This is a genomic window from Paenibacillus sp. SORGH_AS_0306 (assembly GCF_030819345.1).
Classification (GTDB): Bacteria; Bacillota; Bacilli; order Paenibacillales; family Paenibacillaceae; genus Saccharibacillus; species Saccharibacillus kyungheensis.
The window spans coordinates 288358-519043 of sequence record NZ_JAUTBP010000001.1 but is presented as its reverse complement, the minus strand read 5'-3'; the positions used below and the strand labels follow the sequence as shown (position 1 = coordinate 519043).

At 39.4% G+C, this 230686-nt stretch carries 169 protein-coding genes, 3 pseudogenes and 4 riboswitches (2 of these 176 running past the window's edge); of the genes and pseudogenes, 50 read left to right on the top strand and 122 right to left on the bottom strand.

All coding sequences use genetic code 11. The annotated features are described in order from the left end of the window. The 13 genes and pseudogenes from QE450_RS02095 to QE450_RS02035 form a co-directional block, all read right to left on the bottom strand. Positions 1 to 1186, bottom strand: the 5' portion of a protein-coding gene (locus QE450_RS02095) for an ABC transporter substrate-binding protein (protein WP_307296471.1). The gene continues 389 nt to the left of window position 1, outside the view; 1186 of the gene's 1575 nt are visible here — the first part of the coding sequence; it begins with the start codon at positions 1184 to 1186; its stop codon lies off the left edge, out of view. Positions 1187 to 1206: 20 nt separating this feature from the next. Continuing rightward, on the bottom strand, positions 1207 to 2112 hold the full coding sequence (locus QE450_RS02090; RefSeq protein ID WP_273615211.1) for a carbohydrate ABC transporter permease: 906 nt from the start codon (positions 2110 to 2112) through the stop codon (positions 1207 to 1209). Between the two features lie 16 nt (positions 2113 to 2128). After that, positions 2129 to 3037 carry an ABC transporter permease gene (locus QE450_RS02085; RefSeq protein WP_204825312.1) on the bottom strand — a complete coding sequence of 303 codons (909 nt, stop codon included), beginning with the start codon at positions 3035 to 3037 and terminating at the stop codon, positions 2129 to 2131. A 520-nt stretch (positions 3038 to 3557) separates the two neighbouring features. Continuing rightward, positions 3558 to 3797, bottom strand: coding sequence for a hypothetical protein (locus QE450_RS02080; protein ID WP_273615210.1), 240 nt, complete (start codon positions 3795 to 3797; stop codon positions 3558 to 3560). A 66-nt stretch (positions 3798 to 3863) separates the two neighbouring features. Then, the gene (locus QE450_RS02075) at positions 3864 to 4796 is read right to left on the bottom strand and encodes an alpha/beta hydrolase (RefSeq protein ID WP_307296466.1); all 933 of its coding nucleotides are present in this window, start codon (positions 4794 to 4796) and stop codon (positions 3864 to 3866) included. 191 nt (positions 4797 to 4987) lie between these two features. Beyond that, the gene (locus QE450_RS02070) at positions 4988 to 8116 is read right to left on the bottom strand and encodes a glycoside hydrolase 5 family protein (protein WP_307296464.1); all 3129 of its coding nucleotides are present in this window, start codon (positions 8114 to 8116) and stop codon (positions 4988 to 4990) included. Between the two features lie 455 nt (positions 8117 to 8571). Then, a pseudogene (locus QE450_RS02065) lies at positions 8572 to 9922 on the bottom strand (glycoside hydrolase family 125 protein). Then, the gene (locus tag QE450_RS02060; RefSeq protein WP_307296461.1) at positions 9916 to 13440 is read right to left on the bottom strand and encodes an alpha-mannosidase; all 3525 of its coding nucleotides are present in this window, start codon (positions 13438 to 13440) and stop codon (positions 9916 to 9918) included. The pseudogene QE450_RS02065 and the gene QE450_RS02060 overlap by 7 nt, the downstream one beginning before the upstream one ends. A gap of 79 nt (positions 13441 to 13519) precedes the next feature. Next, entirely contained in the window at positions 13520 to 15820 is a 2301-nt protein-coding gene (locus QE450_RS02055) for a glycoside hydrolase family 3 N-terminal domain-containing protein (protein ID WP_307296459.1), read from the bottom strand. 726 nt (positions 15821 to 16546) lie between these two features. After that, a complete protein-coding gene (locus QE450_RS02050) occupies positions 16547 to 18061 on the bottom strand; it encodes an ABC transporter substrate-binding protein (RefSeq protein WP_274170707.1) in 1515 nt (504 codons plus the stop codon). Positions 18062 to 18274: 213 nt separating this feature from the next. Then, positions 18275 to 20143 carry a cache domain-containing sensor histidine kinase gene (locus tag QE450_RS02045; protein ID WP_307296456.1) on the bottom strand — a complete coding sequence of 623 codons (1869 nt, stop codon included), beginning with the start codon at positions 20141 to 20143 and terminating at the stop codon, positions 18275 to 18277. Positions 20144 to 20145: 2 nt separating this feature from the next. Next, a complete protein-coding gene (locus QE450_RS02040; protein WP_307296454.1) occupies positions 20146 to 21228 on the bottom strand; it encodes a response regulator in 1083 nt (360 codons plus the stop codon). A gap of 192 nt (positions 21229 to 21420) precedes the next feature. Continuing rightward, a complete protein-coding gene (locus tag QE450_RS02035; protein WP_307296452.1) occupies positions 21421 to 22653 on the bottom strand; it encodes an aminopeptidase in 1233 nt (410 codons plus the stop codon). Positions 22654 to 22947: 294 nt separating this feature from the next. On the opposite strand from QE450_RS02035, the gene QE450_RS02030 reads away from it, so the two are divergent. After that, positions 22948 to 24564 (top strand): methyl-accepting chemotaxis protein, encoded by a 1617-nt coding sequence (locus QE450_RS02030; RefSeq protein WP_307296450.1) that lies wholly within the window; start codon positions 22948 to 22950, stop codon positions 24562 to 24564. A 135-nt stretch (positions 24565 to 24699) separates the two neighbouring features. Here the strand turns inward: QE450_RS02030 and QE450_RS02025 are convergent, their stop codons facing one another. Then, on the bottom strand, positions 24700 to 25920 hold the full coding sequence (locus QE450_RS02025) for a nitrate/nitrite transporter (protein WP_307302554.1): 1221 nt from the start codon (positions 25918 to 25920) through the stop codon (positions 24700 to 24702). Positions 25921 to 26357: 437 nt separating this feature from the next. On the opposite strand from QE450_RS02025, the gene QE450_RS02020 reads away from it, so the two are divergent. The 5 genes from QE450_RS02020 (at position 26358) to QE450_RS02000 (ending at position 35675) form a co-directional block, all read left to right on the top strand. Further along, positions 26358 to 28664 carry an FAD-dependent oxidoreductase gene (locus tag QE450_RS02020; RefSeq protein ID WP_307296447.1) on the top strand — a complete coding sequence of 769 codons (2307 nt, stop codon included), beginning with the start codon at positions 26358 to 26360 and terminating at the stop codon, positions 28662 to 28664. Continuing rightward, positions 28624 to 30759, top strand: coding sequence for an assimilatory nitrate reductase catalytic subunit NasC (nasC, locus tag QE450_RS02015; protein ID WP_307296444.1), 2136 nt, complete (start codon positions 28624 to 28626; stop codon positions 30757 to 30759). The genes QE450_RS02020 and nasC overlap by 41 nt, the downstream gene beginning before the upstream one ends. Positions 30760 to 30945: 186 nt before the next feature. Then, on the top strand, positions 30946 to 32064 hold the full coding sequence (locus tag QE450_RS02010) for a GNAT family N-acetyltransferase (protein WP_307296442.1): 1119 nt from the start codon (positions 30946 to 30948) through the stop codon (positions 32062 to 32064). 69 nt (positions 32065 to 32133) lie between these two features. Continuing rightward, complete coding sequence (locus QE450_RS02005) at positions 32134 to 33873, top strand: ABC transporter ATP-binding protein (protein ID WP_307296438.1); 1740 nt, start codon at positions 32134 to 32136, stop codon at positions 33871 to 33873. Then, positions 33870 to 35675: an ABC transporter ATP-binding protein gene (locus tag QE450_RS02000; RefSeq protein ID WP_307296435.1), complete on the top strand. Its 1806-nt coding sequence runs from the start codon at positions 33870 to 33872 to the stop codon at positions 35673 to 35675. Before QE450_RS02005 ends, QE450_RS02000 begins: the two co-directional genes overlap by 4 nt. Positions 35676 to 35781: 106 nt before the next feature. Here QE450_RS02000 and QE450_RS01995 read toward each other — a convergent pair whose 3' ends face one another. The 14 genes from QE450_RS01995 to QE450_RS01930 form a co-directional block, all read right to left on the bottom strand. Then, positions 35782 to 37161: a hypothetical protein gene (locus QE450_RS01995; protein WP_307296432.1), complete on the bottom strand. Its 1380-nt coding sequence runs from the start codon at positions 37159 to 37161 to the stop codon at positions 35782 to 35784. 262 nt (positions 37162 to 37423) lie between these two features. Next, the gene (locus QE450_RS01990; RefSeq protein WP_307296431.1) at positions 37424 to 38428 is read right to left on the bottom strand and encodes a hypothetical protein; all 1005 of its coding nucleotides are present in this window, start codon (positions 38426 to 38428) and stop codon (positions 37424 to 37426) included. Positions 38429 to 38593: 165 nt separating this feature from the next. Then, complete coding sequence (locus QE450_RS01985) at positions 38594 to 41455, bottom strand: CHASE3 domain-containing protein (RefSeq protein WP_307296429.1); 2862 nt, start codon at positions 41453 to 41455, stop codon at positions 38594 to 38596. A gap of 133 nt (positions 41456 to 41588) precedes the next feature. Continuing rightward, positions 41589 to 43157 carry a response regulator gene (locus QE450_RS01980; RefSeq protein WP_307296426.1) on the bottom strand — a complete coding sequence of 523 codons (1569 nt, stop codon included), beginning with the start codon at positions 43155 to 43157 and terminating at the stop codon, positions 41589 to 41591. A 4-nt stretch (positions 43158 to 43161) separates the two neighbouring features. Next, the gene (locus tag QE450_RS01975; RefSeq protein ID WP_307296424.1) at positions 43162 to 45042 is read right to left on the bottom strand and encodes a sensor histidine kinase; all 1881 of its coding nucleotides are present in this window, start codon (positions 45040 to 45042) and stop codon (positions 43162 to 43164) included. Positions 45043 to 45294: 252 nt separating this feature from the next. Next, positions 45295 to 46965: an extracellular solute-binding protein gene (locus QE450_RS01970; RefSeq protein ID WP_274170723.1), complete on the bottom strand. Its 1671-nt coding sequence runs from the start codon at positions 46963 to 46965 to the stop codon at positions 45295 to 45297. 90 nt (positions 46966 to 47055) lie between these two features. Next, complete coding sequence (locus QE450_RS01965; RefSeq protein WP_373462034.1) at positions 47056 to 47940, bottom strand: carbohydrate ABC transporter permease; 885 nt, start codon at positions 47938 to 47940, stop codon at positions 47056 to 47058. Positions 47941 to 48408: 468 nt separating this feature from the next. Beyond that, the gene (locus QE450_RS01960) at positions 48409 to 49386 is read right to left on the bottom strand and encodes an ABC transporter permease (RefSeq protein WP_307296420.1); all 978 of its coding nucleotides are present in this window, start codon (positions 49384 to 49386) and stop codon (positions 48409 to 48411) included. 325 nt (positions 49387 to 49711) lie between these two features. Next, on the bottom strand, positions 49712 to 50914 hold the full coding sequence (gene mmsB / locus QE450_RS01955) for a multiple monosaccharide ABC transporter permease (protein ID WP_273615185.1): 1203 nt from the start codon (positions 50912 to 50914) through the stop codon (positions 49712 to 49714). Positions 50915 to 50981: 67 nt separating this feature from the next. Continuing rightward, on the bottom strand, positions 50982 to 52514 hold the full coding sequence (gene mmsA / locus QE450_RS01950) for a multiple monosaccharide ABC transporter ATP-binding protein (RefSeq protein WP_307296418.1): 1533 nt from the start codon (positions 52512 to 52514) through the stop codon (positions 50982 to 50984). A gap of 436 nt (positions 52515 to 52950) precedes the next feature. Further along, a complete protein-coding gene (gene chvE / locus QE450_RS01945) occupies positions 52951 to 54036 on the bottom strand; it encodes a multiple monosaccharide ABC transporter substrate-binding protein (protein ID WP_273615183.1) in 1086 nt (361 codons plus the stop codon). A gap of 421 nt (positions 54037 to 54457) precedes the next feature. After that, positions 54458 to 55555 carry a helix-turn-helix domain-containing protein gene (locus tag QE450_RS01940; protein ID WP_307296415.1) on the bottom strand — a complete coding sequence of 366 codons (1098 nt, stop codon included), beginning with the start codon at positions 55553 to 55555 and terminating at the stop codon, positions 54458 to 54460. A gap of 186 nt (positions 55556 to 55741) precedes the next feature. After that, positions 55742 to 56662 carry a cysteine synthase A gene (gene cysK, locus QE450_RS01935; RefSeq protein ID WP_307296413.1) on the bottom strand — a complete coding sequence of 307 codons (921 nt, stop codon included), beginning with the start codon at positions 56660 to 56662 and terminating at the stop codon, positions 55742 to 55744. Positions 56663 to 56676: 14 nt separating this feature from the next. Beyond that, positions 56677 to 57075, bottom strand: a complete 399-nt coding sequence (locus QE450_RS01930; RefSeq protein ID WP_307296409.1) for a MerR family transcriptional regulator — start codon at positions 57073 to 57075, stop codon at positions 56677 to 56679. Between the two features lie 107 nt (positions 57076 to 57182). Here QE450_RS01930 and QE450_RS01925 point away from each other — a divergent pair, with 107 nt between their 5' ends. Continuing rightward, entirely contained in the window at positions 57183 to 57569 is a 387-nt protein-coding gene (locus QE450_RS01925) for a carboxymuconolactone decarboxylase family protein (protein ID WP_273615177.1), read from the top strand. Positions 57570 to 57732: 163 nt separating this feature from the next. On the opposite strand, the gene mnhG is transcribed toward QE450_RS01925, so the two are convergent. From mnhG to QE450_RS01885, 8 genes and pseudogenes are all read right to left on the bottom strand, one after another. Beyond that, positions 57733 to 58146 (bottom strand): monovalent cation/H(+) antiporter subunit G, encoded by a 414-nt coding sequence (gene mnhG / locus QE450_RS01920; protein ID WP_373461903.1) that lies wholly within the window; start codon positions 58144 to 58146, stop codon positions 57733 to 57735. Next, a complete protein-coding gene (locus tag QE450_RS01915; protein WP_273615176.1) occupies positions 58100 to 58414 on the bottom strand; it encodes a Na(+)/H(+) antiporter subunit F1 in 315 nt (104 codons plus the stop codon). Before QE450_RS01915 ends, mnhG begins: the two co-directional genes overlap by 47 nt. Next, entirely contained in the window at positions 58414 to 58890 is a 477-nt protein-coding gene (locus QE450_RS01910; protein ID WP_273615175.1) for a Na+/H+ antiporter subunit E, read from the bottom strand. Before QE450_RS01910 ends, QE450_RS01915 begins: the two co-directional genes overlap by 1 nt. A gap of 8 nt (positions 58891 to 58898) precedes the next feature. Continuing rightward, positions 58899 to 60418 (bottom strand): annotated as a pseudogene (locus QE450_RS01905) (Na+/H+ antiporter subunit D). Between the two features lie 10 nt (positions 60419 to 60428). Then, positions 60429 to 60767, bottom strand: a complete 339-nt coding sequence (locus QE450_RS01900) for a Na(+)/H(+) antiporter subunit C (protein WP_069326639.1) — start codon at positions 60765 to 60767, stop codon at positions 60429 to 60431. Position 60768: 1 nt separating this feature from the next. Next, positions 60769 to 63699 carry a Na+/H+ antiporter subunit A gene (locus QE450_RS01895; protein ID WP_307296395.1) on the bottom strand — a complete coding sequence of 977 codons (2931 nt, stop codon included), beginning with the start codon at positions 63697 to 63699 and terminating at the stop codon, positions 60769 to 60771. A gap of 238 nt (positions 63700 to 63937) precedes the next feature. Continuing rightward, on the bottom strand, positions 63938 to 64105 hold the full coding sequence (locus QE450_RS01890) for a hypothetical protein (RefSeq protein WP_175425127.1): 168 nt from the start codon (positions 64103 to 64105) through the stop codon (positions 63938 to 63940). Positions 64106 to 64249: 144 nt separating this feature from the next. Next, positions 64250 to 65206: a helix-turn-helix transcriptional regulator gene (locus tag QE450_RS01885; protein ID WP_307296386.1), complete on the bottom strand. Its 957-nt coding sequence runs from the start codon at positions 65204 to 65206 to the stop codon at positions 64250 to 64252. 92 nt (positions 65207 to 65298) lie between these two features. Between QE450_RS01885 and QE450_RS01880 the strand changes: the two genes are divergently transcribed. Continuing rightward, the gene (locus tag QE450_RS01880) at positions 65299 to 65736 is read left to right on the top strand and encodes a VOC family protein (RefSeq protein ID WP_307296382.1); all 438 of its coding nucleotides are present in this window, start codon (positions 65299 to 65301) and stop codon (positions 65734 to 65736) included. A 157-nt stretch (positions 65737 to 65893) separates the two neighbouring features. Here QE450_RS01880 and QE450_RS01875 read toward each other — a convergent pair whose 3' ends face one another. From QE450_RS01875 to QE450_RS01785, 19 genes are all read right to left on the bottom strand, one after another. After that, positions 65894 to 67204 (bottom strand): response regulator transcription factor, encoded by a 1311-nt coding sequence (locus QE450_RS01875; RefSeq protein WP_307296378.1) that lies wholly within the window; start codon positions 67202 to 67204, stop codon positions 65894 to 65896. A gap of 189 nt (positions 67205 to 67393) precedes the next feature. Beyond that, positions 67394 to 69268, bottom strand: coding sequence for a cache domain-containing sensor histidine kinase (locus QE450_RS01870; protein WP_307296373.1), 1875 nt, complete (start codon positions 69266 to 69268; stop codon positions 67394 to 67396). Further along, positions 69258 to 70268, bottom strand: a complete 1011-nt coding sequence (locus QE450_RS01865) for a substrate-binding domain-containing protein (protein WP_273615169.1) — start codon at positions 70266 to 70268, stop codon at positions 69258 to 69260. Before QE450_RS01865 ends, QE450_RS01870 begins: the two co-directional genes overlap by 11 nt. Before the next feature lie 691 nt (positions 70269 to 70959). Beyond that, positions 70960 to 71688, bottom strand: coding sequence for a nucleoside phosphorylase (locus QE450_RS01860; RefSeq protein ID WP_273615166.1), 729 nt, complete (start codon positions 71686 to 71688; stop codon positions 70960 to 70962). Positions 71689 to 71692: 4 nt separating this feature from the next. Further along, complete coding sequence (locus QE450_RS01855; protein WP_274170739.1) at positions 71693 to 72367, bottom strand: sulfite oxidase-like oxidoreductase; 675 nt, start codon at positions 72365 to 72367, stop codon at positions 71693 to 71695. 78 nt (positions 72368 to 72445) lie between these two features. Next, entirely contained in the window at positions 72446 to 73369 is a 924-nt protein-coding gene (locus tag QE450_RS01850; protein WP_204825357.1) for an ABC transporter permease, read from the bottom strand. Beyond that, on the bottom strand, positions 73369 to 74418 hold the full coding sequence (locus tag QE450_RS01845; protein ID WP_273615163.1) for an ABC transporter permease: 1050 nt from the start codon (positions 74416 to 74418) through the stop codon (positions 73369 to 73371). The genes QE450_RS01850 and QE450_RS01845 overlap by 1 nt, the downstream gene beginning before the upstream one ends. Further along, a complete protein-coding gene (locus tag QE450_RS01840) occupies positions 74415 to 75923 on the bottom strand; it encodes an ABC transporter ATP-binding protein (RefSeq protein WP_273615162.1) in 1509 nt (502 codons plus the stop codon). Before QE450_RS01840 ends, QE450_RS01845 begins: the two co-directional genes overlap by 4 nt. A gap of 108 nt (positions 75924 to 76031) precedes the next feature. Further along, positions 76032 to 77078 (bottom strand): BMP family lipoprotein, encoded by a 1047-nt coding sequence (locus QE450_RS01835; protein ID WP_274170740.1) that lies wholly within the window; start codon positions 77076 to 77078, stop codon positions 76032 to 76034. A gap of 361 nt (positions 77079 to 77439) precedes the next feature. After that, on the bottom strand, positions 77440 to 78477 hold the full coding sequence (locus QE450_RS01830) for a pectinesterase family protein (RefSeq protein WP_307296364.1): 1038 nt from the start codon (positions 78475 to 78477) through the stop codon (positions 77440 to 77442). Positions 78478 to 78493: 16 nt separating this feature from the next. After that, complete coding sequence (locus tag QE450_RS01825; protein ID WP_301261720.1) at positions 78494 to 79465, bottom strand: LacI family DNA-binding transcriptional regulator; 972 nt, start codon at positions 79463 to 79465, stop codon at positions 78494 to 78496. A 116-nt stretch (positions 79466 to 79581) separates the two neighbouring features. Further along, positions 79582 to 81171, bottom strand: a complete 1590-nt coding sequence (locus tag QE450_RS01820) for an extracellular solute-binding protein (RefSeq protein ID WP_307296356.1) — start codon at positions 81169 to 81171, stop codon at positions 79582 to 79584. Positions 81172 to 81238: 67 nt separating this feature from the next. After that, positions 81239 to 82186, bottom strand: coding sequence for a carbohydrate ABC transporter permease (locus QE450_RS01815; RefSeq protein ID WP_301261722.1), 948 nt, complete (start codon positions 82184 to 82186; stop codon positions 81239 to 81241). A 39-nt stretch (positions 82187 to 82225) separates the two neighbouring features. Continuing rightward, positions 82226 to 83143, bottom strand: a complete 918-nt coding sequence (locus tag QE450_RS01810) for an ABC transporter permease (RefSeq protein WP_307296354.1) — start codon at positions 83141 to 83143, stop codon at positions 82226 to 82228. Between the two features lie 302 nt (positions 83144 to 83445). Continuing rightward, positions 83446 to 84612, bottom strand: coding sequence for a pectate lyase family protein (locus QE450_RS01805; protein WP_307296350.1), 1167 nt, complete (start codon positions 84610 to 84612; stop codon positions 83446 to 83448). 391 nt (positions 84613 to 85003) lie between these two features. After that, a complete protein-coding gene (locus QE450_RS01800; RefSeq protein WP_273615154.1) occupies positions 85004 to 86332 on the bottom strand; it encodes an AAA family ATPase in 1329 nt (442 codons plus the stop codon). After that, positions 86333 to 87766, bottom strand: a complete 1434-nt coding sequence (locus QE450_RS01795; RefSeq protein ID WP_204825365.1) for an RtcB family protein — start codon at positions 87764 to 87766, stop codon at positions 86333 to 86335. Positions 87767 to 87839: 73 nt separating this feature from the next. Beyond that, positions 87840 to 88646, bottom strand: coding sequence for a nucleotidyltransferase domain-containing protein (locus QE450_RS01790; protein WP_307296347.1), 807 nt, complete (start codon positions 88644 to 88646; stop codon positions 87840 to 87842). 989 nt (positions 88647 to 89635) lie between these two features. Further along, positions 89636 to 89785: a hypothetical protein gene (locus tag QE450_RS01785; RefSeq protein WP_273615151.1), complete on the bottom strand. Its 150-nt coding sequence runs from the start codon at positions 89783 to 89785 to the stop codon at positions 89636 to 89638. Between the two features lie 335 nt (positions 89786 to 90120). Between QE450_RS01785 and QE450_RS01780 the strand changes: the two genes are divergently transcribed. Both QE450_RS01780 and QE450_RS01775 read left to right on the top strand, forming a co-directional pair. After that, entirely contained in the window at positions 90121 to 90846 is a 726-nt protein-coding gene (locus tag QE450_RS01780; RefSeq protein WP_420540660.1) for a GH12 family glycosyl hydrolase domain-containing protein, read from the top strand. A gap of 168 nt (positions 90847 to 91014) precedes the next feature. Continuing rightward, on the top strand, positions 91015 to 92217 hold the full coding sequence (locus tag QE450_RS01775) for an acyltransferase (RefSeq protein ID WP_307296342.1): 1203 nt from the start codon (positions 91015 to 91017) through the stop codon (positions 92215 to 92217). Between the two features lie 147 nt (positions 92218 to 92364). Here the strand turns inward: QE450_RS01775 and QE450_RS01770 are convergent, their stop codons facing one another. From QE450_RS01770 to QE450_RS01735, 8 genes are all read right to left on the bottom strand, one after another. Then, the gene (locus tag QE450_RS01770) at positions 92365 to 94101 is read right to left on the bottom strand and encodes a sensor histidine kinase (protein ID WP_273615148.1); all 1737 of its coding nucleotides are present in this window, start codon (positions 94099 to 94101) and stop codon (positions 92365 to 92367) included. A gap of 299 nt (positions 94102 to 94400) precedes the next feature. Next, positions 94401 to 94703, bottom strand: a complete 303-nt coding sequence (locus tag QE450_RS01765; protein WP_307296339.1) for a hypothetical protein — start codon at positions 94701 to 94703, stop codon at positions 94401 to 94403. An 11-nt stretch (positions 94704 to 94714) separates the two neighbouring features. Beyond that, the gene (locus QE450_RS01760) at positions 94715 to 95173 is read right to left on the bottom strand and encodes a cupin domain-containing protein (RefSeq protein ID WP_204825371.1); all 459 of its coding nucleotides are present in this window, start codon (positions 95171 to 95173) and stop codon (positions 94715 to 94717) included. 39 nt (positions 95174 to 95212) lie between these two features. Beyond that, positions 95213 to 95656, bottom strand: a complete 444-nt coding sequence (locus tag QE450_RS01755; protein ID WP_273615146.1) for an OsmC family protein — start codon at positions 95654 to 95656, stop codon at positions 95213 to 95215. Between the two features lie 157 nt (positions 95657 to 95813). Then, positions 95814 to 96683, bottom strand: a complete 870-nt coding sequence (locus QE450_RS01750; RefSeq protein ID WP_273615145.1) for an ABC transporter permease subunit — start codon at positions 96681 to 96683, stop codon at positions 95814 to 95816. Then, positions 96683 to 97663, bottom strand: coding sequence for an ABC transporter ATP-binding protein (locus QE450_RS01745; protein ID WP_307296333.1), 981 nt, complete (start codon positions 97661 to 97663; stop codon positions 96683 to 96685). The genes QE450_RS01750 and QE450_RS01745 overlap by 1 nt, the downstream gene beginning before the upstream one ends. Further along, positions 97660 to 98808: a hypothetical protein gene (locus tag QE450_RS01740; RefSeq protein ID WP_307296330.1), complete on the bottom strand. Its 1149-nt coding sequence runs from the start codon at positions 98806 to 98808 to the stop codon at positions 97660 to 97662. The genes QE450_RS01745 and QE450_RS01740 overlap by 4 nt, the downstream gene beginning before the upstream one ends. A 25-nt stretch (positions 98809 to 98833) precedes the next feature. After that, on the bottom strand, positions 98834 to 99340 hold the full coding sequence (locus tag QE450_RS01735; RefSeq protein ID WP_307296326.1) for a sigma-70 family RNA polymerase sigma factor: 507 nt from the start codon (positions 99338 to 99340) through the stop codon (positions 98834 to 98836). A 283-nt stretch (positions 99341 to 99623) separates the two neighbouring features. On the opposite strand from QE450_RS01735, the gene QE450_RS01730 reads away from it, so the two are divergent. Beyond that, positions 99624 to 100646, top strand: coding sequence for a hypothetical protein (locus QE450_RS01730; RefSeq protein ID WP_307296324.1), 1023 nt, complete (start codon positions 99624 to 99626; stop codon positions 100644 to 100646). 65 nt (positions 100647 to 100711) lie between these two features. Further along, a complete protein-coding gene (locus QE450_RS01725; protein ID WP_204825378.1) occupies positions 100712 to 100954 on the top strand; it encodes an NHLP leader peptide family RiPP precursor in 243 nt (80 codons plus the stop codon). 95 nt (positions 100955 to 101049) lie between these two features. On the opposite strand, the gene QE450_RS01720 is transcribed toward QE450_RS01725, so the two are convergent. Further along, the gene (locus QE450_RS01720; protein ID WP_273615140.1) at positions 101050 to 102945 is read right to left on the bottom strand and encodes a sensor histidine kinase; all 1896 of its coding nucleotides are present in this window, start codon (positions 102943 to 102945) and stop codon (positions 101050 to 101052) included. A gap of 339 nt (positions 102946 to 103284) precedes the next feature. Here QE450_RS01720 and QE450_RS01715 point away from each other — a divergent pair, with 339 nt between their 5' ends. Next, entirely contained in the window at positions 103285 to 103542 is a 258-nt protein-coding gene (locus tag QE450_RS01715; protein ID WP_307296318.1) for a hypothetical protein, read from the top strand. 95 nt (positions 103543 to 103637) lie between these two features. Here the strand turns inward: QE450_RS01715 and rnhA are convergent, their stop codons facing one another. Together rnhA and QE450_RS01705 are read right to left on the bottom strand one after the other, a co-directional pair. Then, positions 103638 to 104306: a ribonuclease H gene (gene rnhA, locus QE450_RS01710; protein ID WP_307296316.1), complete on the bottom strand. Its 669-nt coding sequence runs from the start codon at positions 104304 to 104306 to the stop codon at positions 103638 to 103640. 80 nt (positions 104307 to 104386) lie between these two features. Beyond that, entirely contained in the window at positions 104387 to 105625 is a 1239-nt protein-coding gene (locus tag QE450_RS01705; protein ID WP_373461900.1) for an MFS transporter, read from the bottom strand. 216 nt (positions 105626 to 105841) lie between these two features. On the opposite strand from QE450_RS01705, the gene QE450_RS01700 reads away from it, so the two are divergent. Beyond that, a complete protein-coding gene (locus QE450_RS01700) occupies positions 105842 to 106327 on the top strand; it encodes a hypothetical protein (protein ID WP_307296314.1) in 486 nt (161 codons plus the stop codon). A gap of 24 nt (positions 106328 to 106351) precedes the next feature. Beyond that, positions 106352 to 106561, top strand: coding sequence for a hypothetical protein (locus QE450_RS01695; protein WP_307296312.1), 210 nt, complete (start codon positions 106352 to 106354; stop codon positions 106559 to 106561). A gap of 64 nt (positions 106562 to 106625) precedes the next feature. Here the strand turns inward: QE450_RS01695 and QE450_RS01690 are convergent, their stop codons facing one another. From QE450_RS01690 to QE450_RS01675, 4 genes are all read right to left on the bottom strand, one after another. Beyond that, on the bottom strand, positions 106626 to 108695 hold the full coding sequence (locus tag QE450_RS01690) for a class I SAM-dependent methyltransferase (protein WP_307296309.1): 2070 nt from the start codon (positions 108693 to 108695) through the stop codon (positions 106626 to 106628). 109 nt (positions 108696 to 108804) lie between these two features. Then, complete coding sequence (locus tag QE450_RS01685; protein WP_307296306.1) at positions 108805 to 109971, bottom strand: pectin acetylesterase-family hydrolase; 1167 nt, start codon at positions 109969 to 109971, stop codon at positions 108805 to 108807. Between the two features lie 20 nt (positions 109972 to 109991). Further along, on the bottom strand, positions 109992 to 111356 hold the full coding sequence (locus tag QE450_RS01680; protein ID WP_273615133.1) for an N-acyl-D-glucosamine 2-epimerase: 1365 nt from the start codon (positions 111354 to 111356) through the stop codon (positions 109992 to 109994). Next, the gene (locus QE450_RS01675) at positions 111353 to 112048 is read right to left on the bottom strand and encodes a M50 family metallopeptidase (protein WP_307296303.1); all 696 of its coding nucleotides are present in this window, start codon (positions 112046 to 112048) and stop codon (positions 111353 to 111355) included. Before QE450_RS01675 ends, QE450_RS01680 begins: the two co-directional genes overlap by 4 nt. Positions 112049 to 112180: 132 nt before the next feature. Between QE450_RS01675 and QE450_RS01670 the strand changes: the two genes are divergently transcribed. The 5 genes from QE450_RS01670 (at position 112181) to cysC (ending at position 118032) form a co-directional block, all read left to right on the top strand. Further along, a complete protein-coding gene (locus QE450_RS01670; RefSeq protein WP_307296301.1) occupies positions 112181 to 114154 on the top strand; it encodes a DUF2339 domain-containing protein in 1974 nt (657 codons plus the stop codon). 43 nt (positions 114155 to 114197) lie between these two features. Continuing rightward, positions 114198 to 115118, top strand: a complete 921-nt coding sequence (locus QE450_RS01665; protein WP_273615130.1) for an AEC family transporter — start codon at positions 114198 to 114200, stop codon at positions 115116 to 115118. Positions 115119 to 115265: 147 nt separating this feature from the next. Further along, positions 115266 to 116054 carry a peptidylprolyl isomerase gene (locus QE450_RS01660; RefSeq protein WP_273615129.1) on the top strand — a complete coding sequence of 263 codons (789 nt, stop codon included), beginning with the start codon at positions 115266 to 115268 and terminating at the stop codon, positions 116052 to 116054. A 145-nt stretch (positions 116055 to 116199) separates the two neighbouring features. Beyond that, positions 116200 to 116294, top strand: a riboswitch (cyclic di-GMP riboswitch). Between the two features lie 119 nt (positions 116295 to 116413). Further along, positions 116414 to 117223: a hypothetical protein gene (locus QE450_RS01655; RefSeq protein WP_307296298.1), complete on the top strand. Its 810-nt coding sequence runs from the start codon at positions 116414 to 116416 to the stop codon at positions 117221 to 117223. 212 nt (positions 117224 to 117435) lie between these two features. Beyond that, positions 117436 to 118032, top strand: a complete 597-nt coding sequence (gene cysC / locus QE450_RS01650) for an adenylyl-sulfate kinase (protein WP_307296295.1) — start codon at positions 117436 to 117438, stop codon at positions 118030 to 118032. 68 nt (positions 118033 to 118100) lie between these two features. On the opposite strand, the gene QE450_RS01645 is transcribed toward cysC, so the two are convergent. The 11 genes from QE450_RS01645 to QE450_RS01595 form a co-directional block, all read right to left on the bottom strand. Continuing rightward, positions 118101 to 119897, bottom strand: coding sequence for an ABC transporter ATP-binding protein (locus QE450_RS01645; RefSeq protein WP_307296292.1), 1797 nt, complete (start codon positions 119895 to 119897; stop codon positions 118101 to 118103). Continuing rightward, positions 119894 to 121093 (bottom strand): nucleotidyltransferase domain-containing protein, encoded by a 1200-nt coding sequence (locus QE450_RS01640; protein WP_273615125.1) that lies wholly within the window; start codon positions 121091 to 121093, stop codon positions 119894 to 119896. The genes QE450_RS01645 and QE450_RS01640 overlap by 4 nt, the downstream gene beginning before the upstream one ends. Before the next feature lie 138 nt (positions 121094 to 121231). Continuing rightward, on the bottom strand, positions 121232 to 121672 hold the full coding sequence (locus QE450_RS01635; RefSeq protein ID WP_307296289.1) for a lasso peptide biosynthesis B2 protein: 441 nt from the start codon (positions 121670 to 121672) through the stop codon (positions 121232 to 121234). Beyond that, positions 121662 to 121976, bottom strand: a complete 315-nt coding sequence (locus tag QE450_RS01630) for a lasso peptide biosynthesis PqqD family chaperone (RefSeq protein WP_274170771.1) — start codon at positions 121974 to 121976, stop codon at positions 121662 to 121664. Before QE450_RS01630 ends, QE450_RS01635 begins: the two co-directional genes overlap by 11 nt. A gap of 26 nt (positions 121977 to 122002) precedes the next feature. Then, positions 122003 to 122977, bottom strand: coding sequence for a phosphoenolpyruvate carboxykinase (ATP) (locus QE450_RS01625; protein WP_307296286.1), 975 nt, complete (start codon positions 122975 to 122977; stop codon positions 122003 to 122005). Positions 122978 to 123121: 144 nt separating this feature from the next. Next, positions 123122 to 123256, bottom strand: a complete 135-nt coding sequence (locus QE450_RS01620) for a paeninodin family lasso peptide (protein WP_204825395.1) — start codon at positions 123254 to 123256, stop codon at positions 123122 to 123124. A gap of 47 nt (positions 123257 to 123303) precedes the next feature. Then, positions 123304 to 123438: a paeninodin family lasso peptide gene (locus tag QE450_RS01615; protein WP_274170773.1), complete on the bottom strand. Its 135-nt coding sequence runs from the start codon at positions 123436 to 123438 to the stop codon at positions 123304 to 123306. Between the two features lie 44 nt (positions 123439 to 123482). Beyond that, positions 123483 to 123617 (bottom strand): paeninodin family lasso peptide, encoded by a 135-nt coding sequence (locus QE450_RS01610; RefSeq protein WP_307296281.1) that lies wholly within the window; start codon positions 123615 to 123617, stop codon positions 123483 to 123485. Positions 123618 to 123650: 33 nt separating this feature from the next. Further along, positions 123651 to 125594, bottom strand: a complete 1944-nt coding sequence (locus QE450_RS01605) for an asparagine synthase-related protein (protein WP_307296279.1) — start codon at positions 125592 to 125594, stop codon at positions 123651 to 123653. Beyond that, entirely contained in the window at positions 125591 to 126862 is a 1272-nt protein-coding gene (locus QE450_RS01600) for a sulfotransferase family protein (RefSeq protein WP_307296276.1), read from the bottom strand. Before QE450_RS01600 ends, QE450_RS01605 begins: the two co-directional genes overlap by 4 nt. A gap of 439 nt (positions 126863 to 127301) precedes the next feature. Further along, positions 127302 to 131132, bottom strand: coding sequence for an S-layer homology domain-containing protein (locus tag QE450_RS01595; protein WP_307296273.1), 3831 nt, complete (start codon positions 131130 to 131132; stop codon positions 127302 to 127304). Between the two features lie 257 nt (positions 131133 to 131389). On the opposite strand from QE450_RS01595, the gene exlX reads away from it, so the two are divergent. Further along, complete coding sequence (exlX, locus tag QE450_RS01590; RefSeq protein WP_373461899.1) at positions 131390 to 132103, top strand: expansin ExlX; 714 nt, start codon at positions 131390 to 131392, stop codon at positions 132101 to 132103. Between the two features lie 84 nt (positions 132104 to 132187). Here exlX and QE450_RS01585 read toward each other — a convergent pair whose 3' ends face one another. The 3 genes from QE450_RS01585 to QE450_RS01575 form a co-directional block, all read right to left on the bottom strand. Then, the gene (locus QE450_RS01585) at positions 132188 to 133168 is read right to left on the bottom strand and encodes an aldo/keto reductase (protein ID WP_274170778.1); all 981 of its coding nucleotides are present in this window, start codon (positions 133166 to 133168) and stop codon (positions 132188 to 132190) included. Between the two features lie 181 nt (positions 133169 to 133349). Then, positions 133350 to 134327: a hypothetical protein gene (locus QE450_RS01580; protein ID WP_307296269.1), complete on the bottom strand. Its 978-nt coding sequence runs from the start codon at positions 134325 to 134327 to the stop codon at positions 133350 to 133352. A gap of 602 nt (positions 134328 to 134929) precedes the next feature. Beyond that, the gene (locus QE450_RS01575; RefSeq protein ID WP_307296266.1) at positions 134930 to 136444 is read right to left on the bottom strand and encodes a copper amine oxidase N-terminal domain-containing protein; all 1515 of its coding nucleotides are present in this window, start codon (positions 136442 to 136444) and stop codon (positions 134930 to 134932) included. Positions 136445 to 136580: 136 nt separating this feature from the next. Here QE450_RS01575 and infC point away from each other — a divergent pair, with 136 nt between their 5' ends. Next, a complete protein-coding gene (gene infC / locus QE450_RS01570; protein ID WP_301261745.1) occupies positions 136581 to 137060 on the top strand; it encodes a translation initiation factor IF-3 in 480 nt (159 codons plus the stop codon). A gap of 71 nt (positions 137061 to 137131) precedes the next feature. Here infC and QE450_RS01565 read toward each other — a convergent pair whose 3' ends face one another. The 5 genes and pseudogenes from QE450_RS01565 to QE450_RS01545 all read right to left on the bottom strand — a co-directional run bounded on the left by QE450_RS01565 (position 137132) and on the right by QE450_RS01545 (position 150371). Next, positions 137132 to 140644 (bottom strand): PAS domain S-box protein, encoded by a 3513-nt coding sequence (locus QE450_RS01565; RefSeq protein WP_307296262.1) that lies wholly within the window; start codon positions 140642 to 140644, stop codon positions 137132 to 137134. Positions 140645 to 140674: 30 nt separating this feature from the next. Further along, positions 140675 to 141592, bottom strand: a complete 918-nt coding sequence (locus QE450_RS01560; RefSeq protein ID WP_301261747.1) for a PD-(D/E)XK nuclease family protein — start codon at positions 141590 to 141592, stop codon at positions 140675 to 140677. Between the two features lie 186 nt (positions 141593 to 141778). Next, on the bottom strand, positions 141779 to 147196 hold the full coding sequence (locus QE450_RS01555; protein ID WP_307296258.1) for an Ig-like domain-containing protein: 5418 nt from the start codon (positions 147194 to 147196) through the stop codon (positions 141779 to 141781). Between the two features lie 39 nt (positions 147197 to 147235). Continuing rightward, the gene (locus tag QE450_RS01550; protein ID WP_307296255.1) at positions 147236 to 149140 is read right to left on the bottom strand and encodes a motility associated factor glycosyltransferase family protein; all 1905 of its coding nucleotides are present in this window, start codon (positions 149138 to 149140) and stop codon (positions 147236 to 147238) included. Positions 149141 to 149302: 162 nt separating this feature from the next. Beyond that, a pseudogene (locus QE450_RS01545) lies at positions 149303 to 150371 on the bottom strand (NAD(P)-dependent alcohol dehydrogenase). 234 nt (positions 150372 to 150605) lie between these two features. Between QE450_RS01545 and QE450_RS01540 the strand changes: the two are divergent. The 10 genes from QE450_RS01540 (at position 150606) to QE450_RS01495 (ending at position 166149) form a co-directional block, all read left to right on the top strand. Continuing rightward, the gene (locus QE450_RS01540; RefSeq protein WP_307296253.1) at positions 150606 to 151616 is read left to right on the top strand and encodes a LacI family DNA-binding transcriptional regulator; all 1011 of its coding nucleotides are present in this window, start codon (positions 150606 to 150608) and stop codon (positions 151614 to 151616) included. Between the two features lie 401 nt (positions 151617 to 152017). Beyond that, a complete protein-coding gene (locus tag QE450_RS01535) occupies positions 152018 to 152941 on the top strand; it encodes an aldo/keto reductase (protein WP_274170785.1) in 924 nt (307 codons plus the stop codon). After that, positions 152938 to 153702 (top strand): sugar phosphate isomerase/epimerase family protein, encoded by a 765-nt coding sequence (locus tag QE450_RS01530; RefSeq protein ID WP_307296248.1) that lies wholly within the window; start codon positions 152938 to 152940, stop codon positions 153700 to 153702. The genes QE450_RS01535 and QE450_RS01530 overlap by 4 nt, the downstream gene beginning before the upstream one ends. Before the next feature lie 57 nt (positions 153703 to 153759). Continuing rightward, positions 153760 to 154731 (top strand): ABC transporter permease, encoded by a 972-nt coding sequence (locus QE450_RS01525; protein WP_274170787.1) that lies wholly within the window; start codon positions 153760 to 153762, stop codon positions 154729 to 154731. Positions 154732 to 154758: 27 nt separating this feature from the next. Next, complete coding sequence (locus QE450_RS01520) at positions 154759 to 156489, top strand: extracellular solute-binding protein (protein ID WP_273615104.1); 1731 nt, start codon at positions 154759 to 154761, stop codon at positions 156487 to 156489. A gap of 95 nt (positions 156490 to 156584) precedes the next feature. Beyond that, complete coding sequence (locus QE450_RS01515; protein ID WP_273615103.1) at positions 156585 to 157481, top strand: carbohydrate ABC transporter permease; 897 nt, start codon at positions 156585 to 156587, stop codon at positions 157479 to 157481. 92 nt (positions 157482 to 157573) lie between these two features. Beyond that, complete coding sequence (locus QE450_RS01510) at positions 157574 to 158539, top strand: carbohydrate kinase family protein (RefSeq protein WP_307296242.1); 966 nt, start codon at positions 157574 to 157576, stop codon at positions 158537 to 158539. Positions 158540 to 158555: 16 nt separating this feature from the next. After that, positions 158556 to 161726, top strand: a complete 3171-nt coding sequence (locus tag QE450_RS01505; RefSeq protein WP_307296239.1) for an alpha-mannosidase — start codon at positions 158556 to 158558, stop codon at positions 161724 to 161726. 3 nt (positions 161727 to 161729) lie between these two features. Continuing rightward, complete coding sequence (locus QE450_RS01500) at positions 161730 to 163058, top strand: glycoside hydrolase family 125 protein (protein ID WP_373461898.1); 1329 nt, start codon at positions 161730 to 161732, stop codon at positions 163056 to 163058. After that, positions 163039 to 166149: a glycoside hydrolase family 2 TIM barrel-domain containing protein gene (locus QE450_RS01495; RefSeq protein ID WP_307296237.1), complete on the top strand. Its 3111-nt coding sequence runs from the start codon at positions 163039 to 163041 to the stop codon at positions 166147 to 166149. Before QE450_RS01500 ends, QE450_RS01495 begins: the two co-directional genes overlap by 20 nt. A gap of 97 nt (positions 166150 to 166246) precedes the next feature. Here QE450_RS01495 and QE450_RS01490 read toward each other — a convergent pair whose 3' ends face one another. Then, on the bottom strand, positions 166247 to 168436 hold the full coding sequence (locus tag QE450_RS01490; protein ID WP_307296236.1) for a glycoside hydrolase family 52 protein: 2190 nt from the start codon (positions 168434 to 168436) through the stop codon (positions 166247 to 166249). Positions 168437 to 168596: 160 nt separating this feature from the next. Here QE450_RS01490 and QE450_RS01485 point away from each other — a divergent pair, with 160 nt between their 5' ends. From QE450_RS01485 to QE450_RS01475, 3 genes are all read left to right on the top strand, one after another. Beyond that, positions 168597 to 169526 carry an AraC family transcriptional regulator gene (locus tag QE450_RS01485; RefSeq protein ID WP_274170793.1) on the top strand — a complete coding sequence of 310 codons (930 nt, stop codon included), beginning with the start codon at positions 168597 to 168599 and terminating at the stop codon, positions 169524 to 169526. 130 nt (positions 169527 to 169656) lie between these two features. After that, on the top strand, positions 169657 to 170721 hold the full coding sequence (uxuA, locus tag QE450_RS01480; protein WP_307296228.1) for a mannonate dehydratase: 1065 nt from the start codon (positions 169657 to 169659) through the stop codon (positions 170719 to 170721). Between the two features lie 196 nt (positions 170722 to 170917). Further along, positions 170918 to 171820, top strand: coding sequence for an SDR family oxidoreductase (locus QE450_RS01475; protein WP_301261966.1), 903 nt, complete (start codon positions 170918 to 170920; stop codon positions 171818 to 171820). 202 nt (positions 171821 to 172022) lie between these two features. Here the strand turns inward: QE450_RS01475 and QE450_RS01470 are convergent, their stop codons facing one another. The 7 genes from QE450_RS01470 to QE450_RS01440 all read right to left on the bottom strand — a co-directional run bounded on the left by QE450_RS01470 (position 172023) and on the right by QE450_RS01440 (position 182010). Beyond that, entirely contained in the window at positions 172023 to 173333 is a 1311-nt protein-coding gene (locus QE450_RS01470; protein ID WP_307296226.1) for an MFS transporter, read from the bottom strand. Positions 173334 to 173701: 368 nt separating this feature from the next. Then, positions 173702 to 174931, bottom strand: a complete 1230-nt coding sequence (locus tag QE450_RS01465) for an RtcB family protein (RefSeq protein ID WP_307296223.1) — start codon at positions 174929 to 174931, stop codon at positions 173702 to 173704. Positions 174932 to 174997: 66 nt separating this feature from the next. After that, positions 174998 to 177637 carry a polynucleotide kinase-phosphatase gene (locus QE450_RS01460; protein ID WP_307296221.1) on the bottom strand — a complete coding sequence of 880 codons (2640 nt, stop codon included), beginning with the start codon at positions 177635 to 177637 and terminating at the stop codon, positions 174998 to 175000. After that, on the bottom strand, positions 177634 to 179097 hold the full coding sequence (locus QE450_RS01455; RefSeq protein ID WP_307296218.1) for a 3' terminal RNA ribose 2'-O-methyltransferase Hen1: 1464 nt from the start codon (positions 179095 to 179097) through the stop codon (positions 177634 to 177636). The genes QE450_RS01460 and QE450_RS01455 overlap by 4 nt, the downstream gene beginning before the upstream one ends. Positions 179098 to 179557: 460 nt before the next feature. After that, entirely contained in the window at positions 179558 to 179782 is a 225-nt protein-coding gene (locus QE450_RS01450) for a hypothetical protein (RefSeq protein ID WP_307296216.1), read from the bottom strand. Between the two features lie 78 nt (positions 179783 to 179860). Further along, positions 179861 to 181048 carry an acyl-CoA dehydrogenase family protein gene (locus QE450_RS01445; protein ID WP_307296214.1) on the bottom strand — a complete coding sequence of 396 codons (1188 nt, stop codon included), beginning with the start codon at positions 181046 to 181048 and terminating at the stop codon, positions 179861 to 179863. A gap of 80 nt (positions 181049 to 181128) precedes the next feature. Further along, the gene (locus QE450_RS01440; RefSeq protein WP_307296211.1) at positions 181129 to 182010 is read right to left on the bottom strand and encodes an AraC family transcriptional regulator; all 882 of its coding nucleotides are present in this window, start codon (positions 182008 to 182010) and stop codon (positions 181129 to 181131) included. Positions 182011 to 182259: 249 nt separating this feature from the next. On the opposite strand from QE450_RS01440, the gene QE450_RS01435 reads away from it, so the two are divergent. The 3 genes from QE450_RS01435 to QE450_RS01425 are packed head-to-tail and all read left to right on the top strand — an operon-like array spanning position 182260 to position 185052. Then, entirely contained in the window at positions 182260 to 183321 is a 1062-nt protein-coding gene (locus QE450_RS01435) for a Gfo/Idh/MocA family protein (protein WP_307296208.1), read from the top strand. After that, positions 183318 to 184175: a sugar phosphate isomerase/epimerase family protein gene (locus QE450_RS01430; RefSeq protein WP_273615085.1), complete on the top strand. Its 858-nt coding sequence runs from the start codon at positions 183318 to 183320 to the stop codon at positions 184173 to 184175. Before QE450_RS01435 ends, QE450_RS01430 begins: the two co-directional genes overlap by 4 nt. Positions 184176 to 184179: 4 nt before the next feature. After that, positions 184180 to 185052: a sugar phosphate isomerase/epimerase family protein gene (locus QE450_RS01425; protein WP_307296200.1), complete on the top strand. Its 873-nt coding sequence runs from the start codon at positions 184180 to 184182 to the stop codon at positions 185050 to 185052. Positions 185053 to 185226: 174 nt separating this feature from the next. Here the strand turns inward: QE450_RS01425 and QE450_RS01420 are convergent, their stop codons facing one another. Next, positions 185227 to 186333, bottom strand: a complete 1107-nt coding sequence (locus tag QE450_RS01420) for a GntR family transcriptional regulator (RefSeq protein ID WP_301261762.1) — start codon at positions 186331 to 186333, stop codon at positions 185227 to 185229. Between the two features lie 223 nt (positions 186334 to 186556). On the opposite strand from QE450_RS01420, the gene QE450_RS01415 reads away from it, so the two are divergent. Genes QE450_RS01415 through QE450_RS01400 form a run of 4 tightly spaced genes read left to right on the top strand, consistent with a single transcriptional unit; the run spans position 186557 to position 190648 of the window. After that, positions 186557 to 187855, top strand: a complete 1299-nt coding sequence (locus QE450_RS01415) for an ABC transporter substrate-binding protein (RefSeq protein WP_307296196.1) — start codon at positions 186557 to 186559, stop codon at positions 187853 to 187855. Between the two features lie 39 nt (positions 187856 to 187894). Next, a complete protein-coding gene (locus tag QE450_RS01410) occupies positions 187895 to 188752 on the top strand; it encodes a carbohydrate ABC transporter permease (protein ID WP_301261764.1) in 858 nt (285 codons plus the stop codon). After that, complete coding sequence (locus QE450_RS01405) at positions 188749 to 189612, top strand: carbohydrate ABC transporter permease (protein ID WP_273615080.1); 864 nt, start codon at positions 188749 to 188751, stop codon at positions 189610 to 189612. Before QE450_RS01410 ends, QE450_RS01405 begins: the two co-directional genes overlap by 4 nt. 52 nt (positions 189613 to 189664) lie before the next feature. Next, on the top strand, positions 189665 to 190648 hold the full coding sequence (locus QE450_RS01400; RefSeq protein WP_307296189.1) for a glycoside hydrolase family 43 protein: 984 nt from the start codon (positions 189665 to 189667) through the stop codon (positions 190646 to 190648). A 177-nt stretch (positions 190649 to 190825) separates the two neighbouring features. Here QE450_RS01400 and QE450_RS01395 read toward each other — a convergent pair whose 3' ends face one another. Further along, positions 190826 to 191446 (bottom strand): LysE/ArgO family amino acid transporter, encoded by a 621-nt coding sequence (locus tag QE450_RS01395; protein WP_307296185.1) that lies wholly within the window; start codon positions 191444 to 191446, stop codon positions 190826 to 190828. Between the two features lie 128 nt (positions 191447 to 191574). Between QE450_RS01395 and QE450_RS01390 the strand changes: the two genes are divergently transcribed. The 3 genes from QE450_RS01390 (at position 191575) to QE450_RS01380 (ending at position 195100) form a co-directional block, all read left to right on the top strand. Continuing rightward, complete coding sequence (locus tag QE450_RS01390) at positions 191575 to 193023, top strand: aminotransferase-like domain-containing protein (RefSeq protein WP_307296183.1); 1449 nt, start codon at positions 191575 to 191577, stop codon at positions 193021 to 193023. A gap of 127 nt (positions 193024 to 193150) precedes the next feature. Continuing rightward, a riboswitch (cyclic di-GMP riboswitch) is annotated at positions 193151 to 193247 on the top strand. A gap of 62 nt (positions 193248 to 193309) precedes the next feature. After that, entirely contained in the window at positions 193310 to 193954 is a 645-nt protein-coding gene (locus QE450_RS01385; RefSeq protein WP_307296182.1) for a class D sortase, read from the top strand. Between the two features lie 90 nt (positions 193955 to 194044). Then, positions 194045 to 194128: riboswitch (cyclic di-GMP riboswitch) on the top strand. Between the two features lie 68 nt (positions 194129 to 194196). Further along, positions 194197 to 194274: riboswitch (cyclic di-GMP riboswitch) on the top strand. Between the two features lie 13 nt (positions 194275 to 194287). Continuing rightward, on the top strand, positions 194288 to 195100 hold the full coding sequence (locus tag QE450_RS01380; RefSeq protein WP_274170811.1) for a transglutaminase-like domain-containing protein: 813 nt from the start codon (positions 194288 to 194290) through the stop codon (positions 195098 to 195100). Positions 195101 to 195251: 151 nt separating this feature from the next. On the opposite strand, the gene QE450_RS01375 is transcribed toward QE450_RS01380, so the two are convergent. Beyond that, a complete protein-coding gene (locus QE450_RS01375; protein WP_273615074.1) occupies positions 195252 to 195821 on the bottom strand; it encodes a helical membrane plugin domain-containing protein in 570 nt (189 codons plus the stop codon). Next, a complete protein-coding gene (fdhF, locus tag QE450_RS01370; RefSeq protein WP_307296174.1) occupies positions 195805 to 198798 on the bottom strand; it encodes a formate dehydrogenase subunit alpha in 2994 nt (997 codons plus the stop codon). Before fdhF ends, QE450_RS01375 begins: the two co-directional genes overlap by 17 nt. A 469-nt stretch (positions 198799 to 199267) precedes the next feature. Here fdhF and QE450_RS01365 point away from each other — a divergent pair, with 469 nt between their 5' ends. The 3 genes from QE450_RS01365 (at position 199268) to QE450_RS01355 (ending at position 201242) form a co-directional block, all read left to right on the top strand. After that, positions 199268 to 199948: a futalosine hydrolase gene (locus tag QE450_RS01365; protein ID WP_307296171.1), complete on the top strand. Its 681-nt coding sequence runs from the start codon at positions 199268 to 199270 to the stop codon at positions 199946 to 199948. A gap of 1 nt (position 199949) precedes the next feature. Beyond that, positions 199950 to 200786, top strand: a complete 837-nt coding sequence (locus QE450_RS01360) for a 1,4-dihydroxy-6-naphtoate synthase (protein WP_307296169.1) — start codon at positions 199950 to 199952, stop codon at positions 200784 to 200786. Between the two features lie 291 nt (positions 200787 to 201077). Beyond that, entirely contained in the window at positions 201078 to 201242 is a 165-nt protein-coding gene (locus QE450_RS01355) for a DUF1540 domain-containing protein (protein WP_204825444.1), read from the top strand. A 246-nt stretch (positions 201243 to 201488) separates the two neighbouring features. Here QE450_RS01355 and QE450_RS01350 read toward each other — a convergent pair whose 3' ends face one another. The 18 genes from QE450_RS01350 to nrdI form a co-directional block, all read right to left on the bottom strand. Further along, on the bottom strand, positions 201489 to 203207 hold the full coding sequence (locus tag QE450_RS01350; RefSeq protein ID WP_307296164.1) for a methyl-accepting chemotaxis protein: 1719 nt from the start codon (positions 203205 to 203207) through the stop codon (positions 201489 to 201491). Between the two features lie 262 nt (positions 203208 to 203469). Then, the gene (locus QE450_RS01345; RefSeq protein WP_307296162.1) at positions 203470 to 206169 is read right to left on the bottom strand and encodes a rhamnogalacturonan lyase family protein; all 2700 of its coding nucleotides are present in this window, start codon (positions 206167 to 206169) and stop codon (positions 203470 to 203472) included. Positions 206170 to 206392: 223 nt separating this feature from the next. Then, positions 206393 to 208138, bottom strand: coding sequence for a CotH kinase family protein (locus tag QE450_RS01340; RefSeq protein ID WP_307296160.1), 1746 nt, complete (start codon positions 208136 to 208138; stop codon positions 206393 to 206395). Positions 208139 to 208255: 117 nt separating this feature from the next. Continuing rightward, the gene (locus tag QE450_RS01335; protein WP_307296157.1) at positions 208256 to 208987 is read right to left on the bottom strand and encodes a DUF4956 domain-containing protein; all 732 of its coding nucleotides are present in this window, start codon (positions 208985 to 208987) and stop codon (positions 208256 to 208258) included. A 3-nt stretch (positions 208988 to 208990) separates the two neighbouring features. Beyond that, positions 208991 to 209713, bottom strand: coding sequence for a polyphosphate polymerase domain-containing protein (locus tag QE450_RS01330; RefSeq protein ID WP_273615066.1), 723 nt, complete (start codon positions 209711 to 209713; stop codon positions 208991 to 208993). A gap of 267 nt (positions 209714 to 209980) precedes the next feature. Then, positions 209981 to 210259, bottom strand: coding sequence for a hypothetical protein (locus QE450_RS01325; protein ID WP_307296152.1), 279 nt, complete (start codon positions 210257 to 210259; stop codon positions 209981 to 209983). A 271-nt stretch (positions 210260 to 210530) separates the two neighbouring features. After that, complete coding sequence (locus tag QE450_RS01320) at positions 210531 to 211523, bottom strand: hypothetical protein (protein WP_307296150.1); 993 nt, start codon at positions 211521 to 211523, stop codon at positions 210531 to 210533. Between the two features lie 4 nt (positions 211524 to 211527). Continuing rightward, positions 211528 to 211992, bottom strand: coding sequence for a hypothetical protein (locus QE450_RS01315; protein ID WP_307296148.1), 465 nt, complete (start codon positions 211990 to 211992; stop codon positions 211528 to 211530). Continuing rightward, positions 211967 to 212872: an ABC transporter ATP-binding protein gene (locus QE450_RS01310; protein ID WP_307296143.1), complete on the bottom strand. Its 906-nt coding sequence runs from the start codon at positions 212870 to 212872 to the stop codon at positions 211967 to 211969. The genes QE450_RS01315 and QE450_RS01310 overlap by 26 nt, the downstream gene beginning before the upstream one ends. Next, complete coding sequence (locus QE450_RS01305; protein WP_301261778.1) at positions 212865 to 213254, bottom strand: GntR family transcriptional regulator; 390 nt, start codon at positions 213252 to 213254, stop codon at positions 212865 to 212867. Before QE450_RS01305 ends, QE450_RS01310 begins: the two co-directional genes overlap by 8 nt. A 202-nt stretch (positions 213255 to 213456) precedes the next feature. Then, positions 213457 to 214569 (bottom strand): sensor histidine kinase, encoded by a 1113-nt coding sequence (locus QE450_RS01300; protein ID WP_307296138.1) that lies wholly within the window; start codon positions 214567 to 214569, stop codon positions 213457 to 213459. Further along, positions 214562 to 215260: a response regulator transcription factor gene (locus tag QE450_RS01295; RefSeq protein WP_274172974.1), complete on the bottom strand. Its 699-nt coding sequence runs from the start codon at positions 215258 to 215260 to the stop codon at positions 214562 to 214564. Before QE450_RS01295 ends, QE450_RS01300 begins: the two co-directional genes overlap by 8 nt. A gap of 129 nt (positions 215261 to 215389) precedes the next feature. Then, positions 215390 to 216268 carry a M15 family metallopeptidase gene (locus tag QE450_RS01290; protein WP_307296135.1) on the bottom strand — a complete coding sequence of 293 codons (879 nt, stop codon included), beginning with the start codon at positions 216266 to 216268 and terminating at the stop codon, positions 215390 to 215392. 163 nt (positions 216269 to 216431) lie between these two features. Further along, complete coding sequence (locus tag QE450_RS01285) at positions 216432 to 216911, bottom strand: hypothetical protein (RefSeq protein ID WP_307296133.1); 480 nt, start codon at positions 216909 to 216911, stop codon at positions 216432 to 216434. A gap of 41 nt (positions 216912 to 216952) precedes the next feature. Then, positions 216953 to 217279: a thioredoxin family protein gene (locus QE450_RS01280; RefSeq protein WP_307296131.1), complete on the bottom strand. Its 327-nt coding sequence runs from the start codon at positions 217277 to 217279 to the stop codon at positions 216953 to 216955. Between the two features lie 418 nt (positions 217280 to 217697). After that, on the bottom strand, positions 217698 to 218666 hold the full coding sequence (gene nrdF / locus QE450_RS01275; protein WP_273615058.1) for a class 1b ribonucleoside-diphosphate reductase subunit beta: 969 nt from the start codon (positions 218664 to 218666) through the stop codon (positions 217698 to 217700). Between the two features lie 260 nt (positions 218667 to 218926). Beyond that, the gene (nrdE, locus tag QE450_RS01270) at positions 218927 to 221011 is read right to left on the bottom strand and encodes a class 1b ribonucleoside-diphosphate reductase subunit alpha (protein WP_307296127.1); all 2085 of its coding nucleotides are present in this window, start codon (positions 221009 to 221011) and stop codon (positions 218927 to 218929) included. Then, positions 220998 to 221366, bottom strand: a complete 369-nt coding sequence (gene nrdI / locus QE450_RS01265; protein WP_273615056.1) for a class Ib ribonucleoside-diphosphate reductase assembly flavoprotein NrdI — start codon at positions 221364 to 221366, stop codon at positions 220998 to 221000. Before nrdI ends, nrdE begins: the two co-directional genes overlap by 14 nt. Positions 221367 to 222015: 649 nt before the next feature. Here nrdI and QE450_RS01260 point away from each other — a divergent pair. After that, the gene (locus QE450_RS01260; protein ID WP_307296124.1) at positions 222016 to 223392 is read left to right on the top strand and encodes a glycoside hydrolase family 64 protein; all 1377 of its coding nucleotides are present in this window, start codon (positions 222016 to 222018) and stop codon (positions 223390 to 223392) included. Between the two features lie 144 nt (positions 223393 to 223536). Here the strand turns inward: QE450_RS01260 and QE450_RS01255 are convergent, their stop codons facing one another. The 3 genes from QE450_RS01255 to QE450_RS01245 form a co-directional block, all read right to left on the bottom strand. After that, the gene (locus QE450_RS01255) at positions 223537 to 224835 is read right to left on the bottom strand and encodes a galactokinase (protein WP_307296122.1); all 1299 of its coding nucleotides are present in this window, start codon (positions 224833 to 224835) and stop codon (positions 223537 to 223539) included. Positions 224836 to 225057: 222 nt separating this feature from the next. Further along, the gene (locus QE450_RS01250; RefSeq protein ID WP_307296119.1) at positions 225058 to 226779 is read right to left on the bottom strand and encodes a helix-turn-helix domain-containing protein; all 1722 of its coding nucleotides are present in this window, start codon (positions 226777 to 226779) and stop codon (positions 225058 to 225060) included. A gap of 188 nt (positions 226780 to 226967) precedes the next feature. Then, complete coding sequence (locus QE450_RS01245) at positions 226968 to 229319, bottom strand: rhamnogalacturonan lyase (RefSeq protein WP_373462033.1); 2352 nt, start codon at positions 229317 to 229319, stop codon at positions 226968 to 226970. Between the two features lie 589 nt (positions 229320 to 229908). On the opposite strand from QE450_RS01245, the gene QE450_RS01240 reads away from it, so the two are divergent. Continuing rightward, on the top strand, positions 229909 to 230686 hold the 5' portion of the coding sequence (locus tag QE450_RS01240; protein ID WP_273615051.1) for a nucleobase:cation symporter-2 family protein. It continues 548 nt past the right edge of the window; only the first 778 of its 1326 coding nucleotides appear in the window; its start codon is at positions 229909 to 229911; the stop codon falls past the right edge of the window.

Genomic DNA, 230686 nt, shown 5'->3' with positions numbered 1-230686 from the left:
CAATATGCTTATCGTCTACTTTGACATAATGAACTCCTTCAATACCATGCTTTAATAGATTAGCAAGATAAGGATCAGTGTATAACAATTCCAAAAACATCATCGCACGTTCAGGCTGCTCAGAAGATCGAGGAATGGCAAAAGCACCACTTTGTACATCGCCTGTCTCAATCACACCCTGCCCGATATTAACATAATCGAGATCATAACCCAATTGACTGCTACGCTCATATACATAGTTAGGCGCATAAGATAACGCTCCTGCGAATATTTGACCTGTTTTCCAATCATTTTCCGCATCATACATCGGATCTTTTGGTAAATAGCCTGCTTGATTCCAGCGATACATCGTTTCTACAAAATGCTTAAATTCAGGGGTAGCGTACTGATTGAATACGTTCGTATCATCACGCTTAAAAGCAGGCGATTCTCCGATATTGATCGCACCTGGCAAATACCAATCTCCTGCAATATGATTCATTGGAACAGAGCGGTACAACATTTCCGGTGTATCGAGTGGTCGTAATTGAGGTTCATGTTGATGAACGATCTGCAAGAATGGCTCTATATCTTGCCATGTTCGAATATGATTGATCTTCAAATGGTATTTATCTACAATGTCTTTGCGCATCAGTATACCGTATTGATGTCCGATTTCTTTGTTAAGAGGTACAGCATACGTCTGATTATCAACCAGCATCCCTTTCCACAAAATAGACGGAATCGATTTTTGCATACCTACACCATATTCCTTTAACAAATGATCCAGCGGCAAAAAAGCTCCTTTAGACACATTCGCTAAATAATTATTTGTCCAAGAGCTGGTGAATACTAGATCGGCTGGCTGGCCGGAAGCTAGAATAGCCGGTATTTTCGCTTCAAATTCGGTTGGATTCAACGTAATAATCCGAATGGTGGCATTGATTTTGCGCTTTAGATATTTGTTCACTTCGTCCATCACTTTAGCTTGATCTGGCATTGGATTCGCATAATTGTAAAATACCAGTTCTGTAGGTGGAAGATTGCTTTGCGTGACCTCTTGCCCTGTCTGTGATGATTGTGAAGTCGCTGAATATAAAGTGATATCTGGCTTACCCTGCTTCTGACAACCTGCTCCAATAAACAACAATACAGATACCACCAGAATCAAAACAATTCGGTGATATCTGTATCTGGAATGATTCATAAAATCCTCCTTACTTTGTGTTAGCCTTTGATACCACCAATCGTTAATCCTTTAACAAAGTACTTCTGGAAAAACGGGTATGCACAAAGAATCGGTGTTAGCACAATGACCAGAATAGCCATTCGTGCGCCTTCTGCTGGAATCTGTGCCATCAGCATATTGTTGGTGGCTGAAGTCGCGTTACTGGTCACAAAATCAATATTAGACTGCAATTTCATTAACATGTATTGTAGGCTGACTAATTTGGGATTGGTGATATACAGTTGTCCAAGAAACCAATCGTTCCAATACGTCACTAAAGTGAACAAACCAACTGTAGCCAGACCTGGCTTGGACAATGGTAGCACGATACGGGCAAAAATATACCACTCTCCTGCTCCATCTATTCTTGCTGCTTCTAAAATTGCTGTTTCGATAGACTGCTGCATAAACGTTCTCAAAATAATAACATTAAAAGCACTCAGTGAATACGGTAAAATCAAAATCCAAAACGTATCTGCTAGATGCAGTACATTTGTATTTACAATATAGGATGGAACCAATCCACCGTTAAATAACATTGTGAAAAATAAGAAAAATGCCATCACATTACGATAACGAAAATCACGTCGTGACAATACATACGAGAATAACGCAGTGACCAGTAAGCTGAATAATGTTCCAATAGCGGTAACTCCGATCGTAACATATGCTGATTGTAGAATCTGATCTCCGTTGCGGAACACATAACGGTATGCATCCAGACTCCATTCTGATGGTAAAAACTGATAACCTTTTGCAGATAAGCTAGCTTCACTGGTGAATGAGATCGCATAAACCAGAATAATTGGAATAATACAGACTACACACAGCACAATCAAAATCAGGTTAAATACAAGATTCCAACTTTTTGGAAGCTGATTGAATTTACTAGATGTTTGCTCCATCGAAATTCCCCCTTTTCTAGAACAGCGCGCTGTCTTTGTCCATTTTTTTGACGATCCAGTTGGTAATAATCACAAGTACGAATCCGACAAACGATTGATATAAGCCTGCTGCTGCCGTCATACCGTAGTTCCCCATCGAAGTTAGACCGTTGTAGACATACGTATCAATAACCTGTGTAACGGGGTACAGAGCGCCCGAATTGTATGTCACCTGATAGAATAGTCCAAAGTCAGCATAGAAAATTTTACCGATACTTAGAATGGTCATAATAATAATGATCGGCTTCAGACAAGGAATCGTAATAAAGCGAATTTGTTGCCATTTACTAGCGCCATCAATCGTAGCGGCTTCATAATACTCCGGTGAAATACCTGTGATCGAAGCAAGGTAGATAATACTGCTGTACCCGACACTTTTCCAGAAAAAAACGAAGATCAAAATGTACGGCCAGTATGTCGTCTCGGAATAGAAATTAATCGGATGCATTCCCATATAAGTAAGAGCTTGATTGATAATACCTTTGTCTGCACTAAGAAAAGCGTAAAAGATCAAGGCTACAATCGTCCATGATAAAAAGTAAGGCATAATGAGGATCGTCTGATAGGTTTTGGAAAGGAATCGGTTACGAATCTCATCGAGTACAATCGCTAGGGCGACTGCGAGAATCAGTCCGAAAATAATAAAAACGAAGTTATATAACAAAGTATTACGGGTAATCAGCCAGGCATCGCCTTTGAACAAATATTCAAAGTTTTTGAATCCAATCCATGGACTGCCTAGAATCCCATCGTAGAAATTATAATTTTTGAAAGCAAGGATGACTCCGAACATCGGCAAGTAGTTAAACAAAACCAGCAAAATTAATGCAGGTAATGCCATCAAAAAAAGAACTTTGTTTTTACGCAATTCATACAAAAAGGTCATGATTGAAGTCCCCTTTCTCTCCGGTATCTCTCTTATGTGCTTATACTTTTATTATGAGCAAGAGACGGTAAGGAAACTACGCTAAGTTCTTTAGGTTATGTGTACTTTTTTTAGGTAAGCGTTATCAAATTAGAATTGTGGGATTGAAGGCGACTTCATTGTGTTAGTTTTATTTACATTTTTACTGATAGATAATTTAAGTTGATATATTTGTAGACCGCTCCGATAAAGGATTACCCTGTCAATCGCTGGTAAGACTTGGATATCTTGATTTGACCGCTTAACGGTCGATATCCAAATCTTAAAGGCGAACGCTTCGCTTCTATCGGGTAATTCCTTTATCTCCGCTCTGTGCTAGGATCATATTTGGGAGACGATTAATTTAAAAACTTTTGAATAAAGTTAAGCATAATAATGATATGAAAGTAAATGTAGTATGTTGGAAATGGACACAGCATGGGGTTGAAAGTTTGAGGTAAAGAAAAAGGATACTATTTGTAGTAAATAGCATCCTTTTTCTTTATTCTTTATTTAATTCTGACCAGAGTAGATAACCTATACCTATGATCACAAAAATGATAGGTATAGCTAAGTTGTATGGTGTAAGCGTCCAAGTTAGCATCTCTTGTATAGCTGTATTAGACATGCCATTACTATGAAAAGTCATTGCGGTTACTACTATAAAACGTAAACTTTGTTGCTCGATGATAATGATTAATCCTAATGATAAAAATATAGTTCCTGTAGCTCTTTTATTCAAAATAATTCATCATGTCTTATAATCTACTTCCTTAGCAGATTATAATTTAGAACCACTTTCAAATTGTTACTTTATGCTGTTCATAAAACTTCGCAAATCATCTGCGATAGCTTTGGATTGAGTGTAATGCAGATAATGAGTACCGTCTAATAGAACCACTTTGCCATGTACTGAATTTTTGATCTGTTCTTCATGTTGAGTTGTCCAGTTTTTAATATCAGGATCATTTTGGACTAGAAAGAAAATAACAGGCAAGTTTTTAGGGAATTGTAAGCCTTGTACCGCTTTGAAATTTGTAGGTAATAACTGTGCTTCGCTGACAATATCAGGATTCATCAAGTTTTTGAGCGTGATCATTTTAATTTGTTGTTTGGTATTGTCATCGACATCCGGTGTCATGATCTGAGATGGATTCAATTTGACTAATAAACGGTAAAATCCTGATTTTTGCAATATGCTAACCGATTCGGTATCCATCACTTCTGTCGGCTGTGTAGGGAAACTAGAATCAATTCCCGCAAAAGCAGTCACTTCATTAGGATATTTATTGACATAATCTAATCCATAGATGCCTGAAATCGAGTGACCCATCAGAATGTATTTATTGATTTTCAATTGTTGCAATGCTTCATGAATCTCGTTCGTAATGTTGTCTACTGTCCGCGGTTTGTCGGTGACATCACTTAATCCATAACCGAATGGTTCCACAACGACCACTTTGTAATGTGGAGATAGTTGTTCGATTAATGGTTTGAAATCAAGTGCTGGCGATGCTGTACCGAAGCCTGGCAATAACACAATCGTTTGCTTGCCTTCTCCTTGAATCATAACATTCATGTTTTTCCCATCGACCACAACAGATTGTCCGTATGGTTGAATTTTGCTTTGTTCTGACTTGCTAGCTACTACGTTAACAACATAGACTGTCGCTAGAAAAATAACAATTAACAATACAATCACTGCGACAGTTTTGAGCATAAACTTAAATACCTTTTTCATAAATTCATTCCTTTAATTCTAATTTGATACATATGTATATCATTATTTAATTATAAAGCATTGTATAACGTTTATCCAACTTCGTGTTATACGAAGCTATTGACATATACTATATACAAAAAGAGATTACCTTTACAGGTAACCTCTTTGCAATCGATATCATCATTACGCTTTTTGATAATTTCTGTAGCTTATTTCGTCACATCAATATTAACTTCTTCCGGGCGATAGATCGTAGTAATCGATCCTTCAGTATCAGTGGCAAACATCACCGTACGTTCTGCATCCAATAGGAAACTATAAATTTTGGCGCTAATCGGATCTTTCACTTGAATCTGAGCATTAGCTCCGTATTCAGATACAAAGATATACAGATTGCCTTTTTCGAAAGATAATTTGCGTCCATACACTCCAGATAATTCATCACCTTGTATCCATTCCAATTCAGACGATACGTCTGCTTCAGCTAATGCATACTCGTAGAGAGCAATCTGTGTTTCTGTACGATCGCTTAATTCTACCGGCAATGGACTCCAAATGATTTTACCTTTACCGATATTAACATTTTTCACTTGAGAAATACCTGTTAACGGTGCTTGTTTGACCAATTCAGCAATACGCTTACGACTGAACGATACAGGTAAAATCTCTTCACCTAACTGCAACGCTTCTTCGCGGCGTACATTAGATAAAGGAGCGCTCTCAGTCACTTCACTAAGGCGATCGGTATGTTGCCAGTATTCATCTAATGCTAGTGGACCTGTAAATAATAAAGTACTGCCATACTCTTCTACATAATCTAACAATTGCTTGAGCGCTGCGCTCTGGAAGTTATGAGGACTGGATACGATAATTAATTTGGGTACATCACCTGTCGTTAATTCGTGTAAATGATATTCACCAAAAGCACGCGCATGTACATTTAATTCATACGATAAAGTACGAATCAATTTGGTAGTCGCATCATGAGCGAATTTACGATTAGACAGATCATTAGAATACGGGAAAACAACAGCCACTTCTTCCAATTGACGATTTTCAAATAGATCACGAGTCGCCGCCATAAAGCGTCCGAAATCATAAGATACATCGGCTTCTGGCTTTTCTGTACCATCGGCTCGCACTGCTCCGATATGAGATTCATTGACATTGTGCATATAAAAATTAATATTCCAGATCCACTGTACAACCCCTGCTCCGCCTGTTGAAAAAGCATACGCATATTTGCGTTCTAAAATATATTTCAATTCATTTTCGCTACGTTTGGCTTTGCCTTCCGGTGTCTCAATATACATAATGCCTGTTTCTTGAATCAAATTCGGCTTTTGCGGTGTCTTGGTGAAAATGCCGTCCCATACCAGATCGTCCATTTCCCACCATGAATGTACCGTTGTATAATCGACAGTCTCTGCATACAGCAATGGCGATGGTCGTTGTCCGGCTAGACCTTCATCTTGTCCAACAGTAACTAATTGCTTGGGCTGAATACTTTGGATCATACGGGTAAGATCCGTCGCCCAGCGGTTATGCATATCCATCGTAAACAGATTATAATCCAGCCAACGAGTACCTTTTTTCGGATGAATCGATGTAGGATTGTAGCTAATATCATTCACATGAACTGGATATACTGCATCAAAGTTTGGTAATTCTTCCGGTGTCATATTCCAGCGCTCTTGCACTCTGGTAATATCGCTATCATAACGCTTTTCGACCCATTCTTTGTAAGCGGCAATCTCAAATTCATCGTATACCGGTTGTGGGCCTGAAAATGGAATATCTGGATTGAACATCGATGGTTCATTGATCAGATCCCAATGGATATTAGATGTGTGACGATGACGGGTCACAATTGCTGAAATAAAACGCTTCTGCGCTTCTACACTACGTGGATCAAGATACGGGTTAACCCCTTCCCAGGCTTCCGGTGTAAATGCAAAAAAGTTAAATGTCAGTTCATGACCATGCTTTTTACTTGTCAAAATAAACGCATCGATCGCACGCATCACTTCTTCATACGGATGACCATCGACAAACATTACATGACGCCAAGCGCTCCATACGCCTGTGCGCAGATAGTTAATTCCTGCATGCTTCATCTGTGCCATATCTTTATCCCAGACCGCCGCATTCGGTAAAAATAAAAATTTACGCGCTACATCTGAAGTCATATATGTCATACCCACAATTGGTAATGGACGACCTTCTTTGCGGAAATAATCGCGATCGGCTGTTAACATTTCCCCTGTTGCCAAAAAGTCTGCATCAAATCCCCAGAATCCTTGATGAATATTACGAATCTCACCAGACGGAGACGTGATCGTTCCTTCCAGACGGTAATATCCAGCTTCAATTGTGATCTCAACAGGCAAGCGTACAATATCCAGTTCACGCGAAGATGAGATCTTTAATTCTTTTGTCCAGACGTCTGTAAATTGACCGGATAAATCCTGATCTTCTTTAGCCACTTGTAGCTTAAATGTCCATTCTCCGCTAATATCTGCACTTGTAGAATGACGTTGTAAAGATTGTAATTGAATCGTTAGTGTTGGACGTTCTCCTGGTTCATAGCTGGCATAGTTAGGCTTTACCCAGATTTCTGTCACGCCTTTAGCAGCGAATTCGCCCCACCTAGAAATAGCTTCTACTCCTTTTTCCCAGAACGATGCTCCTGCTAGTTGATTGACAAATACCCAGCGTCCACCTGCATAAGCGCCTTTTGTATTTTCGAGCAAAATAGCAGGCGCAGCTACTTCACGTCCGTCCTTGGAAATTCCTTTGAGCAGTGGATAAATATGAGCATCCATCGGTCCACTAGAGCCACCCTGTGCAGGATGATCGTTGGCTTTGGTTACATGAAGTGCGAATCCCCATGTGCTCTGACGCTCAAATAAAGATTCTTGTCCTGCAAATAACGGAAAATCTGTACTTGCTTTATAATGATCAATCGGTGTTACTTCTACAGGCAACACTTCATTTATATTCAAAATTTGATGATATGCTGTTTGTTCATGTTCAGCTTGCCATCCATCTGCTGTTTCATTTACAGGATTGCGGAAAGGAATACCGCCTATATGTACAAACCCTTTACTGTCATTCAAATGATTATGAATAGCTGTCCATGCTTGTTTGGGAAAGTAACTGCCATGCAGATGAATAAACAAATCTGCTTGCGTAAGCGCTTTAGCAAGTTCGTTCGCATTAACAACCGTACCTTGTTTTTGTAAATGAGTCAGTTGTTGCTCGTTCGGACGTTGCCCATCAAATGGAAAAGCAGGATCATAAAAAATAACAGTATGGAGCTTAGAAATTAGAGTCATAACAATCTCCTTCATATACATTGGATTGGAATACAACTGGATTGGAAAGTTTCGGACACTTGGAGTTAGACCGCTATGAGAAGATGAATGTTCTTGTCGCCGCTGTTGGACATGAATCCTATGTATAACTGCTTTGCAGTAAAGATTCATGTCCAAAGGCGATCATAGTCTATGCTTCCGAAGTACCTTGCGAAAGCTTGTAACTCTTTCAGAACAATCATATTCCCTTCGCTCTATGCTCTTGCATCCTCATTTCTAAATCATTTTGTTCGTAATGAGGGTGAGTAAAGGGAAGCCTTTTACAGATAACTTTAGTTGAACATGCATACATGATAAAGATTGGTTAGTTATAGCTCAGTGTTGTTATATTCTTTTACTATAACTTTCTTTTACTATAACTGATTTTATTAAGTTACGCATTAAGTAATTTTTGAAATAATTAATTTCAACTTTATTCAACTTTTCAATGTGTTTGAATATGATGAATGGGTAAGTAAACCTTTTTGCATCGCTTTATAGATCAATTGTGAAAATAAGCTATTCGACCATGCAAACCATGGACGGGTAAAAACAGTCGGATCGTCTGAATGGAATCCTTCGTGCATATAACCTGTATTGGCATCCGTACTTTCTAATAGATGGATCATTTCTAACATTTCAGCATCATTGTTAGCAGTTAACCCTTGCATCGACAATCCCATATGCCAGATGTACCCTGCTGGTGTATGAGGACTACCCATTCCTTTAGCCGCTTTCCCTTCAAAATAATACGGATTTTCATTACTTAAAATAAATTTGCGTGTATTCAGATACATCGGATCGTTCACATCACAATATCCTAGATAAGGCATTGATAATAAGCTCGGTGTACCCGCATCATCAACCAGACAGTAATTGCCAAACCCATCGGTTTCATACGCATAGATATTCCCATGTACCGGATGTCGATAAATGCCATACAATTCGATTCCATGCTGAATTTCTTCTTCCATTTCGGCTAATTCTGCGCAAAAAGCTTCATCCCGATAAACAGCTCGTACCATTTCTTGCATTTGGCGTAACGACACGACCGCAAACATATTGGAAGGAATACTATAATGAAATTCGCACGCATCATCACTTGGACGGAATGCTGACCAGATCATCCCTGTATAGTTCACCGGCATCCCTAACCCTTTGTTCCGAATCGTATCAATAGCCGGACAATTGCGTCTGGTAAAACGGTACGGTGATTCTTCCATATGACGTTGTTCTGTTCGCCATAACTGGAAAATTGTACGCAACCCCTGCTTAAATCCTGCATCAAAAATATCGGTATTCCCGCTTGTTTTCCAATAGTGATACGCTAACCGAATCGTAAAACAAAGTGAATCTAACTCGAACTTGCGCTCCCATACCCACGGACTCATCTCTCGTTTCATCTGCAGGGTCCCAGTGCCAATCATTCGCTGTTTCGTTAAAAGAATTCGCATATGGATCAATCTCCAGATAGAACATATGTCGCTTTATCAATCCGCTAATCATACGTTGCAAATCTTTATCTTCTTTACAAAGTGGAACATAGTGTATCAACTGTTCTACTGAATCCCGCAACCACATCGCTGGAATATCTCCTGTAATCACAAAAGTAGTGCCATCATCCATCAATTTGGTAGTCGTCTCTAACGTATTGGGAAAACAATTGCGGAACAGTTCAGCTAACTTGGGACGGTGAGCTAATGTTTGCTCTGCTTCTGCTAGCACATCCTGAACTGCCTGTGGCAGCTCGAATGTGGACATTTGAACATGTTCTAACTTTTCTAGCATGATGATTCCCCCTTATTCCATTTCAACGTTTTGATCTCATACGGTTTGAATGATAGTTCTAGTTGATTATCTATCACAGGTAATGTTCCAACATGATCTTCCAGTATATTGACCAGTGTGATCGCATGATCGTCTGTTATATCAGTCTGTACAGGCCATTGAATACGAGCGGTGCCACGACTACCTGAAGATTCATACAGACGGATAATCGTGCCTTGTCCATCTTCTGCTGGCTTGATCGTATCGAGAATAATATGCTCACTATGATAGGAAAATAGCGATGTAGATAGCTGATGATCTACAACTGTCGATATTTTTTTATCTATAGTCGTTGTAGTTTCAATAATTCTATAAGATGCAGGTTGATTGAGTTCTGCTGCTGCACGTACAATGTGCGCTTCACGCCAATCTCCACCATGTGGTAATAGTGAATAGGTGAACTCATGATGACCTAGATCGGCGCCTTTATCAGGCCATTTAGGTGCCCGTAGTAACGAAAGGCGCATATTGCAATCTTTGATATCATAGCCATATTTACAATCATTAAGCAGACTTACTCCATAATTACCTTCTGAAATATCTGCCCAGCGATGTCCACAGACTTCATATTGAGCTTTGTCCCAACTCGTATTAGTATTCATGGTGCGTTGCAAAGCACCAAATGGAATCTCATATGTCGCTTGCTCTGCTATCAGATCTACAGGGAACGATACTTTTAGCAACTTATGACTTTCATTCCACTCTACTTCTGTTTTAAAATCGATTCGGCGATTGTCATTATACAAATATATATGTTGGGCAATGATCGACTGTCCGATCTGCCAGCGGAATTGTAATATATCTCCTGTCTGTCCACTCATAATTACCTGAGAAGAAATACACACAGCAGTATCGGCTATCTGATCGGCAAAATGAGGATCAATATCCCATGCATCCCATAGCAACGGACGATCATGATAAAAGCCGAACACATTACCATGCTGATTTTCTTTTAATACGTTGCGTTCATACTGCTTATCATACAAAGCAGTAATCTCGCCTTGCTCGCTAAACTGAATACGATAAAAAGGAGTTTCCCAAACTGAAGGCACTGCTTTTCCAATTTTTACTTGAGATTGGAATCGTTTATCGGTATCTATACTACTAGCAGATGAAACACTGTGATCACTTTCTGAACGTAGCCAGATCACGGTATAACCGAATGCAGGAATCGATGGTATATAGACTCTTAAAGTGTATTTATTTTCCAATTGAGACTCATTTTTTGTGGATAACTTTGTTGCATTTTGCGCTGTAGATAGATCGGTATTGGTTGTATGTCCTGGTAAAACAGGCTTGGCTGATGTAAATAATAACTGTGGCACTTGAGTTGTTGTAGACGGAATCGATGTGGGTACAGTCTGCTCAATAGTAGCTTGTGAGACTACATCACTGCGCAACACTGTTCCTGATTGATCATATACATGAACATCAGCTAGCTCGGCGCCACCTTCAATCTCGATCCATTCTCCACGTTCCCAACTTAGACTATTGAACACAGCATACGCTGTACCTTGTTGATCCGACTGTGCTAACTGCTGTCCAATCCATGCTGTCCACGGAGTGAGCGCTTGATCCAGAGCACTTGCCCCAATCTGTAAAATCTGAGCATATTCGACTTCAGACGTATCGTACACTTCTGGAATCGCCGAACCCGGGACAATATCATGAAACTGATTAAGCATAATACCAAGCCATCCATTTTTGAATTGTTGTCTGGTAATTGCTCCATCTTGTTGTTGTTCAAAAAGAGCAGGATGTACTGATAAACCCTTATCCGCAGATTGCTTCGCTAGTACTTTTATACTTTCAGATATGGATGTATCTTCTTGTCCTATAGATAATTCAGCAGGTACACTATTCGATAAACTGCTTTGATTGAAATAGATCGTGGTGAGTCGTTCCCATACTTCAGCTTCACGATACAGTAATTCTGCTTTGCGGTTATGACGCTTATTCCATGCTTGTGTCGTATACGTTCCGCGATGTAATTCTAAATACAGATCACCACGCCATACAGGTAGCTCGTCTGCTGATTCCAAAGTCTGTTCAAAAAACTGCTTGGCTGTTCCAAATTCTGCTTGGGGTAATCCCACCATCAACTCGGCATGTTCTACATATTCAATCATTTCATGGGTGACTCCGCCGCCGCCATCTCCATGTCCGTAGAGTAGCATCTGCTGAGGATGGATATCTTTTTGACGGAAATATTCCCAGTGTTCTGCGATGTCTTTAGGTGTAGTCGATTCGTTCACACCATGATTCAGATAAGAAAGGATCGGCGTACCATCAATGCCTACCCAGTGGAACAGATCATACGGGAAAATATTCGTGTCATTCCAATTCAGCTTGGTCGTCATAAAATAATCGATTCCGGCTTGACGCAATAATTGTGGCAATGAAGCACAATAGCCAAATGTATCAGGTAACCATTCGATCGTAGAAGTGATACCAAATTCTTCACGATAAAAGTGCTGTCCATACAATAGCTGACGAGCTAATGACTCCCCACTTGGAATATTCAGATCAGGCTCGACCCACATTCCTCCAACCAATTCCCAGCGACCTTCCGCGATTCGTTCTTTCACTTTGGCATATAGCTCTGGATAATGATCTTTCACATAAGCAAACAATTGCGGTTGACTCTGTGAGTAAATAAAGTCAGGATATTGCTCCATTAACGTACACATGGTTGAAAATGTACGACTGGACTTACGAACAGTCTCCCGTACCGGCCATAGCCATGCGATATCAATATGCGATTGTCCGATCATGTACATATATCCACTTTCGGATGCATTGGGAGCAAATACGACTACCTGTTCTCGTAGTATTTCTTCCAGTTGTTGCCACGGTTCTTCCAGTTGCCATGATTCTTCCGGAAGTGCATATGCAGCATGCATCGTTTGTTCTAACGCTTTTTGGATTTCGATTCGGCGCAATTCATTTTCAGGCAAACGGCGCATACTATGTAGCAATATCTGTACACTATACATCAGACTACGCAGTCCACTGTTGATACTGACCAGACTAGCCTGATACCCTCTCAATGGAGCTACGTATTCGGGTTGTCCATTTAACGGATCATGAGGTTCAGGAATCGGATCGTATAATTCAATATCAAGCGTTATGTCTGTACCGGTATATGACTCTCGCAAAGGAATAAATGTATGATTTTTATCCAGCCCATGATAGAACTCGCCATTGATTTTCAGTAATCCTTCTCCACCGCCTGCGTTAAAAACCAAGCCGACAGGATGGGCTGACCATGAAGCTGGAATCTGGATATTGGTTTGTAAAAAGTAGGTGATGCCATACTCTTCTTTCAATCTCATATCACTGTTCTGGCGTGGTACTAAAATCTCATAATGATCAGGTGTAATATAACGAGCTTCTTCTACTGTCCATTGATTCAGTTCTTGCGTATCCAACCATTGTTTTGTAGATAAAAGTTTAATAAATCGTTCGATCCGGTACATATACAGCCTCCTCGAATAATCATTGTTTTGAGATACAATCATACATGTTGATATTAATACTCAGATAACCTATTCCAGACTAGCGTACAGTCAACGTTACAACCTGACCTTCTACTGAATTACTGCCTACTTGTATATGGAAATCACCAGGCTCTACAATACGGTCTAATTGAGAAGTGACTAATTCTAAATGTTCTGGTGTCAAAGTGAATGTAACAGTTGTAGTCTCTCCCGGTTGTAAAAAGACTTTTTGAAATCCTTTGAGTTCTTTTTCCGGACGAGTGACAGAAGCGAACAGATCGGTCAAATACAATTGAGCGACTTCCCATCCAGCTACTTCTCCTGTATTGGTAATCTGTACACTGACTTGAGCATGTTCATCTGGTGCAATAACCGCAGGAGTAACAACAGGTGCATCATAAGCAAATGTGGTATAACTTAGCCCATGTCCAAAAGCATAAGCAGGTTGCAAATCCATTTCAAGATAACGCTTACCACGTGTACGCTTGCTATTGTAATACACAGGCAATTGTCCCACATGTCTAGGCACAGAGATTGTCAGACGACCGGATGGATTCACATCTCCATACAAAATTTCTGCCAGTGCATGACCACCTTCTTGCCCCGGATACCATGCTTCTATAATCGCATCCGCATGTTCATCAATCCACGGTTCTGCTACAGGTCGTCCATTGATATAGATAACAATCAGCTTTTTGCCAAGCTCATAAATCTGCTGACACAATTCGAGTTGTACCCCTGTCAGATTCAGATTGGAGCGGTCAATCCCTTCTCCACATTCCATATCACTTTCCTCTGAATCATGCACTAATGATTGACCTGTGCGCAAATCAATCGTTCCTTCGCCAAAATCACGAGCACTTGATCCACCGAGTACTAGAATAACTGTATCTGCTTGCTTGGCGGTATCTAAAGCAAGATCAAATCCTTCGCGGGAGTCGTCTTTGATCCGGCAACCCGGTGCATATAGCAGTTGATCACTGTCTGCTCCTAACTTTTGACGTAATCCTTCTAACAAGGTTATCACTTTGCCTGCTGGTTGTGGAGAAGTATAATCGCCTAACTGGTTATATGGTTTATTCGCATTTGGGCCAATAACTGCTATTTTTCCAGTAGATGATGGTTGTAATGGTAATGCGGATGCTTCGTTTTTGAGCAAAATAATTCCTTGTCTAGCGACTTCACGAGCCAATTCAATATGTTCTGGACTATGGATCACACGTGCGGCACGTTCTGGATCGACATAAGGTTGATCAAATAATCCTAACTGAAATTTTACTTTTAGCAGACGACTGACGGCTTGATCCAAATGAGCCTCTTGAGCGATTCCTTGCTCCAAAGCAGATTTGAGGTATTTGCCAAACATATACCCTGACATTTCCAGATCGATTCCTGCTTGGAGCGACAGTGCTGTCGCTTTTTCTCCTGTCTCTGCCACATTGTAACCATGCACCAGCATATTCATAGCGCTTGCATCGGTGATAATAAAGCCATCAAATCCCCACTGTTGGCGAAGCACATCATCCAATAAATATTCACTGGATGTACAAGGTACTCCATCAATTTCGTTATATGCAGTCATGACCGAGATGGCTCCTGCTTCAATTGCTTTGCGAAACGGAACCAGATCGATCTCATGCAATTCTTTCATTCCCATATGTACAGGTGCAGCATTGCGTCCACCTTCTGAAGCTCCATAACCGACAAAGTGTTTTAAGGTGGCAATCACTGTATCCGGTGAATCTAATCCTTTGCCTTGTAGACCGATCACAGCAGCAGCGGCAAGTTCTCCTGCGAGGTATGGATCTTCTCCATATGTTTCTTCTGTTCTTCCCCAGCGTGGATCACGCACAATATCGAGTACCGGTGAATAGGTAGCCACGCCCCCTTGACTGCGCGTTTCTATCGCTACCGCTTCACACATTTGTTGATACAAAGCTGGATTCCATGTGCTTGCTGCAAGTAGTGGAACAGGATAGACTGTTGCACCGATGGCCATATGTCCATGTGAACATTCTTCGCCAAACATCAGCGGAATCCCTAATCTGGAATGTTCGATCACAAATCGCTGAATATCATTGAGTGCAGCAGCGCCTTCGGCTGGGGATAAGCCCGTTTCCAATGTGACTTCTGTCCATGGATCAGCACGTAAAGTGGCATATAAGGAACCGATTTTCCCTTGACGAATGTCTTCTTTAAATTCTTCAGTCAGGGTAACTGTTCCATCTTCATTCTTAGTAAAAGTGCGCCAGCCAAACAATTGAATCAGTTGCCCTACTTTTTCATCCAGTGTCATTTGAGCAAGCAGGTCTTGCACGCGTTCTTCGGTAGAAAGTGCTGGATTTTTATAACTAGTCATAGTGATCATCCTTTCGATTGGAGTTGCAGGGTAGGAATAAAGTGGAAAGTTTCTGCACGTCTAGGGACACCGCTGCGGGGAAGAGTGGCTATTATCGTCGCTGTTGTAAAGGAATCCCTGAATAAACCGCTTAGCGGTAGGGATTTCTTTACAAAGGCGAGCGCTTCGCTCTTTCATAGCCTCTCTTCCCCCTCCGCTCTGTGCTAGGTGCGAATTTCTCACGTTTATTTCTAGCAACTTGGGTGGGCAGTGTAGGGACATGGTAAAGATAGAATAGTAGTGATGATAGGGAAATATGAGTTTTGGTTTGATGTTTTGGTTTGATGTTTTGATTTAGAGTTCATTTTAGGTTTGTTTTATTTTTTTAATTGTTTTGGTTTGGGTGAACGTTTTTATTTTTATTGGTTAGTGTATTGGTAGTTTGATTTTTTATTTTTTTACTTTTAGTTATTTATTAGTATTTGGATATGGATGGTTTGATTAGTTTTAGAATGGTTCTTTTGGAATGATGATAGGGTTTTAATTTTTTAAAATAGGAATGATTATTTTTTGATATTTTAGGTTTTAGTTTTTTGAAAAAAAATGGGCTATAGTAATTACTTCTGTTCTTGAGGTGGGATACCTGTATGAATTTGTTTATTATTTGATTTGTTTAAAAAGAAAAGGACGGAATTGGGGTTCCGTCCTTTGGTGTTGATATGGAATTGCTGATGGTGCTTTTGGAAATTAGGAACCGGTTTGTTGGGATTTCCATGTGTCGTATTGAGTTTGCATTTCAGCGAGCATGTTGTCTACACCAGCGTCTTTTAATTTCTGAATAAATTTAGGTAAATATTCATCTGGATTGACGGTTCCGGTGACAAGTGGTTTGTAGTATTCGCTAATCACATTATTGATTGCAGCAATCTCGGTCTGTACCGGTGTAGTATCAAAGTTAAATCCTAGTGCCGGAGCAGGGGTATTGTTGTCTTCGAATTTTTTGAATTGTTCTAATGTATCTTTAGGATACGATTGATCATAATAGAATATATTCACATTTCCCCACATCCAACCATAACCGTAGTCATAATCAGGATTTGCAGCGTCTACACCTTCAGCAGGTTTGATAAATTGATCATCTACTTTGGTGTAATCTTGTCCTTCGATTCCATGTACAAATAAGTTAGCTAAAGTTGGGTCAGTGTATAACAAGTTCAAGAACATCATCGCACGTTCTGGATTTTTGGATGAACGTGGGATTGCATAAGCTCCACCTTGTACATCACTTGTTTCTACTACACCTTTGCCAAGATTTTGATAATCCAGTTCATAGCCTAATTGAGCGCTACGTTTGTATACATAGTTCGGTGCGTATAGTAAGGAACCGGCAAATACTTTACCTGCTTTCCAATCATTTTCACTTTGATAATCGACATCTTTAGGCGTATAGCCTGCTTGGTTCCATTTGTATGCTGTTTCTACGAACTCTTTAAATTCAGGTGTATCGTATTGGTTGAAAATTTTATCGTCAGAACGTGCATAATAAGGTTTGTCGCCTACATTGATAATTCCCGGCAAATTCCAGTCACCTGACATATGTTGTACAGGGAATGAGCGATACATTCCTTCGGTTCCATCTAATGCTAGAATACTTGGATCTTTTTCATGCAACGTTTTTAAAATAGGCTCCATATCTTTCCATGATTGAATGCCTGCTACATTTAATTTGTATTTATCCACCAAGTCTTTACGGAACAACACGCCTACCTGATGACCAATTTCTTTGTAGATCGGTACAGCGTACAACTCTTTGTTGACTGTCATCCCTTTCCAAAGCGTATCAGGCACTGTCTTTTTCAAATCTTGTCCGTATTGATCAAGTAATGAAGTTAATGGTGTAAAAGCTTGCTTGGAGACATTGGATAAGTAGTTATTTGTCCATGAACTGGTAAACACGATATCCATCGGCTGACCTGAAGCCAACATCACAGGAACTTTGGTTTCAAAGTCACTGCCTTCCATCGTAACTACTTTGATCGTAGCATTGATTTTTTTCTTCAAGTATTCGTTTACTTTCTCCATCACTCGATCTTGACCTTTCATCGGTGTTGCATAGTTATAAAAGACCAATTCGACTGGAGCGAGCTGACCATCGGCTGTGGTTCCGTTACTTTCTTTGGAACCGCCACATGCAGACAAGACGATAGACAACATCATAATAACAGCTAGACTTAAAGACCATGCTTTTGGTTTACGTAACATAGACCCATCCCCTTTTTCGTTCATGATTCATATTTACCGACAAAATAGTATTGTCTACACGTTGTTTAAAGAATAATATGTACTATTTTCTAATGATATTGTACAGAGATTATTCTTTAGCCACTCCGTAGATTGTATCTTTTGGAATGGCTTAGACTTTGTATCCTTATTATCCGTCAGGCTGTCAGAAAGGTGTACCGTATTTTCTTTAGATTAGGTGGATATTTTTTGGGTAAGCGTTTTCTTACTCACTTTATACGGAATAGTGATGACAGATTTCATTACATTATCTGTATAATAAAACCGTAAACCAAAAATCTCATCTGCATAATGTAACTTAATTCGTTGATGAATATTACTAATTCCGATTCCATCTGAACTGTGTAATACTTCTTGCTCTCGATCCAAATAATCATTTAATAACTCGGTATCTGCTCCTGGCCCGTTATCTTCTACAATAATTCGTACTACAATTCCATCGGTATATGCACGCAATACAATGTTCCCATGATCAGTAATCTGTTCAGTTCCATGCAAAATCGCATTTTCAATCAACGGCTGAATAATAAATTTAGGCAACAGATAATCGTATAATTCAGGTTCGATATCATAGCTAATGTCAAAGTTATCTCCATAACGAAGCGATTGAATATTAACGTAATTCTGTACATGTTCAATCTCTTGTCGTAACGGCACTTGTTCATTGGGTTGCTTGATACTGTATCTCAAAATATGAGCGAGTGACGATACCATAGTGACAATATCTTCTTCATTTTTACTAAGTGCCATCCAATTGATCGAATCCAGTGTATTGTAGATAAAATGAGGATTAATCTGCGCTTGCAAAGCTTTCATTTCTGCTTGTCGTTCTCGTTCACCGCTTTCGATCACATCGTCTACCAATCCGTTGATACGTTTCATTAGATTGTTGAACTGACGATACAATACTCCGACTTCATCTTGCTCTGGTGGTTCGATAAATACATCCATCGTCGAACCGTCTTTTATATTTCTCATCACATTGGCTAATGTAATCACCGGCTTGGCTATACTGTTGGACAATAATAACGTAAAGCTGATTCCTGCTACAATCACTGCGACGGTAATTCCAACGATAATATCGAAAATAATCGACAAGCGATCTGTAATATCACTGTATGGAATAAGAGCAATCAGATTCCATCCCCATTTTAAAGGATACGTATCAGCAATATACTGTGTCTGGTTGTACTTCAGATCACTGGTTCCACCAATATCGGTATATTGTAATACAGGAGCTAAGTCGGGTGTATGACTGATATCTACCCCTTTGAGCGCAGGATTGTTACTATATAACACTTGATTATTCTGATCCGCTAACAATAATTGAGTTCCCTGCGTCAGCCTTGAGGCTTCGATCTGCTTTCCAAATTCAGCCGTATCAATCGCAATGACTATAACGCCCATTTCATTCGTCGTATTCAGAATTAAAGGATTGCGAACTTGCTTGGCAAAATAGACGCGATCACGATCTTGATCCGCATAAAAGATATTCAGTGTTCCACTTAATTCGACTGTTCGCTTGAACCATTCTTCATTTTCCGCTTCATTGGAATTGAAAAAGCGATTTGATCCTGTACCACCGGGCAATTTATTTAATTGCTCCAATTGAATAGTAGGCAATTCAGCAGCAACTGGAAATGTATTTTTGACAAAAAAGGTAGCCGAATACGTGCTGACTACATTGCTTAGTGGTACATCCAGATATTTAATAAACTGCTGATTGATCGTATTGAGATCCCGATAACTTTCAATATCGTCAAATGTAGTTTTGTTCAGAATATCGGCTATCGTTTTGTCTGTCGAAAAATAATAAGTCGCCTGATCGATGCTATTCTCTACATTTTGCACATTACTACGACTTTGAAGCATAATATTCTGCTGATCTTCCAGCAATTGCTCTCGCATAATGTTCATAAATACAAAGTACAGTATTCCATTAGACAACAGCGCCGATAAAGTAATCAGCACAATAAAAAGAACAGCAATTTTCACTTTTATACTCGCTTTGGGAATCAAAGAAATCGATTTGTTGTTGAACAATATTATTTCACCTCAGCATCCGCGCGTACACTATGGTTCAGATACAAGTTACGGTATTCTGAAGGTGTAATACTTTCGACTTTTTTGAATACACGGGCAAAGTAATGCGGATCTTGAAACCCTAATTTTTCTGAAATGCTATAGATCGGCAGTGACGGATCAAGTAACAATTGTCTGGCTTGATCAATACGCTTCTGCGTGATATATACATTTAATTTCACCCCGGTATTCTGGCTAAATACAGCGCTTAGATACGCAGGCGAACGCTCCATATGATAAGCAATATCAGCGAGGGATAGATTCACATTGTAAATATTATCATTCACATATTGCTTCACATACTGTACTAACGAATGTTGGCGATCTTCCTTTTTCTCTGTTGCCAGTTCATTCACCTGACGGAACAGATCATACGTAAAAGCAATCGCTTCATGACGGGTCTTGAGACTGAATAGATCATCCAGACGAGCAGATTTGGATTGCAACAATGTAGAAGCTCGATCCCCACCTACACCTTGATAAAAATCAAACAAAATAGTAAGTAGACGCATACATAATTCTTTGATCTCATTAGGATTGGCTGTCGATAAAGCTAACTCGTGTTCAAATAGCTCTTCGAAAAAAAGCCTATTGCCTGTTTTGAGTGCTTCATAACAATTGATTTCAAGCTGACGGTTAAAAAGCGAAGAATAATGATGAAGCTTTTCATTTTTACGACGAGAGACTTCTTGAATATACGTGGTTAATTGACTGATTTCTTTACGTGCCATCGGCTTGACGATATACGTATCTACACCGTATTGCATCGCTTGACGAGCATAATCGAATTCTTCATGAGCACTAAGTAATACGATCGCTGTATCTGTCATCAATTCACGAATACGACAACATAATTCAAGACCATCCATAATAGGCATTTTGATATCGGTAATGATTAGATCAGGATGTAGACGCAGTGCAATCTCCAACGCATCTTTGCCATTACGTGCTTCTCCAATCACTTCGGCTCCTAATTCCTGCCATGGAATAATATTGCGAAGTCCGCGGGATACTATGACATCATCATCAACAAGTAATACTTTCATGATCCAGCCACCCTCTGTCGAAAATTGTGAAATTGTGTCGTGAGTTATTATGCTTATCTTACCGTTATTCTTTACTTCATGACAAGTCTTCTTACATGTTATTCTCATTTATTTATTTTCATATTTTACCTTTTCAAAATGATAGCGTTACCAAAATTAGGTATTCTAAAAAAATGAAAAAGAAAAAAGGGCTTAAAAAGCCCAATTTCCTTGACGGAATACAGGTTCTATCGTTCCATCTTCCAATTCTCCATCAATATCCAGTTGATCTGAACCAACCATAAAATCTACGTGAGTTAAGCTTACATTTGCACCTTTAGCTTTCAATTCTTCTTTGGTCATTTGTGTACCGCCTTCAAGATTGGTCGGATACGCACTACCAAGAGCGAAATGACAAGAAGCATTTTCATCTATGCCTGTATTGTAAAAAACACGTTTTAAATGCGAAATAGGTGAATCATATGGCACGAGGGCAATTTCTCCTAAATAAGAAGCCCCTTCATCTGTTTCTAACAATGACGTTAAATGTTCACGTCCAGATGTTGCTTGATAATCTACAACTTTGCCATCTTTAAATGTAAGTTCGATTCCTTCCACCAGACGACCGTTCAAGTTCAGCGGTAATGTACTTCTCACTGTTCCATTTACGCCTGTACGGTGAGGCATGCTATATACTTCTTCGGTCGGCATATTCGCTACAAAGTACACCCCTTTTTCATTTTCTCCACCGCCCCCACGCCATAGATGACCTTCTGGTAATTGGACGTGTAGATCAGTTCCCGGGGCGCGATAATGAAAACTTTTGTATCGTTTGTTATTCAGAAGATCCTGTCTTTTTTTCAAATGATCGATATGTTCTCTCCAAGCAGCTACCGGATTATCTGAACCTACACGATTCATCTGGAATACCGCTTCCCACATCGCAGGTACACGTTCTTCTTCTGGCAGATCAGCAAATACTTTATTTGCCCATGCTTGCGTTGGTGCTTTGACTAATGACCAGCTAATCCGGCTATTGCGGGTATACCCTTGATAATTTTCGCGAGCTATAGCTGCGGCTTTGACAGCTGTAGACACTTTCCACGAGTCAATGCCTTTAAATAATTCAGGATCAGGCACTTTGATATGTAAAATCGCTCCGCCTTCTTCAGCGAATTTTTCTAACATATCAGCATGCCATTGTGGATAATAGCCAAACGAATCATCGGTCGCTTTTTCATAACGAATACGAGTTATCTGTTCATCATCCCAATCGACCTGTACATATTTAGCTCCTGCTTCATAAGCTTTGCCTACGATAAGACGAGTCAAATCTACTGTTTCTAGTGGTGCTTGTACAATCAGTACTTGACCAGGTTGAATATTTACACCGACTTTGACTACAAGTTCTGCATATTTTTCTAACATCAAATTGAATTCACTCATTTTCTTCGCCCCTTATGTGATCTATTTTGAATAAAGTTACGAACAAGTAATGCCAGAATCAATTAAAACAATTATTTTGTGCTCAATATAATTAAATCTTAATTAATTCTTCATGTTTAAATGTTACAAAATGTGTTGAAATAGACGATATATTACTTAGCTACTTAGCAAGCATGATCCTTTCATCTTGAATCAACGCTATCTATTATACTCTTTATCATTACAAACCACACTATTTTCACCTAATTGATCTTTCGATTACCCATCTTATCTGAATTTAGAGGAGCCCCACACATGTACGCGAAAAATAAAGTTATGAATATGTTATGTTTGATCACTGTTCTTTTATCTTTTATTGTATTTGCTCTACATCAATACACTCATCTTATCCCTGTAGACCGTATGGCAGGTATGGATCACTCTGCAATGAGTCATTCTTCGATGGAACATATCACTATTTTTCGCTATATTTTGTTAGCGGTTCCACTTATCCTTTTAATATGGTCAGCTTCGCTATTTCGTAGTCGGTCAGATCATTCTTATCTTCCTGTCATCAATACGTTGGTACTTACTTTAGGCAGTATTGGCTTAATCGCAGCAGGTAATGGATTGGTTGAATATCACTTTTCTGTTTTTATGGTAGTTGCTTTTGTGGCTTTTTATGATTCAATCGCTTTGGTTTTACTCAGTACTGCTATTTTTGCTTTTCATCATTTAGCTGGCTTTTTCTTATTCCCTGAACTGCTGTGTGGTGAACATGCTTATTCTTTTTCGTTACTTCTGATCCATGCTATCTTTTTGTTATTAACAAGTGGAGCAGCTATCCTGATTATTGTTGCCAAAAAGAATACCACTCAAGCGTTACAATCCCAAAATGACGAAGCTTCTGAACGTAACCAGCAATCATTAATTAATTTACAGCATACTGAACAATATATGGAACAATCTGCTGGGTCGTTACGACTTCATTCACAATCGTTGGTCTCATTATCTGAACATATTGCTGATGCTGTTCAAGTATTACGTACACAAGCAAGCGATGAATTGTTACCTTCGCAACAGGTGAGTGAACAACAGCTCACACAAGTCGCCGATGCTATCTATCAAATAGCCGCTTCTCTGGAACAATTACATCAATCTTCTACGATTACACTTGAACGTGCGCAATTAGGGCAACAATCTCTAACTCAAATTACCGATCAAGTGTCTTCATTACAAGTCGATGTAGACGATATGGCTTCAGGTATTCATGCAATGTCTGATCAATCTTACGAAATCGCTCGCTTTGTCGATATTATTGCTAATTTGGCTGAACAGACCAATTTGCTCGCATTAAATGCTTCTATTGAAGCGGCTCGTGCCGGACAACATGGACAAAGCTTCGCTGTTGTTGCTCAAGAAGTCAAAAAGTTATCCCTGGAGACCAGCTCTGCTCTTAAAATGATCTCAGGTATTATTGCACAATTTAGCTTGTCGACTGCTTCTGCTATTGAATCATCTGAACGTGGAGCCGCTAAAATGCAAGATACTTTACGAACAGCTACACAGACACATTCAACATTCGGAGTTATTTTGACAGCCACAGAAGAAACCAGTCTTCAGATCGCACATATGTCCAGTCAGGCACAATCTCTTAATGGTTCTGCTGAGAAAATCAGTCAATCTATGAGCTATGTCACCCATATTATTCAAGATTCGATGAAAAGTCATGAAACGGTAAATCATACTGTTCAACAGCAATTAGAAAAAACACGTTTGGTTAATGAAGAAGCTGATCTTCTCAATCAAATGAGCGATAAATTGGGTCAACTGGTTCACGATCTTGAGCCTGTGACTGCTAATTTATCTGCTGATTATACACAAGATTCATTCTCTTCTTCTTCAAACCGTACTGTACCTACTATAAGTTAATATAACTGTACACAACAAAAAGCACGATCTGCGACTCTTTTATCAAGTCATATGATCGTGCTTTTTGAATATTTGAGAACCGCTGAGAAGATAGTATAGATTATTGCTTAACCTGTATCAAGAATATCATTATCGTTAGCTGGCTTGACGTGCTGTTTTGGTCACACCATGACTTAACCAGCTTGTCCGCCATTTCATTTGCATCACAATAAGCAAGCTCAAGCAACATAATACGATAATACTTAACATAATAAATCCAATCGTATAAGAACCTGTAGCTTTGTACAGATTGCCTAGAATAAGCGGTAATGCGTATCCGCCCAATCCACCGGCTGCACCTACAATTCCTGTCATTAATCCTATTTCATTCCCAAATCGTTGCGGTACTAATTGGAATACCGATCCGTTCCCTGCTCCCAGACACATCATTCCGACAAACAGCAAGCTTACAACAACCGGAAGTGGTGGTAAAAAGGAAACACATGCCAACATAATCCCTGCCCCCGAGTATAGATACATTAACATTTTAGTTCCCCCAATACGGTCTGCCAGAAATCCACCGACCGGACGGAAAAAGCTTCCTGCGATAACACAGATGGTAGCAATATCAGCCGCTTGTACTGCTGTTAATCCATATTGAGTATTAAAGAAAATCGTTAAGTAATTGGCAAGCCCTACAAACCCACCAAATGTCACACAATAAAATGCACAGAATACCCACGCATCTCTTTGTTTAAGTACGGTAGCATATTGCGATAATTTTTTAGGTTCAGGACGATTAGGGCTATTTTTGGCAAAGATCGTAAAGAAAATAAATACCAGAATAATCGGAATCATCGCTATTCCAAATACAATTTCCCAGCTACCAAAATGTTGAGCTAACCGATTCGCAAATAAAGTCGCTATTACAGTTCCGCTATTGCCTGCTCCTGCAATCCCCATCGCTAGACCTTGATGTTCTTTGGGATACCATTGTCCTGCAAGTGGCAAAGCCGCCGCAAAAGATGCTCCTGCAATACCTAGCAAGATGGCTACCACATATAACTGCTCTAACGATTGTACCCATTGCCAGCCCAGCAGTAGAGGAATTAGAGTAAGAATCATGCCAATCTGCGCGGTTAACTTGGGCCCTATATAATCAGATAAGAACCCTAACACCAATCGCAAAATTGAACCGCCCAATACAGGTAAAGCAACCAGTTGTGCTTTTTGTACAGGGTCCATAGGATAATCCAGTGCAATAATGACACTAAGTGGTCCAATCATTCCCCAGATCATAAAGCTGATATCAAAGTATAAAAAAGAACCGAGTAATGTAGGCTTATGCCCGCTTTGCCAAAAACTTTTTTTGTCCATCATTGTGTATCATCCTCTCCACAGTTGGTTTATTTTTGTCTATAGTTATAATAAAAAGCCGCAATTTGCCCGTATATTACATTCGGGACAAGTTGCGGCTTCATTGCCGTTAGGAAATGGTACACGTCATTGTGTGCCATCTTATAAATGTATGATATTGTTGTGCAGTTGGTTGCCATCACAAATATGAATTTGATTCAAATTATATGAACGACAGACTCATATGTCAATATAATTAACTCAAATTCTAAATATTTTTATTTTATGTTAATTATATTGACATTAAAAGCATCATCTATTAATGTTATTGATAAGATTTCACACAATGGAGTGTGATTACGTAACGGCAATGATGCCCTTTTCCTGAATATGGAGAAGGGCTTTTTCTGTGTAAATGACGATGCACCTTTGAAATAACACCAAAGGAGGAACTTGTTATGCGACAACAATTAGTCGTTATCGGTAACGGCATGGCAGGTGTACGCTGTGTCGAAGAGATCCTAAAGTTAGCACCCGATACATTTGAGATTACGATTTTTGGTACAGAAAAGCATCCAAATTATAACCGCATTTTGCTATCTAAAATGCTACAAGGTGAACATACATTTGAACATATTATTCTGCATGATTGGTCATGGTATGAACAGCAACAGATCCAATTATATACGACAGAAACAGTGACTCATGTTGATCCAGATACTCGAATATTAACTACTGCTTCAGGTCTACAACATACCTATGATATCCTGATTTTTGCTACCGGTTCGGTTCCTTTTATTCCTCCTATTCAAGGTGCGGATAAAAAAGGAGTAATTTCTTTTCGTACTGTAGAAGATTGCGAACAGATGAAAAGATATGCTCAGCATTATCAACAGGCGGCTGTTATCGGCGGAGGATTGCTCGGACTGGAAGCGGCTCGTGGTCTGCTTCATTTAGGAATGGACACTCATGTGATTCATAATGCACCTTACTTAATGAATCGTCAGTTAGATCTACTATCTGCGCAATTGTTACAACAAGAACTGGAGCAACAAGGAATGACCTTTCATCTCAATGAGAATACGACTCGCATTACAGGCGCTACTCGTGCTCAAGGGTTACGTTTTGCAAGTGGAGCCAAATTAGCAGTCGATCTTGTAGTATTCGCTGTGGGGATACGACCTCATATTCGTCTAGCAGAGTATGCAGGATTGCATGTTCAGCGCGGAATTGTTGTGAATGATTATATGCAGACCAGTATAGAGGGCATCTATGCGGTGGGAGAATGTGCAGAACATCAAGGTATTACATACGGTCTGGTGGCTCCACTTTACGAACAAGGCAAAGTGCTTGCACAGCATCTTTGTCAGCAAAATCCTTTACCTTATCAAGGCTCGATCCCTTATTCACAGTTAAAAATATCCGGTGTATCGGTATTTTCAGTAGGCGATACAAATGCTCCTGATTGTCAGCAAATCGTACAGCAATACGATGGTGTGCGCAAAACGTACAAAAAAGTTAGTGCTGTTGGAGATAGAATTACAGGTGCTATTTTATACGGGGATACCGCCGAAGGCATTTCATTATTAGAAATGATCAAGCAAGGCACTTCTGCCCATTCTTATCTTCAACAGTTACAATCAGTAGATACATCAAGCGCTACACCGACAAACAATCCTACAGATATCGCCGCCGCCAAATTAGAACATACTTCCACCGTTTGCGCTTGTAATGCAGTTACCAAAGCGACCATTTTGCAATCTATACAGACATATGGATTACAGACCGCAGACGAAGTTCAGCAACATACCCAAGCATCCGGCTCATGTGGAGGTTGTCGCCCGATCGTTGAAGCGCTTGTTCGTTATAGCTTATCCGGCACCATCGAGGAAGATCAAGATCATACTCTCGATACTCCTCTCCATGCTTCGCTTGTTACACATCCTGATCATATCCCTGTCTGTTCATCAATATCTTTAACACATACGGCTCTAAAGCAACAAATTCAACAACATTCATGGAGAACAGTTACAGAAGTGCTAACTCAATTGTCATCTACTGATACACCTATTGCATACAGTCCTCTCGATATCAAAGATGCAGATAGCTTTCATGTAGACGATTTGTCTATCTCCGATCAATCAGAGCATGATGGTTGTGACACCTGTATCACAGCAATTCGTTATTATCTACAATTGTATTTAGACAGTTCTTTAGCAATAGATCATGCAAATCTGTTACCTCATCTACAGATATTGTTAGATCGTGAATGGCTAGCAGGGTATCCTGACCATCTTCATACTGTAGATGGGTCAAATGTGATCGAGCAGATACAGCAATGGCAATCTACAGTACAACATCTGATATTACCTTATCCTACACGTATAGCTGTAGCTCAGAATATCTATTCTCCTATTAGTGTTCGTGTGCAAGATATCGGCATATTATATTCACCGGCTGGTTGGGAAATTTATATTGGAGGATGTGCTACAGATCGTATTCAAGAAGCGCATTTATTAACTACAGTAGATCATTTACCAGACGCGCTATATCTAATCTATCTGTGCCTGGAATTGTATCGTTATCAAGCGTATTACAGTGAACCGGTATGGAAGTGGGTACAACGGACAGAAGTATTGCCTTTGCGGGAACAGGTATTATCTTTATTTTACAACGATGCGATAGTAGATGCTTATGATCGAGATCGTAAAGGAGGCGAAACTTATGATGCAGACGCAATGTCCTTTTTGCAGCGTACAATGTAAAATCACTCTTCATTCTTCTGAATCTTCAACGTTGCACCCTACTCTACCTCTCGTGACTTATCAGGCAGAAGGTACACCAAATGCGGCTTCACAAGGTCGTCTATGTATCAAAGGTATGAACGCTCATCAACATGTATTTAACCGGGAACGCTTAAAATATCCTTTACTTCGTCGTCAGGGAAAGCTTGTACGTGCTTCTTGGCAAGAAGTTACCGATTATATCGCAGAACATCTACAACAATCTATTGATCAATCAGGGCGTGACTCTATTGGCATCTATGGCGGCGGTTCGCTTACAAATGAGACCGCTTATCTATTGGGCAAGTTTGCACGAGTCGCTATCGGTACCAAGTATATTGATTATAATGGACGCTTTTGTATGTCAGCCGCGGCGTCTGCTGGAAGCAAAACATTCGGAATTGATCGCGGACTCACCTGTCAGTTATCCGATATTCCATTAGCCAAATGTATTATTCTGGCTGGCACTAATATTGCAGAATGTCAGCCTACATTGATGCCTTATTTGAATCAAGCCAAACAAAATGGCGCTCAGATTATAGTCATTGATCCTAGAGTTACCGCTACTGCGGCAATCGCAGATATTCATTTACAGATTCGTCCAGGTACCGATGCTTTGTTAGCCAATACGATGCTCAAGATTATGTTAGATCAAGATTGGATCGATCACGACTTTATTGAGCAACGAACCAATGGATACGAGCAATTAGGTGAGCTGGTGCAGGATATCGATATCGAACAATCAGCAGTTATCTGTGGTATTCCTGTTGAATTGATCTATCAAGCCGCTCAGGTGTACAGTCAGGCAAGTACTGGTATTATTTTTACTGCTCGTGGCGTTGAACAGCAGACCGATGGACATTTGGCTGTACGCTATTTTCTTAATCTGGTATTAGCGACTGGTAAAATTGGCAGAACCGGTTGTGGATATGGAGCAGTAACCGGACAGGGCAACGGACAAGGCGGACGCGAACACGGGCAAAAAGCAGATCAATTACCCGGCTATCGCTCAATCGAAAATCCAGCAGATCGGGCGTATATCTCTTCGATCTGGAATATCGATCCTGAAAATTTACCAGATAAAGGCGTGTCTGCTTATGAAATGATGGAACTGATTGATCAACAACAAATCTCCACGTTATTCGTTATGGGTTCTAATCCTGTCGTATCCAATCCAAATATCCCTCTAGTGCGTGCCGGATTAGAAAAGTTAGACATGCTTATTGTTGCAGATCTATTTTTGTCCGAGACCGCGCAATTAGCTGATGTTGTTCTGCCAGTCACAGCTTATTTAGAAAATACAGGCACATTGACCAATCTGGAAGGCCGAGTATTATTGCGAGAAGCAGCCCGTCCGATTCCATATGAAAGTAAACACGATTGGCAGATTCTATGTGAATTAGCACAAGCTCTTGGCAAAAAAACTGGATTTGATTTTGCACAGGCAGAAGATATTTTCAACGAACTGCGGATCGCTAGTCGCGGCGGATTAGCTGATTATTATGGGATTACGTATGATCGTCTACGCAACGAAGAAGGCATCTACTGGCCTTGTCCATCTATCGATCATACGGGTGTGCCGACGATGTTTGAACAATCTTTCGCCCATCCTGATGGTCGTGCGGTATTTACTTCCATTACAAATGTAGCGATCAAAGATACCACTTCTTCTGCTTATCCACTGATTATGACCAATGGGCGTGTGCTTGCTCATTATCTAACAGGTGTACAGACTCGTCGCAGTGCTACACTTACCGCACGTGAACCAGAGAACTTTATGGAAATTCATTCTCAGACTGCTAAGCAGTATCATATTGAAGATAACGATTGGGTCGAAGTCGCTTCTGCTCGCGGTTCATTTACGATTCGTTGTAGGATCAAAGATCATATTCGTACCGATACGATATTTGTCCCGATGCATTGGGGCGGTGAGCAAAATGTAAATCAAGCTACTGATCCTACACTGGATGCTTATTGTAAAATGCCCGGCTTCAAAGTATCTGCTGTACGTATTCAACCTGCGACGATGCACTCGTCATTAGCAACAACTTCTTCTGCTTCACTACATTATCTATAAATGCTAACCTTCTCTAAATCTGATACATTCAGGTTTAGAGATTTTTGCATATGTACATCTAATCTTGCCCTTATGAACCATCGTATTTGCTCTATAACTAATGTATGCTAGAACTATTCAACGATACTTGATAGGTTGCAGATGATTTTACATTTGACTTTATTATTCTCAATAGGAGGACTACATATGCAAATTAGACGTGTGCTTACCGATGAATTGAAACAAGCTGCTTTATTAGCAGAAGATGTATTTTGCGCAGATGGAGATCGATATATGGAATCTTCTTTTCCTGCTCTTTTTCAAGCAGGTATTAGTCATTCGTACGGTGCTTTTACACCGGAAGGTACACTCGTTTCTTTTATGGGAATGGTTCCGGTACAAGTTCAATCAGGCACATTTACTATATCAGCGTATTCGATCGGCGCAGTATGTACACATCCTGATTATCGGGGACAAGGATTGGCAGGACAGCTATTAGAATTATGTAGACAACATGCACGTTCAGCAGGAGCTTCTGTGTTATTTATTTCAGGAGATCGTTCATTATATACACGTGCAGGCAGTGTACCCTTTGGACAAGTCAGTACGTTTAAATTATCTTCAGATATCGCCAAAACATTGCATGATGACAATACGCATCTCACATATCGGGATCTATTACCACAGGATATTTTTGCTATAGCTCATCATATCCAAAAGCAATATGCTCATATTCAGTGGGGACTTGGAGATCTTCAACAATTTATCGCTTCTCAACCCATCGCTAATATCAACAAACAGCAACAACAGATTATAGTAGCCGAAAATGCCGATCATCAAGTGGTCGGATTTGTAGCCCTTTCTATACCATACGCTGAAGATTCGACTGCTGAGCCAATCGGTAGTGTTATTGAGTATGGCGGCGATCCTGAAGTTATTCAGCATTTATGTGTAGAGGCTATGACTCATTATGCGCTATCTTCACTTACTATACGTATTCCATGGCAAGATAAAGCGTTGAGCGATTTACTACTTGAAGAAGACGTTCCTGTAACGATCGAACCAAATAGCGGTACTTTACTGGTATTGGACGATCAGCTTTTATTAGAGCAAACAGGTGTAAAGGCGTTTCTAGCTTCTTATGATATAAAGTTCCAATTAGAAGAGGATTACGTGCTACATACACCATCTGGTTCGTATCCACTGAAAGATGCTTCGGAATTGTATACGCTATTATTCGATCCTGATGCTAAGCTTGCAGACCGTCTAGATTTTTCATTCCCGACTGTTCCTTTACCTTATATGTATGGATTATATTTTATCTGAACTGTTTAACAATCGGAATTCAAGGGTTGTAAAAAGATATACCGCTTAAGAAAGAAGGAACATATAAATATGAAAGATCGGAGTATTCTAACTGATTATGTCCAAAAGCATTGGCGATATTATTTACTCGCTGTCAGTTTGATCATTCTGTCTAATATCGGGCAAGCTGCTATCCCCCGTGTACTGGGACAATTTACAGATGCTCTGCTGAATGGTGGAATACAATATCAAATGATTATTGAATATAGCGTAATTCTGGCTGTGATCGGGATTATGTATAATCTCTTTTTCGGTGCAGGGCAATTCACAGTCATGCGATTAGGACGCAAATTCGAATTTGAAATGCGTCAAAGTCTTTTTAGCAAGTTCTCCACACTCAGTGAATATTACTTCTCCAAGCAAGGAACAGGTAAATTACTAAGTTCGATGACCAATGATGTCAATTCTGTCCGTGAGTCGATTTCAAATGGAGTCACAATGACTACCAATGCTATTTTTTTGTTTTTATCGTGTATTGTAATGATGTTACTCAGTCATATTCCATTGTATTTGATACTGGTAAGTGTTATTCCAATGGTAGGGATTCCTTTTCTAGTTATTTACTTTGGGCCACGAATCCGCAAACGTTCGCAAAATGTACAGGAATCGTTAGCCGTTATGACTGAATCGGCAGAAGAACAATTGAGTGGTATTCGAGTGACCAAGACATTTGCGATTGAACCTACAGCACGTCAGCGTTTTGGCACAACAGTCAATCATATTCGTGATAACCAGTTACACCTTGTTCGCATGTCTTCTTTATTTCAAGCGGCTGTTCCATTTCTAGGCGCATTATCGCTTGTGATTTCGCTATTATATGGAGGATACTTAACGATTCAAGGTACGATTACGATCGGTAATTTTATCGCATTAACGTTGTACTTGCGAATTATGTCAGGCCCTCTACAGCAAATTGGTAACGTGATCAATATGATGCAACGTTCAGGGGCTTCGCTGGATCGCGTGAATCGTTTACTTGCCGAAAAGCCAGATATCGAAGATCATCCTAATGCACAACCGTTAGCTTCAACACCTGATCTCAAAATTAAACATTTATCATTTGCTTATCCTGGCAGTGAACGTTACGCGCTGTCTGATATTAATCTGCATATTGAAGCCGGACAAACTGTTGGCATCGTTGGCAAAACAGGTTCTGGCAAAAGCACGTTGGTGAAGCTGTTACTTCGTCTATATGACCCACCTGAAAATACAGTCTGGTTAGGCGGTACAGATATTCGTCAAATCTCACTGCAAAGTCTACGCTCACGTATCGCTTATGTGCCTCAAGATGGATTTTTATTTAGCACGACGATTCGTGACAATATTGCTTTTAGTGATCGAGATACACCGCTTGAAAAAGTAGAAGATCATGCGCGTCAGGCGATGATCTATGATCCTATTTCTAATTTTCCAGAAGGATTCGATACGAAATTAGGTGAGCGTGGTATCACTCTATCCGGTGGTCAACGTCAGCGTACCAGTCTTGCACGTGGATTGGTGAAAAAAGGGCCAATCTTGATTCTGGACGATAGTATGAGCGCTGTCGATGCAGTCACCGAGACAGGAATACTAAATAACCTAATTCGTGAACGGAATAATTATACGAACTTGATTATTTCGCATAGGATCAGTGCAGTAAAACATGCTGATCTTATTATTGTGCTGGACGAAGGTATGATCGTACAACAAGGAACCCATCAACAATTGTTGCAACAACAAGGCATCTATTCATCCTTGTATCAATTACAGGAAGAAGGGTTGCGCGCATGAGCAAACTATCATCGACTACCAAATCCAGTACGCCTATCCGCTACGAAGCATTGCGTGCAATCTTAGCCTATGCTCGTCCTCATCGTTGGACATTTGTCGGTATTTTCTTTGCAACGATGCTTGCTATCGCTGCGGATCTATTACAGCCATATCTGGTCAAAATTGTGATTGATGATCATATCGCTGCCGGACAAAATGGATTGCCTTTTTTAACAGGAATGGCGGCTATTTATCTAGGGTTAGCCGTAGTCAGCTTTCTGTTCTCTTATTTACAAAGCAATCTGTTGCAATATGTCGGTCAACATATTGTCGCCAGTATTCGTAATGATCTATTCGCTCATATTACCAAGCTACCGATGAGCTTTTTTGATCGCTCTAGCAGTGGCGGATTGGTAACAAATGTATCCAGTGATACTGAAACGATCAGCCAATTTTTTACACAGGTATTATTAAGTCTGATTCGTGATGGTATGATGCTTGTGTTTATTATTTACTTCATGTTCCGTCTGGATACTACATTAGCGTGGTATTCGATGATCACTTTACCTGTTATTGCTACACTAGCCATTTTATTTCGTGGTAAATTGCGACAGGTCTATCAGTATACACGCAGTCGCTTATCCAAATTAGTTGGATTTACAGCAGAGAACTTATCCGGTATGGGCTTAATACAGATTTTCCATCAGGAACAAGAACAGAAAAAACGATTCAATGAATACAATGCGGATTACTGGCAAGCCAATGTCGAGCAATTAAAATCGAATGTATTTTTCAATCGTACTTTTGATATTTTAGGCAATATTGCTCTGGTCTTGATGGTCTGGCTTGGAGGCGTAGCTGTATTTAACAAACAGATTGAAGTTGGTGTATTGTATGCTTTTATCAGTTATATCCGTCAATTTTTTCAACCGATTAATCAAATTACGATGCAGTGGAATACATTTCAATCTACTACCGTATCTATGGATCGAATCTGGCGTATTCTCAAACTTCAACCAGAGATTCAAGATCCAACACCCGAACAAGTGGTAAAAGTGGATCTAGACAAAGTAAAAGGAAAAGTAGACTTTAACCATATTTCATTCGGATATAATCCAGATCAGACAGTGATTCCGCATCTGGATCTGCATATTGAACCCGGTGAAATGATCGGTGTAGTAGGTACAACCGGAGCAGGCAAAAGTACATTGATTGCTCTACTCAATCGTTTCTATGATGTCGGTCAAGGTTCTGTCGCTATTGATGATATTGATCTGCGACAGATGCCCCAAGAAACACTTCATCGTATTGTAGGACTGATTCAGCAAGAACCTTTTTTATTTTCTGGTTCGATTATCGACAATGTACGAATGTTCCAGCCCCATATCACTGATGAGCAAGTCATTGAAGCTTGCCGATTTGTAGGTGCCCATGAGATGATTACACGCTTACCGCAAAAATACGATACTCGTCTATCAGAGCGAGGAAGTGGATTGTCTGCGGGTGAACGTCAATTGATTTCATTTGCCCGTATCGTTGTCTTCCGCCCTAAAGTATTAATACTTGATGAAGCTACCGCTAATCTGGATTCGCATACCGAACAACTGGTGCAACAAGCTCTTGATACGGTATCCGAAGGACGTACAACGATTGTGATCGCTCATCGTCTCTCGACCATTATGCATGCAGATCGTATTCTGGTTATGGAACATGGTGAGATTATAGAACAAGGTACTCATGCTCAGTTAATTGCTCATCATGGTACGTATGCCAAGTTATATCTTCATGCTAGGCAATCCAATCAACACGTTATTCAAGCATAGAACAAAAAATCCCTTTGGTGCATACTCCTACAGGATGATGGTCGATATTGACCTAATCCAGTATGCATCAAAGGGATTTTTACATCGTTCTATCATATAATACCTATTACTTCAAAAGTCCAAGTACATTTTTGGTAGATGTACTTGTTGTAGAAGTTGTAGTCGGAGCGGTAGTCGTTGTTGGCGCTGTTGCTGTTGTAGTTGTTGGAACAACAGTAGATGTAGATTTCGGCGTTAACAACGGACTTGTCACTGATACTAAAGGTGCTGACGTTGTTGATGTTGGTGTAGAAGTGGATGATACCGGAATAGATGTGCTTACGGTAATAACGTTAGGAACAGTGACCGGAATATTAACTGAAGTAGAACTGGTTGTTGTATTGTTACTAGTCGAATTTGTTGTAGTGCTCACTGGTGTACTAATCGTGTTTGTTGTGGATGGTGCTGGTGTAGTTGTACTTGTTGGCACTGGTGTTGGAGTCGGCGTTGTTGCTACCGGTTCTGGTGCTGGCGTACTTGTCGGCACTGGTGTTGGTGTCGGTGTTGTCGCTACCGGCTCTGGTGCTGGCGTACTTGTCGGCACTGGTGTTGGTGTCGGCGTTGTCGCTACTGGCTCTGGTGCTGGCGTACTTGTTGGTGCTGGTGTTGGTGTCGGCGTTGTCGCTACTGGCTCTGGTGCTGGTGTACTTGTTGGTGCTGGTGTCGGTGTCGGCGTTGTCGCTACTGGCTCTGGTGCTGGCGTACTTGTTGGTGCTGGTGTTGGTGTCGGCGTTGTCGCTACTGGCTCTGGCTTAGTTACTTCAGCTCCTGGTACAGATGGATTGACTGTTGAAGGGATCGAACCGGTAGCTGTACCTACTGTAGTCAATATCGGCTTCACCATAGAAGCTGGCGGTGAATATACACCTGTTTTGATCATAGATGGATCAGTTTTTGGTTTGGAAATCTGATCTGATACAGGATTCAATTGTCCATAGACAGCTTCTACATATTTATCATATGCATTTTTGCTAATTTCCATTTTCATCTGATGTACTTTGGAAGTCAGCGTCATTTTTTCCTCATTGGAATCCACTTGAAATCCTTTGTTAAACAAACTCTTCATCGTTTCATCCATATTTTCTTTCGTAAGCGCTATCCCATTTTGTGCACCAAGTTGATAAAATCCATTGTTTGTTAATGTCTCATGTACTTGCTTATTTATTTCTTCTTTACGTTGCTGTTGATTATCAAAAAGTTCATCTAATTCTTTATCTCTTGTTTCCTTTTTTTGCAGTTCTTTTTTGTATTCTTTATTGCTTTCTATTTTTTGTTCGGCTGGTGTTTTGTCGGTTCGATTGTTATCAGTAGGTGAAGCAGGATTAGTAGATACTGCATTTTTTCCATTAGTTGTTGTCGATTTATTAGAATCACCAGAGAGTGAGGAGTAGTAGTATGAATTCTGGCTAGCCGTCGAAGAGTAACTCGCATTAGGTGTAATATTCATAGGGCAGTCTCCTTCATAATATTGATATTTAATATCGATCGAATAGTAAATATTCTCTTTCCATCAAAGAAACATAATAGTAATATTTATCCAAATTAGTATAGTAATAATTTACTGTTTAACAACTTAGTTAGCAAGGGTAATTTGAACTATAATTTTTAAAAAATACCATAAAATGTAATCACATTTTGTCGAATATATGTACTTCTACAAAAAAAACTCTTATTCGACATTTCTATCGCATAAGAGTAAATAAAGATATTTATTTCACTAAGCCGCCAGTCAAAATAGAACCGATACCATTTCCATTATTTGATGAGGTATTGCCAGAAGATGAGGTGTTACTTCCAGATGATCCACTTGTAGAAGTTGTAGAACCGCTGGATTGGTTAGTATTGGATTGATTAGCTGTGCCTGTAGTCGAGCTGTTATTATTGCTACTGGTTGTTGGTGTTGTCTGCGTTGGTGTAGCTGCTGGAGAAGGCTGTGAGGTTGATGTGCTATTGTTGGTTGTTGTGGCTGAAGTCGGCTCATTAGCCGATGATTCTGTTTGTGTTGTCTGTGTTGAAGGTGTAGTCGCTGGAGATGAATGAGTTGCACTTACTGGTTCGGATTGTGGCGTAGCTGATGGTGCAGATTGATGTGTTGTCGAGGATGGTGATGTTGTTGTAGCACTTCCTGTTATCGTATTGCCGGAATGGGCTGGAGCAGGAAGTGATGACTGATCTGTATCTGTATACTCATCCGCAATTTCTTTACCATATACTGTTTTAACATATTGATCGTATGATTCTTTGCTAATTTCTAATTTCAGTTGATGTAGTTTAGAACTAATCGTTAATTTCTGCTCATCTGTATCAATTTGAAATCCTTTGGCAACCAGACTTTTAACAGTATCTCCGTAATTGTCTTTGTTCAATGCTAGCTGGTTGTCTATCCCAATCTGAGCAATTCCTTGATTGGCTAACATCTCATAAGCGATTTTGTCGATCTCTTCTTTATGCTTTTGTTGTTCTTCAAAAAATTGATCAGCTTCTTTCTTTTTTAATTCTTTTTGCTGATCTTCTTTTTTGTATTGCTTGGCTTCTTCCAATTGCTGTTCCTGTGGACTTTTTTCGTTAGGCGATATTGTTGCTGGTCTAGCGTCACGATCTTGAGAAGATAATGAATCGGTTGATGCGCTTTTGGCGATTGGATCATTGCTAGCTGATGAATGATATCCCAGATTACTTGTTCCGGCATAGCTTGCAGATGAAGAAATGTTCATACACTGTACTCCTTTTTTGAAATAAATACCCATTTTTTAGTAAGTTAGTTAGCTTTAATAATAGTTCAAATTTACTATTAAATTAAATATTACTCAAGGGTATTAAGACCTAAACGACAAAAAAAGATACTTCCACTAAGGAAAGTATCTTTTTAGGATTTTCATTTATGTTGTAAAATAATCGATCTGCGTTTTGCCTAGCCAGTGTTCGATACGAAGCAATACTTGCTGCATTTCTAGTGGCTTGCTCATATAGTCAGAAGCTCCCGCTTGAATAGCTTTCTCGCGGTCTTCTTTCATCGCTTTGGCAGTTAAGACGATAATCGGAACTTGAGCATATCCATACAGATTACGAATTGTACGCATCGTCTCATATCCGTCTAATTGGGGCATCATAATATCCATAAGAATTAGATCAATATCCTGTGTCATATGCAAAATTTCTAAAGCATCCCGTCCATTTTGTGAAATTAGAATATTCACACTATGACGCTCCAACAGACTGGTCAATGCATATACATTTCGAATATCGTCATCTACGATTAGAATTTTTTTGCCGTCCAGACCTTCGTACTGCTCTTCTGTCATCACCTGCTTTACCACATCGGCTACTTGTTCATTGCTAGCTGTTGTCATACGATCCATCTCTGAATACGATGTAGCTAGACGTGAAGATTGAATCGATGTGTTGGTATGAAGTTCCGACTCGGTATTTGTTGATGTGAGTTGATCTTTTTCAAAAAAGACAGTATGACTGATCGGTTGCTGAACAGTAAATAGTTCACTTTCATCATTCGGATCTGATTCCAGACAAGGAATATAGAATGTAAATGTACTACCTTCGCCTACTGTACTTTCTAGCGTAATTTCTCCACCTAACAAATGAGCCAATTGGGAGGAGATCGATAAGCCTAATCCTGTACCGCCGTATTTGCGAGCTGTTGCTCCATCTGCTTGTCGGAACGCTTCAAAGATCAAGCGGCTATTTTCAGGTGAGATTCCTATACCTGTATCACGAACAGTAAAAGCAATCATCGGTTGATCGGATTGATACTCTTGTGTCTGTACCTGATCTAACTTCTCGATCGTTAACGTGACACCACCGACTTCAGTAAATTTGAACGCATTCGATAATAAGTTACGCAAGACTTGCTGTAGACGCATATCATCGGAATAAATCATATCCGGCACATTATCATTGACCTCAATATTGAAATAAAGATCACGTAATGCTGCACCTTCTTTGAAGTAACGTTCCATTTGTTCAGGAATCGCTTGTGTACTAACCGGATCAATCTCGATATGCATTTTGCCTGCTTCTACTTTGGATAGATCTAGAATATCGTTGATTAGATTGAGTAAGTCTTTACCGGAATGATGAATAATAGAAGCATATTCTTGCTCTTTTTCTGTCAACGTATTGGCACTATTTTCAGATAGAATTTGTGAAAGAATCAACATACTATTGAGCGGTGTACGTAATTCATGAGACATATTTGCCAAAAATTCTGATTTGTAACGTGAACTGACTTGTAGCTGTTGAGCATATTTATCAAGTTCAATCGCTGTACTTTCAGCCGCCATCTTGCCTTGTTCCAGACGTTCGTTCAGCATTTGCAATTCTTCTGTCTGCATATGCAGTTCATCAGCTTGTGTCTGAAGTTCTTCCGATTGAACTTGTAATTCCTCGGATTGAACTTGCAACTCATAATTCATATTTTGAGAATCATGATACATTTGCTCAATCTTTTTACGAATCAATAACGAGTTCATCGTAACCGCAAAAATATTTAATAAATGCTCAAACAAATCCGATTGTTCTATTGTCATCGGTTCGATAAAAGCAATTTCAACAACAGCTAATACTTTACCTTCAAACATAATCGGAGCCGCTACTAATGCTTTGGCTTCTGCACTACCTAATCCTGAAGTGATCTGCACATAACCTTTAGGAAGCGGGCTGTACGTTAACATTCTTTTTTCTACAATACATTGTCCAGCTAATCCTTCGCCTTCAGTAATATAAGCTGCCCCTAATTCAATATCTTTGGTATGAGCGGCAAAAGAAGCCGATTTGAGCCAGCCGTCTTCTTCATTTTCGCTATCATAATAGACAACACCATATGAAGCGTCGAACCATTTATTCATTTTAGTTAATAAGGCAGAAGATAGCGATTCAATACGATCCGCTTCTTGAAAACGAGTCGAGGCAATCGCGATCTGGTCTTTGATCCAATTCTCATGCTGTACATGATCTAACAATTGGTTAGTTGCTGTACCTAACTCTGCAATCTCATCGCGCGTACGAATAACGATCCGTTTGTTCAGATCGCCACCTTCTCCAATATCATGAATCGTATCGGTTACATCACGCAATGTTCTTACAATTTGACGCGCAATCACCCATGCTGTAATCAAAGAGACAATCGCTACTACAATCCATAATGCAACCATAGCTATAAATAGACGCTCATTACTAGCGGCAATACTTTCAATACGTGCATCAGTTAATGCTTTTTCAGTCACACGAAAAGCTTCAAGTTCACTACGCAAACGATCAATCTGTTCTTTACCAGGATCGACTTTGAAAAATTGTGTAATCCCTGCTTCATTGTTATTACGTCGCATAGAGATAACCGGATCGCCTGCATCTTGAATCCATTTGTCTATGCCTGTCTTGATCGTACCCAAATTGCTACGTTGCAATTCGTTATCTTCAACCAGAGTTACTAATTTGTTATAATCCGCTTCCCATTGCAGAACTCCGTTGTTATAAGGAACCAGATAACTATCATCGCCAGTCAAAGCAAACCCGCGCTGCCCTGTTTCCATATCAAGCACATGCTTTTCGATCAGATTGGTTAGATTATGAACTTCCAGATCATGATCGTTAATATATCTATTTTCTTGTTCTAATTGATTCACACGTCCAGACATCATCAGTAACACAACGCCTACGCATAAAATAATGACCACATACCCAGAAATAATTTTGGTGCGAATACTCCAATTTGCACGCTTGGGCAATCATAAAACCTCCAATACCTACTCCATATTCCGTAATTTCATCGGTACTTGCTTCATTATTTTACTGCAAACTTTAATGAAAAGGAATCTATTTCTTGCATATGCAATTATTTTTTATTATTTGCTTTCATAATTAGATCAAAGAGCGCACATTCATTTTGGAACGATACTCCTGCGGGGTAATTCCTTCTAGTTCTCGGAACACTTTTGAAAAGTGACGACTGCTCTCAAATCCTACCTGTTGACTGATTTCGTTTAATCGGTAAGAGCTTTCGGTTAGCAATAATTTAGCTTTGGCAATACGTACTTTTTTGAGATAGATAACAAAGCTCTCACCTGTATATGCTTTGAAAGCTTCACTAAAATAAGAGTAATTGAGTGAGACATGATTGCTTACGATTGCCATATTTAACGGACGATCATAATGAGCATGAATAAATTGCACCGCTTCTTTGAGATGTTGAGGCTCAGTATGAATAATGCGCAATTGCCGGATATAATCATCAAGACAGATCAGTACATTTTCTAGATCACGGAAATAGTCTTGAAAATAACGGTAATGATTCAGATTGCCTACACGCCGATACAGACGTAATACTTCTACCGAAGCTTCGCCATAATGTCTAAAAATCTCATCCAACACCTGTTCATTGATACACTGAGCCACTTGCTCAATATAAGCGATTGGCAGATAGATCAATTCATGAATTCTAAAAATCTGATACAATCGCTGCTCAATCTCTGGATCACGATCACTTCCGAGTGTATTGCCTAGCAAGCGAATCTCTTCTTCTGGAATACTCCATGTTGTATAGATCTGCTCTACAACACGATAATGGATAAGATGAATACCAGGATGAAGAAATCCATAATGAAGTGCCTGACAAGCTTCTTGATAATGCTCAGCAATACTTTGCAACTGACTGCCTTGTTCGCTAACCCCGATAAGAAGTCCTTCTACTTCTCGCTGTGCTGCTATCTCTGCTAGTTGTTCTAAATGATGTAATTCAGTCGCAGGTATAATCCAGACCAGCCGATCTTCTTTGTCATACAATTGTGCAGTACACTGAATATTCATCCCTGCACATAATCGCTTCATTAAGACGGTAAGCTCCTGCTGATCGATCAAGATGCCTTCTTTATTTTTGTACTGAAATACACCGATCACATAATGTTCTGGCAACTGTAGACCGTCTATTTGTTCCGATAATGCAGTGAGTTCTAATGGATCTGCATACAATAGACTTTGTAATTGTTCTTGATCTTTTTGCAACCGATATTGTTCGACTTCAGCAAGACTACGAGAAACATGATCACGCTTTTGCAATTCTTCTTCTAACCGACGCAAAGCATCAAATAAATCTTCACGTCGAATCGGCTTGAGCAAGTATTCGCTCACCTGATAACGAATAGCTGCTTTGGCATATTCAAAATCATCATATCCACTTAATACGATGACATAGGGTTGGACAGCTAACGTCTTGAGACCACGCATCTGTTCTAAAAACTGCACACCATCCATTACAGGCATCCGTATATCAGTAATCACAATATCAATAGCAGTATTTATCATCTGATCTAAAGCTTCTTGTCCATGACGTGCATGTATATATTGATAATGCGCAGGAAACTCCCGCTCGATCATCACTTGTAATCCTTGTCTGATATTACGTTCATCATCTACGATCATTATTTGAGTCATCTGATCATTCTCCTCCTGTGAGCAGTACTTTCGGAAAGCGTAAAGTTACAATCGTTCCTTCTCCCAAAGCACTGGTAATATGTAGCCCGTAATCTTCTCCATAAAATAAAGCAAGTCGTCTCTGTACATTGCGCATACCTATTCCACCTTTACGTGACTGCTGTTCTTCAGACGCATGTGCAGGATAGCTATTGTTTATATGAGAATGATGAGGTTCGTCTGGCATATGAATCCATTGTTGTAACGCTTCTAATTGCGCCTGACTCATTCCACTACCGTTGTCTTGAACCGTTACAGTAATCACTCGATCCGGTTCGGCAACAACCTGAATCATTAAGCATCGTTCTATATATTCATCTTCATTCCAAGCGTGTTTAAATGCATTTTCAACTAATGGTTGTAAAGACATTTTTAGGATTTCTAGCTCTAGCAATAACGCTGGAATATCAATATGAAGTTGAACCGGCTCTTCAAAACGGATATTCATAACATCGATATAATTATGAATATGACGTATTTCTTCGCTCAATTTCACATATTCACCCGACCATTTGAAGTTATAACGCATCATTCCACCAAGTGAAGTTAACGCATCCGAGATGTGGCGCTGATCTTCGATCTCGGCTAACATTTTGATATTTTCAAGCGTATTATAGAGAAAATGAGCATCAATCTGGCTATATAACGTACGCAGTTCAGCTTCTTTCATCAAAGCTTGCTTGCTGACAGCTTGGGCTATTAATTCATTAATCGTGAGTGTCATCCGATTAAAATGATATGCCAGTTCTCCAATCTCTCCTCCTCCATCCACTTTGACCCCATGATGAAGTTCACCACGACGTACTTTTTTCATAGCGGCTGTTAATCGGCGTAGATTTTTAAGAATAATCGTATTTGCGAGATACGTAATAAGAGATACCAACAAAATAAATCCGATATTCAACAGCACAATACCATTACGAGCACGCTTCGTATCTTGTAGTACTTTTTCTAATGAAACGATATGAACCAACTGCGCCCCTAATCGATCGATCCGGGTAGATGTCGCTAAATAAGCATTGCCTTGATCGGTATACCGAATTGAAGACATGTTTTCGTCTGTTGTGTAGTTGTCTACCGACTGGTGTTCTACTTGATATGATGGGTTCTTGGCTTGTACTTGATTCTCTTTCAACCATTGTTGTAAAGGAGCGGTATACTTCTTATCCTGAGGAGAAGAAGGGATATATCCACCGCCTGCATCTAACAGCAACATTTGCGATTCATCTTCCTGTAAAGTTCCATACGTACGTGGAGCAAAATTGGATAACAACATATCGACCTGTACAATACCGGCATGATGTCCTTTAGGTAACTGAATTTCGCGTAACAATGATATTTTCGGTGGATCAAGTTCAGGCACTCTGGTACGGTCAGAAGGTCGTGATAAATCTTGCTGTTGCACATACCATCCTTCAAGATCACCTAACATACGCGCAAGCTTGTACCATGGCTGATCCTGTACTCGCTTTTCCTGAAAAAAAATCGGCCAAATCTCATAAGTGTATTCACTAGCACTATATAAACGAAGATGTAAAATAGTCGGGTTATTAATCTCAATTTGTGCCAGATTGGTATAAAAACTGTTGTTAAACTCTATTAAATCTGACGTAGGTGCACTTTCATTGCCAGCAAGATATTGAATCACTTCTTTGTCTGATAAAGCTAGCTGGGCTGCACGTTCCATCGTTTCAATCTGTGTTAACAAAACCTGTTTCTCATTTTGCAACGCATCTATACTTTTAAGCCGTGTATCTTCAATATACGTTTCATTGACCTGATTATAAAAATATAATGATACTGCTGTAGTCGGTAACAAAATCACAATAATATAGGTGCCGATCAATCGACTTTGTAAAGAAAGAGTGTTCAGCCAATGCAGAAAAGGCTGTATAATTTGACGAAACGTAATCTATTCCTCCCTATCCAACAACTACAATGATGATCACAACTTATAAATGTAAGCGGTTAAACTATGTATTCTATTGTAACTCAATTAACTGGAAAATTGTGTACAAAAAGGGACTTTTACAGAATAGGCTTCTGCTCAAGTCCCTTTTTATACTATTGTATGCAATTTGGATCGCTATCTGCTCTTTTATTGTGCTTCTAGTTTGGCTTTATTTTTCTCATATTCTGTTTGTTGATAAGCTTGTACTTTGGCTAATCCATCTGCTTCACGTTTACTCAAGTATTCGTTAAAGATCTGATCAAACTCACTATCAGAAGAAGCTAACAACAATTTAGGTAATGTCTTACCCCATAGTTGTGAGATTTTGGTATTGATAATTCCTTCTGGTGAATTGCCTGTTGGATTCAATTGATCAAATTCAGACGCACTAACTGTTTTGCCTTTCGTCCATTCTTCCATTTGTTTGAATGGTTCTACACTCTCTGGTTTCCATTGATCGGTGATATTCGTGTTCATTTGCATCCAGTATTTATGAGAAGCACCATACTTGGTATCAAATTCTGAACGATCACTGTTCAGTGATTTCAATACTTCAGGTTTAAATTGATCTTTGCCATCTACAGTATCATATGTGACTCCTTTTTCACCTAAATAGAAGTCTTTTTGTCCTTCTTCACTAATCATATATTCAAGGAAACGGATCGCACGTGCTTTGTCTTTGACATTTTTAGAAATTAAGGTTACTGTCCATCCTGAGATGACCGGCCCTGATAAGATAGGTTGATCTAATTTGGAATCAGACGGGCCATCAACTGCGATATAGACTGAATTAGGATCTTTAGCATAAAGTGCATTTTGTTGTGTATTAAAGTCACTACGTTGATACAACATTGCAAAGTAACGTCCTTGTGCTATTTTTTCTTCCATTTGCGAGCGTTTGTCGATAAAGATATCTTTGGATAATAATCCATTTTGATTTGCTTGACGGAACGTTTTGAGCCAGCGCAGGTATTCTGGATCGGTTGTACGATCATACAGCTTGCCGTCTTTTTCCATCGGGATTGCTAAGAAATTCTGCAAATATCCTTCTAATGAATAGTTCCCGTTTTCCGTAAATTCGTGTAATCCTAGTGGAATTAGTGGCTGTCCATTCACTTCAGGGAATTTCTCTTTTGCCATATTGAGCGCTTTCAAAAATCCTTCCGGTGTACGCATATCTGGTTTACCTAGTGCTTCATACATATCTTTGCGTACAACAAACACCTGATTGGACAAATAATTTTTGCCGTATTTTGCAAAATCCGCAGGAGAAGAAGACGCATTCGGATATCCATATACATTACCATCTGGCTGAGTGTACCATGCTAATTTGGCTGGATCGGTTACTTTGTAGAAATAAGGATCATACTGGTCTGCTAATTCATTCAGTGGCAAAACCAACTTACCTTCGATCATTTTTTTGACTGCATCTTCACCCCATGCGAGTGTGATAAAGTCAGGCAATTTACCAGAAGCAATCATTGTATTTAGTTTTTCATTTTCATTACCAGCAGGCACAATAAAGTTTAAGCTAACCCCTGTTTTCTTTGTTACATATTGGCTTGTTGGATCAGTGCCCCAATCACTTCCAGTGTACCAGGAGAAGTTCATATACCAGTCAAATGTAATCGGTGATGTATCTACTTTCCAACCCGGTTCATTGGCTGAAGCCGCTTTGACCGGTGTATTATTTTGTTCAGATGCACTTTTACTTCCTCCACCAAAGTAAGAACAAGCTGTAGTGAACATCATCAAGCTAGCTAGCGTTAGCATCAATGCAGGTTTGTGCCATTTGCGATGATTTATATTTCGTTTCATCAGATCAATACCCCTTTTCTATTTGTAATCATTGGTTATTCATATCAGGTGAACAAGCTGTTACCGCTTTGACTAGCAAACGAATCAGACTTAGCCTTTAATCGAACCAATCATCATGCCTTTCACAAAGTATTTTTGTAAAAATGGATAAACGAATACGATTGGCATCGTTGTAACGACCATTGTAGCCAATTTGATCGACTGCGATGTCACTGAACGTGTAATTCCTCCCGGTACCGCAGAAAGCATCTGGTTAGAGCTAGATTCAGCAACAACACGGTAAAGGTACGTCTGGATCGGTTGTAGACTGGTATCATTCATATAGATCATACCTGTAAAATAATCATTCCACTGGAACACTCCATGAAAGAGAGCAATCGTGGCGATAACAGGCATAGACACTGGCAATACAACCCGTAGGAAAATCGACCAATCATTCGCACCATCAATCCGCGCGGCTTCTTCTAGTCCTTCCGGTATTTCACGGAAAAAGGTCATAAAGATAATAAGATCGAAAAAGCTAAACATCGCTGGAATAATATATACCAAAAAGTTATCTAACAACTGTAAATCCTTCATCAACAAAAAGGTAGGAATCAATCCGCCACTGAAAAATAAAGTGATCGTTCCGATCCAGATATAGACTTTGCCTCCGATCAACCCTTTTCGAGACAAGGCGTAAGCTACCATTGCTGTAAAAAATACATGTATGACTGTACCAATCAACGTCTTAGCTACAGTAATCCACATCGCTTGCATAATACCCGGGCTCTGGAATACCGCTTTGAAGCTTTCCAGACTAAATATTCGTGGCCACCAATAAATCCCACCACGCATCGCATCGGTTCCTTCATTCAGTGCATTCACAAGCACATACCAGATCGGATACAGCGTAATAAAACAAATCAAGATCATCAATACTGTATTCAATGTATCAAAAATCGCTTCACCACGCGTCTTACGATCTGCCTTCATACTAATCATCGTCATTCTCCTTTACCATTAGAGTGAGGGGTCTTTCAGGCGCACTTTCTTTTAAAGCATTTTCAGATTAAAGATTAAGAGATTTAAAGATGAATTGCTTTATTTAAGTACAGTGATCTAAGTACAGAGAATTAAACGCAAAAATTTAAAAGCAATAGATCAAATTCGGTAAGTCAAGAGATTATGCTTCGTGCAAGAGCTTGGTTGGGGAGTTAGCAGCTTAAAAACTCATAGCTAAATCATTGAAGCAGTAAAGTCTTTCAACTAACTAATCTTTCCTGCCCCTCCCCCACCCAGGGTAGCTTTAGCGGCGAGAATAGAGTGTTCTGAAAGAGCGAAGCGCTCGCCTTTAAGGATTAATATTTACTGCTAAAAGCAGTGATCAAAATATTCATCCTTAACAGCGACGACAAGAACATTCTATTCTCAAAGCGGCTAACGCTCACCCCCCACCCCCTTTTAAAAGAGTGAAGTGTTGTTTAGCTTCTTCGTCACCTGATTAGCAATGACCAGTAAAATCAAAGCGATAATCGATTTGATAAGACCGATAGCTGTTGAGTACGAGAAGCGTCCGGATAATAGACCCGTTTGATAAACATAGATATCGATAACGTTACTAGCACTCTCGTTGAGCGAGTTCCGTAAAACGAGAATTTGGTCAAAGTTAGAGTTCAGTACACCGCTGACTGCTAGAATAAATAGAATCGCAATCGTGGCTTGGATACCGGGCAACGTAATGTACCACATTTTTTGAAAACGTCCTGCGCCATCGATCGTAGCCGCTTCATACATTTCTGGAGATACACCTGCCATCGCAGCCAGATAGATAATCGCTGACCACCCGAGTTCTTTCCAAATATCAGATGTGATCACAATCGTCCAGAAGTATTGCGGTTCCGCTAAGTAAGAGATGGGTTCTTTGATCAAATGCAGTGCCATTAAGACATTGTTGATAATCCCGACATCGGCTAACCATGTCGTCAAAATACCACCAAGAATAACCCATGATAGAAAATGCGGTAAGTAAGAGATCGTTTGAACTGCTTTTTTGAAACGTACTGACCGTAATTCATTTAGAAAAAGAGCGAAAATAATCGGTAGTGGAAATCCGATAAATAGCTTGATTAAGCTGATTCCTAGCGTATTACGGATCACATCAGGTAGATTTTCATCATCCATAAATGCTTTAAAGTGCTCCCATCCGACCCACGGTGCCTCGGCAATACTTTCAACAATATTAAATTCTTTGAACGCAATAATAATGCCGTACATAGGAATATAGTTAAAAATCAACATCCAGACGACACCAAGCAATGCCATCACCTGCAAATGTCGCTGAGTATACAGTCGGCGGAACCAGCGTTTGGTAGGTGAAGTGGTAACTTTATCTTTTGTTTTTCTTGTGGTTTTGGATTCTCTTTTGATATCTGTATCCATAAATAAATCCTCCTTTACGTTCTCTATCGATGTCTGTGTCGCTGTAGTCTCCTATCCTCCGTTTATGGAATCAATGTTATCCATCTTCTTTCTTTTTATGTAAGCGATTACATTTAATGAATTAATTATAGCGTGCTGATGTTAGATCGGTAATGCTTCATATTTCGTATCATGTGTACCATTTTTCGGGTGAACACAACTAAAAACCGCCAGAACGTATTGTCCTGACGGTTTGGGATAATTATTTTGTTAGAATGAATGATTTTAATTCGGTATCGTAACCATCTGATTTACATGCTACGTTTACGTTATCGCAGAACTTTTTTTATACAGATGATGTACCTTTGTTTTTGTTATAAATATCAAATGCTACCGCAAGTAGTAATACCAGACCTTTGATGCCTTGTTGCCAGTCGATACCTAGTCCTACAAGAGACATACCGTTATTCAGTACACCCATAACCAGACCACCGATAATCGCTCCGAATACTGTTCCGATACCACCTGAAGCGGAAGCACCACCGATAAAACAAGCTGCAATCGCATCTAGCTCAAAGTTGGTTCCTGCTCTTGGTGTAGCTGCATTTAGACGAGCTGCGAAGATCAACCCTGATACAGCAGCCAATACGCCCATATTCACAAATACCCAGAATGTTACTTTTTTCGTTTTAACACCGGATAATCCCGCTGCTTTTTCATTACCACCGATCGCATATACATGACGACCCATCACTGTTTTGTTCATCACAAAAGAGTAGATAATAATAAGCAAGAATAACAGTACTAGAATAGTTGGAATCCCTGCATAACTAGCCAGTACAATAGTGAAAGCATTGATAACAGCAACTACCAGAATCATTTTCACAAGGAAGATCGCTTGTGATCCCGTATCAAAGTTATATTTGCGTTGTGCTGAACGATTACGCAGTTCAGTTACAATGTAAAGAATCGATAAGGCAATTCCGGCAAGCACAGCTACAATATTCGTAGCCATATTCGAAAAGTCAGGGATAAAGCCTGAACTGATCTTCTGGAAACCATTCGGGAATGGCGAAATGGACTGCCCTTCCAACACGATCATCGTTAATCCACGGAATAATAACATCCCGGCAAGGGTTACGATAAAGGCGGGTATTCGTACATAAGCAACCCAGAATCCTTGCCATGCACCGATCAATCCACCGATTACAATCGATAACACAACCGCTAAGATTGGGTTCATTTGCCATTGCACCATAAAGATTGCCGATACCGCACCAACAAACGCTGCGATAGAACCAACCGACAGATCAATATGCCCGGTGATAATAACAAGTACCATTCCGATCGCAAGTACCAGTATGTAACTATTTTGCAAAATCAGGTTGGTAATATTGATCGGTTTGAGTAGCAAACCTCCTGTTAAAACTTCAAATAGTAACATAATAAATAGTAATGCGATAATCATGCCGTACTGACGAATATTTCCTTTAAACATTTTGCCAAGTGTCGATTCTTTTTTTGCCTCTGGCTTGGTTAATGTAGACATACGTTATGCTAACCCCTTTCGTTTTTTAAATAGATTGAATGTAACGTTTTCGTGCAGAACAATTGCATTAAGAAGAACTGCGTGTCATATAGGTCATTAGTTTTTCCTGAGTCGCTTCTTCACGGCTCACTTCACCGGTAATCCGCCCTGCATTCATCACATAAATACGATCACAGATCCCTAGAATTTCTGGTAATTCTGATGAAATGACAAGAACCGTTTTGCCTTCGTCTGCAAGGCGATTAATAATCGTATAAATTTCGTATTTGGCGCCTACATCAATACCGCGTGTAGGTTCATCCAGAATTAGAATATCTGGACCGGAAAAGATCCATTTTCCCAGTACGACTTTCTGCTGATTCCCACCGCTAAGATTGCCTGTTTTCTGCAAAATATTTGGTGTTTTGATTTTCATTTGTTTACGCATATCTTCAGCAACCATCACTTCTTCTTGCTCATTGACGACGGTATTTTTGGTGATTTTGCCAAGTCCGGTTAATGAAATATTGCGCTTAATATCATCCATTAGAATCAGACCGTAGTTTTTGCGATCTTCAGTCACATAAGCAAATCCATTATCGATAGCCTGGGTAACGGTATTATTGGTGATCGGCTTACCGTTTTTGATCAATGTACCATTTATTTTTTTGCCATACGATTTGCCGAAAATACTCATGACCAGCTCGGTACGACCGGAGCCCATCAATCCAGCAATTCCTACAATCTCACCACGACGTAGATTCAAGTTAGCATTGTGAATCATCTGGCGGTCTGCATGTTGCTCATGGAATACATTCCAATCTTTGACCTCAAGTACCACTTCGCCGATCTTCGGTTCACGCTGTGGATAACGATGAGTCAGATCACGTCCTACCATTCCGCTAATGATCCGGTCTTCGGTAATCTCGTCTTTGTGCATATCCAGCGTCTCAATCGTTTGGCCATCTCGCAAAATAGTTACTGAATCCGCGACTTTGGAGATTTCATTTAACTTGTGAGAGATTAGAATACAGGAGATACCTTGACGTTTAAATTCAAGCATCAGTTGGAGCAAATTCTCGCTATCATTTTCATTCAAAGCTGCTGTCGGTTCATCCAAAATCAGCAATTTTACTTCTTTGGATAGTGCTTTGGCGATCTCTACCAATTGCTGTTTACCGACTCCGATATTGGTAATTAGCGTATTCGGTGATTCGTTCAAACCTACTTTGGTCAGCAATTCTTGCGTCCGTTGAAGCGTCTCATTCCAATCGATAATGCCACCTTTTTTACGTTCATTACCGAGAAAAATATTTTCAGCAATCGATAGGTAAGGAATCAAAGCTAGTTCTTGATGGATAATAACGATGCCTAGTTCTTCACTTTGCTTAATATCGCGAAATTCACAGGTTTTACCTTGAAAAATAATATCGCCTTCGTAGGTTCCATATCCGTAGACACCACTGAGTACTTTCATGAGCGTGGATTTGCCAGCGCCATTTTCGCCACACAGTGCATGGATTTCACCTTGTTTGACTTGCAAGTTTACATTTTCCAATGCTTTCACACCGGGGAATGTTTTGGTGATATTTTTCATTTCTAAAATGATGTTGTTGGACATGGTGGTGCTCCTTTCATAGTGGTGGGAGTGAAAAAAACACTCTTGAGTTGGTGGTGATGGCGTACGGTGATGGGAGACGCTACGGGAGGGGAATCTTCTTGCAGTCGCGGTAAGGATGGGATCCTTACAAGGCGACTTTCAGAATGATTCCTCTCCCTTCGCTCCGTTGGCACGTACGCTTTCCTTTTAAAAGATGGGAAAGATTTAGGGATTAGAGATTAATAATTAAAGATTTAGAGATTAAGGGCATGTTTTGTCCACTTGTTGGGTGAGGTTGGCAGTTTTTTTAAGGGTAGAGCATTAGTTTGTTTTGAGATTAGAGACTGATGAATTGGATTAAAGCATGTACTTGGTATACAAGTTTCGCTCCGGCATGTTTGTTATTTAAAAAACGTAATTTGTTTAAGGACTAGAATTCTGCGAAGTGAGATATGAATTAGTTCCCTTTCACTTCTGCTTCGGTATAGTATCCGCTGTCGATAATGATTTTTTGGACGTTGGATTTGTCTACTGAGATTGGGTCTAGCAGGTATGCTGGCACGACCATAATATTATTGTTGTATGATTTGGTATCGTTGACTTCGGCTTTTTTGCCTTGCAAGATGCTGTCTACCATATCTGCTGTTTTTTCAGCAAGTTGGCGTGTATCTTTGAAAATCGTTTGTGTTTGTTCGCCAGCAACGATCGATTTGATCGATGCTAATTCACCATCTTGTCCGGTGATTACAGGTAACGGTTTCTCTGCTGATCCGTAACCTACACCTTTTAGTGATGAAATAATACCGATACTGATACCATCATAAGGCGAAAGAACAGCATCCAGATTGGCATCGGCGTAATAAGCGCTGACTAGATTATCCATACGAGATTGGGCTAAAGCGCCATCCCAGCGTAGGGTTGAAATCTGTGCCATCGTTTTCTGATTACTACGAACGACTAACTTGCCTGAATCGATGTACGGTTGCAGGATAGACATAGCTCCATTGAAAAAGAAGTACGCATTATTATCATCCGGTGAACCGCCAAAAAGCTCGATATTGAAAGGGCCTTTGCCTTTTTTCAGTCCTAACTTATCTTCAATGTACGATGCTTGTAGCACCCCGACTTTGAAATTATCAAAAGTCGCGTAGTAACTTAAGTATCCTGTATTCATAATCAGGCGATCATACGCGATAACTTGAATACCCTGTGCATGTGCTTTGCTAATGACATCGGTTAACGTATTACCATCTACCGAAGCGATAACGATCACATCGACTTGCTTGGTGATCATATTTTCAATCTGAGAAATCTGATTCTCGACTACATCTTCTGCATATTGCAGATCGGTTTTGTATCCTTTAGATTGGAAAAGCTTCACCATGTTGCTACCATCTGCCACCCAGCGTGCCGATGACTTGGTCGGCATCGAGATGCCGATATATCCCTTTTCCTTACTTCCTGCACTGCTCTCCGCAAGATTACAGGCAGATAAGGTAAACATCATGAGGATGATCAAGGTTAATAACGATCCTCTTTTCATCAGTTATTCTCCTTTCGAGTAGGTGTTCAGTGAACGTCTTTTATTTTGGTAACGCTTTCTTTTATGTATAATAACATGGTAAAGATTGGGAGTCTTTTTGATAAACCGACCTTTTTTATAAAAATCGGACATAATTATTAGTTGGGGGGAAATGAGGTAGTTTGCTACGGGGAGCGAATCTTCTTGCAGTCGCAGTAAGGATGGGATCCTTACAAGGCGACTTTCAGAATGATTCTCTCCCCTTCGCTTGATGCACCTGCATTTCATGGGGTGGGGTGAGCAGGGAAAGATTTATGATTTTAAAAGCTTTTGTAGTTTGATTGATCAATGGGTATTCAACAAGAAGAGCAACTCTGATTTTATTTATCAGGGTTGCTCTTTTGAAAGCTTTATAGGTTGTGATTGGGGGGGCTTTAGATAGTTATTGTGGTTGCTTCTCTCCTCTTACCTTCTCAATCAACTCCAAATACTGCCGATCGCCAAGTCCGTAGCGTTGGAATAATTTCAGCATATTGTGCATGATCTCTTCTTTGCTTTCTTTGGGATGACTCAAAATGTAGCGGGTTAGTTCATTATCGTCTTGGTGCAGGTCTAGGTACAATGAAATGCCTTGGTACATCACAGGCATCAACTGAACGTCTGGCATTTTCTTGTCTAACAATACTTCACGATACACTGACGTATATCCGCCTAATGGTATCTCCGTTTGTTGTACATCGTAAGTCTGCTCCTGTACGGCATTGAAATAGACAATGCCAGCGTAACCGGATTGCTCCAGATAAGCGAGTATGGTCAACAGATTGATCTGGCAGAACATATCTTCTCCGAACCAGAGAACGATACAGCGATAGTCTTTGGTTAATAATGGAGTCAATGGTTCAACTACAATCTGCTCATATCCTGCTAATGAGCTATGGTGTCCGTCTGCACGAATTTGGTTGAAGGCGTGGCTGAAAATATCGGCGGTTGACTCATGTACACACATTGCTTCGTTAAAAGGTACATATTCACTTTTGCCCATTAATTCTTGTGTACGAAATTGTTCAAACATCACTTGCCCGTTCAATACATTAAGAATATCTTGATCGGTAAAAGCGGTTAATTGATTTTGTAATTCGGTAATGACTAATTTTTGAGAAATGTCTATCATCGTGATATCCTCTCCTTGTTCGATATTGAGTTTGAAATACGATTGCCACGGCTTCTGTTGCTTGCGAAAGGTCATGGGGGTTACACCAAATACATCTTTGAACGCTCTAGCAAATGCTTCTTGAGAAGAATAACCATGTTCGATCGCGATATCGAGTATGCGCTCTTGGCTGTTTATCAGAGAAATCGATGCTACGTATAATCTCCGAAGGGTACGATAACTTTTAATACTCACTCCTGTGTGATGGCGGAATTTGAATGAACAATAATACGGGGAATAGCCCATTTTCTCGCTCAACCGAAGCAATGAAAAATCTTCAAATAGATGGGCTTCAATCCAATCGATCATCTCTTGAATCCAATCGTTCATGATCACTTCTCCTTTCTGATCTTATTATGTAAGAAGATAAAGATTATTTTTTGATACTGGTTGTGTTCTATGTTTTTGCTTAATGGTGGGATATACTACTTTTTTTCTGCACTTTTGTATCTATCCAGTCAAAGTAAAACCTACAGCATCCTTATACTGTAGGCTAAATGATTCTATAAATTAACGTTAAAATAAATTCATACTCAAATACCGCTCTCCATTATCCGGAGCAATACATAATACTTTATGACCTGCACCGAGACGCTTCGCTTCTTGTAGTGCTGTCCATACCGTTGCTGCTGAAGAAGGACCGACCAGAATTCCTTCATATCTCGCCAGATCACGCATCGTCTGAATCGCATCTTCGTCAGACACCTGTACAATTTGATCATAAATAGACGTATTCAAAATCGCCGGTACAAATCCCGGACTGGTGCCGACAAGCTTATGCGGCCCTGGCTGTCCACCAGACAATACAGGCGATCCTTGCGGTTCGACAACCAGAATACGGACATCCGGCAAATGCTGTCTTAATGTCTCGCCTGTGCCTGTGATCGTACCTCCTGTTCCTGCGGAAGCTACAAATGTATCTAATTGATATTCCATCTGCTCCAAAATTTCAATAGCTGTTGTATTACGGTGAGCATCTGCATTAGCTGGATTATCAAATTGTCTTGGCATATAACTGTTTGGAATTTCAGTCAGCAATTGTTCTGCTTTGCGAATTGCGCCTGGCATTTTCTCGGAAGCAGGTGTTAATACTACTTTGGCTCCATATGCTTGCAATATCTGGATGCGCTCGCGTGACATATTGTCCGGCATAATCATAATCGCTTTGTATCCTTTTGCCGCTGCGTTCATCGCTAGCCCTATTCCTGTGTTGCCACTGGTAGGTTCGATAATGGTACTACCTGCTTGCAGTAGCCCCTCTTGCTCTGCACGTACAATCAGGTTTAGTGCCGCTCGATCTTTGACACTACCACTCGGGTTAAAATATTCTAACTTCACATAGACAGCCGCATCTTCTGTATCAGGTAAATGATGCAAACGTACAACAGGTGTATCTCCGACTAATTCGGATATATTTTGAACAACTTTTAAATTCATAGGGGTGCCTCTCCTTATTCAGAATCTTTGCCAATTGTTGATAGATCTACTTGTTCTTCTAATTGAGTGTAATGGTTTACTTTGTCAGCAATTTTGTTCAAATGCTGTTGTTGATCAATCTTTGACTGCATCAATTGATAATGACTTTGCAATAATTGTTTTCGTAATGCAACGGTATGATCTCCTTGACTGCGCAGATCAGCAAATGCCTTCATGTCTTGTATCGACATTCCTGTTTCTCTCAAACGCATTAAGAAATCTAACCATAATATATCTGTGTCTGTATATTGTCGATAACCTTTAGAATCTCTTTGAATATCGTGTATCAGATGAATCTTTTCATAATAGCGTAGTGTATGTGCAGATAATCCTGTAATTTCGGTAATTTGTTGAATCGAATATAATTTGTCCATATCTCTATTATACTACGATCTCCAAAAAAAGATTTGCATTAGAGCGCGCTCTAACGTTTACGATTGCTCTTGTACTTCATAATCATGAATATAAAGGAGCTGTCTATATGTCTAATGATCGTTATACTCAAGGTTGGAACAAGCTGGTGGAAGTGGATGGCGAAGCAGGGCAACGGGTGATCGATTCTTTGGCTTCGATCGCACCTGATCTTGGAAAATACATTATTGAATTTGCTTTTGGTGATATTTATTCTCGGGATACTCTTACATTGCAACAACGCGAACTGATCACTATTTCTTCACTGATTACTCAAGGTGATTGTGCTGCGCAGTTAACTGTTCATCTGAACGCTAGTCTAAATGTAGGGATTACACCTACCGAAATTGTAGAAACGATTATTCATTGCTCCCCTTATATTGGATTTCCACGGGTATTAAATGCAATGAATATAGCTAAAGACGTATTTGCACAACGAGGTATTGAACAGCTATAACTGTTTTGCTTGTTATCTATACCACTATTAGCAATAATCGCAAAAGCCCACACCTCTACAATAGTATAGAAGGTGTGGGCTTTTGCGATTGAGATATTATCTTGAGCTGTGTTGTCTGGTTATTTGAAGTATAGTGCGATCATCTTAATGACCTATTCTATACTTAATTTAGCGGTTCTTTTTTCGCTTTTTCGCGGTCTATTCCTTTTTCTTTTAGCGCTGGTTTTAATTCATCTTTTTCCAGCTTCCATAAAGGGACACCTGTCCGATACGCTGCTCTTGCATTCAAATGTCCGGCTACCGGAGCAGTAATAAATACAAATAAGATTCCCAGTAAAATACGTGCACTTGGATAATGATCATATACCCAGAAAAATAAAAAAGCACTGGATAATACACATAACACACCTAACGTTGCACTTTTGGTAGCGGCATGAGAGCGCAAGTACACATCAGGGAAGCGAATAATACCGAATGCACTCAGTACGCTCAATAGTGCTCCAAGCAACACTAGAATCGATATTACGGGTTCACCGATCCACTGGATCATCTCGATCATCTCTGTCTTCGTCTTCATGTTCGATGACCACCCCTCTTTCGATATACTTGGCAAAAGCAACCGTTCCTAGAAATGCTAAAATCCCTACTAACAGCATAACTTCTAAATACGCTTGTGTATCTAACATCATCGATAATACAGCAATAATCGCAATCAGATTGACACCGATCGTATCCAATGCTGTAATTCGATCTGCCATAGAAGGGCCTTTTAATACCCTGAACATACAACCCATCACAGCAAGCGATAACAAAATCAAAGCAATCAATAAAGAGACTTGTAACATTATCGGGTCACCTCCTTGATTGCTTGTTCAAAGGTTCCACGAATATGCGCAGACAACTCTTCAGCATCTTGAATATCCATAGCATGAATATATACCAGATGCTGATCACGCGAAATCTCAATCAGAATCGTACCCGGCGTTAAAGTAACCAATGTAGATAATAATGTCAGTTCCCAATCTGAAGTGAGTTCAGTCTGATACGTCAGAATCCCTGGTTTGAACTTAAGGCGTGGGCTGATAATATGTTTGAGCACAACAGCACTCGATACAATCAATTCTTTGATAAACAATACCAATAACTTAATAACCGCCCATATTTTGATCCCATAAAATTCTCTTGGGAAAAAGCGACGCATAATATAAATTAGCAATAACCCGATCAGATAACCAATCACAAAGTTGAGTGTATCCCAAGTCGTATGCAAGGACATCCAGATCAAAGCTATCAACAGATTAAGAATAATTTGAAAAGCCATAGCTTCACCTACTCCTTCAATACGGCTTGGATATACAATGTCGGATCAATCAGTACATCTGTCGCTTGTGCAACAAATGTCTCGATCCAACCTGCACCCAGTCCGATCAGAATCACAAACGCAAATAATACAGAAGATGCTCCAATCAATCGGCGAGGACGGAAAGGCGACCATTCATGATACACTTCTCGCTTCACTTCAGGGCTATCTTGAAATGCTGCTCGATCATCAATAAGCGGGCGATCTTTGCCCCAGAAGGCTAACATAAAGATACGCATCACTGAATATAACATCAATAGACTGGCTAGCAGACTAATAATCGTCATCGTATACCAGCCGCGCTCCATACCGCCTTGTACAATCAATAATTTTCCGACAAATCCGCTCAGCGGTGGTACTCCTGCCAGTGCAAGCCCTGTAATAAAGAACATCCACCCTGTAAACGGATAACGCTTAATCAGTCCACTCATATGTTTTAACTCTGTCGTTCCTAATGCGGCTATCATAATACCTGCTAATAAGAACAATAGTGCTTTGACAATCATATCGTGAAGCATATAAAAGATAGCGCCTTCGATACCTGCACTATTTGCAGTAGCCAATCCAAAAGCGATCAATCCTACACCTGCAACAACATTGTAGACCAGAATTTTATTCACATCTCGATATGCAACCGCTCCAATCACACCTAGCACCATCGAAGCAATTCCCATCCAACCGATTAATGTATATAAAAATCCGGTATCATGATAAAAAATCAATGTAAATGTGCGGATAATAGCGTACAGCCCTACTTTGGTAAGCAGACCTGCAAAAATCGCTGTAATCACAGAAGGTGGAGCAGCATACGAACCCGGTAACCAGAAAAATAAGAATAATCCTGCTTTTAACCCGAATACGATTAAAAATAAAAATGCAATTACACCTAGAATTCCATCTTGTCCGGCTTCAGATACACGCTGTGATAAATGAGCCATATTTAGCGTACCCACAGCCGCATACAAATAAGCCATCGATGCTACAAACAGAGAAGAAGATACAATATTGATCAAAATGTATTTTAACGTCACTTGCAATTGACGCTTCGTTCCACCCAATACAATCAACGCATACGAAGATACCAACATCACTTCAAAACAAAAAAAACAAATAAGTTAAATAAATCACCTGTTAGAAATGAACCGTATACCCCCACTAGCAAAAATTGAAAAAATGGATAAAAGTGATGCTTTTCACGTTCTTCTCCGATACTGGCGAAGGCGTAAAATAAACATACAGCACCCAGTATCGATGTAGTTAATACTAGTAAAGCGGCAAACATATCTGCTACAAATACAATCCCGTAAGGAGCCGCCCAGCCACCCATCGCAAGCGTCTGAATACCTTCCATTCGTACACTGATCACAATCCATACCGCTACACCCACATTAGCAATAACAGCAACCCCACCTAGCCAGCGCTGGATCGGCACATGACGCATCCCGAATATTTGAAGGACTGCGGCTATCAAAGGAATCAATAGTGGCATAATTAATAAATTATTCGTCACTTTCCATCTTCACCTCCTCCATATCATCGGTCTTCAGCTTAAGATACGAACGATAAGCGAGGACAAAGAAAAATGCAGTTACACCAAAATTAATAACGATCGATGTCAAAATCAAAGCTTGTGGTAAAGGATCTACATAAGATCCTGATTCTTCCCCTAATAATGGTGGTGCGCCTGACTTGAGTCTCGACATCGTAAGTAATAATAAATGCACACCATGTGTCAAAATCGAAGTTCCTAAAATAATGCGTAGCAGACTGCGCGACAAGATCAGGTATACCGCGACTGCAAATAATATCCCAACAGCAATGGACATCCATACTTCCATATCAGCGATCCTCCCCAATCTGTAAAATAATTGTCATCGTCACACCAAGCACTGTCAGAAACACACCTAGATCAAATAGCGTTGCTGTAGCGAGTTCCGTTTTACCCAATAAAGGCAATTCAAAATAACCAAAAGACTGACTTAAAAATGGAGCATCAAAGAAAAATGAACCGATACCTGTCGCATAAGCAATACTTAATCCGACTGCGGTCACTGTGCGATAATCGATAGGCAATATCCGTCTTACCGTTTCTGCATTAAAAGCTAAAGCCAGTAAAATCAATGCTGAAGCTGTCATCAATCCACCGACAAATCCGCCACCTGGATTGTTATGACCGGCAAAGAATAAATACAACGCAAATGTTAAAATAATAAATACAATCACTTTCGTGCTCGTTTCCAAAATTACATCATTACTTTTGAACTGGGTCATATTGCGTTGCACAGTTACCGTTTCGCGACGAGTACGACCGACATCAACACGATGCGTCTGTACATCTTTATTGCGCAAATAATGAATACGAGCGCCAGTATCATTTCCTTTGACCTGAAGCTGAATCAAAGAATAGATACCTAACGAAGCAATAGCCAGTACTGTAATTTCAAGCATCGTATCAAATCCACGGAAATCTACTAGAATAACATTGACGATATTATCGCCACCACCCAGATCATGACTACCTTCTACAAAAAAGGTAGCAATCGAATCGAATGTGCCACTACCGCTGGCCGCTAACGCGATGAAGGTCATCACTATACCGACCCCTACAGACACAATAATATTGATAATACGATACCGTTTCGATACAATTTCACGCCGTAATTCAGGCATATGATAAAAGCAAAGTAAAAATAAAGATACAGACACAGTCTCCACAATCATCTGAGTCAAAGCCAAATCGGGTGCGCGAAATAGAACAAAAAACAAAGTTACCAGATAACCAACAGCTCCGGTCATAATAATCGCTGTTAGACGTTTACCTGCAAATGGAACAGCGATAGCAGTGACCACCAGACCAATTAACAACACAATTTCATAGATGCTAATCGGTGCCGCTCCTGCTGTAAGTAACGACATTCCGTTTGCTCGCCAGAATACAGTGACCATCAAAACAATCATAAATACAAAAATATAAATTAAATAGTTATGCACAGAACCGCTCATATATTGATTGGTTAGTGCTTTAGATCCTTTTTCGCCCCATTTCAGGGTACTGTCATACAGATGATTCCATGTTAACGTTTGAGGATATTTGCTATAAATCCCTTTCCAGCGTGCTAATAACAGATACATCAATGTTCCCAACACAATAATGCCTATTGTCATTAACAAAGCAGGTGTAATACCATGCCAGAATGAAATATGCACTTCAAAATGTTCGCCCGGTGCTACCAGACTGGGTAATACTGCTCTCATAGTAGGTTCGATTATGCTATAAGATAACAGATTCGGGAAAAATCCTAACCCTACCACACATAATCCCAAAATAACGGGTGAGATCAACATGCCAATCGGCGCTTCATGCGGAGTACCGCCTAATTTGTCCGGTTGAAGTGGTCCTCTGAATGTTTTGAACACCAGAATCATACTGTAGACAAATGTAAATACACTGCCCACAAAAGCAAGAATAGGGAATAAGATGCCCCATGTCTCTAAGTGATATATGTCCATATGGCTTAGTTCTACCATTGCTTCTAGAAATAACTCTTTACTCAAAAAGCCGTTAAACGGCGGAATACCCGCCATTGCAAATGCACTTACACCAGCTACCGTAAATGTAATCGGCATCACATTCATCAATCCACCCAGACGACGCAGATCACGTGTGCCTGTTTCATGATCGACAATGCCAGCTACCATAAATAAAGCACCTTTGAATGTCGCATGATTAATCAGATGGAAAATAGCAGCCATCGTCGCTGTCGTATATAGAAGTGACTCATTGCCATATCCATAATACACAGCAGCAGATCCTGCACCGAACAAAGACATAATAAGCCCCAATTGCGAGATTGTTGAATAGGCTAGTAATGCTTTGAGATCCGTTTGTTTGACAGCTAATATCGATCCATAACACATCGTGATAATACCTACTGTCGATACGATCCAGAACCATTCTGCTTGAACAGCGAAAATTGGACTAAAGCGTGCTACTAGATAGATTCCTGCTTTGACCATCGTAGCTGAATGTAGATACGCACTGACTGGAGTCGGTGCTTCCATCGCATCAGGCAACCAGATATGGAAAGGAAATTGAGCAGATTTGGTAAAAGCGCCCAATAAAATCAGTATCATTGCTGGTAAGAATAAAGATTGTCCTTGAATCTCCGTTAATACAGCGATCGTCTCACGAATACTAAAAGTGCCGGTCATATTATGTAGTAATATAAAACCAGCTAACATCGCAAAGCCACCAAGTACAGTAATTAGCATCGACTTGAGTGCTCCATAACGCGAACGATCACGTTCATACCAAAAAGCAATCAGTAAGAACGAAGAAATACTGGTCAATTCCCAGAATGTATACAACACGATCATATTATCTGAAAGCACAATCCCGAGCATAGCGCCCATAAAGATCATTAGATATAAATAAAATCGATGAATCGCTTCTTTGGCAGGATCAAGATAAAAAATAGAATATAAAACGACTAATGCGCCTATCCCTGTAATCAACAGAGCAAATAATAGACTTAACCCGTCTAAATATACGGTAAAGTTAATCCCTAACGAAGGAACCCAGGGTACACTAATCGTTTCACTAGTATCTGACTGAATCGCAGGTAAATAACGTAGAAAATTTGCAAATAATAAGGTCGGAATAGCTAAAACGATCCAACCTGTATGTACACGCGGCAATCCTTTACGGATCAGAGGCACGAAGATTGCAAATAAAAATGGAATAATAATAGCAGCATGCAATACATACACTCTTGTTGACACCCCCAATTTCTTTATCTATTACTTCCTGTATTCTTCTTCTAATGAATGTATACAAAAAGCCCTTTACCTTTATAGTACCCAAAAACAGTACCTTCTGCCCGTAATTTCATCATTTCAGGTCAAATTAGCTCAAAATAACCCAAAAAACAGCAAAAAGGAGCCTTGGTGACAGGCTCCTCCGTTTTATATACCGTATAATGTTAATTACGAATCCGATCGCATATGTTTATGAGAACATAGGGAAAATATACTTCACTAAGAACCATAACACAATTGCCAAAATAATAATATAAGCAGCATATTTAATAAAAGTAGAAGCGACCATACTTGAATCTGATTTACGTTCTACACGTACCTCTTTTTTGTCCACATCTACGTTACGATTTTCGTCCATTGTCCGTAATCTCCTTTGAGCGCCCTTTGCGGTACGCATTATCATCTTGTGAGCATTATTACACGGAAATGTGATCAGTGAATCGCTATTGATTTGTACTCTTTAAAATTTTAGGCAACTGAATAGACGACCTCTAATAAAGGATTACTCATACTGAGCTAATATCTTTTTGACATATTGCTGATATTCGGTACGCAAAAGTGGTGGCGATACAATTTCAATATGCTGACCAAATCCCAAAAAGTACTCTACTAGAAAAGAAATTTCATGCTCGCCAAAGGTTCCTACAATACAATGCTCTTTATTTTCGCTATCATTTCCTGTGTCCACCTGTTGCAAAGACATATTGGAATATCTTTTTTTATAAAAGTGGTCGATACCTTTTAGATCTACTTTAACTTGGAAAGATAGTGGACGTTGTATATCAAATTGTTGGTTGGCTAACGTATGAATCTGCTCTGCTGTCCACTCGGTGCCTTGCTGATCCGTGATATGTAACTCCTCTATATAATCGCAACGAAAATTCCGAAATTCATTTTTGTTGCGATCCCAGCTCAAACAATACCAGTATCCATCCCATATCGATAAGCGTAGCGGTTGAATAATCCGTTTATCTTGCTGATACCGATTGTATTGAATTTCGATGACCTGTCTGCCAACAATTGCAGCAAATAGTTCTACAATCCATGGCACTTCTTGTTGCTGTTCTACACCAATCCACTGAATCCATTGTTCCGCTTGCGCCATTTGTTGTTTGTACTTATCCGGTAATGTAGCTAATAATTTAGTTTTGATCTCTTGATAGTTCTGTTGAAAAGGAGTTTTTACTAATCCTTTTAACAATTGTAGCGAAAAGAAAATGGAGTGTAATTCATTGGTATTAAAATAAATCGGTGGTAATAAGGAGTTCGTTAGTACACGATAACCGCCATGACTTCCTTTTTCTGAATACAACGGAACCCCTAATTGCTCTAACGAAGCGATATCCCGTAAAGCCGTACTTCTAGAAATATCAAATGTTTCGATCAGATCGCTAAGATTAAAATGCTTTTTGGTATTGATATAGATCATCTGCTGAATCAGACGTTCATTTTTGTTCATAGGATGCTCCTTTATTTTGATTTTTTAATAGTGTCATGATTTGGCACTATTCTACCATACAATAAAAGTATTCAATCAAAGGAGTGATTACTATGTCTAATTTAACCGTCAGTACTTTTTTATCTCTACATGGTCAAGCCAAAGAAGCGATCTCTTTTTACCAGACTCATCTTCAAGCTCAACTTGTGTTCTGTATTACTAATCAAGAGATTACAGAGAAATTAGATCCCACCTATACGTATCCAGCAAGTGAAAAGGATTGGATCGCTCATTCTGTGTTAACTATTGGCAATAGTGAATTAATGATCGCTGATGAATTGATGAGTGATGCTCCCAATTTGGTCAAAGGGACTAATTTCTCGTTGTGTATCACATCATCGCAAGCAGAGATTACTACATTGTATAATCTGCTTTTGGGACATACTCAGACACGTATCATCGTTCCACTTGCACCTAATTTATTTTCCAAAGCATATGCGATTGTAGAAGATCCTTATGGAGTTGTTATCCAGTTAGTAACCGAAAAATAAGCATCTGTGGACGATGATTAATCAATAATAATACTCAAAAAATAAGCAAAAAGACCTTATCGCTGTCGTTAAGGTCTTTTTGCTTATGAAATTGTATTTGTTGTCTAAAAAGTACATCTATTGTTACTAGTGGTGAACATTGTTTTTAGCATATTGCTTACGATTGCTCTACCGTATCCCGACGATATTGATTGGGTGATACACCGATCATTTTTTTAAAAGCTGTACTAAAATAATGCTGTGAATCATAGCCCACTTGTAGCGCAATCTCAAGAATCGATAGCTCGGTTTCTTTCAGTAGATGCACTGCTTTTTGAATCCGAATCTGTACTAATACATGGATAAAAGAATGCCCTAGCTCTCGTTTCATTAAGCGGCTCAGATAGGTTGGAGAGACTTGTAACACATCTGCCAGCTTTTCCAATGTTAATTCTGGATTATGGTAATGGTTCTGAATATAATCACGCGCCCGTCTTACCAGTGGAGATAGTCGGGATTGCCCGTCTAATTGTAATTTGGCATGTCGATAAGCAGTAGTCATGACTTGGCTGTAATCTACGTCTTGTTCTAAAGATAGCAAAGGGTCATTAGGCATATCTGTATTGTTGATCTCTTCATCTATACTATTCACCGATTGCAAATGCACTTGCACATGTAGACCTATACAGTCTTTGACCGCACTCATCATTTTATCTGCTTGTTGCTCATTATCATACATAGCAGACGCAGTAGAATGATCGGGCGGACACCATGTACAAATGACTAACAACCCTGATGATTCTCTACAAATCACAAGTGGTGCTGGCTGTAAAAGCTCGGCGGCAATATTACCTATAGCGAACAACATTAATTGCTTATCTTGTTCTTTGAGCATCGGTCGTCCTTCCGCATGACCCGACCAGCGGATTAATGCTAATGTAGATGGCAAGCACACAGGTAAGTGCAAAAACTCTAATTGTTGCTTGATCTCCTCATGATGGAGTCTACCGCTTAACCAATCTAGACAAAATTGTTCTTGTAGTAAAGATGTATTTTTCTGAATCTGATCAGTCGCTAACTTTAAATACTGTTCTTGATGTAGTGTTCCATTCATTTCGGTGCGAATATGGTGCAGTACATCATACAGATGGAGCGGATCAACAGGCTTGAGAATATAATCTTTGACCCCTAATCGAATAGCTTCTTGAGCATATTTGAATTCATCATGTCCGGTAATAATTACAAATCGACAATGCGGTCGCTCAGTACGTAATCGTTTCATTAAAGAAATACCGTCCAAAAAAGGCATATTCATATCGACCAACAAAATATCGATCTGTTGTTTCAGTGCAATCTCTAAAGCTTCTTCTCCATCTTCTGCTTCTGCGGTAACGATCATCCCCAGACTATCCCAGTCGACGCAATCTCGAATTCCTTCGCGAATAATCGGCTCATCATCAGCGATTAATACGTTATATACCGCACTCATTGATATTCGTCTCCTTTACGATCTGGTTTTGCAAAAATCACTTTTTTACTACACTGAGTCGCGCTTGTGATGCCAAGCGCTTAATGTAAGATATTTTGCTTTGCAAAAATCATGGTTTTATTGAACTTGATCGCGCTTGTGGTGCCAAGCGCTTAATGTAAGATATTTTGCTTTGCAAAAATCATTGTTTTATTGAACCTTGTCGCGCTTATGGTGCCAAGCGCTAGGCATATTCCATAACAATGGTTGGGTGACCTGAATGGTTGTTCCGCCTTCTGGGCGTGGGTGAATACTTACACCGTAGCTTGTGCCGTAGGCTAGGTGGATACGGGCTTGAATATTTAGCAGACCATAGCTTCCTGTTGGTTCAGGACCTTGTTGTCCGATCCAATCGAGCGGTTCGGCGAGTTGGTGTTGGATTTGAATCAATCGTTCTTCACTAAATCCTGCACCATCATCGCTAATGGTATACACTAATTTGTCGTCTTGTTGTTGTGCTGCAATATAGATATTGCCGGGGCCTCGTCTTGCTTTGATTCCATGATAGATGGCATTTTCTACAATCGGTTGTAGTAGTAATTTCATCACATATACATTGCGGATCGCCTCATCGATCTGAATATCGTATTGTAGCCGATCGCGATAACGTGTTTTCTGAATTTGCAAATAACTGACGATATGCTGTTCTTCTTCAGCCAGTGTGATCATATCACTGCCACGGCTTAGCCCAATACGGAACAGTTTGGATAATGCATCCACCATACTGGACACATCGTCTGCACCTTTTTTCTGCGCCATCCAATGAATTGTATCCAGCGTATTGTATAGAAAATGGGGACGAATATGGGCTTGTAGACTGCGTAATTCAGCTTCTCGCTTTTGCTGTTCTTTTTGCTGATTTAGTGAGATTAGATTGCGAATCTCATTCATCATTCGATTAAAGCTACGTCCCAACATCCCTACTTCATCCCGTCTATTGCTAATATAACGAGAAGTCATATCGCCTGATTCTGCTTTTTGCATCAATGAAGATAGTCGATAGATCGGTCTAGAGATCGAATTGGCTAATCCATATGAAGCGGTAAGCCCTGTAAAACAGACACAGAATAGAAAAATAACGATATAAAAGCGAATCGTACGCGCTTCAGCTACTGATTCACTAAATTGGAAAACGCCGACTGTTTTCCAGCCTGTATATGACGATGTCCGATAAATAAATTGTAATTGTTGCCCTTGAATCTCTTCGGTAAATACATTCTCTGATTGCCGAAGCGAAGCGGTTAATTTGGCAGGAATACTTTGCATAAAGGTATCGGACGGTGCGTAAATAACATGTCCCGTAGGATCTGTTACCATGAGATATCCTGTTTTACCGAGTGTCACATCTTTGGCTGCTTGAGCAATCACCCGTAACTTGAGATCGATCAAAATCACACCTTTGACTTCACCTGTGGTCGGATCATTGATCGAACGCACGACCGTTACAACTTCATCTTCTCCATAATTCGCATGACTTGTAATATTGCGACCGGATGGATGACCAATAATCGTAAAGATTCCTTTTTGCTTGATCGCCTGTTGATACCAATCTTCTTTGGTCAGACTTTGATTGTACCTTGCATACAATTCATTACTGATATAATCGCCTTTGGTATTAACAATTAGGATTCCGGCAATCTCAGAATAAACGGTTGTAAATCCTTGCAAAAATTGCCGAATCTGATACGTCGATGTATCGGAAGCATCATTTTTGTTTAACGATTGACCGGCTAGAAATTGGTCAACATTCCGGTCAAAACTGATTAAATACGTGATGCTTTGCATATTTTCCATATACGTATCTAGCGTTTGATTGACCTTGCTAATTAATTGCATCGTATTCGCTGTCACCTGACGCTCAATAATCTGATTGGATGTCCAATTCACCATAATTCCCAGTAAAATTGCAGGCAAAATACCTACCATCAAAAACAACACAATCAATTGATGGCGCAAAGGTAAATTTTCAGGGTGCCAGTAACGCCAATCTTTTTGCAAAGAACGACGTATCCATTTATTTTGCATAATAATCAGCCACATTTTCTTGAGTTACCACAGAGATTCCTGTATCTACACGAACAGGTACAGGCGATACAATGCCACTAAGCGAACGGGCAGGAACTGTTAATCCATGATGCAAATGAAACAGATATTGTAGCGACCAATAACCCATATTCCATGTTCCTTGCGCAATCGTTGCGTTGATCGTACCGGACTTGATCATATCCAGTGTTTCTTTATTAGTATCAAAGCTAATAATGACAGGCTTACTTGCTCCTGTACGTCCGGATTGTTCTACTGCTCGCCCTACTCCATAACTTCCTGTAGCTTCGGTAATAAAAATACCTTTAAGATCAGGATATTGACGCAATAATCGAGTAGTAATTTGCTCGGCTTTGACCGCATCGCCTTCATGATTTTCGACTGCTACAATATTCATCTGTGGATAACGATTTTTGATTTCTTGTTCAAATCCTTGAGTGCGTTCTTTATGATTTTGCTGATTGGTTAACGTAATAATCGCTATCTTTCCCTGATGCTTGGTTAATGTAGCCATCTGGTCTGCAGCGGTCGTACCTGCATTGGTATTATCTGTTGCTAAAAAAGAATACGCTTTGCTACCAGATGCTTCGGCATCGAACATTACGACAGGAATCCCTGCATCTACTGCTTTATTAACCGATTTGACCAATGCTGGTGAATCAATCGCAGATATCGCAATACCGGCTGGCTTTTTAGCAATAATCTGATCTAGCACAAGCGCTTGCTCACGCGCATCATATTGCGTTGCCCCGCGATATTCCACCGATACATTGAGCGCTTCAGCAGCATCTTCGAATCCTTTCAGCCCGCTTTTCCAATATTCCATTCCAGACTGAAAAGTAACCATTACATAATTCTCGTCAATATTCCCCTTTAACCCCTGCTCTGTCCAAGCCGCAGATTTCTCATCTAATCGATATTGCATAATATAAATAATCAAAGCGCCGATCAAAATCATATAGATCAACAACATTTTACGCATACTTCTATATTCCCTCCAGATCATGTCACTGACCACTCTTGATATGATCTAATATAACTCAAATCAAGAGTTAAGAAAACGCTTTAATTGTAAAAGGTGGACGATGGTTGTATGCTTGAAAGCTATTCAGAAGTCGAGTATAATAATAGATATAAAGAACTTTGCATTGGGCAAAGAGCAGCCCACCTTAAAAAATAATAGCCCATGAATTTAATTTTAAAAAGGAGACATTGCTCTCCTTTTTTTTATATTCAACATATTTTAAAGGATGATATCATTGACCAAACACTCCCCTCGATCCGATCTACAATATTTTAAACTACAACAATTGTCTTCAGCATTTACTCAAGATCATCCTGTCCCTAATATGATGGATACACATCAATATAAAGGTCGGGGATATGCTATCGCATTATTCCAATATAAAAGTAGAACACGAAAATTTCATTAAAAAGAACTTTATAAAATTTATTGAAAATGATATACGTGCTGTACATAACAAAGATCAAAACGTATTAAAACGTGCTCTATATTCAAAATCCACTTTACCGTATTACCATCATCAACTAGGAATTCACTTGGATATAGAAAATGATTAAACAAAAAACCTGCACTCACAATGATTATGAGTACAGGTTTTTTTCTTATCTGATTTTGCATTTATCATGGTTTATCTATTTTTTGCACTTATTTATCCACGTTTTGCAAGTTGTACTGTTGCTTGAATTGCCGCTTCGATCTCACGTTTGACTGCGTTTGCTACAGTATCTGTATTAGGATCGTATTCTTCTGCTAGATCAGCATCAGCATAACCATCCAAAGCTACAATTGCTCCTGCACGAATACCGCGAAGCGAAGCGATAATATACAATGCGGAGATTTCCATTTCTACAGCTAAAGCACCGGCTTGTTTATACTTTTTGTGCGGGAATTCTTCTACCCCGTTGAAAAAGACATCCAATGTAACAGTGATTCCTTTTTGCACAATGCCTTCACTTTGACGTGCTGCTTGATATAATGCTTCGGTTACTTCACTATCGGCAACCGCAGGGAATGCTTCTGGAACCAGTTGGCGAGTTAATCCATCGGTACGTACGGCTGCGGTACTGACGATTAAGCTACCTGCTGGATGATCGGCAGAATACGAACCTGCTGTCCCAACACGAATAATTGTTTTGACCCCTGCACGAATCAATTCCTCAAAACAAACGGCTGCTCCAGGAGAACCTACGCCATGACTAACAACCGCAAGTTCAATGCCATCTCGTGTACCGACAAAACTACGATATTCCCGACTAAATGCTAATTCCCTTGTATTGTCTAACAATGAAGCGATATGAGCAGCACGCTTAGGATCACCGCAGACAATCGCGTATTCAGGTACATCTTCACTATTGATTTGCAAAATAGGCATTAACATTGAATTAATCAAACTCCTTTTTTGTCCATTCATCTTCCGGTATCGGCAAAGCTTCACCAGAGAAACGTTGTTCTGCAAAGGGATCGGCTTCATTATGAAAACCATTTTGTTCCCAGAATCCGGGGCGGTCTTCTTTCATAAATTCAAGCCCTGTAATCCACTTCGCACTTTTCCAAAAGTACAGATGTGGTACCACCAGACGCACAGGATATCCATGCTTGGGTGTCAGTGGCTTATGATCATAATGATACGCTAGCAATACATTGTCAGACAATAGGTCCGCCAGTGGAACATTGGTCTCGTAATCATTACCACCATGTACCATCACATATTGTGCTTCTGGCTTCACCTGCAATACGTCTAGCAGATCACGAAAGCGTACACCTTCCCACAGCGTATCAAATTTTGACCAGCGCGTCACACAATGGATATCGCTAGTCATCTGTACTTTAGGCAAATTCAGCAAATCTGCATATGAAAATGTCTGCTCTTGCTCAACCTCACCGAAAATCTTCAACTGCCATGTATCTGTATCTACATCAGGTACATCGCCTTCATGCAATATCGGAAACGTTTCGGTTAAAAATTGACCCGGTGGTAAACGATCTGCCTGATCGACTCCTAGATTTTTAGATAATGGTACTTTGGCATTTTTGATGCGTTCTGCTTTATTCTTCACTGGATACCCTCCTTTTGATCAGATTACGTTCTCTATAATAGTTCTATGCTTACACTCATACATACTTCATGCTTACTATTAACGCGAGCTTCCGTTAGCACGTTGAGCATCTTTAAGATAACTGCGATCTTTGAAAAAGAACATCGCCACCAGTGTCACAATATACGGTAACATCTGTGTAAATTGAGCAGGTAAAGCAAAGCCTTGTAGACGAATACTAAAGGCATCCATAAAGCCAAACAGCAAGCTAGAAGCAACCACACCGATCGGATTGGATTGCCCTAACATCGTAGCAACTAGAGCGATAAATCCACGCCCTGCGGTCATTCCTTCGGTGAACATCGTGACCTGTCCTAACGATAATTGTGCTCCTGCCAGACCACATAATACTCCTGACATCAATACTGCTCCATATTGAATACGACGCACAGGAATACCCAGACTTTGAGCAGCTACAGGATTTTCACCTGCGGCACGCAAGCGGAATCCACTGACTGTTTTGAATAGATAGATTTGCATCAGAATCGCTGCAAAAAAAGCTAAATAGACAAGCGGTGAATGACCTGATACGATTCCGCCTAATACCGGAATATCTTTGATAACAGGAATATCCCATTTGGGTAAACCCATCATATTTTTATCATAATAAGCGCCTTTTACATCGAAGATCGCTCGAAGACAAAAGGTCGTTAATCCTGCCGCTAGAAAGTTCATCGAGATCCCGACAACAATTACATTTGCCCTCAAATTAATACTAATATATGCAAAGATCAGCGAGAATAACATCACACATAAAATAGCAAAAATGATCGCCAACCATACATTGCCAAGCAAGTGATTTCCTAAAATAGCAGAAAAGGCGCCAATCAATACCAGACCTTCTAATCCTACATTAAACAGTCCAACCCGGGCACAGATCGCTCCACCTAGAGCGGCGAGAAGAATAGGCGTCACAATACGCAACATGGAATTAAATAAAGACACATCGAATAACTGATCCATTATTTCTTCTCCTTTCTGCGTTTGAGGAACGCATAGCCAAATCGTGCCGATACAAATAGCGTCAACACCGCTTGAATCACACTAGCCACCTCTAGCGGTACGTTCGTATTACGTTCTACACCCATCGCACCTGTTTGTAAGGCTGCTAGAAGTATTCCTGCTACAGCTGTTCCTAACGGATTAGACGAGGCTAGCAATGTCGCCATAATACCGCTCCATCCATAATCTGCGGAAGCAAGTGCACCATCTAAATAACGATGCTGTGTACCCAATACCTCACCAGCACCTGCAAGCCCGGCGAGTGCACCGCTTGTTAACATCGCTACCACCATCATCCGACCTCTTTTCACACCACCATAAGCCGCGAAAAAAGGATTGTTCCCCAGCATCCGAATCTCATAACCGGATACACTTTTTTGAATAAAAATGTACAAAGCAATTGCCGCAACAATCGCTAAAATAAAACCAGCATGTAGACTCATACCGGAAAATAATTTGGGTAACCAGATACTTTTATCAATCATAGGTGTCTGTGCCATAGCGGCTGAACCACTTTGATCTTTTAACGGAAAAGCAACCATATAGCCTGCAAATAGCGAAGCGATATAGTTCAGTAATAATGTCGATATCAAAAGATTAATACCGAACTTGGCATCCATATACCCTGCAAATAACGACCATAGACCACCAATCGCCATTCCTACGACTAGAGACACGATCAATACCATCCAACCCGGTCCCGGTAAATATAGAGCGGTAATTGCTGCCGCAAGTCCTCCCAATACCATCTGTCCGGTTGAACCCATATTAAAGAATCCCGCGCGGAAAGCCAGAGCAACACCCAGTCCTGTCAAAATAATCGGCGTAGCCCGTGTTAATGTATTGGTTAAAAAGTAAAAGCTTCCGAAAGCGCCATTCCACATTTCGCGATACGTATCAATAACAGAATCGCCTAACAATATAATTGCAATTGCGCCTGCTAGCAATCCAATAATTACCGCTATAATCGGTTGTAGAAGCGCCAAAAGATTTCGTTTCAGTCTGGTCATAGTTTGCGCTTCCCTCCTGCCATCAATAGACTAATCTGTTCTTCGGTCGCTTCTGCCGCAGATAATTCTCCTGCAATGGCACCTTCATACATGACCAGAATCCGATCGGATAATGTAAGAATTTCTGTTAACTCGGAAGAGACTAGCAAAATGCCATCTCCTGCTTTACATTTAGCAAGCAGTTCACCATGAATCGTCTCCATAGCCCCTACATCGACACCGCGTGTAGGCTCAGCTGCAATCAGAAATGGTTTATTTTGAGCAAATTCACGAGCTGCAATTAATTTCTGTAAATTACCACCGGATAGGAATTGTGCTTGCGTATCCAGTGATCCTGTTTTGATTGAAAAGCGCTGTACCCATCCATCTACAACTTTGCGAAGTTTGTGACGCTGAATCAGACCGCCTTTTTTGTATTGGTGTTGATGCCCCATCAGTCCATTATCCAGCACAGTGGCTTCACGCGAAGCTCCCCACATATAGCGATCTTCTGGAATATGTGCCATTCCTTGTTCACGAATTGCACGTACAGACTCTCCAGTTACATCTTTGCCGTTCAGTTCGACAATGCCACTGTCTGGTTGTACAAGCCCTGATATCACCTGTAGTAATTCAGATTGTCCATTGCCTGAAATGCCAGCAATCCCGACAATCTCACCCTGACGTACCGTTAATGTAATATTGTCCAATAACGGCTTGGCGCCTTTAGCTCCTGCAAGTGTTACATTTTGCACATGCATAACAGAGGCTCCCGGTTCATTAGCAACACGACTCATCGGAATCAGATCACGTCCTACCATCAGACGAGAAATTTGCTCTTCATCAGTTGTATTGGATTCCATATGTCCAGTGACTACACCATCTCGCAATACGGTAATTCGATCTGCCGCTTCCATCACTTCATGGAGCTTATGTGTAATTAAAATAAAGCTTTTGCCCTGCGCCGCTAGGCGTTTGATCGACTGTAACAATTCTTTGACTTCACTAGGCGTCAGCACACCTGTAGGCTCATCCAGAATAATCACATCTGCTCCTTGATACAACACTTTCAAAATCTCAGTTCGCTGCTGAATACCTAGCGGACAATCGCCTGCTTTGCGCCACGGATCGACAGGCATTCCATACATTTGCCCCAGTTCGTTTACTTTATCTGCCGCCGCTTTGCGATCAAATAATCCACTGCGCTTTGGCTCTCCACCGATTACGATATTTTCAGCCAGTGTAAAGCTTGGAAATAACATAAAATGTTGATGCACCATGCCAATGCCTTGACGAATCGCTTCGGATGGATCGTGAAAATGAACTTCTTTTCCATTGATCGTAATGCTACCGGAAGTCGGTTCTTCCATGCCATATAACATGCGCATTAAGGTCGTTTTACCTGCACCATTTTCACCGACTAAAGCATGAATTTCACCTTTACGTACATCAAAATTGATATTATGATTCGCCGTAAAATCTCCATACTTTTTGGTTATATTTTTCATTTCTAATAACAACGTCATCGGTATAAACCTCCATTCCAGATTACAATGTACATCAGATAACAACAAAACCGGCTGCTCGGTATAGCAGCCGGTTGATCAACTTGCCGTGCTTATCAATTGTATGTCTTATTTTTGTTCTAACGGATTTTTGACAACGATTTTGCCAGCGATAATATCGTCGCTGATTTTTTTCACTTTATTCACAACTTCTTCTCCGATAAATGGACTAAGCTTCGATGTGCTGTCTGTGGTTACAAAAGTAAGACCTACACCTTTTTCTTTCAATCCATATGCTGTGGTACCGAATTTGAAGTTACCATCTACAAAGTCTTTTACAGTCTCATAAGCAACTGCATCTGTACCTTTTAATTGAGACAATACAACATGATCTGGATCTTCTACAGTGCGATCTGTATCTTGACCGGATGTGTACAAGTTTTTCTCTTTTGCTGCTTCAAATACACCTAGATCACTTGTTGCTGATGCTCCTGCGACAAAGTCAGCACCTTGACCGTATTGTACCAATGCTAATTCTTTCGCTTTAGCTGGATCGTTAAAGCTACCTACATAACCAATTAAAAATTTCGCTTTAGGATTCACAGATGCTAATCCTTCTTTAAAGCCTTCACTGTATTTTTTAAGCAAAGGTACATCTTGTGCCGCTACCATACCAACAACATTGGTTTTGGTCGCTAGTCCTGCTGCTGCTCCTAATAAATAAGAAGCTTCATATTCACGGAATCCTACGCTACGTACGTTAGGAAGATCAACCGTTGTATCAATAATGGCAAATGATTTGTCTGGATTTTCTTCTGCAACTTGCTTCAACACATCTTCAGCTTGGAACGTTGCAGTAATAATCAGATCATAATCTTCGGCTACTGTTGCACGCATATTTTGTTCAAATGCTGTCGGGTCAGAAGATTGGATTGTTTTTGTCTCTACACCAAACTCTTTACCTGCTTTTTGGAAACCTTCGTCCATTTGTACGAAGAACTGATTAACCCCTATTTCTTCTGGAAGAACAAGAGCCATTTTTAACTTTTTACCTGTGCCTTCAGCACTGCTACCATTGGATGCTGATTGTTCGGAATTAGACCCACCAGAACTACATGCTGCTAATAATGCGAACACCATAACCATAGTAATTACGAACATTAAACGCTTCTTCATTCTTTTTTATTCCCCATTCCATCCAAATTTAACGTATGTTTTCACTAATCCTAAGAAATTTGTCGCCTTTTGTCAAACCTTTTTTAGGTAATATGACGAATAAACGATCATTTTATAACAAATTGCTCTTTTATTGCGTCAAATGCGTGCTCAAACTTTTATATTACTTTAATATGGTTAACACCTTTATACAAGGCTTTTTGCTTGTTATTCACTTAAAATCCAATCGAAAAAAAGTCCTGAATATTATCATTCAGGACTTTACGTTATACATTGTAAGCGATTAGACTTGGCAAAAATTATAGTTTTATTAAATGAAGTCGTGCTTTTCCTGCCAAGTATACATAATATAAATTGCTAATTATTTGGGTACCCAACCATCGTCTCCTGCCAAAATATGTTCGACAGTATAATCTTCTGCTTCTGTACTATCTAATAAGTAACTCCACGATACTCGATCTTTAATAGAAGCACCTGCACCCTCATTATTATACTCTTGATATACAACCGTCGATTGTGCTTCAGGCTTATTCCAGTTATCCCAACCTGTAGGATGAATATGTGCTCCCATATGACATCTGATCCATGTCACTTTAGCATAATTACGCCACGGTCTACCTAAATAAAAGCTATGTGGTGGTGCATCACCGGTTAACTGGCAATCCAAAAATACATATCCGTATTGCACCTCTTCTGGTGTCGAAGCCGCTGTTAACCAGCCATGTATCACTGGCTCATGACTACCCTCCGCATCCTGAGATAAGGTAGACAGACTTTCACGCTTTCTAGCAAAAATCTCGCACTCATCAAATACAGCAGTCGCTGAGCCGAAAATAAAATCAATATTTCCTTCTATATAACAGTGCTTATAATATTGCCGTTGATAATGGCGAGGTACACCTTCACGCGGGCCACCAAATGTACTACGATCGATTGGCTGAGGTGGTAATGGACCTGTGAATAATGTATCTTGCTGTCCAATAAACCGACAGTTATAAAAACTAGCTCGATCACTATCCACATACATCGCCAAAGCTTGCCCTACTTGCTCGCCTGCACCTGCGCTGTTGATAAAAGATAGATGTTCTGCTCTAAAATCATCACTACCTACAAATACAGTATAGGAATAAAAAGTATGATAGAGCGATCCGTCAGGAAATGTTTTGCGTGCATAATCATCATACACAATAACAGTAGGTTGATCAGGATCACCGATCAAATGAACAAACGGCTTTTCAATATGAAGTTTTTCGTAATACGTTCCAGCCTGGATATATATAACAGTAGGATATTCACGATGATGTGGTATCTCATCAATAGCACGCTGGATGCTAGTGTAGTCACCGCTCCCATCCAAAGCAACGGTTACTTCCAATAATGAAGCTGGAATATCCCGCACAGTTCACCCTCCTCACTTATGTAGCTTTGTATGAAGCAACTGATTGACGATGATATAACTGTGGCTGAATAATTACAGGATATTGAACCTCTTCTCCTCGAATTAAAGCCACAATCAATTCAGCCGCTTGAATAGCTAGCTCATCTAATGGTGGTCCAATCGTAGTCAACGCTACTTCTGCATATTGCATATCAGGAAGATCATCATAACCAATTAACGAAATATCTGACGGTACTTTATAGCCCGCCTCCAGCAAAGCACGCAGAGCACCACGTGTGACCATATTGTTCAATCCGATAAAAGCTGTCGGCGATGTGGAAGTCCACTCATAATTCCGAATCGCAAAATACCCATCTTCCCATGAAGAGTATGCTGGTAATATATAATCTTCATTCCATTTCAATCCTGTACGTTGTAATGCTTCACGATAACCTTCTAGCTTGATCGGTTGAGAATTACCGATAAATCCAATCTCTGTATGTCCATTGTTTTTAAGATGTTCTACCGCTTTGTAAATACCTTCTTTACGATCAATTTTGATATACGGAGAATTAGGTGAATCATCGGTTCCTAGTACAAAACAAGGAATTTGAATATTGGCAAATCGTTGCCAGAATGCTGCTCGATCGGTCATTTCATAATCCCAAAAAATACATCCATCTACTCGTAAATGATCTAATACATCCATACCTTCATCAGCCACTACCAAAATCATTTGATACCCTAATTTTTTTAATTCTGCATGAAGATTACCGGATATGTTAGCAAATAACGGATTATTCAGTTCATCCAGTACAAATCCGATAATATTACTTCTACCTGAAGATAACTGTTGTGCCATAATATTTTTGCGATAATGATGCTTTTCCGCTACAGCCAGTACTTTCTCACGTGTCGTGTGTTTGATACGTGGATCATGATTTAATGCTTTGGACACAGTGCTATAGCTAACTCCTGCTAGCTTAGCGATGTCTTTAATAGTAATCATATAACACCTTCTTTTTCGTAAACGATCAGGAGCAGATGGGCAATACTTTGTTCTTCTTCTATTATATAGGTTGAATGAAATATTTCCCAAATCTCTACCCTATAAATAAGATTACATTATTTTTTCTGAGCTGCTAGATAGCGATCGTACTGAGCTTGTTTGTTAGCAATAACTTGATCAATATTCATACTTTTAAGAGTACTAAGATAATTATCGAATTGATCTAATCCCAGACTACCACTGACAAATTTGAAATTCATTTCTTCTACATACGTAGTAATATCAGGCATCGCCATACTATCTGTACTCGCTTCTTCTGGAAGAGCATATACAAACGGAAAAGGAGCATGGATATACGCTTCTAATTTTTTATCTAATTGCGAATGCCATGCGGGAACTAATGCATCAGCAGATTCGGCTGATTGAATATTAGGTAGATTCACAGGTCCAATCCCTAGCTTTTGGATATAATCGTTATCTCGACCTTTAGCTGTAAACTGTTTTTTGCCATCTTTGTCGGTATACGTATCATCTTTGATACCCCAGGTGTAATACGTCTGTGCTTCTTCGCTAACAGCATAGTCTAGAAATTTAAAAGCTAATGCAGGATTTTTACTATCTCTTGAAATTCCAAAAATTCCACTGACAGGCGTACGCCCAATATAAAATTGATCTCCATTCGGCCCTTTAAGTGGTAAAATTCCTTTGAATATAGGTTCTTTTGGATTGTAATCTTTAAATAATGGACTATAGACCATCGACATATACCAGCTAAAATTAAACGTAGCACCGGTTACATTTTGTGAAATTCTTGAAGTCACCTGATCGCTGGTCGTACTTGCATAATCGACACCTAGTAATCCTTCTTTGTATAGACTGTTCAGATAGGTTAAGTATTGCTTGTAAGCAGGTTCATTATAACTAAAATGCACTTTTCCTTGATCATCTGCATAAAATTGATTCGACAAATCTAATCCAAATACAGGGCCAAATGCCATTTCTAAAAACTTAGGTTCCATCGACATTGGAATCTCATCTGCTTTGCCATTTTGATTCGGATCTTTTGTTTTGAATTGACGTAACATCTCTGTAAATTCATCCAGAGTTGTCGGTTCTTGCAGACCTAGAGTTTTTAGCCAGCGTTCATTAACCATAAATACAGGCATATAATTTTTGGTAAGTGTCTGCTGAGGTACATAATACATTTTACCATTAGGCGTAGTTAGACTGGCTTTGACATCAGGAGATTGCTCATAGATTGTTTTCAAATTCACTCCGTATTTTTCGTACAGTTCATCGATCGGAATCACAATACCACTATTGATATATTTCATTAATTGATCTTGATCAGGCATATAAATAATATCTGGTAAGTCTACTCCTGCGGCAAGTCTTGGGTTGACAGCATCAGCATAGTTTTGAGGCGGAATCAGATCCCAATTCACTTTAATACCGGCATTATCTGTAATTTGCTGTACGATCTTAGCATGAGCCAAATCCACATTGGTTGTCCAGGCATTAGTCGCAAGTACAGACAATTCGGCATCTTTGATCGCTGTCACAGGTCCTTTCCCTGTATATGTAAAGTTCGGCTCCGCTTCGACCGCTGCACTTGTCTGTGGTCCATTGCTTCCACTGTTACAACCTGCCAGACTTGCTGCTAACATTGTGACCAATACCAGTTTGCTTACTTTTTTGGCTTTCATCCTGCTGCCCCCTTTATGATCATACCCAAATCACATATTCCATCGAATCTCGCATATCACTAGCCACTTATCCTTTTACCGCACCTAATGTAATCCCTTTAACAAAATAACGTTGAATAAAAGGATAGATTGTTACAATTGGCAAAATGCTCACTACAATAGAAACATAACGTACCTGCAATGTAGATACCGCTAATGCACTGGTAGACATTGATCCGCCCATTTTCTGCATCACTTCAGGCGAAGCCATAATTAACACTCTGCGTAAAAACATCTGTAGCGGTTGCAAATCCTGTTGCCCCAGATATAGGAGAGCCGAGAAAAAGTTATTCCAGTGATAGACTGCATAATATAGTGTCAATACAGCCAGTGTAGGCTTAATGATCGGAATCGCTAATTTAAATAACATCGTAATATCGTTTGCTCCATCAATGTTAGCGCTCTCAAATATTTCATTCGGTATGCCTTCAAAAGCAGATCGACAGATCATCACATTAAATGTAATCACCAGTACAGGTAACACCATAGCCCAGCGTGTATTGTATAACCCTAACGAAGTAATTAACATATACACAGGGATCAATCCACCGGAAAAGTACATTGTAAACGCGATAAAAAAATTCAATTTGCGACGTAAAAAAAATCGAGGTCTGGATAAAGGAAATGCCGCCAAACAGGTAAATAAAATATTGAGTACAGTCCCTACAACCGTATACCAGAGTGTATTGTAAAAGGAGACCCACAGCTCTTGATACTGCAACACCATTTTGTAACCAGACAATGTAAAGCCTACCGGAAATAAAATGACTTTCTGCTGATCAATCGCTTCTACAGAACTAAATGAAATACTCAGTACATACAAGAATGGATACAAAGTCACTATAATCGCCACAATCGTCATAACATAAATCAATCCATAAAATGTACGATCGCTTAATGATTTTTTAGGTGTAAATGTATCGCTGTTGATCTTCACATACGACCGATGCGGACTTTCGAGCATAGATTTTTTCATGGGCGTCTCCTTTAGGTACTCTGGCTACCATGTACAAAACTACCAGAGAGACATATTAGTCATACGTCTTGTTATCCGGTTCACTGTGAACACAAGCACAAATGTAATGATAGAATTAAACAAACCGACCGCTGTCGCAAATCCATAATTTTGTCCTTCTATACCCATACGATACACATAGGTGGATAATACGTCTGCTGTCTCATAGGTTGCACCATTGTAGAGTAGATATACTTTTTCAAACCCAACACTCATAATCCCACCTAGAGATAACAGCAACAAAATAACAATCGTAGGCTTGATACTTGGTAATGTCAGATGCCATAATTCTTGAAATTTGCTAACACCATCAATTTTGCCAGAATCATACATTTCAGGATCGATGCTCATAATAGCAGCGATATAGATAATAGAGCTAAACCCAAAACTTTGCCAGATTTCAGAACTGGTAAAAATCGTTCGAAACCAACCTGCTTCCATCATAAAATTCACTTTTTCAAAACCGAATCTTGCTAACAATGTATTCACAATTCCATCAGCTGGGGATAAAAAATTGATTAACATACCGGCAACGACGACTGTAGATATAAAATGAGGTAAATACGTAATCGTTTGAGCAAATCGTTTAAACACTTGATTTTTGATCTCAACAATACATACCGCGAATAAAATAGGAATACCGAATCCAAAAAGTAGAGGTAAAAAAGCGAGTAAAAACGTATTGCGTAACAACCGCCAGAAGTAAATAGAGTGAACAAATTGAGCAAACCATTGTAACCCTACCCAGTCTCCACCGAAAATGCCCTGTCCTGGCGTAAAATTTTTGAAAGCAATCAGTACACCGGGCATAGGAATATACATAAAAATCACATAATACACAAAAACAGGTGCAAACATAATCAACAAGTACTTATCCCGCTTGACCAATTTCATAAATGAGATTGCTTTTTGACCCACTATAGAGCACTTCCTTTCACTACTTTCATTGGTATATCTTTGAATAGTTTACTTAATTACAACGTTGTAATTTTGACATAAAAATAAAAGGATAAGCAAAATATAAAGTGATTGTGTTCTATATTCTCATTTTAAAAGCAATAGATTCAGTACAATTATTCTTTTTATTTTACATTATCCTTTTTTCTTTTAAAATTACAACGTTGTAAATTTAGTATTTATGAATACGCTTACATTCATTTTTGTTTATTCTAGCAGACTCTTCTGTTTTTGACAATCATTCTCTTATCATTACCTGCTTGTTATTTAGGACCTGCATTAGCTTGGACCAGATTTGGTACATTGGCTGCCGGGTCTAACGAATAACTATACGGGAATGATGTTCCACCTGGAAATGCTGCTCCTGTAGCCGATGTTCCTGTAACTGCATTATACACATTGTTGCGTTCATAAAATTTATAAGCATCTCCATTACTGTCTAGACCAATTTGATGGCTGTTATTGGTTTTGTAAAAATAGTTATTTTCCGAAAAAATATTACCTCCACTACCGATCTGTGCTGCATTATATTGTTGTTGTGAATAACCTTGTGCATTATTGCCTGATGGTGTTGTACTGTTATCAAAGTAGTTATCATACATATGCACATATCCACGTAACAATGGACGTCCTTTTAGATTAGGCCCGAACCAGTTGTGATGCATAGTCACATGTAATTTGCCACCACCATAAGTATACGAATCATTTTTGTTAGAGCCGATAATCAATGCCAACCGTTCAGAAGCCAAATCTTGATTGCTTCCTACCCAGTTCCAGATTGGATTAGGATTCATTTTTAACCAGCTATCTGTAAAATAAAAGTGACTGTTTGACAAAGTCGCATAATCAGAACCTTGCGAGATCACAAATAGATCATCGCTGATATTATACATAGTGACATGATCTACCAAAATATTGCTTGTACGGCGGAAAGAGACTCCCAAATAGTTGGTACCTATCCCACCAGGCTGTGTATCTGCTCCACTTAGGTTTTGCAAATCTTTGATATTTCCGTAGAACGTAATATTTTTGATCACTACATTTTCGATATTTGTTCCTGCTGGAAGATTTTCGCCACTAAATTTTAACTGAATATTTTGTAATACTGCTCCTCCACCGCTTGCCCCTTCGATCGTTGTATTATTCCAATTGGTTGTAGCAAACGTAAGTGTTAATGGTTTGGCTCCACCATAAATATTGCCTTTGATCACAATATGATGTTTGCCTGCATTAAAGGCATTTTTCAATTCAGCAAGTGTCGTTACTGTTACAGCAGCTTCATTTGAACCAGTTGTAGTAGCATATCCACCTGTTGATGCTGCATGTGTATAACTCATTGTGAGTCCTGGAAACAACAATGTGGATAACATGATTACACTAAGGAAAGACATCGTCATCCCTGCGAAAGATGCTTTACTTCTTTTGGTCATTGTATACCCTCCTGAATGATTATATTGTGATCGCTATACCCTCTAGATTCCCAAGCCTTTTACTGAACGATACTCCTTTCTATCGCAATCTTTTGTTACTGTTTTGCGATGTATCCAATTATATATTTCTATGTATTTTTATTCCATATACGATTAACGATGTATTTTATGATTCTATTTTCATATTGCATCTAATAAGAAATAGATTATTTAATCCAATAATTACATATAAGAATACCGAAAATTTCATATTTTTCTATTTAGTAGTAAATCATATATATTACTTTTGCTAAGCACACAAAAAAAGGACTAGAAAAGTAAAAAACTCTACTTTTCCAATCCTTTTATAAAACGATCATTAGAGAACGTTATTACGATTATCATAGGCTACTTAGAAATGAAAACCGACGCGACCTTCACCATTATGAAGCCATACGCCTTTGCGACTTTTATCCAATTCACCGCGAAGTCCTTGAATCAATTCTTTCATATCCAATTGACCATCTTCATGCCAATGCAATGCTGCCGAGATATACAATTCGCCCAGTTGAGCAAAAGTAAATCCTTCTGTTAACTTGGCTGTTTCCTGCACTATATCGTCTCCTGCAAATTCATGCAGACGTTTGCGATAAAAGAATTCTGCTCTTAATTTCTCATCAGGCAAAATAATCTCATAAGCGCGATCAAAACGTCCGGCACGATTCATCAAACCGGGATCGATTTTTTCAGGATAGTTAGTCGTTCCGATCAAAAATACACCTTCTTTAGAAGTCGCTCCATCCAATGTATTCAAAAAGAACGAACGTGCATCTTTGGGCATCGAATCGATATCTTCGATCACAAGCACCATCGGGGTCATACGCACAGCCGCATCGAACACTTCTTCGATCGATTCACTGCTTGTATACTCTGTAATCTGCCAGTACGCGACAGGTCCCGGTACACTACCAGCAATCGATTTTACCAGTGTTGTTTTACCATTACCGGGATGCCCGTATAGTAAAATACCACGTTTATACGGAATATCATACGTTTTGTAAAAAGAACGATCTTCTGCAAAAAAGCGATCTAACGAACGATAAATATCTTGTTTGATCTCTGGAGCCATAATCACATCATCGCGTGAAACCGCGCGACTCACCGGTTCCATTTGGCGATTGATGCCATGACGTGTATCTGTAAACACCGTCACACGACGCAAACTTTGCTCCCGCTGACGAACACGCACATCCCCTAGAAATTTCAATAGCGATTCATCACTTGTTGCAAAAACAAGATCTTCACTGCTGACTCCATGCGGACGGAATACCGGCATACGTGCTAATGCTACACCTGCTTGCGCATACGCAAATACATTATTCATCACTGAAGGATGTACACAATAATCAGGTTCTGTACGATCTCCATCATAGACAAAAGTACGTTCTTCCAAGCGATCATAGATACGAATAACATGCTCTACATCGGTGCTACTATGACGCAAATCTTCGTCAAGTAATTCCCAATATTCGGTATTCGGATCACTGCTTGAATATAATTTATAAGTCACTCCATAACGCGCTGTTAACGATTCTTCAATTCCTTTAATCACCCGAGCATAATCTGCATATTCGGTAGGTAATTTCTGTTCATCTTTTGTATAAATCACAATCGCTTCAGGAGTGTTTTCACTATCGATCGGTTCCACGTTAGTATGACTTGTCTGAAAAAGTGAATCCATTCATTTAGCCCCCTTGATTGCCGCAAGCGGCTTACATTTAGCGACTACAGAAGCAAGTCCTGCTCCTGTAACACTTTCAATAATCTGATCTACATCTTTATATGCTTGTGGTGACTCATCTAATATCGATTCCAGTGAACGCTGATTAACGACGATCTCATCGGCTGTACCGACTTGAAGTGAACTGGCAAATTGATCGACAGTCACTAATTTTTTGGTCGCTGAACGAGAACGTGCACGTCCTGCACCATGACAGATCGAATAATAATTATCATATCCACCGGGCTGACCTACCATAATATACGATGAAGTGCCCATCGAACCTGGGATCAATGCGGGATGACCTGTAGCGAGATAAGGCTTCGGATTACCTGCATGACCGGCTGGAAGAGCGCGAGTAGCTCCTTTACGATGAATAAATACAGCTCCTTCATCACGCTCTTCTGCCCACGCATAATTGTGCATTAGATCATACAATGTACGCATTTCACAGGAACGACCGAATACATCACGGAACGCTTCACGAATACTATAAGCGATCAGATGACGATTCACTGTAGCATAGTTCAGCGCCGAATACATCATATTCACATAATACTGACCTTCAGGATGAGATAAAGGTAGAAAAGCCAGTCTAGGATCAGCTGTTCCTAATCCCAATCGTTGCATCTGAGAAAGCATCACACGATTGCTTTCCTGACTAACACTTCCGCCCCATGAACGTGAGCCAGAATGAATCATCACAACAATTTGTCCGTCACTCATGCCCCATGCTTCAGCGATATGACGGTTTTCTTCATCAATTTCAAGCGCCTGAATCTCCGCAAAGTGATTGCCACCACCAAGTGTGCCTAGTTGACGATGTGCTCTACCCCATGTCTGATCTCGAACACCATTTAAAACTTCTTCATCAAAAGAAAAACGGCTTTCTTCTACATGAGTCAGCGATGTCGATTTTTTGGGTGTATAGCTATCCGGTACATATTTTCCCGGCAGACCATGTAATCCTTTGCGTACGACATGTTCTAATCGTAAATCTGCAAAATGTCCTCGTTGCTGGGATTCCATCGGTAAATATTTTTCGATAGCTTTGACTAATTTACGACGTAATTTTACATCTTGTAGATCATCCCGATGCAAATTCGTTAGATGAACACGCATACCACAGCCGATATCGCTACCTACAATCGAAGGCGATACATAACCAGCACTTGCATCCCAGACTGCAGTTGTGCCAATACATGTACCGATGCCCACATGCACATCAGGTGTATATCCCATATACTGAATACCCGGGATTTGTAAATTATTATTAGCCATATTAAATACTTTATAATCCAATCCTGCAAATAATTCTGGATTGGCATAGACATGTACACTTCCCGCAGGAAGTTTTACTTCATGAATATAAGAAGATGATATTGGAGTACTCATAATCGGTAAAACCTCTTTCAATTCAGCCCCTCTATGTTTAGAGAGGCTTCTTTATTATTGTAAACGAGTCTGCTTACAAAAGCGAAACTTCGTTTGGATACGCATATTGCAGTGTTTCCCGAAACAACTGATCTAATAGCTCATCTTGCAGTTGTTCAGAAGTAGGCATATGCACGACTTGTTGTTCTAAAATATCGATCATATCCGTTAAAAAGTTCTGGATCGATGGAATCTGTTGTTCTAAATGTAATTCTTCGCCTGCTTTTTTACGAGCTAATAATTGATCGATATCACTACGAAGTTGCCCCGGTGGCAACATTTCATCAATCAACTCATCAAAGCTTACCGGTGGCATCGTTCCTTTTTCATCGATCCACAGACAAGCCAGTATCGGACGCAAAACGTAAAAATACTTTTTGATTTTGACGGTATCGCCTTGCAAGTAACCACGGAAGTTCCCTTTCGCCATATGCAGGTAATGATACATGCACGAACGAGGAGAAAAATGGTTTGGTGATACGTTTCGAATTCGCTCAGCAAGTGAACCATTTTCAGCATATAGAATAGGGGAATGCAACCATTCCAACAATGGTGGATTGGATTTGCGGAACAAATTCAATGCTTTACGCAAGTCCCAACCGTTAATATCTAACTGCTCATTAATTGGGTATTCGATAACGTCGCGCCTGTTGAAAATCGACAAATACCATTCTGGAGGATGAACATAAATAAAGCGCACATCATAGTCGCTATCTTGAGAAGGAAATCCCCATGCGCGACTACCGGATTCGCAAGCATATAAAATACGAACTTGTTGTTCTTGTTCAATACGTTTTAATTCAGTCTGAATGATAGAAGTCATGGCTTGAGTAACGGGCATGATCGATCACTCCTTTCATATGAAGGGGATGGGTGAAAATTCACTTTACGTTTTTTTGGATTAGAGACCGCTACAGAAATAAAATGGTTCTTGTCGTCGCTGTTGAAACGGAATCCCTTGATAAGACTGCAAGCAGTCGGGATTCCATTTCAAATGCGAGCGCTGCGCTCTTTCAGAATCCATTTTATTTCTTTCGCTCTGTGCTGGGTGGTACTTTTCCTTTTCGATAAAAACGATGAGTTAGAGCGTTATTTATTTTCTCCTTTTGGAGGAGATGCAGCAATTAGATTACTGCTTTGATGGTTGGTTATTTTGATTTTGTGATTTGTATTTGTGTTTTATCTTTTCACTTTTATTGATGCTTGGTGTTTGGATATTAGTGTTGTGTTTGATGAATATCAGTGAGCTACAGATATCCTTTTTTTATAATTGCTTGTTCTATAATTTCTTGCTTATGATATTTTTTGACGATCTTATTTTTAATTTATTTGCTGATATGGAATAGTACATTTTAAGCTTGTTATTCGATTTATAGTTATCGTCTATAGCTATTAGTTCTATATGTTGAAAAGGTTCATTTGAATTGAATATGTCTGTTAAAGATATATTTCATTAGTAAGACGTATTCAATATTGAAATGGTTTTATTTTATGATTTTGATTTATTTGGGTTACATTAATATGTTGTACTTAGTGATTTACACTGATTAGAAAAAGGTATTAAAATCCTTTTTATAAACTTTATGGATGTTAAAGACATAAAAAAGCCGCGGACCCCTGTATACGGTCTGCGGCTGGTGGTTTATGAGGCAAATAGGTGTAACGGCACTATTTGCTATCCAATAAACCCTGCATATTTAATTCGGTGCCTAATTTGATCATGGCACAGATTGAACTGGAAATTATTTAGCTAGTTAGCATTGAATATACACAATTATGTATAAAGTAACTGTTCCAATATAAACTAAGCTTTTATTTCCGTATTGCAGTTTATGTCGTCCGTAAGAGATTGAAGAACATGAAGCAAGTGTATGAAGTTTTCAAGCAGCAGTTGATATTACGTTCATCTTGTAATCCTAGATCAATATGCTGATCCGGCTGATACGGGTTCTGAATATTCATATCGTTGCGTAAAATCATGTCCTTCAACCTCCTTCCTTGTTTATAATATAGCCATCATACTCGGTATATTTTGACATTGTCAATTCCATATTTGGAAAATAGGTCTATAGACACAAGCTTTTCAGGGTTATATAAAGACCTATTTTGGTGCAAAAATAACGCATTTCAACATATTTATATGACATATCATTATAGTCAGAAATGGTTATAATTCCATAAAATGACTGGTATAATCGGGTCAGTGTACAGCACACTAATCCCATTATTCAAGGAGGACATTTATGGTTACTCAATGGATTCGTCATCGTCTAAGGTCTCGTTTTTTGGTATTCACGGTTGTATTGTCGTTGGTTATGGTTTTACCGCTTCAGGCTTCAGCCGCTTCCTCATCTACAGCCTATGATAAGCTCAATTTTGCTAACAATAAGTACTATGTATTTAACAATGTGTGGGGTCAGGATACAGTTCAAGGATGGTGGCAAACAGTCTATCATAACAGTGATACCGATCTAGGCTGGGTATGGCACTGGCCAAGCACTACATCTTCTGTCAAAGCGTATCCATCGCTTGTTAGCGGATGGCATTGGACAGAAGGATATACACCGGGTAGTGGTTTTCCTACTCGACTTTCCGACAATAAAAATATCAATACCAATGTAGCGTATTCTATCAAAGCAGACGGAACGTACAACGCGGCTTATGATATCTGGTTCCACAATACGAACAAAGCTAGTTGGGATTCTACCCCTACCGATGAAGTAATGATCTGGTTGAATAATACGAATGCAGGGCCACTTGGTTCTTATGTTGAGACGGTCACGATCGGCGGCAGTAGCTGGAAAGTACACAAAGGTTGGCTTGATGCTGGTAATGGTAAAGGATGGAATGTATTCTCTTTTGTACGTACTTCTAATGTCTCTAGTGCTTCATTGAATGTGAAAAACTTTACCGATTATCTAGTGAACAGCAAAAAATGGATGGCAAATACGAAATATGTAAGTAGTGTTGAATTTGGTACAGAAATATTCGGTGGTGATGGTCAAATTAATTTTTCGAAATGGAATGTAGCGGTACAATAACATTCTTTTACCATATACTTCAAAGACCTTCCTTTTCTTTCAAGGAAGGTCTTTTTTTAGTCGACATCTGTTGATAATAAAACAAATATAATTCATCTTCTATTAACAATTGTCTGATATACTGCTTTACTAGTGTAAAGAATGGTTATGGATGATTGAGGTGAATATATGTCTAGAGAACGGATCAATGAATGGGCATTGCTACGTGGGTTTGCCTTTTTGGCGGTCGTGATGCAACATTCGATTGGTGAATATATTTATCGAAGTGGCAGTATACAAGCTGATTCGATAATGTTAGGTATGCTTTATCATTTTACACGATTTGGTACGTTAACGTTTGTCTTTTTAGCCGGAGCTATTTTATTTTATCAATATGGAGATGGACGCAAATACCGTTCGGTTATCTTTAGACGGATTGGCGATATCTATATTCCTTTTGTTGTATGGACAATCATTTATTGGATCGTCATGCAGTGGATATTTAACGCCCCATTGCTTCGAGCAGATAGTTTGCAAGATATTGTACAGCAATTATTCGCACCTACCAATGGATATCATCTTTGGTTTGTGATTATGATTTTTCAATTTTATCTGTTATTTCCGCTTTTCCGCTGGCTTGGTAAGCAATTTCAAACACGATTATTGGAAAATCGCTCACCACACGAGCAAAGGCGACATATCGTTATTATGTTAATCGTCATCGGAATCATCTATGGATGGTTAATGTGGTTATGTTATTATGCTATGCCTACGTGGAATGTACAGGGGATCTGGAAAATTATTTTAGATCATCGTACTAGCGAATTTATCTTTTACTTTTTTTATTTTGTACTGGGTGGAATCTGTGGTTCTGCAATTCAGCGTTGGAGAGCGATGATCATCAAAATACTGCCCTGGACGGCTATATCGTTTTTGATTATGTATATCTGGTTAGGTTATGATCTGTTACGCTTTGATCCTGTAGCTATTAATCTAAATGTATCGACATATCTCAAGCCGACTACCTTTTTGGCAGTCGTGAGTCATATGCTGTTGATGTACGGATTAGCTTTGTACCTTGTAGAACGAAAAGGTGTAATGGTTCGCTTTCTTCAGTGGTGTGGACGTTACTCCTTTGGTGGTTATCTGTCTCATGCCCTAATATTGATGGGCGTGTCTTACTTTACCCGCCAGATCACAGCGCCTGGACTGAATCTTGTGCTCACAATCCTTACCTTTATGATTGTAGCTCCTACAGCTATCGCACTAACCAGCGGACTCTCTCGCTTACCGGGAGGACAATGGTTAACCGGATCAGCAGGCAAAAAAGGGAAACATTCGATACGCACTCATGCTTCCAGACCGCAATCCACACTGCCTCAAGATTCTTAAAAATAAATAAAACCGCTATGTTCTCTTGTGACAGAGAATGTAGCGGTTTTATTTGTACTGTTATCAGCTTATCCCATATGTTACGAACATATAAAGCATGATTATAAATATTCACTTGATCCATGTCTTGCATGGCATACTTTAGAATTAAAGTGGTAAACGAACAGAGAACTCTGTCCATTCTTCATCACTTTCAACCCGAATAATACCCCGATGTTTGGACAAAATTTTCTGTACTATCGCCAGACCTAACCCTGAATTTTTGCGGTTAAGTGGCTTGGTACTGAATCCTGCTTCGAAAATTTGTTGTTTTAATTTTTCGGGAATCGGATTGCCATTATTTCCAACTGTGAAGGTTAACTGTTCTCCGCGAACACGTCCGGTCACTTTGACCATTTTATCCGGTTTGTCGGTTTCGCTCACAGCATCAAAAGCATTATCAATTAGATTACTAACAATCTTAACCAGTTCTGTCGATTTCACTGTCCCAAATTGAACCGATTTGAGATTACTGATATCATATTCGAACTTGATTCGACGGTCATACGCTTGTGTGGTTTTGGCTTGAATCAATGCAGACAATGCAGGCAGATTGATATTGATAATCTGATTCATTGCAATCGATTCGCCTACCAGTTCAGCGGTATACGTCGATAAGTCGTCATATTTTTTCATTTTCACCAATAATTGAATCGTATTCACATGGTTGTTGAAATCATGACGTTGTTCTTTGATCGAGTTAAAGAGTGCGTCTATATTTTCCAAATAGACATTTTGCACACTTTGCGCTGCAGCTTCGGTGCGACGATTCAGAATAGTGATCAATCCCAATACCAACGCAATAATAGCGATTGAACAAGCAGAAATCGTCAGTGTTAATCGGATCAATTGTTCATTAAGTGTCTGCTGAACTTCTGTCAAATCCGATACGACCGTTATAATAGCAGGATACGTTAACTCTACCGGTATAAATGTTTTGAGCACAGGGACATTATCAAATTCATCTGTAATAGATATGGTATTCCCTGATTTATTAACTTGCTTAATATTTGTTTTGTCAGTAGCACTCTTATAAGAGTAATCGTTATACAATGTCTCATTATCAGAGTACCAGATCACACCATGCGAATTGAATTGATTCGCTTGATCGAGAAAGATAGGCGGATTAAAAATAGCAATCCCTAATGTCTGACGACTACGCTCACCATTCAGAATTTCACGAATAATCGCTTCTACGCCTGTTTTTTCTTGAAATTCTCGCACAGACTTATCATTCGTATAGACATTTATCACATAATTCGTTTTGCCATCGTAGTAATAACCCCACTTTTCACCAGCAGAGTTAGCATTATCTACTTTGGAGATCATAGGCGCTCCCCAATAATCAGGTAGCTTCTGTCCAATATCAACAGTAGGCGTTTTGCGAGCAAGCAATTCTTGAACCGCTTTAAGCCAATCTGCTCGCCATTCTTCTTTCACCGATAATTCATTAGGGTCTGAAGAACGTATAGGAACAATATTATTACCTGAAGGAGCTAACAGTGTAATCCGATCTACACCTACTTCTTTGCTCACTTCAGCAAGTTGTTGATTGGTAACTTCATTCATGTCTGACCCAATCTTAGACTGTGCAGCTTGAGCTGCCATTCTCAGGTTCTCGCCTATCAAGTCCTCTACAAAAGCTTCTCCACTTTGAGATAATTTGATAGATGATCTAATCTGATCAGTGATTGCACGCATATTTTGTTCTTGGACCGAAATCAATGCTTTTCGTGTTGTTACATAATAGGTAGTATTCACAATAATCAACACAACTGTCATAACAGCCAAAATATATACAGTCACCGGAAAAGGTTTGGGTACCAGGCTCTTACGTTGTTTCATTTTAGGAAATTAACCCCCATCTATATCAGCCGCACTTGCTCCATGCCTTTTAGCCGTATTAAAAATCTAAATGCCCGAATATCGACAAAATTCGATTCTTTTTTTAGTATCATACCATGAACCGCATAGGACTACACCTTATTTCCACAAAACCGGACTATTAATTTATGGAAAAGATACCTTTATTTATTGTAACGTAGCGGACTGAATAAATCTATAAATAAAGGTCCTGTCAGCACTGTAAATGCTATTCAGGACCTTTTTTGGGATAACTAGACTATACAATTTATAGAAATAGCTTACTTTAAGGACTGTTTACGTTCAGTCCACCATTCCATGTATTGATTTTCGATCATTTCATATTCATGCTGTTCATACTGCTCACGCTCGGAAGAAGAAATCAATCCTTCTTCATTTTCGTATATATGCCATAAGTCGGAAAATAAATAATCTTTGATTTGGACATATTGTCCTTGCTCTCTACCATTGAACCAAATGATGCCTTTGGTTGTACGCATGATAATACGTGCTTCATCCATAGTACTGGCTTTTTGACCCACACGAATACTAGCGATCATTTGTCCAAACGTATACCATTTCATCTCATTTGGTCCTAGCGTTCAATCAATTTGAAATCATCGTAATGGAATCCCGGTGCAACCACACATGATACAAATACAGGATCATTACCAAGTGGTCTAGCCATTTGCCATTCTCCTGCTGGAATCAATACTTGTGGTGTCTGTCCAGCTTCGATATCCATACCCAAAATCATTTTTTTGCCTTCTACCGGTTGATCGCCTTTACCACCTAGCGTTAATTCTAGCGGGCTACCGGAATGAATCAACCACAACTCATCAGAGTGAACAACATGCCAATCGGAGATTTCATCACCATGCAGTATAAAATAGATCGATGTTGCTGAGAAACGCGGTCCTGAATATTGTTCTGGTAAAATATCTTTTGGAATTTCAAAAGAAGCTTTCCACATTTCTTTATACCAACCGCCTTCGCGGTGTTCATTCATATCTAGCAATTTAACTAACGGTGATAAAGGTAATTTGGTTCCCATGTATCATGACCTTCTTTCCTCAGAGTTTGGAGTGTTTACTTAGTCAGCAATACTAATTAACGGTTGAGTCGTGATCGTCACATTACCAGCAATCGCACGTGAGATCATACAAGACTGCTCTGCTTTGTGTGCAAGTACAGTGGCTTTTTCAACTTGATCGGCCGATTCGGCGCTTAGTACAATTTCAGGTCGATGAATCAATTGTTCGTACGTAAAAATATTATTGGTCACATCTACAATACCTTCAGACTTCATCGTCAGACGTGCAACAGTAATATTGGAACGTTCAAGCATCGCTGCAAGTGTAATAATATAACAAGTTGCGGCTGCTCCTAACAACATCTCATCAGGATTAGTACCTATACCTGGTCCGCCCATAGGTTGCGGAATGGAGATCGCTGTTTTGAGATTGCCTGACTCGATCGTTCCTTCGCTATTACGTCCACCCTGCCAATTAGCATCCAATACAAATTGGTGTTTCATAATACATTCATCTCCTTGCTCTACTTACACATTTCATCTTGAACATTTTACCATATTCTATGGTTAGTATCATTTCCAAAATAAAAACGTTCTTGCTAAACGCGTAATTGCGTATAGAAGAACGCTCTGTAAGCAATAGAATCGTCTGTCATATCGTTTAAAAATCTTTTTTATAAAAGCGACGCATTCCCCAGAAAAATAAAATAATCGTGTAGATTAAAGTATAGATAATAAAAGCTGTTGAAGGAACTTGCCCTACCCCCATACGACCTCTCATTTGCTCATCAATATTAAACATACCTGTCAACTGTTCTACATTTAACAAAACAGCTAACATTTTACGTTGAATAGCATCTGCAGGCATCGCTAATGAAATCATGCCTGTAATATTGTAGAGAGAACGTGCCACTTCTGGCTTCATGTCAAGGCTACTAGATAATTTCTCTACCATACCGCCTAACCAACCTGCTCCATATAACATGGTCATAAATACACCATTTCCCAATGCCGAAAAAAAGGTGGCTCCCAAAAAAGTAACGGTGACTAGAACAGGTACAGTCAGTGCAAATAATAAAAACGATTGTATATGTACAATCAAAGTCTGCGGTACAGTCGCAAAGATATTTGCAATAATAACAATTGAAATATACAAAAATAAAGCATAGATGATACCAAATAACGTATACCCTAACCAGCGCCCTACATACCATTTCCAACGCAAAATGGGGCGAGTTAACATCGCTTGCATCATACTCACTTCGGCTTCTCCAGAGATCGAAGAAAACGAACTAAAAATAATTAAAAAAGCTAAAATAAAACTTCCGAAAAAGAAACCTAATGTCAAAATAGAAGCTCCATTCATAAATTGAGCAATTAAATCATGGTTGGGAATGCCATCTGATGATTTACCTAAGATTTGAGCGATAAATGAGAAAACAACAATAAATAACACTGTCATAATCAGCGTCATCATTAGCACTTTTTTACGTAATAATTCTTTCCAGGTCATACCAATCACTGTTGTCATTATTGCTCCCCCCTGTGACTTAGCCCGGATACGGCATCCATAAACCATTCTTCTAATTTTTCTTTGACCGGTTCTACATTGTATAAGGTCATTCCTTGATTCACGATTAATGTATTCAACCAACCAATCTGCTCTTCATTATCTATCGTTGCTTCTAACCAGACGGTCTCTTGTCCTACAGGCAATATAGAGGTAGCAGATGATATCGTTGGTGTAGCATATCGCTCTATCGAAATACCGCTAGTCTCGCTTAACCACGGTAGAATCTCCGGTGTGAATCCACCCACTTTGAATCTCCATTTGGTCTGAGTATACAAGACCTGACTGACTTGTCCATGACGCAAAATCTGTCCATTATTCAGTAGCGCTATGCGTTCACATAGACTTTCTACTTCTTCTAACAAATGAGAATTTAAAAAGATCGTTTTACCTTCATTTTTTAAATTTTTAAGCAGTTCACGTACTTCTAAGCGTCCAATCGGATCTAAAGCTGAAGATGGTTCATCGAGAAATAAAATAGGTGGATCATTGACTAATGCGCAAGCCATCCCTAGACGTTGTTGCATTCCTTTAGAATAATGTTTGACTCTGTCTGTTCCACGCTTACCAATACCTACTTGATCTAACAATTGCTTGATTCGCGGCTTAATTGTACTCTGATCCATTCCACACAGACGACTATGCAACCGAACAACTTCTTCACCGGTTAACCATTCTTGATAACGATACAGCTCAGGTAGATAACCGATATGTCGCTTGGCTTCTAAAGAACCAATAGGATCACCAAATAATGTAGCACTTCCCGAAGTGGGTGCTGTTAATCCAACTAACATTTTGACCAGTGTACTTTTCCCTGCGCCATTGGGACCGAGGAAGCCAAAGGCTTCCCCTTCTCCCACACTAATCGTTACATTGCGACAACCACGACCATTATCATATTCTTTTGTTAACTGCTGAATATCGATCGCCACTGTACTCATGATTGAATCAACTTCTCGATTTCTTTTGTAAATGATTCGTATGTGGTATAGGCACTCCCACCATCAAATGTAAACAATTCTCCATTGTGAAGCCATGTTGCACTATAAGTTATTCCATCATCATTAACTTTATAGAATGAGATCAAAACAGGTTCTCCTGCGATAGTCAGACGTTCCGTTTTACCTCCTGATTCAACAGGTAATGGCAGTGAACCGTTAATAACTTTATCACTTTGCAATTCGTCTTTAAGCGATTGTGGCAAGAATGGCAGATCAGCAATCGCTTTAAATACTTCATCTGTCGAAACAGAAGCATCAAATTGGACTGTTGGAACTTTAGTTTGAGTCAAAGATGCTACATTTTCACCTTTAAACATCGTGTAATAAATGCTTTCCGGGAAATGTATACTTATCGGAGTATTGTTAAGGGATTGAGGTAACAATTCTTTTCCGCCTAGACTTTGGATCGCTTTGTTAACCTCATCTATATTCATAATTAATGTCCTTGTTCTTGAACTTTGTACATTTACCGTTTCTTTATTATCTTGGGCAGCTTCTTTAACTAATGTGTAATTTAATAACTCTGCTGCTTTGGAAGGACTAAAGTCTCCTTCTATATTGCCATACGTCGAACTAAATATTCCAAATCGATTTTCTTGTTCATCAAATTCAGCGTCACCTCTGTATTGATCGAACATGTCAGACAATTGCTGACTATCTACAGCTGTTAAGTTCTGTACACGAAATTGATCCAATAAGGCAGCCATCGCATTGTTGCCAAATGGAGTAGCGATTACTGCTCCAGCAACTACACAAGCAGCAATACCTGTTGTCCATCTTTTGCGAGCGGAACTCATTTTACGACGACGCTTAACGGTTGGTTCTGTTTCTGTTGATGAAGTATGCGATTGTTCTTCATTAGATTTTTTCATAGCAATTACACTCCTTTGAGATTGTTGTGGTTGTGATGATGGATCATTGATTTGAAATAAATGCGGTTCATTAGCCCATTTTTCCCAGTTAGAATGTGGCGTTTCATTAACAAGCTGACTTTTTAATTTTGCCCATGCTTCATCTGTGGCATTGGATGAATCTGCTGGCTCTGTAGGCTGAATGTTATTAGGATCTTGTGGAAACTTGCTCACGTCTATTCCTCCTTTTGCTCTTTATTTACGTAGAATGTAGCATTTTTTTACGTAATTTATTGGTTGCCCGATGTAATAATGTACCGACAAGTGATTGCTTTAATTGAAGTTCTTTAGCAATCTCTGCATAACTGTAACCCGAATATTTCATGAGTAAAGCTTGCCTATCCCGTTGAGGTAATTGCTCTAACCATTCTTGTACCTCTTCTTGTTCCATCTGCTGTATCACGATATCCTCACCCGAAGGTGGTGAATGTTGAAGATCATAGTATTGTTCTTGTTTATTTTGCAGTCGGCGTTCTCTTGCCTTTTTATCCATATAATCATAAGCAATCCGGGTCAGAACTCTGTGTAGCCAGGCTCCAATGGCTTGCGGATCATCGGGTGGATTGCGATATAGACGGAGAAAGACTTCCTGTGCCAGATCATCGGCTATAGCTTCGTCACGTAACAATGCATGAAGTTTACGTTTGACGATTGGATAATGTTCATAAAATATCTGTTGAAATTGTTCCGGTTCCGGAATGTCCATGTTGTCATGCTCCTTTCCGCTGCAGCTATAAGAAAGACGAGCGGTATTCACTTTTTGTATCTATTCCCTAGCAATTTATTTTTTACCATTATGAATATGTCTATCTACTCAGGCTATATGTATGATTTTCGACAATATCATACATGTATTATTGATAATTTTGTTAGTCAACGTGTATAAAGTTCGATATAATAGCACATGAACATCCAATATATTCAAATGATGTCGTATACTACCTGTAAAAAGTTCTTTGATTATATAAGAATTTGAGGAGTGGAAGCTAATGCTTTGGTTAAAACCATTTGAACTTCAATTAGATGCTGTCTTTGAGGAAGCGAAGCAAAAAGTAGCCCATTTTCCAAAGCCACTACACGAATTAGGATTAGCCTATCTAGCCAAATTTGATATCCGGCAAAAACATAGCACCAAAAATTATGTCTGTTATTTGTTACCTTTTTGGATAGCTGAAACGATTCAAGTTCATACGGCTAAAGCAGTGAGTCATCCCTCTTCAGCTACTGTTTCTTCCCTTCATCTGCAATCGTTGCCTGAATTATCGCATCGTATGGGTGTTGCTAATATTTTTTGTATGCTTCATTTTTTTATTCAAGATGATCTTATGGATACACCTAATTTATCAACAGATCAATTACATGATCTGATCCCGCTTAGTCAGTTATTCTGGAATGAATTTGTAAGTATCTGTGGAGAAAATCTAGGTAACAACTCTTCGTTCTGGCAATACTATAAGCAGTTTTTAGCCGAGTGGGCAAGCGCTGTATACAATGAAGCCGATGCCGATTATTTGTTTGAACAACCACAACAGATTGCAAGTAAAGTGAGTCCATTGAAGATTTCTTTAATTGCGATGTTGCTTCAATTGGACTGTATGTATATGTTACCTGATCTATTACAACAATTGGATCAAGCTTTGATTGTATTACAAATGAATGATGATCTTAGCGATTGGCAAGAAGATATGATCGAACGCAATTACAATTGCTTGCTCGCTTTTATTCGCTATGAGGCAGTCGAGCATCATCAAGCTTTATTTTCAGATAAAGTTACTGCGGTACAAGTGCAGCAAGCGATCTATGATCAAGAAGTTATTCGTCGGTATGCTCAGTATGCACAATCTTCTTTTACCAGTGATCCTTCATTATTTGTATCCGACTCTTTAATTGCATTTCGGAATTATTTAATTGAGCAATTGCATGAAGCAGCCAACTCTATTCATGAAGCTCGAAATACCCTTTTACAGGGAAGCTTACTATACTTTATTCAAAAAGACCTTACATCTTCATAGATTTTTAGAATTAGACATGATACACTGAATAGGTAATTATAACCATTTAAGGGAGGAAGATTAATATGTCCAGCCAAGCTATTTTTCAAGCACAAGTTATTCAAAAGGCGTGGGAAGACCCTAGTTTTATGGAGATGTTAAAAACCGATCCAAAATCAGCATTGAAAGATGTCTTGGGTATTTCTTTTCCAGAACATGTGCAACTCAAAACAGTTGAAGAAAAAAGCGATGAATTCTATCTGGTAATTCCTCCAAAGCCTTCATCTATGATGGCTGACGCTAAAGTGAAAGTTGACGCTGGTTGGTAATATTCCCCTTGTATTGTTAATATGGTTTTCTATACTTATACATGTCATACAATCGTACACAAAAAAACTGTTACAACCTTCTGGCAGCGAACCCCTTAGACTTGCGGGTCCGCTGCTGGAAGATGAATAACAGCTTCTGTGCCTACATTCTTTTTACTTTTAAATTCTAATACTCCCCCGAGTGCTTCTATAATGCGAAAAGTCACCATCAGCCCCAAGCCGGTTCCTTTGGTTTTATTCGAAAAGTATGGTTCTCCTAATCGTTTTAACTCTTCTTCTGTCATACCACTTCCATTATCCTGAATATGAATTTCAATTTCTTTGTCATTTTGTTCTGCCCAGATATGAATCTTACCTTCTTCAGGTAAAGCTTCTATACTATTTTTCACAATATTAATTAAAGCTTGCTTGAACTTGGAAGAATTGCCCCGGATATCAATATTTTCAGGGATATTCATAGTGATTGTTCCTCCTGCTAATGTAGCAAGTGGTCGCATAATCCCTTCGATATGTTGGAATTCTTGTGCCAAATTAAGTGTATTAACTTTATCAAATTCAGGTTTGGCAAATGTTAAAAAGTCTGTAATAATCGCTGATGCGCGGTCGAGTTCTTCTAAGGCAATCTTGAGATGCTCTCGTCCTTTATCATCTGTATTCATTTGTAACAATTGCAAAAATCCACGTGTCACTTGTAACGGATTGCGTACTTCATGAGCTACAGAAGCGGCAAGTTCGCTGATAATGTCCATTTTTTCTGAGCGCTGAAGTTCATTGTTAAATAATTCTAAGCGACTGGAGTAGAGCACCATCTGTTGATGATTTTGAGCAAATCGTCTTGCCATCACAGATATTAGTGAAATCACAAAAATCATTACGCCCCATTTCCAGAGGGTTACACTATAACTTCCAGCTTGGATATAAAACCATGTTAATTCTCCCCCGCTGATCAAAGCGAAAATAGAAAAGCCGGAAGCGAATAAGATTGCATCTTTGTTTTTGCGAAAAGCATACGTTACTGCTACGACCATCAAAATCAATAATTGAAGAATTAACAGAATACCTAATGTTTTGACAGAAATAAAGTAGTAGACTGCAAAGTATCGTTCATTTGTTAAAATGTTAAAAATCATTGCCATTACACAGATAAACGAATAGGCGTACTGGATTTTTTTCATTTTAGTAATGATGCCTTTGTAACCACTACCAAACACACATTCAAAAAAGTAAAGCAACGCAGGCAATAAGATAAATAAACTCAAATCGAGTAAAACCGAATACAATTTGTAATAAGTCGGGTAAAAAGTAAACAAAAATGGCGAGTAAGTTACCACTAATATGCCAAGAGAAAGAATAATGGCTGCTAGACTAAGCCACATTCTTAATTGATCTCGTCGTAAAAATACAGAACAGATCACCATGACCAAAGAGATAAAAATACAAGCACTACCCAGTACCACATCAATCAGATCCGAGCTAACATAAGAAATCAACATATCTTGATAATCGCCAACCATAATGCCTTGCTTCAGACTAATCTGTTCGCGCGCCGATTCTACCCAGATATACAGCAACTTGTAAGAATCTTGTTTGGTTAGTGGTAATAACAATTGATTTTGTTCATATGCATAACTACGTTTCGATTCAAAAATCTTATCTTGATCCAAATACACAATAATATGCTTACCATTCAGTTCCGGAATCAGTACACCGGCTGTATTCCACGATAATTCAGGCAAAGGGATACGAATCCATGCTGATGAACTATTCACCGGTTTGCCATCTTTCATAATTTCAGATGAAATCCAGGGGCTATCTTGATCACTATCCCATGGTTTGGATGTTAACGTATTTTGCGATTGCCATTTAATTTGCCAGTAATTAATAGAATGACCCGTTCGTTTTTCACTTTGAGTTGAAAATAAAGATAACGCCAAGACGACCACTATAACTGCGATTAAAACCCCGATTAAGGCTTTGGACAGAATCTTCATTTCAGCACCTCATTATAAATAAACTATGTAATACATATTCGTTTGGAAAATATACCCACCTTTATCTATTATACTTGCTCTCTTACTTCAGAGATACTATTAATTTTACAATGATACACCATCTACAAAACATTTCAAAATGCTTGCTCTATCGACTGATTTTGCATATTATTCTATATTACTTCACGTATATTTACATCATGCTTCAGTTGTTGATATAGGATACAAATGACTGATAAATAATGAACTTTTATTTATAAAATAATACCGATACCGTTTGGTCAGCGACAGACTAGGGTAAGCACTATTGATATACGGACGTATTGGAGGGATTTACTAATGACAGACGACAAACATTACGATGACGTATTTTGGAAGACACGCAACACGATTTTAAATGATGAAGATTCCCAAACAAATACCGAAGAAGAACTGCCTGAAGACGCTAAAAAGGCTGTAATCTTACCGGAAAAGATGGATAATCCTTTGTTTGGACAGCTTCCTGATGAAGAAGATGCAGGTCCACATCCAAGTGCTGATCCAGAAGATCCTGAATCAGATGCAGCTCATATCAGCAATGATAAGCAAGAAGAATAATATAGGTTAACTCCTATCATTCATACAAAAAGATACCTGTTTTCGCACATATTGTGAAAACAGGTATCTTTTTGATGTTTTTTATTATTCTGATTCTATTTGCGTCCATAATCGGCTTTGATCTCGCCCCAGCTTTTTGTTTCCCATTTTAAAATCTTATTATCATACTTATGTGTACGTAGCCATTGTTCTGCACGATCCACCAAATTCCAAATCTCAGCGGTAGATTCATCACGAACCAGTGTAGAGACTGCCTTTTTTTGTTTTACCCATTTCAGCGCATTAGCAGAATCACTATAGATCGTTTTGCTACTACCTTGACGATACAGATAAGCAAGCGCGTGAACAATCGCTAGAAATTCCCCTAGATTATTTGTTCCTTTGGCAATCGGGCCACAAGTGAAGATGACTTTACCTGTCTGTGTATCCACTCCCTGATATTCTACAGGCCCCGGATTACCACGTGTGCCTACATCTACTGATATACTATCGTAGTCTATTAGATCTTTAGAAATGGTGGCTGAAGACGAAGTACGCTTACTATAGCTATTACCGCTAGTTGAACTGCTAGAAGAACTACTTTTGCCTTGTCCCCAGTGCTTTTTCCAGCCTTCTGCATATACTTTTTCAGCTTCAGCAAGCGTTTCATATGATTTATATTTAGCATCTTTGTATCCATTGGTATGTTGCTGACAATCTGCCCAAGAGGTATAGATTCCTGGACGATGTCCTTCCCATACTACATAATATTTTGACTTTGCCATACAGACCTCCATAGTGTATTCCATCATTACTATTGATTTAGATTGTAGTGTTCTGTTGCTCTGTGTGAGCTTAATTGTATTTATGAATGAGGTACTTTACCAATCGATTCAGAGGAATTCTCCAGTACAGGAATTTCCCAACTACGTCGCTTCACAAAAAGCGCGCAGATCAATAACATAATCCCATTGATCACAAACACCCAGCGAATATCAATCCAGTGTCCGAGCAGACCACCGATAATCGGCCCTGCCATCGTAGCGATCTGGGAAGCAGATTGATTCAATCCAAAAGCTCTACCGCGAAAATCAGACGGTGTGACTTTGACAATTAAAGCATTGATCGATGGCAATACTGCCGCATAAAATAATCCATACGAAAATCGCAATATACCAAATCCCCAGATATTCGTAAAGAAAAATTGTAACAGATTTCCGATACCGCTTCCTAATAAGCCGATAAATAAGATTTTACCGTATCCTATTTTACCACCTACTTTGCCCCAGCGTGGAGCCATAATTAATGTAGCTACACCGACAGCGGAGAACACAATTCCTGAACTTAATGAAGCATTATTGTTCGATACTCCCAAACTTTGTACATAGATCGTAATCAGCGGTTCCAAAATCATAATTGAAAAGGTGCTGATGCCCGCCAGTATCAATAGCGCTACAAATATAGGATTCCCTGCGGCTTGCTTGAGATCATCACGAACATGAGAACGCTTAGCTGAACGATTAAAATTATGTTCTTTTGCCCAGAAGGTAGCGATAAGAGCTGCGATCAATACAATTGCTGCTGAAAATAAAAACGTATTGCGATTACCAAAATAATAACTCACGACTCCGCCAATCAGCGGGCCTATAATCGTACCTGTTGCGCCTGAGGTTGCCATGACTCCCAGTGCATAACCGGTTTTATTTTCCGGTGTGTTGGTGCCGACAAGTGCAATCGATGCTGGTACAAACCCTGCAAGCAATCCTTGAAAAATACGCACTACCAAAAATAAATAAGGATCTGTCACAAAATAATTAATCAAGTATAAAGCCGCCAGACTAAAGCCTGAACGAATCAGCATCGGTTTCCGTCCGTATTTATCCGATAATGATCCCCAGAATGGTGAAATTAACGCACTCGCCAAAAAAGTAATCCCAAACGCAATCCCAGACCATATCTCTAAATTGCTTGTTACGCCCAGATCGGCTTTTAGAAAAATAGGTAGAAATGGGATAGAGATAGAGTACGCTGTACTACAAAAAAAGACTCCTAACCACAGTACAACTAAATTCCGTTTCCATGAAAAGTTCTCGATAGCTACCACTTATGCCTGCACGTCCTTTCCATCACACCGCTTAAATATCTTACATTCTACTCTTGTTTAACCCATTCTCCAAATTCATTATCTTTTATAAGGAATGAATAACAATTTATAAGAGAGCGATTGCAATATTATAAATTCGGGTAAAGTACATGTAAGCCAAATCAATACGTAAATTCAAAATAGATATATTTATAACGTTAAGGGAGATGAATGATAATGAACAAACCATTTGATGATAATAGAGATGCTGCGGCGCAGGAATACAATAGATACCGGACGACTGAACCTGTCACTTCGGATGTAGAAGATGAATTGCGTACGATTCCTGAAAACGATCTAGATATTATTAATCCTACGATGCGTGATGAAGAAGGTATTCAACCGATTACAAGTGAAGATGTGGCTGTACGTGAAGCTAATGCAGAACTTGAAGATGAGCATGACGTGTCTCCATATAGTATTGATCTAGATGTAGCTGAGACACCGATTGATACAGGAAACGACTTGAATAGCGATCCACTTACAGATTTGGAAGATGTTACGATGGATGATGAGTTCCCAGACATCCCAGATGCTGATCTGTTAGATGGAGAGACTCCTGTCGATCCAGCGGCTGTCCCTTTAGAAGATCAAGATGCACATGGAACGGATATCTTAAACGGATCAACAGGCGAAGACGAACCAGACCGTTACGGACATTAAGATAGTAACAAGGAGGAATCTACGATGAGTACTCATGATAAAGATCAGGATAAAGAAAAGAAAAACTTGGTGACTGAACGCGATAATGATGATGAATTTGGATTGTTCAAAGAAGATTCTTTTCCCGATTCAGCACCGGATGAAATTCAAAAAAGAGTGATCGATAACGAGCTTCCGCATGATAACGAATTACCACGTCATAAAGAAGACAAAGATAAACCTGAAATAGAATAGAGTCTATACACCAAAAAGAACCTTTTCCTTATTGATTATAGGAAAGGTTCTTTTTGATTGTATATTAAGTCTTTTCAATCACGATAATACAGGTGCTATCTGGCAAAGGAACAGATTCGCCCCACTCATCTGTTATGTTTACTTTTTGTTGTAATGCTTCGGTATAACCGGCTTGTAAAAAAGATTCCAAATGAACAATATGCGCTTGTGCTCCTAAAGTCTGCTCGATAAAGATACGATATTGAGAAGGTGTCATATACCCGAACTGCTCCTGTACTTCATGCACATAAGCTTCTTCTCCCCATGTGTACGTATACAGAAATTCCATCGCATCATTTACAGGCATTATCACTTCTTGCTCTCCTGTCACTTCATACTCAATCGAACGACCGACAAAATCTTGAGCATATCGCTCTAATGCTGATAGACCATCATCTTGCAAAAACTGAATCCGGCGCTTCTGCCCTGTCGGTTCGGTCATAATGCCATCCCGAATAATAATCCGTCCACCTGTAGAAAGAACATCATATGCACTGGATAAAGCCGCAGCGACCGTTTCCAGATTGAACTTATGCCCGTTAAATGGAACGTATGAATATAACTCATGTAAAATCGACGAAAATAACACACTATCCACACTGCCAGGTTCAACAATTTCTCGTAATGCTAGCGCATCGCCTTTCATTACTTCCCACGAGCGACCTTCTAATTGCTTTTTACGTTGTAAAGCTTCGATCACATTTTCCGAAATATCGATACCGATCGCACGTTTATCCGACCATTCTTCTTCGATCAAGTCTAGCATCACACCGCCACCTGGTCCGATATCTATAATCGTCTCGCCGACTATATAACGGAGCAATATACGCTTATAATCGACCGTCTGATTCATCATTTCAAGATAACTTTCTTCATTATGAAAACGATCGTAAGCATCACGCCGTAATCCGAATAGATCGAATAATAACAAGACAGCTTTCTCATATAGCGGTGACTTTTCTGCTTCGATACAGAATTCAATTAATTTCTCTGCCGCTGGTGAAAAAACAAAGTTAAAAAAGACTGTATCCGCAATATGAGGCTCTTGCACACATTCATAACTCAAATGCGGACTATCTTGTCCCCATGTGCCTGTAGACAATTGATCCCAAGAGCACTCTGCCAACACTTTCTCAATCATTCTTTTTTTGTAGACATTTACTTTTTTGATGCCTTTGTAATCGTAATACATCGTATTCATTAATCGTTCAAAGCTGATATGGCGTACATCTTTAGGAACGATATGACTGATCAATGTGAATATTTTGGCAAACTCTTCAAAAGAGAAATCTTGTAATGCCGCTTCTACATACCAGAACGTCTGATGGTCAAGCAAAGCAAAAGATTGCTCTACATTAATCTGTGCATTCAGTTGGTGTAGGCTCTCAACTGTATTTTCTCCTTTATGAATACTGGCAGCCCGTAAGCGAAGTATCCGATCTTCCGTTGTCCAATCTAAAGGTTGCTCTTGGTAGACAATCGGTTGGATCAACGCAAGCACATCATCTTGTACTTGTTGCCATAATTCTGACGAAACGGCTTCTATAATACAGCGGTTCAGTATCAGTAAAGTTGTTTTCATTTCTTCTGGTGATAAAATGCCATGACTGACTTGATCAGTTAACGGGACATTTTCAGCAAAAGGCACTTCTCCACGCAGACATTGACCGATTAGTCCATGTGTCCGAATCAACGTAGTCACTAATTGAGTACGTTCTTGCTGTGGATCAGCAGAAGCATGCATATACAGTTCTGCCGAGCCTTCATTATGTACAAATAAATTAATCCCTTGTTCTTGCCAGCGTATCCGTTCACGCATCGTTCCGCCTTTGGCTGTTTCAGACCATATCAGCACTTCTTCGATCAGCTCTTTTTGCCAGTACGATACTCGCAATTGATCCAGAATACGTAATGTACGTTCTACATAATCCAGTACAGGATTAGCATTGCTTAATTCTTGCAAAGTCGTTACACGTTCTAGATTGACAATCCGTTCTTCAGCGGATACCAAATAATGTAACCAAAGATACGGATTATCGGCAGATAAATAACCAAGATTACGATAATTGTCTATAGCAGTTAATGAATGTAGCATACGGTCACATCCTTATTTTCTCCAGAGTATAGGGTTATTGTTAGTTTACCCGTTTTGATGTGGATTGATAATAAAAAAGCGTTGAACCTGATGTTCAGCGCTTTTGAGTTTATTTGCCCATAGGAGATTCTACAAATTCTTTTCCTACAGAATACAGTTTATCTCTGTTAATAATATCTCCCAACCAACGGCTTAATTTCACACCACTTTCTTCAGCAGTGTAAAAAACGCGTGATGGTGATAACGTGTGCGGTGTACTTCGTTTCTTCGTACCGACCCCATAATCGGTCACAAAGTAATAATAATTGTCTAACTCTTGATCCAATTGTCCGGCAGAATCAAGCATACCTTGAGACCAGCTCTGCGTCATAACATCGTCTCCACTCACTAATCCAATCGTCTGCTGATTCAGTACAGCTTCATAGGAAGGTAAGACTTTATCATATAACGTATTGGATTGTAGCAAGATCGTATTCGCTGGAAGCTTCTGCGCATTGTAACGAAATGCCGCCGCAATAATATCTTCTTCAATCGGATAGCCGAAATGCTGCTCAAATTTGGATTGCCACACTTCATCAATAATATGATGCCACTGATGAGACGATAAATAGGAACCATCTGCATAATGATAAATTTGGGCATTCGGATAATGTTCTGCAATATGAGGAGCCCAGAATGCTGATCCAAATCCGCCTGCACTAGCTCCTGCGATAAATAATTTATCCGGTTCAGTAATATGATCGAATAACCAATCTAATCCTTTTAGCGTATTCGGTCTACCACTATAATGAGCTGTAAAATGAATTTTGCCTTTTCCTTTATACTTCACTTTATTGTTGCCAATATGGAAATCTCCTGTTGCATAAGGGATATAGACAATCGTCCAATCGTAAAAAGGATTATCTTCACGATGATTATCTAGCATACCGCCTAACAGATCGGTTTTGTAAAAAGGAATATTGGCAAAATAATAACCTAACTCCCGATTATGCAATAAGGTACGCAATCCGAATGGCTTGGAAGCGGTATTGCGATCCCAGCTAATCCCTCCACCGGAAAAATAAACGACTACATTTTTACTTTTGCCACGCTTGGTTAGCAAGTAATAAGGTGATCCGTCTCCCGCTACTACAATACCGCTTAGATCTACCCGATTCCATTTATACAATGGCGATTCAGCAAAGCTGACTACACGAGTAGGACGCTTAATAACAAATAGAATAACAACGACAACAACCGCTACAATAATCAACCATTCAATGGTAGTCAACACCATTTCGATTCCTCTTTTCCCGCTTACTCTTCCTGTACGATGAATACTTTTGTTTTGCGCGGTGTACGATTCGCCTTTTTGCCTTTCAGTAACCATAGATCAGGGGTATCACTCACATCTTTGATCTCTAATTGAAAAGAGGTATTCGGTAACGATCTCGTGAATCGCAAAAATAACCGATTGCCATCTACAGCCGATTGACTGACTTTCAACTCATATGATTTACCCAATCCGATCGCTGGATATAACGTAACCGTACCAATAGATTGTGGATCAATACGCTTATTATAAATAATCATCACTTCATCAGGTGCTATACGAAGACCCGATGAAGGTAAAGGAGGCTCTGCATACATATACCCACCAATATGGTATTCATAAGCGGTCCAGCTCTGATATCCAAGCGCATAGGCATGATGTTCCAGTTCATCTATCCAACGTCTTCCTTTGATCATACTGGATTTGGAGCCGATATCTGCTTGAATACCAAGAGGTAATTTGGGATGTAATGCTCGGATAGGTGCAGCTATACTTTCATAATCGCGTATATAGTTAGAGGGTAGACCACGCTTCATCCAATCCGGCCAATGCGTCTGCAAAATATGCATATCAGGCTTGACCAGATCGATCATTGCCAGCGCATCCAGCCCTTGCCATTCACGTAGCTTTTGGGTGGCTTCAGGATCGCGTACAGCTAATGACCATGTAGCTACTTTAATATCCGGGCGCACATCTCTGGCTCCATGCTCGCCATTAATAATTTCATGGATTAATCCATTGACTGCTTCTACACGCATATCAACCCAGCGCTCATAAATATAAGGAATTTTTGTATAATAATTAGCTGCGGAAGAACGGGTAAAGTTGGGCATATCCATTCCGTATTTGTCGAGAAAAGCTTGCTGTGCAAGCGGTCCAATATCTCCATATACTCCACGTTCGATTCCGTTCCATTCTGGAAAATAAGGTTCTGCAATCTCAATTCCATCGAAAGGAACATTTGCTACTAGATAAGCGATCACTTCTTTTTTCCATTGAATATATTCGGTTGAAAAGTGAGAAAAGCGCTCAAATCCATCATTGATCGGCTTGAGCAATTCCATCCGCCAGGACGACCATTCTTTAGGCGCAAGTTCTACACTGAATGTGCCATTTCCTAGTACAAGCGCCCATACCGCTATTTCTCGCTGTTGCAATGCTTCTACCAGTGCGATATCGACCTGTTGCTCATTCACAACAAAATAATGAACTGTTCGGTATCCAGCAAGCGCTAATTCATCAGCAATACTTTGCGGGGATCGATTAGCGTAATACGGAAATAATGGATCGATCTGTATACTTGCGCCATGCATCGCCCACGGACGATTACGCTGTAGCGGTGTACTCATCTGCGCGCTCCTCCTGCTCGGTATACCGGTGGTTTTCGTTTACGCCAAAATAACTGAAGAGAGCGGTGTGCACACCACAATGAAAAGCCTGCAAAAAGCATACCCCATAATACAGCAGGAATCCCGAATTGTTGCGCTAGTCCTGCGGCATCTCCAGCTCCAGCAGGGCTAGTAATACTAAGCCACAGAATCGTAATCGAGGATAGTACGGATTCTTCTAGTGTCAAAAACAGAATCAACAAATAATAACCATTACGTAACCATTCGGGCGCAATCACCATGACACCACTAACAATTACAAATCCGATTAACCAGTACAGACCGAATCCATGATGCACATATAATATCAACATAATCAGCGCAATAATGCCTGTTAACACAATGCCTTCTTTTTGCTTGCGTTTGTGATACAGATAAAATAAAACAATCACAAATATCGAAGAACCCATATATCCTGCTAATCCGATCGGAAGTCCGCTCCACATAGAACTTATCGTTGTATATGTCACTCCACTATGGTCTGCATTCAACTCTATACTACTGACCTGACCGGATGTAATTAACGTAATCATAGCATGTCCAAATTCATGAATCATCGTATTCAAATTACGAAATAACGATGAAAAAGGGATCAATCGCGTCAATACCGCTGAGGCGATCAATAACAAAATCGTATTTAACCATTTATTCAAAAGGTCACACCCTTACTATTTTAAGTTGCTATCTTAAATATATCGCTTTATAGCCTGTAAATCCATCTTCTACCTTTACAGCTTATGGTATAATTTGTGAATCAAATCATTTGTAAAGGAGTGTCTATTGCTGTGGATCATAACGATAAAGTAGAACAACTGGAACAGCGTATTCTCAGGCTTGAACGCGAAGTCGCTGAATTGAAGCAATTAGAAATGCAACGAAGACAGGCTTCGCCTCCACCCGTATCTCCTAATCGAACAGCTCCGCCCCCACCATCTGGCTCACCTTTCACTCCGCCTCCGCCAACATCGAACTGGCAAGATGCTTATGTGAATGCACCGCCACCGAAAGGAAATTACAACGCTAGACCACAAGCGCAACCACAGTCAGGTCCATTTGCTGGTGCACAGCGCCCGCCTGTACAAGCGCCTTATACACCGCCTGTTCCCAAGCCACCCAAAGACTGGGAACATCTGATTGCGCGTGTATGGTTGCCGCGTGTTTTTATCGTTGTATTGATTCTCGGGATTGTGTGGGGATTTATAGCTGTGGTCAAAGCAGGCTATTTGTCTGAACCGATTCGTTGCATTCTCGGTGTACTGGTAGCAGCTGTATTGTACTGGCTCGGGGAACGTGAGGTCAGTAAAGAACGACCCGCACTGGGCAAAGTGTTATTAGGCGGATCGATTGCGATTTTAATTTTGTCGATTGTTGCATCGTATCTGTTGTATGACTTGCTTCCGTTTATCTTTGCATTTTTACTGTATATCGGTGCACTTGTATTTGGAGTGTATATAGCATTAAGTCAGCGTTCTCAATCGATTGTTGGGATCACGTTGATCGCAGGTTATCTTGCGCCTGTATTGATTGCTCCTGATGATCCGAATCTATGGATATTTGCTGGATTTGAAACGATTTTCTCAGCAGTCATGTTAGTGGTAGCGATGAAATATTCATTCCGGGTCAGTTATATCCTGGCATTTGCTTTACTACATATTACGCTTGGACTAAGTATGATCTGGTATGGTTTCTCTGTACAAAATGTAGTAGCTGTTTTGATTCAACATGCTGTGATTTTAGCGATTTCTGTATTATGGAAAAAGCGCAGTACCAGTATGCAACTAGGTGTTCTTTTTACCAGCTTCGCCTTTGTCGGCGGATGGCTTACCATTTACTATCTCGATGGTAGTGAGACAGGCGCACGTTGGATGATTGCTATTTTGTCACTGATGTACAGCATCTTGTATGCTTCCGGTATTCAAAAGCGTACTCCTGTCGGCATTGCTTATCCTGCTATGGCGATCTTTGGCTGGTTTTTGTTGTTAAATATGATTCCGAATTTCCCTGCTCGTATGGCTGTTATTTTGGTCGAAGGTACACTAGCGTTCTTATTGGCTCTTCGATTCCGTAACAAATTACAATTGGTTCTCGCTTGTATTGTATATGCGTATGCACTGTTAGCGACATTGTTTGTTCCGATTGAACGTTTCTGGTCTGCATCTGCTTTTAACTGGTTAATCTTACTCATTACAATTCCAGCAATCTATCAGATTATTGGAAAATGGGTACATTCAGAAGATAAAGTCTATAGCTCACTGTATCGCAAACGTTATATTTTGATGTGGGCAGAAGCGATTCTGGGATTGATCTACCTTAGTCAATTGGTACACGTTGCTTCCCGATTCAAAAATGCTGATGTACGCCATCTGAGTCTTTCCAGTGCATGGATTATCTATGCGATTCTCATTATTGTGATCGGTATGGTTGTTCAGAAATCCAAATTGCGGATTATCGGAATATTGTTTATCTTTTTCACCTTACTCAAAATTATTTTTATCGATCTTCCAGATATTTCGATTGGCGTACGGGCGATCTTGTTTATTATATTAGGTGTGGTTGGACTGGGATTATCGCGTTTATTTTACAAACGTCGGGATAACAATGGACAACCTCCATCACAAGAGCCACCACTAGAAGCTAATATGCCAACGAACAATCCTGAACGTTCTTATGAATCTTCAACTGCACCATTAGACAACCGTTCTGCTGATGTACCACCTGCTTCACCCGATAAACCTAAACATAATGATGATCTTTCATAAATGAAAAGATCCAAATGAATGATTAAAGAAAGAAGTGGAGAGATTGATTTTTACGATTTTGTACAGTGTGGTTCTACCGATTTTTGTTTTGATTGCGGTCGGGTCCATATTACAGCGTGTTTTCCAGTTGGATCTGTATACACTCGCCAAAATCAACTTTTACTGTATTACACCTGCGGCTGTTTTTATGAGTCTCTATCATTCCGATATGTCTGCTCAATTACTTGGAAGTGTTATCTTTTTCTATGCTTTGTATGTATTGATCTTGTATATTTTAGGATCAGCCACTTCCAAAGTGATGGGATATACCAAAGGGAAAAAAGCCGCTTTTAACAACAGTATTATGCTCGATAACTCGGGTAACTATGGTTTACCTATTAACGATCTAGTCTTTAAAGGCGATCCACTGGCTGCTTCTATGCAAGCATTGATTATGTCGCTTCAAAGTCTACTGACTTTTACGTATGGAGTCATTTCGATTCAAGGATCACGACTAAATGGTAATTATCGAAGCGTGATTGTTGGATTTCTGAAAATGCCTGTACCGTATGCGCTGTTACTGGGTCTGGTTATGCATGCGTTTGCGATTCCTTTACCAGTGATTCTGGCTCAACCGTTAACGTATGCTCAACAATCGATGGTGGCAATTGCGCTAATCACGCTTGGTGCACAGATTGTAAAGTATCCGCTACGCTTATATCGGAAAGACATTTATCTAAGTATGGCGTTACGCTTATTCGCAGGGCCTGCTATCGGGCTTCTGCTGATCTATGTATTAGGTATTCATGGCATTCCTGCTCAAGCACTGCTGATCGCTTCTGCGATGCCTACAGGTGTGAATACATCGATTCTGGCAGAAGAGTACCGGAATGAACCTGACTTTGCGGCTCAAACGGTATTAGTGTCTACATTAGTGAATGTATTTACGATTACTGCTGTTATCGCTTTGTCTCATCATTTATAAAATAAGGATAGAACTGGACGTTAAAGGGAATAGAAATCGTCTTATCCAAACTTGTATCTTGTTCTGTAGACGTTTTATACTAAGAATTGCTGATTCACAAGCGATCATTGATCACTATAAACGACCTCAAAGGAGATGGATATTCAGATGTTGCGTCAATCACGTAAAAATGTAGCCTTTTTGCTTATCTTCACAGCGCTATTTTTGATTATTGCAGGCTGTGGTAACAATGGAACAAGCAGTTCCAGCACCGGACAAACAGGCACTTCAGGTACAACGACTGAAAGCACCTCAACAAGTACCTCAACTGACCAATCTGGTTCTACAACCGAATCAACAGGTACCGACAGCTCAGCAACAACAGGCACAACCGAAGAAGCTTCAGCGACAGACAATTCTGCTGATTTCAAACAAGCCAATGACCCTATCGTCACGATAGAAATGGAAAATGGTAAAAAGATTGAAATTGAATTGTTCCCTAAAGCTGCTCCAAATACAGTGAATAACTTTATTGCTTTGGTGAAATCAGGATTCTATGACGGTTTAACTTTCCACCGCGTCATTCCTGAATTTATGATTCAAGGTGGCGATCCTGATGGTGCAGGTACAGGTGGACCTGGCTACAGCATTGCAGGTGAATTCAAGTCCAACAATGTGCAAAATGATCTAAAACATACACGTGGTGTACTTTCAATGGCACGCGCTGCTGATCCTAATTCCGGCGGTTCCCAATTCTTTATTATGGTAGCTGACTCTCCTCAATTGGATGGAGAATATGCGGCATTTGGTAAAGTGACTAGCGGTATGGATGCTGTCGATGAGATTGTTAATCTTCCAAGAGATGGACAAGACAAGCCTAATACTCCTGCTGTTATGAAAAAGGTAACTGTAGATACTAAAGGGGTTACTTACCCTGAGCCTGAGAAAGTAAAATAAGATGTATTCCAAGCCATTATCTCTGATGTAGATAATGGCTTTTTTGTTGTGAAGTTAGTTACCTATTCACAAGTAACTTTAAGCAACCGATAAACATTGTGTACAATCTTTTTATACAGTACATGTGTAAGTCTATCTACTCTCATATTTAATCAGGCAAATTTACTGAAAAGTAAAGACGCAAAGCCAAAGGGTCTAACACATGAATTGTAGGGCATGTCATGACAGCCGGTTACCGAGGAATACCTGATGCGGTATGAATCGAAGGAGTCCGATTCATCATGAATACGATGATGTCTTTTTGTTATAAAATAGGTCTATTGAGTGTAATGATTTGTCTTTTGCTAGGAGTTAGCAATATGAAATCGATTCATGCGCAATCAATTCAAAAAGCAACATGGTTGTGGAATACAACGCTTATCGTAGATTCTACAGCAGATATTTTACAGTTTGCCGCTTCACAACAGATTAATATGATCTACCTGCAAATCAATAGAGATCTGGATATTTCGCAGTATCAACGTTTTATCACAGCCGCTTCTGCACAGCATATTACCGTTGAAGCTTTGGATGGTGCGCCTTCCTGGGCATTGGATCAGGATCGCCACAAGTTGCAAGATACGTTGCAATGGATTACTTCGTATCAACAAGCCTCTTCGGCTACAGAGCAATTTAATGGGATTCATATCGATATCGAGCCTTATTTGCTTCCAAATTGGACAACAGAACAATCGACTATCATTGCACAATGGCAATGTAGTGTACAGATGATTACAACCACTGCTCAAGCGCTTCATCTATCCGCTAGTGCAGATATTCCTTTCTGGTTGTACACATTAAATACGCCTGATGATCATTCTACACTCAGTCAATGGATGATCGATCAATATGATTCATTAACAGTAATGGCATATCGAGATTCAGGAGCAGCTATCTATGATGTAGCTCAAGCCCAATTAAGTGAAGCCGATCATGCAGGTAAAGATATGTATATCGGTGTGGAAACAAATCCATCTGCTGAAGGCGATCATATTAGCTTTTATGGCAAAGGAGCAGATGCACTGACTACAGCGTTGAGTCAGGTGACTACACAAGCATCTACTCATTCTTCTTTTGCTGGAATCGCTGTGCATGATTATGTAGGCTGGGGCAAAATACTACAGCATTAATATCGCGAGTAAGAAAGTGATCTCAAATGACTTTCTTACTTAGCGGTATACATACAAAAAATCACTCAACGATCATCTCTCTTCTCCCATAATAAAACTTCCTTATTCAAGTTCCTGTATCTTATAACTATTGATAAAGTCTCTTAGAGATTTAACCTAATTGCTGATATAATTGAATGAATACATATTTTCAGCAAAGGGGCTCAATTCAAATGGAATCTTCACGAAATATCACCTGGCAGTCTTCCAATATCACACGCAAAGAGCGTGAGCAACGATACGGACAACGCAGTGTAGTTATCTGGTTAACAGGGCTTTCCGGTTCAGGGAAATCTACACTCGCATTTGCGCTGGAAAAAGAATTATTTGCACGTGAACGTGCTTGTTATGTACTTGATGGAGATAATATTCGTCATGGACTCAATCGTGATCTCGGATTTTCAGAGGAAGATCGCAAAGAAAATCTGCGTCGTATCGGAGAAGTTGCCAAATTATTTATCGATGCAGGCACGATAGTGATTGCTGCTTTTATTTCTCCTCATGCTCAAGATCGGCAAATGGTGCGTGACTTATTTGATGAAGGCGATTTTATTGAAGTGTATATTGATTGTTCCCTTTCTGCTTGTGAAGAGCGTGATCCTAAAGGATTATACAAAAAAGCTCGTGCAGGTCAGATTCCGAACTTCACAGGGGTTAGTGCTCCTTATGAAGCTCCTCAACAACCTGAATTAACGCTAGATACGGAACACCAGTCTGTAGAACAATGTGTTGCTAAAGTAATGACTAAATTAGATCAACGGACACTTTAAATAGTTCAAAAGAAAAACGGCTGTACAGTGACTTAGCCTCTACTTTTCCAGTGTTGGAATAGTGAGTATTAAGCGTTCTGTAGAGCCGTTTGTTTGGTTAATAATTGATGGAATGTGCCTTTGGTTTCGCGAGATAGCGCTCCAAATTCACCTTGTTGCACGATCTGTCCTTGATCCAATACGACTACTTGATCAGCATCACGAATCGTAGATAAACGGTGAGCAATCACGATCAAAGTCATTTTACCTTTGAGCTTCTCGATCGCTGCTTGAATCTTCGCTTCATTCTCACTATCCAGTGAACTGGTTGCTTCATCCAGTATCAGTACTTCCGGTTGACGCAGAATTGCTCGTGCCAATACAATCCGTTGACGTTCTCCGCCAGATAGACGCACACCACGATCACCGATTACAGTATCTAATCCTTCAGGCAATTTGCGGACAAAATCTTCACATGCTGCAAAAGATAAGGCTTCCCATAACTGCTCTTCTTTCGCACGTGGATCAACCAATAACAGATTTTCACGAATACTGCTATGGAATAAGAAAGGCTCTTGCGAAACATACCCGATCGAATTACGCCATGTCTGCAAACGTTCACCGGTTAATGTCTCTCCATCTACAGTGACTTTACCTTCTTGCGGTTCCATCAGTCCCATTAATAGATCAATCAGCGTACTTTTGCCTGCTCCTGAACGTCCTACAATCGCTGTCATTTTACCGATAGGAATAAATAGATTGATATTGTTCAGCGCATTACCTTGATCTTCCAGATAGCGGAAAGATACATTTTCACAGCTAAGTCCCATGGTCATATGAACTGTTTTTACTTGACCGGGTGCTACTGCTTTGTAAGATTCTTCTGCTTGATCGCATTCTTCTTGTAGTGCTGTTACCGCATGAAAAGCAGGAACAAGCGCACCAATATACTCTAGTGAAGATTGAATACCGCCAAATCTAGGCCATAAGCGAGCAAAAATCAAAATAATCAATATAGAACGCTCTGGTTGTAATTTGAACACTTGAGCTGACAAGACGACAAACATAATAATAAATACAACCGAAATAATTTTATAAATAAATTGAGTTCCCGAATTCAAACGAACCAATTGAATCGCATTTTTTTCTAACTTGCCACACATACTTCTAAACCATTCAAAATGTGAAGCTTCTAACATATTGCTTTTGATATCTTTGATTCCACTTAAATGTTCTTGCATCCCCGAAAAATACTCTTGTGATAAAAAGGTAGTTCGATCCCCCATCTGTTTGGCACGTCGTACAAATTTACGTGAGTACAGCGTTAACAACACCCCACCGACAATCACTAATAAAGTCATTTGCACCGATAATACCATCGCAAATGCGATTTGGATCACCATAAAAATAAAGGATGTAGATAATTGCATCACTAGATTGGTTCCTTGACTCACACGCGCTAATTCTGAAGTAAGTACATGACTCAAATCCGATTTGCGTTTACGTAAAAAGAAGGTCCAATTCGCACGCAAAATCGAACGATACGTACGAATTCTCAAATTATTAACAAATCCTTGCTGAATCTCTGTTCCCATTACAGCCTGTTTTCGCTGGATCAATCCCTGTACAATCATTAATACACTGTACATGCCAAGTACGACAAATAATGTCATACTCGCTGGAATACGCTGCAACGGCTCAAATAACCAAGCCATAGGCATTGAACCCTGTGTTCCAAATAACCCAACTAGACTAAGCAACGGAACAAGTAAATAAATACTTAATCCATCCAGACAGCTAATCATCAACATCAGGAATACGTAGATATAAAGGCGCTTGCCCGCGAAGTCATGCAGTTGTCGCATATAAGCGCTGATAGCATTCACTGACCCACCTCCCGTTCTAAAGCAGCCCGCCTTTGAATACGACGATGTAATAATAAAAATGGATGTAAAGGATAATAGAGAAAGCGTAGCGATTTAGGTAACGGAAGCGTCTGTGTATCCCATGTATCCGGCACCATTTTCCGAGCTAAAAAAATCGCCTTCTGTCCAGGTGTTCGTAAAGAAAAAAGATAATTACGATAAATCTGAGCCAGTATTTCACTTTCCGGTTCAGGGCATAAGCTAACTTGTTCACGAATAAAAATCAGGACACGACGCGCCAGATCCTGTGGACGATCTGTACTCATCAACAAAGCCATTTCCCGAGAAATCGGTGTATTAAGCATAGCAGCAGACAAAATTAATGCCTGACCGACTAAATGTGTGCATTTGTAACGACGTAGTAAAGCGGTTAACTTGTCCCAGTCGAGCTCCATACGTGCAAGGCGATCAATATCCGCTAACCAGCGCAAACGAAACCATGCATGCCGAGCTCCATGTGCTGTAAGATAAAACATCAAATCTTCTTTGCCCAACATATACACATTGGTTCCTGCAAATTCTAATGTCTGACGACGACTCCATAATTCATAAAAACTAGGTTCCGCGCCTGCATCTCCATTCAAACGCCAGTGTAATTCAATTTCTATTCCTGTAGTCGCATGAGTAAATGATTCATGATTTTGACGCCATTTCCAATCGCTTACGATTCGAGAGACTTCTTGTGTTTTGATATATCCTAACTGCTCTAATACTTGTTCTGCTTGTTCAATCTGATCGGGATGAACCAAAATATCCAAATCTTTAGAAGTACGGCGTGACAGACTTCCATAAAGAAATTCTGCTAATGCCGGGCCTTTTAATTGCAAAGCATAGATGCCTTGTTGATCCAAAGCTTCACTAACCTGCGCCATTTTACCGCTTAATTGCAGCATAATCAGTGCATTGCGACTATAATCAACACTAAGCTGTTGTACCATCCCTTTTGGTGCTTGAGACAAAGGCTCTGCGCTAAATTGTTCATGAATAGTAGGATACACCCGATGATGCCTAGTTAGTGAATAAAATTGTTGCCAGTTAATTCGATGATTCGACCAATCGATCGCAGATGGAGTATCTGTATCTACTGCCATCAGTTCAAGTAAACATTTTAATTCCACAGGAAAATCCTGCACGTCTAAATCCCAATCTATATTCATACCGAACTCCTTTGGATATAAACTGATGTTGATCATGTGTTCAGTTTATAGCGTTCATTCAGTGATTTTCAGATCCATTAAAGTATATACATGTTACTCTAGTATTAACCGAGTGGAATAGTATACTTTGTATTCATGCTAGTTTTTAGCAAATTTCCCCACTACCGTATACTGTTCAATTTCTTCTGCTCCTGTAACATAAAAAGCACCACTTCTAACCCACGCATGTGCAGCTACTTTACCCGCCCGATTGCGACGCATCCCCAGATATAAAGTGCTTGGCACTTTACGCCTTGCTAACATTTTCATGGCTGCCATTCCCATCACCATACATTCCGTTTCCCAGAAGACATGCCCGCTTACACGATGCAATGCTCTTGAGACCTGTACCCCTTGCCATTTCTGATCTCTGTTTAGATCATATGAAGTCTCTTCCATATAAGAACCTAGCGTCGGAGATACTTTGGCAAAAGGTAACATTTTCAAAAAGCGAGCCCACGCTAAATATACTAACGCTTCTAGCATTAATTTACGCATAGGCATCGGGGTACTACGGAATTTGGCGATCTTAGTCCACACGAAGCCCATCCTGTTCAGGAGCCACTTCAATTAGACCTTCTTTAAACATTTGTCCGGCAAATTCACTAACTTGCTCCAGACACATTTCATACGATACATCGTATTCAGCTACTAACGTATTGACAATATTTTGCACAGATACAGGAGAAGAACTAAGCTCCCAGATTCGTCCACCGACCATACCCAAATTATAGTATTTGCCAGATTCTACGTTCATCATTACCGTTTCGCCATTCATATCACTAGCAATATATTGTTTATTTTGTTCAATGACCTGATCGGGTCCGATTAAGCTTGTATTCATTCACATTCTCTCCTTTGATCTGATTTTCAGTTGAAATGTTTTGTGGAATAGATCGTATCCTCTTGCATTTCTTCTTGTTGTACTTTTCTCATAATCTGATTCATTAATTCTGGCGCTGTAAACCCAGAAGTCGGACGTAAAATTTGTAAAGCAAATAACTCTCCTGCTAAAGCGGCTGCACTTGAGAAATGCCATTGTTTGAGCCCTAATCTTGGAATCAAAGCACCACGATACGTGTGTAGCATCATCGCATGTAATCTTTCCAAACGATTCATTGCACGCATAACTACATATTCGCTATCCATTTTGACCAGTTCAAATACGCCTGCTAAAGGAACCGTCTGATTGCGAAATTGCTTGGTAACAGGAATAGCAAATTTGCTGACTTCATCATGAAGAGGTTTGAACTGCTCTTCTGACATTCCAAACAGGTCTAAACTTTCTTTCCATAACTTTTGCTGTGGATAAGCAGGATGGACAACAGGCTCCCCATTTTCATAGCTTACAGCGATAACATCATCACTTAGTAATTCAAATCCAGATTGTACAAAAGTAGAGGCAAGTGTAGATTTACCTGCACCTGATTCTCCGACAAACGCATATGCTTTATTATTAATTACGACTGCACTTCCATGTAAAGGCAAAATTCCACGTTGTAACAACAATACGCCCATGCAAGTTCCCAACACATATAGACGAATTTTGTCTATATTCGCATCGTGCAACGGATGGATCATAATCCGTTTGCCTTCTTGAATACAAAACAAAGCGGTATCTGGAATTTCAAACACAAATCCAATAGATTGCATCGTAAAATTATTTTCGCGTGTATTAACAACAGATCTCCATTCAGATAAATCCTGAAATTCGATTTTCACATCAGCTTCTTCAATATCTTGGCGTTGCAACAATTCCGACAACAATATCTCACTTTCAAAACGTAACCCAAATGCTTGATAAATCGTCTTATGCATAGTTTTATTTACGGTAAAAATGGTCATTACCTCCCATAGAGCCTATGACTCTGCTTTCTCCGAATATTATTCAAAGGATTGCTTTATTAAAACAGAAAGTCCCTATACTAACTCGTATAAGGACTTTCTGAACAACTGCGTGCTTTTCTATCCCAGTGCTGCTTACAATATTCAGCTAGGGTTATATAGATCAGCGTCTTGCTCAGATACCCAGTCAATTTGCTTGTAACCAATACCTGCCATTGTTTCGTTGACATCCAAAACTTCTAGTGTTGGAGCTTGCCATTGCAATTTTTGTTCTTTCATTATAGTAACCTCCTTATAGTAGAATAGTGGATCGTTATGTTAAATGCTCAGCTAGGATTGAACAAATCAGCATCATGTTCAGACACCCAGTCAATTTGTCTCCAGCCAATACCTGACATTGTTTCATTCACGTCTAGAACTTCCAATACCGGAGCTTGCCATTGCATTTTCTCTTGATTCATTAATATAACCTCCTTTGAATGTTAAAATCTTTTTAAAAAATGCCTCAGCTAGGATTGTACAAATCAGCATCCTGTTCAGATACCCAGTCAATTTGTTTCCAACCAATACCTGCCATTGTTTCATTGACATCTAAAACTTCCAATGTTGGAGCCTGCCATTGCATTTTTTCTTGGTTCATGTTTTCACCTCCTCATTAAAGTAGTATTCGTTGCTATGCTAAGTTGCGGATGAAGCGCCCTACAATCAAGCTTCTCATCAACAAACGTGTAGCCGGATGGGCTGCTGCGTCGGCGTGAGGATGTTCGCCTACTTTTTCTAAAGCTTTCATAATCGTAGTCGTATTCATCCAATGTGCTACTGCTGGATCTTTGCACAAATCTCGAAGTTCATCTGTAAATGAAGACCATTTCGGTTGCATCCGTTGTACCCAATCTGCTGGTTGCATCCCTCTAACTTTTTGATTCAATCTCACCTGATCTGGTAAATCACCTGCGGTAGCACGTCTAATCAAAGCACGATCCATTCCGTCTTGTACATATTGTCCTACCGGAATCGAAAGGCAGAATCGCACTACACGTGCATCACTTGTTGGATCACGTTCCCAGACACCGTAATGCTCCGAGATTTTGGAGGTCATCGCTCCGTTTTTATTCGCAATCGCTAAATTTTTAAACTTTTCCAGACGAATATCAAATGCATTCTGAACTTCGCGACCTACTAACCATTCTTCTTGCTGTTGTACACGTTCCGTCATCCCTGTCTGACGTGCCATATCGGCATTGATCCAGACTAATGGATTTGGACGATCTTTCGATGCAGCAGCCTGATTCCATTTCGGGAAAGCTTTGCTATGAATAATCAGTAATAACCGAGAACGCCCTACACCTGTTTTGTGACCATACAATTTTAGTTCACGATATAATTTAGTCCATTGGAACTTTTTGAGAAGCACTGCATAATAATCTAATGCAGGTCCCCATGAGATGGTAAAATTACCTCTAGCTCCTGTTAGCAAAACACCTGCACCTTGTTGTTGAGCTTGTTCAAATATCCCTCTAATCCAAAATGAATTTTCAAAATATTTGTATGGCATTTCCAAAAAGTCTAACCATGAATCTACTTCTGTCAAAGGATTACGATCGGCAAAATCAAGATAATTCCCTTGAACATTACCAATATACTTTAACGTTTCCTCGATATATGGACGCTCATCAGGCACTAAGGTTGCGGATGTCCAATCATCAAAGCCGGCAATCGGTACATAACTATAGGTCTGTAAAGACTTGCCCTGCTCTGCCAAAATTTTGGATGCGTAACTAACAACAGCGCCGGAATCCAGTCCACCACTTAACGTTGATGCTACTCCTAGCCGGGTTCGCACTTTAGATTTTACGGCTTGAGTAAAAACATCACGAAAAGCTTCTTCATATTCTCCGTTCGAACGAAGTCGAAGCGGTTCTTCTGGCAATAACGTACCATACTGGAATATATGACTATGCTGCTCTGTGAGGATAATAGCGTGTGCAGGAGGCAACTGTAGAATATCTTCATATACGGTACCTTTAATATCCAAAGATTCTGTCATACCAGCCATAGTCAGAAATTCGGCCATCCAGGGAGTACTCATTTTTTTCTGAATATCACCTGTCTGAAATAAAGGCTCCATCAATGTCGAAAATGCAAATTGAGAAGAGGTGTGATAATAGTAAAGGGTTCGATTGCCTGACCAGTCTCGTGCACCATAAAGCTGATGCTTTTTCGTATCCCAGATCATAAAAGCAAAATCACCAATTAAATATTTGGGAGTATATTCTCCCCACTTTTGATACGCTTTTAAAATCAGTAAGACATCTGACAGTTGACTACCTTCAGCGCGGTTAATCCCGAGCGCTTCAAATAGTTCTTCTCGATTATCGATAATCGCATCTGCTGTAATCACAAGACCACTGATCGAATCGTGATAAGGAACGACTTGATTGACTGATTCCTCGGTAATCCAACGATCATGACAGCCTACAAACATATCTTCATCTTGCCATACAGCAGAAGCATCCGAAGGATAATGTCGCATCTTTTTCATTAATCGTTGACCTTGAAGTGCGAGTGTTTCCGAGCTTTGACGTTGAAAATTCCAAATCCCTACAATCGTACTCATTTTTCGACGCCTTTACGAACAAGATAAGCATTAAATACGCGCCCGAGTGAACGGTTAAACGGAATCAATGATTTAATTTTGTTCATTTTTTGCTTCATATCTTTTACTTCTTTACGTAGACGTTCACTTTCTTGATGGAGACGATCACGTTCAATATAATGTTGCTCCATTCGTTTTTCCAAAGAACGTAATGTCATTCGCATACGTAGCAATTCATCTGCTTCGGCTTTTTCTTTTGATTCTTGAGACAGCGCACTTGCAACTTCTGGTGAAGTTTCAGGTAGAACAGCCGATTGCATCTTATACTCCGGTTCCCAGCGACAGCCGGTAGCCTCGGCGAACTGCTTCGTTTTGGCTTCAATCCACTTCATGTCTGGCTCCTCCTCAAACACAACGCCTGTTAGACGCTGTGCCTCTTCAAGCTCTGCTCCATATCCTAGCTCGCGGAATAGTCTCGCACCTAGTATACGGCAGTAAGCTTCGATTTCCCGATGGTCTAGCATGGTACGCCAGTTACCGATAGACTTCATATGTGGTGTACGGTGTTCACTGAGATATGGATCACCTACACCCATGCTATAGAACAGTTCCGACTTGGCAGAATCCATATAATCTCCATACTTTTCGATTCCTTCTTCGTACGAAATATCTAGAAATTCACATACCTTCTGCATCTGTTCTTCTGGATGTGCAGCCATTTGTTCATACTTCAACCAGAAAGCATTGTTGTTGCTTTGTGAAAAATATTGATGATAACGGAATAATCCGACAGTGATATCGACCATCTTCATATTCAACGACGGGTCATTTAGCTGATCTGCCAAATTAAAATTCGGTGCAGATCGCTGATTTACTTTTTTATAAGAAGCCGCTACATCCAGTGGATTACGAAATAATCCGATCCGCTTGGATTGCGGGAATACACGATCCAAAAATTCAAGAAGATAATAGTAGCGTGGTGATTTGTCTACAACCATATCTGCTTCACTTGTAGATAATAATCCATTATAGACATTCATTCCAAAGCTACGACATGCCTCATCATATACACTTTCAGGCAGAACACCATCAAAGAATTGATTTAGAATAGCTGTTCCACCGTATGCACGCTTCTCTGGCTTCTTCAAATCATATAGACTCATAAGAAACCACATTTCTTGTGCCGCATAAATGCGTGTGTGATTTTGTAGCATCACGGTTGCGAGCGAGCTACCACTACGTGGCACACAGAGAAGAAAGATGAGTTTGTTACCATTTCTTTCAATCATCCGGTTTCCCCTGCCTTCCAAACCTCTTTCATAACATGTACCCAAAAGTTATTCGTTTTGAATAACATTAATCAGCTAAGTACATTATATATTTAAAAAGCAGAATTTACATGATAAATTTTCCAATTATGAAAAAAAGTTTAGATAATTAGCTAATATCAAATAGTGTTGGTACGATCATGTTTTGACTGATTCTCAATTTATATTTTTTTAATTATAACTATAATTTATTCCCAAAACCTTATAACCACGCGAAAAAATCTGCATTCTCACTTTTAGCGTGAATGCAGATTTTTTCTTTTTTTTCTAAAATTAAATTGGTAAAAAAATTCAAAAATAATATATTACATTTTGGTTACAAAACCTATTTTTCTGTTACCATTTAGTATATTTATACCATTAAAAGAACATATATTCCCATTTTATAGCATTTTTAATTTTAATTAGTATCATTTATTTTCTGCAATATGCGACTTAATGCGACAATACTCTCAACTCGTGTAAGCTTTTCCTTTGGTTGGAATTGTTTTAAAGCATTTCCTTCTAATATTCCGGTAGCACTCACATATTGAATCGCAGAACGCGACCATGAAGAAGCTTGCTTCGCATCGCTAAACAAAATCGTAGGTTCAGAAGTCGCTGTAGCCTGATTCTGATCAATTAATGATAACGTCCGCTGCAAAATCACTGCTAACTCTTCACGTGTAACTGCCGCTTGCGGACGGAACGTACCATTAACATCTCCCACCATCAATCCTGCTTCGACAGCGGTACGTACTGAATTGTTATACCATGCTGTAGCTTTCACATCAGCAAATGAAAAAGCTAAGTCTGATGGTGAACGTTCTGCCAAACCTAATGTTCTGGTTAATAAAGTAGCCAGTTCTGCACGGGTAATCGTACGAGCAGGTTCAAATCGATTTTGACCTGTACCTGTGACAATCATCCGATCAGCAAACTGTTGAATATCTGCTTGTCCCCAGTGACCCAATATATCGGTTAATAACGGCTCATTGCGATCCAATACCAGATACGTACTATTGCTACGACTATAGATCATAACCGCTCCGTTAGAAATAGTAAAAGGAACAGGGGTATACGAAATATTGCCATTACTGTCTGGCTCGGCACGAACTACTGCTAGACGATCTGTTGGATTTGTATTTGGACTGATCACCGAACGTTTAACATATTGATCAAAATACGGAATAGAACGCTTCTGATTCTGATCATCTAACATGTACCAGTCAAAATCGACAGCTGTACGTACATCATAACCTGCTTGCTTGGCTTGAGTGATCGCCGCTGGAGCACTGGCTAGATCAAGAACGAGCTTTTGATTAGAAGATAAGGTCTCTTTTTGGATTGTAGAGACAGGCAGTTCATAAGTGCCTATAGGCGTAGATACGATCAGACGATCTATCGCTGTTTGTCCGGTGAACGATTGTTGTACCGAAGCATCCCATTGCAGTTGATATAGAGTAGCATCTGGAACTTCAGGTAAAGAAAGACGTAAAGTGTGTGCTCCTTCAGCACGAGCTATTATTTCTTGCAATATAGCTGGGGTTACTGTGCTAGACGCAATCACTGCATGATCAGAGTTACTATTGGATACAACAGGTAGTGTCCAGCTAGCTACTGTACCATTGCTAGATACTCCTTCATATACAGGTGCTGTCGGAAGTGCAGGCACAGATGAAGGATCTGTAGAAAGATTGGTTGTCGGGCTTGATCCACCGCCACCATTATTTCCGTTACCATTTTGTGAACCCGGTCTTGTTCCAGAATCATCGTCTGAATCTTTTTTGGCAAAATCAATTCTAGCTAACAATGGATCATGATCGCTCACTCGTCCATCTGCTTCCATAAAATCAGAATTGATATGCACAATATCCAATTGAGCCCGATTAGCGATATTGGCTGTCATCAGAATATGATCCAATGTCTGCGAATTTCCTTCATATACATAAGAGTAACGTTCATTAGCAGGCAATGTATCGACCAGATTGGTTAATTCTTGCCCTTTCAGAACATTGATCGTATTGGAAAATTGAAAATCGTTAAAATCTCCTAACAATACAACATTAGCCTGACTATTTTGAGATAATGTCTGTTTGACAAATTGATTCAACAATGTCGCTTGCTTCGCACGTTGAATTTCACTACTACGTACAGGTGGTTGAATACTACCATATAACGCCTGATCTCCACCTTTAGAGTTGAAATGATTGGCAATAACGATAACAGATTCTCCGTTAAATACAAATTGTGCCGCCAACGATTTGCGCGAATTTGCAAAAGCTTCTTCTGTCGGTGCGATTCGCCCCGGGTTGTAGGTCAGTCCATTCGCACCATACGTTGTTGCTGTTACTGAATCACCTGCGCCGTTGGTAGCTACAGGCAGACTCACACGTGCTGGATTATACAAAAATCCTACACGAATATTACCACCTGGTGCGCCTCCATCTTGCTGATCTTGTGGAGCGATACTGGCATATTGGTATGTCGGGCCACCTGCAAGCTGAATATCTTTAATTAATGCTGCAAAACTCTGACTTGCATCTGTTGTTCCATCGTTAGTCTCACCATTGTTATCCTGTACTTCCATCAATCCCAAAATATCAGGATTGCGAAGATGGTTCACTACATCGTCTGCAATGCGTGTTGTTTTTTCTTTATCTTTAGGATTATCCCAGAAGTTCTCTACATTAAAGGAAGCAATCGTTAATTGTTTACTTCCATTTTGCAGAGTGGATACTTCACGTTGTAACCCATGATCGATAATAGGTGGCAATGTTCCTTCAGGTAATATTTTAAAATTACTATAGCTGTAACTCATGATGCCATGTAGTGCTCCTGCAAATTGATCACCCGTACTTACAGTTTGGGTAGGCTTAGCACTAATTAATAACCTTTTAGCATTCCATTGATTATGATCGATAACAAGCCCTCCTGCCGGAGTGACCAGTGGAGAAGATTTCAGATCGACAGTGACCGGAATCTCATACGTGTATGGCCCGATAATAGAAGCATCATTTAACTGTATACGCATACCTTCCAGACTTTCATAAAAGTCGATACTATAACGATTCGCATCATATCCAGCTAATCCATCACTACTAGCAATCTGATCAGGAATAGCACGACCTTGTTCACCAATGATTGTTGGAGCCGGTAGTGGTTGATTCGATGCTTGTAGACGAATTGCTGAAGCGACAATTTCAGTCGTCGTCAGATCAGCCGCATCGGCATATCCTAATTCTTGATATTCTTTAATACTGCCATCGACACTTACTTTATCGCCTACTTTTAGACCATGCGCAGAACGATAGACTAATATACCTTCAGATGTGCCTTCATCACTATCGACTTGATCATCGGCTTCTTGCAGATAAAAACTTGTTTTGCCTTTGACCATGGTCACGATTCCTTCAACTTGTGCTACTTCTTTCCCTTCATAAGGAGAACGTTGAGCCGCGCCTTGAATATCATGAATACGTAACTGTAATGGAGGCTCGATAACAGGAGGTGTACCTCCTTCTATATCTTTGAGAGTACGTGGAATCAATTCAAACGTATTGTTATAACGAGACATAACTCCTGTGATATGAGTATACGTCTGACCTACTTCTAACCATGGATTAGAGGTATAAATAATAAACGTCCCTTTTGCATCTTTGACAGTGTAATTACTCCCGCTTTTGCTAACAACGGTCACGTTAGGTACACTGATCAATTGAGCTTCATATGTATTACCTGTTACAAAATCCGTACCATTTACTATCCGGGCAACCGGTAGCTGGATCGTAGAATTAGTAATATGGACTGCGCTTGCAGATGCTTCGATTTGTAAAAGCGCTTTGTACGCTGTTAATGTACCCTGAACTTCGACTTCTTGCCCTTCAATGCCCGATACATTTTGCCCGCGTATAACAATGCCTGCGCTTCCATCTTGAATATACAAATTGCTATATCCATTACCTGTATCTTCCCGATACGTAATCACTCCACGTGTAGAGACTGTACTGCTCAAAGACTGACTGCGTACATCGGTGATCGGCATCGTTGTATACACATCTTGACTGACATTCTGAACTATAGAACGGCTGGCTAGCGGAGAAGAGGTTACGTTGACGATGGAGTTGGATAAATGTTCACTAGTTTCGGCGGCTGAAGCAATCTGCTCATTAACCGGAAGTCCTGACCAGAGTGAAGTAACTAATACACTTGCAGAGATACCTATACTTATTTTCTTTTTCCAATAAGCCATACATTATATTCCCCATTTCATCAATAAAAGTCTATTCTTCATTTAAAGTATCATAAAATGGTAAAAATAAATCCATTTAAATGTAAAATAATCATATTTGTAATAATGATGTTCCCATTTGTATTGTGTTCGTTATTTTTATCTCTCTTTTTATTTGTAACCTTATGGAATATATAGTATATTTATCAAGAACATAACGATATCTATAGTTAAAATTAATATTTATAGGTATCAAAACTCTTTAAGGAGGAATACATGTGAAATCAAAACACAGTACACGTAAATGGAGTACAGCAAGTATGTTTATACTACTCGGTCTATTGGTGTTTGCTTTGCCTGCTTCAGCAGCATGGAACGATACATATAAAGGGTATGCCACTTACACAGGATCAGGATACTCGGGTGGAGCTGTTTTACTTGATCCTATTCCTGCTAATGCCAAAATTACAGCACTTAATCCGACACAGATGAATTACGGCGGTGTCAAAGCAGCACTTGCTGGCGCTTATCTGGAAGTGCAAGGCCCACTCGGCAAAACCACTGTCTATGTCACCGATCTTTATCCTGAAGGAGCTAACGGAGCATTGGATTTATCTCCAAATGCATTTGCAGCAATCGGAGATATGTCTAAAGGAAAAATTGATATTCAGTGGAAAGTAGTTAAAACGCCGATTACAGGTAACTTTAGCTACCGGATCAAAGAAGGAAGCAGTCAATGGTGGGCAGCTATTCAAGTTCGTAATCACAAATACCCTGTGATGAAATTTGAATATGAAAAAGCAGGTCAATGGATCAGCTTGCCCAAAACAGATTATAACCATTTTGTTGGTGAAAAAATGGGCAATCAACCTTTAAAAGTACGTATCACCGATATTCGCGGCAAAGTCGTAACCGATATCTTACAACCATTGCCTAGCGAAGCTACATCTAGCCCTTACATTGTAGCCGGCAACGTTCAATTCCCTGATTGATCATCTACAGCAAATAAGCGCTGTAGTGATATCCGGATATGGACATCATTACAGCGCTTATATTTATACACACTTCTGCTACATTTAAGGCAACAATGTTCCTCGTGCACTTACATATAACGTATACCATTCATCCCGCGTCATTAGACTGGCTTGACGCTCTGCATCTGCACAAGCTTTGATTCGCTCTGGATTGGATGTACCGATAATCGGTTGAATCATCGCCGGGTGATACATTAACCATCCCAGTACAATCGCTTCTGCTGTTGTTTCTTTATCAGCCGCCATTTGTTGTACCAGTTGAGCTGTTTTTTGAATATGTTCAGGTTCATCTTTGATATCTCGTCCAGAGAATTTACCTTGTGCCAGTGGACTCCATGCTTGCAGTTGAATATCTTCTGTACGACAATATTCCATCAACCCTTCAGCAAAATTCACTGCTGTGCCTGCTTGTTGGTTCACATGAACGACATGATCTACAAAATGCAGATGATTTAGACTCATTTCTAATTGATTGACCGCAAACGAATCTGGAATCGCTTGTTGTAAAAATTTGATCTGAGACGCGCTCATATTAGATACACCGAAATAACGTACTTTGCCTGACGATTTTAATCGGGCAAAAGCTTCTGCTACTTCTTCTGGTTCTACTAAAGGATCAGGACGATGCAACAACAAAACATCCAAATAATCGATTCCTAATCGCTCTAAATTACCATCTACAGAATCTAGAATATGTTCTTTTGAAAAGTTAAAGCGACCTGGTAGATCACCTTCACCTAATTGAATACCACATTTGGACTGAATCACAATCTGTTCCCGTAGATCCGGTCTAGCTTGCAATACACGTCCAAAAACCTGTTCTGCTTTTCCCCGGGTATAAATATCTGCATGATCAAACATCGTTATTCCGATCGACAATGCAGCTTCAACAGCAGCTTCTGCTTCTTTGACATGTTGCTCGGTAAAAGGTTCTGTATCCCAACCTCCACCAAACGGCATACATCCTAGTGCGAGTCGGCTATTTGAAATTCCGCGTTTAGCCAGTGGCATTACTTTAGTCATTGAATTACCCTCCTGTCGATGATAGCGCTTTTACCACATCTATACTCTCATACTTGTTAGGCTAAATACAATAGTGAACTCTTAGCATTCACAAGCTTTGGAACAAAAAAAGAAATGATTCTAAAAGCGAATCACTTCTTTTTATTTCAATCTATTTGATTTTGATCAATCACTTATTCTTTTAAAATAATTCAAATTCACTTACAGCCACTGTAGATGGGCCTGAATTACGATCAAAAATCAGTTTGTATGTTTTGTAAGCTTTAGTATTGTCGATTTCATAGACTTTTTTCTGACCAACTTCCCAACGATAAGAAGATTTCACATCATGCAATACTTCTTCCCACTGTTCACCATCGTTACTACCTACAAGTGTCCAGAACGCAGGAGCTGTTGCTTTGTTAGCCAATGTAATCGAATAACCTTTCACTACCTGTGGACTTTCAAAACGATATTGAAGCGAAGCATCCATAAAATTATCATCATCTGATTGCCAGTAGCTATCTGATGCTGTATTGTGATCAAATGCTTTCCATGCTGTATCTTCATTTGCAGAAGCAGATGCTCCACCAGACGAAGATGTCATTGCATTGGATAATGGAACAAGATTGGTATTATCTCCAAATTCATATAATTCCAATTCGCTAACGGCTACATGACCGCCGCCGTTATTCGAAGAAATAAACAAAGCATACGCTGTGTAAGCAGTATCATTTGCAATCGTATATGTTCTTTGCTCGCCTGACTTCCAATGAGTCTGATTGATCTGCTCATCGACTACCAACCAGTTTTTGCCGATCTTCCCTGCCAACTGCCATTTTTTTGGTGCTTCAGATGTATCATACGTATCTGCTTGCACTGTATATTGAGTAATTACTTTTTTCGTATTAAATTGATAAATCAGTTGATTAGAAGAACTTGCTGGAGCTTTCCATGAACTTTCTGGAGAGGAATTGTCGTCAAATGCTTTCCATGCTTCATGACCTGCTTCTTCCGCACTTGCACTTGCTGTTCCATTTGTTCCTGCATTTGAACTCAATACAGGTACTACATCATTGCTGTAATTCAAAGCATGTGCTGTTCCACCTTGATATACAGTCCCCATCAATAATGCACCAAGTAATACTGCACCCGTTTTTTTCAATGTAAGCAATCCCATTTGTCAATCTCCCCTTTAAAAATATTAGTCTTGCGTTGGGATGGCTAGATGTAGAAATAATCTATTTCGGAATACTGGTAGTACACAGAAGATAATCTGCGCCACTATAGAGTACAGTCGTTGTTTAGAATCTACTTCTTTGTTCCCCCAAAAATCATCAATGGACATCTAATTAAGTTACATATTCATAGATCGTTAATAACCGTTTTTCCAAACTTTGACACATTTATCATAAAAAAAGTTTTTATAGTAAAATTTTACTAGGTATAATTCATTAATATTGTGTATGTTTTAGACTTAAATTATAATTAACCCCCCTTTCGTACCTACAAAAATAAAGGCGTTACTAAATAGGACGTAGTACTTACGACGTCTAATAAAGGTAATATGTAGTTTGTATATTACTGCTAAATAAGAATAATTTTTACTAATTAACTTATTAAGATGTTGACGCTTTATTCTATAATCAGTTGATCTTCTTTAGCAATACTTTTTTTGGAAAAAATAGGTATTTGATTCTTTAGACTCATATGGAGGTATGCAAAAAGGGTATTCTACGTGTTGTAGAATACCCTTTTTCTTGTAACAATGTATTAATTACCTTATTTGCGTTCTACGACAATATAAGCAGATTCAGATTTTACTGTTGCTCCCAAAATCTCTGCTACCGAACGTACAGGTACATAAGTTACGCCTTTAATTTTAACTACTTTATGAGTCATTGTTTTGGTTTTGCCATCGGTTACTGCTTTGTTAGAATTCAAAGATAATGTTGTCACAGCGCCAGTAATATCATCTGTTAATGTGATTTTTTTAGTCGCTGGGTCCCAAGTGAATTTGGCATCTAACTCTTCAGCAAGTTCTTTGACAGACATTAATAGTACACGATCTTTGGTGATCACATTGTAAGAAGCATACGATGGATCTTTATCAATATAGATCGATTTTTCGGTAATGTGTGCTACATCATGTAACAACAAATACACAGGTGAAGTTTTATCAAAGCTACGCAAGAATGCACCTGGTGTCAAATCTTTTGAAGTGATATCAAGCACACCATTTGGTGTTGCAATTGGATCTGCTACAATATTACCGTCCACATTCCAATTTTCATTTTCTGTGTGTACATTGAACATACTGTAAGGCATATATTCTGAACTAGGCAAAGCCACTGTTAAGTCTACAATTTGCTTACGAGTATGCATATCTTTATCAAAATAAAGATCTAGGGATAGACGGGTATTTGTACCAAAAACTGTTTTGAACTCAGGCTCTGCTGATACTTCTTTTAGATATTTATCATATTCAGCTAATACATCTTTCAAAAAGGATTGAACCTCTGTATACGATTCATCAACAAATTCTTCTTTAGTCTGATCTAACGTTAAATAAGCCATAGCTTGTTTCTCATCAGCATTCATTTGTGATTCAGCATAAGTGATAAAGTCATATAACGTAGCTAACAGATCACGCCAGCCTGCTTCATCTGTAGAAATACTTGTTAAAAACGGTTTGACCAAAGTGATAAATTCTTCACCCGTTAGCTCAATGTGTAAATGAGTCAGATCCACTGATTCGCCATATACTTCTTGAGTCACCGAATCTACGGTTACATTAGATGGATTAGGCGCATGCTTGAAAAATAAGCTAGCTGATTTGGTAATCAACTCTTTTGCTTGATCTTCAATTTGATTCATAGTTAGATTGCCAGGTAAAAAAGCCATTTGTTCTTCTGTAGTGAGTGGTATGTATAATGGCTTTTGCGCACCAGATAGAGCAATCGTAACTCCTTTCGTATCCATAAACATTTGGAATGGTAACGTCATTCCACTGTAAGCGATACCACCTTCAATCGAAACGTTGCCATTATCTTGAAGTTTGGCATGATCAATATTCAATTGCATGCCGTTTAACACTGTTGCTAGTTGGCGTTCTTGTGCCGAAGCTGTTGAAGTAGGTGTTAATTGAACTGCAAGGGATTGCTTGGATTCAATCGATTTGACTTTGAGATCACCAACCATTGCGCTGTTAATGTCTAAATTACCTACAGCCTGACAACCTGACAATAGAACAAGAAGCAGAACTAGTGGTAAAATAACCCATTTTCTATTTTTCATAATGTTCCCCTTTCGATATTAGATTCTTTTTTATTATCCCAGTTAAAGCGATATTTGTAAAACCTCAATATCGTCATCAACTCATGATATTGTATACTAAGTATAAACAATAAATAGGGTGCTGGAGGATAACACAGTGATCAAAAATGAGAAAATCAAAGCGATAGAAGTACATTTAACTGGAATTGATGGAGAAGACCTAGGGATTGTACCTACTGCCGAAGCTTTGCAAATGGCAAAAAAATTAAAAGTTGATCTTGTATGCACTTCTTTATATAGTAGCCCGCCTCCTTGCCAGCTAATCTCAGCAGGAGCTGCCAAGCAAAACAAACAACAATCTAAAAAAAGTGATAAACCTATCAAAATCAAAGAAATTCGCTTAACTGCTAATATTGAAGATCATGATTATGAAACGAAAAAAAATCAGGCTGAACGTATTCTACAATCGCATAATGCTGTATTACTTGTAGTCAAAACACAAGGTAGCAAAGAATCAGCTAAAGCTAAAACGATTATTGAAGAATTGTTGCGTGATCTTCAAGCATCTGGAAAAGCCAAAACAGGTATTCAAGTGAGTGGCAAACAATCTATGGTTCAAGTCGATCCTTTATCTTAATATAGACTGCATTACAAAAAAGCGTATTTCTTCTTCTTCAGAGGAAATACGCTTTTTTTATTAACTGTTACTTACTCGTAGTGATCTTTCTCTAACAGATGATTCGATTCAGCCAGCGACGAAGAATGATGAGAACGATGATGAATATGATTACTCCAATAAGCGAGCACTCGTTGTAGATCGGTATTGATCACAGGCTTACTAATAAAATCGTGCATACCTGCTGTCAAACAACGTTCCCGATCTTCTTTTCTAGCAAAAGCAGTGACCCCCACAATAATTGGCATCTCTTCATGAGCATAATGTTGATGAATCTGTTGAGTAGCTTCGATTCCATTGATCACCGGCATCTGTACATCCATAAAGATAAGATCGTATCGATGTTCGATAGCTTGTTGGACTGCCTGTTGCCCATCGGTAACCAGATCAGGATCATAGCCGTATTTGTGTAACATTGCCAGCAGTACTTTTTGATTAGCAACATAATCTTCTGCTACCAGAACACGCATAGGATAATAATCTTGAACTACCACTACAGGTTCTATTCTCTGTATAGGATGTGAGATATCTTCTTTTGCCGAAGACATACCGGGCAGATCATTCAGTTCCGAAGAAACTTCCAATTTCAACACAAAATAAAATTCAGCCCCGCTATTCTCATCGCTGGTTACATCAATACTTCCACCCATTAATTCGACTAGCTTTTTACAAATAGATAATCCCAGTCCTGTCCCGCCATATTTACGGTTTAACACAGGATGCAATTGGGAAAAAGGTTGAAATAACTGGGATTGTTGATGAACTGGAATACCAATCCCTGTGTCTTTGACTGAAAATTCAAGCCATGTATCTTCACAAGTGGCGGATTGTCCTTCTTCCCGTTCTAACGGACGAACCTGTACTGTAATTGAACCTGTATCTGTAAATTTAATCGCATTTCCCACCAGATTGACAAGCACTTGACGAATACGTCCTGCATCTCCTACAAACCACTGCGGTATCGATTCATCTATTTTGAAGATGAAGTCTAACTGTTTGTCTTGGGCTTTAAAAGCAAATAGTTCTTTGACATTATCCAAAATCGCTCGTAAGTTAAATGGCTCTGTATTCAGCGTCATTTTGCCTGCTTCGACTTTACTAAAATCAAGAATTTCATTTAGTAAATGCAGTAGCGTTTCACTACTATTACATACGATATCCAGATACCCTTGCTGTTGTTCATCCAATTCTGTATCAGCCAGTAATCCACTCATCCCAATAATCCCGTTCATTGGTGTACGTAACTCATGACTCATGACAGACAAAAATTCAGATTTGGCGCGGTCTGCACGTTCTGCTGATTCTTTTGCTCGAATAATCTCTTTTTCTCCAGTGATATCGCGAAATACAATCACTGCACCACGTTGTTCTCCATGATCGATAACAGGCGTTACCTGATAAGCCGCTATAAAGCTAGAACCATCTTTTTTCCAAAATACAGTTTCTTCTTCTTGATTGGGCTTACCTTGACGAATCGCTTGAATAATCGAAGAATTTTCACCAAGCACATCATCATCATGAATGCCCCAATTACGTATTTGATTGGAACGAACAGACTCAAATATATCTTCCTCTTCAATATCCAGACCTAACATCATCGCACCGGCATGGTTAATAAACATCCCTTTGCCTTCACTATTAATACTAAAAATGCCTTCAGAAACCGCATTTAAAATCAATGAATGTTCATTGCTAAGGCGCTCAATCTGATGAATGTATTGTTTTAATTCTGTGATTTCTGTGACTATGCCATATAATCCAATCACTTCACCATTGGCTACTATAGGTACATTAGTAATATTCGCAGGAAACAGTGAACCGTCTTGACGATATACATTTAGCTCATACGTCTGCGGGATTCCTTTTTTGGCTAGTCTAGCATGATGAATAATCCGATCCGTCTGATTTTCTTCAAATAGAGGCAGTATTGATTGACCGATCAAATCATAACGTGAATATCCTGTAATCTCTTCGAGGCTACTATTCACAGAAATAAAATAACCTTTCAAATCGACAGCACATACTCCAGAAGGATTATTTTCAAATAAAGAACGATAACGATGTTCATTATCTTGCAGTACCATTTCTAAATGCTTACGTTCGGTAATATCTCTTGATACTGCTGTATAACTATACGAATCGGTGTCCTGATTATGCATATACCGACTTGTTGTTTCTAACCAGACATAATGCCCTTTCTGATGACGACAACGAAATACAACAGTTTCTTTCTCATTTTTACGTTCACGTACACCTTGTAGAAAATGAATAAATAAAGGTAAATCTTCTTTATGAATATGGCTATATCCCGGGCTTCCTATCAGTTGTTCTGCTTCATACCCCAGAATAAGCTGACAGGCAGGAGATACATACAAAAACGTAGAATACTCATCATCCGCGTGACGGGAGATCATATCTAGTGAATGTTCGGTAATCATGCGATACTTCTGTTCACTTTCCCGTAATTGTTCACTGATCATATAATGTTCTGTAATATCTTGAGCAAGACCGATTAATTGCAAAGGTTTTTTCGTTTCTTTATCGACAATAGCTTCCCAGTATCCATGAATAACTTTCTGTATATTGCCCGGTAATAGAATACGATACCTTGCTTCTTCACTCGTTTCCTGATGGATCGCTTTTTCGATACATTGTTTAACCTGCTCTACATCATCGGGATGAATCACAGCCAAATACGAATCTAGATTCTGCTCGACCAATAGTACATTTTTTTCATAAATACGCCGAATATCTTTGGAAAAGTAAATTATATTTTCTTGCAAATCCCAATTCCATGCGCCTAATAAAGCCATACGGTGAGCATGAGCAATAATATCTTCTTCTGATTTTTGCTTGGTTACATCCTGAGCAATAGCTAATACTTTTTCAACATTGCCAAGGTCATCTCGCATTAACTGTGTGAAAATTTCTAACCATATATAATGACCGTCTTTATGTTTGACACGTCGAATAAATGTTTTATCGTCGGCATACATACTGCCCGGTTGATGCATCTCTTGAGCGTCTTCTTCGTGGTAATATTCCATTCGCATTTTAGATACCATTTCAGAAGGTTCATATCCCAGAATCTTTTTGACCGATGGAGATACATATTGGATATTACCATCAGGTTCACTAACAGAAATAATATTGGAAGAATTCCGTACAATCATCGAATGCAAATCTTCTACTTCTCGATCTTTAACCACATTGATATACATCATCACATATTGCAATGTAGATGTATTATCAGCAAAAATATAAGAAACTTGTAACGACAACCAAACAGGTACATGATCTGCATTCATCCAGCGTCTTTCTGCTTTTTCTAATGTGCTGTTTGTGGTATGGTCTAGCCACTCTTCTGCTACTTTCCATGTAGTTAGTACATCTCGTAGTTCAGATTCTTCATACTTTAATATTCGGCACAACGCAGGATTGGCTTGTATGCATATCCCTTGAGCAGAAAATATAGCAATACCCTCGGGAATATTTGCATACATATGTGCCAGTACAGATTCTTCTGGGAAAGAAGCATTAACCACAAACCCATCCTCCTTTAATCATTTATCAATTCATACTGCTCTAAATTCGCAAATCTCGCGAAAATTGCAGTCTTTGCATTTACGTTGTGAAGGCATCGGAGTAAAAAAGGATTCCGGTTTGGGGCGATTGTAGTAATCATCATCTAAACAAGACTTCATTTCTTCAATATATCGACCGATACTTTGTTCCACTTTACCGATATCTTCTGTCGTGATGCGGTACTCCTTATGTTCGCCTGTTACCAGATATTCAACACGAATCTGGATTTTATCAAGCGGCATATTATATTTTTCTTGTACATAGGAGGCATATAAGTATAACTGATCCGAGAAGTCATCTTCTCGTCCTGTTTTCCAATCTACAATCACCACTGTACCATCTGGTTTGCGGTACAATAAATCCATTTTTACATAGACTTTTGTATCAAACAATATCATCGTATCCCATTTTTCGATTTCCAAAATCTTCATATCACGCCGGGTCACTTCTTTCCATGTGAGCGTGTCATATAAATGCCGTATACACTCTTCTTGCCGTTGCTTAATCGTAGCAATTCGGCTGTTTAGCGTATCGTCACCATAATATATTTCAGAAAGCATCGTATGGTATTTGGGACTGTTGATCCAGGCTTCTACATCTTGAGATTGAATATACGCTTCATTGAGTAATTTGCGCATTTGTTCTAACAAAAATGCTTGTCTTGGAGCTGTTTGAGATTCTTCCCATTGCCGAAGCGCAGATTCACACATCCGGTGAGCCAGATCACCAAACAATAAATAAAAATTACGTAACTGCTTTAAACGGTAAGCGTGTATTTGCTCGTCTGAGCCTAACTTTTCACTCCACCCATTATGTGCAGCATAGTAATGAAAATAATATTTGCGTAAACATTCATCGAACATATTTGCTCTAGATTGAGAATAAGACCATTGCGGGTATTTTGCCATGCTAAACAGCCTTTCTATGACTTTAAACTATAGATTGTCATTATAGTTTAAATTATAACAAATATACGCCCATAACGATGCAATTCTATCTATTTTATTCATAACGATAAGAAAGTATTTCTGTACATAAAAAAATCTGTAGCACCTATAGGCACTACAGATTTTTGTTACGTGTAAAAGAGCGGTCTATTTTAAAATATCGACCAATTTGGATAATACAGCAGCCATTTCTTCACGAGTGACTTCCTGATTAGGACGGAATGTCTGATCTGGATAACCACTCATCAATCCCAGTTCATTTACTTTCTCGATACCTTGTGTTGCCCAAGAAGATACTTTTTTAGCATCTTTATATGTTACAGATGTTGTAGAAGATGTTGTAGATTCTGGTAACATTCTACCGATCATTGTTGCTAATTGTTCACGGGTAATCGAACGTGTTCCGTTAAATCCATTATTGTCCCCTACCATAATCCCTTGTGTAGACACTGCTTTGACATATGGCTCTGCCCATGCTGGTATTGCATTATTGTCCGTAGTGACAGAAGCCGTAGACACTGTCGGAATATCCAGACGTAGCACTTTAGCAAGCATGACTGCCATTTCATAGCGATTTACTGCTTGTTGTGGATTGTAGCTACCTGTTGCATCACCTTGTACAATATCAAGACTCATTAACTTCAAGATATCTTTATTCGCCCAGCTATTTATCGTATCTTGAGGTTGAGCGATATTGGAATTAGCTATGACTGAAGTCCAAGCTCCCTGTGGTACAGTTGCTTTCAAATCTGTATTATCACGTGTTGTCGGTACTGCAATCCATTTATCCCAGTTGTTATCGTAGTAATAGACAAGCGCATTCGTAGATGGATTGTTTGCTGGTAAGCTCACGGTATCTGCTGTTGCTTGAACAGGTGCTACGATGACAAGTACATTCGGACTCGATGTCAGTACAGGCACTGTATTTCCAGCCGACGGATTAGTCTTAGTTGGCACAGATGGTGTACCGTTAGTAGACGAATTATTTGGTGTAGCTTGCGGTTGCGCTCCTCCATTACCACCTGTAGCTGTCGGTGCAGACGTAGGTGACGATTCTGGATTCACAGGTGCAAAGCTAATCGGTGTACTTGGCTGATTGTTCCCTGTTTTTTTGTCTGAGTCGGATTTGCTGGATGTTGGTTTGCCTACTTCTAGTGAATATATTTTTTTTGTTTCAGAAGAATGTGACCAAATAATTAATTTCATCCCCGATGTGATGATTCTCTCCTCATTTGAAAAGGTTCCTGAAGTTGTTAGTACCTCACCCTCTGCATTGAAGGTATACCTCAGATTAGCTAAGAACTTACCTACTGTCAGGTTATTTGGTAAATTACGAATTGTTGATCCTGCGATCGACCCGTATCCACTAGAAATTAAGTCTGGCGATATCGGAGAATGAACCATAAAGTTCCAACTATTTTTATCATCTAGACCTTCAAATGGATTACCAGCTACATCGACAAAAGTACCTTTATTGATTTGTACATAATATTTTGTATATTCATTCAATGGATTAGCTAATGCAAAGCTAACTACACTACCACTGTGGAAAAAAGAGTCGCTAGACGTTGATCCAGAAAGAACAGGTATCTTTTCGATTAATTGATCGTCATTGCTTCGATATATCGAGATACTTCCATTTCCGTACTTGATAAATTCATTAAATTCTATATTTAATTTAGGATCCAATTGATCAACTTCAATTCTAGGATCTATTCGTATCATATAAGGGGCTTCATAATCTGCAATACTGAAATTCCAATGTGAATCTCCATAAATGCCTGCATATGGATGCCCTACTTCATCTACAAATAGACCCGAATCAATATTAATGTAATAAAGTTCGCCGCTCTCTGCATCTTGGAACTTAAATTCAAAACCTGCGCCACTATAGATCGAGTATCCTGAAATATTAAAGCCAGATAAGACTCCATCGACTGAAGAGAGTCGACCGACTTCCACATTATCGGAAGCTCTGTAAATATGAATTTGTCCATAGTTCATGTGTACACGCTCGCTAAATTCCAAACGAAGAGATGGATTAATTAGCTCATTGTTTCCATCGTGATAATCTGTAATCGTTTTAGCTGTCGGTGCTGTTAAATCTGGTGTTTTAAATGTCCACCCATTGTCACTTACCAACCCTGAAAATCTATTTCCGGAACGATCGACTACGGTTCCCTCTTCAATGTTTACATAGTACTCGGTATTTTCTTCTAATGCTTCTGGGATTTCAAAACTCATTACTATGCCACTCCAAAAATGTTCCTCGGTTGAAGTGAATCCAGATAAAACTTGAATTTTTTCGACAAGTTGATGGTCATCACTACGGTAGATAGAGAGGCTTCCATTCCCAAATTGCACACGCTCATTAAAATCAAGATGTAATCTAGGCTTTAATGTCTCCATCATTTGACCAGTACGAGGTTCTACTCGTGTCAAATAAGGAGCTCTTTGATCTTCTCCTGCAATCGTGAAATTCCAATCCGTATCGTTATGAATTCCACTATACGGTTGACCAATCATATCGACAAATACACCCGAGTCGATCAGCACGAAATACGATTCACTTTCTTCACCATCTACAAATGCAATATCGATCGAACCACCACTCATGCTAGCTGTCGCTCCATACCCAGACAGTATATATCCACTTGATTGAGATAAAGAGGCGATTTGCATCCCATCCCATTGTCTATGAATAGTGATATGACCCTTTTTTAACTGCACAGGTTCACTAAACTGCATCACGATATGTGTTGTTGGACCATCTTGATATTCATAATGATTTGCTTCTAAGGGATGGATATCCGGCGTTGTAAAGGTCCATGCTTCTTTGGGATGAAATATAGCATAACCGGACGAACGATTATCCGCCAAATCATAAATAGCATAGGGATCCACTTTCACATAATAGTGGGTATTTCCTTCTAAATTCGAAGGTACAGGCAATTGAACAAGAGCTCCACTAATCATAAGTTGTCCATTATGAGTCGTACCTGAATTTACTTGAAATTCTTCTACTAGAGAATCATTAATACTCCGATAAATGCCAATCGTGCCGTGACCAAATTTTACATTTTCATTAAATTGCATACTCATGTATGGCTTTAATGTATCAATCTGTTTCTGTGGGGAATAGTTGACCAGATAAGGCGATTCCCAGTCCTGTTCTGCAATACTGAAGTTCCATTGTGATGTACCATGAATCCCTGCATATGGATGTCCTACTTCATCAACAAACATACCTGAATCGACATTGATATAATAGGAGTCGCTAGTGTATGGACCCATCATCATAAATTCAAATCCTGTTCCGCTATGAATAAAGTATCCTGAAATATTGAAACCGGACAATAATCCATCAATTGAAGAGAGTCTAAAAACTTCCAGATTATCGGAAGCCCGATAAACATGAATGTATCCATCTTTTAATCGAACACGTTCACTAAATTGTAAACTTAAACGCAAATTGGATAAGACGGTATTATCATCTCGATAATCTGTGATTGTTTTAGCTGTAGGTGCTGTTACATCTGGCGTTTTGAATGTCCACCAATTGTCACTGGTTAACCCTGAAAAATCATTCCCTGAACGGTCGACCACTGTTCCTTTTTCAATATTGACATAGTACTCTGTATTTTCTTCCAATGCTTCTGGGATTTCAAAACTCATTACTATGCCACTCCAAAAATGTTCCTCGGTTGAAGTGAATCCAGATAAAACTTGAATTTTTTCGACAAGTTGATGGTCATCACTACGGTAGATAGAGAGGCTTCCATTCCCAAATTGCACACGCTCATTAAAATCAAGATGTAATCTAGGCTTTAATGTCTCCATCATTTGACCGGTACTAGGTTCTACTCGTGTCAAATAAGGAGCTCTTTGATCTTCTCCTGCAATCGTGAAATTCCAATCCGTATCGTTATGAATTCCACTATACGGTTGACCAATCATATCGACAAAAACGCCAGAGTCGATCAGCACGAAATACGATTCGCTTTCTTCTCCATCTACAAATGCAATATTGATAGAACCACCACTCATGCTAGCTGTCGCTCCATACCCAGACAGTATATATCCACTTGATTGAGATAAAGAAGCGATTTGCATCCCATCCCATTGTCTATGAATAGTGATATGACCCTTTTTTAACTGCACAGGTTCACTAAACTGCATCACGATATGTGTTGTTGGACCATCTTGATATTCATAATGATTCGCTTCTAAGGGATGGATATCCGGCGTTGTAAAGGTCCATGCTTCTTTGGGATGAAATATAGCATAACCGGACGAACGATTATCCGCCAAATCATAAATAGCATAGGGATCCACTTTCACATAATAGTGGGTATTTTCTTCTAAATTCGAAGGTACAGGCAATTGAACAAGAGCTCCACTAATCATGAGTTGTCCATTATGAGTCGTACCTGAATTTACTTGAAATTCTTCTACTAGAGAATCATTAATACTCCGATAAATGCCAATCGTGCCGTGACCAAATTTTACATTTTCATTAAATTGCATACTCATGTATGGCTTTAATGTATCAATCTGTTTCTGTGGGGAATAGTTGACCAGATAAGGCGATTCCCAGTCCTGTTCTGCAATACTGAAGTTCCATTGTGATGTACCATGAATCCCTACATAAGGATTGCCCACTCCATCTGAAAATAGACCCGAATCCACATTGATATAATAAGCCTCACTACTCAATCCACTTGACAACTTAAATTCAAATCCTGTTCCGCTATGAACCGAGTATCCTGAAATATTAAAACCGGATAATGATCCATTAATGGAAGACAATCTGCCCACTTCCATATCATCCGAAGATCGATAAATATGAATTTGTCCATAGTTTAAGCGCACGCGTTCACTGAATTGTAATCCTAGACGCAACTTGGATACATCTGTATGATCGTTTCCGTAATCTGTGATCGTTTTAGCTGTTGGCGCTGTAAAGTCTGGCGTACGCATAACCCAGGCGTACGGACTACTGATTCCTGAAAAATCATTCCCATCTGTATCTTCAAAAGTACCTGGGGCTACTTTTATATAATATTCTAAGCTATCTGCCAATTCTTGCTTGGTTGTCACACGAATAGTGTGTTCATCTATAAAAGAATATGTAGCACCTTCCATGTAACTTCCGGAAATCGAAATATTTTCAACTAATTGATCATTATCTGTACGATAAATTTGAATAGAACCTTGGCCTAATTTGATATTTTTTGAAAATTCCATTTGAAGCACTGGCTCAAGTGTCATTAATCCTGAATAGCGAGGAGCATAATTCACCATATACATATCAGAATAACTATTAGCTTGCATCGTTTGAATAGCAAGTTTCGAAGTATCCGATTCTCCATATACATCATTATTAACAGAGGTATTCTGATCGGACTCTGCGTTAGATTCAGTTGTTGATTCTATTGCTGCACTCGCTTGAGAAATCATAGGTGTATACATATTTGTCATCTGAATAAGTGTAAGACTGATACCTATTGCTTTTGTTGATTTCTCCCATTTTGTTTTCTGAACTTTTCTTTTTAATCTTCCCATGTTCTTGCTCCCCTTTTGTACGCTAAGTAAAAAGCTTTTCTATATATTTAATGATCTATGTGGATATATGTTGGATATTGTTTCATTCTCTATTTTTTTGTTTGGTTGAGTTTGATATTTTTGTAACAATTCTTGATATTGAGGCATTAGTTGAGTATATTTCTGCTTTACTTGTTCAAAAAATGCTCCATAATGATTCAAAATTGCTTCTGCTTTAAGAATGAGTTGTTGTTCTTTGCGCATATTCTCTACATGCTGATACAAGCGTTCATAAAACACACGACACATTGGAATCAAAAATATTTTGGAAAATTGATTGTTATGCCATTGATTAAAAGCACTATCAAATGTGGAGAAACTTTCTATTAGCAATTGATGTTGGTTGGAACGAATATATTGATTCATTGCTAGAAAAATACGCTGAATATCAAATAAAGCTTGACTCATATTTTGATGTTCTTTTTCCAATTGTTGAATAGCTGCTGGAATATGATCTTGATTGTATACAGGTTCCGGTGTTTTAAGTGCATTTACATCAATCGTATAAGGTACTAATTGGTGTTTAATAACTTCTTTTAATTCTATAAAAGGAGCACCTGCAATTGCTGCCCCTCCTTTAGTAGTGTTAATTACATTTTGTTTTTTGAACATACGAATATAGATAGACATTTCGTCTCTCATCGACTTAAATGAAGGATTGGTGGCTACTGTTCCTCCATAGACATCTGTAATATATTCAGACTGGTTAGGATCTATTTTTTTTCGAGGATTGATATAATCAATTCCTCCTGCATACTGATAACCATCACGATAAGCGAAGTTTTGTCCAACCAAAATAATAGGTCCACATTGCAGCAAACAAAGTAATTGTAATGTAACGACTGCTATAGAAGATGCATCTCGAATAACAGGATAACCTGTTCGTTGAAACGGAAATAGATAAGAGCCTACAGTATCTTGAGTCGTAATCATGTGTAACTTGGCACCTGGATAATCTGCTAAAATATCTCCACCAATACATGATCCAAAAATGATAGGGATATCCGCAATTTGTTGTTCCATGACTTTAGAAAAGACCTTACCATTCTCAGGATGAGGATCATAACTACAAGCCGCATCTGGATATAGACCGTGGCTGATTAGAGTCGATAGTGCAGACCCTGCTGTAAAGATATACGCAGATTGATCTTTCTTAATTTGTTTGAGATACGGAATCTCTTCCTCTAATGAAGGACCAGCAGATACAAGAACAACAGGTTTATTCTCAAAACTTTTTTTCTTTTGAAAAATATTAGGAGTCTGACATACTTCTTTGAAATTGTTCAAACTATTTTGCATCCAGAACTGACTAAATTTATGACTGACAATTCGATTACCTTTTTTGTGCTTAAGGACATGTTCGAATTCTTGCTTAAATCGCGAAATCTCTTGCTGAAATAAGTATTCATAACTAGGTAATATACATAAAGAAATAGTTCCAGGTGTTTTATCAATAAATTGACGCAAAAATTGGATGGAACTGTTCGGTGAAGTTTCTATCGCCAAGTCTCGCCATTTGGGTGTATCTAATGCTGCAATATTTCCCTGTTTACTAAAGTAATGCACCATTTCAAGTTTTGGTTCATAGACTGAATAAGGTACATCAGGAAACTGTTGTTGAAAATAATTAATATGATGTCCTAAACCAATACCATAAAAAAGCATATGATCTATTTTTTCATTTTTTAATGAATCTAATAAGATTTTAATTTCATTAAATGGATGTTGTTCATGTAGATAGCTCTGTTTGGCTCCATAAGTAATATGTACATTCGATAAATCATCTTGTTCTTGAGCAACTGAAGTAAGTGTTACCGCAGAATTTTCTTGTGGAGCCATACTGATTACTTTCTCAGTATGAGGGAACTTAGCTTTCAAAAATGCCAAACCGGATAAAGAAGTCATTGTATCCTCTTTTCTAATCATAATGTGCATATATCAAAGAGTATGCGCTGTTCTATAAATATCAGCTAAAGCTATCCTTATTTCTCTGAAAAATAGAAAAAGTCGCCAATATTAGAGTTCTTCCCCTAATATCGGCAACTTACGACATTTTTTGAATATTATTCACTCATTTGGATAAACAATAATTTTAAGACTTTCATTTTTGTGATGAATGGCTCGTTCCATCGCTTCTTGTGTGCGAGATAATGGATATTTATCTGTAATAATCAGGTTCGCATCTACTTTACCAGACGAGAGAAATTCGATTCCCATCGGGTATGTATTGGCATAGCGAAATACGCCATAAATATCGATCTCATTATCTGCAATTGCAGGTACATTAACAGGAATTTGATCTTGAGGAGGCAACCCGACGATTACTAATTTACCGCCACGTCTAATAGAAGATAATGCACTTTGCAAAGCTTTGGGATTGCCAGCTGTTTCCCATGCAACGTCTACACCTCTACCATGAGTTAACTCTTTTATTTTCGCTACAGGATCTTCTTCTTTAACATTTATGACTTCAGTTGCACCCATTTTGCGAGCGGCTTCTAAACGGATAGGTTCTAGATCAGTGACGATAATACGTGTAGCCCCAAAACATTTGGCAGCAGCGACAGCCATCAATCCAACCGGCCCCATTCCCATAATCGCTATCGTTGAACCAGGTTGTAGATGACATCTTCTAGCTGCATGAATCCCTACCGAAAATGGTTCATTCATAGCGGCTTCTTCAAAAGAAAGGTGATCTGGAATAGGAAAAACAAAGTCCTGACGCATAACGATATATTGTACAAATGCTCCATCTACAGGAGGTGTCGCCAGAAATTGCACGTCCGGGCATAAATTATAGTCGTCCCTCTTTGCAATATTCGCAATGTCCACAAGTGACTCCCGGTTCAATTGCTACCCGATCTCCGACGTTAAAACGTGATACTTGTTCACCTACACTGACTACAATTCCAGCACATTCATGTCCCAAAATAATTGGCTTTTCTACTACGTATGGACCTATACGTCCATGCTCATAATAATGTACATCTGATCCGCATACTCCTACAGCAATCACTTGAATTAATACCTCATTAGCCTGTGGTGTAGGAACAGGAATATCTTCGATAATGATCTGACCGGGCTCTGTCATTACTGCTGCTTTCATCGTTGCTGGGATTTCAACATGATTCGACATAAAATTTTTTCCTCCCTCTAGCAATCTGCAAAATTCCATGATATGATAGCGCTTACTTACAGATATAGTTTACCATTTAACGACTGTAAGTTGAAATAATCGGTCGTACTTTAGCTAACGAATGTCATGGAATGATTGACGAATATGAAGTGATTCGTCAATATATGGTAAAGAGCGATTGTAATTTTTGATACAAACACTCTTACTTTTTTTCCAGTTGAGGGAGTTGGCTATATGACTGTCAAAATTAAAGATGTTGCAAAAAGAGCCGGCGTATCCGTCACCAGTGTATCCAGAGTGTTGAACGGTGAGAAATATGTTAGCGAAGATATACTAGCACGAGTGAATGAAGCAATTGAAGAACTCAAATACTCTCCTAGTCATATTGCTCGTAGTCTCAAAAAACAGAAAACCAATACGATAGGCGTGATTGTGCCTGATTTAACGTCTAACTTCTACTCTACGATTCTAAGTAGTATTGAAGAAAATGCAAGTAAATACGGCTATAACCTGATCGTCTGCAATATTGCTGAGAACTTGAGTAAAGAACTCAAATACCTGTATATTTTTCAGGAAATGAGAGTCGAAGGCATTATTATTATGCATGAAAAAACAAATGATGATATTGTATCGTTTATCCAAAATGCAACGATGCCGATTTTGTTTTCCAGTGTAAAATCGCCTGACCCTACGTTTATGTCAGTATTGATAGATGATTATCAGGCGGCTTTTGATGCTACTGAATATTTGATCGATGCAGGTCATACTGCTATTTCTTATCTGGGTGGCGATCTACAAGATATTACTTCTGGCCAAAGTCGATATAACGGATTTCGTGATGCGTTAATTAAGCATAAAATAGCGATTAATCCTGATTATATTAAATTTGGTGATTATAAGCTTCCTAGTGGACAAGCGTTGATGAAAGAATTGCTTCAGCTTTCTAATCGTCCAACCGTTGTATTTGCAGCTAGTGATGATATGGCAGTTGGTGCTTTGAATTGTGCACTAGATCAAGGTCTTAAAGTTCCTGATGATATTTCGATTATCGGCTTTGATGGTAGTACAATTACTAATATTGTTCGCCCGGCTATCACCTCTATGCAGCAACCGATCTATGAAATGGGTCAAATTTCTTTAGAAAGTCTACACAAGTTAATTACTCGTCCCAAAACACAACAAAAAACAGATATCGTTTTGCAACATCAACTGGTAATCAGAGATAGTTGTAAAAAAATAAATTAAACTTATTTCAAATTTATACTTGTTATTTATAAAAGTTACGTAATATAATGTCTCATATAAAAACATTTTCTTTAAAAAAACGCTCCTAAGAATACTTCATAAGTTACTTTACCTCACACATCCGTTTATCCTTATCTTATTTATAACTCACAACGTCATCTTATTACTTTCACTTATCGTTTGTTGTACATGGTATCTTACACTCTATCTACATCAGATGGAGTAACAAGCTCATAATGTGGTATCGATTCCAGATAACAGATATCACATTTTTTGATCTTTATGGAATCGATACCATATTATAGAAATTGATGTTACTTTACTTATTTTTTCACCTGCTTAATCTTATAACATAGCTTATACATCTGTATGGTATCGATTCCATAAAAGGGGGAATACAGTTGAAAAAGATAATTGTTGATAACATCTCCGTCTCACCGCTCATTATAGGCACAGGGGATTTATCCAAAATGAATGGTACATGGATATTGGATGAATTTGTAGCTGCTGGTGGAACAACTATCGATATGGCTTATCAATACACCAATAGTGAGGTCATTATTGGGCAATGGATGAAAGAACAACACAATCGTGAGCAACTTGTATTACTTAGTAAATGTGCTCATCCTCTCAAAGGCGAAACCGCACCACGAGTACATCCCGAAGCGATTACTCATGATCTACTTATCAGTCTGGAACGATTAGGAACAGATTATATCGACCTTTATGCTCTACATCGAGATGATGAGTCTGTTGCTGTTGAACCGATTATCGATACACTCAATGAACATGTCTCGAATGGTCTTATTCGTACATTTGGTGCTTCTAACTGGAGTTATCAACGGATACAACAAGCTAATGATTATGCAGAGCAACACGGATTAAAAGGATTTACTTTTAATAGCCCTAATCTTTCTCTTGCTGTCGCTTTGGAAGCGCGCTGGCCTGGTTGTGTATCCGCAGATGAACACACTGTTCAATGGCATCATAACAACCAGCTTCCGCTACTTTCTTGGTCAGCACAAGCCGGTGGATTTTTCTCCGGTGCTTTTGCCCCTGAAGATCGTTCGAATGAAGAAATGGTGCGTGTGTATTATAGCGAACCGAACTGGGAACGTTATCGCCGTGCTGTCATACTAGCAGATGAGAAAAAAGTAACCCCTACACAGATCGCTCTTTATTTTGTACTTCATCGTCCATTCCCTACAGCAGCTATTATTGGCCCTCGCTCTTCCGAAGAATTGGCTCAATCGTTTGCGGTATTGTCGCTCGATATTCATGAATCTGATCTACAATGGCTCAATTTGGAAAGGGATGAACGATGATGATTCAAGATAAATTAGCAGCTCAATTGTTTACGGTACGCAACGAACTCAAACAAGACTTTATATATACGCTAAAAGAACTTCGCAAAATGGGCTGGACAGCGGTACAGATTGATGGATTGCATGGTAATGATCCTGCTGAAATCGCAGCAGTGATGAAAGAAATTGGACTTCGTACTGCTGGAATGCATGTAGGTTTAGAACGAATGAAACACGATCTCGATCAAGTCATTATCGAAGCTGATCTTTTTGAGACACCAGATATGATCTGTCACTCTTTACCGGATGAACACAAAAATGAACAAGGTTATCTGTATGTACGACAGGAGCTACGCAAAGTATCTGCTATCGTTTCCCCTCAAGGTTATCGTGTTGGATTTCATAATCATGATTGGGAATTTCATACGATGATGGAAGGCAAATACGCACTTCAATATTTGCTTGAATACGATGAAGCAACACCTGTATATGCTGAGATCGATACGTATTGGGTCAAAAAAGCGAATCTTGATCCGCTACGTATTATTGAATCGTATGCTCACCGAATGCCTATTTTACACTTTAAAGATATGACAGATGATGATCGTCACTATTTTGCAGAAGTGGGTAGTGGTGTTATCGACTTTGCCCCTATCTTACGCTGGGGCGAACAACATGGTGTAGAATGGTACGCTGTTGAACAAGATTATTGTCCGGGATCACCAATGGATAGCCTAGAATCCAGTCTACATTACTTACGTCAGTTAATCACCACTCTATAAGCTACCCGCATCATTTCGCTATTTATATGTATTCGCCAGTATGAAAGGAGTAGTGCTATGCAAGCCGAACTTGATTCTGTTCCCAAAAAATCAACGAAAAGCAAAAAAGCATCTTCATCAGGATTATGGAAAACGATTGTTGTGAACCGTTATCTGTACCTGATGTTGCTACCATGTCTTATCTTTTTCGTCATCTTCTCCTACCTTCCTATGGCAGGGCTGGTCATGGCATTTAAAGAGTTCCGATTCAATGCCGGGATGTTCGGAGGTCCTTGGGTGGGACTTCGCTACTTCAAATTATTTTTCTCTTATCCTGATGCTACTCAATTGATTTTGAATACATTTATTGTAGGTTTTCTCAAAATTATTGTGTACTTCCCTTTCCCTATCTTACTAGCATTAATGTTAAATGAAGTTCGATCCAAACGATTTAAATCGATAACCCAAACGATCTCCTATCTCCCTTACTTCCTCTCATGGGTTGTTGTTGCCGCTTTTACCAATAAAATCCTTGCTCCTGATGATGGTATTTTCAATCAATTTATGGCTGCTCTCGGTGGCGACGGTAGTATTTTTTACATGATGGATGGCAAGTACTTCTATCTGATTATGTTCCTCACCTATCTCTGGAAAAATATCGGTTGGGGTTCGATCATTTATCTGGCTTCGATGGCAGGAATAGATCCTACTTTATACGAAGCCGCTGAAATGGATGGCGCAAGTAAGTGGCGCAAAATCTGGCATATTACATTGCCTTCGATCCGTCCTACTATCGCGATTTTGTTTATTTTGGATATTGGTAGTCTGTTAACTACAGGGTATGAACAGAACTATTTACTTCGTACTGCAGGTAACTCTGATTACTCCGATATTCTGGATACGTATGTATTGCGAGTAGGTATGATGCAAGGACAATATGGATATGGTGCAGCTGTCGGTTTGTTACAAGGTCTGGTGGGCTTAATTCTCGTTATTGTAACCAATTATCTGGTCAAACGCTTTAGCAAAAATGAAGCAAGTCTCTGGTAGTCCAATAAACCATTTGGAGTGATTTTTGTGAAAACTATTAAACGCCACACTTCACTTACGCTTTGCCTTTTATTGTTTATGGTTGTATTGTTATCTGCTTGTTCTTCAGACAGCAGTGGTAGTGAAGCAACAAGTGACGTTGCCGCTGACGGTCGCAAAAGCGGTGAAGATGGATTTATCGCTAATCGTGATTTAACAGGACGTATTTTTCTTGAAGGCGATGGTGCACAGTTACCCGATGATCAAGTCGGAAATCCGATTGCACTCAAAATCAAAGAAAAAACAGGCATGACAATCAACTGGCAATCTAGCGGTGCGGCTGATGGACTACAAGAGTTAACAGTAGCTCTAGCAACAGGAGATTTGCCCGATGTGATCGAAGCGTATCTCGATCATGGGGGTCGCCCGGAAATGAATGTACTTCTCAAAGGTGCTCGTGAAGGTCTATTCACTGATTTGAGCCCTTACCTCAAAAATACCAAAGTACTCAAAAACTATCTTGATCCTGAATTCTTACCTCGTGATACCAAAGAAAATGTTATGTTCCGTCCTGAATTTGGCGGCAAAGTGTACTTTATTCATATGAATATTCCTGCCAAAAATACAACCGATGAAGATCGTCTTCACTATCGTGCAGGACTATGGATTCGTGCAGATATCGCCAAGGCATTAAATGTCGATCCTTCCAAAATCAAAACACAAGATGATCTATACAATCTAGCACTCAAAATCAAAGCTGGAAATTTCAAAGATAACAATGGTAAACCAATCACTGTTATTGGCCCACGTAAATGGGGCGGTCAGGTGACCAGTACATTATTCAAAAACTTCGACTTCGGTAATGGTACACAATTTGATGTCGAAAATGGACAAGTCAAACATGTAGCTGAAACTGATTATGCTCTCAAAAGTATCGAATTTGTACAAAAACTGTTGAAAGACGGTCTACTGGATAAAGAAGCTTTTAATATGGATGGTGTACGTGCTGAAGAAGCATACAATAACGGCTCTTATGCTATTTCTTCCTATATGAATATCGCTCCAGATTCATTGACAATGTTTGAGAAAACCAAATATTTGCCGATGGATCAGATGGAAAATTACAAAGGCGAAACAGACATTTATGAAAAAGAAAAATCCGGTAGTCAAGTGGTAGCCATTCCTTCTACTACCAAAAATCCAGAGCAAATTATTCAATATATGGATTACCTTGCAAGTAAAGAAGGAAAAGCGCTTTGGAACTATGGGATCGAAGGCGAAGATTACAAAATCAATGATAAAGGACAATATATCTACACTGATAAAGTACTCGATGTAATGAAAAATAATCCAGGCGAAGAACGCAATACCATTCCTTACTTCTGGGGTAGCTTACTTGGCAAAACTGATGTCAATAACAACAAAGACTTTGGTGAATTGATTCGTAGTGCGAATTCCCAGCCAGAACGGTACAAACTGTATTTTGAATTGATGAATTATGGTAATCCAAAATATAAATACTGGGATGGTTACACAGCCGCTTCTTATTTAGCCGAAGTTCCTGATATTGAAGCATCGCTCAAACCTGTACTCGATTCCTATAAAGATGTGTTAGTCCAAGCATTTTTTGCTAAAGATATGACAGAAGCTACGCAAATGTTAAACGATTATCGTCAACAGTTGAAAGATGCAGGTGTCGAGCAATACGAGAAATATTTACAAGATAAATACAATGCCGATCCTTCTTCAGTTGTATTCTATATTGATGCATTTTTCTAAAAATATATGCTGTGATCTAATCGTGATCTACCACTGAACTGCTTAGGGGATGTGTAACCATCCTCTATCAAATTAAAACTGCGGAGGTTATGCAGATGGATAAAGCAGTAGGCAAAGCACCGCTCAATGAGCGCATAGCTATTGCAATCAACTATATGTTACTGGTGGTTTTGTGTCTGGTCATTCTTATGCCACTGGTCAATATTCTGGCGCTTTCTTTGAATGATGGTAAAGATGCTTCACTCGGTGGGATTGCTTTTTGGCCTCGTGTTTTCTCGGTATCTAACTATGTAGAAGTGTTCAAAAATCCAGCGGTACTACAAGGTATGGAAGTGACTTTATTTCGTACGATTTTAGGAACATTTCTAAGTGTATTGCTTACTTCTATGGCAGCCTTTGCACTCAAAAATAAAAATTTACCCGGTGTAGGCATTGCCAGTATATTTATCGTGTTCACGATGTTGTTCAATGGTGGAATTATTCCTTACTTTATGGTTTTGAAAATGTTCCACTTGAACAATACGATCTGGGTATACATTATCCCTACCTTGTATAGCGCATGGAATCTGATTCTAGTTCGTACTTTTTTCCAATCGATAGATCAAAGTATGGAAGAATCGGCTAAGATCGATGGTGCTCATGATTTTCAGGTGTTATTCCGCATTTATATTCCGCTCAGTATGCCGGTATTATCCGTTATCTGTTTGTTTAATGGCGTTATGCACTGGAATGACTGGTTCTCAGGTGCCTTTTATGTTACTGATGAGAAATTAAGACCTTTACAGACTATATTGCAACAGATGTTAACAGCAGCCGAAGCGATGCGCAAAAACTTATCGATGAATGCGATGATGAGCGCAGGCAACTCGGTAACGACCGAATCGATGAAAATGGCGATGGTTATTATTTCAGTCGTGCCGATTGCTACAGTTTATCCGTTTATTCAGAAGTATTTTGTACAGGGTATTATGGTCGGATCGGTCAAAGGATAATTCCACGATCTCTACTGCTGGACGATCACCCTACAGAAATAAAGTACAAAAATCGGGATGCGCTACGTCCTTAAATAAATGAGGGATTATCATTGAACGAAAAACAATACGATGTTGTCTCTATCGGTGATGCTAATATCGATCTGATCGTCGCAGGAAGTGATCAGCTACCTCTTCCAGGGCAAGAAGTGTTTGTGAAAAATATGCTTATTCATATTGGTGGAGGTGCTGCTCTATTCTCGATGGCACTTGCCAAAATGGGGCTTAAAGTTGCTTTTAACGGGGTTCTGGGCAGTGATTACTACGGTCGTTTTATTTTGGATGAATTCAGTGAATTGAATATTGATACTTCTTATATTCGTCAGAGTGAAGAAAATAATACAGGCATTTCGATTGCGATCAATCCTGAACATGATCGTTCATTTATCACTTATATGGGCTCTAATGCTGAAGTGCGTATGGAAGACTTGAACGAAAACAGTATGCGATACGGTCGCCATGTTCATTTAACCGGCTATCAAGGTAGTCGTAATCATGATGCTTATCTACAAATGATCAAAAAAATCAAATCGTTTGGTGCTACGATTTCGTTCGATGTCGGTTGGGATGATAGTGGTGAATGGTATAGCGGTATTTTTGAAATTATGAAAGAAGTCGATATTTTCTTTCTCAATGAACTTGAAGCATTACATTACACAGGCTGTACCGAGATTCGTGAATCGATTAACCAAATGTCGCAACATGCGAAACATTTGGTTGTTAAAATGGGCTCACGCGGAGCAGTTTCTGTTCAACAGCATCATATGGTCTACCGCTCTGCGTATACGATTACAGCTGTAGATACGACAGGTGCTGGCGATAGTTTTAATGCAGGGTATATGTATGGCGTATTGACAGGGCATGATAGAGGAGAATGTCTACAATATGGCAACGCTTGTGGAGCACTTTCTGTATCGGCTTATGGTGGCAATACTGGTATACCTGATCAAGCAGGCGTAGAAGATTTTATTGCCAGACAAGCTGGACATATTGCAGATGATTGGGAAGTTATTGTCTGATCAAAGGAGGCACACTATGTTTTTCACAGAAGATAAATTAAAAAAACGTCTACAGCAACTAGAACCGCTCCGTTATCGGGATGCTTTTGAAGTGCCCGAGTATATCGCCATCGAAGATATTATAGGTGAAAATGGTATGCGTCCTCCAACAGCAACGTTAAACCATCAAAATACAAGTATAAGAACAGGTGATTTTTGGAAAGGCAGAGACCGTTATCTATGGCTCTCTGCCTCTGTTAACGTTCCTGTAGAATGGTGTCATCGAACAGTGGTCGGTTTATTTGACTTCGGTATTACAGAAGGCGGTAACAATGGTGGATTTGAATCGTTAGCTTATTGGAATCATCAACCTTATCAAGGTGTAGATAGTAATCATATCGAGATGATTCTACCGGTAGGTTACTCTGGTGAAGCACGACTGGATTTTCGTTTATGGTCAGGGCTTGAAGGTGGTGGCCCTCCGCGCGAAATGAATCATCAGATAAAGCAATCACAGATCGCATGGTTAGATCGCCAAGTCGATACCTTTTTTTATACAGCCAAAGCGATATTACAGACGATTACGATCTTATCAGCCACAGTATATGAGCGTTCCGCATTGCTTCAATGTCTGGATAAAGCTTTTCACCATATCAACTGGTCGAAGCCCGGCTCAGATTCTTTCTATGAATCGGTTTATATCGCTGCCGATCAATTAGATCAACAATTGACCACGATGAAGCAAAATCATCCGGTGACTGTTACAGCTCTTGGACATACCCATATTGATGTAGCATGGTTATGGCGCTTAAAGCATACCCGCGAAAAAGCAGCTCGTTCCTTTTCGACCGTACTTCGTTTAATGGAACATGATCCTGATTATATTTTTCTTCAGACTCAACCACAACTGTATGAGTATATTAAGCAAGATTATCCAGATATTTATGAGAAAATCAAAGAAAGAATTAGTGAAGGTCGCTGGGAAGCTGGCGGTGGTATGTGGGTAGAAGCGGATTGTAATCTAACCTCTGGCGAATCGCTAGTACGGCAATTTTTATTTGGGACTCGCTTTTTTGAACAAGAATTTGGCGTATCCAGCAGTTATCTATGGTTACCCGATGTATTTGGTTATAGCTGGGCGTTACCGCAGATTTTGAAAAAATCAGGTTTTGATACATTTATGACGACCAAAATCAGTTGGAATCAAGTCAATCGGATGCCTCATGATACTTTTCAATGGCGTGGGATTGATGGGTCAGAAGTGTTAACTCACTTTATAACCACACCGGATGATTGGGAAGATGGCAATTCTTTCTTTTACACCTATAACGGATTGATCGAAGCTCAGACTGTTCAAGGCATCTGGAATAGTTATCAGGATAAAGAAGTGAATCAGAACCTTCTATTATCGTATGGCTATGGTGATGGCGGCGGTGGGGTTACACGTGAAATGTTAGAACTTCGTCGTCAGTTGGATCGTATACCGGGTGTTCCTCAAGTCACTACCGGGCGTGCTGATGAATATTTTGAACAGTTAAATTCAACCTTTGATCATACCGATCGTTATGTGCATACATGGGATGGTGAACTATATCTTGAATATCACCGGGGAACCTATACCAGTCAAGCCTATAACAAAAAAATGAATCGCAAATTAGAGTTATTATATCGGGAAACAGAATGGCTACAAACATTCAGTAGTGTACTTGCTACAGACTGGTCAACCTACGCTCAACAGTCAATCAATGAAGGTTGGAAAATTATTTTACGCAATCAATTCCATGATATTATTCCTGGATCTTCGATTGCAGAAGTGTATGAAGATAGTACCAAAGAATATGCCGAAGCGTTACAGATCGGTCAACAAGCTTGGTCAGCTGCTTCCACCACATTAACAACAACCGACGATCATAGTATCACTGTATTTAACAGTTCTTCTTGGGCAGTTTCCCCTACTGTTCATATTCCATTTGCTTTATGTGGAATAGAAGATTATATCTGGACAGACGATCAACAACATCTACTGCAAGCACAACGTACCGATGATTACTGGATTGTACAGACATCGACTATTCCTGCACTTGGTGTAAGTACAATTCATTACAAGACTATAGATAGTTCCGACGATAACGGTATGGTAGATTCTATTCCTTTCTTATATGAAGAAGGTACATTGGTCACTCCTTATTATGAATTAAAGTGGAATGCACAAGGACAACTAATAAGTATTATGGACTTGGAAAATGTACGTCAGGTGCTTGCTCCTGATGCTCGTGGTAATGTGTTTCAATTATTTGAAGATAAGCCTATGAACTTTGACTCCTGGGATATCGATATCTTTTATCAAGAAAAAATGGAAGAAATCAATCATCTCATCTCGGTACGTCTGTTAAGCACAGGTCTATTACAGACCACTGTTGAATTTGTCTGGCAGTATGATGAGACAGTGATTACGCAGCGATTAACCGTATATGCTCGCAGTCGCCGGATCGATTTCCAGACACATGTCGATTGGAAAGAACGTCAAAAATTACTCAAAGTTGCATTTCCTGTACAGATTCGATCTACAGAAGCAACTTATGATATCCAATTCGGTAATGTAAAACGTCCGACACACTGGAATACTAGCTGGGATTGGGCACGATTCGAAAGTGTAGGTCATCAATGGGCAGACTTATCAGAGCGCAATTATGGAGTCAGTCTGCTGAATGATTGTAAGTATGGTTATGATATTAAAGACAATGTGATGCGTCTATCATTACTAAAATCAGCCATCTATCCTGATCCTCATGCAGATTATGGACAACATGAATTTACGTATTCACTGTATCCTCATGCTGGAGATTGGTTAACCGGTCATACTGTTCAAGAAGCTTGGGCGTTAAATCAACCTTGCCAGATCGCTTTAGGCAAAGCTCAAGTATTCAATACAGATCGTTCATCGTTCTCGATGTTCACTTTATCCGCTTCCCACGTTATGGTCGATGCAGTCAAAAAAGCAGAAGATCACAATCTAATTGTGCTTCGTATTCATGAATACGGTGGTATTCGTTCCCCTCTTCATATTACGAGTGATCTTCTTATCGATAGCTGGCAAGAATGTAATCTGATGGAACAACCGATTGGAGAAATTCATCATACTCCATTATCGCTAGAAATCTCACCTTATGAGATTCGTACTTTTCTTATATCAATTCAAGGGGGATAACCTATGAATACTCAGCCCCCTTTGCCACTGACAACAGCAATGAATACGTATATTCAACACATTGAACAACAATTGGAACATCTGCCTGTATTACAGGGGATGTTCCGTCAGTGTTATGCCAATACGTATGAGACGACCTTACAACGATTAGCCGATGGCAGTACATTTGTGATTACAGGCGATATTCCAGCGATGTGGTTACGAGATTCCACAGCTCAAGTACGGCATTATTTGCCTGTAGCTGTGCATGATACTGAAGTGGCTGATATGATCGCAGGTGTAATTCGTCGCCAGATCTTTTATATCGGGATTGATCCTTATGGAAATGCTTTTAATATCGAAGATAATGATCATCGGTATGATATCGATCTGACAGAACTAAATGGCTGGGTATGGGAACGTAAATATGAGATTGATTCCCTTTGTTACCCGATTCAACTTAGCTATTTGTTCTGGAAAGCTACAGGACGTACAGATCTATTTGATGAATCTTTTCGCACCGTGCTCCACCGGATTATCGATCTCTGGCGTTGTGAACAACATCATGATGATCATTCTCCTTATGTATTTATGCGTGAAGATTGCCCTCCTTCGGATACACTTCGTAATCAGGGTAAAGGTATGCCTACTTCATATACAGGTATGACGTGGTCAGGATTTCGCCCTAGTGATGATGCATGTACATTTGGATATCTGATTCCATCTAATATGTTCGCATCGGTTGTGCTTGGTTATATAGCAGAAATCGCAATCGACATGTATCATGATGAGCGCCTGGCAACTAAAGCTTTGCGTTTACAAGAAGAAATCGATTTTGGAATCGAAAATTACGGTACTGTAATTCATCCGCAATATGGCAAAATCTATGCCTATGAAACAGATGGACAAGGCAATCATAATCTAATGGATGATGCCAATGTCCCTAGCTTATTATCTATTCCTTATTTGGGTTATCGTGCTGTCGAGGATAAGGTATATCAGAACACACGTGCATTTGTATTGAGTGAACACAACCCTTATTATTTTACAGGTATAGCCGCAAGTGGCATTGGTAGCCCGCATACACCGACTGATTATATTTGGCATATTGCGTTGTCGATGCAAGGACTCACTTCGACCGATCCGTTAGAAATAAAATCAATTCTCGATACTCTCGCTAGCACTCATGCCGATACAGGCTTTATGCATGAAGGATTTCACAAAGACGATCCTACAAAGTTTACCCGCCCGTGGTTTGCATGGGCAAACAGTTTATTTGCTGAATTGGTTAGCCAGTACGCACTTCAATCCAGTAAGGAGCCCTCTTCCCCCTATGAATACGACCATTCCTAGCTATTGGAAAGACCTGAATGTATTGCAAGTGAATCGTGAACCTGCTCGATCTTATTATATTCCGTATGCGGATATACCAAGCGCACATACTCGTCAACGCGGAAAATCTCCTTTTTACAAGTCTTTAAATGGAGGTTGGCAATTCCGTTATTATGGTACAGTGCGAGATGTAGAACCTGCTTTTTTTATGCCAGAATATGATGTACACGCATGGGATTCTTTGCTTGTTCCTTCTTGCTGGCAGACCAATGGATATGATCAACAACATTATACGAATCTTAGTTACCCGTTTCCTTGTGATCCTCCTTTTATCCCAGATCAGAATCCAGCTGGTGCTTATGTAAAAGAAATCCGCTTGCAACAAGGCTGGCAAGAACGAGAATCGTATATTGTATTTGAAGGTGTTCAATCTTGTATGTACTTGTGGATCAATGGACAGTTTGTCGGATACAGTCAGGGTAGCCGTATGCCTGCTGAATTTCGTGTTACTCCTTATTTACAAGAAGGAGTGAACCGTATCGCTGTACTGGTACTAAAATGGTGTGATGGTTCTTATCTGGAAGATCAAGATATGTGGCGTTATAACGGGATTTTTCGCGATGTTTACCTGCTGACACGCGACTCTCAACATATACGTGATGTATTTGTACAACAGTCATTGGATTATGACTATGATCATTACCATCAAGCCCGACTCGATATCCAATTGGAATGTTCTACACTGGTAACAGCGAACGAACATCTGGAAGTGCAAGCGATTCTGCTGGCACCGGATGGCTCCGAATTGTTAACGACAACTGCTTTAGTAGATCAGACTGCAACGGTCACTATGGAGATCACTCATCCGATTCTTTGGAATGCAGAATCTCCTGCACTGTATACTTTGTATATCAAATCCGGTCAAGAAGTTCTGCGATTTGCAGTAGGTTTACGTCAGATTGAGATTACAGAAGATGGCGTATTTCAGATAAATAAACAACCACTTAAATTAAAAGGGGTAAATCGTCATGATTCTCACCCTGAGCTTGGACAGACGATTCCTCTTCAACATATGCTGACTGACCTACAGTTAATGAAACAACATAATATTAATACAATTCGTACTTCTCATTACCCTAATGATCCTAAATTTATGGAGTATTGTGATGAATATGGCTTCTATGTTATCGATGAAGTCGATCTAGAATGTCATGGTATCGGTATTCCTGAAGATTTTGCTGATGGGGCTTTTCATCAATTATCGGTCAATCCTGACTGGAAAGAATCCTTTGTTGAACGTGCAGTACGCTTAATCGAACGCGATAAAAATTTCTCTTCTGTAATCATGTGGTCGATGGGCAATGAATCAGGTTACGATATCAATCATATTGCGATGGCTAGATGGACACGTGAACGCGATCCTTCTCGTCCAGTCCATTATGAAGGTGCGGCGCCTATATACAAAGGGCATGAAGATGTAAGCGTTCTGGATGTAGAGAGTCGTATGTATACTTCGCCTGCTGAGATTATTGCGTATGCTAGTGATAACAACAATACCAAGCCTTTATTTCTTTGTGAATACAGTCATGCTATGGGAAATGGACCCGGTGATCTGAAGCAATACTGGGATGCTATTTATGCTTATCCCAAATTGATGGGTGGCTGTGTCTGGGAATGGGTCGATCATGGTATTGCTCAAGTAAGTGCAAACGGGCAATCGTATTATGCGTACGGAGGAGATTTTGGAGATAAGCCTAACGATGGTCATTTCTGTATCGATGGTCTGGTGTCGCCTGATCGTAAGCCACATGCAGGATTATTAGAACTCAAACAAATTATGGCTCCTGTGCGTATTGAATCATTAATTACAGTAGAAGGAAATACACGCTCTGCTATCGGGAATCAATTTAGCATTACCAATCTATACGATTTCACCGATGTATCTCACTTGGTACTACACTGGAAAATCGAAGATGAAGGTCTGCTTATCGAGCAAGGAACTATACTTATGCCTGCTATCGCTCCACAGCATTCGGCTACGATCACTGTTCCTACTTCTGCTCTGCAATACAATACTCATCCTCTGCGTTATCTTACATTCTCTGTGCTGACAAATACAGAACAGGTCTGGGCGCCGATCGGTTATGAGATTGCATTTGCTCAATTCCATATTCCTGTTGATCCTGTAGCGATAACAGAGTTTTCTACCAAGAACGATTCTGAATATCATCTATTGGTAGATCATCCATTACAGACTAACGAATCTTATGGACGCTTAGTTATTGAAGGTATAGATTTCCGTTACGTCTATGATCTGGAACGTGGACAATTTACAGAATGGAGCAAATCGGGAGTTCCATTACTGCAACAGCCGACAGCATTTACTATCTGGAGAGCACCGATTGATAACGATATGCATATCAAAGAAAAATGGTTAGATAACGGGTACGATCATCTCGCAACCAAAGTGTATAATAGCCATTGGTCATGTGTAGCAGAGCAATCAGTGATCATTACTACTTCTTTTTCACTGTCTTCTTATAGTCAATATCCTGTGTTGCGTGGTGAAGCATGGTGGACGATTCAAAGTGATGGCAGACTAGAGTTCAAAGTCAAAGTCAGTGTACTGGATACCGCTCCATTTCTACCCCGATTTGGCTTATTGCTTGCTATGCCCGCAGGAACAGAATATATAGATTATTTTGGACGTGGCCCGCATGAAAGTTATATAGATAAGCATCACAGTACACGTTTTGGAAAATATGAAAAAACAGTCGATGATCTCTTTTACCATTATATTATGCCTCAGGAAAATGGATCACGCTTTGAAACGCAATGGATGAGTGCTACGCAAGCGATGGGTGCCGGGCTTTATTTTACAGGTTCTCAACCTTTTTCTTTCAATGCTTCTCATTACACGACAACAGACATCATGCAGGCAAAACATACTTATGAACTGATTCGCCGACCAGAAACGTTTATCCATCTGGATTATAAAATGAGTGGCGTTGGCTCAAATTCTTGTGGACCTCAACTGGCTGAAAAGTATCAATTACAGGAAAAAGAGTTTGTTTTTGATATGCAGATTATGCCTTTTTTTAAAGAAGTATAGTGAAAAGGATTAAATCTTAATCCTCTGTGTAGTCTTAACAGAGAAATAGATTTAATCCTTTTTTGTATAGACACTATTATTTGAAAGACTTTAATTTCTATATCTGAGCTGATGTTATCGGGTGAGATAAGGCTTCAGGTGTACGCAGTTTACCGTCCCCTTTTTCCCATAACCAGAGGATTGAAGTCACTCCGCGTGGATAGTATTTGCTACCGCTAATAATGCCGGATATAATCTGGTCACTCCAACACCAGTAAGAATACTCTGGATGGGTCAGCCATTCTACATGAGCAGCATCTGCTGTAAGCCCCTGTTCATCCCATGTTAATCCCATAATCTCACGTGCTATAAATTGTGACAGATAGATTTTACTAAGCCATGAATTGTTACTTGTCGATGATAATTTCCAAGCGCCATTATCAAACAAACATGTTCCTTTGACCAGTACAGTATTCAAATGAGTATGCAGTGCTTGAAGATAATCTGCAAATCGTCCATCACGTTCAAGCGCTTTGGCACAGCCTGTAAAATAAGGAAATACCAATCCTTCGATCGCTGGAATAATCTGCGAATCATTGCCTTCACCTATAACTGCTGGAATATACCCTTGCTCATTCAACTGAGCCGTTACTGTTGCAGCGCAGCGATCTGCTTGTGCTCCTGCTTGCTCTGCATATTCCGTCTGCCCTTCCTCAACAAATAATTTTTCTAATGCCAAGTAGACTGCCCAGCATTTACCTGCCAGATAAATATTGTTACGAGATTGACCGAGCGATACATCTAGACTGTCATACGTTGTAATCTCAGCTCCGCCTTGTGTACGATTGCTATCTAATCCCATCAGACCGTTACGTTGCTCTGGATCTGGATGATCCCGGTGAAGCATACTTTGCAATCCATCTTGCAGTATATTCATATATTTTTGCTTAAAATCATGGTCTTTGGTCTGCTCGATATACGTTAATGCACAGCAAAGCCAGTTGATCAATTCTTCATGACTCATATAAGAGAAACAATCATCAATTCCTGCTAACTCATAAGCTGAATACTGTGGACGAGAAAAATGATTGGCTATGCCAACATCATGTGTAAATGATAACCCACCCGGATAGGCTGTCCGATCTTGTGGAAAGCACACTTGATCATAATAACTATATTGCTCCACAAAAAGTTCTAATTCATTACGTACAGTCCATGGATTCATGATCAGCTCGTAATACAATTGATCAGCAGTAAGATCGAGTGTATTCATCATCCGGTATTCACCTTCATTGACGATCCAGAGCGGTTGGTGATCGACTGTCTGTAACAATTGAGTACTACCATAATAACTATGAATCGATTGTGCCACCATAAAATGCTGATCTGGATTAAGCTTATTACTTTCACCAATCCACTTATTCGCTTGTTCACAAGCATCAATCAACGATTCCCAGTTGTGTAGCGCATATGTACCTACCTCTTCTATACGCTTAAAATAACGGGTGTAATAATAAGAAGTATCTATTCCTGTAGTCACTATGCCATCTCTATAAAAGCAGATCGCTAACCGGAAAGTACGCTTTTGCCCTGCGGGTACATCCATCAGTAGCGCGCCTACAATCCCTAGACCAAAATATAAATTATTAGCAAATGTTTCTTGCAATACTTTTTCAATACCAAATCCAAGTGCTGGTGTTACCTCTGGATCATCGCATAGAATGGCTGTCTGTCTTCCTTGTCCTACTCCTACATAGGAGTCATTTGCTTGATCATCTGCTCCGCTAATGACACGCATTGAGCGATAAGGATCACTTCCTTCATATCCAAAAAAAGCTCGTCTGCTTGTTTTACCTTCTGTATTATCAATCGTCATTTCGGCAAATACAGCAGGAACGATAGCTGATTGGAGTTCTTCGTCACTTGCATGTGCAGGATCAGGAACAGGGCGCACAGAAGAATAAATTTTAAAAGTAAGATCGCCAGCTGTCCATGTATCTGTAGCTATATCTAAGGTACGCTCGATTTGTTCGTCTTGATAATGAACTAACGATATTGCTGACGAATCATTTGTCTGTTTTTCCTTTTCTACATCATAACGAGAACTTTCATCTTCCACTTGAGTAAAAAAAGGTAGTGCTTCATACGTAGATCCATCTCTTGATTGTAATCCGATATAGATATTCTCATCCGCCGGTTTGCCAAGTTCTAGACCCAGTCCTCCTTTGGCTCCTTTGAATCCTAATGTAAAGCTAGCAAATGCACCGATTGGAGAATGTTGTACATTATAAAATGAATTTTTTATCATTTCATGTAACCCCTTTCATTTTGATAAGTATCCGTGTATGCTATCAGTAATTACCTTAATAGTTCAGATTTATCCTAACAAACTACATTCTGTAATACCATTTCCAAATCGCTCCACTATTTACCCAAATCAAGCATTATAGTGAGATTGGAGGTTGTCCATGTCTACTTCCTTTATTCCACCCGAATGGGGACAAAGTCTAGCTGAGACCATTTTTCCCGATGTGCAGACAACAATGAATTTGTTCGGTATTCACTTGCGTACTGTCAGTACAGATTGGCAATATCCTATTCACGATCATCCACAATATGAGATTAATTATGTGTTAGAAGGTCAACAATTAATGACTGTTGGCTCTCAAAGCTATGTTCAGCAAAAGGGCGATCTGATGATTCTTCCACCCGGTACTTCTCATTCCAGTCGCACGATCGAAGGACAGTCTTTTACGTATTTTTGTATTCATTTCGATATTGATGATCGTTTATTTCTATCTTTGTTAGAGCGATTGAATCAAGTCATGTTCAAACAATCCAGTGCAGTAGCTCAAGCGATGCAACCATACTTACTCAAAATTGCCAATCCTATCGAACATACAGATGAACATATCATTACGCGTCGAATGCATCTGCAAGCTGCGGTATTTGAATTGTTTGGTGTCCTTTGGGAAGCGATATCTAATGAAGCGGCTGGTCTTGCTCCTGCTAGTTATGCTCATGTCGAGATGGCACATCAGATTGCTGCTCGATTACAAGGGATAGCTAATCGAAATATTGCTCAACTGGAAGCGACTTCTGATTCTCATTATGGGATTGATGATATTGCAGCAGAACTAGGTATCAGCCCTTCTCATTGCAATCGAATTTTTCATCAGGTATTTGCGATTTCTCCACGTAGCTACTTATCTAATCTTGTGCTTCACAAATCCAAATTATTATTGTCCGATCAACGAATGTCGATACAAGATATCGCTTCGATTTTGGGGTATCGCGATATTGCTCATTTTAGCAGGCAATTCAAGCGCTGGTCGGGTATATCGCCCAGTCATTATCGCAAAAATCAAATGATGATGCCTTCCGAATGGAAAGCCTAACTATGAACTTGCTCTCCTACTGGCGGGCAAGTTCGTTGTTGTGTAATGAATATTCTTACTTTATTGTTATAGTTATACTTATTTTATACAATTCAGGATATGCACTATAAACGTTGGAGGTGTTATCGTAATGAAAATGGTATTCAGATGGTTCGGCGAGCATAACGATACCGTCACATTAGAACAGATTCGGCAGATTCCCGGAGTCGAAGGCATTGTCTGGGCACTGCATGATGTGCCTGTTGGTGAAGTATGGTCGCAAGAACGGATTCATGAGATTCAGGCGACTGCCAATCGTTATGGTCTACATACGCATGTTGTTGAGAGCGTTAACATTCATGAAGATATCAAGCTTGGATTACCTTCACGCGATCAGTATATTGCCAATTACAAACAAACCATTATCCATTTGGCTGAAATTGGAGTACAAGTCATTTGTTATAATTTTATGCCTATTTTCGATTGGTTACGTACCGATCTACATCGTCCTGCGGCAGATGGCTCTACTTCTCTTTTTTATGAGAAAAGTAAAATCGAAAATATCGATCCACTGGAATTAGTAGCCCAGATCAATGCCAATTCTGCATTAACGATGCCCGGCTGGGAACCTGAACGGTTAACCCATTTAACCGAATTGTTCAAAGCTTATGAAGGATTTACCGAAGAGGATTTGTGGAATAATTTACAGTACTTTTTGGATGAGATTATTCCTGTCGCTGAAGCAAATGGTATCCAAATGGCCATTCATCCTGATGATCCACCGTGGTCGATTTTTGGTCTGCCTCGTATTATTCGCAGTCAGGATAATATTCGGCGCTTTTTGCACATGTATAATAGTCCGTCACATGGCATCACATTATGCAGTGGTTCACTTGGAGCTAATCCAGAAAATGATATTGTATCGATGGTACATGAATTTGCAGATCGAATTCCATTTACCCATTTGCGTAATGTCAAAGTGGAAGAGAACGGCGATTTTGCAGAAACGTCTCATCGTACACAAGATGGCACAGTGAATCTAACAGGGATTGTACAGGCATATCAAGAAGAAGGATTTACAGGATATTGCCGACCGGATCATGGCAGACATATCTGGAATGAAGAATGTCGACCGGGTTACGGGTTGTATGACCGTGCTTTGGGTATTATGTATCTATGGGGATTGTGGGATTCATTTCAATATAAGCATTCTTGAACGTTGTAACACCCAAAGAAGCATTATGTGAAAGGAAGGGATACCTTTGAGCCAATCTTTTACAGGAAAAGACGATTATCATAAACCTACTTCAGATGTAGAAACAGATACATTATTCGCTGCCGATGTCCCTCCAACTGCGCCTACCAAACCTTCAACAGGAAATGCGCTTGTAGACAAAACGTTACGTGAAGTGATCCGTTCTGCTGAAAAAACAGCCGGCGAACCACCTACCGAGACAGAAGCAAGTGAACTTCCACTACACTCTCATCTTAAAGGCAAGGTGGTCGTAATTACAGGCGGAGCAGGTGTATTATGTCGCACCATGGCTTACGAATTGGGACGACAAGGATGCAAAATTGCTATCTTAAATCGTACATTAGCCAAAGGTGAAATGGTAGCAGCTGAGATTCGTGATGCTGGCGGAGAAGCGATAGCGGTAGCCTGTGATGTAACCAAAGAGGACAATGTGATTCTAGCAGAAGCTACAGTGATGGCTGAATTTGGAGCTTGCGATATTCTTATTAATGGTGCAGGCGGGAATCATCCTGATGCGAATACGACAGAAGAATCTTTTCGAGAAGAGCATCTGAATGATGTCTCCAAGCAGACTTTTTACGATATTGGACTCAATGGATTCCGCGATGTACTTGATCTGAATATGATCGGCACATTGATTCCTACCCAGATTTTCTCACGTAATATGATCCACCGCGAAGGGGCAACAGTGATCAATATTTCGTCCATGAGTGCATACTCGCCAATGACCAAAGTACCGGCGTATAGTGCTGCCAAAGCCGCAATCAATAACTTTACCCAGTGGTTAGCTGTACATTTTGCCGATGCAGGGATTCGGGTAAATGCGATTGCACCTGGATTTTTCTTAACCGATCAAAATGCGAAAATGCTTAAACACGAAGATGGTTCTTATACTGAACGTGCTGATAAAATTATTAATCATACCCCGATGCGTAGATTCGGTGAACCGTCTGATCTACTGGGTACACTACTCTGGCTTGCCGATTCGCAGGCTTCAGGTTTTGTAACTGGTATTACCGTTCCTGTTGATGGTGGATTTATGGCGTACTCAGGCGTATAACGTTGTAACGATTCTTATAAAGACTTGAATAAATTCTATTCATTTCATCATTATACAAAAAAGCCTGTTCATTATTCCCACATGATGCGGAGTAAGAACAGGCTTTTACTTTGTTTGCTAGAGATCATGGTCAATAAACCTTGATAATAGATTATTAGCTTTTCGAACAAAATTAGATCGTTACGATGATGCTACAAATGAATCAATACTTGGAAGTCGCCAATTTTTTGTCCTGTAGATAACCTTCATAATCTTCGCGGAAAATAGCACGGCTGACAAAGCCCATAATAATAGCGGCGAGTGTTAAAAGACCTGCGAGTAAATACATATTACTCATACCAAATGTATCGGCAAACCAGCTTAACAATAACATCGCTATCGCAAATGTAAGATTACTCAATACACTCCAAGCGGACATCACATTAGGCGTTTCAGCAGGTGTTAAATTTTGCTGAATCAATGTCCGACGAATCACTCCTGCAATCTGTACAGGTAAGCCGGACAAGCCGATCAATATCAATGCAATCAATGGTACCGTATTATAAGCAAAGAAGATCGTAATAATCACATAAGCCAGTAGGCTGATTAACATCACTGGAAACGCATTTTTTTGTAGCTTTTTCACTCTGGCTACAACAAATATTCCACCTGCAATCGAACCTACAAAAAAGGAAGCATTCATAAATCCCCACCAGCGTGCATCTTGATGTAACACCTGTACAACAAAAGCAAGCACAAAAGCACCGATCCAAGCAGCTCCGCCCAGTGTATCTATATTATCAATAATTGCTAGCATCCGAATACGCCGATTGCGCCCCAGTACTTTCCAACCTTCTGATAATTGCTCCCAACGTGATGCTTTATCTACCGGTGATTCAGATACCGTTTCTGTAGCCAATGTTCCATCTACAGTTACGGGAATCATCTCAGGTTCTACACGTGGAGAAGCATACGGATCTCGGATAAAAGCAGTAAAGATCATCGCTAACAAATAACAAATTGCTGCTATCCACATCGTTGGAATTGCGCCAATAATCGCTACAATCAGACCACTCAATGCCCAACCAGCACATTTGATAATCTGATCACTAATCGACATAAATCCATTTGCTCTCATAAGTCCTTCATCATACGCTAACCGCGGAATCAAAGCATTGCGCGCTGGGTCTGTCCATCCATCTAGAAAAGACATCCCGAATACGATCAAAAAGATAATCAAATACGCAGGTGTCGTTGTACTATTTAAATAAAAGATCAAACCTGAAAATAATACAAATTGCCCGAATTGCGATACCATTAATATAGAAGTCAGACGGTATTTGGCTAATACCAATGGAGCAATAAGTCCGCTCACGATTTTAGATAACATTCGAAATAATGGAATAAGAATCGTGGTCACAAGCGAACCGGTAGCTGTAAATACGAGCGTAATCAGACTCAGTAAATATACAATATCGGCAATATTCGAAACTGTCTGTGTCCCCCACAACATATAAAATGATTTTCGAATCAATAGCTTCGCTTCCTTTCTTATAATGGAATAATCAATGACAGGCACTTCAACATCATGTACAGGTATAATGTATGTATATTCATTTTTCAGGATAAATTATGTATAAAATAAGTTTTAATTTTTGTGAAAATGCCCATTATTTAGTATATGATTTTCTTTTTCGATTTGTCAATTTTAAGTATCATAATCATATGTTATATTATGCTACATTCGTGAATGAGTTACAAGAACATATTAGACTATTTTGCACTTATTTTCTATATAAAAATAACGTAATTAAGTAATTAAAAATCAATAAAAAAGACTTTCACTGCTGTGATGGCAGTAAAAGTCTCTTAGGAAAGTGCATCTATATTCTAAATACGATATTAATCTTTATACGGATCAAATTCATTTGCGCCTGCCATACATACACCGATTGGTCGAAGTACATGCAGAATATCTAGTGTTTCTTGATGAGCATCCAATACAGTCTGTAGCTTACGATATGCAAATGGACTTTCATCGGTATCGGCTCCACGTAATTCTACGCCAAAATCAGCGACTGCTGCTTTCATCTGTTCCGGACTAATCTGTCCACCGGAACGAGTGCGTGTTTTCCAATTCATTTTCCCTGCCGCCTGTGTACGACTCATTACTCGTCCTGCACCATGAACCGTACTATAGAAGGAATCTTTATTTTCAAGACTGTCTTTACCACGTACAATTACTGAGATATCTGCCATACTTCCACCGATAAATCCCAACTGACCAGGTGCAGAAGGCGTAGCGCCTTTACGAATAACGATCGTTTCTTGATCATTATGCATTTCTTTCCATGCAAAATTATGATGGTTATGCACTTCAAAATCTGCTTCTGCTCCTAACACTTTCAGCACTTCTTGAATGACATAATCACGACCTGCATAAGCATAACGTCCAGCAAGCTTCATCGCGCGGTAATACATATCTCCTAATTCATCATTCATATTTAGCAGTACAGGCGGTTGATCCATATGTTCACCGGGTGCTTTGGCAAGAAATTCTCGTCCTGCGGCTAAATTAAGAAATCCACTGGCTGTTTTGTGTCCGAATCCACGACTTCCAAAGTGATTCCCGATCCACAGCTTGCCACTAACAGGCTCGACAAATAAATCGACATAATGATTACCACTACCCACTGTTCCTAATTGATTACGAGCTAATTCTTTTAATAGATTATGCGTTTTGAGATCACCTGCTGTTTTGTATATATCCCAATTAGGATCATCGAACAGTTCATGATCGACTTTATGTTTGTTATTACGTCCTACTCCAAACGAAATCGTATTTGCAATCCCATCCATAATTTTGCTGATATTCGGCAATACATCTGCCGCCATCAGATTTGTGCGAACAGCTTTATTTCCGCAAGCGATATCATAACCTACACCTGACGGAGAGATTTGCCCATCATAAGCTACCACTCCACCGATCGGTTGACTATATCCTTTATGATGATCTGCCATTAATAAAGCTTGGACGACATTGCCGGTTTGCGCGCAAGTTACCGCCTGACTTAGTGCGCCTGCATCTGGTTCACCCCAGACACGTACACCATCTATGACTTGAAAAGCCACTGTATTCACGCTCCTTCAGTGATTTTGAGATTATTTTAATCGTTAGTTTGGTTCTACAAATGCAATCTATAATCGTGGATCAACAGCATCTGATTCTAACGATAATGCTGCTAATACACATTCATGAATCTGTTCCAGACGATCACGTCTTACAAATCGTTCTACCGATTCTACACTTAATGCAAATTCCATTAGCGCATGGCGTTCTTTTTTACGCGTTTTACGTTGTTTGAGACGACTCAAATTATTCGGATGCAAATAATCGATACCATAGATCATATGCAGATATTTGCGTCCTCGCACTTTGATCGCAGGTTGTATTAACTGTTCACGATGATGCATAATCATCTGCTCGGGCTTAATGACTATACCTTCATGTCCATCTTCTGTTAACTGTTGCCACCATGTTATCACTTCTTGTTCACTGGCAGTATCTGTGATCACTTTATACTCTGTCGCCATAAACCAATCACTGTATTGTGCTAATTCTTCTGCATGCTCCATATGCCACTGATGAGTCTGATCCATATGAGATCTCGTACTATGTGCCAAAATATGAAAAGGAGCAATTCGAATCCCATCCATACCATCAGTATCCCAACAATATTGCTGGAACGTTTCGCGGAAAATGGCTGCATTTTGCTGTTTGATTGTCCATTCCTGAATCCATTCATTTACGTCTATACCAGCGCCTTGAGCTTTGCGTAATTGATTCACAATATAATCTCGATCCATCGTAGCCGCTTCAGAGACATGCCCGTATTGAGAAGCGATCAGTTCACGGGCTTTAAGATTCCACGGTACAATTTCAGCATCCATCAATATAAATTCAGTCTCATACTTTGCAAAATAACCGGCTTCTTCTAATTGTTGTTGTAAAGTAATCAAGACTTCACGCTCTAGCTCGGTCTGGAAAAAAGCTCTACCTGTACGTGTATAAATTGTTCCATGAAGCGGCCTACCGATATAAGGTATAGCTGCTTGTTCATTACGGAATAATAACAAAATAGCACGACTACCCATATGCTTTTTCTCGGCAATCATCGTGTCTACTTCATGGGTACGATAATAGTGTATAGCTTCTGCTGGATGTTCTAGATAATTCTCAGCAACTGCCGCTTGTGGCGGTGGTGTCATCGTTGGTGGAATATAGATCAATTCTTCTAAAGGAATTGTATAATGTGAAATTGTATCTAATGCTGTTTTGACAAACTCACTTCGTACTTTCACTTCTCCATAGACCTTTGTCTGCACCGTATACCCATCAATCAAGCGTGATAAAGAAGGCGGAGCGAATCGTCCTTCTTCCCAGCGAACAAGTGGGCTATTGGGATCTTGTGCATAATCGGCATACGCTTTGACACTGATAAATGTCTGTTCTGGATAACGATAAGCGGTTAACATCCCACCGAATACAGCACCTTGATCGATATTAATCGTCTGATGGACTGTCGTAGGTTGTGGACGAGGATCATGTCCCCATATAATCCATTCCCCTGAAGTATGATCTACAAACCAGTCTTTACGAATCGGCTTGCCTGCTTCATCGATTCCTTCAATATCTCCATAACGGCAATAATCATCAATTCGTTTGGAGTTTTTACCGATAAAATCATCTCGAATCCCGGCATGAGTTACAACGACACGCTGAACACCTTGCTGGGTAAATACAAGATGCGAAGGTGTAGATAACAACATCTGTTTTAGCTTTTCTTTTAACCATAACGTCGCTTCTTCTCCATGTTCCGCTTCGTATTGCTGGAACGCTTCGATAATCTGTTCATCGCCATGATTCATTGTGACCTGTCTGCCTTCTAAATAACGAGCGATCTTCCAGCCATGATTACTATCGACCATCCATGCCAGATCTGCATCTAAATGCTTTTGCCAGAAAATCATCGTTTCAAGTGATTTCGGTCCACGACTCATAATATCGCCAACGGATACTAATTTGCGCCCTTCAGCATGACGATATAATCCTTCCTTATCTACTGTGTAACCCAGACGCTGAATCAATTCGATCATCTCGTCATAACAACCATGAATATCACCAATAACATCAATACCGGTCGTGAGTTCGATCAACATCGGATTGGTAGATCGTTGCCATTGTATATCAGCATATTTGTGTTCTTTGATCACATGCACTGCGCCAAATCCTTCGCTTCGCAACCCTTTTATTGTTCTTTTAAATTGATGTGCTTGTTGCTTCACACGTTGTCGCCCTCGTGGATGTTCACGATTACGATCACGTTCTATTAAAGTCTGATCGGATATATCAAGTGCAATTAATATTACAGGTACATGATATCGTTTCCCCAATGTGATATAGAGAGCTCGATCTTCCGGTTGTAAATGAGTGGCATCCACCACTGTTAATTTATTTAAGCGACAGCGTGCGATCAATACATCTTGCATCACTTTGAATGCCTGATCCGAAATACGTTTGTACTGTTGATACATCACTTCGCCTTCTTCACGAGACGGTCGTCGCCAATCAATATAATCGATATCACCAACTATTTTCCTAAATTGATCAGAGGACAGACTTTCATGTTCTGCAATCACTTGTTGTTGTTTGAGTTGCTCGATCAACGTACTTTTTCCACTGTTGGATGCCCCCATTAACAGGACGATGCCTGCATAAGGAATGTGTATAGGAGAAGTAGCTGAATCATTGCGTTGCTCTGTTATTTGCCCGGTCATATCTGCTGTCCTCCTGTTCTGTGAAATACAACCATCTGTGTTGGTTGTCCATACTGTTCATGCTTTTCACCGATGCCTGAGATCGTAAAGGTGTACGGTCTGTTTTGTATCCACTGTGTACAATATTGTTCAAATTCTGCACGCGTCCACTCAAAACGGTGATCAGCATGACGAATCTCTTCTGTATCCATATCATAGACTTCGTTATATTCTCGATTCGGTGTTGTAATAATTAAAGTCTGTGGACGGTAATCTGTGAACAACGTGTGGATGACTTGTGGCAATCGCACTTCGTTAATATGCTCGATCACTTCGCATAAAATAATGACGTCTTGATCGATCCAGCGTTCATCTCGATAAAATAATGAACCGGTAGTAATCACAGGAATCACATCATCGGTGCGTCCTTCTAACTTGGCAAAGCGATCAATCGCTCGTAATTGAGATTGCATCGAAGGTTCAACTGCCCAGACCTGTTCCACTCCTTCAATCTGCCCAAGACGAACAGATAACTTACCTTCTCCTGCTCCAAAATCTATCACTTGCTTACGCTGTGGCAATAGACTGACTTGCTCGACGATCGCACGATAACGCAATTCGTTTAATCGCACTACAGGCGGTTCAGTGACAGTCTCTAAACCATCGATTATTTCGAGCGGTTCGGCAGATTCTGCTTGTACTGTGGCATCTTCTACTGAATGTGTTGATATCTCTGTTGATAAAGTATCCATAGATGCATCATTGGCTACTTGTTGTTCATATTCTTTAATTAACGGTGCAAATCGTAGACTGCGCTTAATCATCAAATCATGCTGTAGATGTGTGGATAACCAGCCTTCTCCATAACGCCGTAAGCGCTCAATCTCATCTTCATTAATATAATAATGTTTATAATTATCCAGAACTGGTATCAAAATATATACTTGCCGTAGCATCTGTTGTAATGTTTGTTGCCCGCTAATCTGAATATGACGGACTGTACTGCGATTTTTGAGATCAAATGAATAATCAATCTCCCCGCGCTCCATCTGCACTTCATAACCAAGCGGTTGGAACAACGACTCTACAATATGATCTGGCAAATCAGAAGCCACCGGCCCAAATGTCATTTGTAAATCAAATTGATAATCTACCCAATTCATATAATCTGCTTTGGGCTTACCATTGAGTGCTGTTCCTAATGCCGGACGAATATAACTGCAAAATAAGCTACTAACAGCTAATTCACGATCGTTGATATATTGTGTAATATCATAATGATCTGGAGTGCCTTTGACCAACTCAATAGGATCAGGAGTAACAAATAACATAGCTTCTGTATCGTGTGGCTCAAAAGACGTATACACCAACCGCACTCTAGCGCCTTTTTCGGTACGGTCGTACAGGTTATGTGGATTTTTAGCTAATAAATGCGAGATCATGTTCGCATGTTCTCCGGTTGCTTTGATTGTTAAATACATTCGTATTCCCTCCTTCAAATTCAGCATGATCTGTTTATATCTGCCATTTGTACATAAAAAAAGACCACAGACTTAGTCGTCTGCGGTCTCTACAGTGCTATACACACTGGAATCATTATACGGTAAGACACAACTGTATCATTCTACGTTCCTAACATAGAAGATAAGCGGTAATCTATAAGCATATGTATTCTGCAAGCATAAAATCTTGCGAGGTCCGATCAGAATGATAAGTCGTTATAATACGTATCGAATTGCGCTGATGATAATAAGATTGTTCATCTTTCTTTAGATCAAATAGTTGCAAATCGGGATTATAACTCATCTTCTCGTGACCTCCTTTTTTTAGTATATGTGTATTTCTAATGGGTTGATGTATCTAATCATGTTAACTGTCCTGCCTGAATTGTGATCATCATATAACGTTTTTCCAGACACTGTCAACACTATCTTGAATACGTCATCCTATAGCATAAACAACAAAAACCACAATATAAATTATAACCGCTACTCCAAAACTTCGAATCGCCCAATGTATTCTTTTCTTTTTGCGTGCCATATAAGCTTCAATTTCAGCATCATCATTGCGCCTTCTAACACCGATTTCTCCAAATCCGCGACTGCTCAAAATAACTGCTAATACCATAAACAATGTTCCAATCCATGCCAGTGTATTAATCAACAAAATATCTCGTCCTTTACGCAATTACGCTTTATTTTTAGATACATCAATCTACTACTTTTTATATTACGTATACAGTATTCAATTGGTAGCTATTTCTTTTGTTGTTTGTGAACGAATAGCACGTTGTGCCAGTTGAGTAATCGTGACATCATCCATTGGCGGGTTGTGCAGACCGAAGCGTACATCACGATAGAGTCGTTGTAATGGATGGCTCATTGCCAGACTATGAGCGCCAACGATACGCATCGCTTGATCGGTCACCGATATTGCCGCTTGAATAGCTACAGTTTTGACAGCTGCGATATCAGGACTATTCCAGTTCTGGTAATCGGAAGATGATCCTTTTCCAGCAGACAGTCTATTCTGTTGCTCCATATCCCAACGGTTCGCTACCGCATACATAAAATGACGTGCTGTGGTCAGTTCTAGCTCCAGTTGCCCTAATTTCTGCTGAATATGAGGCAAATGAATAATCGGTTCATTCACACTATTCGGTTGATAGGTTGATGCAAAATCAATCGCATGTTGTCTGGCGGCTATCGCTATTCCCAAATAACTAGCAGGAATATTCATCATATATGCACTTAATTCCCATTTACGCGGTTGATCTGGATTAACATTTGGACGTATACCGACACAAGCTTTTGATGGTAAAGTTACATTTTCCAAGACTAGATTATGACTAGCGGTTCCGCGCATCCCTACCATATCCCATACAGGATCGATCGACACCCCTTCTACGTGACGTGGAATTAAGAAATCAGCCACTTTGTTATCCGGCTCGATTGTTGCAGAGATCAGAAAATAATCTAACATCGGTGACATCGTTGTAAATGATTTTCTACCGTTCAGTACATATTGATCTCCTGATAATGTCGCTTTGGTCTGTGGTCTACCTCCACGTGAAGGACTGCCTGTTGCCGCTTCAGAATCCGCACGATTGATCAATGCTCCATGTTCAACCACATCACGACAAAGATCAGCAAAAACATCTTCATCCCAGGCACGACTTTGCGCTAGATTAAACATCGAAATATGATGCCAGCCTATCGCTATCGCTGTCGGTGCATCGACTTGAGCTATCCGTTCCTGACAAAGTAGAAAGTCGGTTAGCGAGGTACCTTTCCCACCATATTCTTGAGGAACTGAAAAGGTGTGATACTCAGCGTTTTTGAGCGCCTGAATAAGTTCTGCATTTAAATGATTCTGTTCATCTGCTTCTACTGCTCCATCTGCATAATGATCTGCTATCTCTCTCCGATCCATTGCACCAATTCCTGTTGCTCCGCAGTCACTGCAAAATAATTCTGTATATTCATTGATAAGCACCTCGTGTTCAGATTGTATTATTCCACATTTGCAAATGATGCCCGTATTTCAGTAGGCGAACCGTTACGGTATTTTTTGAAAGTTCGACTGAAGTACGAAATATCGTTATATCCTGAAGCCATCGCAATCTCGGCTACGGTCATACTACTATTCAGCAATAAATATTCGGCTCGATTGATACGCACACGATTGATATATTCGGTCACTGTGCGATTGGTCAATTCGTGAAAAAGACGACTAAAATGAAAACGGCTTAATCCTGCCATTCGGGCAAGCGTTTCTACAGGAATCTCATCCCCATAATGCTGTTCGATATATTGCAAAATAGGAGTAAATCGTTCCAAATTTTTGATTCGACTGTGATGATTTTGCCAGTTGGAATCATCGATTACATAATGACGTACAAGCATAGTAAGCAAGCGATACATATTGGATTTGATCGATAATTCATACCCCAAATGACGTGTTTTGAATTCATGTACAATATCGTTCATACAGCGTTCAAGCGCATCATCTGCTGTAATATAACTTTGAAAAAGCAGCCGATTCTGTGTCATCGGCGTAATAAATTTGGTCTCTACCGCATCTTGAGAAAGACTTTGCAACGAAGAAAGATCAGCAATAAGCGCATAATAGACCAGATGATTACATAGACTGATACCATGATGAAGATCATTACTATTTAACACAATAATATCTCCTGCATGTACATGAATCGGTACTGAATTGCATTCTATAATTGCTTCGCCTTCTTCAAAATACAAAAATTCCATATGAGGATGCCAGTGGTGCGGGAACAAAATCTGTCCATACTCTGAAGAATGGCAAAAATTCATTTTGATAGGAAAATAAGGATCAGGCATATTCATCGGTTCTTGCAAATCTACAGGCCAGTTCATAGAGAGACTCCTTTGCCAGCAAAATGCACTTTTTTATTCTATTTCTTTCTCTATTGTATCATTTCAAATCGCACAATAGTACAAACAAACCGCACACCGCTTCATGACCGTTCTAGCGATACATTATATAATTTCAACAGAACGATATCTTTCCCAAAGAAATACATATAGGTATATGATTGTATTCCCATTGTTTACCCCAATTCATGTGTACTTTACTTGAAGTAAAGACGCTAAAGGAGACTACGTATGACAGCCAAAATTGGTATAGGTGTGATCGGTGTCGGCAGTATTTCAGAATTTCATTTAAAACCTTATAACAATCATCCAGATGTACAGATTATCGGTGTCTGTGATCTTAATGCAGAACGTGCACAGACAGTAGCGAAGCAGTATGAAGGCGCAATTCCTTATACTGATTATCAAGAACTTCTGAACAATCCAGATATTGATGCTGTCAGTATCTGTACATGGAACAACAGTCATGCTGAAATTAGTATTGCGGCGCTTCAAGCAGGCAAACATGTACTGGTAGAGAAACCTCTTTGCCGTACAGTAGAAGAAGCACAACAAGTCCAAGCTGCTGTACAAGCTACAGGCAAATTATTGCAAGTCGGCTTTGTACGTCGCTATGATTCCAATGCACAGATGCTTCACCAATTTAGTCAACAAGGCGATTTTGGTAATATCTATTATGCCAAAGCTTCGTATATTCGTCGTCTCGGCAATCCGGGCGGTTGGTTTAGCGATAGCAATCGTTCTGGCGGTGGGCCATTGATTGATATTGGTGTTCATGCTATTGATCTATGCTGGTATCTGATGGGTAGACCTGAACCGTTATCGGTTAGTGGTAATACGTATTATGAGTTAGGAAATCGAGCCAATGTCGAACATTTATCCCGTTATCAAGCCGCTGATTATGATGCCACTCAAAATGATGTAGAAGATATGGCAAATGCTATGATCCGTTTCAAAAATGGAGCTTCCCTGATCGTAGATGTAAGCTTTAGTCTGCATGCCAAGCAAAATGAAGGCATGATCAAATTGTATGGAACAAAAGGTGGATTTGAAGTGGACCCAGCTGTTCATATCACTACCGAAAAGTACAATACTGTACTGAATATCGAACCTCAAACGGATCATAAAGATTTTCAATTTGAGCAAGCATTTGATAATGAAATTAAACACTTTATCGATTGTATTCAGACAGGTAAGCAACCGTTAAGTCCGGTGGAAGATGGCGTGCAGATGATGCGTATGCTCACAGCTATCTACGAATCCGCTAAGCTTGGCAAGGAGGTACTATTATGAAGCTCGGACTGAGCACGTATAGTCTACATGGACAATTGAGTTCTGGTGCTATGAGTGTACCGGATGTGATCGACTTTGCAGCAGATCATGGGGCTGTTCATGTAGAGATTGTCCCTCTTAGTTATAATTTGACAGAACAGCCTGAATTGATCGAACAGATTGTTACCCGCGCTCGTGAACGTGGGATTGAACTTTCTAACTATGCGATTGGTGCTAATTTTTTGACCGACAGTGATGAAGAATACGAGCGAGAAATTCAGCGTGTGATGGATGAAGTCAATATCGCTCAGCAATTAGGGGTTACGTTAATGCGTCATGATGTCGCTTCTTCACCAGACGTATCGATTCAACATTTTCATCAACAATTAAATCGTCTCGCTTCAGCTTGTCGTCGTATCGCTGATCATGCACAACAATATGGAATAACGACCAGTGTGGAAAATCATGGTTTTTTTATTCAACAAGCAGATCGCGTACAGACACTTATCCAGACTGTAGATCGTCCGAATTACAAAACAACACTCGATATCGGTAACTTTCTATGTGCTGATGAAAATCCGGTAGCTGCTGTTGCTCAGAACTTGCCTTATGCCTCAATGGTACATGTCAAAGACTTCTATATTCGCCCTGGTTATCGTGCTCCTGGTGAAGGATGGTTTACCAGTACAGCAGGACAATATCTACGTGGAGCGATTATCGGTCAAGGCGATATTGATATGTGGGAAGTACTGCGTATAGTGAAGCATTCTGGATATGATGGATATATTTCTGTCGAATTTGAAGGTATGGAAAATGACTTGCTTGGTGCACGGATTGGACTTGCGAATGTACAAAGAATATGGGACGAGGTGTAATCACATGGTCACAACGTTAGGCAAAATCGGTGTTATTTCAGATAGCTTCGGTCTGGGTGTGAGAGCAGATTTGCAAAAAGCAAAAGAAGTTGGTGCAGACGGTGTACAGATTTGGGCAACACAAGGCGAAATGGAACCCGATCAACTTGATGCTAGAGCGCGCGCTGAACTCAAACAATATCTAGCTGAACTTGGACTGGAAGTATCTGCTCTCTGTGCAGATTATGGTGGAGAAGGATTCCGCAATGAAGCAGATAATGTCTGGAAAATCGAAAAGTCCAAAAAAGTGATGGCATTAGCGCTTGAATTAGGCAGTCCGATTGTAACGACTCATATCGGTATTGTGCCTGAAGACGAGAGCGATCCGATCTATAAAGTGATGCAATCTGCTTGTAATGAACTAGCTGCGTTCGCTTCTTCACTTGGAGGATACTTTGCGATAGAGACCGGCCCTGAACCGGCATCACGCCTCAAATCTTTTCTAGATTCGTTAGAAAGTAAAGGCGTTGCTGTCAATTACGATCCTGCTAATATGGTGATGGTTACAGGCGACGATCCTGTACAAGGTGTCTATACGTTACGTGATTATATCGTGCATACTCATGTCAAAGACGGTATTCGCACGCGTGAAGTGAATCCTCATGATGTATATGGTGATCTAAGCCACGAACAGATTGCGGCGATGAATGATGGAAGTATAGGATTTAGCGAAGTACCACTTGGTGAAGGAACCGTTGATTTCCCAGCTTATTTTGCTGCTCTCCAAGATATAGGATATACCGGTTATCTAACGATCGAACGTGAAGTGGGCGACCAACCAGAGCAAGATATTCGCCAAGCTGTTTCGTTTATCCAACAATATAAGTCCACTCTTTAATCATGCTTGATTAGGGTAAATAATAAGCCTTTAAATGATCATGTTCACCTTCATATATAGACGAATATACGATGTCTATATAGAGCTAGGAATGATCTTTTGAAGGCTTTTTTCACCTTATTTGGCTTTTGTTGTACGTCTACTCACTCTTTTACCCTGAGATTGGATACTATATTAGATCGACTGTTGTACATTCAGACTGACTTCCACTACTTTATGTTGTGGTTCGTAATTTCCTTTGATCTGCGCATGTACTAATTCTACCGCTAACCTCGCAATCGTTCGTTCATCTTGCTTCAGGTAACCAACTCCCGGCAATTCAGGATCATCAAAAGAAATCAATTCTACCGTCTCCGTCTTCTTCAGCTCTACTAATGACGCATAGGTCAATTTCGCAGCTTCGGCGCTCAATGCTAGCACTGCGGTCACTTGCGGATGATGAGTGATGAAATGGGCAATATATTCTTTCCCCTGCTGATTACGCAAAATATCAAGCGGAATATGACACCACAAATTTTTATCAATCGAGATATGATGATCGATATACGCTTTTTCAAACCCAACAGTACGATCTTCAATAACAGTATTCGTACGATCTGGTGAAATTAAAGCAATATGACGATGCTGTTTGCTTAACAAATACTCAATCGCTTCATAAGCCGCACTCAAATTATTCGAAGTAATCCGAAACGTCTCGATATTGCGTAGATACCGATCCATAAATACAAAAGGAAATTTATCCAGTGATAACCGCAATAACGACTCATTATACTTTTCATCTTCTGTTGGAAATACGATCATTCCCTGCGCCCCGATCGACAGCAAACGATCAATCGCTTCACTTTCATTGCTAGAAGATTCACGCGTAATATGAAGAATCAATTGATAACCCAGTTGACCTGCATAATACTCACTATAATCAATCATTTTCTGGATAACATTGGTTTTCATCGTAGGAATAATAAGCCCGATCAGTGGTAGATTAGCAAGAGGAGTATTTGATAATACACGTGGTTGAGTACCGTATATCGAGTCAGATTGACTTTGATTGATACACTCTTGCTCTTTCCAGCATACAAACGTACCTTTCCCCTGAACACGTATCACTAATCCTTCTTCAGCAAGCCCTATCAATGCATTTTTTACTGTAATCTTACTCACTTGGTACTCATCCATCATTTCTTGCTCTGAGGGTACACGATCTTTGTAGCGCAATTCCCCTGAAATAATTTTCTCTTTAATCTGCTGTTTGATTTGCTTATATAGCGGTATTTTTTTCATTTTCAACATTCACCTCCTGCATGATTTTTTACCATTTTTTATAGCATAACACTTTTAATGTAAACGTATACATTTTGTTTGGAGCAGATTATAGCATACAAATTGTATTTTTATATAAAATATATTTTTACTAAATTTATAACCAATTGAGTATATAAATCCTAAATCAGCAAACGTATACTACAGAAATAAAGCGTTTACATTTTGAATTTGGAGGTCATTTATGAAAAAGTCAGGTTTATTGCTTTCTTCTTTGCTACTGGTGACGACCCTTCTATCTGCTTGTGGTAACTCTACTGATTCTTCTTCTGCCTCTGGTGGAAGTGGAGCGAATGACAAAGTGACATTGACCGTAACTCACTATATGGTCGAAAAACCAAAAGTCGATACATTCAAAAAATTAACCGATCGTTTTACAGAATTGAATCCTAATATTACATTCGATGTGCAAGTGATGCCTGTAGACAAATACAACGACAATATCAAAATGAAAGTAGCCGCAAGCGATGTACCGGATATTATTTTCGGTCGTCCACAAGGTATGGTCGATATTACCAAAGCAGGTGCTTTTCTAGACCTTACCAACGAACCTTTTATTCAAAAAGTAAACAAAGACTATCTGCCTAACGTGTCTTATGACGGTAAAGTATACGGATTGCCTACCGATCTTATGACCAATGCAGTGATCTACAACAAAGATTTATTCAAAAAAGCAGGCGTTGAAGTTCCTAAAACATACTCTGAACTTGTAAAAGTAGCACAAACATTACAATCCAAAAATATCACTCCATTTGCAGCTTCGTGGAAAGATGGGGCTTCGTATATGAGCTTTATGTGGCCGGATATGTGGGGAACTTTGCTCAAAGACAATCCTGATTATGCAGGTAAAGTGATGGCAGGCGAGACTACATTTGCAGCGATTCCAGGGTATAAAGATTTCTTAGGACGTGTAAATACATTAAGTTCTTTTGCTAATAAAGATGCCGCTGATATTGATTATGACCGTTCACTTCAATATTTTGCACAAGGTAAAGCAGCTATGGATATTATGGGTAGCTTCGCTATTGGAACGATTCGTAATTATAGCCCTGACGGTAATTTCGGTGTATTTATGTATCCCGCAACAGATACTCCTGAGAATAATGTAATGACCTATTCAACAGATGATACATGGATGATCGGTGCTCAATCCAAAAATTTAGATGCCGCTAAAAAATTCTTAGAATTTATGGCTTCGGAGGAAGGATCTCAAATCTGGGCAGATGGCGTACAGACATTAAGCGCTATTTCAGCAGATATCAAACCAGCCAAACAAGATCCGATCGCTGAAGAATTTCAAACGATTTTCAAAACAGGCAAAGTGGTCAACAATCAGGTCAAACCTCTCTGGTACGGTCAATATGATGATACTTGGCAAAAAGATTTAACCTTCTTCCTTGTCTCTGATCCTGCTACACGTAGTGTCGATGAATTGTTACAAAAATTAGATGCTGACTTCGCTCGTATTAATAAAATGAATTAATCATATGTACCCTATTCTAACTAATGTGGTGGTGATCTCGTGACCCGTAAGTACAAAGACGAACTGCTCAAGTTCACCTTTATCGTTCCTGCATTACTATTCTTTTGCCTTGTCGTTGTATTTCCGTTTTTTCGCGGAGTCAATATCGCTTTCACCAATTGGAACGGTATCGATATGTCTTACGATTATGTTGGTTTGCACAATCTTAAATTATTATTTACCGATACAGAGCTACTAAATCCGATCAAAAACACATTGTTTTTTGCTATCTTTACGACTGTCTTTATTAATGTTATCGGCTTGGGACTTGCTGTTGCGCTGAATACCAAGTTCCCGGGTGTTAATTTGCTCAAAAGTTTTATTTTTATGCCGATGGTAATCAGTCTGGTACTGGCTGCTATTATCTGGCGTTATATTTACAGCGATATTTTTCCAACGATTTTCCATACCGATGGAGGATTATTGGGAAATCCGACAACAGTTATGTTAGGTATCTCGATTATTAGCGTCTGGAAAGAAGTCGGACTCGCGATGGTTATCTACTATGCCGGTCTACAGACGATTCCCAAAGATATGTACGAATCTGCGCATATCGATGGAGCCGGTAGCTGGACTCAATTTTCCAAAATCACTGTTCCTTTATTAATGCCTGCATTTACGTATTGTATTCCGCTCTGGATCGGGACTGGATTACGACAATTTGATTACCCGATGGTCGCTACAAAAGGTGGCCCGGGTACATCCTCCGAGACACTAGCGATGTATGTGTACAATTACGAATTCCCTTATTTCAAAGCAGGTTACGGACAGATGGCGGCATTGATGTTATTTTTCTTCATCTTAATCGTGACTGTATTTGTCACTAACTATTTCCGCAGAAGAGAGGTGGAATATTGAATACTTCGGTTCCGATCGTACAAATCAAAGAAGCGCCCAATCGTCGTTTTCCCAAATTATTACGAATCATTATGCTTTATATCATCGCTATTTTGTTTTTATTTCCGTTTTATATTGCGATCGTGTATTCGATCAAGACACCTGTAGAAACAGCTCAAAGTCCGCTCGCTTTTCCAACACATATTGCATGGTCCAACTATAGCGATGCGATAGCTGCTTCTAACTTTTTTCTGGCTTTGCGTAATAGTGTGTTAACAACGATCGGGACTGTACTCTTAACGATTACTGTCTGTTCTATGGCGGCTTATATGATCGCTCGTAACAACAATCGGTTTTACAACTTTTTCTACTATCTATTTATGTCTAGTATTATGTTGCCTTTCCAAGTACTGATGTTTCCACTTTACAAAACGTGGACAGAGCTGCATTTATTAAATACGATTCCCGGTTTGATTATTGCTTTGACTGGTGTACAGATTGGTTATTTTGCTTTTCTCTATGTAGGCTTTATCAAGACAGTGCCACGAGAATTAGAAGAATCGGCAACACTTGATGGCGCATCCAGATATCGGACATTTTTCAGTATTATTTTTCCGTTACTCAAGCCAATCAATTCAACAATTCTTGTATTAAGTGCACTTGGAGCATGGAATGACTTTGTCGTATCAATGATTATCGTTCAGAAAAAAGAAGCTTCTACATTACCGCTTGTTCAATTTCAATTTTTCGGAGAATATACATCAGAGATTAATATGGCGTTTGCAGCGATTATTTTATCAATGATCCCGATTATGGTGTTCTATCTATTTGCGCAAAAGTATATTATCGGCGGTGTAACGGCTGGAGCTGTTAAAGGCTAATCCGTAATCATATCGCTATACTACATGACAGATTATACAAAGGAGTTTTGAGATGGATACTCAATCTTCACCCTCTTCTGCTACGAATACTTATCGCAATCCGATTATTGAACAACGTGCTGATCCCTGGGTGTATCGCCATATTGATCAACAATATTATTTTACCGGCTCTGTTCCTTCGTTTGATTATATCGAACTTCGGCGTGCGGCTACGATTCAAAGTCTAGCTGATGCAGAGCCTGTAATCGTATGGCGTAAGCCAGATAGCGGGCCGATGAGTCATTTAATCTGGGCTCCTGAGCTTCATTATATTCATCAGAAATGGTATATCTATTTTGCTGCCGCAGCTACAGACGAGATTGTCGATGGGCTTTTCCAGCATCGTATGTTTGTACTGGAAAATGATCACCCTGATCCACTACAAGGTTCATGGATCGAAAAAGGACAAATCGTTACCCCATGGGATACATTCGCTCTGGATGCGACAACATTTATACATCAAGATCAACAATATCTGTTATGGGCGCAAAAAGAACCTGAAATCGATGGAAATTCCAATTTATACTTATCTCTTATGGCAAATCCCTGGACATTAAAAGGGACTCCCACTCGATTAAGTATTCCTGAATTGTCATGGGAATGTATCGGATTCAAAGTCAACGAAGGTCCTGCTTTTTTACGTAAACAAGATCAATTATTTATCAGCTATTCTGCCAGTGCTACCGATCATCATTATTGTCTGGGACTACTTACAGCCGATATCCATAGCGATATTCTAAATGCTGGATCATGGCGCAAAAGTGATCAGCCTGTTTTTGGCACAGCAGAAGCCTATTCTCAATATGGCCCCGGGCATAATTGCTTTACAATCTCAGAAGATGGGCAACATGATGTAATGATCTATCATGCTCGTAATTACAAAGAAATTTCAGGCAATCCATTATATGATCCTAACCGTCATATGCGTGCTCAAGTGATCCAATGGAGGTCTGATGGTACACCTGACTTTGGTCGCCCTGTTGCTGATACTGTCTAGATTGATTGCACTCTATCTGTACAGTACCTATCAAAAAAATACCACTTTCTCTGAATATCTTATCAAATAAAATAAACAAAAAACCTCTGTATTACTGAGATATTTCAGCGACATAGAGGTTTTTTGTTGTGCTTTAACATAGTATATGTAGCATTTGTTCTGACTATAATCTTCATTTCATACAGCTTCATACAGATAACGATATAAAAGAAATAGCGCAATCCCCCAGATCATTAATGCTGAACATTTGTTCAATACATTTAGCCATCTACCGGAAGAATCAAAACGACCCACCCAATGTCCACTTACTGCCAAGCAGACAAACCACACCCATGAAACAATAATACATGTGAAAGTAAAAATAAATTTATCAACACCTTCATACGGTAATGAACTAATCCCAATTACGCCGATCGTATCTAGCAACGCATGTGGATTGAGCAAGGATACAGATAAAGCAAACACAATCTGCTTGCGTATCGACAATGGTTGTATACTCCCTTGCTCAGAACGAATATTACTTTTCCATGTGATATACCCCATATATAGAAGAAACACAATTCCACCGATCATTAGAACATGCTTAATCCACGGTAATCCAAGCACTACTAATGACACTCCACCTACAGCCAGACTAATAAGTAAAGTATCGCAAATACCTGCTGTTATCACTACAGGCAGAGCACGCCAGAGTGGTCGCTGCACAATCCCTTGTTGAAAAATAAAGATATTTTGCACCCCTAAAGGTAAAATAAGCCCTAATGCTAATAAAAAAGCATGCATCACAATACCAACCATATCTGTTCTCCTTTCACTTGCATATCTAAGTCTATCTTGAATAGGCTAGTAAAGGTACAGCCAAATGTGTAGTATATAACCCAACCAAATCTTTAGGATTCAATCTACTGTACAAAGGAGTACACTCAATGAATTATTGGAAGCCTGATCGACAATCCACTTTACCTTTACATAGACAAATCGAGCAACATATTCGTTATAAAATAATCAGTGGTGAATGGCCGATCGGGACTCGCTTGCCTTCACAACGCCAACTAGCTACTGTATTTGAAGTAAATCGTAGTACAATTACGATCGCATTAGATGAATTAAAATCATGGGGCATTATAGAGGGTAATAAAGGTGGAGGCACAACTGTAATCAACAACACATGGAACCTGATAGCTGCTGCTTCTCAGCAAACGATAGATTGGCAAGCTTATGTAAATTCCGGCACCCATCAACCCAATCTAAAAACGATTCAAAAAATTAATCATGCTGAATTTGCTCAAGGAATGATTCGTACAGGCACAGGTGAATTAAGCAAAGAGTTAATGCCTCATCGCCAAATATCTTCTATTTTACAACAAGCACCGTCTGAACTGTTTTTAGGGTATGAAGAACCAAAAGGCAATTTTGAATTAAGACAGCAGATTGTTCATTATGTAAAGCAATGGGGCATACATTGTAGCCCTGATTCTATTTTGATCGTATCTGGATCTATTCAAGCTCTACAATTAATAGCTGTAGGACTTCTCGCTCGCCCTTCTAGTATTGTAGCTGAATCTCCATCTTATATTCGTTCTATTCAAGTCTTTCAATCGGCAGGTATACCTATTCATTCTGTTTCTCTGGATAAAGAAGGGATTGATCTGAAAGATTTACATGCCACAGTCGCTCAATATCAATCAGGATTACTATATACGATTCCTACTTTTCATAATCCAACAGGTATACTGATGTCTAAGCAACGCCGTAATGATCTTATTGAACAATGTAAAGAATTGAGATTACCTATTATCGAAGATGATGTATATCGTGAATTATGGTTAGATGATCTTCCCCCTGCTCCGCTTAAATCACAAGATTCCAATGGCAATATCGTCTATTTAGGAAGTATGTCCAAAATGATGAGTCCGGGGCTTCGAGTAGGTTGGGTTATCGCACCTGAACCAGTTATCGAACGATTAGCAGATATCAAAATGCAGACCGATTACGGTTCTAGCAATCTTTCTCAATATGTTGCTACCCAATGGTTCGCTCAAGGTTATCACGAACCGCATATACAATGGGTACGCGGGCAATTGCGTACACGTCGTGATCAGATGCTTGAACTATTACAGCAACATTTTAACGATATAGCCGATTGGCAAATACCTACAGGTGGCTTTTATATTTGGGTAAAGTTAACCGTTACAGTACCTATGCAATTATTGTTTGAGCGCGCTATTCAGGCAAATATTTTAATTAATCCGGGTTATTTATATGAAGACGAAGCCACATCGCATATAAGATTATCATATGCGTATACCTCACCAGAGCATCTACACACTAGCATTATCCAACTCAAAAAATGTATTATTTCGTTATGTCGTTAGTTTGAACAATCATTTATTATTTTTTAAGACATTTTGCTGTTTTATTGGTGTTATTATCTCACTTACTTATTTACTGTGCATACTATCAATGATACTATTAGCTGTAGCTTTAACAGACAATTTCATGTATGGAGAAAAGCAAACTATTCGAAAGAATAGGACGCAAAGTGTGGAGTCTAACAAGTATAGATTGAATATACTTTATTGATTGTCCTACCGCCCCGAACAATGATCGGGGTTTTTCTGTTTTTTTATCGTATACAACAAGAGATACGGAGTGATAACTATGAAAAAGTGGTCTTATTTATTTATTCTGTTAGGCATTATGATTCTAGCTTATCCACAAGTCAGTGAATGGTATGCCGATTGGCAACAAGATCGCTTATTAAATGAAGCTGAAAGTGAAGCAATCGCACCGTCTACTGCTCAACCTGCAAATTTAAAAAGTGGATATGCCAAAGTAAATCATCTTTTAAATGAAGAAAGTGAACAGTCTACTTCTGCTCCAGCACCAGTACAAGGTGACATTTTAGGGATTATTACTATTGATAAGATTGATGTCAAATTACCGATTGTCGAAGGAGCAACACGCGATAATATGCGTAGTGCAGCTGTACACATTTCTGAAACAGATCAATTAGGTCAAGCAGGCAACTTCGCAATTGCTGCGCATCGAGCTCACAAATATGGACGATTATTTAATCGATTAAATGAGGTCAAAATTGGCGATATTGTGAAAATTGAGTCTAGGGGTAAAGTTTTCGAATATAAAACCGATAATATAAGTATAGTGGAACCTACTGACGTATCAGTATTAGAAAGTCACCCTAATCGTGAAGAAATCACGCTAGTGACTTGCGATCCTCTAGTTAATCCGACTCATAGACTTATTATCCATGCTGAACGAATATCGACAAATATTTCTAGTTGATTTTTCTCAATTTAATGATATTATAGTAAATATGAACAACCAGTAACTTTTAAGGTTTAGGAATTTAGACACTTAACCATAAAAGCTTCTGCACGATAATGGCAAACCTTTCGAAAGAATGGGACGCAAAGCTAAAGGGCCTTACCTCTTAGAGGTTGGCAGCCAGCCACCGAATGAAGAAGCTTTTTTCTATACACTAAATATCCTTTTTATGTCATATATGCAAATTTAAACTAAAATTCAAACGATAACGGCAAACCTGTCGAAAGACTGGGACGCAAAGCTAAAGGGCCTTGACCACATGGCAGCCAGCTACCGAAAGGAATACTAATCATGAAAAAACTTTTGCTAACTTGCTTGACAGCATTCACTCTTATCTCTTTCGCTCCGACGCATACTTATGCAGCTACACCTCCTGCTACTGACTCTTGGTTAGACACTTCAACTGTAAGTGAAGGCTTTATCGCCGTTCATTATAATGCACCAAGTCACACTCGTACTAAATTGATGATTAGCAAAAACGATGTGAACTACACTTACGATCTTAACTCAACTCAAACTGATTCTTCTTTCCCTTTACAATTAGGTAACGGAACATATAATGTAACTATTCTTGAGAACACATCAGGTAACAGCTACAAAAAAGTCCAAGGTGATTCTCTTGAAATGAACCTTAACAATGAAAATGCTGTCTATCTTGCTTCCACTCAAAATGTAGATTGGAAAAATGCTACTGCTCTTATCAGCAAAGCACAACAATTGACTAAAAATGCGACAACAGATACAGAAAAAGCACAAGCTATCTACGATTATATTACTACTAATGTAAAATACGATTATAAATTTGCTAGTGCATTGCCTGCTGTATATGTACCAGATGCTGCAACTACATTAGTATCTAACAAAGGCATTTGCTACGATTACGCTTCTCTAAATGCAGCAATGCTTCGTAGCGTAGGCGTTCCTACAAAATTGGTAATGGGTACTTCTACAAATGTTAAAGAATACCATGCTTGGAACGAAGTTTTATTGAATGGTCAATGGGTAACAGTAGATACTACAGTTGATGCTACTTTAAAACAAAGCGGTAAAACAACAACATTAGCTAAAGATGCTGCTGAATACAAAGCTGTTAAAACTTACTAATCTCACATTTCAAATATTCATTACATTTGCATATTCATACACAATTCAAAAAAAGCGAGAAAGATCATATAAATGATCTTTCTCGCTTTTTTGATTGGATTTATTATTTGTATTTACAGCTGTTCTATGACTACCATACACTGCATTTTAATCATTGTGAGCTTTGAGGAGGTTCTTTTTTGCTCAGTTCCCCGCCCATTGCTTTGAGAAACTGTAATCCTACCGATAGTGAAGATCTAACATCAGGATCGCGCATCATTCCGAGCAATCCAATCATACCTGGCGGATGATCATCAGCATGACTGTTCTTTTTCCCGACTTTGGAAGGCTTATCATTCTCATACAATTTCTGTGAAGAATCAGAATGTAGGTCTCCTAGATGATCTAATCCTGCTCCTAAAGCTTTGATTAGCTTTTCTAGTTCTTTTGGATCAAGCTTACCTAATACTTGAATAAGCGTAAACGCATTTTTAATCAATGGGGGCAAATTCATACCTTCAATCATATCGATGCCTATCGCACTGATTGGAATTCTATTTTTGAGCGCAGCATCTGCAATATCCAGTACGCCTGCTCGATCCAGTTCTTTGACAATCTCTAGCATTTTCAAGATTGATTCTGTATTGTCTGTTAATGCTTTGATCAATAGACCTAGTGATTGAGCTTGAAGCTCCGCTTCTGTCGGAATATGACGTTCTATCTGCTTAATAGGTCTCGCCATGAGACTCACGCTCCTTCTGGATCGTTGTAGCAATCGGTTCATAGTCTGATCGATTCCACTTATCTTCGACTCGTACACTGATCTGAGGACGGCGTGTAGCGAAGCGTGGGTTGACCTGAGGCAAAGGCGACACCTGATGCTCTACTTCATCTACCAACACTTCCATCATCACATTGATTTCTTTGTAACTTGGCGTATGGGTAACTTTATCGGTATAACTACTGGTTAGGCGGTTGATGGCTTCATGTTCATTGGATGTATTCATCGGCAAATACAATTCTTTGCCTTTCACCCGATCTGTTACCAGTACCGACAATTTGACTTTACCAAAAGGAGAAATCAATCGAACTTTGCTACCGTCTTGTACTCCTCGCTCTGCTGCCAATTCTGGTGAGACTTCTAGCCATGTGCCAGGCACTTTATGGCGAATTCCCTCTGCTTTGTACGTCATATTGCCTTCATGGAAATGTTCTAATAACCGTCCGTTATTCAAATGTAGATCATACATCGCTTCTGGCTCATACGGTTGTGTCCATTCTACCGGATATAATTTTGCTTTTCCGTTAGGGAAATGGAACTCTTCTTCATACAACAAATGTGTACTGGTTCCGTTCGGATGCACAGGCCACAATTGACTATTCCAGCCTTCTAACAGATCATAATGAACACCTGCAAATAAAGGGGCTAGACTCGCTGCTTCTGCCATAATTTCGCTCGGATGAGTATAATTCCACTGCGCTCCCAAAGCATTAGCAACATCTTGAATAATGCGCCAGTCTGGCTTGGAATCACCTAGAGGGGCAAGCACTTCATGGAACCGCTGAATACGGCGCTCGGTATTGGTAAATGTACCGTCTTTTTCAAGACTTGGAGAAGCTGGCAAAATCACATCAGCATATTGAGCTGTATTGGAGAAGAAAATATCCTGTACAACGAAAAAGTCTAGCTTGCCTAACATCTCTGCGACAAAGTTAGAATTGGAATCGACCAACGCCATATCTTCACCAAATAGATACATGGCTTTTAGCTTACCTTCTTCGATCGCATCGACCATCTGATGATTGTCATATCCAGGTTCTGCAGGAAGCTGAACGCCCCATGCTTGCTCATAACGATGACGTACATCATCATCTGATACTTTTTCATATCCCGGAAAGAAATTCGGCATCGTTCCAAAATCACAAGCGCCCTGTACGTTGTTGTGACCACGTAAAGGATAAGCGCCTGTGCCCGGACGACCGAAATTACCTGTAGTTAACAACAGATTACATAGCGCTGTAGATGTATCTGTTCCACCGCGATGTTGAGTTACACCCATTGCCCACAACACACATACAGATTGGGCTTGATGAATCATTTCAGCGGTAGCAATCAATTCGGCTTGTGAGATGCCGGATACTTGCTCTGCATATTCTAATGTATACTGATCGAGTGATTGACGGAACTCTTCGTATCCATCGACACGAGCTGTTAAAAATCCGTTATCTTCCCAGCCTTGATCGATAATATATTTGGTAACCGCAGATACCCAGACCAGATCAGAACCCGGACTTGGATGCAAATGAATATCTGCACGTTCTGCCATTTCATTTTTGCGTAGATCGGATACGATCAATTTTTGACCATGCAGTTTATGTGCTCTTTTCACTCTTGTAGCTAATACCGGATGGGATTCAGCAGGGTTCGCTCCTACAATCATAACTAGATCTGCTTGCTGAATATCTTCAATCGTACCACTATCTCCGCCCATACCTACGGTGCGCATCAATCCCGATGTAGCTGGAGACTGACAATAACGAGAACAGTTATCCACATTGTTCGTGCCCATAATAGAGCGTACAAATTTTTGGAAAATATAATTTTCTTCATTAGAACATTTCGATGAAGCGATATAACCAATCGAATCTGCTCCATACTCATCACGAATACTGCCTAATTTGCCAGCGATCAGATTAAGCGCTTCTTCCCAGCTTGATTCGACAAATCGATCACCTTTACGGATCAAAGGTTTGGTCAGACGTTCTTCACTATTTACAAAATCCCAACCCCATTTGCCTTTAATACACGTCGAAATTCCATTCACCGGTGCATCGATTGAAGGTTCGATTTTGAGAATATCGCGCCCTTTGGTCCATACTTCAAAGCTACAGCCGACTCCACAATATGTGCAGACGGTTTTGGTACGTTTGATCCGCGAACTACGCATAGAAGCTTCGATCTCTGATACTTTAAATATTTCTCGGTATCCCGGTTCGATTTCTTTGGTCAGTTCAATCATCGGTTCCATCACTTGATTATCGATACCTGTTAGGAATCCAGCTTCACCGACCATCGTAGTCTCCATCAAAGCATTACAAGGGCATACTGTAACACAATGTCCGCACGATACACACGAAGACTGATCAACAGGCACATCATCATCCCAGATGACCCGCGGCTGATCACGACTCCAATCGATCGTTAATGTCTCATTGACTTGAAGATCCTGACAAGCTTCTACACAGCGTCCACATAAAATACATTGATCTGGATCATATCTATAAAAAGGATTGGTGTTATCAATTTGATAAGGTTTGGGTTGAAAAGGATAAGTCTGATGTTCGATCCCTAATTTTTCTGTTGTGTTATGAACGACACAATTTCCATTATTGTTATCGCAGACCGTACAATACAGTTCATGATTTTTGAGAATACGTGACATCGATTCTTGCTGTGCTGCTTTGACCAGTGAAGATTCTGTAGAGATTTGCATGCCTGGACTAACTACCGTGCTACATCCGCGAACCAATTCTCCGTTCACTTCTACCATACATGTATCACATGTCTCGATTGCTCCTAGTTGCTCGTTATAACAAATTTGCGGAATATAAAATTCGTCTTGTCCTTTGGCTGCTTGCACGATAGTTATACCTGGTTCTGTAACGACCGATTGTCCGTTTACTTCAATCACGATCTGTTCTGTATGGCCTTTCTTCATCATCCTGTTCACCTCTACCTTAAAATTAGTCCTAAATAGTCTAGTTGTATGATGCAATAAGCTACTTCTAAATTGATCCTGACATGATGTCTTGCAACGACTTATCACAAAATAATGTATTATAAAATTGAATGTATTATAAAATTGAATGAATCATATTTACCCAATCCCTTTTTAAAGTAAGCATCTTTTCCCTTTTATGTGGTGATCTATTATTTCTATTCATACATAATTCATATTGATTTAATTACATATTATATTTGTAGTTTATTTGCAGCTAAATAATGTGTGATCCTATTAGAGCTAGAGTGATACTATTTTGGCGTTTGAATGATTCTTTTGCTTCTTATTTCTGGTGATTGATAATGATGTTATGCTTTAGAGCTGACTTTACTTTATAGCTTAATGAGAGTAACGTTAGAAAGTAGCTTGTAATGAAATGCTTGTAAACCATAAGGAGATACAATCTATGAATACTTCGATTCATTCTCATTCGTCCTCTAAACGAATATTGATTATGACAGCTGTTGAAGCGGAGCGTGAAGCTGTTCTGCAAGGATTGTCTGCACGGGGTGAAGACCGTTTTAGTGTGCAATTAGCTGGTGTAGGCCCTGCTTCAGCAGCAGCGCGAACAACTTCGATTCTTGCTAAAGAATCTTTTGATATGGTGATTAGTGCAGGTATTGGTGGTGGATTCAGTGGCTATGCAGAGATCGGTTCGATTGTACTTGCGAGTCAGATGATTGCAGCAGACCTCGGTTCAGAGACACCGGATCATGGATTTCTTTCGGTAGATGAATTGGGATTCGGCTCTTCTGTTATTCAGGCGGATACTGTCTATAATGGAAGTCTTGCTTCAGCGATTCAATTAAAAGGTCTTGCTGTGCATATTGGCCCGGTATTAACTGTATCTACCACTACCGGTTCGGCTGAATCAACAGCCAGGTTAGCTGAGCGTATTCCAGGTGCTTCGGCTGAAGGAATGGAAGGTTATGGTGTAGCGCTGGCTGCTCATTATTTTCATCTACCAGTCCTAGAAATTCGTGCAATCTCTAATCGAGTCGGTCCGCGTGATCGAAGCAGTTGGCGTATTCCTGATGCGTTGCAAGCTTTAACTAAAGCAAGCTCCATATTACCGGAGGTGCTATAATATGAAAATCGCTTTTTCTCCATGTCCTAATGATACATTTGTTTTTCATGCGTGGGTGCACGCTCTTATTCCGAATGCTCCCGAGCTTGATGTAACTTATGCTGATATTGATATTACGAATAACTGGGCAGCTACAGGTGAAGGCCCTGAAGTACTGAAAGTGTCTTATGCAGCATTGCCGTGGTTATTAGAAGATTATGCCCTAATTCCTTGTGGTGGTGCTCTTGGCCGAGGCTGTGGTCCGTTGGTATTAACAGCCAATCCTAATGAAACGAACCCTGCCAGTCTATCCGGTAAAAGAGTCGCTGTACCTAGTGAACGTTCTACCGCTTATATGTTATTCCGTCTATGGGCTGCACAAAATGTTCCCGGCGGTGTTGGGGAAATCGTTGTTATGCCATTTGATGAGATTATGCCTGCGGTTCGAGATGGCCAGATTGATGCAGGTCTGGTTATTCATGAAGCACGATTTACCTATCCTAATTATGGTCTAACACTAATGGAAGATATGGGTAGCTGGTGGGAAGAAGATACTGGATTACCGATTCCATTGGGAGCTATTATTGCTAAACGTTCATTAGATGCGAATCAGATTGCTGATTGGGTACGTTCTTCTGTGGAATATGCTTGGGAACATCCTGAAGCTTCACGTCAATATGTACTGGATTATGCACAAGAAATGGACCCTACAGTAGCAGATTCTCATATTAATCTGTATGTTAATGAATTTACACGCAATCTAGGGGAAGATGGTTATGGAGCGATCGAAGCGTTGTTAGGACGTGCTGCTAACGAAGGTCTTGTTCCTTCATTTGATCTTTCATTGTTACGTAAATAATGGTCATAGTTGGTTTTTATCATAAAGCATCATAACGACTCATCAAAAAGCCCCAATTCACAATAAATCTACAGTGAATTTGGGCTTTTTTTTGTCTAAATAACATTTTTTTTAATTTTTTTGCGGATTTTTTATATATTTGTGAGCAAAAAGTTTGCCAATTGAATTGATTATCTGGTACACTGGCATTAACGCTACAATATTTGTAGCGAGAAATACAAATAGCCCCTTTTCACAGAAGGAGCTGCTTATTTCTAATTCCTATCATTCTACTATAGGAGGTGAATTACTATGGTACAAAACGTACTTTGTGAAGTGAACTCTTGCACACATTGGGCTGAAGAAAATAAATGTACTGCTGAATCTATTTTCATCATCAACCATGCTCACAAAAAAGCAACTGAGTCTGAAGAAACAGATTGCCAAACTTTTGATAAAAAAGAAGCAATCAACTAATTGAAAATGTTTTACAACTGAGAAGGGACTTTGCCGAGTTCCTTCTTTCTTTTTATATTCTACCAACAATGATTATTATTATCAAGTAGATTTGAAAAAAAATTATAGATTATCTCAATTTATCTGTGTTTTGCCTGTAAACATACTGATTGCATTTCTCATTCTCAATACAATCAGTAATTTACAAGTGCTATTCCTTATCACTAGCCGTATTAGATTTTAAATCTAGAAACAGACGCTAATAGTTCATCTATGCCTTGCTTGGACATACTCATACTTTCGATCACTTCGTTCGTTTTGCTCTACAATCGTCTCGGTTTTGCCTGCAATAGTAGACGTCCCCGCTGCACTTTCATTAGAAGCCAGCGCAATCTCATGAATCGACTTCACTTGATTTTCTATAGAAGATAATAGCTGTTTGGATGTTGAACTTAGATCTGTCGCAATATCATCTATTCCTTTGGCACTTTCTGCATATTGATCTGTTGAAGTTAGCATCATATGATAATCCTGTTTGATCTCATTGCCAAATAGTTGAAGCAAATCATTTGAATTGGATGAAAGATTGCTAACCGATGTGATTACATTGCGAGTAATCTGATCAATCTGGTCAGCCGCTTGCTTGGAATTGGCTGCTAATTTACTAATCTCACTCGCTACTACTGCAAATCCTTTACCGGCTTCGCCTGCTCTTGCCGCTTCGATACTTGCATTTAGTGATAACAAATTCGTCTGTGCTGCAATCGTAATAATCGTTGATACCAGACCATTAATTTTGGATACCGATTGCGATTCTAGCAGGGCTTGTTCCAGACGTTCTTTTACACCGGTATAGATGCCTAAGCTTTTATTATAAGAAGTGCGGAAATCTTGACTAAGCCCTTGAGCACGACGGGTCAATTCATCAGCAGACTTGGCGCTTTCTTGTGCTTGAACAGCTACAGAATGAACAGCATGTTCCAGATCACGAGCTGTCATATTCATTTCTTCTGTCGATGAAGCTGTCTCTTCTGTGCTTGCCGATAACTGCTCGGTTGTAGCAGAAATATCCTGTACGCTGTCTTCCAAATGAGACATGTTATGATTCACCGTTTGAATATGATTCTGTAAATTAGAGCTCTGTGTAATCACCTGCTCAAATACTTCTCTAAATTGCTTACGTGCTCCACCCATTGCTGCAATAATAAGAGCAAACTCATCTTTTTCTTCTAAATATTTTTCATAGCCTTTGCTATATTTCAGATCAAGTGCTGCTGTTTTGTTGATAATTTCTAATGTGACTTTGGTACGACGGTTCACGTTACGAGCGAAGATTATACATACAATTAAAGAAATCAGCAATACAACAATTGCTGCGATAATTAATGTTTTTGCCAGTTGATTCTGTAGTGTTTGGCTTTCTAGTAAAATCGCTTGATTATAATTGTCCAAAATCTCTTCTGCCTGATTGATATCTTCACGTGCCGCATCAAAGCGTGCAGTGCTTTCAGTTAGATTTGCTACAGCATTGGTATTGATATCAAATTCTTTTTGCCATGCTGCAAAATTAGTATCAAAATCTGCAATCAATTCAAATACGTTCTTGTTAGAATCAGCATGTTGATATTGATTGAATTCTGCTTGATGAGCTTTAAAAATAGCTTCTGCTTTGTGAACACGTTCATACGTTTGTTGTGCATTTTCAGTGTAATCTGCTTTGGCTGCTTCCAAAATGGCAGGGTCTGTCGAACTGGTTAATGTCATTTGCGCTACTAACGATTGATAATAATCACGATCTGCATTCAATAACCAGTAATTTGTCATATACGATTGATCATAAAGTTTGGTAGTTAACGTATGGGCGATCGATTTAGTATGACTTAGTGCAAACACCGTAATTCCGATCAAAGCAATCATAACAATTGCCATCGGTACAAACATTTTCAGCCGTAAATTCCAATTGTTAATATTAAATAGTGTTCTCATAACATGATCTCCCTGCTACACTGTATTGTTCGAATAAATGGCATATTACATTGTTACGATTACCTATTATTTACATAATATTTATATCGGATTTGAGTACACTTTGTAATAGCACAAATATTCACTTTATGATTACTGGTGTTATCGCTTGTTAACGACAAAAAGACTACTGACGCATTAACGTCAATAGCCTTTTGTATTTGTTTTATTTAATTGTTTGATATGAGGATATATTCACGTTAGATCATGAGGTGTATTTTATTTATTGTACATAATAAATATCAGGTGATTGAGGTTTCTTCATCCCTACTCCTATATGAAAACCTGGATGTGGTGGTTGATTGTATCCTGCATTTTGCCATGCGACAGACAAACGATACACCGGATCATGCATCAGTGTACGCAACCGATAATCGGTTATATCTGTCGTCGTATAGATACGTAATTCACTGTTATCATTGGAACGCAAAACCACTTCTTCACGCCAGTCTCCATACAGATCTGCTTGTAGCGCTGGTGTCGCTTTGGTTCCGTTGTTAGAACTACTGCCTGTTGCTGTAAATAGATTGGTCGTCGTGCTGTTAGTATAATCCCATTTATCGATCCGATTATCATCTAACAATTCTCGTAATAGATCGCCATCCCACCAGATACCAAAATTGGTCGATGAAGGAATAGTTTTGCTAATTAATTCACCTGTAATACTGTATAATCCGGTGATTGGAACATGTTGCGCATTAGTAATGGTAGCTGCCCACACTTCTTCTCCGGGAAAACGAGGATCGATATCTGCTGACATACCGCGTCCTGTATCAATCCCTGTTTTGACTCCCCATAGAATTTGTCCGGTATTCGCATCATGAACTTCCATGCCGTATGGAGAATCTTTATGCTCATGCACTCCGAATACTTCAAGCCCTGCTCGATTCGGGTTCAGATCACCTAAGTGCTGAGCGTCACCATGTCCAAGCCCTGTAGTATAACGTGGGGTTCCATTATCATCGATCGAAATAGAACCAAAATTAATCTCGTCTTTACCATCTCCATCGACATCTGCTACATTCAGCGCATGATTACCTTGCGCTGTATACGTAGTCTGATTGCCTACATTGGTATCGTATGTCCAGCGCTTGACGATTTTGCCTTCTCGAAAATCATAAGCTACCAGAACAGTACGTGTGTAATATCCTCGGGTCATTACAAAGCTTGGATGTTGCCCGTCCAAATAAGCAACTCCTGCTAGAAACCGATCGACCCGATTGCCATAATTATCTCCCCATGAAGCTACTGTTCCACGAGGCGGATCATAATTAACGGTGTCTAGTGCCGCTCCTGTGGCGCCTTGAAATACCGTCAAAAACTCGGGACCTGTGAGTACATATCCAGCACTATTGCGATAGTCTGCTTTGATATCGCCAATAACTTTGCCTTGTCCATCAATCGTACCGTCTGCTGTACGCAAAGCCACTTCAGACTTTCCATCTCCATCCAGATCATAGACTACAAATGGAGAATAATGAGCACCTGCACGAATATTAGGCCCCATATTGATCCGCCATAAACGAGTACCATTTAACTTATATGCATCCAGATATACAATGCCTGTATATCCAGATTGTGAATTATCTTTGGCATTAGAAGGTGACCACAACAGTACAATTTCGTACTCTCCATCTCCATCCAGATCGCCTACACTAGCATCATTTGCACTATACGTATACGATACTCCGTCTTTGGTGACACCGTCAGCAGGCTTTTGCAAAGGAACTGATTTGTATTGCTGTTGCCATACAGATACAGGAGTAGCTACTGATGTTTCTTTACCATTTTGCACTGTAAATAATGTATAGAATGACTTGTCTGTTCCTTGAGAATCCAGCAGATTGGTAGCGCCTGTAATCGGTTGGCTATTTACCAGCACACCATCCCGATATAAATTAAATGCGATCCCGTCTGGATCAAGTCCTAACATTCTCCAACCTACATAGATCCCATTTTTGCTTTTCACAGCAACCAGTCCACGATTCAACTTTTCCATAGCACGTTGACCGGAAGCAACAGTAGCATTTTCAGTTATCGTTAGATTCTGTACATGTTGTGCTAAAGGAAGATTCAGATCAGCGATTCCTTTTGCTACCAGTCTTGCGATCTGAATAGCTCCGTACTCTTGAAAATGAGTGTTATCTACCACTCCATCTGGAAAATTGGGATAAACACCTGAAGGGACATGTAAAAAGACTTTTTTGGATTCTTCAGCACCGATCGAATTATAATAAGCAACACTGCGAGCGCTAAGATCGATTAAAGGTGTATGGGTCTGAGTAGCGACTTCTTTCATCGCTGTTACATAATTGGGGAAACTGATATTGAATTGCCCTGTTGTCGTATTAAAATCTCTGCGACCTACAGGAGTAACAAGAATCGGAGTGGCTCCATGAGCAAGAGCACCATCAATATATTGCTTGAGGTATACTTTGTAATCAGGTACAGGTGTGTAGCGCTCTGGCTTCGTATCGGCATCATTGTGACCGAACTGGATCATCAGATAATCGCCAGGTTGAATCTGGTTCAAGATCGTATCTAATCTTCCTTGTTCGATAAAAGAACGGGAACTACGTCCACCTATCGCTTGATTGCTAATCTTCACTTTGTCGTCTAAATAACGGTCTATCATTTGCCCCCATCCTGCTTGCGGTTGTTTGGATGTTGCATAAGTCTGTACAGTAGAATCTCCTGCGAGATAGACTGTTGGATTCGAGACTATAACAGGCTCATTGCCATACGTATTATTGATTACATTAGGTGTCTGTTCTTCTTGTTCGATTGTTCCTAGATAAGAAGGATTAGTCGGTTGTTCTTGATCTTCAGCTGCGATAGAGCGGTTCAAAGGCAATCCAGCAAATAACATAACCATTATAAGCACAAGCGATATCCATGGACGACACGAAAATGATCGATTCAAATATACCCCTTCTTCCTCATTTTTAATAGTGAAGCGCTTACATTAGCATCATACATGGAATGATCATCAGTAGATATTCAATATACAGTGGTGTTTGTGCAATAATCAGACCTGCTGTTGACGTGATTTCGATATGTTTATGTCAAATAACAAAAAAAGGATAGAGTCATAAGACTTTATCCTTTTTACACTTATATTTCATTGGTGACATATAATATGCGGTTTAGACTCGTCGGCGACGGAACCATAGTACAATGCCTATCGCTAACACCAGAATGCCTATACTTATTGCTGTATATTTCGCCTGTGCGGCTGTATCAATAGTAGGTGTTATCGGTTCTCCAAATCCTCCACCCGGGCCTCCGCCCATTCCACCACCGCCATCAGGTGGAGCCATCATTCCGCCATTTCTATCATTATCACCACCTGTTGGAGCTCCTTCAGGTCGTTGACCACGTTGTCCGCCACCCATTCCCATTCCACCGCCCATACCGCCATTTCCAGAACCATCACCTGATGAAGCAATCGTCCCATCTAGTTGTCCTTGTATATTTGCGGTATTGGTCTGATTCCAAGCGATGAGTGATTTAACACCTGCTTGATATTCTTCATACGTATAGAAAGAAGTAGGATCGCTTTTCACATCGGCGGCTATCATATCATTTAATGCATTCACTTTTGCTGTAAAAATATCATTCGCTAAAAAATGAGTGAGTACATTCTGGATCATCGTATGATATTTTTGCTTGTATTCATCGACTGCTAATAATTTGGCAACCAATGGACGCTCTGCTAAAGCTCCTGATGTGGGTTCATCAATCATCAAAGAAGTAGAGCTTGCTTTATTTGCTGTATTCGCATTTCCAGTTGTATCAGTCGTTTGGGCAGTAGGCTTGGTATCTGTTGCGTTAGTGTTGGCTGTATTGGATTGAGGCTGGTTGGTTGTTGGCTCTGTTGTTGCTTTTGTCGTGTTGGTATCTGACTTAGTATTAGCATTTTCACCACCACGACCGCCGAAGCCACCGCCGCCCATGCCTCCTCCCATACCACCCATTCCGCCGAATGCCATGTTATAATCCCATGGAATCATAGAAAATACGCCACCATGTTCGTACAGATAATAGTTCTGCTTATTGCCACCAATGTAACTATCTGTATTGTTGGTCACCACATTTAACGTCAGATATTCAAGGATACTATCTACATCAAGATAATCCGTATATGGCGTTTTACTATCATGATTCAGCTTATCCAGCATATTAATTAACGCGTCTTTGTCCTGACTTTCTGACTTCACATCAAGACCTGTATACGAGTCTGCATCATCATCAATCCATTGTAGATCACTGCCACTGCCAGTCATCAGACCTTTGTATAATGTGCCTGTTGTATCTTCATAATGAGTCTCTATAAATTGGTCGTCTACTTGCTCTACAGCCAGATATAATCCTTTATATGTACCATTAACATAGATACGCACAAAGGAGTGCTTAGGTGTAGGGAGCCCTAACATTTCAGACATTTCATACGCTAAAAATTCACGCATATAAGAAGCATCACTATAGTTGTTGTTCAGATTAATTTTGTCTAAGCCATATAAATTCTGTCCGGAAATGTATTCATCAAAACTCAGCTTAAAGCTATACCGATCCGAATCATCCATCTGGACAACACTGCGTAAGGAAAGATTACCTTTTGTACGGATACCTACATTTGTGATTGTTTTGCCGTTATAATCCACTGTTGCCGAGTGGTATTCTTCATCAGACGCATGATCTAACATATCTTGAAAATCCGAATCAAGAAGCGTTATTTTGACATCGACCACTTTATCTTCTACAAATACATTCGTATCTTGTTCACTTTGTTCTGTCACTGTGCCTGCATGAGCTTCTTGCGTTGATGCCCACGGTATAATAGCCACAAGACATAGTGTACCTGCCAGAACCACTTTTAATATCCACTTCACTTTATCACCACCAATTTTAAAATAAAAAACCTTTGCATAAATCGGTATATTGACTTGTGCAAAGGATTTCTATGAGCTTTCATTTCGATCAATTTCAGCCATGTCTATTCGCTTCTATTATGAAACGTAATCACCGTTGTAGCTAATCAACACAGCATTTTTCACACCTGCAATATTAGAAATTTCATTTACAAATGTAGGCTCATTGTTTTTGATACGTACTTCTAGCGTCAATTCAATATTGTCTGCTGTGATTGTTTTTTGTCTAACTGTATGGCGTTTTACCAGTGAGTTCAGCTTGCTGTTGACTTGTTTCTCTGCATCGTCTCCTTGAGCGTTTACGACCAATAGATAAGGCGTTTCGAAAGAAGATCCTTTGATAAATAAAAACATCACCAACCCTACAATCACAGAACCGATAATCGCCAAACTATAAAAACCTGCTCCGGTAACAATCCCTGCCGCGGCTGCCCAGAATAAGAAAATCAAATCGGTTGGATCTTTGATCGGTGTTCTAAAACGAACAATACTAAGTGCACCAACCATACCTAGAGATAGAATCAAGTTCGAGTTAATCGCAATAATCACCATAGAAGTCACTAGCGTCATGCCGATCAGTGAGATATTGAAGCTTTTGGAATATAACACTCCACTAAATACACGTTTGTATAGGAAGTAGATAAATAGTCCAACCAAAAAAGCGATCCCCATCGTGAGCAAAATATGAGTGATACTGATATCAGAAGTGAAGCTTTCCAGTACAGAATTTTTGACGATATCTGAAAAATTGGTTGTTGCGTCAGTTGTTGTTGCATTTGCCGCGGCTGCGATTGGTGTCGTTGTTGCCATATGTTATTGATCCTCCCAGGAATTTTCTTTACCGAGTTTACGGCAGATGACGTATTTTGAATTGGATTGACGAACTAATCCTTCGAGTTGTAATGCTGTTTTGATATAATCCGGCAAATATTCATCAAATTTCACTTCAAGCACAAAAAATTTATGATCAATCGCATCGACCATTGCTAGATTCGGGTCAAATATATCGTGATTGTTCAGACCTGTTTTCATATATTTATCAAACGTAATACGGACATTGCCTAGCTTAGAGGTATAAGCTTCCCGTACATAATCTACAATCACCTGTGGGCGCAATAAAACATTGTTAGCCGCATGATAAATCTCATACAGTAAAGGTTTATGAGGTAAGTTGAGCACCTCATAATTGCCTTTTAGAATCTCATCATACATGTCACGTGTAATCGATTCTTTGACTTTGGCAATATAATCGTTCATTTTAATTTTCTTTTCAAAATGAATAATCTTATCTTCGCCATTGTAAATACGAATCCGGTACTTCACACGATCTCGCACACCGCCTAATTTCTCATGCAATGCCGTATTATTGATATCATCAAAATACAGACTTCGAATCAGATATTCTCCAGCTTCATTGGAATTCGCATCTTGTGTCATCAGTGGACGTAGCCGTTGTCGAATCGTAAAATACTGATGGTAATTCACGTAATGCTTGAGTTCATGCCGGTATTTCAAATCCAAATTTGGATAATACATGTATTCATCCCCTTTCTTCTTGATCTGCTATCCATGAGATCCATATTTTACACTCCGTTAACATCACGTTTACATTGTTGATTATATCGAGGGATTTTGAACTTTATATGAACAGATGTTTAAAAAGAGATAAATTAATTAGCGCGACAAGTAAAAAATAGTAATTGAATAGTTGTGTCCTAATACTTTGATAATAAAAAAGCATCGACATAATCGGAAACAACATTTCTGTTGAATCTGATTATATCGACGCTTTAGATAAATAAATTATTCAGGTAATACTTTACTTAGTTCAGATGTGACTTGTGATTGAACTAGATGACGATAAGTTATCGTACCATCTTTAAATTTTAGTTTTAAATAGTAAGAAGCATTATTATAGTCAAAAATATTTTCACTAGCATCAAGTAATATTCCCATCATTTTTTTATCTTTTGCAACAAATTCTTTATCTGTCTTATACGAGTCTGTAAATAAACTCTGCTCACTTGTTGTATCTTTCTCAGTTTTTGTCCGATGATCTCTAACAACAATTATAGCATTCAAGTCTTCTGGTTTCGTAATAATCTGATCCCAGTATCCTTTCTTTTTAAGCCAAATTGCTAAAGGTTTGTAAGAAGCATTCCAATCATAGTATTGAGAAATTTTATAACTGATTAGATCAGATTCAATAGAAAAATAAAGACTACTATAAGGTAAACTTGCATCTGGATTATCAATTGCTACTTTTTCTTTTTTTATTAATTGAATTAATTCTTTAATATCTTTTTTATTTGAAACTTGAATTTTATGCTCTTCTCGATCTCGGTTTACAATTTCAATCGGTTTTACTTACATGATCTAAAGATGGAAGATTGTAAACTGCAATCTTATATGATGGTGATTGTTGTATTTTTGCTAGATAATATTGATATTCAGGAGCATTAGAAGGTACTTGGTAAGAGCGTACGATTAAGCTTCCATCTTTTAGCTTATATCCAATATCTACTGACTTATAATCTGATGTAAATTGTTGCAGTTTATCAACTTTAGGACGTATTTGTTCAATTTGCATATGGAGATTACGAACAAGCTGAATATAATTAGGATCTGAAGAAAGGACTCCTGGACGTATGACTCTTGGAAACGTTACATATCCTTCATTTTCAAATAAATAATAAGAAAGATTACCACCTTCGTAGACTCCAGCAATCTCTTCTGCACTTGGTATCTCAGCTTCATAATGTACATAATTCGAAACCGGAATATACAAAAGCAAAGCGACTACAACACCATGACCTAACATTCCTTTAGCAAATCTCATATGGTATATATTCCAGCTTTTACGTATGATCATTTCTGCTATAGTGTAAGCTACAATAGCTCCTACAATATAAGCAATAGGTGTCCAATCATTCAGAAACGATACAGATAAAGCACCTGCAAATAAGGCACCACAAAACATAACTCCCACTCTAAATAAAGGATTAAAATATGTGAATGTGACAGCATGAGTTGTCTTTTCAGTAGCACGTATTTTATAAAACAGATAACTTAATACGATCAATATAATAGCTATCAAAAGATATAAACATGTTTCTAATGTTGTAATTATTTTGGCAGATGCATTCATAATATTGAAAAGTGGAGACCAATCTTCATTCAAGTTCTGTTGATTCCGAGACGAATATCCAAATAAATAAATATCTAAATGTTTATTCCACACTTTAGGAATAGCTACAGTAAGTGTTAATAAAATAGCAACAACTATACCCTGTAATATCGTTTGTCCGATACAAATGCCTACAAATACAGTAAGGCTAAATAACAAAAGGCTAAGCACATTTGTTAGCTATCGTCCATTCTAAAACTTGCATGGCTGTAAAATCAACATACTCAAACTGTCTGCTTAATATTGCTGCTATTATAGCTATGATCCATAGTGGAATCGTTAATGCTATAACTCCTACTGCAAAATGAGTTGTTAATAAATGAACTCTCTTTAAAGGAAGGCTATGAAAAAAATCAACTGAAGCTTTATTTTGCATATATCTTGTTAGCAATAGACCCATAAGGATGGATATAATAAGCATTGCCATATTGGGCCAACCAGCGCCTACTTCAGCAAAGTAACTAACAACAAAATGAAAACGTTGATTCTTATACGAATCATTCAGCATATTTAAAGAGATGAGTATAGATAACAAAAGAACTAACAAATACAATATTCCAAGCCAAGCACTTTGCTTTAAGGTATGATTCCATAACCCTCGATTAAAGAAGAATCGGTTGAACATCATAACCGGCGTCCCCCATTTCGTAAATAAAGATTTCTTCTAGTGTCATCGGCAAAATATCAAATACGTATGGCGTGTAGACGTTGAATACTTCTTTGATACGCTCGATTTCGCCTTTGATAATATAAATACCTACGCTACCTCGTTCTTCCTTATACACCACATCCAGTAGACTGGAGATGGCATGTTCATGACGCTCATCCCGGAAAGCGACTTGTATTTTGTGCGTATCGGCTTTGAGATCGTCCAGTTCTTTTTCCACTAACAATTTGCCTTTGTGCATAATGCCTACATGATCACACAGGTCTTCGATTTCACGCAGATTATGCGACGAAATAATGACGGTCATTTCGCGTTCAGCACTTTCTTGAAACAGCAAATTTTTGACTTGTCGTCTCATTACAGGATCTAGTCCATCTATCGGTTCATCCAAGATCAATACATCTGGTCTACAACTCAAAGCTAACCACATAGAGGCTTGGCGCTGCATTCCTTTAGATAAACGGTGTAATTTACGCTTCATATCAATACTTGCGAATGCTGGAGCTAACTGCTGAAAACGTTCTTGACTCCACTGAGGATAAATAGACCGATAAAAAGAAGCCATTTGCTTAATAGAGGTTTGCGCGAAAAAGTAAGGCTGATCGGCTAAAAAAATTATTCGATTTTTGATCTCTGGTTGCTCATATACAGCTTGTCCTTCTAAAGTAATCTGTCCTTGATCTGCACGGTAAATGCCTGCGATCGTTTTGAGCAATGTGGTTTTACCTGCTCCATTGGAACCCAATAATCCAAAAATCGAACCTTTATGTACGTGTAACGACAAATCATCTACTGCTTTTTCACCATCAAAGTATTTGGTGAGTCCTTTAACTTCAATCATGATGATGCCCCCTTTCATGTTCTTGCATCGCTTGTTCATACAATTTGATTAAGTCTTCTCTGGTAAATCCGAGATAGATTGCTTCTGCAAACAATTTTAATAATCGCTCGCGCATATCTTCTTGCTGTTCCTGGGTCGGTTGTTGTTGCTGTGGTGAAACAAAGCTTCCTTTACCTGGCTGAGAATAAATATAGCCTTCTCGCTCTAATTCCCGATACGCTTTCTGAATCGTATTTGGATTAACCGTTAATTGAGTGGAAAGTGAACGCACTGAAGGTAATTGTTCTTCAGGCTTCAATATGCCATACATAATCATCTCTTTGATTTTATCCATCAACTGCTCATAGATTGGCTTCCGACTACGTACATCCAATTCGAACATAAAGAGCCTCCTCTCTGTATTAACTGTACTACTATTATTAGTACAGTTAATACAGATTGTCAATTATTTTTTAGAGCTGATACTGCCCAAATAAAAAGAAGTCATTACTCCTTCGGTTAATCAAAGGAATCATGACTTCTTTTGAATTGCGATATAGCGATATCACAAGCGATAAGCGTCTAACCACTGTAGAACATTTTTCTTATGATACATCTATATTCTGAGCATGATCGGGCAGACGAATTTCAAAACAGGTACGAATGAGATCGCTTTGAACGGTAATGGTTCCTTTATGATGCTCTACAATATTTTTGGCAATAAACAAACCGATGCCCGAACCTCCATCTTTCTGAGTTCGTGCTTTGTCTCCGGTATATAACATTTCAAAAATATGAGGTAATTCTTCTGGCAAAATACGACTACCGTAATTGATAATCTGAATGACTATCTCTTCGGCTTCTGGATAACTATTCACATCTATATAATTCCCATCTTCCCCATAACGAATAGCATTGGTTAGCAAATTTTCGATAGCACGAGCCAGTTGTTCTCCATCTGCATAAATGGTCATTGATGGCGTGGTTGTAATACGGCTAATTAAATGCTGTTTTTCCAGCGCAGGGTACAATTCTTCGGTCAATTGATGGAGAAGTTCATTTACATCTAACCATGACTTTTTAAGAGAAACTGTACCATAATTCATACGAGCAATATCAAATAATTCTTCGATCAATTTTTCCAACCGCTGAGATTTATTATAAGCAACACCAGCATAATGTATCATTTGTTCTTCAGTCAGTTCGTCTTTTCCTTTTAAAATAAAATCCAAATAACCAAGTACCGACGTAAGCGGTGTACGTAGATCATGTGCTAGATTAAGCACTAATTGTTCTTTGGAATTTTCAGCAAAATCGCCCCGGATCATCGCTTCTTGCAATTTGTGGCTGGCTAGATTGATATCACGAGCAATCTCTTCAAATTCGTCTTTAGACTGTATCTGGAGATCAATATCGAAATCAGCATTCGCCAGTTGGTGGATTCCGCTTGTAATCTCTTTAAAATACAATGCATATCTTTTGGTTAGCAAAAAGAAAAAGAAAAAGGACAGTGGAATAAAAAAGATTAAAAAGAAATTTAGATCTCCGATCTCGCGAATAAAATAACGATATTTTGTCCATACATCTTCAAATTTAGTCGTAGAATAAAACCATTGCAATAAACGATATAAAATATAGGTGACTATGCCTGACAATAACATACTAAGTCCAAACAACATCATCATATTAAAACGAAAACTTCGAACCTGCTTAGCCATTATACGTATACCCCACGCCCCAGACGGTTTTAATCAATTTGGTTTTGAGCTTGTCTTCTTCCAGTTTTTTACGCAATGTACGGATATGTACCATCACTGTATTACTTCCTTCGTAATAACTTTCTTTCCAAACAGACTCAAAAATATGTTCTGAACTGAATACTTTTTTGGGATGACTCACAAGTAAATACAAAATATCAAATTCTTTAGGTGTTAATTCTACAGGCTGATCATAGACAGATACAGTTCGTTGTTCTGGATTAATGACCAATACCCCTGTATTCAAAATAGACGTATTATGTGCTCCCCCGGCAGTATTAAATTGATTCGCACGTCGCAATTGTGCATTAACCCGCGCTACTAATTCCATCGGATTAAATGGTTTGGTCACATAATCATCAGCACCGGTCACTAAACCTGTAATCTTATCAAGATCAGAAGATTTAGCACTCAAAAAGATAATCGGAATATGATGGGTTTCTCTAATCGTTCGTGCTGCTTCATAACCATCCATACGGGGCATCATAATATCGAGAATAGCCAGATCAATCGAACGGGTTAAAATGACTCGTACCGCTTCTGCACCATCGGTTACTTTGATACATTGATATCCTTCTTTTTGTAAATGCAATTCCAATAAATCGGCAATGGCTTCTTCATCATCTGCGATTAGTATCGTTGTCATAGTGATTGTACATCTCCCGAACAAATATAATAGGTTACCACAATTTGATTATACTAGATTAGAATCGTTAGCCCAGCACCTATACATCATGGTTCATATAAGCATATCATGCATAATCTGGTCTGTATCTGGTCATTATCGTTGCCTTTCGGTAACAATCACTCCATCTACATTATTACCTGAAATCGTATAGTCACCATCAGCAGGAACAGCAATTTTTTTATCATTGAGCATAGGATGATACCGAACATTATAATGCTGACCTTCTATCGTTATAGACAACGGTTCATCTCTTAACGCTTCAAAATACTCTTCTAATACCATATCATGTTCTTCCATAATAGCACTATGAGGTAATCCAATATAGCGGAAATGCCAGGGTTCGTATTTGATACTTGTAATCTTTTCTTTGTTTTTCGGATAACGGAGAATGAATCCATACTTCCACGCATTGTCGCGCAGCCAGACGCCTTCCTCTGATTTCTCAATACCACTTTGTGTAGAACCAACATCCAGAGCAAGTCCCAAATTATGTTCGCTATATCCGGCTGGCATAGCGTATTCTGATCCTTTCTCATCATACAAATTATCTTGTTCTTGATTCGTTCGATATCCACTACTTGCCATAAAATGACTGACTCCTTCTAAGTTAGCTTCTTGCACCATTGTTAGAAATCGCTCTGCTACATCTTGAGACAATGACAAAGATCGATCCAATAAAACAATCTGGCTTGCAAAAGTAGAATAATCAACAAGCTTAACAATATCCTGCGCTTCATTCCCATCCACTAACGGATAATCTTTATTAATTAATAGTAGATCCCCTTGATAAATCTGACTTTTGCTCACATCGACTAATATTTCATTTTTACCTGCCACCTCGTCTTTATCATCAATGACCCGGTCATGTGCAAATCCTCGACCTATTTTGTAATCGAAAGAATCCGGCAAATAGCGAGTGACTAACAGTGCAATACCTAACAAAACGACAAGTACAACCATCCATTTTTTCATTATCATATCCTCCTTGATCTGTGATCTCAAAATCATAAAGAAGATTGTTAAAAATAAAAGTAGGCTAAATATAAAGTTTTCCTTAAATATGTAGATTCTATACAAATAAAAAATAAACCTACCCGAATAGCGATAGGTTTATTGGATTATTAGACATTTGTTATTACATAATCATAAATACCAAGCCACTTTGATTAGCAAATGCTTTTTCAAAAAGTTCAAATACCGATTCCAGATGAGGAAGCAAGTAACCATCTACTAATTCTTCATAAGTCTCATCACTTTGCATCGGAAAAGCTAACATAATCATTGCCCGTTCATCCAACTGCTCTATGTCCATCTCGGGAATGTTTTTCCACTTTTCAAAATCAATCCGTTTGGTTAGATTCTCAGGTTGTTTCAATTCAGGAATTTGCGTTGCAATTTCGGCTACCTTGTCCGCAGGTAAATAAAAAGAACCGTATTCTGTCGCCTGACTATCAACTTTATATTGCTCCCCTACCGGAACCAAAGGAATATCCGGGAACATATCTACAATCAGACTCCATGTTTTATCAATATCCAGCGTGGGTGGTTGCACATTTCCCGCCAAAATATCTTCTAAATTTTTATGTTCCTCATAATAAACGCCTGTAATACCCATATCTAACATCTCCTTTAACAAGAATTACCCGATTATAGGATTTACGATTGCATAAATTCATGATACCGATTGATCTGGTTCGCCAATTCTTCAAATAAAATAAACCGCGCTGCCCGATATACCTCTTTGCCTTCCATCAGTAGCAACAATACCGGTGAAGTAAAAATCATATACTCTCCTGCCAATTCAGGTACATCCTCCATATACACAAACCCACCCACAATATGCTCATACCCTTCTAACAAACGTTCCACCTGCGGTTGAACCGCTTCACAAACGCTGCAATTCTGCGTTTTGAGCATAAGCAATGTCAACGAATGCTGGCGAATAAAATCATCTACCTGCTTTTTAGAAAAAAGCTGTTCCATCCCTTTTTCCTCTTTTCTAATATCTATTCACCATATACTTTTCCACACTTCTATTCTATTCTCTTCTCTTATATATCCTTAATTCGCTTACCCACATCATCCCAACACATAATATCCCAATAATCAAACAAACAGATCAAAAGATCAACAGCCAAAACCATACCATAAAACAATTAAAACCGAAAAAAGGCTGCCTTTCTGCTTAACACACAGAAAAACAACCTTTACTTCACCCTTTTGAACTCATATATATTCTAAATTTATCTCTCTAATTATCTCTATTCTCTCTCTATTATCCCTATCTATAGATCAGGTATCTCCCAAACCATCCCAACCTGCTACCACACCAAATCTAATCTTTTAAAATCCTTGCTTTCCCATAGCGGTCTCTCACCAAGAGTTCCCTCAGAAAGCTATTTTAAAAATCAAATTTAAAATCATCATCAGTCAAACGCTCAACGTTCATCGCACGCACATATCCATTTCCTTTTTTCGAGAAAAAGTCATGTTGTTTCGTATGTGTGCTGATCCCGTTGAATACAATCGGATTCACTTCTTCTTCAGCAAATACAGGATCAAAGCCCAGGTTCATAAACGCTTTGTTTGCATTGTAACGAAGGAACACTTTTACATCTTCAGTTAGACCGATTGGATCATAAATCTCTTCTGTATACTTCTCTTCATTCGCATGAAGATACGTCAGTAGACCTTCTAAGATTTCGTAAACGTCTTTTTGCTCGTCTTCTTCAAGATCATTGTAGATTTCTTGTGCAAGTACCCCTACATACACACCGTGAATACTTTCATCACGTAAAATCAGATCAATAATCTCACCGCTACACGTCATTTTACCTTGTCCAGCTAGATAAAGCGGATAGAAAAATCCACTGTAGAACAAATAGCTTTCGAGTAATACAGAAGCCGCCATAGCTAAAAATAGCTCTTTTGGCGAATTAATATTCAAGTAGTACTGACGGATCGTTTCTGCTTTGGTCTGTAGACGTGGATTGTCTTCCACCCATTGGAAAATCTTATCGATCTCTTCTGTAGAAGACAATGTTGTAAAGATACTGCTGTATGATTTGGCATGAATCTGCTCCATCATCGCCATAAAGCCTAATACTGCTTTACGTTGCATCCCTTCGACGTGTTCCAATACTTTCGGCATACCTACGCCACCTTGAATTGTATCAAGTAGAGTAAGTCCTCCAAGCACTTTCATATACGTATCACGTTCGATGTCACTCAATTGAATCCATGACATTTTATCATCAGACAATGGAATTTCATCATCCGTCCAAAATTGCATAATATTTTGATTCCAGAACATCATTGTGAAATCATCATCAGGACGGTTCCAGTTTACAGCTTTGATAGGTCCAGTCATAAGTTAAAATTCCTCCTTTTAAACATTGGATACTACTTATTGCACTTTGGTAAAAGAACACAAGTATGTACTCAAACGGTACAGCCTACATATCCCCAAGCGCTTGCTAAAAGATATGGTGTCGGGCAAAAATCATATTTCATTTGAATCCGATCGTGCTGATGTTGCCAAGCAAGTAAAGCATACAAAAAAGCCTAAAAAGGCTTTCTTGTATACTGCATAGCTATAGATATTATTTTATAATCAACTACCGAAAAATATTATACCGAGCAAGTAATACACTCTTCTACGCTAAGCAATTTGGTACGTGTATAGTAAAGTGATTTTAGACCTTTGTGTGCTGCATACAGGTAATAACGAGCCAATTGACGAGTCGTTACATCGCTACCTACATGAAGTACTGTTGAAATTCCTTGATCGACATGATTTTGGATTTCAGCAATCAGATCCAACACTTTAAATTGATTCATTTGGTAAGCAGATTTGTAGTAGAAATAGTTATCCTGTTGCATATATGGCATTGGATAGTAAGTCGTTGAGTTCGCATAGGTACGAGTCTCAATTTGTTCTACAATCGGCATTACGCTAGATGTTGCATTTTGGATATATGAAATACTTGCTGTTGGCGCAATCGCCAAACGGTAAGCATGATACAGACCATGTTTCATTACATCAGCTTTCAGGTTTTGCCAGTCTGCTGGTGTTGGGATATACATATCGCCGAACAAATCGCTTGCACGTGTTGTTGCTGGACGATAATCAATTTCTAAATAACGATCAAAGTACGTTCCTTTTGCATATTCTGATTTTTCAAAATCAGCAAAAGTCGTTTGACGATCACGAGCAATTTCCATACTTTTCTCTAATGAATAGAAATTCATCATCATAAAGAAAGTACGAACAAAGTCTCTTGCTTCATCACTTTCATACGCAATTTTGTTTTTAGCAAGGTAACCATGCAAGTTCATAACACCAAGACCCACAGAGTGCATTTCACGGTTTGCTTTTGCTACACCCGGTGCATTAGCGATATCTGTCATATCACTAACCGATGTTAGACCCATAATTCCTTCATGAACGGATTCACGAATTTTGCCAAGTTCCATGACGTTTACCATATTAAGTGAACCCAAGTTACAGCTAATATCGCGACGAATAATATCATCTTGACCATAATCTGTAATCTCAGATGTTTCTTGCAATTGGAAAATTTCTGTACACAAGTTAGACATACGAATCGATCCGATATCTTTTAGTGCATGACCGTTATTCGCATTACTTTTGTTCATAATATACGGATAACCGGATTCTAATTGTACACTTGCGATTTTGGTTAGCATATCACGAGCACTCATGATTGCTTTCTTTTTGACACGATCATCAGCAAGCAATGTATCGTACATTTCATCGATATCTAGATCATCCAGATATTTACCATACGCTTTGTATACACTGTAAGGTGCGAATACATGTAATAGTTCATTATCTGCTGCTAATTGGTAAAAGCGATTCGGTACAACAAGACCGATCGACAATGTTTTGAGGCGTGTACGCTCATCTGCATTGATTTTTTTGCTATCCAAGAACTCCATAACGTCCCAGCCGAAAATGTTGTAATATGCTGCGCCAGAACCTTTACGTTGACCCATTTGATCTGCATAGGAGAAAGCATCTTCCATCAGTTTCAATACAGGCATAATTCCTTTTGCTGCACCTTCAACACCTTTGATCGGCTCACCGCGTCCACGAAGTTTGGACAAGTTAACCGCTACACCGCCGCCAATTTTGGATAATTGCATACAAGTGTTCAGTACATGGTTAATCGAGTTCAAAGAGTCATCCATTTCTAACAAGAAACAAGAGACCATTTCACCACGACGACTTTTACCTGCATTCAAAAATGTTGGTGTTGCTGGTTGTAGACGTTGTTCCATCATGGATTTGGCAAGAGTTTTGGCATTATCCGCATCCCCGCGTCCCAAGTGAAGCGCCACGACTGCGACACGATCCGCATAATGTTCCAAGTATTGACTACGGTCATTCGTTTTCACTGCATAATCTGTGTAGAACTTGGAAGCCGCCATATAAGATGGAAATTGGAAATCATAACTGTGTGTAATCGCATATACTTCTTCTACATCTTGAGAAGTATAGTTTTTGTACATATCTTCATAATAATCGTTATCGATCATATAACGTACTTTTGTTTTGGTGTCCGGGAAGTTGATACTTTTACGAGCTACCTCTTCCATATATTCTACAACTGCTTCTTTATCTTTATCCAAACGGAAAAATCCACTCTCGTCCCGTTGCATCAGTAAGTTGTTCAATTCAATATGCCGCAATTTTATCTACCTCCTGTTGAAATCGTTGTGCGTCTCCTGTTGTACCTGCTAATTCGAACTTGTACACAACCGGTACATTGTAACGTTCTGAGATTAGATCAGCACTCCGAGCGAATTTGTCTCCCCAATTGCGATTGCCACTTGCTGCAACTCCGATCAGGCGATTATGATTTCTCTCCAAAAAATGAACTACCTTATCAGGAATCTGACCAAATCCAGTTGTGTACGTTACCAGTACAAAAGGTTCATCCAACGTCAGCGCCTCATCAATCTGTACAGCTTGTACAGCAGGTAATTTTAATTTGTTGATAAATCGTTTTACATTGCCTGTTTTGGAATCATAAGCAATTAGCATGGTTGTGACATCTCCTTCTCGGTTCAATATGTAGTACTGTTCATCCGTTCAATCACTATATAAATACAGATAACAATGATCTAATATCATATAAGTGTTATCTACTCTAGCGCGTATAATTAGCTATAACCTATATATTACCTGCTCAAACATCGTAACCGCAATATATAGAAGGCTTTATCAAAGATATACGCTATATATAGTGTTGTCAATAGGAACTGAAGGTCTACATCTTGGCCCAAACATGCCTTAAAAACGGTCTATTTTTTCAAAATATCAAGTAAAACGGGCACTTCTTTGAACACGTATTTTACATACATCGCGATAATCATTTATAAAAAAATAATTTTCTTGACATACTAGATATAGTACATATCGTTTAACTTTTGCCGAACATTTCCAGATTATGCAGTGAACATAAATTCACTCTAAAATGAACATAAATTCCGGTCTATTTAGACGCTCAAGTATAAAACTTTAGCTGTTATTGAACAAAAAAGCAAATAAAAATTTCTTTAATTTAAGAAATCTTAGCATAGAAATACACAGGAGAATTACACATGCTTTTTGTATTGTATTTATTACCATATATTGAAATAATTAAAAGCGAACGTGGAATCGCATACAATTTGAATAGGAGGATATGTGTATGAAGAAAATGGGTTACTTCTTGCTTTTATCTATGCTTGTTCTTGTCAGCAGTCTTTTTCCACCAGCATCATCTTCGGTATCGGCAGCAGATTATACTCAAGGTGTTACGACATCCGGGACAACAGCCACTATCTGGTTCTCTTCCAACGTAAATACTTCCTGGGTCGATGTGCATTACTCGGTGAACTCGGGTAATCTGCAAAATCTACGAATGACCTATGACAGTGGATCTAAACGTTATGTACAAAATGTCGCCAGTGTATCATCAGGTCAGGTGATCCAATATTCATTTACGTACAATAATGGAACAGCCGCTTATGATACATCGAAATTTAGCTATACAGTCACAACAGGCTCAACCCCACCTCCCAATCCTGGAACAGGTGACAATTCGATCTACAGTATCCCAGCGTCATCTATACCGAACGCTACAGGGAGTGGAGCATTATCTTTCAAATTATTAAATGGTACCAAAGGTGCTTATGCCGACAATCAGATCTATTGGGGGATTCTAGGAATTAATCCTGCCACTAAGCAATGGAGTTATCTTGATAACAACGGTCAATTGAAACCTATCTCGACGGCTCTCAATAATGCGACAGGGCATTTAACCAAGAACGGAGTGAATTACGCTAACATTTATAGCACGATCAGTCAGATCAACTGGGTGAGTATGCCCAAAATTGATTCCGGGCGGATGTTTATCTGTGTAGGCTCTCCATGTTATATCAAAACATATGATGATGGATTCGCAGGACCTGATATTAATAATACAGCTGATCCGAACCGTAATATCTATTTCGACTTTGTTGAATTTACTGTAGACGGTACAGGATATCATGGAAATACTACTCGTGTAGATGGTTTTGGATTTCCTTTACAACACCGCCTTGTCAATCGTGCAGGTAATTATGATCAGACGGTAGGCGAATTGGAATCCGAGACACGTGCAGGTCTATTTAGTAAGTATCGGAGTGAAGTTCCGGCTGCCTTCCAATCTCTTGCCGATGTACAAGCTCCGTATCGTATCGTAGCACCGATTCATGGCGCATTCGGGGTAAATGGTACGCAAGCTAATTATTTTGCTGGATACAGCAATTACAGCACGCAGGAGATCCTACTGTGTAATGGTCGACTGGCAGAGGATTCAGGTACATGTTCAGCGATCAATCGACATGTGTATGACAACCAGGCCAATTGGAACAATCCTGCTCAATACTACAAAGCTGCACCTGCTAATTACTACGCGAAGTTCTGGCATGATCACAGTATCAACCGCTTAGCGTATGGATTTGCTTATGATGATTACAATCAACAAGCTTCATATCTTGAAGTGGGTGATCCAAAAGGATTGATTATCCGCGTCGGCTGGTAAACGTATCTATAATTGCGTGATATAAAAAGCCTGCTTCTACGGTCAATGTTAATTTGACGGTGTAGAAGCAGGCTTTTTTTCAGTGATTGGTTTGTAAAATATCAGGTAGGTGATTCTACAATAGATATTACAAAAATGTATTCTTTAATTGAGGTGGTTGTTCAAGCAGATGGATCCATGTTGACGTACATTGATGATATACGTAGAGGTGCCTAACGTTTTTTCGATCAATGCTGTGTATTCACTCACTAATTTTTTTGGCAAAATAGTCAAAATAACCCCTGCAAATCCGCCACCATGTACACGACAAGCGCCTGCTTGCTTTTGCTTCAAGAAAATCTCAGTGATTGCTAGAGCGATCGAAATACTTTGCTCACGGGTATGAGAATCTTGATATACATTTTGAAGCCATTTCCATGATGAATTACCCGAGCCTGTAATCAATTCTAAGAAATGATCCCATTCGTTCGATTGTAGTGCTTTCACTTGCTCATCCACACGATCATTTTCTTCTAAGAAATGCAGTGCACGCAATATAGCACGGTCGCCTGTTTGTTCACGAAGGCTTGCTAGATTGCTGTATACTTCTTCCAATGTAATCTGACGACACACTTCATGACCCAGCGCTTCCGCAACCGCCTTCATTTCTTCCGGTACCGCAGCATAGTCAGCAGTCAGATCGGCATGGTTGCCTCCTGTGTTCACAATGACCATCTCATACCCTTGTGCATTGAAATCATACGGTACATGTTGAATCGCAGGTTCTTTGGGATTGATAAAATCGATTGCGATTAATCCGCCATGTGCACAAGCCATTTGATCTAATAATCCAGAGGGTTTGTTCCAAAATTTATTTTCAGCATATTGTCCAATTCGAGCCATATTTACGATATCAACTTGACTGTTATTGTAGAACGTATTTAGGATGCTAGTGATTAACATTTCAAAAGAAGCTGAAGAACTCAGCCCGGAAGCTGCTAATACATTGGTAGATACATAAGCATTGAATCCGCCTACATGTAATCCCCATTGAACAAAGCCCGCAACGATTCCACGAATAAGCGCTAATGTACCGCCTTCACCTTCTACAGGCTCTAATTCAGAAGTATGGATTTTGTATACATCTTTATAGCCTTCAGACACAATCGTAATATAAGGTTCATCTACAGGTACAGCGGCACTGATCGTATCTAGATTGATACTTGTTGCCAATACTTTACCGTAGTTATGGTCTGTATGATTACCACCAATTTCACTTCTACCTGGAGAGCTGAATAATTGAATATTGCCATCTCCAAATTGTTGATGATAGTTGTTCATAAGTTGTTGATAACGCTCCAACTGATACTGTACTTGTTCTTGTCCGTACATTTCTACAAGTAGTTGGTTCATCTTCTCCGTATTGTATTGTTCCAAGTTCTCTGTAACCGTTCTCAATTGCATCCTAAATATCCCCTTTAATATTAAAAATAGTTGTTCCTATGCTATTGATATTTGTGCCTATATTGATTGTACTGAAATTTTGCGAAATTGTCAGGGGTATTGTTGCAATCATTCTGCACTTTTGGGAATAGTATTGTAGACAGCCATCATTGTAGACAGTGTTATACAGTCTATTCATCTATAATCATGGCTGTAAAATGATCTATCTTTTAAACTATTAACTTACTGCATTAAATAACCAACTTGAATATGAAGTTGCCTTTCTAAAGCAAGACCATCATCATAAGCAAACTCTTCTAATTTCAAGCCATAGATTTGTCCATTTTGTACAGCAGGCAATTGACTCCACATTGGATGTTGTTGCATCATCGATTCCATATTTTCTAACCACTGAGCTGGTGCTACTACAAACATATGATCTGCTGTATAATGTGGCAATAGATGCTCTTCGATAAATTTGAATCCACCTGCTTCAAATACTTCATGACGAATCGGATACGGCGGATGTAACTTGAGCGATCGATACAGATTATATCCTGCACGTGTACCTTCTCCCCAGATTGCAATCTGATGGTCGCCTCGAATTTCATATAGACCTACTGTCTGCTCTGTAATATGTTCCAATGCTAACTCATGTCTGGCTGTTTCGATTTGATACTGATAACGTTTTATCCATTCTTGCGCTTGCACCTGACGATTTAAGACTTGCCCTAAATAAAGCAATTCATCAATATGATTTCTTCTTCCCCATTCAACGATAAATAAAGGCGCAATCTCTCTTAATTGTGCATACAACTGAGGATGCTCCAACACACAATCCGCTACAATAATAAGATCAGGTTTCGTCTCTTCGGTAATCGTGGCAGGCAACTCAAATTTCCATTCACTTGGCGGTTGATTATCCCCTTTGTTAATATGCCAGATCGGGACTGACGATAATTCTTCTTCTATTAACATCGAGTATTGATTGATCTCTAGCGCCGTGACTACTGGCGTTATTCCTAATGCTAACAATGTTCCTGCAAATGGAAATGAAGCTACACGAGTTGTTCCTTTACGCGCTCGAAATGTACCGGGTGTCATCCCTGTAAATGAACGGAACTTTTTACTTAAATAAATACCATCACTATATCCGATCTGCTCGGCGATATGATGCAAAGTATGATCTGTGCATAACAATTGCTCTTTGGCTTTGTTCATACGCCAGATCGCTAGATAATCAGAAAAAGTGTATCCGATCTCTTTTTTGAATACTTCGGAAAAGTAATGCGGATGTAATCGGGTCTGTGCTGCTACATTTTCACGAGTCAGTAGCTGTTCTGATGCATATCTAATATAACTAGCTACCTGTTGCATCGAACGATTTAAGCATTTGTGATGACGATAATCATTCAAACTGCTGAGAAGTTGTAACAATTCATGCAAGATCACATGAGTATGATCAATATCTTGATTCATATATTGAGCGATCTCCTGAATCAACGTAAACAAACGTTCATCCTGAGGATGTACAATCGCTCCATGTTCAGGCAGACTTTCATAACTTAATTCATAACTCATCCGATCGGTATAATCATTCATTAATTCATAACGCTCACAAGTGATGATATGTAAAAAGCCAACTTCACTATAGGAAAGTTGTAGTTCAACATTTGGATGGATGACTAACAAATCACCAGCTTGCAAATACCATGTTTCAGGTTGATCCTTAGATGGAGTATCTACAGTTGCAATAGCTCTAACCGTCAATGTGCCTTTTTCGACAGCAATAATCGTAAAATATTCTGCATATAATGGAGTCATAAATACAGCACGTTTATTCATAACAGCATGCGTAGGAGTAAGATGAAAAGAGTAGATTGATTTGCATATATCTAATATCGGATGTATGGCTGGCTGAATCATAAAAGAATGATCACGCTGGCTACTCTGGTAAATATCCATACTGCAAACCTCCTCTGTAAATGATACCTTTTATCATTTATCTGTTAGCATTATATAATGTGAGAGAACTGTTTGTATAATTTCGGTGATCTTAATTAGGAATAAAAAGCCTGCTGCTTTTTAGGGATTAAGTAAAGTCTAATCCATAAAAGCAACAGGCGGTTAACAAATATTTAACTATTTAGAAATTACTTTCTTTTTCCAGCAGTATAAAAGTTCGGTAAAGGCACTTTGGACCAATCGATATCTGAAGCAAAATAAAAGTCTGTATACGTTGGTTGATTGTAAGTTGTATTCTGACGAGCGACTCCTGTACGGTACTGTGTATTATGCAGAAGGGTATACAATTTATGAGTAGTCACTTCTGTACTAAGGTAAATACGGATCGCAGAACTGTCTGTCGTACGCACCAGCATTTCTTCGCGCCAGTCACCAAAAATATCCGCTACCAGTGAAGGAGTTCCTTTGGTATCGTTATTGGTTAGCGTTCCGGTTGCTGTAAGCACTGTTCCTTTGCGCCAATCTTGAATCGTAGGGGTCACTTCACGAGCACCATCAATAATCTGTGTCGTCATATCCGCGCCCCATTTGATATTCATATTAGTTCCCGGAATCTTCGTACCGATCAATTGACCATCGGCTGTACGCAGATCCATCGACCATGCTTCTAATCCCGGACGAGATGGATCAATATCTCCGATCATGCCGCGTCCAGTGTCTTTCCCACTATAAGCACCGAAAATCACTTTGCCTGTTCTAGCATCACGCATACTATAGCCGTAAGGTGCATAGGTACCGCCTTCATGTACCATATAGATTTCCATACCCGGACGGTTCGGATCGATATCAGTGACATGCATGGCATCTCCATGTCCCAACCTTGCTATCACACCCGGTGTAGCACTGTTTGCAGGCATGATATCCATCGAACTGTACAACAGGCTACCGTCATCATCTATCGTCGCTGATCCATATACAATCTCATCTCGTCCATCTCCATCCACATCTGCCATCGTGAGTGAATGAGCACCTTGTGTAGTGAGTGTACCCAGTTCTGGATCTGTTCCATTTACACCATGAGGCCCATCGTTAAATGGATTGCTCATCGGTGTCCATCCACTATCGGCATTCCATACTTTTTGCAAATGACGTCCATCCCAATTGTAGGATACCAGTACAGAACGTGTATAATACCCGCGTGCAAATACGGCCGATGGTGTTTTCCCATTTAAATAAGCGACGCCTGCTAGAAAACGATCTACCCGATTGCCCGGCTCAATTCGTGACATTGCATAGTCGCCCCACATTAGACCATCATCATGACGATCAGGTTCATAAGCGATCGTTTCTAATTCTTTACCCGATTCGCCTTCAAATACAGACAAATATTCCGGGCCATCTAAAATAAATCCTTCAAAAGTACGCAGATCATTACGCGCACTACGAGCCGGCGCATAGACATCCATAAAGTAATCGGTCAACGCTTCAGCATCTACACGAGACAAAGGATAGTTATATTTCGGTGCAATTCCAAAACATTCTTCTAATGTCTGAGGCCAGTGACCATTTTTTACTTCTTCTTGATCACGCCATCCTTGAAACATGTTCACTACATGATCATAGTAATCGCTACTGCTTAGTCGGTAATCGTCTGTATTCGCATATCCTGCTTTTTTATCAGCTTTGGGTAGAGTGATGTATTTTTCAGAAGAAATTTTACCGCGTGAATTATAACGAGTGATCTTGGTGCCTGGAGCGGTTTTGAACATCATTTCAGCTTTGCCATCTCCATCAAAATCGTACACCATAAATTGAGTATAATGCGCACCTGAACGGATATTCACCCCTAGATCAATACGGTACAATAATCGTCCATCGAGTTGGTACGCATCTATATAAGTATTGCCTGTGTATCCTTTTTGGGAGACATCTTTGGAATTGGAAGGGCTCCATTTAACAAAGTATTCATATGCTCCATCGCCATCAACATCGCCTACACTCATATCATTCGCTGAATACGTATACGCTTCACCCGCAGGTGTCACTCCATCAGTCGGCTTTTGTAAAGGAAGATCGTAATAGGTATCATTCCAGACCGTTGCAGGAGCACTAAGTTTCTTTTTATCTGGTTTGCGGAGATCGTTTAAATTGTAATCAGTATTATACGTAGTTAACTTGGATTCTTCACTGCCTGTGGTTGAAAATGATTGAGTGTCATAGGCAGATTCAGTCACTGTAGTTGATGAATCTATTGTACGGGGCTTTTTCGGTTTGATCGGTGCTACTGTATATTTAGCTGTGGTTGTTCCTTGCCGATCCAGATAGTTAGTACTATCGGTGACTACGGTTAGAAATGTACCATTACGATATACAGCAAAATCAGTACCTGTGAGTCCTGTCTGCGAATAACCGCTAGCTTCATCTCCAAGCAAACGCCAACTTAAAAAAATACCATCTGCTGTTTTGGCTGCTACTAGACCTCGATCCAGATACTCTAGTTGTACTCCCTTATTTCCTTTACCTTTGGATGCTGTCATCATCTCATTCGAATCAGCCGCAAATAATCCACTGGTCGGTAACACTAATATAATGCCTAACGTCGCAGCCACAATTTTAGTCGTTAGCGAATATTGCTTTTCTTTCATACCCCTTCACCATCCTTATTATTTTGGTAACGCTTACAAATATGAATAAGTGAATATTGCTGTGCAGATAATACTCTACAAACTGTACGTTACATTCCTCCTTTTCTAGGATAGAAGCTCACTTTTGCTTTCTTTATCCATCCTCTGTGGTAGCTCTTTTATTATAAATTTGTGATGTTCTCAAAGGTGTACACAAATCAGAGTCATCTGTTTAAATAACAGTGCCTTTCAATTCCTATATCTTTTGAGTCTTATCTACTTACTTTATTGAATTCAGCGCCTGATTACCCTTTCAAATTATTATATGTTATATTACCTAACATATATTTTATAATATTGCATAAATTAAACCCTCTAAATTATATTTTTGCACAAATAGATAGAATACATATCGTCAAAACAGAGAACTAAAAGATATTATTACGTTACATTCTTTATTCGTTAACGTGTGATGTTAAATTATATTCAAAAAGGGGCGAATCAAATGGACATCAAACCAACCGGGGGTAAAATTTGGTCTTTGGGATTACAGCATGTACTGGCTATGTATGCAGGAGCTATTTTAGTACCATTATTAGTTGGACGGGCGCTTAATCTTACCGCAGAGCAATTGTCTTATCTAGTAGCGATTGATCTACTCACCTGTGGGATAGCGACTATGTTACAAGCCTGGAAAAACAAATATCTAGGTATTGGTCTACCGGTTATGCTAGGAAGTTCTTTTGTCGCTATTACTCCTATGATCGGGATCGGTAATCAATATGGACTGAATGCGATCTATGGTGCTATTATAGCTGCTGGATTGTTTGTCTTTTTATTCGCTGGCTTTTTTGGTAAAATCATTCGCTTGTTCCCTCCTGTAGTGACAGGTACTGTGGTTACGGTTATCGGTCTTTCACTTATTCCGACAGGGATTCGTAATATGGCTGGTGGTGCAAATAGCCCTGAATTTGGTAGCCTCACGAATTTCCTCCTTTCCTTTGGTGTACTGGCATTGATCTTGATCATCAATCGCTTTTTTACTGGATTTATGCGCTCGTTGTCTGTATTGATAGGTATTGTTGCTGGAACGGTTGTTGCTTTTATGATCGGTAAAGTTAATTTTTCCAGTGTAAGCGAAGCGTCATGGTTCCATCTTCCTCAGTTATTTATGTTCGGTATGCCTGAATTTAAGATTGCTCCAATTTTAACTATGATTATTGTATGTATGGTGATCGTGGTTGAATCTACAGGTGTATTTCTAGCATTAGGTAAAGTATGTG

What these genes read in the sequence shown, in the direction of transcription:
- QE450_RS02090 (WP_273615211.1), bottom strand. Translation starts at nt 2,112, where the DNA reads ATGGAGCAAACATCTAGTAAATTCAATCAGCTTCCAAAAAGTTGGAAT.
- QE450_RS02085 (WP_204825312.1), bottom strand. Translation starts at nt 3,037, where the DNA reads ATGACCTTTTTGTATGAATTGCGTAAAAACAAAGTTCTTTTTTTGATG.
- QE450_RS02075 (WP_307296466.1), bottom strand. Translation starts at nt 4,796, where the DNA reads ATGAAAAAGGTATTTAAGTTTATGCTCAAAACTGTCGCAGTGATTGTA.
- QE450_RS02070 (WP_307296464.1), bottom strand. Translation starts at nt 8,116, where the DNA reads ATGACTCTAATTTCTAAGCTCCATACTGTTATTTTTTATGATCCTGCT.
- QE450_RS02060 (WP_307296461.1), bottom strand. Translation starts at nt 13,440, where the DNA reads ATGTACCGGATCGAACGATTTATTAAACTTTTATCTACAAAACAATGG.
- QE450_RS02055 (WP_307296459.1), bottom strand. Translation starts at nt 15,820, where the DNA reads ATGACTAGTTATAAAAATCCAGCACTTTCTACCGAAGAACGCGTGCAA.
- QE450_RS02050 (WP_274170707.1), bottom strand. Translation starts at nt 18,061, where the DNA reads ATGTTACGTAAACCAAAAGCATGGTCTTTAAGTCTAGCTGTTATTATG.
- QE450_RS02040 (WP_307296454.1), bottom strand. Translation starts at nt 21,228, where the DNA reads ATGAAAGTATTACTTGTTGATGATGATGTCATAGTATCCCGCGGACTT.
- QE450_RS02035 (WP_307296452.1), bottom strand. Translation starts at nt 22,653, where the DNA reads ATGAGTGAATTCAATTTGATGTTAGAAAAATATGCAGAACTTGTAGTC.
- QE450_RS02030 (WP_307296450.1), top strand. Translation starts at nt 22,948, where the DNA reads ATGTACGCGAAAAATAAAGTTATGAATATGTTATGTTTGATCACTGTT.
- QE450_RS02025 (WP_307302554.1), bottom strand. Translation starts at nt 25,920, where the DNA reads ATGGACAAAAAAAGTTTTTGGCAAAGCGGGCATAAGCCTACATTACTC.
- QE450_RS02020 (WP_307296447.1), top strand. Translation starts at nt 26,358, where the DNA reads ATGCGACAACAATTAGTCGTTATCGGTAACGGCATGGCAGGTGTACGC.
- nasC (WP_307296444.1), top strand. Translation starts at nt 28,624, where the DNA reads ATGATGCAGACGCAATGTCCTTTTTGCAGCGTACAATGTAAAATCACT.
- QE450_RS02010 (WP_307296442.1), top strand. Translation starts at nt 30,946, where the DNA reads ATGCAAATTAGACGTGTGCTTACCGATGAATTGAAACAAGCTGCTTTA.
- QE450_RS02005 (WP_307296438.1), top strand. Translation starts at nt 32,134, where the DNA reads ATGAAAGATCGGAGTATTCTAACTGATTATGTCCAAAAGCATTGGCGA.
- QE450_RS02000 (WP_307296435.1), top strand. Translation starts at nt 33,870, where the DNA reads ATGAGCAAACTATCATCGACTACCAAATCCAGTACGCCTATCCGCTAC.
- QE450_RS01995 (WP_307296432.1), bottom strand. Translation starts at nt 37,161, where the DNA reads ATGAATATTACACCTAATGCGAGTTACTCTTCGACGGCTAGCCAGAAT.
- QE450_RS01990 (WP_307296431.1), bottom strand. Translation starts at nt 38,428, where the DNA reads ATGAACATTTCTTCATCTGCAAGCTATGCCGGAACAAGTAATCTGGGA.
- QE450_RS01980 (WP_307296426.1), bottom strand. Translation starts at nt 43,157, where the DNA reads ATGACTCAAATAATGATCGTAGATGATGAACGTAATATCAGACAAGGA.
- QE450_RS01970 (WP_274170723.1), bottom strand. Translation starts at nt 46,965, where the DNA reads ATGAAACGAAATATAAATCATCGCAAATGGCACAAACCTGCATTGATG.
- QE450_RS01965 (WP_373462034.1), bottom strand. Translation starts at nt 47,940, where the DNA reads ATGAAGGCAGATCGTAAGACGCGTGGTGAAGCGATTTTTGATACATTG.
- QE450_RS01960 (WP_307296420.1), bottom strand. Translation starts at nt 49,386, where the DNA reads ATGGATACAGATATCAAAAGAGAATCCAAAACCACAAGAAAAACAAAA.
- mmsB (WP_273615185.1), bottom strand. Translation starts at nt 50,914, where the DNA reads ATGTCTACATTAACCAAGCCAGAGGCAAAAAAAGAATCGACACTTGGC.
- mmsA (WP_307296418.1), bottom strand. Translation starts at nt 52,514, where the DNA reads ATGTCCAACAACATCATTTTAGAAATGAAAAATATCACCAAAACATTC.
- chvE (WP_273615183.1), bottom strand. Translation starts at nt 54,036, where the DNA reads ATGAAAAGAGGATCGTTATTAACCTTGATCATCCTCATGATGTTTACC.
- QE450_RS01940 (WP_307296415.1), bottom strand. Translation starts at nt 55,555, where the DNA reads ATGAACGATTGGATTCAAGAGATGATCGATTGGATTGAAGCCCATCTA.
- cysK (WP_307296413.1), bottom strand. Translation starts at nt 56,662, where the DNA reads ATGAATTTAAAAGTTGTTCAAAATATATCCGAATTAGTCGGAGATACA.
- QE450_RS01930 (WP_307296409.1), bottom strand. Translation starts at nt 57,075, where the DNA reads ATGGACAAATTATATTCGATTCAACAAATTACCGAAATTACAGGATTA.
- QE450_RS01925 (WP_273615177.1), top strand. Translation starts at nt 57,183, where the DNA reads ATGTCTAATGATCGTTATACTCAAGGTTGGAACAAGCTGGTGGAAGTG.
- mnhG (WP_373461903.1), bottom strand. Translation starts at nt 58,146, where the DNA reads ATGAAGACGAAGACAGAGATGATCGAGATGATCCAGTGGATCGGTGAA.
- QE450_RS01915 (WP_273615176.1), bottom strand. Translation starts at nt 58,414, where the DNA reads ATGTTACAAGTCTCTTTATTGATTGCTTTGATTTTGTTATCGCTTGCT.
- QE450_RS01910 (WP_273615175.1), bottom strand. Translation starts at nt 58,890, where the DNA reads ATGGCTTTTCAAATTATTCTTAATCTGTTGATAGCTTTGATCTGGATG.
- QE450_RS01900 (WP_069326639.1), bottom strand. Translation starts at nt 60,767, where the DNA reads ATGGAAGTATGGATGTCCATTGCTGTTGGGATATTATTTGCAGTCGCG.
- QE450_RS01890 (WP_175425127.1), bottom strand. Translation starts at nt 64,105, where the DNA reads ATGGACGAAAATCGTAACGTAGATGTGGACAAAAAAGAGGTACGTGTA.
- QE450_RS01885 (WP_307296386.1), bottom strand. Translation starts at nt 65,206, where the DNA reads ATGAACAAAAATGAACGTCTGATTCAGCAGATGATCTATATCAATACC.
- QE450_RS01880 (WP_307296382.1), top strand. Translation starts at nt 65,299, where the DNA reads ATGTCTAATTTAACCGTCAGTACTTTTTTATCTCTACATGGTCAAGCC.
- QE450_RS01875 (WP_307296378.1), bottom strand. Translation starts at nt 67,204, where the DNA reads ATGAGTGCGGTATATAACGTATTAATCGCTGATGATGAGCCGATTATT.
- QE450_RS01870 (WP_307296373.1), bottom strand. Translation starts at nt 69,268, where the DNA reads ATGCAAAATAAATGGATACGTCGTTCTTTGCAAAAAGATTGGCGTTAC.
- QE450_RS01865 (WP_273615169.1), bottom strand. Translation starts at nt 70,268, where the DNA reads ATGCGTAAAATGTTGTTGATCTATATGATTTTGATCGGCGCTTTGATT.
- QE450_RS01860 (WP_273615166.1), bottom strand. Translation starts at nt 71,688, where the DNA reads ATGTTAATGCCTATTTTGCAAATCAATAGTGAAGATGTACCTGAATAC.
- QE450_RS01850 (WP_204825357.1), bottom strand. Translation starts at nt 73,369, where the DNA reads ATGGATCAGTTATTCGATGTGTCTTTATTTAATTCCATGTTGCGTATT.
- QE450_RS01845 (WP_273615163.1), bottom strand. Translation starts at nt 74,418, where the DNA reads ATGACCAGACTGAAACGAAATCTTTTGGCGCTTCTACAACCGATTATA.
- QE450_RS01840 (WP_273615162.1), bottom strand. Translation starts at nt 75,923, where the DNA reads ATGACGTTGTTATTAGAAATGAAAAATATAACCAAAAAGTATGGAGAT.
- QE450_RS01835 (WP_274170740.1), bottom strand. Translation starts at nt 77,078, where the DNA reads ATGAAGAAGCGTTTAATGTTCGTAATTACTATGGTTATGGTGTTCGCA.
- QE450_RS01825 (WP_301261720.1), bottom strand. Translation starts at nt 79,465, where the DNA reads ATGATTACTATTAAAGACATCGCTAAGCTAGCAGGAGTTAGCTATAGC.
- QE450_RS01820 (WP_307296356.1), bottom strand. Translation starts at nt 81,171, where the DNA reads ATGAAAGCCAAAAAAGTAAGCAAACTGGTATTGGTCACAATGTTAGCA.
- QE450_RS01815 (WP_301261722.1), bottom strand. Translation starts at nt 82,186, where the DNA reads ATGAAAAAATCTATGCTCGAAAGTCCGCATCGGTCGTATGTGAAGATC.
- QE450_RS01805 (WP_307296350.1), bottom strand. Translation starts at nt 84,612, where the DNA reads ATGACCAAAAGAAGTAAAGCATCTTTCGCAGGGATGACGATGTCTTTC.
- QE450_RS01800 (WP_273615154.1), bottom strand. Translation starts at nt 86,332, where the DNA reads ATGGATTCACTTTTTCAGACAAGTCATACTAACGTGGAACCGATCGAT.
- QE450_RS01795 (WP_204825365.1), bottom strand. Translation starts at nt 87,766, where the DNA reads ATGAGTACTCCAATATCATCTTCTTATATTCATGAAGTAAAACTTCCT.
- QE450_RS01790 (WP_307296347.1), bottom strand. Translation starts at nt 88,646, where the DNA reads ATGCCCGTTACTCAAGCCATGACTTCTATCATTCAGACTGAATTAAAA.
- QE450_RS01785 (WP_273615151.1), bottom strand. Translation starts at nt 89,785, where the DNA reads ATGATTTTACGCAACGATATGAATATTCAGAACCCGTATCAGCCGGAT.
- QE450_RS01780 (WP_420540660.1), top strand. Translation starts at nt 90,121, where the DNA reads ATGGTTTTACCGCTTCAGGCTTCAGCCGCTTCCTCATCTACAGCCTAT.
- QE450_RS01775 (WP_307296342.1), top strand. Translation starts at nt 91,015, where the DNA reads ATGTCTAGAGAACGGATCAATGAATGGGCATTGCTACGTGGGTTTGCC.
- QE450_RS01770 (WP_273615148.1), bottom strand. Translation starts at nt 94,101, where the DNA reads ATGAAACAACGTAAGAGCCTGGTACCCAAACCTTTTCCGGTGACTGTA.
- QE450_RS01765 (WP_307296339.1), bottom strand. Translation starts at nt 94,703, where the DNA reads ATGAAATGGTATACGTTTGGACAAATGATCGCTAGTATTCGTGTGGGT.
- QE450_RS01760 (WP_204825371.1), bottom strand. Translation starts at nt 95,173, where the DNA reads ATGGGAACCAAATTACCTTTATCACCGTTAGTTAAATTGCTAGATATG.
- QE450_RS01755 (WP_273615146.1), bottom strand. Translation starts at nt 95,656, where the DNA reads ATGAAACACCAATTTGTATTGGATGCTAATTGGCAGGGTGGACGTAAT.
- QE450_RS01750 (WP_273615145.1), bottom strand. Translation starts at nt 96,683, where the DNA reads ATGACAACAGTGATTGGTATGACCTGGAAAGAATTATTACGTAAAAAA.
- QE450_RS01745 (WP_307296333.1), bottom strand. Translation starts at nt 97,663, where the DNA reads ATGAGTACAGTGGCGATCGATATTCAGCAGTTAACAAAAGAATATGAT.
- QE450_RS01735 (WP_307296326.1), bottom strand. Translation starts at nt 99,340, where the DNA reads ATGGACATTCCGGAACCGGAACAATTTCAACAGATATTTTATGAACAT.
- QE450_RS01730 (WP_307296324.1), top strand. Translation starts at nt 99,624, where the DNA reads ATGCTTTGGTTAAAACCATTTGAACTTCAATTAGATGCTGTCTTTGAG.
- QE450_RS01725 (WP_204825378.1), top strand. Translation starts at nt 100,712, where the DNA reads ATGTCCAGCCAAGCTATTTTTCAAGCACAAGTTATTCAAAAGGCGTGG.
- QE450_RS01720 (WP_273615140.1), bottom strand. Translation starts at nt 102,945, where the DNA reads ATGAAGATTCTGTCCAAAGCCTTAATCGGGGTTTTAATCGCAGTTATA.
- QE450_RS01715 (WP_307296318.1), top strand. Translation starts at nt 103,285, where the DNA reads ATGACAGACGACAAACATTACGATGACGTATTTTGGAAGACACGCAAC.
- rnhA (WP_307296316.1), bottom strand. Translation starts at nt 104,306, where the DNA reads ATGGCAAAGTCAAAATATTATGTAGTATGGGAAGGACATCGTCCAGGA.
- QE450_RS01700 (WP_307296314.1), top strand. Translation starts at nt 105,842, where the DNA reads ATGAACAAACCATTTGATGATAATAGAGATGCTGCGGCGCAGGAATAC.
- QE450_RS01695 (WP_307296312.1), top strand. Translation starts at nt 106,352, where the DNA reads ATGAGTACTCATGATAAAGATCAGGATAAAGAAAAGAAAAACTTGGTG.
- QE450_RS01690 (WP_307296309.1), bottom strand. Translation starts at nt 108,695, where the DNA reads ATGCTACATTCATTAACTGCTATAGACAATTATCGTAATCTTGGTTAT.
- QE450_RS01685 (WP_307296306.1), bottom strand. Translation starts at nt 109,971, where the DNA reads ATGGTGTTGACTACCATTGAATGGTTGATTATTGTAGCGGTTGTTGTC.
- QE450_RS01680 (WP_273615133.1), bottom strand. Translation starts at nt 111,356, where the DNA reads ATGAGTACACCGCTACAGCGTAATCGTCCGTGGGCGATGCATGGCGCA.
- QE450_RS01660 (WP_273615129.1), top strand. Translation starts at nt 115,266, where the DNA reads ATGTTGCGTCAATCACGTAAAAATGTAGCCTTTTTGCTTATCTTCACA.
- QE450_RS01655 (WP_307296298.1), top strand. Translation starts at nt 116,414, where the DNA reads ATGAAATCGATTCATGCGCAATCAATTCAAAAAGCAACATGGTTGTGG.
- cysC (WP_307296295.1), top strand. Translation starts at nt 117,436, where the DNA reads ATGGAATCTTCACGAAATATCACCTGGCAGTCTTCCAATATCACACGC.
- QE450_RS01640 (WP_273615125.1), bottom strand. Translation starts at nt 121,093, where the DNA reads ATGAATATAGATTGGGATTTAGACGTGCAGGATTTTCCTGTGGAATTA.
- QE450_RS01630 (WP_274170771.1), bottom strand. Translation starts at nt 121,976, where the DNA reads ATGAATACAAGCTTAATCGGACCCGATCAGGTCATTGAACAAAATAAA.
- QE450_RS01625 (WP_307296286.1), bottom strand. Translation starts at nt 122,977, where the DNA reads ATGACCATTTTTACCGTAAATAAAACTATGCATAAGACGATTTATCAA.
- QE450_RS01620 (WP_204825395.1), bottom strand. Translation starts at nt 123,256, where the DNA reads ATGAAAGAACAAAAATTGCAATGGCAAGCTCCAACACTAGAAGTTTTG.
- QE450_RS01615 (WP_274170773.1), bottom strand. Translation starts at nt 123,438, where the DNA reads ATGAATCAAGAGAAAATGCAATGGCAAGCTCCGGTATTGGAAGTTCTA.
- QE450_RS01610 (WP_307296281.1), bottom strand. Translation starts at nt 123,617, where the DNA reads ATGAACCAAGAAAAAATGCAATGGCAGGCTCCAACATTGGAAGTTTTA.
- QE450_RS01605 (WP_307296279.1), bottom strand. Translation starts at nt 125,594, where the DNA reads ATGAGTACGATTGTAGGGATTTGGAATTTTCAACGTCAAAGCTCGGAA.
- QE450_RS01600 (WP_307296276.1), bottom strand. Translation starts at nt 126,862, where the DNA reads ATGATTGAAAGAAATGGTAACAAACTCATCTTTCTTCTCTGTGTGCCA.
- QE450_RS01595 (WP_307296273.1), bottom strand. Translation starts at nt 131,132, where the DNA reads ATGGCTTATTGGAAAAAGAAAATAAGTATAGGTATCTCTGCAAGTGTA.
- QE450_RS01585 (WP_274170778.1), bottom strand. Translation starts at nt 133,168, where the DNA reads ATGACTAAAGTAATGCCACTGGCTAAACGCGGAATTTCAAATAGCCGA.
- QE450_RS01580 (WP_307296269.1), bottom strand. Translation starts at nt 134,327, where the DNA reads ATGGGATTGCTTACATTGAAAAAAACGGGTGCAGTATTACTTGGTGCA.
- QE450_RS01575 (WP_307296266.1), bottom strand. Translation starts at nt 136,444, where the DNA reads ATGAAAAATAGAAAATGGGTTATTTTACCACTAGTTCTGCTTCTTGTT.
- QE450_RS01560 (WP_301261747.1), bottom strand. Translation starts at nt 141,592, where the DNA reads ATGGCAAAATACCCGCAATGGTCTTATTCTCAATCTAGAGCAAATATG.
- QE450_RS01555 (WP_307296258.1), bottom strand. Translation starts at nt 147,196, where the DNA reads ATGGGAAGATTAAAAAGAAAAGTTCAGAAAACAAAATGGGAGAAATCA.
- QE450_RS01550 (WP_307296255.1), bottom strand. Translation starts at nt 149,140, where the DNA reads ATGACTTCTTTATCCGGTTTGGCATTTTTGAAAGCTAAGTTCCCTCAT.
- QE450_RS01540 (WP_307296253.1), top strand. Translation starts at nt 150,606, where the DNA reads ATGACTGTCAAAATTAAAGATGTTGCAAAAAGAGCCGGCGTATCCGTC.
- QE450_RS01530 (WP_307296248.1), top strand. Translation starts at nt 152,938, where the DNA reads ATGATGATTCAAGATAAATTAGCAGCTCAATTGTTTACGGTACGCAAC.
- QE450_RS01525 (WP_274170787.1), top strand. Translation starts at nt 153,760, where the DNA reads ATGCAAGCCGAACTTGATTCTGTTCCCAAAAAATCAACGAAAAGCAAA.
- QE450_RS01515 (WP_273615103.1), top strand. Translation starts at nt 156,585, where the DNA reads ATGGATAAAGCAGTAGGCAAAGCACCGCTCAATGAGCGCATAGCTATT.
- QE450_RS01505 (WP_307296239.1), top strand. Translation starts at nt 158,556, where the DNA reads ATGTTTTTCACAGAAGATAAATTAAAAAAACGTCTACAGCAACTAGAA.
- QE450_RS01500 (WP_373461898.1), top strand. Translation starts at nt 161,730, where the DNA reads ATGAATACTCAGCCCCCTTTGCCACTGACAACAGCAATGAATACGTAT.
- QE450_RS01495 (WP_307296237.1), top strand. Translation starts at nt 163,039, where the DNA reads ATGAATACGACCATTCCTAGCTATTGGAAAGACCTGAATGTATTGCAA.
- QE450_RS01490 (WP_307296236.1), bottom strand. Translation starts at nt 168,436, where the DNA reads ATGATAAAAAATTCATTTTATAATGTACAACATTCTCCAATCGGTGCA.
- QE450_RS01485 (WP_274170793.1), top strand. Translation starts at nt 168,597, where the DNA reads ATGTCTACTTCCTTTATTCCACCCGAATGGGGACAAAGTCTAGCTGAG.
- uxuA (WP_307296228.1), top strand. Translation starts at nt 169,657, where the DNA reads ATGAAAATGGTATTCAGATGGTTCGGCGAGCATAACGATACCGTCACA.
- QE450_RS01460 (WP_307296221.1), bottom strand. Translation starts at nt 177,637, where the DNA reads ATGACCGGGCAAATAACAGAGCAACGCAATGATTCAGCTACTTCTCCT.
- QE450_RS01455 (WP_307296218.1), bottom strand. Translation starts at nt 179,097, where the DNA reads ATGTATTTAACAATCAAAGCAACCGGAGAACATGCGAACATGATCTCG.
- QE450_RS01445 (WP_307296214.1), bottom strand. Translation starts at nt 181,048, where the DNA reads ATGGATCGGAGAGAGATAGCAGATCATTATGCAGATGGAGCAGTAGAA.
- QE450_RS01440 (WP_307296211.1), bottom strand. Translation starts at nt 182,010, where the DNA reads ATGAACTGGCCTGTAGATTTGCAAGAACCGATGAATATGCCTGATCCT.
- QE450_RS01435 (WP_307296208.1), top strand. Translation starts at nt 182,260, where the DNA reads ATGACAGCCAAAATTGGTATAGGTGTGATCGGTGTCGGCAGTATTTCA.
- QE450_RS01430 (WP_273615085.1), top strand. Translation starts at nt 183,318, where the DNA reads ATGAAGCTCGGACTGAGCACGTATAGTCTACATGGACAATTGAGTTCT.
- QE450_RS01425 (WP_307296200.1), top strand. Translation starts at nt 184,180, where the DNA reads ATGGTCACAACGTTAGGCAAAATCGGTGTTATTTCAGATAGCTTCGGT.
- QE450_RS01420 (WP_301261762.1), bottom strand. Translation starts at nt 186,333, where the DNA reads ATGAAAAAAATACCGCTATATAAGCAAATCAAACAGCAGATTAAAGAG.
- QE450_RS01415 (WP_307296196.1), top strand. Translation starts at nt 186,557, where the DNA reads ATGAAAAAGTCAGGTTTATTGCTTTCTTCTTTGCTACTGGTGACGACC.
- QE450_RS01400 (WP_307296189.1), top strand. Translation starts at nt 189,665, where the DNA reads ATGGATACTCAATCTTCACCCTCTTCTGCTACGAATACTTATCGCAAT.
- QE450_RS01395 (WP_307296185.1), bottom strand. Translation starts at nt 191,446, where the DNA reads ATGGTTGGTATTGTGATGCATGCTTTTTTATTAGCATTAGGGCTTATT.
- QE450_RS01390 (WP_307296183.1), top strand. Translation starts at nt 191,575, where the DNA reads ATGAATTATTGGAAGCCTGATCGACAATCCACTTTACCTTTACATAGA.
- QE450_RS01385 (WP_307296182.1), top strand. Translation starts at nt 193,310, where the DNA reads ATGAAAAAGTGGTCTTATTTATTTATTCTGTTAGGCATTATGATTCTA.
- QE450_RS01380 (WP_274170811.1), top strand. Translation starts at nt 194,288, where the DNA reads ATGAAAAAACTTTTGCTAACTTGCTTGACAGCATTCACTCTTATCTCT.
- QE450_RS01375 (WP_273615074.1), bottom strand. Translation starts at nt 195,821, where the DNA reads ATGGCGAGACCTATTAAGCAGATAGAACGTCATATTCCGACAGAAGCG.
- fdhF (WP_307296174.1), bottom strand. Translation starts at nt 198,798, where the DNA reads ATGAAGAAAGGCCATACAGAACAGATCGTGATTGAAGTAAACGGACAA.
- QE450_RS01365 (WP_307296171.1), top strand. Translation starts at nt 199,268, where the DNA reads ATGAATACTTCGATTCATTCTCATTCGTCCTCTAAACGAATATTGATT.
- QE450_RS01360 (WP_307296169.1), top strand. Translation starts at nt 199,950, where the DNA reads ATGAAAATCGCTTTTTCTCCATGTCCTAATGATACATTTGTTTTTCAT.
- QE450_RS01355 (WP_204825444.1), top strand. Translation starts at nt 201,078, where the DNA reads ATGGTACAAAACGTACTTTGTGAAGTGAACTCTTGCACACATTGGGCT.
- QE450_RS01350 (WP_307296164.1), bottom strand. Translation starts at nt 203,207, where the DNA reads ATGAGAACACTATTTAATATTAACAATTGGAATTTACGGCTGAAAATG.
- QE450_RS01335 (WP_307296157.1), bottom strand. Translation starts at nt 208,987, where the DNA reads ATGGCAACAACGACACCAATCGCAGCCGCGGCAAATGCAACAACAACT.
- QE450_RS01330 (WP_273615066.1), bottom strand. Translation starts at nt 209,713, where the DNA reads ATGTATTATCCAAATTTGGATTTGAAATACCGGCATGAACTCAAGCAT.
- QE450_RS01315 (WP_307296148.1), bottom strand. Translation starts at nt 211,992, where the DNA reads ATGATGTTCAACCGATTCTTCTTTAATCGAGGGTTATGGAATCATACC.
- QE450_RS01310 (WP_307296143.1), bottom strand. Translation starts at nt 212,872, where the DNA reads ATGATTGAAGTTAAAGGACTCACCAAATACTTTGATGGTGAAAAAGCA.
- QE450_RS01305 (WP_301261778.1), bottom strand. Translation starts at nt 213,254, where the DNA reads ATGTTCGAATTGGATGTACGTAGTCGGAAGCCAATCTATGAGCAGTTG.
- QE450_RS01300 (WP_307296138.1), bottom strand. Translation starts at nt 214,569, where the DNA reads ATGGCTAAGCAGGTTCGAAGTTTTCGTTTTAATATGATGATGTTGTTT.
- QE450_RS01290 (WP_307296135.1), bottom strand. Translation starts at nt 216,268, where the DNA reads ATGAAAAAATGGATGGTTGTACTTGTCGTTTTGTTAGGTATTGCACTG.
- QE450_RS01285 (WP_307296133.1), bottom strand. Translation starts at nt 216,911, where the DNA reads ATGGGTATTACAGGCGTTTATTATGAGGAACATAAAAATTTAGAAGAT.
- QE450_RS01280 (WP_307296131.1), bottom strand. Translation starts at nt 217,279, where the DNA reads ATGGAACAGCTTTTTTCTAAAAAGCAGGTAGATGATTTTATTCGCCAG.
- nrdF (WP_273615058.1), bottom strand. Translation starts at nt 218,666, where the DNA reads ATGACTGGACCTATCAAAGCTGTAAACTGGAACCGTCCTGATGATGAT.
- nrdI (WP_273615056.1), bottom strand. Translation starts at nt 221,366, where the DNA reads ATGCTAATTGCTTATGATTCCAAAACAGGCAATGTAAAACGATTTATC.
- QE450_RS01260 (WP_307296124.1), top strand. Translation starts at nt 222,016, where the DNA reads ATGAAGAAAATGGGTTACTTCTTGCTTTTATCTATGCTTGTTCTTGTC.
- QE450_RS01255 (WP_307296122.1), bottom strand. Translation starts at nt 224,835, where the DNA reads ATGCAATTGAGAACGGTTACAGAGAACTTGGAACAATACAATACGGAG.
- QE450_RS01250 (WP_307296119.1), bottom strand. Translation starts at nt 226,779, where the DNA reads ATGGATATTTACCAGAGTAGCCAGCGTGATCATTCTTTTATGATTCAG.
- QE450_RS01245 (WP_373462033.1), bottom strand. Translation starts at nt 229,319, where the DNA reads ATGATGACAGCATCCAAAGGTAAAGGAAATAAGGGAGTACAACTAGAG.